Source organism: Henriciella algicola (assembly GCF_003576245.1).
GTDB classification, from domain to species: domain Bacteria; phylum Pseudomonadota; class Alphaproteobacteria; order Caulobacterales; family Hyphomonadaceae; genus Henriciella; species Henriciella algicola.
Genome location: NZ_QWGA01000003.1, coordinates 1250001 through 1472602, shown reverse-complemented (window position 1 = coordinate 1472602; position 222602 = coordinate 1250001). Strand labels below are relative to the sequence as shown.

230 protein-coding genes and 5 tRNA genes (1 of these 235 only partly in view) are annotated in these 222602 nt (G+C 60.9%); 141 read left to right on the top strand and 94 right to left on the bottom strand.

From position 1 onward, the window contains the following. Positions 1-114: 114 nt before the first annotated feature. Positions 115-188 (top strand) — tRNA-Gly (locus D1222_RS07800). Between the two features lie 26 nt (positions 189-214). On the opposite strand, the gene D1222_RS07795 is transcribed toward D1222_RS07800, so the two are convergent. Beyond that, positions 215-291, bottom strand: a tRNA-Arg gene (locus D1222_RS07795). Positions 292-433: 142 nt separating this feature from the next. Between D1222_RS07795 and D1222_RS07790 the strand changes: the two genes are divergently transcribed. Next, complete coding sequence (locus tag D1222_RS07790; RefSeq protein WP_119453608.1) at positions 434-1483, top strand: TraB/GumN family protein; 1050 nt, start codon at positions 434-436, stop codon at positions 1481-1483. A 36-nt stretch (positions 1484-1519) separates the two neighbouring features. Here the strand turns inward: D1222_RS07790 and D1222_RS07785 are convergent, their stop codons facing one another. The 5 genes from D1222_RS07785 to D1222_RS07765 form a co-directional block, all read right to left on the bottom strand. Then, complete coding sequence (locus D1222_RS07785; RefSeq protein ID WP_119453607.1) at positions 1520-1972, bottom strand: YcgN family cysteine cluster protein; 453 nt, start codon at positions 1970-1972, stop codon at positions 1520-1522. A gap of 15 nt (positions 1973-1987) precedes the next feature. Beyond that, positions 1988-2263 carry a GNAT family N-acetyltransferase gene (locus tag D1222_RS07780; protein ID WP_182481901.1) on the bottom strand — a complete coding sequence of 92 codons (276 nt, stop codon included), beginning with the start codon at positions 2261-2263 and terminating at the stop codon, positions 1988-1990. Then, entirely contained in the window at positions 2260-2547 is a 288-nt protein-coding gene (locus D1222_RS07775; RefSeq protein ID WP_119453605.1) for a GNAT family N-acetyltransferase, read from the bottom strand. Before D1222_RS07775 ends, D1222_RS07780 begins: the two co-directional genes overlap by 4 nt. Continuing rightward, entirely contained in the window at positions 2540-3715 is a 1176-nt protein-coding gene (locus D1222_RS07770; RefSeq protein ID WP_182481900.1) for an FAD-binding domain-containing protein, read from the bottom strand. The genes D1222_RS07775 and D1222_RS07770 overlap by 8 nt, the downstream gene beginning before the upstream one ends. Before the next feature lie 120 nt (positions 3716-3835). Further along, positions 3836-4024, bottom strand: coding sequence for a CsbD family protein (locus tag D1222_RS07765; RefSeq protein WP_119453603.1), 189 nt, complete (start codon positions 4022-4024; stop codon positions 3836-3838). A gap of 104 nt (positions 4025-4128) precedes the next feature. Here D1222_RS07765 and mnmC point away from each other — a divergent pair, with 104 nt between their 5' ends. Further along, on the top strand, positions 4129-5958 hold the full coding sequence (gene mnmC, locus D1222_RS07760; RefSeq protein WP_233348567.1) for an FAD-dependent 5-carboxymethylaminomethyl-2-thiouridine(34) oxidoreductase MnmC: 1830 nt from the start codon (positions 4129-4131) through the stop codon (positions 5956-5958). 7 nt (positions 5959-5965) lie between these two features. On the opposite strand, the gene D1222_RS07755 is transcribed toward mnmC, so the two are convergent. The 5 genes from D1222_RS07755 to D1222_RS15735 all read right to left on the bottom strand — a co-directional run bounded on the left by D1222_RS07755 (position 5966) and on the right by D1222_RS15735 (position 7971). Continuing rightward, positions 5966-6151: a hypothetical protein gene (locus D1222_RS07755; protein ID WP_119453602.1), complete on the bottom strand. Its 186-nt coding sequence runs from the start codon at positions 6149-6151 to the stop codon at positions 5966-5968. 89 nt (positions 6152-6240) lie between these two features. Further along, the gene (gene pspC / locus D1222_RS07750) at positions 6241-6699 is read right to left on the bottom strand and encodes an envelope stress response membrane protein PspC (RefSeq protein WP_119453601.1); all 459 of its coding nucleotides are present in this window, start codon (positions 6697-6699) and stop codon (positions 6241-6243) included. Positions 6700-6711: 12 nt separating this feature from the next. Further along, positions 6712-6969: an envelope stress response membrane protein PspB gene (gene pspB, locus D1222_RS07745; protein WP_119453600.1), complete on the bottom strand. Its 258-nt coding sequence runs from the start codon at positions 6967-6969 to the stop codon at positions 6712-6714. 110 nt (positions 6970-7079) lie between these two features. After that, positions 7080-7766 carry a phage shock protein PspA gene (gene pspA, locus D1222_RS07740; RefSeq protein ID WP_119453599.1) on the bottom strand — a complete coding sequence of 229 codons (687 nt, stop codon included), beginning with the start codon at positions 7764-7766 and terminating at the stop codon, positions 7080-7082. Positions 7767-7830: 64 nt separating this feature from the next. After that, positions 7831-7971, bottom strand: a complete 141-nt coding sequence (locus D1222_RS15735) for a hypothetical protein (RefSeq protein WP_182481899.1) — start codon at positions 7969-7971, stop codon at positions 7831-7833. A gap of 204 nt (positions 7972-8175) precedes the next feature. On the opposite strand from D1222_RS15735, the gene pspF reads away from it, so the two are divergent. After that, the gene (gene pspF, locus D1222_RS07735; RefSeq protein ID WP_119453598.1) at positions 8176-9249 is read left to right on the top strand and encodes a phage shock protein operon transcriptional activator; all 1074 of its coding nucleotides are present in this window, start codon (positions 8176-8178) and stop codon (positions 9247-9249) included. A gap of 56 nt (positions 9250-9305) precedes the next feature. Then, entirely contained in the window at positions 9306-10109 is an 804-nt protein-coding gene (locus D1222_RS07730) for a WecB/TagA/CpsF family glycosyltransferase (protein ID WP_119453597.1), read from the top strand. A 15-nt stretch (positions 10110-10124) separates the two neighbouring features. Here the strand turns inward: D1222_RS07730 and D1222_RS07725 are convergent, their stop codons facing one another. Then, positions 10125-10316: a zinc-finger domain-containing protein gene (locus D1222_RS07725; protein ID WP_119453596.1), complete on the bottom strand. Its 192-nt coding sequence runs from the start codon at positions 10314-10316 to the stop codon at positions 10125-10127. A 117-nt stretch (positions 10317-10433) separates the two neighbouring features. Between D1222_RS07725 and D1222_RS07720 the strand changes: the two genes are divergently transcribed. Both D1222_RS07720 and D1222_RS07715 read left to right on the top strand, forming a co-directional pair. Then, positions 10434-11093 carry a glutathione S-transferase family protein gene (locus D1222_RS07720; protein ID WP_119453595.1) on the top strand — a complete coding sequence of 220 codons (660 nt, stop codon included), beginning with the start codon at positions 10434-10436 and terminating at the stop codon, positions 11091-11093. 27 nt (positions 11094-11120) lie between these two features. Next, on the top strand, positions 11121-12062 hold the full coding sequence (locus D1222_RS07715; protein ID WP_119453594.1) for an ABC transporter ATP-binding protein: 942 nt from the start codon (positions 11121-11123) through the stop codon (positions 12060-12062). 146 nt (positions 12063-12208) lie between these two features. On the opposite strand, the gene D1222_RS07710 is transcribed toward D1222_RS07715, so the two are convergent. Continuing rightward, the gene (locus D1222_RS07710) at positions 12209-13159 is read right to left on the bottom strand and encodes a glutathione S-transferase family protein (RefSeq protein WP_119453593.1); all 951 of its coding nucleotides are present in this window, start codon (positions 13157-13159) and stop codon (positions 12209-12211) included. A 119-nt stretch (positions 13160-13278) separates the two neighbouring features. On the opposite strand from D1222_RS07710, the gene D1222_RS07705 reads away from it, so the two are divergent. The 3 genes from D1222_RS07705 (at position 13279) to D1222_RS07695 (ending at position 16628) form a co-directional block, all read left to right on the top strand. Then, on the top strand, positions 13279-14847 hold the full coding sequence (locus D1222_RS07705; protein WP_119453592.1) for a long-chain-fatty-acid--CoA ligase: 1569 nt from the start codon (positions 13279-13281) through the stop codon (positions 14845-14847). A gap of 111 nt (positions 14848-14958) precedes the next feature. After that, complete coding sequence (locus D1222_RS07700; RefSeq protein ID WP_119453591.1) at positions 14959-15885, top strand: aminotransferase class IV; 927 nt, start codon at positions 14959-14961, stop codon at positions 15883-15885. Next, entirely contained in the window at positions 15882-16628 is a 747-nt protein-coding gene (locus tag D1222_RS07695) for a sulfotransferase-like domain-containing protein (RefSeq protein ID WP_182481898.1), read from the top strand. Before D1222_RS07700 ends, D1222_RS07695 begins: the two co-directional genes overlap by 4 nt. Before the next feature lie 151 nt (positions 16629-16779). Here the strand turns inward: D1222_RS07695 and D1222_RS07690 are convergent, their stop codons facing one another. Both D1222_RS07690 and D1222_RS07685 read right to left on the bottom strand, forming a co-directional pair. Continuing rightward, positions 16780-17205: a hypothetical protein gene (locus D1222_RS07690; protein WP_119453590.1), complete on the bottom strand. Its 426-nt coding sequence runs from the start codon at positions 17203-17205 to the stop codon at positions 16780-16782. Between the two features lie 13 nt (positions 17206-17218). Continuing rightward, a complete protein-coding gene (locus D1222_RS07685; protein ID WP_119453589.1) occupies positions 17219-17692 on the bottom strand; it encodes an SAM-dependent methyltransferase in 474 nt (157 codons plus the stop codon). A gap of 82 nt (positions 17693-17774) precedes the next feature. On the opposite strand from D1222_RS07685, the gene D1222_RS07680 reads away from it, so the two are divergent. Both D1222_RS07680 and D1222_RS07675 read left to right on the top strand, forming a co-directional pair. Next, entirely contained in the window at positions 17775-19631 is a 1857-nt protein-coding gene (locus D1222_RS07680) for an AMP-binding protein (protein ID WP_119453588.1), read from the top strand. A gap of 2 nt (positions 19632-19633) precedes the next feature. Continuing rightward, entirely contained in the window at positions 19634-20548 is a 915-nt protein-coding gene (locus D1222_RS07675; protein WP_119453587.1) for a hypothetical protein, read from the top strand. Positions 20549-20551: 3 nt separating this feature from the next. Here the strand turns inward: D1222_RS07675 and D1222_RS07670 are convergent, their stop codons facing one another. Further along, a complete protein-coding gene (locus tag D1222_RS07670) occupies positions 20552-21196 on the bottom strand; it encodes a 2-hydroxychromene-2-carboxylate isomerase (RefSeq protein ID WP_119453586.1) in 645 nt (214 codons plus the stop codon). Between the two features lie 83 nt (positions 21197-21279). Between D1222_RS07670 and D1222_RS07665 the strand changes: the two genes are divergently transcribed. From D1222_RS07665 to metK, 16 genes are all read left to right on the top strand, one after another. Next, on the top strand, positions 21280-22233 hold the full coding sequence (locus D1222_RS07665) for an alpha/beta hydrolase (protein ID WP_119453585.1): 954 nt from the start codon (positions 21280-21282) through the stop codon (positions 22231-22233). A gap of 103 nt (positions 22234-22336) precedes the next feature. After that, positions 22337-22489: a hypothetical protein gene (locus tag D1222_RS15730; protein ID WP_182481897.1), complete on the top strand. Its 153-nt coding sequence runs from the start codon at positions 22337-22339 to the stop codon at positions 22487-22489. Next, a complete protein-coding gene (locus tag D1222_RS15895) occupies positions 22473-22595 on the top strand; it encodes a hypothetical protein (protein ID WP_267896081.1) in 123 nt (40 codons plus the stop codon). Before D1222_RS15730 ends, D1222_RS15895 begins: the two co-directional genes overlap by 17 nt. Positions 22596-22779: 184 nt before the next feature. Further along, on the top strand, positions 22780-23829 hold the full coding sequence (locus D1222_RS07660) for a hypothetical protein (protein WP_119453584.1): 1050 nt from the start codon (positions 22780-22782) through the stop codon (positions 23827-23829). 102 nt (positions 23830-23931) lie between these two features. Next, positions 23932-24519 carry a NifU family protein gene (locus D1222_RS15930; RefSeq protein ID WP_119453583.1) on the top strand — a complete coding sequence of 196 codons (588 nt, stop codon included), beginning with the start codon at positions 23932-23934 and terminating at the stop codon, positions 24517-24519. A gap of 27 nt (positions 24520-24546) precedes the next feature. Next, positions 24547-25149, top strand: coding sequence for a malonic semialdehyde reductase (locus D1222_RS07650; RefSeq protein ID WP_119453582.1), 603 nt, complete (start codon positions 24547-24549; stop codon positions 25147-25149). A gap of 15 nt (positions 25150-25164) precedes the next feature. After that, a complete protein-coding gene (tsaB, locus tag D1222_RS07645) occupies positions 25165-25812 on the top strand; it encodes a tRNA (adenosine(37)-N6)-threonylcarbamoyltransferase complex dimerization subunit type 1 TsaB (RefSeq protein ID WP_119453581.1) in 648 nt (215 codons plus the stop codon). Next, the gene (locus D1222_RS07640; RefSeq protein ID WP_119453580.1) at positions 25812-26300 is read left to right on the top strand and encodes a GNAT family N-acetyltransferase; all 489 of its coding nucleotides are present in this window, start codon (positions 25812-25814) and stop codon (positions 26298-26300) included. The genes tsaB and D1222_RS07640 overlap by 1 nt, the downstream gene beginning before the upstream one ends. 7 nt (positions 26301-26307) lie before the next feature. After that, positions 26308-26727, top strand: coding sequence for a Fur family transcriptional regulator (locus D1222_RS07635; RefSeq protein WP_119453579.1), 420 nt, complete (start codon positions 26308-26310; stop codon positions 26725-26727). A gap of 46 nt (positions 26728-26773) precedes the next feature. Further along, entirely contained in the window at positions 26774-28147 is a 1374-nt protein-coding gene (gene miaB / locus D1222_RS07630) for a tRNA (N6-isopentenyl adenosine(37)-C2)-methylthiotransferase MiaB (protein ID WP_119453578.1), read from the top strand. Position 28148: 1 nt separating this feature from the next. Next, positions 28149-29132, top strand: a complete 984-nt coding sequence (locus D1222_RS07625; protein ID WP_119453577.1) for a PhoH family protein — start codon at positions 28149-28151, stop codon at positions 29130-29132. A 47-nt stretch (positions 29133-29179) separates the two neighbouring features. Further along, positions 29180-29587: an rRNA maturation RNase YbeY gene (gene ybeY, locus D1222_RS07620; protein WP_119453768.1), complete on the top strand. Its 408-nt coding sequence runs from the start codon at positions 29180-29182 to the stop codon at positions 29585-29587. Between the two features lie 110 nt (positions 29588-29697). Next, positions 29698-30444, top strand: a complete 747-nt coding sequence (locus tag D1222_RS07615; RefSeq protein ID WP_233348563.1) for a hemolysin family protein — start codon at positions 29698-29700, stop codon at positions 30442-30444. After that, a complete protein-coding gene (gene lnt, locus D1222_RS07610) occupies positions 30441-32081 on the top strand; it encodes an apolipoprotein N-acyltransferase (protein ID WP_119453575.1) in 1641 nt (546 codons plus the stop codon). The genes D1222_RS07615 and lnt overlap by 4 nt, the downstream gene beginning before the upstream one ends. A 48-nt stretch (positions 32082-32129) precedes the next feature. Further along, on the top strand, positions 32130-32543 hold the full coding sequence (locus tag D1222_RS07605) for a helix-turn-helix domain-containing protein (RefSeq protein WP_119453574.1): 414 nt from the start codon (positions 32130-32132) through the stop codon (positions 32541-32543). 70 nt (positions 32544-32613) lie between these two features. Continuing rightward, complete coding sequence (gene metK / locus D1222_RS07600; RefSeq protein ID WP_119453573.1) at positions 32614-33810, top strand: methionine adenosyltransferase; 1197 nt, start codon at positions 32614-32616, stop codon at positions 33808-33810. Position 33811: 1 nt separating this feature from the next. Here metK and D1222_RS07595 read toward each other — a convergent pair whose 3' ends face one another. Beyond that, positions 33812-35479, bottom strand: coding sequence for a hypothetical protein (locus D1222_RS07595; RefSeq protein ID WP_147371828.1), 1668 nt, complete (start codon positions 35477-35479; stop codon positions 33812-33814). On the opposite strand from D1222_RS07595, the gene trmB reads away from it, so the two are divergent. The 10 genes from trmB (at position 35443) to rbfA (ending at position 46000) form a co-directional block, all read left to right on the top strand. Continuing rightward, a complete protein-coding gene (gene trmB, locus D1222_RS07590) occupies positions 35443-36147 on the top strand; it encodes a tRNA (guanosine(46)-N7)-methyltransferase TrmB (protein WP_119453571.1) in 705 nt (234 codons plus the stop codon). The two genes, D1222_RS07595 and trmB, sit on opposite strands and share 37 nt — an antisense overlap. A gap of 70 nt (positions 36148-36217) precedes the next feature. Next, entirely contained in the window at positions 36218-37411 is a 1194-nt protein-coding gene (locus D1222_RS07585; protein ID WP_119453570.1) for an energy transducer TonB, read from the top strand. A 199-nt stretch (positions 37412-37610) separates the two neighbouring features. Beyond that, positions 37611-37820, top strand: coding sequence for a cold-shock protein (locus D1222_RS07580; RefSeq protein ID WP_119379036.1), 210 nt, complete (start codon positions 37611-37613; stop codon positions 37818-37820). 123 nt (positions 37821-37943) lie between these two features. Further along, on the top strand, positions 37944-39119 hold the full coding sequence (locus D1222_RS07575; RefSeq protein ID WP_119453569.1) for an energy transducer TonB: 1176 nt from the start codon (positions 37944-37946) through the stop codon (positions 39117-39119). 124 nt (positions 39120-39243) lie between these two features. Continuing rightward, entirely contained in the window at positions 39244-39849 is a 606-nt protein-coding gene (rimP, locus tag D1222_RS07570) for a ribosome maturation factor RimP (RefSeq protein WP_119453568.1), read from the top strand. After that, positions 39846-41642 carry a transcription termination factor NusA gene (gene nusA, locus D1222_RS07565; RefSeq protein WP_119453567.1) on the top strand — a complete coding sequence of 599 codons (1797 nt, stop codon included), beginning with the start codon at positions 39846-39848 and terminating at the stop codon, positions 41640-41642. Before rimP ends, nusA begins: the two co-directional genes overlap by 4 nt. Next, positions 41623-42297 carry an RNA-binding protein gene (locus tag D1222_RS07560; protein ID WP_119453566.1) on the top strand — a complete coding sequence of 225 codons (675 nt, stop codon included), beginning with the start codon at positions 41623-41625 and terminating at the stop codon, positions 42295-42297. Before nusA ends, D1222_RS07560 begins: the two co-directional genes overlap by 20 nt. 53 nt (positions 42298-42350) lie before the next feature. Beyond that, on the top strand, positions 42351-44909 hold the full coding sequence (infB, locus tag D1222_RS07555) for a translation initiation factor IF-2 (protein ID WP_119453565.1): 2559 nt from the start codon (positions 42351-42353) through the stop codon (positions 44907-44909). Between the two features lie 94 nt (positions 44910-45003). Further along, positions 45004-45603, top strand: a complete 600-nt coding sequence (locus D1222_RS07550; RefSeq protein ID WP_182481896.1) for a YcxB family protein — start codon at positions 45004-45006, stop codon at positions 45601-45603. Then, positions 45563-46000 carry a 30S ribosome-binding factor RbfA gene (gene rbfA, locus D1222_RS07545; protein WP_119453563.1) on the top strand — a complete coding sequence of 146 codons (438 nt, stop codon included), beginning with the start codon at positions 45563-45565 and terminating at the stop codon, positions 45998-46000. Before D1222_RS07550 ends, rbfA begins: the two co-directional genes overlap by 41 nt. Before the next feature lie 32 nt (positions 46001-46032). On the opposite strand, the gene D1222_RS07540 is transcribed toward rbfA, so the two are convergent. Together D1222_RS07540 and D1222_RS07535 are read right to left on the bottom strand one after the other, a co-directional pair. Beyond that, positions 46033-46395, bottom strand: a complete 363-nt coding sequence (locus D1222_RS07540; protein WP_119453562.1) for a DUF2200 domain-containing protein — start codon at positions 46393-46395, stop codon at positions 46033-46035. 250 nt (positions 46396-46645) lie between these two features. Next, positions 46646-48043 carry a mechanosensitive ion channel family protein gene (locus tag D1222_RS07535; protein ID WP_119453561.1) on the bottom strand — a complete coding sequence of 466 codons (1398 nt, stop codon included), beginning with the start codon at positions 48041-48043 and terminating at the stop codon, positions 46646-46648. Between the two features lie 117 nt (positions 48044-48160). Here D1222_RS07535 and D1222_RS07530 point away from each other — a divergent pair, with 117 nt between their 5' ends. Together D1222_RS07530 and truB are read left to right on the top strand one after the other, a co-directional pair. Beyond that, positions 48161-48760: a manganese efflux pump MntP gene (locus D1222_RS07530; RefSeq protein WP_119453560.1), complete on the top strand. Its 600-nt coding sequence runs from the start codon at positions 48161-48163 to the stop codon at positions 48758-48760. Positions 48761-48870: 110 nt separating this feature from the next. Then, positions 48871-49812 carry a tRNA pseudouridine(55) synthase TruB gene (gene truB / locus D1222_RS07525; RefSeq protein ID WP_119453559.1) on the top strand — a complete coding sequence of 314 codons (942 nt, stop codon included), beginning with the start codon at positions 48871-48873 and terminating at the stop codon, positions 49810-49812. Here truB and D1222_RS07520 read toward each other — a convergent pair whose 3' ends face one another. Further along, entirely contained in the window at positions 49813-50382 is a 570-nt protein-coding gene (locus D1222_RS07520; protein WP_119453558.1) for a DUF2726 domain-containing protein, read from the bottom strand. A 339-nt stretch (positions 50383-50721) separates the two neighbouring features. Here D1222_RS07520 and rpsO point away from each other — a divergent pair, with 339 nt between their 5' ends. From rpsO to D1222_RS07495, 5 genes are all read left to right on the top strand, one after another. Next, entirely contained in the window at positions 50722-50991 is a 270-nt protein-coding gene (gene rpsO / locus D1222_RS07515; RefSeq protein ID WP_119453557.1) for a 30S ribosomal protein S15, read from the top strand. Positions 50992-51063: 72 nt separating this feature from the next. Continuing rightward, positions 51064-53199 carry a polyribonucleotide nucleotidyltransferase gene (pnp, locus tag D1222_RS07510; RefSeq protein ID WP_119453556.1) on the top strand — a complete coding sequence of 712 codons (2136 nt, stop codon included), beginning with the start codon at positions 51064-51066 and terminating at the stop codon, positions 53197-53199. Between the two features lie 213 nt (positions 53200-53412). Beyond that, on the top strand, positions 53413-54252 hold the full coding sequence (locus tag D1222_RS07505) for a CAP domain-containing protein (protein WP_119453555.1): 840 nt from the start codon (positions 53413-53415) through the stop codon (positions 54250-54252). A 125-nt stretch (positions 54253-54377) separates the two neighbouring features. Then, positions 54378-55064, top strand: a complete 687-nt coding sequence (gene udk, locus D1222_RS07500) for a uridine kinase (protein ID WP_119453554.1) — start codon at positions 54378-54380, stop codon at positions 55062-55064. 25 nt (positions 55065-55089) lie between these two features. Further along, the gene (locus D1222_RS07495; RefSeq protein ID WP_119453553.1) at positions 55090-55950 is read left to right on the top strand and encodes a CAP domain-containing protein; all 861 of its coding nucleotides are present in this window, start codon (positions 55090-55092) and stop codon (positions 55948-55950) included. 16 nt (positions 55951-55966) lie between these two features. Here D1222_RS07495 and D1222_RS07490 read toward each other — a convergent pair whose 3' ends face one another. The 3 genes from D1222_RS07490 to D1222_RS07480 form a co-directional block, all read right to left on the bottom strand. Beyond that, positions 55967-56647 carry a nitroreductase family protein gene (locus tag D1222_RS07490; protein ID WP_119453552.1) on the bottom strand — a complete coding sequence of 227 codons (681 nt, stop codon included), beginning with the start codon at positions 56645-56647 and terminating at the stop codon, positions 55967-55969. Positions 56648-56683: 36 nt separating this feature from the next. After that, positions 56684-57283 (bottom strand): NAD(P)H-dependent oxidoreductase, encoded by a 600-nt coding sequence (locus D1222_RS07485; protein ID WP_119453551.1) that lies wholly within the window; start codon positions 57281-57283, stop codon positions 56684-56686. Positions 57284-57379: 96 nt separating this feature from the next. After that, positions 57380-58036 (bottom strand): SDR family oxidoreductase, encoded by a 657-nt coding sequence (locus tag D1222_RS07480; protein WP_119453550.1) that lies wholly within the window; start codon positions 58034-58036, stop codon positions 57380-57382. 134 nt (positions 58037-58170) lie between these two features. On the opposite strand from D1222_RS07480, the gene D1222_RS07475 reads away from it, so the two are divergent. Continuing rightward, positions 58171-59073: an SDR family NAD(P)-dependent oxidoreductase gene (locus tag D1222_RS07475; protein ID WP_119453549.1), complete on the top strand. Its 903-nt coding sequence runs from the start codon at positions 58171-58173 to the stop codon at positions 59071-59073. Between the two features lie 21 nt (positions 59074-59094). Here the strand turns inward: D1222_RS07475 and D1222_RS07470 are convergent, their stop codons facing one another. Further along, on the bottom strand, positions 59095-59541 hold the full coding sequence (locus D1222_RS07470; protein WP_119453548.1) for an Lrp/AsnC family transcriptional regulator: 447 nt from the start codon (positions 59539-59541) through the stop codon (positions 59095-59097). A gap of 174 nt (positions 59542-59715) precedes the next feature. Between D1222_RS07470 and D1222_RS07465 the strand changes: the two genes are divergently transcribed. Continuing rightward, positions 59716-60666 carry a TolB family protein gene (locus D1222_RS07465; protein WP_119453547.1) on the top strand — a complete coding sequence of 317 codons (951 nt, stop codon included), beginning with the start codon at positions 59716-59718 and terminating at the stop codon, positions 60664-60666. Between the two features lie 57 nt (positions 60667-60723). On the opposite strand, the gene D1222_RS07460 is transcribed toward D1222_RS07465, so the two are convergent. The 4 genes from D1222_RS07460 to D1222_RS07445 all read right to left on the bottom strand — a co-directional run bounded on the left by D1222_RS07460 (position 60724) and on the right by D1222_RS07445 (position 63345). Next, positions 60724-60978: a YjhX family toxin gene (locus tag D1222_RS07460; RefSeq protein ID WP_119453767.1), complete on the bottom strand. Its 255-nt coding sequence runs from the start codon at positions 60976-60978 to the stop codon at positions 60724-60726. A gap of 340 nt (positions 60979-61318) precedes the next feature. Next, positions 61319-62134, bottom strand: a complete 816-nt coding sequence (locus D1222_RS07455) for an enoyl-ACP reductase FabI (protein ID WP_119453546.1) — start codon at positions 62132-62134, stop codon at positions 61319-61321. A 63-nt stretch (positions 62135-62197) separates the two neighbouring features. Continuing rightward, positions 62198-62752, bottom strand: coding sequence for a bifunctional 3-hydroxydecanoyl-ACP dehydratase/trans-2-decenoyl-ACP isomerase (gene fabA, locus D1222_RS07450; RefSeq protein ID WP_119453545.1), 555 nt, complete (start codon positions 62750-62752; stop codon positions 62198-62200). A gap of 77 nt (positions 62753-62829) precedes the next feature. After that, positions 62830-63345, bottom strand: coding sequence for an SH3 domain-containing protein (locus D1222_RS07445; RefSeq protein ID WP_119453544.1), 516 nt, complete (start codon positions 63343-63345; stop codon positions 62830-62832). 115 nt (positions 63346-63460) lie between these two features. On the opposite strand from D1222_RS07445, the gene D1222_RS07440 reads away from it, so the two are divergent. Continuing rightward, on the top strand, positions 63461-64447 hold the full coding sequence (locus D1222_RS07440; RefSeq protein WP_119453543.1) for a 2-hydroxyacid dehydrogenase: 987 nt from the start codon (positions 63461-63463) through the stop codon (positions 64445-64447). Positions 64448-64510: 63 nt separating this feature from the next. After that, positions 64511-66583: an alpha/beta hydrolase family protein gene (locus tag D1222_RS07435; RefSeq protein ID WP_147371827.1), complete on the top strand. Its 2073-nt coding sequence runs from the start codon at positions 64511-64513 to the stop codon at positions 66581-66583. A 74-nt stretch (positions 66584-66657) separates the two neighbouring features. Here the strand turns inward: D1222_RS07435 and D1222_RS07430 are convergent, their stop codons facing one another. The 4 genes from D1222_RS07430 to D1222_RS07415 form a co-directional block, all read right to left on the bottom strand. After that, positions 66658-66903, bottom strand: coding sequence for a DUF1150 family protein (locus D1222_RS07430; RefSeq protein WP_119453541.1), 246 nt, complete (start codon positions 66901-66903; stop codon positions 66658-66660). 203 nt (positions 66904-67106) lie between these two features. Continuing rightward, positions 67107-67784, bottom strand: coding sequence for an FAD-binding oxidoreductase (locus tag D1222_RS07425; protein ID WP_119453540.1), 678 nt, complete (start codon positions 67782-67784; stop codon positions 67107-67109). 167 nt (positions 67785-67951) lie between these two features. Further along, positions 67952-68027 (bottom strand) — tRNA-Ala (locus D1222_RS07420). A 57-nt stretch (positions 68028-68084) separates the two neighbouring features. Next, a complete protein-coding gene (locus tag D1222_RS07415; RefSeq protein WP_119453539.1) occupies positions 68085-68711 on the bottom strand; it encodes a TIGR02300 family protein in 627 nt (208 codons plus the stop codon). A 103-nt stretch (positions 68712-68814) separates the two neighbouring features. Between D1222_RS07415 and aroA the strand changes: the two genes are divergently transcribed. From aroA to D1222_RS07400, 3 genes are all read left to right on the top strand, one after another. Continuing rightward, a complete protein-coding gene (gene aroA / locus D1222_RS07410; protein WP_119453538.1) occupies positions 68815-70137 on the top strand; it encodes a 3-phosphoshikimate 1-carboxyvinyltransferase in 1323 nt (440 codons plus the stop codon). 59 nt (positions 70138-70196) lie between these two features. Further along, a complete protein-coding gene (locus tag D1222_RS07405) occupies positions 70197-70703 on the top strand; it encodes a macro domain-containing protein (RefSeq protein WP_182481895.1) in 507 nt (168 codons plus the stop codon). Positions 70704-70811: 108 nt separating this feature from the next. After that, the gene (locus tag D1222_RS07400) at positions 70812-72242 is read left to right on the top strand and encodes a hypothetical protein (protein ID WP_119453537.1); all 1431 of its coding nucleotides are present in this window, start codon (positions 70812-70814) and stop codon (positions 72240-72242) included. On the opposite strand, the gene D1222_RS07395 is transcribed toward D1222_RS07400, so the two are convergent. Next, the gene (locus D1222_RS07395) at positions 72239-73306 is read right to left on the bottom strand and encodes a PLP-dependent cysteine synthase family protein (protein ID WP_119453536.1); all 1068 of its coding nucleotides are present in this window, start codon (positions 73304-73306) and stop codon (positions 72239-72241) included. The two genes, D1222_RS07400 and D1222_RS07395, sit on opposite strands and share 4 nt — an antisense overlap. 113 nt (positions 73307-73419) lie before the next feature. Here D1222_RS07395 and cmk point away from each other — a divergent pair, with 113 nt between their 5' ends. The 4 genes from cmk (at position 73420) to mscL (ending at position 76867) form a co-directional block, all read left to right on the top strand. Beyond that, a complete protein-coding gene (cmk, locus tag D1222_RS07390) occupies positions 73420-74052 on the top strand; it encodes a (d)CMP kinase (protein WP_119453535.1) in 633 nt (210 codons plus the stop codon). A gap of 129 nt (positions 74053-74181) precedes the next feature. Further along, a complete protein-coding gene (gene rpsA, locus D1222_RS07385) occupies positions 74182-75924 on the top strand; it encodes a 30S ribosomal protein S1 (protein ID WP_119453534.1) in 1743 nt (580 codons plus the stop codon). A gap of 111 nt (positions 75925-76035) precedes the next feature. Continuing rightward, positions 76036-76335: an integration host factor subunit beta gene (locus D1222_RS07380; protein WP_119453533.1), complete on the top strand. Its 300-nt coding sequence runs from the start codon at positions 76036-76038 to the stop codon at positions 76333-76335. A gap of 109 nt (positions 76336-76444) precedes the next feature. Further along, entirely contained in the window at positions 76445-76867 is a 423-nt protein-coding gene (mscL, locus tag D1222_RS07375; protein ID WP_119453532.1) for a large conductance mechanosensitive channel protein MscL, read from the top strand. An 82-nt stretch (positions 76868-76949) separates the two neighbouring features. Here mscL and D1222_RS07370 read toward each other — a convergent pair whose 3' ends face one another. From D1222_RS07370 to D1222_RS07355, 4 genes are all read right to left on the bottom strand, one after another. Beyond that, complete coding sequence (locus D1222_RS07370; protein ID WP_119453531.1) at positions 76950-77633, bottom strand: DUF3299 domain-containing protein; 684 nt, start codon at positions 77631-77633, stop codon at positions 76950-76952. Between the two features lie 70 nt (positions 77634-77703). Continuing rightward, the gene (locus D1222_RS07365; protein ID WP_119453530.1) at positions 77704-78972 is read right to left on the bottom strand and encodes an ABC transporter permease; all 1269 of its coding nucleotides are present in this window, start codon (positions 78970-78972) and stop codon (positions 77704-77706) included. Next, positions 78972-79676 (bottom strand): ABC transporter ATP-binding protein, encoded by a 705-nt coding sequence (locus D1222_RS07360; RefSeq protein WP_119453529.1) that lies wholly within the window; start codon positions 79674-79676, stop codon positions 78972-78974. Before D1222_RS07360 ends, D1222_RS07365 begins: the two co-directional genes overlap by 1 nt. A 7-nt stretch (positions 79677-79683) precedes the next feature. Further along, positions 79684-80382, bottom strand: coding sequence for a ZrgA family zinc uptake protein (locus D1222_RS07355; protein WP_119453528.1), 699 nt, complete (start codon positions 80380-80382; stop codon positions 79684-79686). 144 nt (positions 80383-80526) lie between these two features. On the opposite strand from D1222_RS07355, the gene D1222_RS07350 reads away from it, so the two are divergent. From D1222_RS07350 to D1222_RS07340, 3 genes are all read left to right on the top strand, one after another. Then, positions 80527-81348, top strand: coding sequence for a ZIP family metal transporter (locus tag D1222_RS07350; RefSeq protein WP_119453527.1), 822 nt, complete (start codon positions 80527-80529; stop codon positions 81346-81348). Between the two features lie 149 nt (positions 81349-81497). After that, positions 81498-82361: a hypothetical protein gene (locus tag D1222_RS07345; RefSeq protein WP_119453526.1), complete on the top strand. Its 864-nt coding sequence runs from the start codon at positions 81498-81500 to the stop codon at positions 82359-82361. 63 nt (positions 82362-82424) lie between these two features. Next, positions 82425-82700, top strand: coding sequence for a hypothetical protein (locus D1222_RS07340; protein WP_119453525.1), 276 nt, complete (start codon positions 82425-82427; stop codon positions 82698-82700). On the opposite strand, the gene D1222_RS07335 is transcribed toward D1222_RS07340, so the two are convergent. Further along, on the bottom strand, positions 82697-83089 hold the full coding sequence (locus D1222_RS07335) for a GtrA family protein (protein WP_182481894.1): 393 nt from the start codon (positions 83087-83089) through the stop codon (positions 82697-82699). The genes D1222_RS07340 and D1222_RS07335 overlap by 4 nt on opposite strands. Continuing rightward, positions 83086-84066, bottom strand: a complete 981-nt coding sequence (locus tag D1222_RS07330; RefSeq protein WP_119453523.1) for a glycosyltransferase — start codon at positions 84064-84066, stop codon at positions 83086-83088. Before D1222_RS07330 ends, D1222_RS07335 begins: the two co-directional genes overlap by 4 nt. Before the next feature lie 87 nt (positions 84067-84153). Here D1222_RS07330 and D1222_RS07325 point away from each other — a divergent pair, with 87 nt between their 5' ends. The 4 genes from D1222_RS07325 to D1222_RS07310 all read left to right on the top strand — a co-directional run bounded on the left by D1222_RS07325 (position 84154) and on the right by D1222_RS07310 (position 89879). Continuing rightward, positions 84154-85941, top strand: a complete 1788-nt coding sequence (locus tag D1222_RS07325) for a hypothetical protein (protein ID WP_119453522.1) — start codon at positions 84154-84156, stop codon at positions 85939-85941. Positions 85942-85971: 30 nt separating this feature from the next. Beyond that, positions 85972-87423 (top strand): AMP nucleosidase, encoded by a 1452-nt coding sequence (locus D1222_RS07320; protein ID WP_119453521.1) that lies wholly within the window; start codon positions 85972-85974, stop codon positions 87421-87423. A 70-nt stretch (positions 87424-87493) separates the two neighbouring features. Next, positions 87494-88276, top strand: a complete 783-nt coding sequence (locus D1222_RS07315; RefSeq protein ID WP_119453520.1) for a tyrosine-protein phosphatase — start codon at positions 87494-87496, stop codon at positions 88274-88276. 109 nt (positions 88277-88385) lie between these two features. After that, positions 88386-89879, top strand: a complete 1494-nt coding sequence (locus tag D1222_RS07310) for an MFS transporter (RefSeq protein ID WP_119453519.1) — start codon at positions 88386-88388, stop codon at positions 89877-89879. On the opposite strand, the gene D1222_RS07305 is transcribed toward D1222_RS07310, so the two are convergent. Continuing rightward, the gene (locus tag D1222_RS07305) at positions 89876-90415 is read right to left on the bottom strand and encodes a TadE/TadG family type IV pilus assembly protein (protein ID WP_119453518.1); all 540 of its coding nucleotides are present in this window, start codon (positions 90413-90415) and stop codon (positions 89876-89878) included. The two genes, D1222_RS07310 and D1222_RS07305, sit on opposite strands and share 4 nt — an antisense overlap. A gap of 3 nt (positions 90416-90418) precedes the next feature. Next, positions 90419-90985, bottom strand: a complete 567-nt coding sequence (locus tag D1222_RS07300) for a TadE/TadG family type IV pilus assembly protein (protein WP_233348556.1) — start codon at positions 90983-90985, stop codon at positions 90419-90421. A gap of 216 nt (positions 90986-91201) precedes the next feature. On the opposite strand from D1222_RS07300, the gene ispG reads away from it, so the two are divergent. Beyond that, on the top strand, positions 91202-92338 hold the full coding sequence (gene ispG, locus D1222_RS07295) for a flavodoxin-dependent (E)-4-hydroxy-3-methylbut-2-enyl-diphosphate synthase (protein WP_119453517.1): 1137 nt from the start codon (positions 91202-91204) through the stop codon (positions 92336-92338). Positions 92339-92350: 12 nt separating this feature from the next. Continuing rightward, a complete protein-coding gene (locus D1222_RS07290; protein ID WP_119453516.1) occupies positions 92351-92875 on the top strand; it encodes a TetR/AcrR family transcriptional regulator in 525 nt (174 codons plus the stop codon). On the opposite strand, the gene D1222_RS07285 is transcribed toward D1222_RS07290, so the two are convergent. The 4 genes from D1222_RS07285 to D1222_RS07270 form a co-directional block, all read right to left on the bottom strand. Continuing rightward, the gene (locus D1222_RS07285; protein ID WP_119453515.1) at positions 92869-93294 is read right to left on the bottom strand and encodes a hypothetical protein; all 426 of its coding nucleotides are present in this window, start codon (positions 93292-93294) and stop codon (positions 92869-92871) included. The genes D1222_RS07290 and D1222_RS07285 overlap by 7 nt on opposite strands. Before the next feature lie 136 nt (positions 93295-93430). Then, positions 93431-94264, bottom strand: coding sequence for a hypothetical protein (locus D1222_RS07280; protein ID WP_119453514.1), 834 nt, complete (start codon positions 94262-94264; stop codon positions 93431-93433). Between the two features lie 84 nt (positions 94265-94348). After that, the gene (locus D1222_RS07275) at positions 94349-94876 is read right to left on the bottom strand and encodes a DUF1254 domain-containing protein (RefSeq protein WP_119453513.1); all 528 of its coding nucleotides are present in this window, start codon (positions 94874-94876) and stop codon (positions 94349-94351) included. Next, on the bottom strand, positions 94876-95487 hold the full coding sequence (locus D1222_RS07270) for a DUF1214 domain-containing protein (RefSeq protein ID WP_119453512.1): 612 nt from the start codon (positions 95485-95487) through the stop codon (positions 94876-94878). The genes D1222_RS07275 and D1222_RS07270 overlap by 1 nt, the downstream gene beginning before the upstream one ends. A gap of 144 nt (positions 95488-95631) precedes the next feature. Between D1222_RS07270 and D1222_RS07265 the strand changes: the two genes are divergently transcribed. From D1222_RS07265 to D1222_RS07245, 5 genes are all read left to right on the top strand, one after another. Next, positions 95632-96963, top strand: coding sequence for an alpha/beta hydrolase family protein (locus D1222_RS07265; protein WP_119453511.1), 1332 nt, complete (start codon positions 95632-95634; stop codon positions 96961-96963). An 18-nt stretch (positions 96964-96981) separates the two neighbouring features. After that, positions 96982-97413, top strand: a complete 432-nt coding sequence (locus tag D1222_RS07260; protein ID WP_119453510.1) for an MAPEG family protein — start codon at positions 96982-96984, stop codon at positions 97411-97413. A 77-nt stretch (positions 97414-97490) separates the two neighbouring features. Then, positions 97491-98567, top strand: a complete 1077-nt coding sequence (prfA, locus tag D1222_RS07255; RefSeq protein ID WP_119453509.1) for a peptide chain release factor 1 — start codon at positions 97491-97493, stop codon at positions 98565-98567. Next, the gene (gene prmC / locus D1222_RS07250) at positions 98560-99417 is read left to right on the top strand and encodes a peptide chain release factor N(5)-glutamine methyltransferase (protein WP_119453508.1); all 858 of its coding nucleotides are present in this window, start codon (positions 98560-98562) and stop codon (positions 99415-99417) included. Before prfA ends, prmC begins: the two co-directional genes overlap by 8 nt. 176 nt (positions 99418-99593) lie before the next feature. Next, the gene (locus D1222_RS07245; RefSeq protein ID WP_119453507.1) at positions 99594-100283 is read left to right on the top strand and encodes a DUF4167 domain-containing protein; all 690 of its coding nucleotides are present in this window, start codon (positions 99594-99596) and stop codon (positions 100281-100283) included. A 109-nt stretch (positions 100284-100392) separates the two neighbouring features. Here the strand turns inward: D1222_RS07245 and D1222_RS07240 are convergent, their stop codons facing one another. From D1222_RS07240 to D1222_RS07230, 3 genes are all read right to left on the bottom strand, one after another. After that, complete coding sequence (locus D1222_RS07240) at positions 100393-101418, bottom strand: ribonucleotide-diphosphate reductase subunit beta (RefSeq protein WP_119453506.1); 1026 nt, start codon at positions 101416-101418, stop codon at positions 100393-100395. Positions 101419-101556: 138 nt separating this feature from the next. Beyond that, positions 101557-102531 carry a lipid A deacylase LpxR family protein gene (locus D1222_RS07235; protein WP_325049223.1) on the bottom strand — a complete coding sequence of 325 codons (975 nt, stop codon included), beginning with the start codon at positions 102529-102531 and terminating at the stop codon, positions 101557-101559. Positions 102532-102669: 138 nt separating this feature from the next. Then, a complete protein-coding gene (locus tag D1222_RS07230; RefSeq protein WP_119453505.1) occupies positions 102670-103479 on the bottom strand; it encodes a lipid A-modifier LpxR family protein in 810 nt (269 codons plus the stop codon). 294 nt (positions 103480-103773) lie between these two features. On the opposite strand from D1222_RS07230, the gene D1222_RS07225 reads away from it, so the two are divergent. Beyond that, positions 103774-104079 (top strand): hypothetical protein, encoded by a 306-nt coding sequence (locus D1222_RS07225; protein ID WP_119453504.1) that lies wholly within the window; start codon positions 103774-103776, stop codon positions 104077-104079. Positions 104080-104157: 78 nt separating this feature from the next. Further along, positions 104158-106386: a TonB-dependent receptor gene (locus D1222_RS07220; RefSeq protein ID WP_119453503.1), complete on the top strand. Its 2229-nt coding sequence runs from the start codon at positions 104158-104160 to the stop codon at positions 106384-106386. Positions 106387-106582: 196 nt separating this feature from the next. On the opposite strand, the gene D1222_RS07215 is transcribed toward D1222_RS07220, so the two are convergent. Both D1222_RS07215 and D1222_RS07210 read right to left on the bottom strand, forming a co-directional pair. Further along, on the bottom strand, positions 106583-108457 hold the full coding sequence (locus D1222_RS07215; protein WP_119453502.1) for a ribonucleoside-diphosphate reductase subunit alpha: 1875 nt from the start codon (positions 108455-108457) through the stop codon (positions 106583-106585). 344 nt (positions 108458-108801) lie between these two features. After that, complete coding sequence (locus tag D1222_RS07210) at positions 108802-110049, bottom strand: serine hydrolase domain-containing protein (RefSeq protein WP_119453501.1); 1248 nt, start codon at positions 110047-110049, stop codon at positions 108802-108804. A gap of 45 nt (positions 110050-110094) precedes the next feature. On the opposite strand from D1222_RS07210, the gene D1222_RS07205 reads away from it, so the two are divergent. After that, a complete protein-coding gene (locus D1222_RS07205; RefSeq protein WP_119453500.1) occupies positions 110095-110415 on the top strand; it encodes a hypothetical protein in 321 nt (106 codons plus the stop codon). Between the two features lie 6 nt (positions 110416-110421). Here the strand turns inward: D1222_RS07205 and D1222_RS07200 are convergent, their stop codons facing one another. Beyond that, positions 110422-111288 carry a DUF3298 and DUF4163 domain-containing protein gene (locus tag D1222_RS07200; RefSeq protein ID WP_119453499.1) on the bottom strand — a complete coding sequence of 289 codons (867 nt, stop codon included), beginning with the start codon at positions 111286-111288 and terminating at the stop codon, positions 110422-110424. A 33-nt stretch (positions 111289-111321) separates the two neighbouring features. Continuing rightward, the gene (gene putA / locus D1222_RS07195) at positions 111322-114447 is read right to left on the bottom strand and encodes a bifunctional proline dehydrogenase/L-glutamate gamma-semialdehyde dehydrogenase PutA (protein WP_233348552.1); all 3126 of its coding nucleotides are present in this window, start codon (positions 114445-114447) and stop codon (positions 111322-111324) included. 120 nt (positions 114448-114567) lie between these two features. Here putA and D1222_RS07190 point away from each other — a divergent pair, with 120 nt between their 5' ends. Both D1222_RS07190 and D1222_RS07185 read left to right on the top strand, forming a co-directional pair. Further along, positions 114568-115674 (top strand): glycosyltransferase family 4 protein, encoded by a 1107-nt coding sequence (locus tag D1222_RS07190; RefSeq protein WP_119453497.1) that lies wholly within the window; start codon positions 114568-114570, stop codon positions 115672-115674. Continuing rightward, the gene (locus tag D1222_RS07185; RefSeq protein WP_182481893.1) at positions 115671-116552 is read left to right on the top strand and encodes a phosphotransferase; all 882 of its coding nucleotides are present in this window, start codon (positions 115671-115673) and stop codon (positions 116550-116552) included. Before D1222_RS07190 ends, D1222_RS07185 begins: the two co-directional genes overlap by 4 nt. Here D1222_RS07185 and D1222_RS07180 read toward each other — a convergent pair. Continuing rightward, the gene (locus D1222_RS07180) at positions 116549-117643 is read right to left on the bottom strand and encodes a substrate-binding domain-containing protein (protein WP_119453495.1); all 1095 of its coding nucleotides are present in this window, start codon (positions 117641-117643) and stop codon (positions 116549-116551) included. The two genes, D1222_RS07185 and D1222_RS07180, sit on opposite strands and share 4 nt — an antisense overlap. 80 nt (positions 117644-117723) lie before the next feature. After that, on the bottom strand, positions 117724-118584 hold the full coding sequence (murI, locus tag D1222_RS07175) for a glutamate racemase (RefSeq protein WP_119453494.1): 861 nt from the start codon (positions 118582-118584) through the stop codon (positions 117724-117726). A 146-nt stretch (positions 118585-118730) separates the two neighbouring features. On the opposite strand from murI, the gene D1222_RS07170 reads away from it, so the two are divergent. Then, entirely contained in the window at positions 118731-119354 is a 624-nt protein-coding gene (locus tag D1222_RS07170) for a hypothetical protein (protein ID WP_119453493.1), read from the top strand. Positions 119355-119433: 79 nt separating this feature from the next. On the opposite strand, the gene D1222_RS07165 is transcribed toward D1222_RS07170, so the two are convergent. Together D1222_RS07165 and D1222_RS07160 are read right to left on the bottom strand one after the other, a co-directional pair. Further along, entirely contained in the window at positions 119434-120882 is a 1449-nt protein-coding gene (locus D1222_RS07165) for a dihydrolipoyl dehydrogenase (RefSeq protein ID WP_233348548.1), read from the bottom strand. After that, positions 120879-121910 (bottom strand): zinc-binding metallopeptidase family protein, encoded by a 1032-nt coding sequence (locus D1222_RS07160; RefSeq protein WP_119453492.1) that lies wholly within the window; start codon positions 121908-121910, stop codon positions 120879-120881. Before D1222_RS07160 ends, D1222_RS07165 begins: the two co-directional genes overlap by 4 nt. A 104-nt stretch (positions 121911-122014) precedes the next feature. Between D1222_RS07160 and D1222_RS07155 the strand changes: the two genes are divergently transcribed. Then, positions 122015-122905: a hypothetical protein gene (locus tag D1222_RS07155; protein WP_119453491.1), complete on the top strand. Its 891-nt coding sequence runs from the start codon at positions 122015-122017 to the stop codon at positions 122903-122905. Here D1222_RS07155 and aguB read toward each other — a convergent pair. The 3 genes from aguB to D1222_RS07140 form a co-directional block, all read right to left on the bottom strand. Further along, on the bottom strand, positions 122887-123729 hold the full coding sequence (gene aguB, locus D1222_RS07150) for an N-carbamoylputrescine amidase (protein ID WP_119453490.1): 843 nt from the start codon (positions 123727-123729) through the stop codon (positions 122887-122889). The two genes, D1222_RS07155 and aguB, sit on opposite strands and share 19 nt — an antisense overlap. Continuing rightward, positions 123726-124733 carry an agmatine deiminase family protein gene (locus D1222_RS07145; protein ID WP_119453489.1) on the bottom strand — a complete coding sequence of 336 codons (1008 nt, stop codon included), beginning with the start codon at positions 124731-124733 and terminating at the stop codon, positions 123726-123728. Before D1222_RS07145 ends, aguB begins: the two co-directional genes overlap by 4 nt. Positions 124734-124833: 100 nt before the next feature. Further along, positions 124834-128019: a TonB-dependent receptor gene (locus tag D1222_RS07140; RefSeq protein ID WP_119453488.1), complete on the bottom strand. Its 3186-nt coding sequence runs from the start codon at positions 128017-128019 to the stop codon at positions 124834-124836. A gap of 222 nt (positions 128020-128241) precedes the next feature. On the opposite strand from D1222_RS07140, the gene D1222_RS07135 reads away from it, so the two are divergent. From D1222_RS07135 to clpB, 8 genes are all read left to right on the top strand, one after another. Next, positions 128242-129963, top strand: coding sequence for an ArnT family glycosyltransferase (locus tag D1222_RS07135; protein ID WP_119453487.1), 1722 nt, complete (start codon positions 128242-128244; stop codon positions 129961-129963). A 49-nt stretch (positions 129964-130012) separates the two neighbouring features. Beyond that, positions 130013-132760, top strand: a complete 2748-nt coding sequence (locus D1222_RS07130) for a helicase-related protein (protein ID WP_233348546.1) — start codon at positions 130013-130015, stop codon at positions 132758-132760. Continuing rightward, the gene (locus D1222_RS07125) at positions 132757-133056 is read left to right on the top strand and encodes an RNA-binding S4 domain-containing protein (protein ID WP_325049222.1); all 300 of its coding nucleotides are present in this window, start codon (positions 132757-132759) and stop codon (positions 133054-133056) included. Before D1222_RS07130 ends, D1222_RS07125 begins: the two co-directional genes overlap by 4 nt. Then, on the top strand, positions 133049-133489 hold the full coding sequence (locus D1222_RS07120; RefSeq protein WP_119453485.1) for a tellurite resistance TerB family protein: 441 nt from the start codon (positions 133049-133051) through the stop codon (positions 133487-133489). Before D1222_RS07125 ends, D1222_RS07120 begins: the two co-directional genes overlap by 8 nt. Positions 133490-133555: 66 nt before the next feature. Beyond that, positions 133556-133897, top strand: coding sequence for a ferredoxin FdxA (fdxA, locus tag D1222_RS07115; protein WP_119453484.1), 342 nt, complete (start codon positions 133556-133558; stop codon positions 133895-133897). A 155-nt stretch (positions 133898-134052) separates the two neighbouring features. Next, complete coding sequence (locus D1222_RS07110) at positions 134053-134580, top strand: CarD family transcriptional regulator (protein WP_119453483.1); 528 nt, start codon at positions 134053-134055, stop codon at positions 134578-134580. Positions 134581-134754: 174 nt separating this feature from the next. Continuing rightward, complete coding sequence (locus D1222_RS07105) at positions 134755-135639, top strand: RNA polymerase factor sigma-32 (protein WP_119453482.1); 885 nt, start codon at positions 134755-134757, stop codon at positions 135637-135639. A 197-nt stretch (positions 135640-135836) separates the two neighbouring features. Next, positions 135837-138461: an ATP-dependent chaperone ClpB gene (gene clpB / locus D1222_RS07100; protein WP_119453481.1), complete on the top strand. Its 2625-nt coding sequence runs from the start codon at positions 135837-135839 to the stop codon at positions 138459-138461. A gap of 37 nt (positions 138462-138498) precedes the next feature. On the opposite strand, the gene D1222_RS07095 is transcribed toward clpB, so the two are convergent. Beyond that, positions 138499-140454: an alpha/beta hydrolase family protein gene (locus tag D1222_RS07095; RefSeq protein ID WP_119453480.1), complete on the bottom strand. Its 1956-nt coding sequence runs from the start codon at positions 140452-140454 to the stop codon at positions 138499-138501. Between the two features lie 263 nt (positions 140455-140717). Here D1222_RS07095 and D1222_RS07090 point away from each other — a divergent pair, with 263 nt between their 5' ends. Then, the gene (locus tag D1222_RS07090) at positions 140718-141068 is read left to right on the top strand and encodes a UrcA family protein (protein WP_182481892.1); all 351 of its coding nucleotides are present in this window, start codon (positions 140718-140720) and stop codon (positions 141066-141068) included. Between the two features lie 226 nt (positions 141069-141294). Here D1222_RS07090 and D1222_RS07085 read toward each other — a convergent pair whose 3' ends face one another. Beyond that, positions 141295-142644: a M23 family metallopeptidase gene (locus tag D1222_RS07085; protein WP_233348545.1), complete on the bottom strand. Its 1350-nt coding sequence runs from the start codon at positions 142642-142644 to the stop codon at positions 141295-141297. Between the two features lie 246 nt (positions 142645-142890). Here D1222_RS07085 and D1222_RS07080 point away from each other — a divergent pair, with 246 nt between their 5' ends. The 11 genes from D1222_RS07080 (at position 142891) to rimM (ending at position 151753) form a co-directional block, all read left to right on the top strand. Continuing rightward, the gene (locus tag D1222_RS07080; protein WP_182481891.1) at positions 142891-146178 is read left to right on the top strand and encodes an intermembrane phospholipid transport protein YdbH family protein; all 3288 of its coding nucleotides are present in this window, start codon (positions 142891-142893) and stop codon (positions 146176-146178) included. A 67-nt stretch (positions 146179-146245) separates the two neighbouring features. Further along, positions 146246-146434 carry a YnbE family lipoprotein gene (locus D1222_RS07075; RefSeq protein ID WP_233348544.1) on the top strand — a complete coding sequence of 63 codons (189 nt, stop codon included), beginning with the start codon at positions 146246-146248 and terminating at the stop codon, positions 146432-146434. Between the two features lie 23 nt (positions 146435-146457). Beyond that, entirely contained in the window at positions 146458-146811 is a 354-nt protein-coding gene (locus tag D1222_RS07070; RefSeq protein WP_119453476.1) for a YdbL family protein, read from the top strand. A 23-nt stretch (positions 146812-146834) separates the two neighbouring features. Next, complete coding sequence (locus tag D1222_RS07065; RefSeq protein WP_119453475.1) at positions 146835-147074, top strand: hypothetical protein; 240 nt, start codon at positions 146835-146837, stop codon at positions 147072-147074. 80 nt (positions 147075-147154) lie between these two features. Next, positions 147155-147811 carry a histidine phosphotransferase family protein gene (locus tag D1222_RS07060; protein ID WP_119453474.1) on the top strand — a complete coding sequence of 219 codons (657 nt, stop codon included), beginning with the start codon at positions 147155-147157 and terminating at the stop codon, positions 147809-147811. Positions 147812-147879: 68 nt separating this feature from the next. Continuing rightward, on the top strand, positions 147880-148245 hold the full coding sequence (locus tag D1222_RS07055; RefSeq protein ID WP_119453473.1) for a response regulator: 366 nt from the start codon (positions 147880-147882) through the stop codon (positions 148243-148245). Positions 148246-148314: 69 nt separating this feature from the next. Then, positions 148315-149157, top strand: coding sequence for a CheR family methyltransferase (locus D1222_RS07050; RefSeq protein WP_119453472.1), 843 nt, complete (start codon positions 148315-148317; stop codon positions 149155-149157). Positions 149158-149344: 187 nt separating this feature from the next. Beyond that, positions 149345-149965, top strand: coding sequence for a hypothetical protein (locus D1222_RS07045; protein WP_147371826.1), 621 nt, complete (start codon positions 149345-149347; stop codon positions 149963-149965). An 11-nt stretch (positions 149966-149976) separates the two neighbouring features. Next, complete coding sequence (locus tag D1222_RS07040) at positions 149977-150288, top strand: winged helix-turn-helix domain-containing protein (protein WP_119453470.1); 312 nt, start codon at positions 149977-149979, stop codon at positions 150286-150288. 109 nt (positions 150289-150397) lie between these two features. Beyond that, positions 150398-151144: a beta/gamma crystallin-related protein gene (locus D1222_RS07035; RefSeq protein WP_119453469.1), complete on the top strand. Its 747-nt coding sequence runs from the start codon at positions 150398-150400 to the stop codon at positions 151142-151144. 51 nt (positions 151145-151195) lie between these two features. Continuing rightward, positions 151196-151753, top strand: a complete 558-nt coding sequence (gene rimM / locus D1222_RS07030) for a ribosome maturation factor RimM (protein WP_119453468.1) — start codon at positions 151196-151198, stop codon at positions 151751-151753. Here the strand turns inward: rimM and D1222_RS07025 are convergent. Next, on the bottom strand, positions 151742-152881 hold the full coding sequence (locus D1222_RS07025; RefSeq protein ID WP_119453467.1) for a glycosyltransferase: 1140 nt from the start codon (positions 152879-152881) through the stop codon (positions 151742-151744). The two genes, rimM and D1222_RS07025, sit on opposite strands and share 12 nt — an antisense overlap. A gap of 127 nt (positions 152882-153008) precedes the next feature. On the opposite strand from D1222_RS07025, the gene D1222_RS07020 reads away from it, so the two are divergent. Further along, the gene (locus tag D1222_RS07020) at positions 153009-154013 is read left to right on the top strand and encodes a glutathione S-transferase family protein (RefSeq protein ID WP_119453466.1); all 1005 of its coding nucleotides are present in this window, start codon (positions 153009-153011) and stop codon (positions 154011-154013) included. Between the two features lie 83 nt (positions 154014-154096). On the opposite strand, the gene D1222_RS07015 is transcribed toward D1222_RS07020, so the two are convergent. Next, on the bottom strand, positions 154097-154573 hold the full coding sequence (locus tag D1222_RS07015; protein ID WP_119453465.1) for an Hsp20 family protein: 477 nt from the start codon (positions 154571-154573) through the stop codon (positions 154097-154099). Between the two features lie 183 nt (positions 154574-154756). Here D1222_RS07015 and D1222_RS07010 point away from each other — a divergent pair, with 183 nt between their 5' ends. The 4 genes from D1222_RS07010 (at position 154757) to D1222_RS06995 (ending at position 157714) form a co-directional block, all read left to right on the top strand. Then, complete coding sequence (locus D1222_RS07010; RefSeq protein ID WP_119453464.1) at positions 154757-155713, top strand: class I SAM-dependent methyltransferase; 957 nt, start codon at positions 154757-154759, stop codon at positions 155711-155713. 139 nt (positions 155714-155852) lie between these two features. Further along, positions 155853-156461 carry a TIGR02466 family protein gene (locus tag D1222_RS07005; RefSeq protein WP_119453463.1) on the top strand — a complete coding sequence of 203 codons (609 nt, stop codon included), beginning with the start codon at positions 155853-155855 and terminating at the stop codon, positions 156459-156461. 83 nt (positions 156462-156544) lie between these two features. Then, a complete protein-coding gene (ppa, locus tag D1222_RS07000; RefSeq protein ID WP_119379137.1) occupies positions 156545-157075 on the top strand; it encodes an inorganic diphosphatase in 531 nt (176 codons plus the stop codon). 15 nt (positions 157076-157090) lie between these two features. Continuing rightward, entirely contained in the window at positions 157091-157714 is a 624-nt protein-coding gene (locus D1222_RS06995; RefSeq protein ID WP_119453462.1) for a LysE family translocator, read from the top strand. On the opposite strand, the gene D1222_RS06990 is transcribed toward D1222_RS06995, so the two are convergent. Beyond that, positions 157711-158334: a carbonic anhydrase gene (locus D1222_RS06990; RefSeq protein WP_119453461.1), complete on the bottom strand. Its 624-nt coding sequence runs from the start codon at positions 158332-158334 to the stop codon at positions 157711-157713. The genes D1222_RS06995 and D1222_RS06990 overlap by 4 nt on opposite strands. Positions 158335-158484: 150 nt before the next feature. Here D1222_RS06990 and D1222_RS06985 point away from each other — a divergent pair, with 150 nt between their 5' ends. Beyond that, a complete protein-coding gene (locus D1222_RS06985; RefSeq protein ID WP_119453460.1) occupies positions 158485-159096 on the top strand; it encodes a TetR/AcrR family transcriptional regulator in 612 nt (203 codons plus the stop codon). A gap of 4 nt (positions 159097-159100) precedes the next feature. Here the strand turns inward: D1222_RS06985 and tsaD are convergent, their stop codons facing one another. Together tsaD and D1222_RS06975 are read right to left on the bottom strand one after the other, a co-directional pair. Continuing rightward, complete coding sequence (gene tsaD, locus D1222_RS06980) at positions 159101-160186, bottom strand: tRNA (adenosine(37)-N6)-threonylcarbamoyltransferase complex transferase subunit TsaD (protein ID WP_182481889.1); 1086 nt, start codon at positions 160184-160186, stop codon at positions 159101-159103. Positions 160187-160231: 45 nt separating this feature from the next. After that, positions 160232-161242, bottom strand: coding sequence for a glycoside hydrolase family 5 protein (locus D1222_RS06975; RefSeq protein ID WP_119453458.1), 1011 nt, complete (start codon positions 161240-161242; stop codon positions 160232-160234). A 132-nt stretch (positions 161243-161374) separates the two neighbouring features. On the opposite strand from D1222_RS06975, the gene hemC reads away from it, so the two are divergent. The 5 genes from hemC to D1222_RS06950 all read left to right on the top strand — a co-directional run bounded on the left by hemC (position 161375) and on the right by D1222_RS06950 (position 165942). Further along, positions 161375-162337 (top strand): hydroxymethylbilane synthase, encoded by a 963-nt coding sequence (gene hemC, locus D1222_RS06970; RefSeq protein ID WP_119453457.1) that lies wholly within the window; start codon positions 161375-161377, stop codon positions 162335-162337. After that, positions 162330-163046 (top strand): uroporphyrinogen-III synthase, encoded by a 717-nt coding sequence (locus D1222_RS06965; protein ID WP_182481888.1) that lies wholly within the window; start codon positions 162330-162332, stop codon positions 163044-163046. Before hemC ends, D1222_RS06965 begins: the two co-directional genes overlap by 8 nt. A gap of 60 nt (positions 163047-163106) precedes the next feature. Next, positions 163107-164297, top strand: coding sequence for a COG4223 family protein (locus D1222_RS06960; RefSeq protein ID WP_119453455.1), 1191 nt, complete (start codon positions 163107-163109; stop codon positions 164295-164297). 11 nt (positions 164298-164308) lie between these two features. Then, positions 164309-165778 carry a heme biosynthesis protein HemY gene (locus D1222_RS06955; protein WP_119453454.1) on the top strand — a complete coding sequence of 490 codons (1470 nt, stop codon included), beginning with the start codon at positions 164309-164311 and terminating at the stop codon, positions 165776-165778. Between the two features lie 88 nt (positions 165779-165866). Beyond that, a tRNA-Thr gene (locus D1222_RS06950) sits at positions 165867-165942 on the top strand. 220 nt (positions 165943-166162) lie between these two features. Here the strand turns inward: D1222_RS06950 and D1222_RS06945 are convergent. The 3 genes from D1222_RS06945 to D1222_RS06935 are packed head-to-tail and all read right to left on the bottom strand — an operon-like array spanning position 166163 to position 168550. Next, a complete protein-coding gene (locus D1222_RS06945; protein WP_119453453.1) occupies positions 166163-167215 on the bottom strand; it encodes a zinc-binding dehydrogenase in 1053 nt (350 codons plus the stop codon). 3 nt (positions 167216-167218) lie between these two features. Next, positions 167219-168004, bottom strand: a complete 786-nt coding sequence (locus D1222_RS06940; RefSeq protein ID WP_119453452.1) for an SDR family NAD(P)-dependent oxidoreductase — start codon at positions 168002-168004, stop codon at positions 167219-167221. A 9-nt stretch (positions 168005-168013) separates the two neighbouring features. Beyond that, positions 168014-168550 carry a cupin domain-containing protein gene (locus tag D1222_RS06935; RefSeq protein ID WP_119453451.1) on the bottom strand — a complete coding sequence of 179 codons (537 nt, stop codon included), beginning with the start codon at positions 168548-168550 and terminating at the stop codon, positions 168014-168016. A gap of 163 nt (positions 168551-168713) precedes the next feature. Here D1222_RS06935 and D1222_RS06930 point away from each other — a divergent pair, with 163 nt between their 5' ends. Further along, the gene (locus D1222_RS06930) at positions 168714-169424 is read left to right on the top strand and encodes a TetR/AcrR family transcriptional regulator (protein ID WP_182481887.1); all 711 of its coding nucleotides are present in this window, start codon (positions 168714-168716) and stop codon (positions 169422-169424) included. Here the strand turns inward: D1222_RS06930 and D1222_RS06925 are convergent. From D1222_RS06925 to rffA, 3 genes are read right to left on the bottom strand one after another with little or no spacing between them, the layout of a single operon-like run. Next, complete coding sequence (locus tag D1222_RS06925) at positions 169361-169789, bottom strand: GtrA family protein (protein ID WP_119453450.1); 429 nt, start codon at positions 169787-169789, stop codon at positions 169361-169363. The two genes, D1222_RS06930 and D1222_RS06925, sit on opposite strands and share 64 nt — an antisense overlap. After that, complete coding sequence (locus D1222_RS06920) at positions 169786-170748, bottom strand: glycosyltransferase family 2 protein (protein ID WP_119453449.1); 963 nt, start codon at positions 170746-170748, stop codon at positions 169786-169788. Before D1222_RS06920 ends, D1222_RS06925 begins: the two co-directional genes overlap by 4 nt. 57 nt (positions 170749-170805) lie before the next feature. Next, positions 170806-171939, bottom strand: coding sequence for a dTDP-4-amino-4,6-dideoxygalactose transaminase (gene rffA, locus D1222_RS06915; RefSeq protein ID WP_119453448.1), 1134 nt, complete (start codon positions 171937-171939; stop codon positions 170806-170808). A gap of 251 nt (positions 171940-172190) precedes the next feature. Here rffA and D1222_RS06910 point away from each other — a divergent pair, with 251 nt between their 5' ends. Then, positions 172191-173990, top strand: coding sequence for a hypothetical protein (locus D1222_RS06910; protein ID WP_119453447.1), 1800 nt, complete (start codon positions 172191-172193; stop codon positions 173988-173990). An 8-nt stretch (positions 173991-173998) separates the two neighbouring features. Here D1222_RS06910 and thpR read toward each other — a convergent pair whose 3' ends face one another. Further along, positions 173999-174538 (bottom strand): RNA 2',3'-cyclic phosphodiesterase, encoded by a 540-nt coding sequence (gene thpR / locus D1222_RS06905; RefSeq protein WP_119453446.1) that lies wholly within the window; start codon positions 174536-174538, stop codon positions 173999-174001. A 54-nt stretch (positions 174539-174592) separates the two neighbouring features. Continuing rightward, on the bottom strand, positions 174593-174925 hold the full coding sequence (locus tag D1222_RS06900) for a DUF2853 family protein (RefSeq protein ID WP_119453445.1): 333 nt from the start codon (positions 174923-174925) through the stop codon (positions 174593-174595). Positions 174926-175176: 251 nt separating this feature from the next. On the opposite strand from D1222_RS06900, the gene D1222_RS06895 reads away from it, so the two are divergent. The 3 genes from D1222_RS06895 to D1222_RS06885 all read left to right on the top strand — a co-directional run bounded on the left by D1222_RS06895 (position 175177) and on the right by D1222_RS06885 (position 177151). Next, on the top strand, positions 175177-175938 hold the full coding sequence (locus D1222_RS06895) for a Bax inhibitor-1/YccA family protein (RefSeq protein WP_233348543.1): 762 nt from the start codon (positions 175177-175179) through the stop codon (positions 175936-175938). Between the two features lie 125 nt (positions 175939-176063). After that, a complete protein-coding gene (locus D1222_RS06890; protein ID WP_233348542.1) occupies positions 176064-176543 on the top strand; it encodes an MmcB family DNA repair protein in 480 nt (159 codons plus the stop codon). A gap of 50 nt (positions 176544-176593) precedes the next feature. Next, positions 176594-177151 carry a hypothetical protein gene (locus D1222_RS06885; protein ID WP_119453443.1) on the top strand — a complete coding sequence of 186 codons (558 nt, stop codon included), beginning with the start codon at positions 176594-176596 and terminating at the stop codon, positions 177149-177151. On the opposite strand, the gene D1222_RS15725 is transcribed toward D1222_RS06885, so the two are convergent. Then, positions 177148-177297 (bottom strand): hypothetical protein, encoded by a 150-nt coding sequence (locus tag D1222_RS15725; RefSeq protein ID WP_182481886.1) that lies wholly within the window; start codon positions 177295-177297, stop codon positions 177148-177150. The two genes, D1222_RS06885 and D1222_RS15725, sit on opposite strands and share 4 nt — an antisense overlap. 62 nt (positions 177298-177359) lie before the next feature. Continuing rightward, complete coding sequence (gene msrB, locus D1222_RS06880) at positions 177360-177890, bottom strand: peptide-methionine (R)-S-oxide reductase MsrB (RefSeq protein WP_119453759.1); 531 nt, start codon at positions 177888-177890, stop codon at positions 177360-177362. 158 nt (positions 177891-178048) lie between these two features. Between msrB and D1222_RS06875 the strand changes: the two genes are divergently transcribed. Then, positions 178049-178300 carry a DUF2312 domain-containing protein gene (locus D1222_RS06875; RefSeq protein ID WP_119453442.1) on the top strand — a complete coding sequence of 84 codons (252 nt, stop codon included), beginning with the start codon at positions 178049-178051 and terminating at the stop codon, positions 178298-178300. Here D1222_RS06875 and D1222_RS06870 read toward each other — a convergent pair. Continuing rightward, entirely contained in the window at positions 178297-179526 is a 1230-nt protein-coding gene (locus D1222_RS06870) for an FAD-dependent oxidoreductase (RefSeq protein WP_119453441.1), read from the bottom strand. The two genes, D1222_RS06875 and D1222_RS06870, sit on opposite strands and share 4 nt — an antisense overlap. Before the next feature lie 42 nt (positions 179527-179568). Here D1222_RS06870 and D1222_RS15720 point away from each other — a divergent pair, with 42 nt between their 5' ends. From D1222_RS15720 to D1222_RS06850, 4 genes are all read left to right on the top strand, one after another. Continuing rightward, the gene (locus D1222_RS15720; protein WP_182481885.1) at positions 179569-180147 is read left to right on the top strand and encodes a hypothetical protein; all 579 of its coding nucleotides are present in this window, start codon (positions 179569-179571) and stop codon (positions 180145-180147) included. Next, positions 180137-180601, top strand: a complete 465-nt coding sequence (locus tag D1222_RS06860; protein WP_119453440.1) for an ASCH domain-containing protein — start codon at positions 180137-180139, stop codon at positions 180599-180601. The genes D1222_RS15720 and D1222_RS06860 overlap by 11 nt, the downstream gene beginning before the upstream one ends. A gap of 35 nt (positions 180602-180636) precedes the next feature. Beyond that, positions 180637-181491: an SDR family NAD(P)-dependent oxidoreductase gene (locus D1222_RS06855; RefSeq protein ID WP_119453439.1), complete on the top strand. Its 855-nt coding sequence runs from the start codon at positions 180637-180639 to the stop codon at positions 181489-181491. Between the two features lie 87 nt (positions 181492-181578). After that, positions 181579-182316 (top strand): enoyl-CoA hydratase/isomerase family protein, encoded by a 738-nt coding sequence (locus D1222_RS06850; RefSeq protein WP_119453438.1) that lies wholly within the window; start codon positions 181579-181581, stop codon positions 182314-182316. 3 nt (positions 182317-182319) lie between these two features. Here the strand turns inward: D1222_RS06850 and D1222_RS06845 are convergent, their stop codons facing one another. Both D1222_RS06845 and D1222_RS06840 read right to left on the bottom strand, forming a co-directional pair. Further along, a complete protein-coding gene (locus tag D1222_RS06845; RefSeq protein ID WP_119453437.1) occupies positions 182320-182703 on the bottom strand; it encodes a YidH family protein in 384 nt (127 codons plus the stop codon). Positions 182704-182734: 31 nt separating this feature from the next. Continuing rightward, positions 182735-183631 (bottom strand): tyrosine recombinase XerC, encoded by an 897-nt coding sequence (locus D1222_RS06840; RefSeq protein ID WP_119453436.1) that lies wholly within the window; start codon positions 183629-183631, stop codon positions 182735-182737. Between the two features lie 104 nt (positions 183632-183735). Between D1222_RS06840 and D1222_RS06835 the strand changes: the two genes are divergently transcribed. The 8 genes from D1222_RS06835 (at position 183736) to D1222_RS06800 (ending at position 192931) form a co-directional block, all read left to right on the top strand. Next, a complete protein-coding gene (locus D1222_RS06835; protein WP_119453435.1) occupies positions 183736-185904 on the top strand; it encodes a primosomal protein N' in 2169 nt (722 codons plus the stop codon). Positions 185905-186073: 169 nt separating this feature from the next. Then, positions 186074-186634, top strand: coding sequence for an ATP synthase F1 subunit delta (gene atpH, locus D1222_RS06830; RefSeq protein ID WP_119453758.1), 561 nt, complete (start codon positions 186074-186076; stop codon positions 186632-186634). Between the two features lie 7 nt (positions 186635-186641). Then, on the top strand, positions 186642-188177 hold the full coding sequence (atpA, locus tag D1222_RS06825) for a F0F1 ATP synthase subunit alpha (protein WP_119453434.1): 1536 nt from the start codon (positions 186642-186644) through the stop codon (positions 188175-188177). A gap of 26 nt (positions 188178-188203) precedes the next feature. After that, complete coding sequence (locus tag D1222_RS06820; RefSeq protein WP_119453433.1) at positions 188204-189088, top strand: F0F1 ATP synthase subunit gamma; 885 nt, start codon at positions 188204-188206, stop codon at positions 189086-189088. Between the two features lie 12 nt (positions 189089-189100). Continuing rightward, positions 189101-190897 (top strand): F0F1 ATP synthase subunit beta, encoded by a 1797-nt coding sequence (gene atpD, locus D1222_RS06815; protein ID WP_267896080.1) that lies wholly within the window; start codon positions 189101-189103, stop codon positions 190895-190897. Between the two features lie 75 nt (positions 190898-190972). Continuing rightward, on the top strand, positions 190973-191770 hold the full coding sequence (locus D1222_RS06810; RefSeq protein ID WP_119453432.1) for a hypothetical protein: 798 nt from the start codon (positions 190973-190975) through the stop codon (positions 191768-191770). A gap of 103 nt (positions 191771-191873) precedes the next feature. Further along, the gene (locus D1222_RS06805) at positions 191874-192281 is read left to right on the top strand and encodes a F0F1 ATP synthase subunit epsilon (protein WP_119453431.1); all 408 of its coding nucleotides are present in this window, start codon (positions 191874-191876) and stop codon (positions 192279-192281) included. A gap of 107 nt (positions 192282-192388) precedes the next feature. Then, positions 192389-192931 (top strand): hypothetical protein, encoded by a 543-nt coding sequence (locus D1222_RS06800; protein ID WP_119453430.1) that lies wholly within the window; start codon positions 192389-192391, stop codon positions 192929-192931. Here the strand turns inward: D1222_RS06800 and D1222_RS06795 are convergent. Genes D1222_RS06795 through D1222_RS06780 form a run of 4 tightly spaced genes read right to left on the bottom strand, consistent with a single transcriptional unit; the run spans position 192928 to position 195617 of the window. Beyond that, positions 192928-193188 (bottom strand): hypothetical protein, encoded by a 261-nt coding sequence (locus tag D1222_RS06795; RefSeq protein ID WP_119453429.1) that lies wholly within the window; start codon positions 193186-193188, stop codon positions 192928-192930. The two genes, D1222_RS06800 and D1222_RS06795, sit on opposite strands and share 4 nt — an antisense overlap. A gap of 55 nt (positions 193189-193243) precedes the next feature. Next, on the bottom strand, positions 193244-194029 hold the full coding sequence (locus D1222_RS06790; protein ID WP_119453428.1) for a thioesterase family protein: 786 nt from the start codon (positions 194027-194029) through the stop codon (positions 193244-193246). Between the two features lie 9 nt (positions 194030-194038). Beyond that, positions 194039-194359 carry a 2Fe-2S iron-sulfur cluster-binding protein gene (locus tag D1222_RS06785; RefSeq protein ID WP_119453427.1) on the bottom strand — a complete coding sequence of 107 codons (321 nt, stop codon included), beginning with the start codon at positions 194357-194359 and terminating at the stop codon, positions 194039-194041. 16 nt (positions 194360-194375) lie between these two features. Then, entirely contained in the window at positions 194376-195617 is a 1242-nt protein-coding gene (locus D1222_RS06780) for an NAD(P)/FAD-dependent oxidoreductase (RefSeq protein WP_233348541.1), read from the bottom strand. Positions 195618-195812: 195 nt separating this feature from the next. Between D1222_RS06780 and D1222_RS06775 the strand changes: the two genes are divergently transcribed. The 10 genes from D1222_RS06775 to D1222_RS06730 all read left to right on the top strand — a co-directional run bounded on the left by D1222_RS06775 (position 195813) and on the right by D1222_RS06730 (position 208909). Next, entirely contained in the window at positions 195813-196931 is a 1119-nt protein-coding gene (locus tag D1222_RS06775; RefSeq protein WP_119453755.1) for a cystathionine gamma-lyase, read from the top strand. Continuing rightward, positions 196931-197386 (top strand): tRNA (adenosine(37)-N6)-threonylcarbamoyltransferase complex ATPase subunit type 1 TsaE, encoded by a 456-nt coding sequence (gene tsaE, locus D1222_RS06770; RefSeq protein WP_119453426.1) that lies wholly within the window; start codon positions 196931-196933, stop codon positions 197384-197386. Before D1222_RS06775 ends, tsaE begins: the two co-directional genes overlap by 1 nt. Then, a complete protein-coding gene (locus tag D1222_RS06765; RefSeq protein ID WP_233348540.1) occupies positions 197349-198473 on the top strand; it encodes an aminoglycoside phosphotransferase family protein in 1125 nt (374 codons plus the stop codon). Before tsaE ends, D1222_RS06765 begins: the two co-directional genes overlap by 38 nt. Before the next feature lie 176 nt (positions 198474-198649). Next, positions 198650-199369 carry a nucleotidyltransferase family protein gene (locus D1222_RS06760; protein WP_233348539.1) on the top strand — a complete coding sequence of 240 codons (720 nt, stop codon included), beginning with the start codon at positions 198650-198652 and terminating at the stop codon, positions 199367-199369. Next, positions 199345-202446: a double-strand break repair protein AddB gene (gene addB, locus D1222_RS06755; protein ID WP_147371825.1), complete on the top strand. Its 3102-nt coding sequence runs from the start codon at positions 199345-199347 to the stop codon at positions 202444-202446. Before D1222_RS06760 ends, addB begins: the two co-directional genes overlap by 25 nt. Further along, the gene (gene addA / locus D1222_RS06750) at positions 202439-205948 is read left to right on the top strand and encodes a double-strand break repair helicase AddA (RefSeq protein WP_182481883.1); all 3510 of its coding nucleotides are present in this window, start codon (positions 202439-202441) and stop codon (positions 205946-205948) included. Before addB ends, addA begins: the two co-directional genes overlap by 8 nt. A gap of 18 nt (positions 205949-205966) precedes the next feature. Further along, a complete protein-coding gene (gene trxA / locus D1222_RS06745; protein ID WP_267896085.1) occupies positions 205967-206320 on the top strand; it encodes a thioredoxin in 354 nt (117 codons plus the stop codon). A 339-nt stretch (positions 206321-206659) separates the two neighbouring features. Further along, on the top strand, positions 206660-207451 hold the full coding sequence (locus tag D1222_RS06740) for an SDR family NAD(P)-dependent oxidoreductase (RefSeq protein WP_119453421.1): 792 nt from the start codon (positions 206660-206662) through the stop codon (positions 207449-207451). Between the two features lie 299 nt (positions 207452-207750). Next, positions 207751-208041: a GIY-YIG nuclease family protein gene (locus D1222_RS06735; RefSeq protein ID WP_119453420.1), complete on the top strand. Its 291-nt coding sequence runs from the start codon at positions 207751-207753 to the stop codon at positions 208039-208041. Positions 208042-208315: 274 nt separating this feature from the next. Continuing rightward, positions 208316-208909: a hypothetical protein gene (locus tag D1222_RS06730; protein WP_119453419.1), complete on the top strand. Its 594-nt coding sequence runs from the start codon at positions 208316-208318 to the stop codon at positions 208907-208909. Positions 208910-209084: 175 nt separating this feature from the next. Here D1222_RS06730 and D1222_RS06725 read toward each other — a convergent pair whose 3' ends face one another. From D1222_RS06725 to D1222_RS06700, 6 genes are read right to left on the bottom strand one after another with little or no spacing between them, the layout of a single operon-like run. Then, entirely contained in the window at positions 209085-210353 is a 1269-nt protein-coding gene (locus D1222_RS06725; RefSeq protein WP_119453418.1) for a bifunctional folylpolyglutamate synthase/dihydrofolate synthase, read from the bottom strand. After that, positions 210350-211339: an acetyl-CoA carboxylase carboxyltransferase subunit beta gene (locus tag D1222_RS06720; RefSeq protein ID WP_119453417.1), complete on the bottom strand. Its 990-nt coding sequence runs from the start codon at positions 211337-211339 to the stop codon at positions 210350-210352. Before D1222_RS06720 ends, D1222_RS06725 begins: the two co-directional genes overlap by 4 nt. A gap of 27 nt (positions 211340-211366) precedes the next feature. Continuing rightward, positions 211367-212194 carry a tryptophan synthase subunit alpha gene (gene trpA / locus D1222_RS06715; RefSeq protein ID WP_119453416.1) on the bottom strand — a complete coding sequence of 276 codons (828 nt, stop codon included), beginning with the start codon at positions 212192-212194 and terminating at the stop codon, positions 211367-211369. Continuing rightward, positions 212194-212523: a divalent-cation tolerance protein CutA gene (gene cutA / locus D1222_RS06710; RefSeq protein WP_119453415.1), complete on the bottom strand. Its 330-nt coding sequence runs from the start codon at positions 212521-212523 to the stop codon at positions 212194-212196. Before cutA ends, trpA begins: the two co-directional genes overlap by 1 nt. A gap of 3 nt (positions 212524-212526) precedes the next feature. Beyond that, positions 212527-213738: a tryptophan synthase subunit beta gene (gene trpB / locus D1222_RS06705; protein ID WP_182481882.1), complete on the bottom strand. Its 1212-nt coding sequence runs from the start codon at positions 213736-213738 to the stop codon at positions 212527-212529. Beyond that, the gene (locus tag D1222_RS06700; RefSeq protein WP_119453413.1) at positions 213659-214417 is read right to left on the bottom strand and encodes a phosphoribosylanthranilate isomerase; all 759 of its coding nucleotides are present in this window, start codon (positions 214415-214417) and stop codon (positions 213659-213661) included. Before D1222_RS06700 ends, trpB begins: the two co-directional genes overlap by 80 nt. Positions 214418-214540: 123 nt before the next feature. On the opposite strand from D1222_RS06700, the gene D1222_RS06695 reads away from it, so the two are divergent. Continuing rightward, positions 214541-215716 carry a CaiB/BaiF CoA transferase family protein gene (locus tag D1222_RS06695; protein ID WP_119453412.1) on the top strand — a complete coding sequence of 392 codons (1176 nt, stop codon included), beginning with the start codon at positions 214541-214543 and terminating at the stop codon, positions 215714-215716. Positions 215717-215733: 17 nt separating this feature from the next. On the opposite strand, the gene D1222_RS06690 is transcribed toward D1222_RS06695, so the two are convergent. Next, complete coding sequence (locus D1222_RS06690; protein ID WP_119453411.1) at positions 215734-216336, bottom strand: hypothetical protein; 603 nt, start codon at positions 216334-216336, stop codon at positions 215734-215736. A gap of 60 nt (positions 216337-216396) precedes the next feature. Further along, a tRNA-Ser gene (locus tag D1222_RS06685) sits at positions 216397-216487 on the bottom strand. A 107-nt stretch (positions 216488-216594) separates the two neighbouring features. Here D1222_RS06685 and msrA point away from each other — a divergent pair. Genes msrA through D1222_RS06665 form a run of 4 tightly spaced genes read left to right on the top strand, consistent with a single transcriptional unit; the run spans position 216595 to position 220674 of the window. Then, a complete protein-coding gene (gene msrA, locus D1222_RS06680) occupies positions 216595-217248 on the top strand; it encodes a peptide-methionine (S)-S-oxide reductase MsrA (protein ID WP_119453410.1) in 654 nt (217 codons plus the stop codon). A gap of 21 nt (positions 217249-217269) precedes the next feature. Then, positions 217270-218115, top strand: coding sequence for a tRNA glutamyl-Q(34) synthetase GluQRS (gene gluQRS / locus D1222_RS06675; protein ID WP_119453409.1), 846 nt, complete (start codon positions 217270-217272; stop codon positions 218113-218115). Between the two features lie 10 nt (positions 218116-218125). Then, complete coding sequence (locus D1222_RS06670) at positions 218126-219055, top strand: DMT family transporter (protein WP_119453408.1); 930 nt, start codon at positions 218126-218128, stop codon at positions 219053-219055. Between the two features lie 17 nt (positions 219056-219072). Beyond that, positions 219073-220674, top strand: a complete 1602-nt coding sequence (locus D1222_RS06665; RefSeq protein ID WP_119453407.1) for an alkaline phosphatase — start codon at positions 219073-219075, stop codon at positions 220672-220674. Here D1222_RS06665 and D1222_RS06660 read toward each other — a convergent pair. The 3 genes in view from D1222_RS06660 to D1222_RS06650 are tightly spaced (at most 51 nt apart) and all read right to left on the bottom strand, a layout consistent with a single transcriptional unit that may run on beyond the window. After that, complete coding sequence (locus tag D1222_RS06660) at positions 220662-221624, bottom strand: alpha/beta fold hydrolase (protein ID WP_119453406.1); 963 nt, start codon at positions 221622-221624, stop codon at positions 220662-220664. The two genes, D1222_RS06665 and D1222_RS06660, sit on opposite strands and share 13 nt — an antisense overlap. After that, positions 221621-222151, bottom strand: a complete 531-nt coding sequence (locus D1222_RS06655; protein WP_119453405.1) for a tetratricopeptide repeat protein — start codon at positions 222149-222151, stop codon at positions 221621-221623. The genes D1222_RS06660 and D1222_RS06655 overlap by 4 nt, the downstream gene beginning before the upstream one ends. A gap of 51 nt (positions 222152-222202) precedes the next feature. Continuing rightward, positions 222203-222602, bottom strand: the 3' portion of a protein-coding gene (locus tag D1222_RS06650) for an HAD family hydrolase (RefSeq protein ID WP_119453404.1). It continues 257 nt past the right edge of the window; only the last 400 of its 657 coding nucleotides appear in the window; its start codon lies beyond the right edge, outside the window; it ends in the stop codon at positions 222203-222205.

The following is a 222602-nucleotide window of genomic DNA, read 5'->3' as shown; positions in this document are numbered from 1 at the left end:
GGGTCAGCATTCGGCACCAAAGTCACGTCGAGTTGCAATCGCGCCCACTGCCATCCGCGCGCCTCTTCACTTGCATCGCGCCGCGCCCCGAAGTATCTCGTGGCCCTCTGGCGCGCGGATATAGCACAATGGTAGTGCAGCAGCCTTCCAAGCTGAGGATGCGGGTTCGATTCCCGCTATCCGCTCCAGACATCCCACCGACAATTTGAATGAATGGCGCACCTAACAGGATTCGAACCTGTGACCTCTGCCTTCGGAGGGCAGCGCTCTATCCAGCTGAGCTATAGGTGCGTTGCCAATCCCTCTATGCGAATGGGGGCGCAGGTGCAATCTTTGCGAAACACGCCAAATCAGCTTTGTGCCAGTGTCCGTTGGCATGTAGTAAAGCCTGTCGCCCGCATCGCGGGCCGCCCGTCTTTAGGAGATTACCCGTATGAGCCGCAGCTTCCATTTCGTTTCAGGCCTGAGCGCCATTGCCTTTGCCGCGCTCGCAGCCTGTAGCCCGTCTGGCAGCGATGAGGCCGCCATGAGCGACGAACCAGCCGTCGTCGAAACCGGCACGGGCGCTGAAGACACAAGCCCTGAGGGCTCTGCTGAATATCGCTCGCGCGATGAGCTGATGGCTGAGTTTGATGCGGCGCTGGAGCAGGCGCAGGCCACCAATGGTGACGGCTCACCCGCAATCTGGACCATGTCCGACGAGGACACGACGGTCCACATCTTCGGCACTGTCCATCTGATGCGGCCGGACCTCGACTGGCGCACCGACGAGTTCACCGAGAAATTCAATTCGGCTGACCTGCTTGTCCTTGAGCTCGACATGGTGAGTGAGGAAGGCCAGCAGGCCGTCGCCCGTGATTTCCTGTCTCGCGGTTTTTATGGGGATGGGCGCACGCTCAGCAATGAGCTGCCAGACCCGGTTCTCACGGCTTTTGAAGAAGCGCTGTCTGGCCTCAACCTGCCCGTCTCTGCTTTCGACCCGATGGAGCCGTGGATGGCGGCTGTGAACCTGTCCGTTCTACAGCTTCAGTCTGATGGGTTTGACCCGAATGCCGGCATTGAGCAGATCCTGATCGCCGATGCAGAAGCGGCCGGTAAGGAATTTGCCTTCCTTGAAACCGCCGCCGATCAGGCCGCGATCTTTGACGAACTGCCGGAAGATACGCAGGCCGCCTACCTCTATGAGACCTCCATCACGCTGGGTGATACCAGCCGCACCCTCGATCAGGTTGTCGATGAGTGGCGTGACGGCGATGTCGAAGGTCTGGGCATGCTCGTGGCGAACCCCGATACGGGCGGCGGCGACGGCATCTATGATGCCCTCTTTGTTGAGCGGAACGAGAACTGGGTGCCGCAGATCGAAGGCTTCCTCGATGATGTCGAAGGCACGGTCTTCGTCGCGGTTGGTGCAGGCCACCTTGCAGGGCCTGACAGCGTCATCACCCTGCTGCGTGACAAGGGTTACGAGATCGAGGGGCCATAAGCCCCGTTTGAAATCTGGTAACTGCCGGGCTGGCGATCAGTCCGGCGGATTGCCGTCCCAGTCGATGATCCAGTCGATCTGGTCTTCCTCGAAGACCGTCTCTTCACTCACCGTCTGGCCCATGATCGATTTGCCGACCTCATGGATGCGCTGACGGTCACCGCAGACGAGATGATGCCAGTCTTCCAGTCCGCGTCCCTCATGCACGCGGCGATAGGCACAGCTTTTCGGCATCCATTTCAGCTCTGACACCGATTTCGGCGTCAGGATCACGCAGTCCGGCACCTTGGCCTTGCGGTTCTCATAGTCTGCGCAGCGGCAGAGATCAGCGTCGAGGAGTTTGCAGTGCAGCCTCGTATAGGCGACGTCGCCGCTATCTTCGTCCTCAAGCTTGATGAGGCAGCATTTCGCGCAGCCATCGCAAAGCGACTCCCACTCCTGCGGGGTCATCTCTGTCAGTCTTTTGGTTTCCCAGAATGGCTTGCTCATACCTGACGTAATGGATCAGGCGAGCACATCCTTCCAGTCCGGATGCCTGTCGATCTGCGTTCGGGCAAAACCGCAGACCGGCACCAGCTTGAAATTCTCCGCGCGCGCTTTTTCAACCAGCTTGCCGACCAGCTTCGTGCCGAGGCCGCGTCCGCCGAGCGCTGATGGCACGCCGACAAAATCAACCCGCATGACGTCATCGCCCTGCCAGCCATAGCGGATGACAAGTTCGTGGCCTTCGACATCCGTTGTCAGTTGCTTGCCGTCATCCTGAAGTGTGAGGTCGCTCATCGAAGGACATCCTTCCATTCCGGGTGCTTCTCGAACTGCGCCTTTGCGAAGGGGCAGAGCGGCATGATTTTCAGTCCGCGCTCACGCGCAAGGGCGATGCCGGCCTCGACCAGCTTCAGACCCACGCCCTGACCGCCGAGCGCTTCGGGCACGCCCGTATGATCAATGATCATGACCGTCGTGCCAGCCTTTGAGTAGGTCATTTCAGCTTTGTGGCCATCAATAGTCGTGTGGAAGACCCCGCCGCTATCGCTTTCTGAGTGCTTGATTTCAGGATCAGCCATCGAGTTTCAGACCTTCTGCTATGTCGAGCGTGTCCAGAACAGATGGGATCTGCTTGCGCAATTTGAAGAAACCCTTCCTGGCGTGCGGCCAGAAACACTCATCCCAGTCGCGCCGGATCTGGTGGATGTGAAACCCGTCTGCCTGAAGCCCTGACAGGACCGGCGACAGCGTATCCCGCGTCCATCCGGCCGGGATGTAGGGAACGACGATGTGCCTCGTCTCAAGGCTGTTCGCCCAGTCTTTCAGTGCGGATTGCCTGTCGCTGTCATCTGAGAGGTTTTGAGCCTCGATGCCGAAATGGCTGCCTGCCCTTGCTAGGCCATCTTTGAGCGCGCCTTTGGTGAAAGACACGGCTTTCTCCGAAACGTCTGCGGCGCATCTGGTCTCGGCGCTGTGCAGTCCGGCAATCGCCTCGATGTCCAGATGCTCATTGAGCCATGTTTCGACGCTGAGATCATCCTCGGTGAGGAGAAGCGCAAAACTTTCATCAGGCAGGATGTCGCGGGGCGGAAGCTGTTGCGGCTGGGGGTTGTCCGGCCCGGGAACCTGACGGGCGCTCTGGGCGAGATTGCCCGGCGCGAACCTCCCATCGCTGCAGGTCTCAATGGCTTCCTTCTTGGCGAGATAAGTCTTTCCCAGCGTGTGCAGCCCGGCGACCCAGCGCCAAGATAGCGTGTTGGAAGCAGGGTCGCCGTCGAGGAGATGGCGGAGGAAAAAGTCTGCGCCGAGCGACCAGGGCAGCTTCAGCGTGAAGAGCCAGATAGAGGCGAAAGACATGCGGGCGTGATTATGGAGATAGCCGGTCTCAGTGAGTTCTTTCGCCCAATGGTCGAAGCCTTCGATGCCGGCGCGGCCTTCAATGGCGGCCTCATAATCGGCGCGTAGGCCCTTATCCTTTTCGAGGGAAGTAAATTGCGCATCACGGTCGGAAATATAATCCGACCAGACAGACGGGTGATGCTCCAGCCAGCCTTTGAAATATGTCCGCCAGCAAATTTCCTGAATGAATTTCGTCGCCTGTTCGCTGCCATGCACCGTGAGGGCCGCGGAGGCGACCTCTTCCTCGCTGATCAGCCGGTGGCGAAGGAAGGGGGAAAGCTGGGAAACGTTCGGGCGGGCATTTTCGCCCGGGTCGATATTGCGACGGTGCCCGTAATGCGTCCCCATGAGGGGCGCAAATTCATTCAATCTTTCAAGGCCTGTGCGCCTTGCAGGGGTCTCATGGTGCGAAATCATGGAAGAGGATTTAGGCGCGCCAGAGACCCTGCCAAGAAAAATGCTGGTGGATCAGGCTTTCTTTTTCTCTTCTGATTTCAGGGCGTCCTTGGCCTTGCCGACCATTTCCTGACCCTTGCCTTCAACCTGCTGCGCCTTGCCTTCGGCTTCGAGCTTGCGGTTATCGGTGGCGACACCAGCGATTTCCTTAGCCTTGCCAGCGACTTTCTTGCCGAGGCCTTCAGCTTGATCTTTTCCCATGGAAGGTTTCTCCTTTTGCGTGTGTAGATCACCAGAATAACAAGCGGTCTGGCCCTGCCGTTCCCGGGGTGGAATATTAAATTCCCGTGCTAGATGAGCCGCAAATGAGCCGACTACCGCCCCGCCCTGAACTTGACTGGAAAGATGATGGCACGCCGCAGGATGTGCGGGTGGATGATATCTATTTCTCCCGTCAGAGCGGGCTGGAGGAAACACGCCTCGTTTTCCTGAAAGGCTGCGGATTGCCAGAGCGCTGGAAGGGCAGAGGCAGCTTTACCGTTGGCGAACTTGGCTTTGGAACGGGGCTTAATTTCCTCGGCACCTGGCAGCTCTGGCGCGGGACGCGTCCGACGCCGAAAGCGTGGCTGCACTTCATTTCCTTTGAAGGGTTTCCACTCGACCGCGAGGACGCCGCCCGCGCGCTTTCCGCATGGCCCGAGATCAGCGAATTGTCAGACAAGTTGATCGAGCGCTGGCCAGAGCGGGCGCTGGGTGTCCAACGGATCGTCTGGCCGGAAGAGGGCGTCACGCTGACGCTTCATACCGGGGACATCAGCGAGACTTTGCCCGCCTCCCGCTTTGCCGCCGATGCGTGGTTTCTTGATGGATTTTCCCCGGCTAAGAATCCGCAAATGTGGGACAAATCCCTCTGGCCGATGGTGCAGCAGCGGTGCACTGACGGTGTTTCTCTCAGTACATTCACGGTGGCTGGTTTCGTGCGGCGCGGCCTTGCCGACGCTGGCTTCGATGTCGCCAAGGTCGAAGGCTTCGGGCGCAAGCGGGAGCGGCTGGAAGTGCGCCTCAACGAAGCGCCCCAGCCCGCACCGGATGTCTACGGCCTTCGCTCCCCTGATGACCGCCCAAACAGAGTTCGGATCATCGGGGCTGGTATAGCCGGGGCGTGTCTGGCGCGGACATTTCTTGATCGCGGCCTTGAGGTCGAGATGATCGACGCGGCGAGCGGCCCGGCGAAGCATGCAAGCGGTAACCCGCTGGCGCTGGTCATGCCGCGGCTTGATGCGGGCGATACGGTTCAGGCGCGGCTGCTGATCGACGCCTATCTTCGTGCGCGCCAGTTCTATGCCGGGCGGCCGGGCGTTACCGAAACCAATGTGCTGCAGCGCCCGAAAGATGAGCGGGAGGCAGCGCGGATTGCCAAAGTACTGGCTGACCCGCCGCTGGGGCTTGAGAACCTTGAGGCGGCAGTAAGCGGCCAGCTTCACAAACAGGCGCTGATACTGGAGCCGGAGAAGCTCATCGCGCACCTTCTCGAAGGGGCCGAGACCCGGTTTGGCGAAAAGCTTCATCTCTCAGACCTCAATCCGGAGGTGCCGACCATCATCGCTGCCGGTCAGGGGGCGCAGGATCTGCTGCCGTGGCTGGGGCTGACCGGACGTCTTGGTCAGGTGGAGTTTGCTGACGTCGCCGTTGACGCGCCGCCTTCAGCAATCGCAAGCGGCCACTATGCCCTCGCTTTGGGCCAGACCCGTCTATGGGGCGCGACGTTTGAGGCTTGGGACGGAACCGGGCCGGACCTATCTGAGGCCGCGCGGGCCACGAATATGGCAGCCCTTGAAGAACTGGACCCATATTGGCGACAGGCCGCGAAAGCTGCAGAGCTTCAGAGCCGCGCCGGGGTACGCGCGACAACGCCGGACCGCCTGCCGCTGATCGGAGCGGTGCCCGATGAGGCGGCTGCACGAGAGATTTTCGACGGGGTGAAACATGGTCAGGCCATCGAAGCGGACGCGCCGCTGGTCGGTGGCCTGTTCATGGCGGGTGGATTTGGATCGCGCGGCTTTACCTGGGGCCCTTGGGCGGGTGAGATACTGGCCGGTCAGATCCTTGAAGAACCCGCCCCGGCGACGGAGCCCGCCCTTGAGGCGGTGTCGCCGATGCGGCTCATTCTTCGCGCCCTGAAGCGCGGGGGCTGACGGACGCTTAGCCCTGATTGGCGGCTGCGAAGACCAGCTGCAGACCGCGCTCTGCCGAAGCTTCGAGCGTCAGCTGGACACCGCCAGCTTCGATGTGCAGCCCGCCGAGCATGCTGGCTGCGACGGCAGACGCCAGGATGAAGGTTGCACCGGCAAGTGCGAGCCATCCGCTGGTCTGGAGATTGCGTGTCATTTGAAGAGCCCCCTTGGCTTCAGTCGGTTGAGGTGCCGGCTCTATCCAGTGATACCGGTTTGGCAGGGAGAGGAGTTGAGCCGACATGTTCAGTTCTTTTCGAGGTTGCGGAATTCGCGGCGCAGGCGCCATTCATCCGAGGTGACACTGGCTTCGAGGTTCTGGAGACGGTCCTCCAGGTCCATGAAGGTGTATTTGAGACCGGAATAGGTCGTTTTCGGGCGGTCGGAGACGCCGCGCCAGAAAGCCTCTTCTTCAGGGGCGAGATGCCCGTAGGACTTTGGGGCTTTCGGCACGATCATCCACATGAGCAGATAGCCGAGGAGCATCAGCGGTCCGGCGAGGAAGAAAAAGGCCACGACGGCGACAAGACGGACCACGAGCGGGTCCCATCCGTAACGTTCGCCGATACCACCACAGACGCCTGCCAGGATCCGCTCATTGCGCGAGCGGTAGAGGCGCTTTGGGTTTGGCGAGCGGAACATCTCGTCTTCGTAGCGCTGATGACGGTCGCGCCCGGAATGTGGGTGACGGTCAGAGTGGGTCATTAAAGTGGTTCCTTATTGGTCGTAGGAGGAGCGCGGCTGGCGACTGACCGGCGCGGCATCTTCCGGATTGTTGTCTACGAGCTTCTCGAGGGTCTCGATGCGGCGCTCCATTCGTTTTGCGGAGCGCCAGAGGTCTTCGAGCATGCGTTCGTCGTCTGGCTCGAGCGTCTTCTGTTTTCTCCAGAGCGTGACGTAGTGAAACACCATGCCCGGGAAGACGATAAAGAGTGAGACGATCGCAACGAGCGGGATCAGCAGATCCGTGTCCATGACTATCCTTTCTGGGCCTCGGCCCGGTCATCCATGGACTGGATGACGAGACCTGGCACGATGATGATGGAGAGGATAATGCCGAGTACGAAAAGGGATGTCAGCATGACTTAGCCCTCGCCTTGGTTGGATTGCGTGGAAGACTGACCGCGCGACTTCTTCAGGGCTTCGAGCTCCTTCTCGACGGCTTCGTCACGCTCAAGCGCAGCAAATTCGTCTTCGAGGCTCGGCTCACGGCCCTGGATGGTGTCAGCATAGGCTTCCATCTCGTCGACCTTGCGCTCAACGCTTGCATAGCGGGCAAGCGCGTCATCGACACGGCCGTCATAGGTCTGCGAGCGCATGCGGATGCGTTGCTCGGCAGCTTCGCGGCGCATCATCAGTGCACGATGCTTGGCCTTAGCTTCGTCCAGCTTTGCCTGAAGCTTGCCGAGGTCCGACTGGTGCTTCTCGAAAGCGTCTTCCGCAGCCTGCATGGCATGCTCACGGCGATCGATTTCGCCAGCGGCTTTCTGCTTTGCGGTCAGTGCGCCGCGGGCGAGGTCTTCACGGCCCTTGTCGATGGCGACGCCAGCCTTCTTTTCCCAATCGTCACGGACGTTGGTGTAATAGGCGATCTCGCGTTCCATTTCCTTCTTGTCGGCCATGGCGCGGGCGGCCGCGGTGCGGACCTCAACCAGCGTGTCTTCCATTTCCTGGATGATCAGGCGTGCGATCTTTTCTGGGTTTTCGGCACTGTCCAGCATCGCGTTGATGTTGGAGTTGATGATGTCGCCGAGGCGGGAAAAAAGTCCCATGATTTTTATCCTTTCGAATTCTCGTCGGTCTTCTGGGAGGAGACGAGGTGCTTTTTACGGGTGGCTAGAAGAACAGGCCGCCAAGGAAGACGCCTGCTGCAAAGAACATCCAGCACTCGGCTGGACGGCTTGCGAGCCAGCGGCCGAAGCGGCCACCTTCTTCGCGGCCTTGCCGGTAGCGGGTCTCGTAGGAGCGGTCGGTCATTCTTCTGGTCCTTTCGGTTTAGGCGACGCCCATCGCCTGACTTGCCATACTCATTTCAAGGACCGTGCCAGTTTTTTGCTAACCACCTAGCGCATTGTTTTTGCTGGAAATAAAATTTTCGGGCCACCAACTTGGTCGATCTAATTAGCCAATTACGCTAATTATTTTAGTTGTTTTGACTGCTTATTTAGTTAAATTTACCGCATGATTGGTAATACACCCCAAATTATTGGCGAAGCCCCGGAGTGGCTTTCAGCGCTGGAGCATGTCTCACGGCTTGCGCCGCTGGACCGGCCCGCGCTTGTCATTGGCGAGCGCGGTACCGGCAAGGAACTGATTGCCGAGCGGATGCACTTCCTGTCGAAGCGTTGGGATGGGCCGTATATCAAGGTGAACTGCGCTGCCCTTTCCGACGACCTTCTGGATTCGGAACTGTTTGGCCATGAGCGCGGCGCGTTCACCGGCGCAACGGAGCGGCGGACCGGGCGGTTCGAGCTTGCCAATGGCGGTACGATCTTTCTCGACGAGATCGCCACGGCGACCCAGCGCGTGCAGGAAAAACTGCTGCGCGTCATCGAGTATGGCGAGTTTCAGCGCCTCGGCGGCGAGAAAGTGCTGGAGACAAATGTCCGCGTCGTGGCGGCGACAAATATCGACCTGCCTTCCGCCGTCGAGGCGGGCAAATTCCGGGCAGACCTTCTGGACAGGCTGGCCTTCGATGTCGTGACGCTGCCCCCGCTTCGTGCGCGCAGGGGCGATGCCTCTCTATTGGCCGACTTCTTTGCGCGCCGCATGGCGCGTGAAATGCTGGAAGATTTTCCAGGCTTTGCCCCTTCGGCCATCGAGGCGATCGAGGCGCATGACTGGCCGGGCAATGTGCGCGAGCTCAGGAATTTCGCGCAGCGCATTACAGCACGCGCGCTGATCGTGCCCACCAATGAGCCTGTGCGGTTTGACCCTGAAGCGCTGGACCCGTTCGCGTCGCCCTTCAGGCCACCTTCGGTCTTGAAAGGAACGTCAGACTCCCCACCTGCCGCCACTCAACCCACCCGCTCCAGTCAAGTCGAGCTGCCGAAGCCGCAGCTTGGAGCCACTTTCGAAGTTCAGACAAAGGTTTTCGAAACAGCTCTCATAGATGCTGCGCTTGCTGCCCATGATGGTCATCAGGGCAAGGCCGCAGAAACGCTTGGCCTGACCTATCACCAGTTTCGCGGGCTTTTGCGCAAACACGACTATGGAAAGAAGCCGGGAAAGCCGGACACCGAGACAAGCGACTGAAACAGGAATAGATTCGCAAGCACTGATCGACGCGATCTGCCTGCCAAGGAGACACGATGCAGGGTTCTACCGCAAAGACGCCGCAGACTGGCGCCGCCCCGGCCGCCAACACGCCGGACGCCGTGGACTTTCTGGGCCTGACTTTCCAGCCGCGCTCAACCCGTCAGGCTGCGCGCACGATTGCTGCCAGCGCGCTGGGGTCTGACAGCTTCTGGTATGTCGTAACGCCGAATGTCGACCATATGGTCCGCCTCCAGCGCGAAGAAGACCTGCGCCATCTTTACGATGAAGCCGGACTGATCCTGAACGATAGCCGCATCCTTGAACTGCTCGCCGGGTTTGAGAAGATCGACCTGCCCGCGTCGCCGGGCGCTGACATCGTTCAGACGCTATTCGAGAAGGAACTGGCCCCTGAAGAACCTGTCGTGGTGATTGGCTGCACGGCGAGCGAGATTGCCGCGCTAAAGGCGCGCTTTGGCCTGTCCGACGTGCGCTGGCACGACCCGCCAATGGGACTTCGGCGCAAACCGGAGGCTGTGAAGGCCGCGGCCGAGTTCATGGCGCGCAACCCGGCGCGGTTTCACTTCCTGTGTGTCGGCTCTCCTCAGCAGGAGATGGTGGCACTGGCGGCAAAGCAGCTTGGCACGGTGCAGGGGGTCGGCCTTTGTTGCGGCGCGAGCCTCGACTTCCTGACCGGGCGCACGACGCGGGCGCCGGAATGGATGCGCAATTTCAGGCTGGAATGGCTGCACAGGCTGACGAGTGAGCCGCAGCGTATGTTCAAACGCTATGTGATCGACGGGCCGAAGATTTTCGGGATGTGGCGGCGCGACAAGAAGCGGCGCAGGCAGGCGGCCTAGGCCGACCTCGCCCTACTAGCCGAGGTCGTACTTGCCGCCCTTGAGGATGAAGCGGCGGTCGCAATAACCGCATTCGACCATGTCATCGTCGCCCATTTCGTACCAGACGATCGGGTGACCGAGCGGGCCATTTCCGCCATCGCAGGCGACGCGGTGCTCATCGGTGACGATCGTCTCCGGGGCTTCCGGCAGGTTCTGAGTGGCCATAGTTGAGCTTCCCCAATGTCAGCATTGCCCGTCAGGCGTTACGGCGCATAGGTAGTCCGTCATGACAAGCGGCGTCAATTGGATGAGACACCGCACCCAGGACCGGGAGGCCGACCGATGAAACCGACACTCTACCACTGCCGCAACGCCCGCTCGTTCAGGCCGCTCTGGGCGCTGGAGGAAATGGGCATCGACTATGACCTCGTCGTCCTGCCCTTCCCGCCTCGCGCGCACTACAAACCGTACATGGAGATCAACCCGCTCGGCACCATCCCGTTCTTTACCGATGGCAAGACGAAGATGACCGAATCGACCGGCATTTGCCATTACCTTGCAGAGACGCATGGGCCGACAGATCTTGCCGTCCGGCCCGATGAGGCGGGATATGGCGAGTATCTCAACTGGATGTATTTCTCTGACGCGACGCTGACCTTCCCGCAAACGCTGGTGCTTCGCTATGAGATGCTGGAAAAGAAGTCGCGCCGCCAGCCGCAGGTCGCCGATGACTATCGCATGTGGTTTTCGGGCCGCCTGCGCATCGTCGACCAGAAGCTGGAGCATTCGCGGTTCATGGTCGCCGACAGGTTCACCATGGCAGATATCGCGATCGGCTATGGCCTGCTGCTGGCCAGCGTCCTGCCGCCGCTGGAACCGTGCCTGACCGCGACCTGCAAGGAATATCTCGGCCGGATGAAGGAGCGCCCTGCATTCAAGCGCGCGCAGGAGCGACAAAAACAGGCGCTGGTGGTAGAGGTCGAGGGCGACAGTCCTATATAGACGCTTCGAGCAAACCACGGAGAGCAGATGTCCGCCCCTGATTATGCAATCGAGGTCGAGAACCTTGAGAAGGTCTACGCTGCCTCTGGTAAGATGCCGGAAAAGCGCGCGCTCCAGTCCATCAGCCTGAAAATTCCGCGCGGCAGCATCTTTGGCCTGCTGGGCCCGAACGGTGCGGGCAAGTCCACCTTTATCAACATTCTTGCCGGTCTCGTGACCAAGACATCCGGCACGGCCCGCATCTGGGACATGGATATCGACCAGCATCCGCGCGCGAGCCGCGCCGCGATCGGTGTCGTGAACCAGGAAATCACCATGGACCCCTTCTTCACGCCGGAAGAGGCGCTGGAGCTGCAGGCTGGCTTCTATGGCGTGCCGAAGGGCCAGCGCCGGACGCTGGAAATTCTCGACGCGGTCGGCCTTGCCGACAAGCGCGACGCCTATGTGCGCCAGCTATCTGGCGGCATGAAACGGCGCCTGATGATCGCGAAGGCACTCGTTCATCGCCCGCCTGTCCTCATCCTTGATGAGCCGACGGCCGGTGTTGACGTGGAGCTTCGCCGCTCGCTCTGGCAATATGTCCGCCGGCTGCACGATGAGGGCACGACCATCATCCTGACAACGCACTATCTGGAAGAGGCTGAAGAGCTCTGCGACGAAATCGCCATCGTCAATCATGGCGAGATCATCGCGTGTGAGCCGACGCCGAAACTGCTGGCGCGCATGGACCAGCGGATCCTGAAGATCCAGCCGCGCGAGCCGCTGAGCGCGGTACCTGAGAGCCTGAAGCACCTCGATATCCGGCTGCTCAAGTCTGGCGAGCTTGAAATCGCGTATCGCAACAGCGAGACCGGCATTGGCCGCCTGCTGGAGCAGGTACGTGAGGCAGGGATCAGCGTGGCGGACCTCTCCACCGACCAGCCGAAGCTGGAAGATGTGTTCGTCGCGATGACGACCGAGGCAGCCTAGGCTCGAATAGCCGACAATCGCTACAACGCCGCCTCCCCACTGAAGAGTGGGGGTCTATGGCGGCTGGGGATGTGCGCGCTCAACCGCCATGGGTCCCAGCTTTCGCTGGGAAGACGGCGTGCGGAATCTCGTTCTCGAGACGTTTTCTAGCCGAGGCGCCGGACCATGAAGCCGGTGCGCGGGAAGTGCAGGTTCAGTGTTTCGGCCTGCTCGTCATGGCGGTGGATGATGATGCGGTCGGCGGTGGCGATGACGATCTCGCCCTCGACCCAGTCGCGACCATAATCGTCGGCCGCGACAGCGACGCGTTCACCGGGCTCGAACTCCTGAAGTTCGCCTTCGGTCTTGGCCGCTTTGAGGCGCGGGGCAGCGTGAAGCGCGATCTCCAGCGCCTCTTCGCCCGTGATGTCTTCCGGTGTCTGACCCTCGATTTCCTTCATGCGCTGATACCAGTCTGCGGTGCGCGGGAAGGATTTGAAGCACTGCGCAGCAAAATCAGGCAGGGCACTCTCCATGAACCATGGATTCATATAGGCGTGCACGTCGACGAGGCCCGGCTTGGTGCTGACCAGCCAGTTGCCGGCACCGGCGCCCTGTCCGCCCGTGAGGCGCTGTTCGAGCCACGCCATCTGCGCGCGCCATTGATCCTTCATCATCGGCACGACTGCCTTCATGGCATCGGTATCGAACGGGCGGCCTGACAGCTGCTCGCGGTCTTTCTTGAAAGCTTCCGGCACCTGATCGCCGATCGTACCGAAGATGATGGCTACGCTGGTCTGGAACCACTTTCCGTCAGCCCATGAGCCGACGACATTGGAGAGACCCTCATGGCCCGGCAGGTCGAGCTGTGGGATCTCGAAGCGTTCTTCCAGCGCGCGGATGATCATCGCGCTGTCGAGGAAGATGTCCGCGCCAATCTGCATAACGGGCGTCTTGCGATAGCCACCCGTCAGCGGCATGAGCAGCGGCTTTGGCATCATGTTGGGGATTTCGACCGACGCCCAGGCGAGGTTCTTCATTCGCAGCGCGAGCCGGACTTTCTCCGAGAAGGGAGACGTCTGGTAATGGTGGAGAATAATCGACTGCGCGCTGGCCATTGGCGTTCCTTTTCGCTGTCTGGCAGGCACCCTATCCCATCTGAGGGCTTGCCCGCCGCGTTCAAAGCGATTTCAAGCGGTACAGAAAAAGAAACAAAGCTCAAGAGGAAGTCCAGAAGATGCTCGATCCCGTCCTGATGCCACACCTCGCCGATATTCCGCGCGTGCAGTCAGAGAAACTCGCTGACAAGCCTGCGATCTGGTTCGAGGAGAAGACGACGACATTCGCCGGTCTCGAAAAGAATGCCAACAAGGTCGCCAATGGCCTGCTCGCGGCAGGCGTGAAGCCGGGCGACCGGGTCGCCTATCTCGCCAAGAATATGGGCTGTTATTACGAACAGCTTTTCGGCTGCGCGAAGTCACGCTCGACCATGACGGGCATCAATAACCGCCTCGCGCCACCGGAGATGAAATTCATCCTGTCCGACAGCAAGTCGAAAGTCCTGTTCGTCGCAAAGGAATTCTATGAGGCCGCAGAGAAGATCGCGCCGGAATGTCCTGAACTGAAGACGATCATCGCGATTGATGGCGGCCACAAGGATTGGCCGTCCTATGACGACTGGATGGCGAGCCAGAGCGACAAGGCGCCGGGGCTCAAGACCGAAGATGATGACGATGTCATTCAGCTCTACACTTCGGGTACGACGGGCCTTCCCAAGGGCGTCATGCTGACCAATGCGAACTATCGCGCCGTCTTCACCGAAGCAGCGAAGCTCGACTGGGCTGCCTATGATGAGGGCGATGTGGTGATGAACGCCATGCCGCTATTCCATGTGGCGGGCTGCAATATCGGTGTTCTGGCCAGCGCGCAGGGAGCGATGACGCTGATCCTACGTGAGATCGACCCGTCGGCCATCCTCGACCTCGTCGAGCAGCACAAGGTCAATCACGCTTTCTGGGTGCCGGCTGTCATCCTGATGCTGTCGCAGATGCCGGGCGTCGATGACCGGGATTTCTCTTCGCTGAAGACGATTTCCTATGGCGCATCTCCGATTGCAGAAGACCTCTTAAAGCGCGCTGTCGACCTGTTCGGCGCGAAGTTCACCCAGCTTTACGGCCTGACCGAGACGGTTGGCCTCGGCACCTATCTGCCACCGGAAGCGCACGACCCGAGCTGGGGCAAGCTGCGCTCCTGCGGTGTGCCGTATCCAACCGCCATCGTTCGCGTGGTCGACCCGCAGGACAATCCGGTCCCGCAGGGCGAGGTTGGCGAGATCGTCATTGGCGCCGATTTTGTGATGAAGGGCTACTGGAACCGTGAAGAAGCCACCGAAGAAGCGCTTCGCGGCGGCCTCTTCCACACAGGCGATGCTGGCTATTTCGACAAGGATGGCTTCCTCTTTATCCACGACCGGATCAAGGACATGATCGTGTCGGGCGGTGAGAACGTCTATCCGGCAGAGGTCGAGAACGCCCTGTTCAGCCACCCGGATGTCGCCGACGTCGCCGTCATCGGTATTCCGAGCGAGAAATGGGGCGAAGCGGTCAAGGCGATCATCGTCCTGAAGGAAGGCGCGACTCCCGACAAGGACGCCATCATCGCGTTCACGAAAGAGAAGATCGCTGGCTACAAGTGCCCGAAATCGGTCGACTTCGTGAAAGTGCTGCCGCGCAACCCGTCCGGCAAGATCCTCCGCAAGGATCTGCGCGAGCCTTACTGGAAGGATACTGACCGCCGGGTTGGCTAATCTCCCCATCCCGCGCTCGTCCTTCGACCCCTGCCTTCGCAGGGGCATGCTTCGCTCTGGGGCAGTCCGGTGTATGACTAGAACCGGACGTTCGAGACAGGAGATCACTCGATGGAAGACGAACCGCACGGTGTGCATGACTTTGTCTACGATCCGCGCAATGCGAATGTGCTGATCTCGGTCAATGGAGAGCTGAAGCACCGTGATGAAGCGACCGTTTCGGTGTTCGACAGTGGCTACCTTCTAGGCGACGGGGTGTGGGAAGGCTTGCGCGTCAAGAATGGCGGTGTGGCCTTTCTCGATGAGCATCTGAAGCGGCTCTATGCGGGCGCAAAAACCATCGACATGGATATCGGGCTTTCGAAGGAAGATCTCACCCAGCGCCTGTTCGACTGCCTGAAGGCGCAGGACATGAATGATGGGGTGCATATCCGGCTGATGGTGACGCGTGGCATCAAGAAGACGCCGTATCAGGGCCCGCGCTTTACCATCACCAAGCCGACCATCGTCATCATCCCGGAATATAAGGCGCCCGTACCGGAAGTGATCGAGAAGGGGCTTTCGCTTTTCACCGTTCATATTCGGCGGACAGGGCCTGCCGAGCAGGACCAAAAGCTCAACTCGCACTCAAAACTCAATTGCATTCTCGCCTGCATACAGGCCGACAAGGCGGGCGCGGATGAGGGGCTGATGCTGGATGCTGACGGGTTCGTCGCGACCTGTAACTCTACCCATTTCTTCATCGTGCGGGATGGCGAGGTCTGGACGTCGCCGCCGGATTACTGCCTCGGCGGCATCACGCGCGGCAACATCATCCGTGTCTGCGAGGAAGCCGGAATTACTGTCCGCGAGAAGCGCTTCTCCCTGTTCGACGTCTATTCGGCTGATGAGGCCTTCGTGACGGGCACCTTTGCAGGCGTGACGCCGGTGCGTGAGGTGGACGGACGAACGATCGAACATGTCGGCGGGCCAATGGCGAAGCGGATTACAGGGCTTTACCAGGATCTCGTCGCCCGCAGCCTCACGCCGATCAAATGAGCGAGCCTGTCCGCATCGCCATGTGGTCTGGACCGCGTAATCTCTCGACCACGATGATGCGCAGCTTTGGCGCGCGGCCTGACACAGCCTGCGTCGATGAGCCGTTCTATGCGGCCTATCTTGTCTCTACTGGCACAGTGCACCCCATGCAGGCGGAGATCCTGGAGGCGCAGGCGCATGACGGCGCCGTCGTTGCACGAGAGCTGAGCGAAGCGCCTGTGCCCGGCGAGAAGCCTGTCTTCTATCAGAAGCATATGACGCACCATATGGCGCCCGCCCTGCCCCGTAGCTGGATGGATAGCGTGACCAATGCCTTCCTGATCCGCGATCCGGCACGTGTGCTCGCCTCCTATGCGCGCAAGATGGAGACGGTGAGCCTTGAAGCGATCGGGGTGCCGCAGCAAGCGGAGCTGTTCGACCGGGTGTGTCAGATCAGGGGCGAAGCGCCGCCTGTGGTCGATTCCGATGATATCCTTGAAGACCCAGCCGGGATGTTACGCGCCCTCTGCGCAGCGTTTGGTATCGAATACACCGATGCCATGCTGAGCTGGAAGGCGGGGCCAAAGCCTGAAGACGGGGTCTGGGCGCCGCACTGGTATGATGCGGTGTGGCAGTCGACAGGGTTTGGCGCACCGCGGCGTGAGGAGCCAGTGCTGCCTGACGCGCTGCGCAAGCTGGCGGATGAAGCACGGGAAAGCCATGAAGCGATCTCGCGTTATCGGCTGAAACCGAAATCCGCCTGAGACTTCTTCACTTCCGCCTCTCCACCGCAAGGTGGGGTCCATGACGGCCAAGAGGTGATTGCTCAACCGCCATGGGTCCCAGCTTTCGCTGGGATGACGGAAATAGCGGCTGCGGCCCAGACTTAGTCCGAGTGAAGGCATCCGCGAACTGCTAACCCCCCATATATTGGAGCATCCGGTGATAGAGTGCGCTTACGGCCTCCTGATAGCGGCGCTCGACTTGTGCAGCCTCGCAATGCGCGACGAATTTGTCTGGCGGCGTCCCATAGAGATCGTAGAACAATGCGCCGTCCTCGCGAAATTCTATCCGCCCTAATTCCTCTCCTCGCGGCGCAAGCACAAAATCTGATCTTTGCTTCGTAGCTTGATATCCGTGGACCAGTTCGGAAAGGATGCTGAGCATCTGTCCGCGTCCGCCAGAGAAGCAGTTATTTCCCGCCCAATAATTCACTTCCCAATGGATCGAGAGCTTGGTCGCCCTCGATGCAAATTCCGGATCATTGATCGGAACGCTGCGATAGGTCCTACCAGCCGGATCGACTGGCGGGTCGAAGCGGATATCAAAAATGTCGGTCATCGCGCGCCCAGTTTCAGTCCCAGTAGCCAGCCATCAGCGCCTTCGACCAGTCAGGTTCGCGGATGTCGCCGCGGGGCAGGAAGCCTTCCATGACGGGTTTGATGTCGAGGACCGGTGTGCCGTCGATCGCGTCGAGGCCTTCGAGGTAAAGGGTCAGCCCTTCCACCTTCAGGACGCGGCAGACAGTGACGCCGATCCGGTTGGGACGGTTCTTGCCGCGCTGCGCGAAGATGCCGGTCAGCGGCCAGTCCTTGTTGCCGCGTGGATGACGCGCGCTGCGCTCGATCTTCTCGTCGGGGACGCGGTCGAAGAGGAAAATGATCTCTGCGTGAGAGAACGTGTCGAGGCCGAACAGCGCTTCGGGCGTGAACCGCTCAGCGTCGACTTCGATGTGCGCGGGAATGGCATCCCAGCCATCATCTATCGGTTCAGAACGCTTGGACCTGACAGTTCCGATAGGGTAGATACCTATATTACGTTGGGTCATCGGCGGGTTTCTCTTGGCAGGAATTTGCCTGTGTATAGACTGGTCGCGCTATACAAAAAACTGAATTTCAAGGGAGATACCCATGGCTGACGGACAGGCTTTGCCGCCATTTCGCCCCCTGCCGCAGAAAGAGCCGGACATCGAAATGGTCCGCAAGGATGACGGCACAATCTATCTGACACCGCGCCAGACACCGGGCGACCGGCCGAAGACAATTCCGCACTGCCTTGATGAGCGCGCCGCAGAACATCCCGATCGCCCATGGCTGAAACAGCGCGATCCTGAAACCGATCAGTGGCGGACCGTCACCTATGGCGAAGGCAAAAGACAAGTCGATGCGCTGGCGCAGGCTTTCCTCGACATGGGCGCTGGCCCGAAATCGCCTGTGATGATCCTGTCCGGCAACTCCATCGAGAGCGCGCTGGTGATCCTCGCAGCGATGAAGATCGGCGCCCCTGCCGCGCCGATTTCCGTGCCCTACTCCACCATGTCGACCGACTTCGGCAAGCTGAAGCATTGCTTTGAGGCGGTACAGCCCAAGGCGATCTTTGTTCAGGATGTCGCGCCGTTCAAGAATGCGCTCGGCGCGCTTGGCGAGCATGGCTGTACGGTCTTTGCCAAGAATGGCGCGACGAATGAGATCCAGTCCTTCGACACGCTGGCAGACACGCAGCCGACCCCGGCCGTCGATGAGGCCATGTCGAAGCTGAACGACGACAGCGTCGGCAAGTACCTCTTCACCTCCGGCTCGACCGGCATGCCAAAACCTGTCCCACAGACGCAGGGCGCGATGTGCGCAATGATCGCGGGCGTCGATGGCCTGCGTGATGACGAAAAGGATCCGGACTATGATCCGGACGAGGTCCACAATGTGCTCGACTGGCTGCCGTGGAACCACATTTCCGGCTCGAACGTGAACTTCAACGGCGCGCTGTTCAACGGTTCGACCTTTTGGATCGATGGCGGCAAGCCGACCCCGGACCTGTTCGGTGAAACGATCCGCAACATCCGCGAAGTCAGCCCGTCATCCTTCGGCACCGCGCCAATCGCGCTCTCCATGCTGGCTGACGCGATGGAGCAAGATGACGACCTGCTCGAGGCCTTCTTCAAGAATATGCGGTCCATCGGCTATGGTGGCGCGACGCTGTCGGACGACCTTTATGACCGGCTGCAGAAGCTCGCCATCAAGGCGACCGGCAAGCGCATTCCGATCATCACCATGTATGGCGCAACCGAGACGCAGGGGATTACCGTGGTGCACTGGGTGGTGGAGCGCGTTGGCCTGATTGGCCTTCCACTGCCGGGTTCTACCCTCAAGCTGGTGCCGAACGGCGCGAAGCTGGAAGTTCGCGTGAAGGGCCCAAGCGTCATGCCGGGCTATCTCGACATGCCGGACAAGAATGCCGAAGTGTTCGACGAGGAAGGCTTCTACAAGCTGGGCGACGCCGCCATCATGGTGGATGAGAATGACCCCAATAAAGGGATCATTTTTGACGGCCGCGTTGGTGAGGACTTCAAGCTGTCGACCGGTACATGGGTGTCTGTCGGCACGCTGCGTCCTGACGTTGTCGCGGCCTGTTCTCCGCTTGTCTTTGACGCTGTCATTGCCGGTCAGGACAAGGACTTTGCAGCCGCAATGTTCTGGCCCGCGCAGGCGACCTTCATGTCCTATGTGAAGAAGGCCGAAGGCGATGCGCCGAAAGCGCTCGCGCAGCTGACCGCCGACCTCACCGAGAAGGTGAAGGCGTTCAATGCGGGCGAAAAAGGCTCTTCGCGCAAGATCCGCCGCTTTACCGTCATGACCGAGCCGCCATCCATCGATGCGGGCGAAATCACTGACAAGGGCTATGTGAACCAGCGTTGCGTCATCGACCGGCGCGACGATCTGGTGCGCGGCCTCTTCAGTGAACCGCCAGCACCCGGCGTCATCACAGCCTGAGTGTGAGCGGCGAACCAGACAGACCGGATGGGGGAAAGGGCAAGGCGGCGTCTGGCGGCACCTGGATTGTGGCCGCCGCCTTCGTGCTTGCCCTCGCCGTCACCGGTCTCCTGTTCGCCTGGCCCTCTTTCACGGGCGGACAGATCAGTGATGAAGTCGCCAGCGACATGGAAGCTGAGGCCGAAGCTGCGCTTGCCACGCTTGGCGAAGACGCGCTGACGCGCACCTATTTCAGAAAGCTCGACAGCGCCTTTCCTGCAGAGGCCCGGCAGTTGCGCGAGACACTGCTGGTCGCACTTGAGCGGGGCGTGCCTGAGGGGGAGATTGGCGTGCTTCTCCTGCAGGCCGGTAGCGAACCGATCATGCAGAGCCTGCAGCGCCTTTCCAAAGCCGACATACGCTATGCAAATGAGGTTATGGAGCTGACCCGCTCGCGGCTGGAAAGCCTGTCGGGGTCCGGCTCGCCTTATTGTATGGGCACCGACCTCGTCGCCTATGCAGAGCTTGCCGAGCAGGATGCCTACCTTCTGCTGCAGTCCTATCTCGCCCCCGGTGAGCCGCTTTACGATTATTCGCTAGAGACGCTGACCATCCTGCTCGATGCGGTGATCGATGCGAGGATACGGCCCCAGAACAGGGGCTATCCGTCCCGCGCCGATATGAGCGCCCTCCAGACGCTCGGCACCGGTGCCTTGTTCGATAGCGACCTTACCCTGCTGCTGACCACCGAGGGCAAAAGCCGGCGAGAGATGGATGCGGCGCTCGAGACGGTGAACTTCTGCGACCTTGGCGTGCGCATGATCCAGCGCGTCGAGAACCTGCCCGAGATGACAAAGGCGCGTTTGTGGACGACCGGGCTCGACTATCTGGACCGCTATGGCATCCGGCGGATCATCTGGATGATGTCGGCCTATTAGGCGTCAGGCGCGTTTGACGCCGGCTTTCTCGAGGCGCCACTCCAGAAGATCTATACGGTCCTGCCCAAAGAAGGCCTCGTCTTCGAACACCATGAGCGGGACGCCCCAATGATAAGGCTGCTGGGCGTCTTCATTGGCCTTGATGACCCCCTCCAGCCTGTCTTTCTCATCAGACTGACGCGCATCGAGGTGTGCGAGATCAAACCCGGCTCGCGTAACAGCTTTTTCCAGATGATCAGAGGTCATCCAGGGCGTGCCTGACCAGATGAGTGTCGAAACCTCATCGAGGAGCGCCCAACCTTGCGCGTCGCCTGCCTCGCAGGCCAGCACACCCATTCTGGTCAGGCGGCCGATATAGGGCTGCTCTTCCGAAATCTGACGCGTCGCCATGTTCATGACGACTGGGTCAGGGTCTGGCCGCGCCATGGGCAGGTCAAGATATACAGCCAGCCGGAAGATGTCCCGCATGAGATATGGCGTCCATTGCGGACGAATGGTCTGGAAGAAATCAGGGGTGCGAATAGCGATAGGGTAAACCGGTCGCGGGCGAACGCGCACGTCCCAGTCTTTACTCAGCGAAATAAGCCGTCTGGTCGCGAGATAGGAGTATGGCGAGCGGAAAGACCAGAAAACATCGATTACGGACATGCCATCAATCTGGCGGAAAAAATTATTCAGAGCCAGCGATAATCCGGCTTCAAATTCGAGGATGACGACGTCATTCTAGTAGCATGGCCCTCGACGAAACCCTGCGCACCTTTCTGGATCGCTTCAAGCTGCCGGACTTTTCCAAGCTGGATATCATCCAGTCGGCCGATCGGCTGCGCAGTAGTTTCTATCGCGCCAGCCGGTCCGTCGAACGTGACGCACCGGAGCTGGCCGACATTTCGACGCTTGCGGTTGATGGGGCTGATGGGCCGCTAAAAGCACGTCTCTACACACCCCTTGGCGCAGGCATCGGGCCGGGGCCGGGGATCCTGTTCTTTCACGGCGGCGGCTTCGTCCTTGGTGATCTCGACAGCCATGACATGATCTGCCGCAGACTCGCGGCTGGGTCGCGGTGCCGCGTCCTCTCGGTGCACTACAGACTCGCCCCCGAACACCCGTTTCCCGCTGCGCATGAAGACGCGATGGCAATCTGGACCTGGGCAACCCAGCGCACCGAGTTTCTGAAAATGGACCCTGAGCGACTATGCGTGGCAGGCGATAGCGCCGGCGGCAATCTGGCCGCTTATCTCTGTCAGGAGCTGAACCGGAAGGGAGAGCCTGCGCCGTCCTTCCAGCTGCTGCTCTACCCTCTGGTGCAGTTCGTCGACATCAGAACGAAGAAGCTGACCTTTCAGGAAGGATTCTTCCTGTCTGAAAGGCTCTTCGACTATTTCCGCGACGCCTACATTCAGGCCGAGAGCGACCGGATGGACAGGAAGGTCTCGCCCCTCTTCGCCCCTGATAGCGATTTCAATGGTCTACCCCCCGCCCATGTCGTCCTGTGCGGCTGGGATCCGCTGAAGGATGAGGGGCGCGCCTATGCCAGCAAGCTTGCTGCTCATGGGGTGCCGGTAACGATCCGCGAGCATCCAGGCATGGTGCACGGCTTTATGAACCTGACCGCTGTTTCCCTTCCAGCGCGCGACGCCATCCAAGAAGCAGGTGAGACCGTCGGCCGGGCACTCGGCGCCATTTAGAGTAAATCGCTCGCCTTCTTCGTCGATTCAGACTATCTGCCTCCCCCAAATGAAAGCATTGCGGTCCCTCCCATCCCGGCCACTGGCCGCGTTGATCCTGACAATGACTGTCGGCGTCTCCGCGCTTTCAGCCTGTGACAGGCAACAGGAACGTCTCGACCGCGTTCAGGACATTGCTGAAGGCGTCAGCGACCAGGTCAAGGAGCTTGAGGCTGGCGACCAAGAGGAGAGTACGGAAGATGGCAACGACAACTGAGCGGGCCGTAAAACGTCATCACGGCGGACAGATCGGGCTGTTCGTGCTTCTTTCTGTAATCGCTGCAGCAAGCGCGCTGGCGGTCATCCAGACTCTGGGGCTTTAGGCACCAAGCCTTCAGTTGCCAGATCTCCGCGCCTACATGGGCGGCTTTTCGTTCCGGGTGCGCAATAAACGCATGATAGACCGTGGGCGGATCAAGATTTATGTGTTAACAAAGTCTTAATCCAACAAGTTGCGGGACCGGTTGAGGCTGCTCCCGCGCGCGCCATGACCGGATCAGCGACCGCATGAACAATGTCGAAAAGCTTCCAGTAAAGACCCGTGGAGACGGGCTTGCTGTGACGCTTATCGGAACGGACCTGCCGGACTCCTATCTCGACGAAGCTGAACCCTCACCGCTTATGCAAAGCGCCGAATGGTGGTGGGCGCGCGGCGTGAAGGCGCTGAAAATCCTCGGTATTCTGGCAATCGTCGCTTTCTATCCCGCGCTCGTCGCCGGGTCGCACGACATCAAGGACGAGCCGGTCGTCCTGTCGGCTGAACGCCCCTGGACGTCTCCGGAAACTGGAATCATCATCACCATGATTGGCCGTGAGATCCAGGGCCCGGGCTGGGCGAACGACCGGCCCGGCTGGCATCCGCAGGCCCGCCTGACCGGCCTTCCTGCCTGGCAGGAAACCCTGTCGTCTTCGATGAGTGAGTACACGCGGTTGATGTCTATGCAGGCAAAGACACCGCGCGGAACAGCAGACCCCGACCTGTCTGCAGCCGCTCGTCTGCTCGCTATCGATCCGCAACTTGAGCAGACCCCGCGCCTCGCCGCCGCCGCCGAGGCACTGGCGCGCTATGAAGGCCGGCTGGAGCGCGACCTTGCGTCCGAAGCAGCGGGTTTCGAGAACCTTCTCGACAAGCTCGGCCTGATGGCCAGCTGGTCGGATGTATCGGCGGCAGAGCTTGGTGAGCAGTCCAACCTGCGCGATGGCTGGCCTGCATCCAAAGCGGACATCGAAGCATTTTACGCCGCACGCGCCCGCGCACAGCTTGCGAGCCAGCTGATAGCGGCCAGCCTCAATGCAGAACCGGATACGCTGGTCAGCGAAGCGGTCCAATCGCGGATCGATCGGCTCGTCGCGGCATGGCGCAAGGCGGCGACCCTTGATCCGGTTTTCGTCTCGAGCCAGTCAGGCGATGCGCGGATCATGGCCGATCACCTCGCCATGATGGCATTCTACATCGGCGAAGCTGGCCGGGCGACGCGTGATCTTGGCGGCGCCATCATCATCGACGCAGAGGACCAGGCCAAAGCTGCGCTCACCGGCGCGGCAGGCACTCAATAGTTTGCAGGACAGGGTGCCCGGGACGGCCAGACACGGCTTGAAACGGGCGGCGCGGACGTCCATCTGAACGGCGTTAGCAGACAAGAGAGTGCCGGACCTTCGATGTTCATACAGACCGAGCCCACACCAAACCCCGACACGATCAAGTTCATCCCGGGCGAAACCGTTGCCGGCGCTGTCGGCCCGTTTGATTTCGCGAGCGTTGAAGAGGCTGGCTCCAGCCCGCTTGCTCAGACTGTTTTCAATGTAGACGGCGTAACCCGCGTTTTCCTCGGGCCAGACTTCCTGTCTGTCTCCAAGGCCGAAGGGTCCGACTGGAAGCATCTGCGCCCGATGGTACTGGCCGCTATCATGGACCACTACGTCGCCGGGCTTCCCGTGCTGAGCGATGGCGGCGCGGCGCCGCAAGTTGATGCCAATGCGACCACGGCGGATGATTATGAAGGCGAAACTGCGGAAATCGTCGGCGAGATCCTGGAGCTGATCGAAACGCGCGTTCGTCCTGCCGTGGCGCAGGATGGCGGCGATATCACCTTCCAGCGCTTTGATGCCGACACAGGGATCGTCCACCTTGCCATGCGCGGCGCCTGTGCAGGCTGCCCATCCTCCACCATGACGCTGAAGCAGGGTATCGAGAATATGCTTAAGGCCTATGTGCCCGAAGTGAACGCGGTCGAAGCTGCACTCTAGAAAATCACGAGCAAGGAAATCCGAACCATGTCCGATCCGGTCAACGACTATGCCCTCGACCTCATCTGGCGGAAGGGCCGTTCCTATAATGGGTGGCATGACAAGGACGTACCCGAGACCCTGATCCGCGCGGTTTACGACCTTGCGAAAATGGGCGCGACGAGCGCCAATTGTTGCCCGGCCCGGTTTGTTTTCATTCGCACCGAAGAGGCCAAGGCGCGCCTCAAACCGCACCTGATGGAAGGCAACGTCGACAAGACGTTGAGCGCGCCATGGGTCTGCATCATCGCCAATGACTTCATGTTTCATGAGAAAATCCCTCAACTCTTCCCGCACAATCCGGGCGCGAAAGACTGGTTTTCCGATCCGCATGCCCGCGAAGAGCACGCCATGCGCAATGGTTCGCTTCAGGGCGCCTATCTGATGCTGGCCGCGCGCGCGCTCGGTCTCGACTGCGCACCGATGTCCGGCTTCAACCAGGATGGTGTTGATCTCGAATTCTTCGCCGACAAGGATGAGACCCATCACTGGCGCTCGAACTTTCTCTGCGCCATTGGTCACGGCGATGACAGCACGATTTTCGACCGCAGCCCGCGCCTCAGCTTCGACGAGGCCTGCAAGGTTCTCTAGGCGAGCGTCCCTGTCATGCTGACGCTTGGTATCAATACGTCCGGCCCGGCCTGCGATGTCGCGGTTCTGGAAGGTGGCGATTGCCTCTCCGAATGCCATGAAGAGATGGTGCGCGGACAGGATGCGCGCCTGCCTGCAATCGTTGAGGCCTGCCTGAATGATGCAGGTTTCGGCCTTCAGGATGTTGCACGGATCGGCGTCGTTACCGGCCCCGGTAGCTTTACTGGCATTCGCGTTGGCGTCGCGTTTGCGCGCGGCCTGGCATTGGCGCTCAAGGTGCCGTGTGTCGGCGTGACCGCGCTCGAAGCCGCACTCCCTGCAGGCCAGCAAGGCTCCGCCATTGTTGCCCTTCCCGCCAAGAGACGCCCACCTGACCTGTCCTATTGGGTGCAACGGTTCCGCACAGGCGCGGCCACCGGTGAACCGGAAGAGCTCGGCCTCGACGCCATAAAGGCTGAACTCAGTGCTCATCCGCACTTTGTCTTTGGCGAAGTGGGCGGCACGCTGGATACTGCGCTCGATGGGATCGAGATTCATGAAGCCCGCCCAAGTGCGCGGCGGACGGCGGAGTTTGCTGCAGGCGCCGACAATCCTGCCGGCGTGGCGCGCCCTGTCTATGTACGTGCGCCAGACGCAGCCCTGCCTGGCGGCCGCAAACCGTAATGGCCGGACGGCGCAGCATCGTCATTCTCAACGAGGAAGATTCAGCGCGTGCGGCCATGCTGCACGCGGCCTGTTTTGACGTGAGCGGCCAGTGGAGCGCCCGCTCCATGCGCGGGACGCTCAGCGCACAGACCACGCTCGCGCTCGGCCTGGAAGATGGCGCAAATCTTATTGGCCTGCTTCTGATACAGCGCGTCCCACCGGACGCTGAAATCCTGACGATCTGCGTTCATCCCGCCGCAAGGCGCAGCGGCGCAGCGCAGCAACTCTTCGATCATGCAGCCACATTGCTTGGCCCCTACGGCATAGACCGGCTGATGCTGGATGTTGCTGGCGACAATCTTCCCGCTATCTCTTTCTATGAGCGCAATGGATTCGGGCGTGATGGTGTTCGCAAGAACTATTACCGCCGGGAAGACGGCGCCGCTGCGGACGCAGTGCTAATGTCACGTCCACTCGCTGGACACACGAACAAATCGGGGGCATGAACAGGCCATGGATCGTCTCGAAAAGCTTTGCACCGAAAAAGGTCTCCGTATGACCGAGCAGCGCCGCACGATTGCGCGCGTGCTGTCCACGTCCGATGACCATCCCGATGCAGAAGAGCTGCACCGCCGCGCCAATGCGCTCGACAACTCCATCTCGCTGGCAACTGTCTACCGGACGGTGAAGCTGTTTGAGGAAAGCGGCATCATCGAGCGACACGAATTCCGCGACGGGCGGGCCCGCTTCGAGGAAGTGCCTGAAGAGCATCACGATCACCTGATCGACGTGAAAACCGGCGACGTCGTCGAGTTTCATTCTGAAGAGATCGAACGCCTTCAGGTCGAGATCGCTGAACGCTTGGGCTACAGGCTGGTCGATCACCGGCTGGAGCTTTACGGCGTGCCGCTGAAATCGGACAAGTCCAACTAACTCCCGAGGCTGGCCCCAAGGCCTGTTTTGTTGCATAAGCCCGCGGATGACCACCCCAACTTCGCGCCCAGAGCCCAAGCGTCTTTTCATCAAGACGTATGGCTGCCAGATGAATGTCTATGACAGCGAGCGCATGCGCGATGTGCTGCGCCCGCTCGGCTATCAGCCTGTCGACGGTCCGGAGACCGCTGACCTCGTTGTTCTGAACACCTGCCACATCCGTGAGAAGGCGACCGAGAAGGTCTATTCCGAGCTCGGCCAGATCAAGAAGATGAAAGAGGCCGCCGGCGGCAAGATGACCATCGCCGTTGCAGGTTGCGTGGCGCAGGCCGAAGGCGCCGAGATCATGCGCCGCCAGCCTGCCGTGGATCTCGTGCTTGGCCCGCAAGCCTATCACAAGCTGCCTGAAATGGTCGCACGCGCCAGCCGCGCGGCAGGTGACCGGCTCGAGACTGAATTCGAGACGCTTGAGAAGTTCGACGCCCTGCCAAAGCAGCGTGAGGCGGATGGCCCTGCCGCTTTCCTGTCGGTGCAGGAAGGCTGCGACAAGTTCTGCACCTTCTGTGTCGTGCCTTACACCCGCGGCGCAGAGCTTTCGCGCCCTGTGGATGACATTGTCATGGAAGCGCGCAGCCTTGCCGCGCAGGGCGTACGTGACATCTCGCTACTCGGCCAGAATGTGAATGCCTGGCATGGCGCAGCGCCAAAGCTGGAAGGCGGCGGTGAATGGGGCCTTGGCCAGCTTGCGCGTCACCTGTCCAAAATCGGTGGAATCGACCGGATCCGCTACACAACCAGCCACCCGCGGGACATGGACGATGACCTCATCGCAGCGCATGGCGAAGTGCCGGAGCTGATGCCTTTCCTGCACCTGCCCGTGCAGTCCGGCTCTGACCGCATTCTGAAAGCGATGAACCGTGGCCACACAGCCGAGCACTATCTCGACATCATGCGCCGGATGCGCGATGCGCGCCCTGACATGGCGCTCGCGTCTGATTTCATCGTCGGCTTCCCGGGCGAGTCCGATCAGGACTTTGAGGACACGATGAACCTCGTCCGCGAAGTCGGCTATGCCATTGCCTATTCGTTCAAATATTCTCCGCGCCCGGGCACACCGGCGGCTGACATGTTCGGCCATGTGCCTGAAGAGGTGAAGGATGAGCGCCTGCAGCGGCTGCAGGCCCTGCTGAAGCAGCAACAGACCGAATTTAACGCCTCCAAGGTTGGTGAAACGCTGCCCGTTCTCGTGACTGGCAAGGGCAAGATGCCGGGTCAGGCGCATGGCCGCTCCCCCTGGATGCAGGCCGTTCACTTCGATGCGCCTGAAAGCCTTGTTGGACAGATTGTGGACGTGAAGATTGTCGGCTCGACGATGAGCTCCCTCACCGGCGAATACGCCCGTGCGGTGGAGGCCGCCTGATTTGAAAGGCACCGTCACCCGCCTCTACACCCCGGACAATCCAGCGCTTCTTCCTGCGATCTGCGGGCCGCAGCATCGCAATCTGATGAAGCTGGAAATGGCCCTTATCGATGGCAAGCTGAAAGCCGACAGCCAGGGCGGCAGCATCCGGCTGACCGGCACGCAGGCCGCTGTCGCCGACGCCGAAGCGGCACTGGCGGCGTTTGAGCGCATGCTGAAGAGCGACCCGGCCGCTGGTGAGGACGCCTTCGAAGGCGCCATCGATCAGGCCCGCGCGCCGGCTGAAAGCTATGGCTCACTGACCGGGCTTCGCGTGCCTGTGATGCCGCAAACGCGCACGCAGGCCCAGTATATCGACTACCTCACCCGCGAGGGCCGCGACCTCGTCTTTGGTGTCGGGCCAGCTGGTACCGGCAAGACCTATCTCGCGGTCGCCGCGGGCGCTGCAGAGCTTCGCAAGAAGACCAAGGAACGCCTGATCATCACACGCCCTGCCGTCGAGGCTGGCGAGAATCTCGGCTTCCTGCCTGGCGATCTTGAAGAGAAGGTTGAGCCTTATCTTCGCCCGATCTGGGATGCGCTGAATGAAGTGCTCGGCGCCGATCATGTCGAACGCATGCGTGAGAAGAAGATCATCGAGGTCGCCCCGCTCGCCTTCATGCGGGGCCGCACGCTCAAGAACGCCTTTGTCATCATGGACGAAGCGCAGAACGCCACGATTGGGCAGACCAAGATGGTCCTGACGCGTCTTGGCCGCGACTCGCGCATGGTCGTCACGGGCGATCCGGGACAAGTGGATCTGCCGCCGAAAACGCCGTCGGGCCTTGCCCATGCGCTTCGCATTCTTGAAGGCGTCGAAGGCACAGGCATTGTTCACTTCACCGCGTCTGATGTGCGCCGTCATGCGCTCGTCTCACGCATCATTCGCGCCTATGACAGAGATGCGGGCACTGGCGACGACAAGACGCCGGGGGCCGGATCGTGAGCATCGTGCTGGACCTGCGCATAGAGGACGCAGGCTGGGCTAATGAAATGGAAGACGCCGAAGCGGTCTGCCAGCGCGCGCTAGACGCCGCTTTTGCGCTTGTCGCCATTGAGGGAGAAGTCGCGCTTCTCCTGACCGATGATGATGAGATGCACACGCTGAACCGTGACTGGCGCGGCAAGGACAAACCGACCGATGTGCTGTCCTTTCCGGCTGATGAAATGGACGCGCCATTCCTGGGCGACATCGCCGTCGGACTTGGCGTATCGCGTGGCGATGCAGCCACACGCGGTATCAAACTGACCGATCACCTGAGCCACCTCGTCATTCACGGCTATCTTCACCTGCTCGGCTATGATCATATGAACGAGGAAGAGGCCCGCGAAATGGAGGCGCTCGAGATCAAGGCCCTTGCCGGTCTTGGAATTGGCGATCCCTATGGCAGGGACCTCTGAGCTGGAACGAGATGACTGACACAACTGACCGAGAGAGACGGCGCCGCCCGCGCCTATTCAGATTTAGCAGGCGGCGCGAAAACGAAGAGCAGCAAGCAGAAGCTGTAACGGTGCAGAACGCACAGCATACGCCTGCCCAGCTTCGACTGCGCCTTGCAGAATTTGAGCAGGGCCGAGTTGCCGATGTCATGGTTCCGCGGGCAGAGATTGTCGGCGTCGAACTCTCCACTGACCTGCCAGCGCTGATCCAACTGTACGCCGAAGAGTCCCATTCGCGCCTACCTGTCTATCGCGAGACGCTGGATGACCCGATCGGCCTCGTCCACATCAAGGATGTGGTCGGAGAGATTGCGCGCGGCGGCGAAGGCATGGACCGCCCGCTGGAACGTCTGCGCCGCGATATCCTATACGTCCCGCCTTCAATGAAGCTCGCTGACCTGCTCGTGAAGATGCAGACGAGCCGTATCCATATGGCGCTTGTTGTCGACGAATATGGCGGCACGGACGGCCTCGTCTCGCTTGAGGACCTTATGGAAGAAATCGTCGGCGACATCGAAGATGAGCACGATGAGGAGCCAGCCATGGTCGTGCGCCGTGGTCGCCATGCCTGGGAAGTGGATGCGCGTATGGAGATTTCGGACTTTCTCGAAAAGACCGGAATGGATCTCGATCTTGGCGATCAGGATGTTGAAGTCGACACACTTGGCGGCGTGGCTTTCGCGCTTGCCGGGAAAGTGCCGCTGCGCGGGGAGGTGCTGCGACACCCAGCGGGTGCAGACATAGAGATCATGGACGGCGACGCCCGGCGAATTGAACGCCTCGTCATCCGGCGCGCCACCGCCGAGGTTGGCGCTTGAGCGCTCGCGAGCAGAGCTACGGGCTGACAGCCCTCGCCCCCCTTCATCAGGGTATATCGGGCATTTCAGGCCTGCTCGCTTTCCTGCTGTGCATCATTCTGGGCGCCATCGCAGCGCTTGGCTTTGCGCCATTCCACATCGCGCTTGCGCTTGTCGTTTGTGTAACGCTGCTCGTCTGGATGATGGACGGGGCGCGCAAGAAGGCCCGTTGGGGCCGCGCCCTCTTCATGCGCGGCTGGGCGTTTGGCTATGGCTTCTTTCTGGTTAGCATGTACTGGACGGTCTCGCCATTCCTGGTCGATCCAGCCCAACATGCCGCATATATCTGGATGCCCCTGGTCCTGTTGCCGGGGGGTATGGCCCTGATCTGGGGTGGCGCGTTTTGCCTCGCTGGTGCCTTCTGGTCTGCTTCGCCCTCGCGCGTTTTCATCTTCACCGTCTTTATGGGGCTGGCAGAGCTGCTGCGCGGCTATCTTTTCGGTGGCTTTCCGTGGAATATCTTCGGCACGACCTGGACGCCGGGTAGCTCGCTTTCACAGGCGGCATCGCTTGGCGGGGTCTACTGGCTGACGCTGCTGACGCTGTTTGTGAGCGCCGCACCCGCAGCCCTCGTCGATACGCGCGAAGTTCGCGGCCTGTTCGAGCGCGCCTTGCCGATTACAGCGGCAGTGATCCTTGCCAGCGTCGGCTGGGCCTGGGGCGCGCAGCGTCTTGCAGAACCATCCCAGATGACAGAGCAGCACGTCGTCCTGATGGATCCGGGTGTGCCGCAGGCAGACAAGTATAATGGCGCCTCTGACCGGCTATTTCGCCGATATCTCAACTTCCTTCAGGAGGTTGAAAGCGCCGATGATGACATCGTCATCTGGCCCGAGGGCGCCCTGCCCTTCTACCTGCTTACCAACACCTATGCGATCGACACGATCTCCACCTATCTCGGCAATCGCACGCTGATCGTCGGCTCCACGCGCCGCAGCCTCGATGATGAGGAGACCGTGTTTTTCAATAGCCTCGCAGTACTTGCCGCGCAGAACGGACAGTCGGAACTGATTGGTCTCTATGACAAACACCGGCTGGTACCATTCGGAGAACTGGCCGCGACCGACATCATCCCGTTCGGCGACATGATGGCCGGTTTCCTTCCCGGCGCCATGCAGGAACTCGCATCGGCAGGCTTTACCCCCGGCGCAGAACCAACCGTCGTCTTCCCGCGCGATGTGCCGCCCTTCGTTGCGCTGATCTGCTATGAGGCGCTCTTTCCCGAGATTACCCGGATCGCGAAGCCGCAGCGCGAAGCGGCCGAGTGGATCGTGACCATCTCCAATGATGCCTGGTTCGGCCGCGGCCTCGGCCCGGCGCAGCATTATGCCCAGAACCGCTATCGTTCCATTGAGAGCGGTCTGCCAATGGCACGTGTCGCAAGCCGCGGCGCCACGGCTGTCATTGACGGGTATGGCCGCGAAACTGCGCGCGGCCAGCGCCGACCGGGTGATCCTGACGGCTGGGTGTCATCGGTTGTGCGCGCGCCGCTGCCCGAACCGCTGGCGACCACGGCGTATCAGCGCTTCGGCGCTGCGCTCTTCTGGCTGACACTCGCTGGCTTCACGGTTCTGGCCTTCTTCACCTGGCGACGCTAGAAGCCCAGCCAGAACCAATCCCGACGCGACACCTTTAAAAGCGATATTATGCCCGAGAGTAAATTACCCAACAGGATTGATGAGCTGGTAGGCCAGCGCATCCGTTGGCGCCGAAAAGAGCTGAAATGGACACAGGAACAGCTGAGCGAGAAGCTCGGCCTCACCTTTCAACAGGTCCAGAAATACGAAAAGGGCGTCAACCGCATATCGGCGGGCCGACTCTACGAGCTTTCCATCGTGCTGGATGTGGAGATCTGCTACTTTTTTGAAGGCGCCAAGGAGTATCTCTCGCTTCCCGAACAGTTTCAGGAAGATTCCGCCGAAGCAGCGCCGCTACCCCAATTCGACCATGAGGCGATGGACCTGGTTTCCCACTTTCAGAAGATCCGAAATGAGGAGCTACGCAAGACACTTCTCGCTACGGTGAAGGCAGCCGCCGTCATTGATGAAGACGATTCGTGAAAACCCTAGCTTCATCAGGGCGAACCCTATAACAGAGCTAAGTCGACCAATCTAAAGCCGGAATAGAATTTTGACCGATCCAGTATTTCTTTTTACCAGCGAGAGCGTCTCTGAGGGCCACCCTGACAAGGTTTGTGACCGCGTTTCTGACGAGGTCGTTGATCTCTATTTCCGCGAAGCCATCAAGGCAGGCTACGACACGTCGCGCGTCCGCGTCGCTTGCGAAACTGCGGCGACCACGAACCAGATCGCACTCCTTGGTGAGATGCGCGGGCCGGACACGATCACGCCAGACATGATCGAGGATGTTGTTCGCGCCGCCGTGAAGGAGATCGGCTATGAGCAGGACGGCTTTCACTGGAAGAATCTGAAGCTCAACAACTGGCTTCACGGCCAGTCCGAAGACATTGCCGCCGGCGTCGATGAAGGCACCGGCACATACACTGAAGAAGGTGCTGGCGACCAGGGCATCATGTTCGGCTATGCGAGCGATGAGACCGATGAGCTGATGCCAGCGCCGATCTCCTATTCGCACCGCATCCTGAAGCGGATGGCTGACCTCCGCCACTCAGGCGAGCGCCCAGAATTCGAACCTGACGCCAAGAGCCAGGTCACCATGCTGTATAGCAATGGCAAGCCTGTCGGTGTCGATGCCGTCGTGGTCTCGACCCAGCACCAGGATGGCCTGTCGGCCGCTGATGTGCGCGAGCTTGTCCGCCCGGTGGTTGCGGAGATCCTTCCAGACGGCTGGTTCCCGGATGAGGACAAGTTCTATGTGAACCCGACCGGCAAGTTCGTCATCGGTGGTCCGGACGGCGACGCAGGCCTCACCGGCCGCAAGATCATCGTCGACACCTATGGCGGCTCGGCTCCGCATGGTGGCGGCGCCTTCTCCGGTAAGGACCCGACGAAAGTTGACCGCTCGGCTGCCTATGCCGCGCGCTACCTTGCCAAGAATGTCGTGGCCGCTGGCCTCGCCCAGCGCTGCACGCTGCAGCTTTCCTACGCGATCGGCGTGGCGCGTCCGCTCTCCATCAACGTCAATCTTCACGACACGGCGAACACTGATGAGCGCAAGCTTGAAAAGCGCCTGATGGAAGTGATGGACCTGTCGCCGCGCGGCATCCGCACGGCGCTCGGCCTCAACAAGCCGATCTTCGCGCGCACGGCAGCTTATGGTCACTTTGGCCGCAAGCCGGATGCCGATGGCGGTTTCTCATGGGAAAAGACCGATCTGGTCGACCAGCTGAAAGATCTGGTGGGCTAGTCTAGGCTGGGCCTGCTGACGATGAACGCGTCAGCGGGCACATGACCCAACGGGTCGTGTCGGTGTCGAAGCTTGTCTTCAACGGTAGGCAAGTGCTCTCATCTGCCTCGACGGGGTATTCACCGGCCAGCCGCGCAAGCGTCTGGCCGGCTGTGTTTTTGTCGGTCACCCCTCTACTGCGGTGCTGCTCATTCTCGACGCCGGTATCCTGAACACAGATGACGGCGAAAAGCTCGGTACTCTCGCTATCGATGCGTTCAGAGATCAAGGGACGATAATTTTTCAGAAATGGCGCAGACCATGGCTGCGCTGCGCCGTGCCCAATCCACGCAGCATCATCAAACGCGGTCGCCGTGAAAGCGGTCGGAAAAGGCCCTGCCATGATGATGCCGGCCTCCGCGGCCTCAAAGCCCGCTGGCAATTCAATGGTCAGGTATGGCTCACTCGGTCTTTCCCACGGTGCGCGGCGGACCGATTCTGGCCCGAGGGTGGCGATCATCAATAGCGCCATCCCGTAGAGAAATGGGCGCGCTGACACGCTGAGTGATGTCTCGAACGGCCCGATTTTCCAGGCAAGAACGAGCATGAGCGGCCCGAGCAGGAAAGCGCCGGTCGCATAGCGCATGATCGAGAACTGGAGCACCCAGACCACTGTGAAAGCGAGACATGCCAGCGCCAGGGCAATCACCTGGCGGGGCACGGTCACGCGGCTGCGCATCTGTGCGAGGCTGATCCCCAGAATTGCGACCGCGCCGAGATAGAAAGCGGCGAGCCGCAGGTCGCGTCCAGTGTCTTCATTGATAAGCGCGAGGTCGAAGGCACCCATGACTGGTCTCACCAGCGCCTCCAGAACACCGTCCGGAAGATAGCGAACATCACGCGAGACGCCCTCTGCTGGCCCGAGAGGGGCGCCGAAGAGGTCATTCAGCATCGGAAAGACTGGATTGCCGAACTCTGTGTAGAGCTTCGCCATCCACCAGCCCCCGCCGAGAACAATTCCCGCGAGGCCGCCTGAGGCCGCGATCGCGACAGCAGCTGCGCGAGGTCGCAGCCCGGGCCACGCGGCCAATACGAATACGGCGAGACCCGGGATATAGACGACATTGGTAAGCTTTACGCCCGCGGCGAGACCTACGATCAAAGCGGCTGCGAACAGACGCGTGAGCGATACCGTTTGCCTCTCCTCATCGATCAGTAGAAGCAACGCTCCGCAGAATGCGATGGCCCCGTACATGTCGTTCCGCAGGGACGCCATCGTCGCCAGCATCGGCACGCACAGGAAGCCCACAAACGCGCAGAAAAGGGCGACTTGGCTCGCGTCGCGAACGTCGCACAACCTCAGGAGCTTTCGCGCCAGGGAATACAGAACAGGCACCGCAGTCGCCTGAAGCGCGCCGAGGATCGCGTTCACCGCTGGGCCGGGCAGTAGTTCGATCAGCCACCAGACCGCAACATTGAAGACCGGATTGAGAAAGCTGTGCATCTCGGCCGGGGAGAGATCCTGCTCAAGCCTGCCATTGAGGGCCGACCAGCCATTGTGAAGATGATAATGGGCGACATCAAAACTTGCATCTCGCGGCAGGACCGCAGAGATCAGCGCGAACACGACTATCCAGGCGAGCCACGGACCCCATGCCCGAACAAGATCGCGATCCGAAACTGAATTCACCCATCCGCTCCTTTGGCCGAAAGGGCGGCCGCCCCTTGTCGGGCAGACAGCAGAGTTTGGTTGATAATCTCTTGCCCCGCCTGCGCCTTCCGGGTGAGGCGAGCGCCCTGCAGACGCCCTTGAACCTCTTCAATGCAGAGGTCAGCCAGCTTTGGCTCGAGATCGGTTTTGGCGGCGGCGAACATGTGAGCTCACAGGCCAAAGCGAACCCGGATGCCGGCATCATGGCAAGTGAGGTCTTCATCGAGGGCATCGCCAAGTGCCTGACCGACATCAACGAGATGGCGCTTCGCAATGTGCGCCTCTGGGATGAGGATGCCCGTGACCTGGTCGACTTGCTGCCGAATGCCTGCCTCGACCGCGTCTTCATCCTGTTTCCTGACCCATGGCCCAAGAAGCGCCACCAGAAGCGGCGCATCATCCAGCCGGATTTCCTGAAAGCACTCACACGGGTCATGAAGCCGGGCGCGCGTCTCCGGTTTGCGACCGATGTGCGCTCCTATGCCGATGAGGCGCTCACCATTTTCATGGCGGAAGATCGCTTCAGCTGGCTCGCCGAGGCCGCAGATGATTGGCGCAAGCCACCAGCGGATCACTTCCGCACGCGGTACCAAACGAAAAATCTGGGCGATATCGCACCCGTTTTCTATGAGTTTGAGCGTAAATAGACCCAGCTTCAGGTTGATCTCTGCCCGGTCCGCCGTAGGGTGATCCCCGATCAAGAGGGGAAGGGCCGGGATGCTGAGAACGATCGCCATATCTGTAGTGACTGTTGCAGGCGCACTGTCTGCTGCGGGCCAGGCAAACGACGTCAATGATGTCATATCCGCCTATAATGACGCTGCAGCCACAGGTTCCGCGGCGGAGCGCTCGGCGGCAGCGCGGGCACTCGGCGCAGCGGCCATGGCCAATCCTGACCGGGATGATGCCGGGCTACTCGCCTATGAGGCAGGTCAGTCACTCTGCGTCTATGATGCCTGTGATGGCACGCCGCAGCTCGCCGCCTTTGCCGCAACTGCAGACATTCCGGCAAATGCAGTCCCGCCGGCTCATATCGCAATACTTGGCGCCTATGCCGACTGGAAAGCCAGCCCCGGTGGCCAGAGCCGAGACGCGCTTGACGCGGCCCTGCAGGCAGGCGTGGACAGCGGTGTTTCCCTGCTGACGCTGACGGCCTATCAGGCGCGATACCTCCATGACTTTGAGCGTTCGGACTATCGCGAGGCCGAAATCAATGCCCGGCAGGCGGCTGAACATTTCGCGCCATTCAAGGACATGATCGGCAAAAACTGGAGCGATGCAGCCATTGCCGGCATCATTGCAGGTTTCAATCGCAATCCGGATACGCAGGACGTTGTGGAGATGGCTGAGCATCGTGTCGCGCTCGCCAAACTATCCTCCGAGATGAGCGAGACACCGGACTGGCTCGATCGCCACCGTCATCTCGCCCACGCTTGGCAGCTTGCCATGCATGCCTACTACCGGTCCGGCGGCGGTCGGCGCCAGACAGGAAGCCGCCTGCAGGGGCCCGACCCTGAGGAGCTGGAAACGGTTGTGAACTCCATACTTCGAAAGATGCGAGATTATCCGAAGATCAGAACGCGCGTCGTCTCTGCCGAAGAGTATAATGCGCGAGAAGGGAAGCTGCCTTTCTGCTCTGGCGAGTTCGATATGACGCCACAGCTGCGCTACCCCATGCGCGCGAGCCAACGCGGCATGTACGGTGCCGTCCTCGCCAGGATCAATGTGAAGGACTTGCAGGTTTCCGACGTCGAAATTCTCGCTGCGGTGCCTCACTCGACGTTCGAAGACCGGGCTCGTGAAACGATCATGAAATGGCGCTGGGAGGTGAGCTCGGGCACCCCGGGGGAAACCTGCCGCACCGATCACAGCAACATCTTCATACCGCTCGTCTTTGCCATGGAATCCTAGTCGCGCAGCTGTGATGCAAAGCTGATTGCGAAGAACGAGGTTTTCAGGCATAAGGAAGACATCGAATATACGGTCGGTCTGAATTCATAAGACCCCGTCGGACCGACGGCCTTTCTTCACTTCCCCCGTTTTTTCGAGAACCTTCGTGACCACCCGCACGGTGTGGGTCCGGCACGGGGAGAAGACTGGAGTAGCCATTATGGCAACCGGAAAAGTTAAGTGGTTCAACGACCAGAAGGGCTATGGATTCATCAAGCCTGACGCTGGTGGTGCGGACATCTTCGTTCATATCTCGGCAGTCGAGAAGTCCGGCATGCGTACGCTCGCCGAAGACGCTCCGATTGAGTATGAACTCCACACCGACGAGCGCCGCGGCAAGACCTCGGCCGTTGACCTGAAGCTTCTCTAGCTCACAGGCCAATAAGAAATACAGCGGCGGCTTCTTCGGAAGCCGCCGTTTTTTTGTCTCTACAGGCTTGAAACTTCGAACCCCTTCGGCAAGACCAGATATCTGGGGTTGAAGGACAAATTCATGCGGAAATTTATAGTATCGGCGCTCGCGGTATTCGGGGCGCTATGCGCACCGGCTGTGGCTAAAATTTCGGACGAAACGGTCGCGCGCTACAACGCTGCTGTGCAGGCCAATGACGTTCCTTCCCTACTTACAGCAGCCGAAGCCCTCGCCGGTGAGGCTGTCGCCTCTCCAGACGATCGGGACGCTGCACTTCTGGCGTTCGAGGCGGCTTGGGCGCTGTGCCGGAATGGCGAATGTGAGGCAGCTATTCCTGCGGCGGAGTTTGCTCTCGGACTGCCTGCGAATGCCGGAGAACACCCAACGCGCGAAGATCGGCGGCTGCTGTTGGCGTACGCCGAGTGGACAGTTGAAAAGAATTCAGACACGCGCACTGCCCTTGATGCTGAGCTATCTGATCGTGTCGAGAGTTTTCCTACGCTGCTTACCGTGTCGGCATTTCACAATCGCTACATAAACGATCTGAGCGAAGGCCGGGCCAGGATGGCGCAGAAGACGGCGGCCGCTGCAGCAACACATATGGGACAGGCCAAAGATCAGGTCGGACAACTTTGGTCAGGCGCAGAGCTCGCGGTCCACACCACGCATTTCAACGAAAAGCAGTCACCGGACGCACTCATCGGGATTGCTGAATTGTATGCGGAACTCAAGCTAATGTTTCACGTCGCTCCATCGCCTGCTCCTGAGTGGCTGCGAAACCGATATTACGAGACGAATGCCTGGTGGACAGCGATGCACGCTTACTTTCGCTCAGAGGACACGTCGAGCTGGGCCCGCCGCCGCGCTCAAAAGATTGTCGATGACGCCATAACTGACGACAACCACACCCACGTGGAAGGCGATACCACCCACGCCGAAGACCGAATTCGCAGGTGTCCCGGAAACCTCAATCGACCGCCTAGCCCGAAGTATCCCCAAGCTGCACTCAACGAAGGGTATGTCGGCGCCGTGATCGTTGCGTTCGATGTGAACGAAGAGGGCAGGATCGATGCCCGTATCGCAGCGTCGGTACCCTCAGATAAATTCGATGAGGCTGTGCTTGAATCGATGGAACGGCTGAAATGGAATTGGGAGGAACCAGGCCCTGGTGCGCCTCCCTGCCGCAAGGAAGTTAAAAACGTAATCCAGCCCTTCGAATTCGCTTTTGCGGCTTCCTACGATGTACTGCCGAACTGAGCGCTGACGCCTCCTATAGACAAACAGCGCTTCGGCCATTATTCTAATGGCCAAGTCGAAAAATATCGGCGGCGGGTCCGGCAACGGGTCCGCCGCTTTCTTTTGTCCCGGAGACAGTTGAACCGTGATCGCGCTTTCGCAGCAGGAAAAGACCATTCTGAGCCTCATCGAGCCTGTGGCCGATGGCATTGGCATGGAGATCGTGCGCGTGCGCCTCATGGGCGGCAAGCGTCCGATCCTTCAGATCATGACCGAGAAGGCTGGCGGCGCGCCGACCAATGTCGAAGATTGCGCCGACCTTTCGCATGCTATTTCTCCGGTGCTTGAAGCCGCTGACCCTGTGTCAGACCCGTACCGGCTCGAAGTGTCGACGCCGGGCATTGACCGCCCACTGACCCGCAAGGGCGATTTTGGCCGCTGGACCGGACACCTCGCCAAGGTTGAGCTTGCCATGCCGATAAGCGGCCGCCGCCGCTTTCAGGGCATTATCACGCGCGAAGATGACCGCGGTGTCGCCATCGAACTCGACGATGAGAGCGAACTGGTCGCGCAGGTCGATGAGATGTCGAAGGCGAGCCTGGTGCTTACCGATGAGCTGATCGATGCGGCGAAGAAGGCAGGTGGCCTGCCGCCGCAGCCAGACGATGAAGATTTTTCCGGCCTCGATGTCGATGACAGCGAGGACGAGGACAATGAAGACAATAAAGAAGAAAGTGGAGCTAACAGATGAGTACAGTCGGCGTTTCAGCCAACCGGCTCGAAATTCTTCAGATTGCTAAAGCCGTCGCGGAAGAGAAATCCATCGACCGCAGCATCGTCATTGGCGCGATGCAGGAAGCGATCGAGAAGGCCGCGAAGTCCCGCTATGGCCAGGAGCACGACATCCGTGCCGTCATCGACGCGGACACCGGTGAGCAGACCCTCTGGCGCGTCCAGACCGTCGTCGCTGACGACGAAGTCGAGGACCCGGCCCAGCAGCTTGCACTGACCGAAGCTAAGAAGATCGATGCCAGCTACGAAGTCGGCACCGAGATCAAGGAAGAGCTTCCGCCATTCGACTTTGGCCGCGTTGCTGCACAGACCGCCAAGCAGGTCATCATGCAGAAGGTACGCGATGCCGAGCGTGAGCGTCAGTATGACGAGTACAAGGACCGTGTCGGCGAGATCATCAACGGCATCGTCAAGCGCGTCGAGTATGGCCACGTCATCGTGGACCTTGGCCGCGCCGAAGGCATCATCCGCCGCAATGACGGTATCCCACGTGAGAACTTCCAGCCGAACGACCGCGTTCGTGCCTATCTTTACAAGGTCAGCCGCGAGACCAAGGGCCCGCAGATCTTCCTGTCGCGCGCTCACCCTGACTTCATGGTCAAGCTGTTCGCCCAGGAAGTGCCGGAAGTGTATGACGGCGTCATCGAGATCCGCGCTTGCGCCCGTGACGCAGGTTCGCGCGCCAAGATCGGCGTGATCTCCAATGACAGCTCGATCGATCCGGTCGGCGCCTGTGTCGGTATGCGCGGTGCACGCGTCCAGGCCGTCGTTGGTGAGCTGTCGGGCGAGAAGATCGACATTATTCCCTGGAACTATGACGCCGCGACATTCATCGTGAACGCACTGCAGCCGGCCGAAGTGTCGAAAGTGGTTCTGGACGAGGATGAGCAGCGCGTCGAAGTCGTCGTTGCTGACGATCAGTTCCCGCTCGCCATTGGCCGCCGCGGCCAGAACGTCCGTCTCGCGTCGCAGCTGACCGGCTGGCAGATCGACCTCGTCACCGAGACCGCCGATTCCGAGCGCTACCAGAAAGACTTCCAGGCACGTACCGAGCTCTTCATGAAAGCGCTCGACGCTGATGAGACGCTGGCACAGCTGCTGGCCTCTGAAGGCTTCGAGAGCGTTGAGGAAATCGCCTACGTCGCACCTGAAGACTTTATCTCCATCGACGGCTTCGACCTTGAAGTCGCCAACGAGATCCAGGAACGCGCCCGCGAATACCTCGAGAACCTCGCAGCCGAGCAGGACGCTCGCCGCAAGGAGCTTGGCGTCGAAGACAGCGTCATGGAGCTTGAAGGCATGACCGTCGCTTTCGCCGTGAAGTTCGGTGAGAACGAAGTTGCGACGCTTGAGGATATCGCTGGCCTGGTGCCGGACGACATTACGGGCTGGCGTGAGCCGGGCCCGGATGGCAAGCCGGTCTTCAAGGAAGGCATCCTGAAGAAGGGCGAAATGCGCAAGGATGAGGCCCAGATCTTCATCATGCGAGCCCGTGTGGCCGCAGGCTGGGTCGAGCCGGAAGCGCTTGAGCAGCTGGAAGCCGACATGGCTGCCGAAGCTGAAGGCGAAATGGCTGACCTGTCTGAAGAAGAGCGCGCTCTGCTCGCTCTCGGCGACATCGGCAAGGGCGGCAATGAGGCAGACGAAGAGCTCGCTGAAGAAGAGCTGATCTTCGACCTCGACGCACTCGCTGCCGAAGAGGCTGGCGACGATACAGCAGAGGACGGCGACGATGCCGACTCCAAGGAATGATCGCCGCCAACGCCTGAAGGCGTCCGACAATCAGGAAACCGGCACTGACGGCCCCGTCCGTCAGTGCGCGGTGACCCGCGAGTCCTGGACGCAGGACTGCATGATCCGCTTTGTCCGCTCTCCGGACGGGATTGCTGTGCCTGACGTGGCCGGCAAGCTGCCCGGGCGCGGTGCATGGGTGAAGGCAGATCGCGAGACTGTCGATGCCGCAGTGAAGCAGGGCGTTTTCGCCCGTGCCTTCAAGCAAAAAACGACCGCTGAAGCTGGCCTTTCCGACCTTGTCGAACGTCAATTGCTGCAGAGATGCCTTAATTATCTCGGCATGTCGCGCAAGGCAGGTGAGGTGGTCATTGGATTCGACCAGGTTCGTGCCTATCTAAGGAACGAAGCGCCCGGAATCCTCCTGGAAGCCAGCGATGGCAGCGAAGATGGCCGCAACAAGGTTCATTTTCTCGCCAAGGCCATATATGAAACGCCACAGACAGCAGGTGCTCTCACTTCTGCTGAATTGGGCATGGCCTTTGGCAGGCCGCATGTGATACACGCGCTGCTTCAGCAGGGGGCGCTGTGCGAAGCCTTCAAGGACGCATATTGGCGTCTGACGGGATTTCGCCCGGCACCGGAGCGAGACTGGTTTTCTGGTCTTAAACGGTAAGATGATTACGGCAGGGCGTTCCTGCCGGTAAATACGCAGGTATATGGAGTCGCATGAGCGATACGAACGACAAAGGCAATAATAGTGGACGCAAGCCCCTGACGGTGTCCCGCGGATCAAGCGGCACGGTCAAGCAGAGCTTTAGTCATGGCCGTTCCAAACAGGTCATCGTCCAGACGAAGAAGCGGCGGGTCGTCGGCCCCGGCGCCGGTCAATCCGGTAGCGGGGGCGGCGCGAATGCGCCTGCTTCAAAGCCTTCGTCCCAGTCTGGCAGCAAACAGCCTTCGAAACTGGCTGAAGCCGCCAAGAAGCTTGGCATTACCGAACAAGAACTGATTGCGCGCCAGAAGGTCCTGCTGCAGCGCCGGGAAGCCGAGCAGAAGCAGAAGGCCGAGAAAGAGCGCCAGGAAGCTGCCCGCGAGCGCCTTCTGTCTGAGCAGGAACGCAAGGTCCAGGAAGACAAGGAACGCGTCGAAGCCGAAGCCCGTCGCAAGGCCGAGGAAGAAGAGCGCAAGGCCCGCGAAGAAGCCGAAGCCCGCAAGAAAAAGGCTGACGCCAAACCACGCGGCGCTCAGGGTGGTGCAGCTGCACCATCGCCTGACATGCCGATGCCAGAGCCTGCTCAGGGCCGCAACAAGAAAGCCCGCAAGGGTGGCAGCGACCGTGACTTTGGTGACGATGGCAATTCACGCAATCGTGGCGGCGGCGGCAATAACAAGCGTCGCAAGGGCAAGCTGACTATTGCCAGCGCGCTCGGCGATGATGGTGACCGTCAGCGTTCCCTCGCATCCGTGAAACGCGCCCGTGAGCGCGAACGTGAGCGTCGTCAGGGCGGTGATCAGCAGGAGAAAGTCTCCCGCGAAGTTACCCTGCCAGAAACGATCACGCTGCAGGATCTCGCCCAGCGCATGAATGAGCGCGTCGCTGACGTGGTCAAATACATGATGCGCCAGGGCGAAATGATGCGCGCCAATGATATTATTGATGCCGACACCGCCGAACTGATTGCCGAGGAATTTGGCCACACCGTGAAACGTGTTGCTGAATCCGACGTCGAAATTGGCCTTGGCGACGACAAGGACGATCCGAAGGATCTGAAGCCACGTGCGCCGGTCGTCACCATTATGGGCCACGTCGACCACGGCAAGACGTCCCTGCTCGATGCCCTCCGCTCGACCGATGTGGTCGCAGGCGAAGCTGGCGGCATTACGCAGCATATCGGCGCCTATCAGGTTCAACTGGCGTCAGAGGACAAGATTACCTTCCTCGACACGCCGGGCCACGCAGCTTTCTCGGCCATGCGGGCACGCGGTGCGAACGTCACCGATATCGTGATCCTCGTGGTTGCCGCAGACGATGGCGTGATGCCTCAGACGATCGAGGCGATCAAACACGCCAAGGCTGCTGAAGTGCCGATCATTGTTGCGGTCAACAAATGCGACAAGCCGGACGCCAATCCGGACAAGGTCCTGACCGAGCTGCTCCAGCACGACATCCAGGTTGAAGCGATGGGCGGTGACGTCCAGGCGATCAAGGTGTCGGCGCTTGCGAAGACCGGCCTTGATGAGCTGACCGAAGCCATCACGCTGCAGGCCGAACTCCTCGAACTGCAGGCCAATCCAGACCGCCAGGCAGACGGCATTGTTGTGGAATCCCAGCTCGACAAGGGCCGCGGCCCGGTCGCAACCGTGCTGATCAATCGTGGTACGCTGAAGCGCGGCGAGATCGTCGTGGCAGGCAAGCAGTGGGGCAAGGTTCGCGCGCTCGTGAACGAGCGCAACCAGCAGCTCAAGGATGCAGGCCCGGGTGTTCCGGTCGAAATCCTCGGCCTCGACGGTGCGCCAGAGCCAGGCGACATGTTCAATGTCGTCGACAGCGAAGCGCGTGCCCGCGAAGTCACCGAATACCGCCAACGTGCAGAACGCCAGAAGCAGGGCGTGGCCTCCGGCCGTGCATCGCTTGAGTCGCTCATGAACTCGATGAACGCTGCGGAGGTTTCCGAACTCCCAATCGTCGTCAAAGGCGACGTTCAGGGTTCTGTCGAAGCGATCCGCCATTCTCTCGAAGGTTTGTCGACCGAAGAAGTTCGCGCAAATGTCGTTTACGGTGCCGCAGGTGGCATCTCCGAAAGCGATATCCTGCTCGCGAAATCATCCGGCGCGCCGGTCTTTGCGTTCAACGTGCGTGCGAACAAGCAGGCCCGTGAGCTCGCTGAGAAGGAAGACGTGGAGATCCGCTACTATTCGGTGATCTACAACCTGATCGACGATGTGAAAGACACGCTGTCAGGCATGCTCGCCCCGGAGAAGCGCGAAACCTTCATCGGCTATGCCGACATTCTGGAAGTCTTCAACATCACCAAGGTCGGCAAGGTTGCTGGCTGTAAGGTGTCCGAAGGCACGGTTAAGCGCGGTTGCGGCGTCCGCCTGCTGCGCGACGATGTCGTGATCCACGAAGGCAAGCTGAAGACGCTGAAGCGCTTCAAGGACGAAGTCGCAGAAGTTACTTCCGGCATGGAGTGCGGCATGGCCTTCGAGAAATACGAAGACATTCGCGAAGGCGACAAGATCGAGTGTTTCGAAGTGGAAATGATCGAGCGCCGCCTCGACTAGGCCCACTGCCTCACATTGATATCAAGTTGAGAAAGCCGGGAGATTTCCCGGCTTTTTCCATAAGCGGTTAAACAAGATGTGGTTTGTGGCGGCCATGCCATCGCTCGCCGCCACACCTCTCTATTCCGCCGATGCCGAAACCATCAGCATCTCAGGCGCCCCAAGTGACCGGGATATGAAACGGCTGGTCAGCCAGACCCGCTCCTCGAATATCGGCCCGACCGCGCTCTACTATGCGGGTGTCACCGCGCCGGTCATTTCTGCAGGCACCGCGTTCGTGACGCGAGAGATGCTCGCCAGCACAGCCTTCACCGACTACTGGATCCTGCTGACCTCTTCCCTGCTCGCTGCCATGGCGGGTATCAGCTGGTATCTGATCTTCATGCGCTGGTCCTATCGCCACAATCATGGGCGCGCCGCAGAGCTCGACAGCGAAACCGCCATTGACCTTACGCCCACGGGCCTCCACATCCGTCGCGGCGATGTAGAGACACGCATCGCCTGGCGCGCGCTCCGGTCTGTCCGCGAGAGCCGCCGTGATACACTTATCACCTTCAGGGGCGCAGATCCGCTGCTCGTCCCCGACAAGTGGTTTGGCCGCGACAAGCAGGCAGCGCAGGCGTTCCGCGCTCGTCTGAGAGAAGGATTGCACGATGGCGAAGAAGAGACGATCGCAGGCACCCGCCGCAAATGAACCCTCACAGCGCCAGCTGCGCGCTGGTGAGCTGATCCGCCACGCCCTCACAGACATCATGATGCGCGAGGAGTTCCGCGATCCGGAGCTTCAGGGCGTCAATGTCACGATTGGAGAGGTTCGCGTTTCCCCGGACCTCAAACATGCGCACGTCTTCAGCTCACCGCTGGGCGAGACGGATGAAGCCGCCCAGACCGCGCTCGCCAAGGCACTGAACCGGGCGGCCCCCTATATTCGCGGCCGTCTCGGCAAGCATATCGACATGAAGTTCACGCCGCAGCTGCACTTCATCGCCGACCATTCCTATGATGAAGGCGCTTATATGGAGTCGGTCTTCAATAGCCCGCAGGTCAAACGCGACCTTGTCGGTGACGAAGAAGACGAGGACGACGAATAGGCTTCGCGAGGCCAACGCGGCCCTGCTTTCGATCAGGCTGCTGAGGGGCTGCGAAGGATTTTCTCCATCGCCTTTCCCTTTGCCAACTCATCGATGAGTTTGTCGAGATAGCGGATTTCCCGCATCGTCTCTTCCTCGACCTCCTCGACCCGCACGCCGCAGACGACGCCCTTGATCAGACCCCGGTCAGGATTCATCGCCGGCGCGCTCGCGAAGAATGTCTCGATATCAGTGCCATCCTTCAGGACGCCGGCAAGGCTCGCCGCATCATGGCCGGTCAGCCAGAAGATAATCTCATCGACCTCAGCCTTGGTTCGGCCCTTCTTCTCCGCCTTGGCGACATAGGCGGGATAAACCTTGGAAAAGGCCATCGTATAGATGCGATGTTTGGTCATGGTGGGTGGCTTTCAAGCGTTTCGAGCGAGAGTTTACGCCGGATTGGTGCGGGAGACCAGAATGTCTGAGTTTGTCGGATTCTCCCCTCTCCCTTGGGAGAGGGGTCAGGGGTGAGGGGGATTGCCGTCTCAGAAAGGAGCGATGCATTCAGTGACGCTCCAAGTGCGTAATCGCTGCGCCCAAACCAGTCGTTGCGACGTTAGCCCCCCTCATTCCCGGCCCTTCTCCCCAAGGAGAAGGGAGGCCGCCCTACTCCACAGGCCGTCCGCTATCGAGAAGGTCTTTCTCGCCGGTCTGCGCGCGTTCTTCGTCGACTTTCTCAGCGATGTGATCATCTGGCCTTGTGTCCAGAACATCAGCTTCGGCAGTTCGGGCATCCGGCGTTGCCGCAGGCTTTGGCCTGGCTGGCGTAGGTGCGACCGCTCGCCCCTCTGACACCGTCACACCCGTGCCTGCTTTCACCTGTACCGGCGCGCCATCAAAGCGCAGGCGATAGATCGGCTCTGGCAGGGTGAAGCCTGCTTCCTCCACTGCATCTTTGGCCGCGCGGATGGCGAGGCTGCGCGCCTTGCCGAAATTGGTCTGCGACTGGTTCACCCAGCCCATGAAGCGGATGACGATATTGCTGTCGCCCACCGACTTGATGATCGCGTCGGGCTTTGGCTCATCAAGAACGAAGTCGAGACCGGCGATCGCCGCGATCCCCGTCGCCATGGCCGCAACCGGATCATCCTCAGCATCGACACCGAGTTCGAACTCGAAGCGGCGCTCGGGATTGCGGGTATAGTTTAGGATCACCGCTTTAAAGACGGTCGAGTTCGGCACGCGCAGATGATTGCCATCGAGCGTCATCAGCACGGTCGCGCGCGAGGTCAGCCGCACAACGCGGCCCTCATGGTCGTCAATCAGCACATGGTCATTCGCGCGGAAAGGCTGGCGAAGGCTGAGCATGATGGAGGCGATATAGTTCTCCACCGTGTCCCGGACGGCAAAGCCGATGGCGAGACCAATCACGCCTGCACCGCCGAGGATTGCCCCCATCAGCGCCGTCGCGCCCACTAGGTTTAGCGCCATGACGAGGCCCACTACGACGGCTATGAAACGAACCGCCTGAGAGGCAATCTCTGCCAGGAAGGGGTTCGGCGTCACACGCCGCCAGAGCGCTGACCAGCTGGCAAGCAGGTGGCCAAGGACAAGGATGACCACAAAGACCGCGATGGCGAGCCCGACAAGCGGCAGCGCCTCCCAGCCCCGGCGCAGACTGTTCTCAAGGTTCGCGATGGCGGGCGAAAGCGAGCGATCAACGGAAAGGTCGCGCTCGATGCTTTGCTCTACGGTCACCACACCTTGAAAGCGGCTGGCGATAGAGACAGCGCGGTCGATATCGGCCTGATCGGCCACTGTACCGCTTAGCGAAACGACGCCTTCGTTCACCTCCGCTGAGACCGCGTTCAGGGCACCAACCTCGGCAAAGATCGCATTGATGCGCGACTCGATTGCGCCATCATCGCTGCTGGAGACGGATATCTCTTCTGTCGGCTCTGAAACAGTTGGCGCCTGCGCGGCTGCCAAGGGTGCGGGGCCCAATGTCAGGAAAGCCGCAAGGGCGATGAAAAGGAATAGAGAGCGAGAGAGCATGGTGGTCATAACCTGATCAGCTAGACCGGCGTTCCCAGCGGGCTATCGCAAATCCTCTGTCCTCTGTCTTTGCCGAACTCGCAGGCTTCCCCTTGCAAGTGGAAAGAACGCAAGCGAAGAGAGCGAATGTCAGGAACACTCACACTTATTGCTCTCGCCTTCGGGCTGTCGGTCGATGCTTTCGCGGCTGCGCTCGGCAAGGGGACAGGTGAGCGGACGTCCACTTTTTCCAGTGCCCTACGCATCGGCTTTGTCTTCGCTGCGATGGAAGCGATCATGCCGGTGGTCGGCTATCTGATTGGCATGGCACTATCGGCATGGGTTGCCGGGGTCGATCACTGGATCGCCTTTGTCCTTCTTTCACTCGTCGGCCTCCACATGATCTGGCAGGCCTTCAAGTCAGAGCCGGAGACGGTTGAGGAACATGCCGAAGCAGTCGCAAACGGACCGGTCAAAGGCCCTCGCTGGGTTCACCTTGGTCTAGCCGCTGTGGCGACCAGTATCGACGCGACTATCGTTGGCGTAAGCCTCGCAATGGTCGGCACCAACTTGATCCTTGCCTGCCTCATCATCTTCGCCGTGACGTTCTTCATGTGCACGATGGGGGCCCTCATCGGGCGCAAGGCAGGTGACTGGCTTGGCCATTGGGCAGAAGTCGCAGGCGGCGTGGTGCTGATCGCGATCGGCGCGCTGATCCTGACCCAGCATCTCAGCCAGGGCATCTGACTGGTTGACGACGGGCCACGGGCCGCCTAGCTCGCCTGCTCAAACGACATATCAGGCCCCGCGCCCGCGTTCGATCCGCGGCGCGCCCCGGGAAGAATGGAGACACGCTCGTGGGACGCAATCGCAAGAAGAAGGGCCAACCGGTCCATGGCTGGCTCAATGTCGACAAACCGTCGGACATTACCTCGACACAGGTCGTCGGCATCCTGAAGCGGCTTTTCGATGCGCAGAAGGTCGGTCATGGCGGCACGCTGGACCCGCTGGCTGACGGCATCCTGCCGATCGCCTTCGGCGAAGCGACGAAGACCGTTCAGTGGGCGATGGACGCCGACAAGGAATACGTCTTCACAATTGCCTGGGGCACATCCACCAATACGCTGGACGCTGAAGGCGAGGTCATCGCCTCATCAGACTCGCGCCCCGACCGCGACGCGATTGAAACCGCGCTTGAAGGCTTTGAAGGCGAGATTGATCAGATTCCGCCAAAATTTTCTGCCATCAAGGTAGACGGTGAACGCGCCTATGACCTCGCCCGCGATGGCGAAGAGTTTGAAATCCCATCCCGCACGGTGCTCGTGCACGAGGCACGCCTTGTCGACATGCCCGACGCCGACCACGCGGTCTTCCACGTCCGTTCCGGCAAGGGCTTCTATGTCCGCGCGCTCGCGCGGGACCTTGCCGGCGCCCTCGGCTGTGATGGTCACATCTCTCAGCTTCGCCGTATTCGCGTCGGCGTGATGCATGAAGGCGCGGCCTTCAAGCTGGCGGACCTTGAGGCCATGGAGAGCCGCGATGCGCTGCTGCGCACTCTCGCCCCGATTGAGGCCGTGCTGGACGATGTTCCGGACGTCGAGATCAGCGAAGAAGACGCCGCCGATATCCGTCAGGGCCGCGAAGTCATGCTGATGCCGCATGTGACAGAGCGCTGGCGCCTCGAAAAGAACCCGGACCCGGAAGACCGGCTTGCGCTAGCCATGTGCAATGATGAAGCCGTCGCCATGGGCGAAGTTCGCGCAGGTCGCTTCCAGCCTATGCGGGTGTTTCAGGTCTAGTCAGGGCACGACGCGAATTCGACTTGATAAACCTTCAACCGCTTCTTCGCGCAACTGAGCCTGCGGCCAAAATCGTTCTATGACAGCGGTTAGCTGCTCTGACGCTTGCAGTTTGCCTGGGGCTGCACGAACGAGCGGCACACCGGCTTCTGCGAACACCTGATTTACAAGACGATCACGCTTCTTGCGGTCTGCACGCCGGTGGCTTCGATCATCAATTTCAACAGCGAATAGTATGTCGCCATCCTTGGACATCACAGCGAAGTCGACATGTTTGCAGGCAATTCGATTGAAGGCGGTTTGCCAAGCGCTTCTATTTTTACTGCGCACTGTTATTAAGTCAGCGATCCTGACCTTCGGACAGACGTAACCACGCTTGGCAAGCGCCTTCACAAGATCAATGAACGAAGCCCGTTCAGCTGGGCTTAAAAGCCGTCTTGATGAAACGAACTGGACATCGCGGGATCTGCTGCCAATCCCCTTCCGCGGATATCGTACTCGCACACCATTCGCGGAAGCGAAGAAGATCGCTGCCGCTACAAGGAGAAACACAAGCTCCGAAAAGGACATTAGCGAAAACTCCCAATCACTGGATAAAAATAGCTATCCCTGATTGAGAATACGGTAAGACGGTCTGAAGAATTTGGCGCCCCTGATAACCAAGAGCACCAACCTGATGCCTCAGGTGCTACATTCCCTAGCGAATGCGCGAACTGGAATGGTCTTACAATGAACCCTTCCCTTTCGGGCTCAAATGTGCCATCTGCGCCCCCGTGAGGCGAGTTTTCTGCTCTCTAGCCCGGCTGGACGACATCCCGGCCCTGGCTGAATGGCAGCTCTCCCCTCTGAACCCCGCCATACAAGGCGACAAACCCACCCGCCGCAAGGCGAAACAGAAAGTATTTGACGATGTCGATCACGGCAGAAAAAAAATCCGAACTGATCAAGAAATTCGCCCAGAATGACGGCGATACCGGTTCTCCGGAAGTCCAGGTTGCGATCCTTACCGAGCGTATCTCGAACCTGACCGAGCACTTCCAGACCAACAAGAAAGACCACCACTCGCGCCGCGGCCTGCTCAACCTGGTCGCCACGCGCCGGAAACTCCTCGACTATCTGAAGAGGAAAAATGAGGGCCGCTACCAGGCCCTGATCGAAGAGCTGGGTATCCGCCGCTAGGCACTGGCTCACAAATAGCCCGCCAGGACATGGGGTCCGGGCGGGCTTTTCGCATGAAGAGAAAGAAAACGCATGTTTGATAAGCAAACCGTGTCGCTGGAATGGGCCGGCCGCACGTTGACGATCGAGACGGGCCGTGTCGCTCGTCAGGCTGACGGGGCCGTCCTCGTCACATATGGCGACACGACGGTCCTCGCGACCGCGACCTTCGCCAAAGAGGCCAAGCCGGGGCAGGACTTCTTCCCGCTCACGGTCAACTACATGGAAAAGTACTACGCTTCAGGCCGCATCCCAGGCGGTTTCTTCAAGCGTGAGGGCCGTCCGACCGAGAAAGAAACGCTGACCTCGCGTCTCATCGACCGCCCGATCCGTCCGCTTTTCGTCGATGGCTTCAAGAACGAAGTCCAGGTCGTCCTGACGGCGGTCTCCTACGACATGGAAAACGATCCCGACATCGTTGGCATGATCGGCGCCTCGGCTGCCCTGGTCCTGTCCGGTGCACCTTTCATGGGCCCGATCGGCGCAGCACGCGTCGGCTACAAGGATGGCGAATACCTCATCAACCCAACCGTTGATGACCTCGCTGAATCCGATCTCGACCTCGTCGTCGCCGGCACCAATGACGCCGTGATGATGGTTGAATCCGAAGCAAAAGAGCTTTCTGAAGACGTGATGCTCGGCGCTGTCATGGCTGGCCATGACGCCATGCAGCCAGTGATCGAAGCGATCATCAAGCTGGCTGAGAAAGCCGCCAAGGACCCATTCGAGTTCGAAGGCGAAGACCTTTCTGGCGAACTGAAGTCGATTCAGGACCTCGTCGGCGCAGACCTCTCCAAGGCCTATCAGATCACTGAGAAGCTGGAGCGTCAGGCTGCTGTGGGCGCTGCCCGCGAAAAAGCGGCTGAAGCTCTGGTTGCGACCGAAGAGAAGCCAGACGGCATGAGCGCCCAGGTGTTCAAGTCTGCCTTCAAGAAAGCCGAAGCCTCCGTGGTTCGCGGCGACATCATCAAGACCGGCAAGCGCATCGACGGCCGTTCGCTCGATCAGGTTCGTCCGATCGTTGCCGAAGCTGGCTTCCTGCCACGCACGCACGGTTCCTCGCTCTTCACCCGCGGTGAAACGCAGGCAATCTGTGTCGCAACGCTCGGCACCTCCGACGATGAGCAATTCATCGACGGCCTGGGCGGCACGCACAAAGAAAAGTTCATGCTGCACTACAACTTCCCGCCCTATTCGGTCGGTGAGACGGGCCGCATGGGTGGTGCAGGCCGCCGCGAAATCGGTCACGGCAAGCTCGCATGGCGCGCGCTGAAAGCCGTCCTGCCAAAGGCTGAAGAGTTCCCGTACACGATCCGCCTCGTTTCCGAGATTACCGAGTCCAACGGCTCGTCCTCGATGGCGACGGTTTGTGGCTGTGCGCTCGCAATGATGGATGCAGGCGTGCCAATCGCACGTCCGGTGTCCGGCATCGCAATGGGTCTCATCAAGGAAGATGACGGCGTCGCCGTTCTCTCTGACATCCTTGGTGACGAAGACCACCTCGGCGACATGGACTTCAAAGTCGCTGGTACCGAAGTTGGCGTCACATCGCTTCAGATGGACATCAAGATCGCCGGTATCACAAAGGACATCATGCAGACCGCACTCGACCAGGCGAAGGGCGGCCGTGCCCACATCCTGGGTGAGATGAACAAGGCTCTCGCAGAGTCCCGCGGCGAGCTGTCCCAGAACGCACCGCAAATGGAAATCGTGAACATCCCGGTCGACAAGATCCGCGACGTGATCGGTTCCGGCGGCAAGACGATCCGCGATATCGTCGACACGACGGGCGCCAAACTCAACGTCGAAGACGATGGCACGATCCAGATCTCTGCGCTCGACCGCGCTTCGATCGATGCTGCCAAGAAGCGTATCCGTGAGCTGACGGCAGAGCCTGAAGCCGGCGAGATTTACGAAGGCAAAGTCGTGTCCATCAAGGACTTCGGCGCGTTCGTGAACTTCTTCGGTCCAAAGGACGGCCTCGTCCACGTGTCGCAGATGGCAGATGAGCGCATCGGCCACCCGAAAGACCTCGTCAAGGAAGGCGATACGGTCTGGGTCAAGCTGATGGGCTTCGATGACCGCGGCAAGGTTCGCCTGTCGATGAAAGCCGTCGACCAGGAGACCGGCAAGGACAAGGAAGCTGCTGAGGGCGGCGACGCCGAATAAGGCGCCCCATCCTGCGGTCTGACCGTTTTCAGACCCGGCACAAACCACCTCAATTCAGAAGGCCGCCATCAATGGCGGCCTTTTTTGTTGCGTTTCATGCAGTTGCATCTGGCCGAAATCCTGAACGAAATCAGAGTCCGTCCGTGCACCGACGAAATATCTGCGGATGAAATCGTCGTTTTTTGATTGACATATAACTGTCACAATTGCTTCATGACACTTATGTTACAGAAATATGACGTCCCTCGCGCCCTTTCGCTGCTGGCCTTGGCGGCAGCGTCGGGCACCATCATGGCCCTTCCAGCCACCGCTCAAGCCGCCTGCTCGCTCGAAAACGGCTACGCAGATGGCCTCGTCAGCTATGTCGCTGAAGTCGAATCCTGTCTCTCCGTGAATAGCGATTTCGAGGCTCGATCTGAAACAGCGATCTTCGATGCAACCAACAGTCAGCGCGCCCGCGCGGGCGTTGCCTCGCTCAACCGGCGCGCCTCGCTCGACCGCGCTGCACGCGCCCACGCCCTCGATATGGCCGCTCGCGGCTATGCCGGTCACGATGACCTCGAAGGCCGGGGCCACATCTATCGCATGCGCGCATTGGACCGGCAGGTTCTCGCAAGTGCTACGGGCGCGAATGTCGCCGTCCTCGACGCGGACGCATCGCCTGCTGAAATCTACGAAGCGATTTCGGCCGACAGCGCGAACCGCCAAAATCTCGTACATGACGGCTTTACCGATACCGGTCTCGGCATCGCAAAGGCAGATGGCCGCCTCTACGTGGTCCAGATGCTGACCACCGTCGACGGCGAACTGGAAAGCCCGCTGCCGCTCCAGGTCGCTGGGGCGACCAACATCACTCCTCGCGTGAACCAGAACTACTTCCGCACCGCGGGCTGGAATCTCAGCGACGCAGCCGGCAACCGTCTTGCGGGTGGCACGATGATGCGCATGCATGACGCTGCCATAGACCGCACCGATACCGGCTATCTGGACGTGCTGGTGCAGGTCGATGCCGACACCTATGTCCTCAAGGGACCGATCGTCACGCGGCAGTAGCGTGCTTATCGAATGACTGGATGGGCGCTCTTTCTGACCGGAAGGGCGCCCGTTTTCGTTGGAGAACAGCATGCCTGCGAGGCGCAGGTTTCCATTCGCGCCGTGATGCGGTTACAAGCGCGGCCATGACGACGTCTCCCTTCCTCATTGCAATGTCCGGTGGCTCTGGCTCAGGCAAGTCCACGCTCGCTGATGCCCTGATCGAACGTCTCGGCCCAGACCGCGCCGTGATCTTTCACGAAGACGGTTACTATTGGCCAATGCGCCATTACGGGCCCTGTGAGACACCAGAGCAGCGCGCCGCCATTATTGAACAGGCTAACTATGACGACCCGGCCTCCAAGGACACGGCGCACTTGGTCAACGACATCCGGGCACTGAAGCGCGGACAGGTCATCGAACAACCCGTCTATGACTTTGACCGGCATGACCGCGATGACAGCCGGACACTCCGGATAGCGCCGGCGCCCGTCATCATCCTTGAAGGCATCCATGCGCTGTCAGTCAAAGCGCTGCGGCCGCTGATCGATCTTTCCATCTATGTCGATACGCCAGATGACCTCAGACTGGCCCGCCGGATCCGCCGCGACGTCGTCGAGCGCGAGCGCACCGTGCAGAATGTGCTGGAGCATTACTTGAAGACCGTGCGCGCCGCGCACTACAAGTTTACTCACCCCAGCAAGTTTGAAGCCGAGCTTGTCATTGCGGATGAAGGGTTACCTGCTTATGGTAAAGTCTGCCCGGGTGAAGACGCCATCGACAGAATGTTGGCCCCAGTCGTTTCGAGGCTCCAATTAATGGGTGTCTTATAAACGTTTTTGCCGTATAGTGGCAAAAATGAGGGGAATTATTGTTTTATTAACCATTTTCGTGGGTGTTTTCGCCTCACAGGCGAAGGCAGAGTGTCGTATTTCGTTTTCTGAGCGAGCCCGCGACCTGCCAACTTACGTCACGAATGGTCAAGCATGCCTTCAGGCCATCCCGCGCGGCTTTTCTTTTGACGAAGAACTAGAGGCCCGCTTCGCAGAGCGCATCAATCAGACCCGCCGCGAACACGGGCTGCCAACCCTCGTTTACCGGACCGAACTTCGCAATGCCGCGCGTTGGCACAGCCTCGATATGGCTGCGAATGACTTCTTCAATCACCAGGGCCTCGACAAGACGATGCCCAAGGACCGGATCAACGCACTCGACCGCACGCTGCTGACCAGTCTGCTGCTCGAGAACATCGCGTCTATCACCGGCAATTTCGACTGGGATACCGTCGTCGAGCGTCTCCATACCGGCCTCATGAATTCCCCTAGCCACCGCGACGCAATCCTGCGTGACGGTATCACCCATTTTGCGATGGGTGTTGTGACCACAGAGCGCGGTGTCTGGCTGACAGAACTATTCGTGCGCGAGGATGGCACGTTTGACCGGCCTGTTCCGCTGCGCCTTGAAGCGGGCACCACAATCCGTCAGCCAGCGACGCTACGCCGCTGGTCCATGAGCGGGCTGGCCATGATGTATGGCGACGATGCCGACGCTTTCGACCTCAAGGAAGAAGGCTGGGCTATGGGACGCATTCCGGCACAGATCCGCGGCAAGATCGACCTTACGGTTCGCGGCGAAAAGGCAGGCCCGCAGCCTAACCAGACGGTCTACATCCACTTCCACGGCCCGACCGTCGAAGTGCAGCCATCCAGATCTTCCTGACGCGCCGCGTACGGCCTCATAGGAAACTGCAGATTTCGCCGGACGTTTTCTTCTTGAGGGCGTGCTTTGGCACCATGGCCCCGTCTGCCGGATGCCCCACCACCAGGATCAGATAGGGTTTCTCCGTATCCGGACGACCACATAGCCGATTGAGAAAGCCCATGGGATTGGGCGTATGCACGAGCGTCGCCAGCCCCGCTTCGTGACATGCGGCAATCAGCAATCCCGTCGCGATGCCGACGCTCTCATGGATGTAGTAATTCTTGCGGCTCTCACCGGCTTCAGCCCCGCCCCTGCGCTGCGCAAAGATACAGATCAGCCACGGCGCGATTTCCATGTAGGGCTTCTCCGCGTCTGTCCCGATCGGCGCGAGCGCATCGAGCCACTCCTCCCCGGCCTTGCCAGCATAGAAGGCGCGCTCTTCTGCTTCTGCAGCCTGCCTGATCTCGCGCTTTTTCTCTGCAGACCCGACACAAGCGAAATACCAAGGCTGGTGATTGGCCCCGGACGGCGCAGTCCCCGCAGCCGAGACGCAGGCCTCAATGACTGCACGATCAACCGGCGTTGAGGCGAAGTCGCGAACCGATCTTCGCGTGCTCAGATGACGGTAGATTGCGTCTGCCCGCTGAAGCTGCTCGCCCGGCTCATATTCCGGATATCCCTCAAGCAGAACATGCGTTTCTGGAGTTGTTTTCATATCGAAGTCTTCGCCCAGCGCCCGCTTTGCCGCAAGTCACGCTTTCGTCGATTGGTGCGCAATGGCCTTGCCCCGCGCCGCCGCTCTGCGGATCCACGCTTCGATCTTTGCTGGCTTTGCCGTTTTCACCGGCCCAAACTGGAAGGTCTTGCGCGGCTTCACGCCGGCGAAGTTGAGCACAGTACGTTCGACTTGGTTTTTGGCGGCGCGCCGGTACGAAAAGGCATCGAAGACCACGGGCGCGTCGGACGTCATGAAAATGTCCGCCGAGCGGCCCGCGAGAAGGCGGTCCCACCAAGGGCCTTTCTCATGATAGGCCATGGCGTAACCTGGCAGAAAGCAGCGATCGATAACCCCCTTCATCTTGGCTGGCATGCCGCCCCACCATTGCGGGTATAGCCAGACAAGGTGCTCGGCCCAGAGCGTATTTTCGCGCCAGATTTCAAGGCAGGGCTCCAGCACCTTGCGTGCATGATAGCCTTCGGTCAGATCCGGGTCGAATTCCATGTCGCAAAGGTTCATCCGGCGAACTTCCGCCCCTGCCTCCTCTGCGGCCTGTTGAAAGGCATCCGCAAGTCCGTGCGAAAGCGAGGTTTCGCGCGGATGACCAACCCAGATAAAGATACGTGTCGACACAGATGCCCCCCCGGTGAATGGTGAACACTGTAATAATTGTTCACCGGGATAGGTGCAACGCCTGAGCGATCTCCGTCCGCTAAGAAAGCTGAATAGCTAAATCCGCCGCAGATTCGAGACAGCGACGTCAACTGGCATGTCGCCATCAGTCAGCTCGAAAATGTCTTGCCGGATTTCCGGCGTGTCGATCAGTTCCGCGATAAAGGCGGCCACATTCCCGCGCGCGACATCGCCATAGGTCAGCGCCCGCCCGGCAGCGACCTGCCCGTTCCCATCTTCGCTCTGGAGGGTACCCGGCCGAATGATCACATAGTCGAGGCCGCTGCTCGCAAGCGCGGCATCAGCTTTCTTCTTCTCCCGCATATAGTGCTCAAAGCCCTCGCCGGTATCGCGGTCGCGGCCCGCATCAGGGAATACTGAAACGAGGTAGATACGTTTTACCCCGGTCGCGCGGGCTGCCTCGATCAGTTTCAGAGGACCTTGTCCATCAATCATGCTCGTGCGGTCGGCGCCGCTTCCGGCAGCGCCAGCGGAGAACACAACCGCATCTGCGCCTTTTATGATGGCCGCGAAATCATCCGCGCTCATCTCCATGAGGTCGCCCTTGGCCGGTGTCGCGCCGGCGTCCTTCAAGGCGTCGGCCTGCTCGTCTTTCCGGTGAAGACCTGTAACGCTATGGCCACGCCGGATAAGCAGGGGGATCAGGCGGCTCCCCACGCCGCCGGTCGCGCCAATGATTACGATATCTGCCATTCGAAAATCTCCTGTTCAGTCACCTCAGCAACAGGCCCAGATCGGCGAAGTTCCGTCACCTTACCGTCCGTCACCACTGGCGCGTCGCCTGCCCGTGCCTAGGGTAAGAAAAAAGACATGGGAGGAAGACTGAGATGAAGGATTTCAGCGGGAAGATCGCAGTCGTCACGGGCGGCGGAAACGGTATGGGGCGGGAGCTGACCAAGCAGCTCGCCGAGGCCAGGTGCAGCGTCGCCATCTGCGACATCTCTGACGAGGACATGGCCGAAACCGTAAGCGCCGCTGAAGCGCTTGCGCCGCAGGGCGCCCGCATCACCCATTTTCGCGCTGATGTTGGCAAGGAGGAGGACGTTCAGGCCTTCGCCAACCATGTCCGCACAGCGCATGAGACCGACCACATCCATCTTCTGATCAATAATGCGGGCATTGGCGGTGGTGGCAGCTTTGTAACCGGCCCGCGCGAGAACTGGGAGCGGACGTTCAATGTCTGCTGGTATGGCGTCTATAACAATGCGCGCGCCTTCATGCCCATGCTGGTCGCCGCTGATGAAGGCCACATCGTGAATGTCAGTTCTGTCAACGGCTTCTGGGCCAGCATCGGCCCGGACACGCCTCACACTGCCTATTCCGCGGCCAAATTCGCCGTGAAGGGCTTCACTGAAGCCCTGATCACAGACCTTCGCCTCAACGCACCGCACGTGAAGGCGAGCGTCGTCATGCCGGGCCATATCGGCACTCAAATCGCTCTCAACACGCTGCGGGAGTTTGGCAACGACTCCGCTGTCGGCGGCGGCAATGAAGAGTATGAGGCCGCCAAGGCGCGCGGCGAACAATTCCGCGACAATGCCATCACATCTGCCGAAGACGCCGCCCGCATCATTCTGGACGGCGTCCGCGCCGATAACTGGCGCATCCTCATCGGCCCTGACGCCGAAGCCATCGATGAAGCGGTCCGCAAAACACCGAAAGCCGCCTATGAAGGCGACTTCGGCCTCAGCATCTTTGCGAGGCTGCGCGAGGCCATCGCGCCAGGTTGAAGCGCGGTAATACGGGCGAGATCAGATCGGAATAGCGGTGTCGAACTTCACCCGGCGATAGACGACGTTCGTCGTTGTCCGTGCAATCGCAGGGTTTGAGAGGAAATTCTCCGCCACCCAGTCGTCATACGCGGGCAAATCCTCGAAATGCGCGATCACGATGAAGTCGACCTCGCCTGAAACAGTGTAGCACTGGCGCACCTCAGGCGCGGCCTTCATCGCCGTCTTGAACGCCTCATAGGTGGCGTGGCTTTCCTTTTCAAAGCGCACCGACACGATGACGCTGATCCCCATCTGGTCAGTGTTGAGGATAGATACATCGGCTGCGATGATCCCCTGCTCCCGCAGCCGCGCTGCCCGTCGCCGGACTGCTGTGGCCGAAAGCCCGAGCGCCTCGCCCAGCTCATCATAGGTTCGCCGGTTATCCCTCTGCAGAAGCTCCAGCAACCGTTTGTCGAAGGCGTCCATCTCGATCTCCACCCTAATCCGGCGTGAATTAGTTCAAATGAGCCGGAAAACGACACTCTAGGCCCGGAAATAGGCGCAAAGCGCGCGCTTACCGGCCTATTTCCTGTTCTGGCCGCCAATCAGGGCAGAGACGCCCGGCCACACACAACAATCAAATCAAGGCTGGAGCCTCCCATGAAACTCTCACTTTTCTGCACGGCACTTTGTGTCTCCGGACTGGCCTTGGCTGGCCATGCCGAACCATCGAGCGCCGAACGTCTTGCGCCAGACGCACTCGGTCAGGATGGGCGAATTACGCTGTCGCCGGGCTTCAGCCCTGATGGACAGACCATGTATTTCGCGCAATCCGAATGCAGTCCTATCTGGGAATGCCCACAATATCTGAAACGCTCGCGCCTCACCAAAGAGGGCTGGTCGGCGCCAGAGCTTGTGCCCCTGCCCCAGACGGGCCGGGTGGACTTCCCGAGTGTGAGCCCTGACGGAAACACTCTGCTATTCTCATGGGCGGTCCCCCGCGCGCGCCATGAGGGGTTGGACGTGTATGAGGATTTCGATCTCTACACGTTGGATCTGACAGACCCGGATGCTGTGCCAGAACCGCTGGACGAACCGGGCATCAACCGTATCCGCGCCGGCAATGTGCGCACGCTTCGCTATGTGAACAATGAAAACGCCCCGGTCCTGACTGAAGAGGGCGACCTCTATTTCTGGACCGAGCGTCTCGACGGCCCGGGCGAACGCGACGTCTATGTCGCGCGCGCAGATGGCCAAGGCGGCTTCCAGAAGGCAGAACCGCTGCCCGCACCAATCAACACAGACGGGCGCGATGACGGCTCATGGGTCAGCGCGGACGGGAATCTGATGCTGCTGAGCTATGGCGACCGGGGCGGCGAGGGCGGCGCGGATATCTTTGTCTCGCGCCGCACAGGCGAAACCTGGAGCGAACCGGTCAATCTCGGCCCGCACATCAATACGTCTGCGGGGGAATTTGCCGCCCGGCTCACCCCGGACGGCCAATCCATCGTCTTCAACTCTGACCGCCCCGTCGAAGGCCGCGATGACAGGATTTACCAGGTCTGGATCATGCCAGTGGCAGGGATAGAGGCGCTGGCGGGCGACAAGTGACGCGGAAGTTGGGCCGCATGGTAAGCGAAGTCGAACCACGCGGCCCAAAGAAAGACTCTACCGGTTATCGAGCTCAGATCTCACCAGTTCCAACCCACGGCGCGTGATGCGGTAAGGCGCGCCGCCTTTGGAAGCGATGGCGCGTTTCTTCTTGAGCTTGCGAAAGAGATGCTCATCAAGCCCGGGAAACCGCCATCCGTCCCGCGAGTAGCAGTTCAGCCCGGCCAGTTTCTTGTTGTCCTTGATGAGTTCGATGCGCCCGCCCTGTGCGAGCAGGTGCAGGATGCGCTGTTCGGCGCGTGAGATGTCCATTGTGTCTTTGGTCCGGAGGATGCGCACCGCGCCACGGCAAGCGCGCATGACAAGAGTTCGGCCTCCCGAAGGAGAAACCGGTTTTCGCTTGTCGGCCTGCCTCGCCATTACTGGCGCTTTAGCGGCAGGCCCTCTAGCGGGACTCAGACTGGTTGCGTGTCATCAACACTCCATTGGAGCGGTGAGTTTGCGTGAATTTCAGAGGAAAACAAGCCCCACCCGCGTGGTTCGACTTCGCTCACCATGCGGGCTTTGAAACGTTTGCGATAGACCCGCATGGTGAGCGAAGTCGAACCACAGGGTCGTCAGGGCCGCGGCCAAATTATAGGCCAGTAAACCTTTAGTCCTCACCCATGTCCGGCACGCCGACCACGTGGAAGCCTGCATCGACATGCAGCACTTCGCCAGCCACCGAGTGGCCAATGTCGGAGAGGAGGTAGAGCGCCGCGCCTGCGACGCCTTCCATGCGCGTGTCTTCCTTGAGCAGCGACATGTCGCGGCCGGTGCCCATGAGGGACTTGCCGCCCTTGATGCCTGCCAGAGACAGCGTGCGCATCGCGCCAGCCGAGATCGCATTCACGCGGATGCCCTGGGGGCCAAGGTCGCGGGCCGCATAGCGGGTCGAGGCCTCCAGCGCAGCCTTGGCGACACCCATGACATTGTAAGACGGGACGACGCGCTCAGCGCCGAGATAGGTCATGCAGATGATGGAGCCGCCATCCGGCATGATTTCCGATGCGCGGCGGGCGCAATCGATGAAGCTGTAGACCGAGATGTCCATCGCCCGGCGAAAGCCTTCACGCGTCGTATTGGCGACCATCGAGCCCTGAAGCTCATCCTTGCCTGCAAAGGCGATGGAATGGACGAGGAAGTCGATCTTGCCCCACTTATCCTTCACCTGCGCAAAAGCCGCGTCCATGCTTGCATCATTGGTGACGTCAGCAGGAATCATCGTGTCCATGCCGATCGACTCGACCAGCGGACGCACGCGCCGCTCGAGGCTTTCACCCTGATAGGTAAAGGCAATCTCGGCGCCCTGCGCGGCCAGCTGTTTGGAGATACCCCAGGCAATGGAGTTCTGGTTGGCGACACCCATAACGATGCCGCGCTTGCCCTTCATCAGATTGCCTTCCGGCATATTCCAGTCGTCAGCCATGAGCGTTCACTCCCTGCGAATATCTATGTCTGTGGTCCGGGCTAGGCGCGCCGGAGGAAAGCGTCAAGCGCCCGGGATACCCGTATCGCCGTCCAGCACGTTCTTCAGGCCGACCTTCATGTCGAGCGCCGTGTAGACATGCTCGTCATCGACATAGACGCGGCCATTTGCGATGCCGAGATTCAGCCGACCGCGGCGCACGCGCTTGATGTCGATGACATATTTTACGAGCTTCTTGTCCGGCGTGATCTCACCGGTGAACTTCACTTCGCCAACACCAAGTGCGCGGCCCTTGCCAGGTGAGCCCGACCAGCCGAGCCAGTAACCGACAGCCTGCCACATGGCATCGAGACCAAGGCAGCCTGGCATCACCGGGTCGCCCGGGAAGTGGCACTGGAAGAACCAGAGATCCGGCTTCACGTCGTACTCGCCGATGACGTGGCCCTTGCCGAACTCACCGCCATCGAGACTGATCTCGGTGATGCGGTCCATCATCAGCATTGGCGGTATGGGCAGTTGTGCATTGCCGGGGCCAAAAAGCTGGCCCTGCCCGGAGATCAGGAGTTCTTCCTTGGTATAGGAGGATTGGGGCGTGTGGTAATCGTGCGGTCCGCTCATGCAATGCCTCTACTTGCCGTCAATTGCGATCAGGGCATGAGCCTGCCCCAATCCGCCTTGTCAAGCAAACTGGCCCGTCACAGACCAGCTGTATCGGTGTTCAGACCCCAGAGCGATGGCTTGTCGATCCAGCCGGTATAGGTCCCGGCACTGATTTCGCACCATCTCTCATTGCAGCTATGCAGCTCTGCAAGAACGCCAGGTTTGACCGTCGCGCGGGCGGGCGAAGCTGTTTGCGGTTTACGGCGCAAGGCCACTTCGCGCGTCACGATCACATGGTCAGGCTCTGTCAGCTGACCGACATGCATCCAGACTTCGTCTCCCTCGAAATCGCGGACCCGCGCCCAGTCGGTCGTTTCCTTAACGATCAGGACCGGCATGCCTGCGCGCTCATACTCGAACGCCACCTGATGATCCGTAGACGGCCCTATACGTCCATTCACCCGCGCATAGCGCAGCGAGGCAAAGCGCGGCACCGGCTTTCCCGAGAACTGACTGATCTTCACGGCCTGCGCAGAGGCAGACGGCGTTGCCAACTGACAGGCAGTCAGGATAAGGCAGGCAGATAGAAAAAGACGGTAAAATCCCAGCATGTGATCATCTAGTCGGTGCTTGGTGAATCGGTCGTAAAGGCCGAAGCGTCTGTCGCAGCAATTGGCGCAGGCGGTTCGCTCTGCTATGCGCTGATGGCAAGGAAAGGAAACGCGTATGACCGCAAAACGGCTGAAGGTTATCGTGACCCGGCGCCTGCCGGACCCGGTGGAGCTGCGCCTGAAAGAGCTCTTCGACACCGAGCTCAACGAAACTGACACACCGTTTGACGACGCAAAGCTAGTCGATGCGGTCAAACGTGCTGACGTACTGGTGCCGACGGTGACGGACACTATTGATGCCCGCCTTCTGGCGCAGGCCGGTCCGCAGCTGCGCCACATCGCCCAGTTTGGCGCTGGCGTTGACAATCTCGACATTGAAAGCGCCGTCCAGCGCGGCATTACTGTTACCAATACGCCGGGCGTGCTGACCGATGACACCGCCGACGTCACCATGGCGCTTATCCTCGCTGTGCCGCGCCGACTGCATGAGGGCATCAAGCTGCTTGAAGAAGGCAAGTTCGATGGCTGGGCGCCGACCTGGATGCTTGGCAAGCGGCTTGCGGGCAAACGTCTCGGCATTATCGGCATGGGCCGGATCGGTCAGGCGGTCGCCCGCCGCGCAAAAGCATTCGGCCTCCAGATCCACTATCACAACCGCAAGCCGGTGAACCGTCAGGTGACGGAAGAACTGGACGCGACATACTGGGAAAGCCTCGATCAGATGCTCGCCCGTATGGACATCATCTCAGTCAACTGTCCGCACACGCCGGCGACCTTCCACCTTCTCTCTGCGCGCCGGCTCGATCTGGTTCGCAAGGACGCTTACATTGTCAATACGGCCCGCGGCGAAGTCATTGATGAAGCCGCCCTCGCCCGCGCGCTCAAGGCCGGAAAGATCGCAGGCGCTGGCCTCGACGTGTTCGAGCGTGAGCCTGCCGTGAACCCTGAACTGCTTGGCCTCTCCAACGTAATGCTCCTGCCGCATATGGGCTCGGCAACCGAGGAAGGCCGCATCGAAATGGGCGAGAAGGTCATCATCAACATCAAGACATTCGCTGACGGCCACAGACCACCAGACCGCGTCATTCCGGCCATTCTCTAGGCTTTGACTTGACGCACCCATTTCGCTGCCCTCAACTCAAGATCGAGTTGAGAGGGCAGGGTTTTGAAAAGATTACTGATTGCACTGGCATGCTTGTGGCTGCCACTATGGTCTTCGGCTCAGGGCGGATATGGGAACGCCCTGCGAAACAGCACCACATTCCATGATTATCTGCGCGCGCCTGCGCTTAGCAGTGTTGAACTATCGCCGAACGGTCGCTGGCTGGCGGGTGTAAAGCTGAACCACAAAGGCATCTTCGTCTTCGTCAGTGATCTCGACAATCCGCAAGCGCAGGCCGTTGACCTGCCATTCGATGAGTCGACTTTCGTAAACTGGGTGGAATGGGCGAACGACGACTGGCTGATCACCTCAGTCACAGTCTACGGCACGTTTGACGGCCAGATTTATACGCGCGAAGGCCTCAACTATTACACCTTCTCCGGTTTCGAAACGATGCCGATCCCGGTGACCCGGCTATTTCTGGTCCGCCGTGATGGATCGGGCGTGCAGCGCGTGTTCGAAGGCGTGAAGTCGCTCGAAAAACGTAATCTCAATCTCGGCCGGATCGTCAGCTTCCTGCCAAATGATCCCGATCATTTTCTCGTCGCAGCCACACTGCGCGGCGACCTCGATCTTTTCAGGGTGCAGGTCTCAACAGGCGCGCATGAGCGAATTGGTGTCGGCAAGAATGGCACGATCGGCTGGTACGCCGATATTAACGGCGAACCTGCCTTGCGGGTCGACGCAAACCGGCGCGGCACACGCTACACATATTATGGACGTCAGGACCGTCCCAATGGCCGCACCTCCTGGAAACGCCTTAAATCGGTCCGTGCAGATGAGCGCGCTGAGACCATCAAACAGAGCACGGAATTTCGTCCGCTCTCTCCGGGCGCAGTGACCGGCACCTACTATGTCGCCGCACGCCCTGCGGGCGACCCAACGACGGGCATCCATCTGTATGATTTCACGACTGACACCTATGTCCGCCCGATCCGCGTCGATCCGGACCGCGACATTGAGGACGCGCTGATCAACCCGGAGTCCTATGAATATCTTGGCAGTCGCTATTATGAGGATCTGCTGACGACCGAGTTCACCGATCAGACCATGCAGGCCCATATGGACGGGCTGTCGACCATGTTCGACGCCGAGGTCAATATCGACTGGACCGATAGCAGCCGCGACGGAAAACGCTGGCTGCTTTACGCCAGCGGCCCGCAAGAGCCGGGGACCTATTACGTCTACGACGTCGAAAACACCCATATCCGAAATTACGGCAGCGCGTTTCCGAACCTCTCACCCTACAGGCTGTCGCCCGTTGAGATTGTGAAATACCAAGCGCGCGATGGGCTGGAGATCACCGGGTATCTGACGATGCCAAAGGGCGTCCGAGATGGCGTCATCCCTCCAGTCGTCGTCATGCCTCATGGCGGGCCGGAAATGCGCGATACAATCACATTTGACCCGCTGGCGCAGATCCTTGCCGGTAACGGCTATGCCGTGTTCCAGCCGAACTTCCGGGGCTCGTCCGGCTATGGACTGGAGTTTGCCGATGCCGGCAGGCGCCAATGGGGCAAGGCCATGCAGCATGATATTGAGGACGGGTTCGCCCACCTCATCGCGACGGGAAAGGCCGATCCGTCCAATGCTTGCATCTTCGGATATTCCTATGGCGGGTATGCTGCCCTCGCAGCCGCAACGCTGACCCCTGATCTCTATAAATGCGTCATTGCAGCGTCAGGGCCGAGCGACCTCCTGGAAATGCTGGACTGGGTACGCGACGAGGATGGGAGCCGCTCTGACGAGTATGAGTACTGGACCCGGCATATAGGCGACCCACGGCGCGACCGCGATGAGCTTGCCGCCCATTCGCCTGCGCGCCTTGCCCAGTATGTGAAGGCACCTGTTCTCATGATCCACGGTCATGAAGATGCGGTCGTGCCAATCGAGCAGTCCTCGCTGATGGTCGAAGCACTGACCGAAGCCGGCAAAAGCGTAGAGTTCGTGGAGCTCCACCGATCCGGGCATTCACATCGCATGGCCGGTGATCAGCGCAAGGAAATGGAAGCTATTATCGGTTTCCTCGACAGTCACCTGACCGTCGACCCGCAAATCTGGTCTTTCAGCGACTGAGCATCCTGCCCTTTCAGGCCAACAAAAAAGCCCGGCATCTCGCCGGGCTTTTCCTTGTTCATTCGACTTGGCGTCTAGTGGACGCTCATTGGCTGCATCTCATAGGCACGGGCTGCGGCAAACGCCGCGTCGCGGCCTTCCACGATGGCCAACTGCTGGCCCTCACCATTCGCAACCACGAACAGGGAGGTGCGATCATTGACCGCTTCCAGCGCCTCATCAGGCAGGCCGCTCAGTTCCTCGTCCGCAATCTGGCGTACATAAACCAGATCCTTCGCGGTGAAGAGCTTTGCAGCTTGATGTTCAAGGTCTGTCGTCATGGCATGCTCCTTCCTTCAAAGACAGGACCACGACACATGAGAACCCCGGCCAGGTGCCCCGCTAGGCGGCAGCACCGGATGGTGCCGGGTCTTTCCGTGTCATGATCGAATCTGGGGGCTGATTATGCCCGGTTCAAGCCGCAATAGCGGCGATGTCCGGGCATTCAGTCTCAAGCTGACCCCAGTCTGAACGCCTGTTCAGATCAGTCGAAGAATTCCTCAATGATGATGTCATCTTCAGGGACGCCGATCTCTTTGAGCGCATCGGCAATGTCCTCCACCATGCCATCTGGCCCGCAGATATAACATTTACCCTTTCCCGGTTTCACCCGGTCTTCGAGCAACGCCTCGTCGATCTTGCGCGTGTGCACATCGGCAGTCTTCTGATCGGTCACGGTGAAATAGGTCTTCAGGCCTTCCATCCGCTCGAACTCGTCGCGGTAGATGATGTCTTCTTCCTTGCTGTTGGAGAAGATGAGCTCACAGCCTTCCAGCGTGCCCTTGTCCTCCAGCCGTTTGCGAAGGATTGCGATCATCGGCGTGACACCGGCGCCGCCTGCAATGAACCAGCCCTTGCCTTCATCCTCGATGGCGCCCCATGGCTCATCGACGAGGACGCGGTCGCCCGGCTGCAGCTTGGCGATCTGTTCAGTGACCCCGTCATGCTCGGGATAGGATTTGATCGTGAATTCCAGAAAGCCGTCTGACGGCAGGCTGGTCGGCGTAAACGGGCGCTTTTCCTCGCGCCACTCATCCTTGTCGATGGCAAGATCCACTGCCTGTCCAGGTTGCACGCCCAGGCCCGCAGGCTTGTCGAAGCGCAGCTTGAAGACGTCAGGCGTGACAGGCTCAATCGATTGTAGGGTAAGCGCGTGGCTCATCTCTTCTTCTCCGTGTCTTGTCGAAAGTCACAGGAGAAACGAGCGATTTATCGCGAGTGTTCCGGGGCGCGGCGTCGCAGGGGCACTTAGCGTCTGCGATGTCAGTGAACCCGCAGCCTTGAGCGCGATCCATCGCGAAACGAAGTGAAGCGGGGATCTAAGGAAAATGGTGGAGCCTAGCGGGATCGAACCGCTGACCTCCTGCATGCCATGCAGGCGCTCTCCCAGCTGAGCTAAGGCCCCGTACCAGTCGGAGACGCGTGAGTTATAGCCTCACGCGCCGCCGATCAAGTCCAATTATCAGGACGATTTCGTATCGTCCTCATCGTCGCCGTCATCTTCGTCGGCGTCGTCATCACCATCATCATCGTCATCGATGTCGAGATCATCGTCGTCGAGGTCGATATCGCCTTCGAGGTCGAAGTCTTCATCGTCGTCATCGTCGAGCGGGATGTCTTCATCATCGTCGTCGTCATCGCCGAGATCGTCTTCAGAGAAGCCGCTTGGCACCTTGCCTGGCGCAGCTTCCTCGTCTTCGTCCTCGTCATTGCCTTCCAGGACGACTTCATCGGCTTCAGACCCGAGTTCGCGGGAGGACTCATCATCCTCATCGTCCTCGTCTTCGTCCTCATCATCCTCGTCTTCGTCCTCATCATCGACGTCATCATCATCGGTGTCGCGGACGGCGGCTTTCTTCTTCTTTTTCTTCTTCGTCTCTTCCTCGAGATCGTCCTCGTCTTCATCGACAGGGACAGAGCTCTTCGCGCGCTTGGCCTTCAGCTTCGCGCTCGTCGTGCGAACTTCATCGTCTTCAGGGTCGAATTCAGTCTTGCACTTCGGGCAAACGGCAGGGCGCTTGTTGAGATCGTAGAATTTCGCTTCGCAGCTCGGACAGATCTGCTTTGTGCCAAGGTCAGCATCAGCCATTGGTAAGGGACTCCGGGCTCGATTTAATAATTGCCGGGGCGCTTGCCAGAAACCCCCGCCCCTGTCAAAGCGCTTTTGGCGTCGATCTGTAAAGGAGAAATCATTGGCATGGACTTCGTTCCCGGTTGATCGGTTTCAGGGCGCAATTCGCGCACCAGGTGACAAATCGTGTTCACACCGCGCGCTGATGCTCGCAGGTGCCGCTAACGGCGTGTCTGAAATCTCCGGCCTGCTTGAAGGCGAGGACGTGATCAACACCGCGCGCGCCATGCAGGCCCTTGGCGCTGAGGTCGAGCAGACCGCACCAAAGCGCTGGCGCATCAAGGGGGTCGGAGAGGCAGGTTTGCGCTCACCATTTGCGCCGCTCGACTTTGGCAATTCCGGTACGGGATCGCGCCTGCTGATGGGGCTGATGGCGGGCTATGACCTGACCGCAGAGCTGACGGGCGACAAGAGCCTCTCCTCGCGCCCGATGGCCCGCATCACTGACCCGCTAAAGCTCATGGGCGCGCAGTTTACGCCAGAAGGCCGCGACAAGCTTCCGCTGACCCTGACCGGACGCGCAGACCTTACGCCGATTTCCTATGCGCCCAAGCAGGCCTCTGCGCAGGTAAAATCCGCCATCCTTCTCGCGGGCCTCAATGCCGATGGCCTCACCGAAGTGACCGAGCTTCACGCAACCCGTGACCATACCGAACGCATGCTGCGCAGCTTTGGCGTAGACGTTTCAGTCCGCCCCGGTCGCGGCAGCCAGAACCTCGTCTCCATCAGGGGCGGCCAATCCCTGCAGGCCGTAGAGACGAGCATACCCGGCGACCCGTCATCGGCGGCCTTCCTGATCGCAGGCGCGCTGATCTCTCCATCCGGCGGCGTTGTTGTCGAACACATCATGTCGAATGAGACGCGTGACGGCTTCTTCCAGGCCGCAGGGCGCATGGGCGCTGGTCTTGGCGCAGAAGAAATTGGTGACGGCGCCGGCGAACGCCTGGTCGACCTTCAGGCCGCCACCAGCGAGCTCAAGGGCTGCACCATTCCTGAGACGCTTGTCGCCGCCATGATCGATGAATTCCCGATCCTCGCCGTCATCGCCGCCTTTGCCAAAGGCGAGACCCGCGTGCGCGGCGCGGAAGAGCTGCGCGTCAAGGAAAGCGACCGCATCAGCGCCATCGTCGCCATGCTGCGCGTCAACGGCGTTGAGGTCGAGGAGCATGATGACGGCTTCACAGTCATGGGCTGCGACGGCCCACCACCCGGCGGCGGCCTTGTGGAAACCCGCCACGACCACCGCATCGCCATGAGCGCCCTCGTCATGGGCACGGCCAGCCAGAAGCCTGTCGCCGTCGATGACATCGCAATGATCGCGACGTCCTACCCGGAATTCCTCGACCATATGCGCACGCTTGGCGCTGACATCAGAGAGACATAGACGGCACACCTTGCGCCCGCCTGCGTTCAGCCCTCAAGTGAATACGGAGCGAACTCGACATGATGGGCACGATTGATCTCTATCAGGGCGATATTCTGGATGTAGAGTGCGACGTCATCGTCAACGCCGCGAACAGCTCACTCATGGGCGGCGGCGGGGTCGATGGCGCAATTCATCGTGCTGCCGGACCTGAGCTGAAAGAGGCCTGCAAGCCACTCGCGCCCTGCCCGACAGGCGAGGTCCGCGTCACCGAAGGCTTCGATATTGCTCCACGGCTTGTCTTTCATACGGTCGGCCCTGTCTGGCGCGGCGGCGACCAGGGCGAGGCTGAATTGCTGAAGGCCTGCTACCGCCACTGCCTTGAGGAACTCATCAAACGTGACCTGACCTCCATTGCCTTTCCGGCGATCTCAACCGGCGTCTACGGCTATCCCGCCAATGAGGCGGCCGGCATTGCGGTAAACACCTGCCGCGACTTTGCAAAAGAGCACGCCGTCAAAATCACGCTCACCGCCTTCGACCAGAAAATGGCCACGGCCCTCGAGGGCGCCTTGGATCAGCCCTGAGGGCACTTAGCCTTTCAGGCGAATGTGCTCCGCGCAATTCCCCCCTGAGATGGTGGACAAAACTCTAGCGTGATTGAACATAGCCCGCTGGGAGTGCGGGGGCACACGATGACGCTGGTTTACATCACTGGTCTGGTCTTTCTGGAAGGCTTCCTGCTTCTGCAGCTGACGCGGATGGCTCACGTCCGGTCAAACTCTACAGTTCCAACGATTTTCCTGCAGACCATACAATCGGGATTGTCGCTGGTCTTTCTGACTATCAAGGCATTCTTTCTGTTCGGGACTTTGCATCCAGACTTCCTTCTCGGTGCTGGGATGGTTCTGGCTGCATCACTTGTCGCGGGGCTTGGCCTGCAGGTCATTCTTCAGGTCATGAGCGCAGACAAGAACCGGCGCGCCAATATGCTCCTGTCCTTGTCGAATATGGCGGTCCATAGCCGAACCAACGTTCTGGTGCTTCTGCTGCCAGCCGCAATCAATGCAGGTATACTTCTTTGGGCCTACTTCCATGTCCGCCCCAATGGTGTGGTGGATGCGAGCCGCATCGACTTCGGCATGTTCATTTATTTCACTCTAGGTGCGGGGGCGGGGCTCTTACTCGCTGCACGCGACGTGCCCCGACTCGCTCTGGACCGAACCATAGGCCCGGTGGCAAGAAACATCGTTGCGATCGGATCACTCGTTGCATGGGGCGCGCAGGCCTGGCGTGCGTCATATCCCCTGATCATATTTCCGCCGCCCGTGGTCTGGGGCTTCGAGATCACACTTCCCCATGTCATCGCTGTTGTCGCGGCGCTTTATGCGCTGGTTGTCATGATCCCGGTGATTGTCGGTGCCCGTCTGTACGAAGAGGAGCGCGCCAGAGTTCATCAGAGCGCCGATACAGTCCTGGAGAGGGCTGGGCTCCTCGGAGAAATCAAACTCGATCCGGCTCTCCTGAATTCGTACCGTGACCAGATCGCACGCGATATCGAAGATTTGATGATCGATCTCTTCAAGCGGGATCGCCTGCAGGAAATCATGGCATTCTGGCGCTGGGCGCCTTTGCCCGCGTTCGCATTAACGACGATACGCGGCAAGGAATATCTGAAGCTCGTGGACAATTGGCGCTCGGTACAGCTCGCGCAAGAGGCCGACCGCCACATGATCCTCAATGTGATTGAACGCCAATGGTTCAGTGAACTGATCGGTGATGACAAGCAGGTGCCCTACATAAAACAGATCGGCGGCCTCGCGACGACCGTGCGCAAGGAAATGCCAAAATGGAATTACCGGACACGCACTTTCGATGAGCTCGTCGTTGTTCGCGAAGAACTTGCCGGCGATGATATTCAGAATGCCAGCGGCCTGGCCCGCCTCGCCAAAGCGAATATCTCGCAGCTCTATCGCAAATCGAACGGCCGGTCTGTGCTCACGGCTGGCTACATGGCCGTCCTCACCATCCTTCTCCCATTCGTCCTGTCGCTTTATGAGGACGACATAAAGGACATGCGCCCTGCCCTGCTTGAGCAGATCCCTGAGACGCTTGGCGGTCGCTAGGCGGTCAATTCCTTGATCGTCTCAAGGTGTGGCGAGAGGTCGAGACCCTGCGCGGCCAGCCAGTCGGAATTGTAATAGGTATCGAGATAGCGCTCCCCGCCATCACAGATGAGCGTTGCAACGCTGCCTTCCCGGCCCGCCTCGCGCATTTCCGCCATCAGGTGCAACGCAGCCCAGACATTCGTACCGGTCGAGCCGCCGCACTTGCGGCCAAGTACGGTTTCCAGCCAGTGAACGGTCGCCAGTGACGCGGCATCCGGCACCTGAACCATCCGGTCGATCACGCGCGGCTGGAACGACGCTTCGACCCTTGGCCGCCCGATCCCTTCGATCCGTGAGCGCGTCTGCAGGCGCACATCCCGGTCACCTGAATTGTAATAGTCGTAGAAGACAGAGTTCTCAGGGTCGGCGACGCAAAGCTGCGTCTTGCCGGAGAGGTCACCGCGATAGCGGATAAACCGGCCGATTGTCGCCGAGGTCCCGCCCGTACCTGCGCTCATCACCACCCAGTCAGGGATGGAGTGCTCTTCCAGCGCCAGCTGCGCAAACAGGCTCTCGGCGATATTGTTATTCCCGCGCCAGTCTGTGGCCCGCTCGGCGAAGGTGAACTGGTCCATGTAATGACCGCCGGTTTCGCGCGCGATCCGCTCAGCTTCGGCATAGATCTGCGAGGCGGGCACCGAACGGGTCTCGGCGCCATAGAAGTTGATCTGGTCGATCTTCTTCTGCGCGGTCCCCTCTGGCACGACGGCGATGAAGCGCAGGCCCAGCAGTTTGGCGAAATAGGCCTCAGACACGGCGGTTGAGCCCGAGGAGCTTTCCACTACGACCGTGTCCGGCCCGATGGCGCCATTGCAGATGCCATAGAGATAGAGAGACCGCGCGAGGCGGTGCTTCAGACTGCCAGACGGGTGGATCGACTCGTCTTTCAGATAGAGCTGCTGGCCCGGAAAGCCCGGCAGGTCGACCCGGATGAGGTGCGTGTCCGAGGAGCGGTTGAAGTCGGCATTGAGACGGCGCACCGCCTCACACACCCAGTTGCGTTGCGCGCATAGACCACTCATCAGCCTGTCTTCCTTGTATCCGGGGCCAGTCTCAAGGCCCGAATTGACAGGTGACTGCACCGCAATGCAAGGCTGGTTGACCCTTCCGGCTACATGACGCATCTGTCCGCGCCATGATTATTGCCATTGATGGAACGCTCGCCTCTGGAAAGGGGACGATTGCCCGCCGCCTGTCGGACCTGTTTGCCCTGCCGCACATGGATACCGGCCGCCTGTACCGTGCCACCGGTGTTGCCGCGATGAATGCAGGCGCTGACCTCACTGATGCCAAAGCCATCGCAGAGGTCGCCTCGAAGCTTGAGCCATCGCTCTTCACCGAGGCCGAGCTTCGCACTGCTGAGGCTGGTCTCGCCGCCTCAAAGGTCGCTGTCCTGCCAGAAGTGCGCGCCGCCCTCCTGGAGCTTCAACGCAACTTCGCCCACCAGCCGACAGGCGCCATCCTCGATGGCCGCGACATCGGCACGGTGGTCTGCCCGGAAGCCGATGTGAAGCTCTGGGTCGATGCTAACGTGGAAGTGCGCGCCAAGCGCCGCCATGCAGAGCTGAAAGCCGCAGGCGACACGATCACGCTCGACGAGCTGACCGCCCAGCTGCGCGAGCGCGACGAACGCGACCGCAACCGCAAGGACGCGCCCATGGTGGCCGCCGCAGATGCGATCTTGATCGACACGACTGATCTGACTATAGACGCCGCTGTGGACAAGGCGCGGGCCGCCGTCGAAATGGCGAACTCCCGTACCGGCTAGCAGGTTCTGGCGCATCTGGCGTCAAATCCAAAAACCTCTGCCCGCCTCGTTCAAGACCCTGACCTTGCGATTACGCCAGCAATCCCGCTTGCGCGTCATAAACCCGTTTGGGTCAGACCTGGAGTTTACATGTCTACTGAAACAATGAATCCGAGCACCGACGATTTTGCAGCAATGTTCGAGGACTCGACCGCTGCATCTACCCTGCAGGAAGGCCGCGTGGTCCCTGCAACTGTCGTTGCCGTAACCAATGACCAGCTCATCCTGGACGTCGGCCTGAAGGTCGAAGGCCGCGTCGCCATGAAGGAATTCATGCTCGAAGACGAGCAGCCGAAGCCGGGCGACATCGTCGAGGTCTTCCTCGAGCGTATCGAAAACCTGATGGGCGAAGCCGTTCTCTCGCGCGACAAGGCGCGCCGCGAAGAGAGCTGGATCAAGCTGGAAGACAGCTACAATAAAGACGAGCCTGTCAAAGGCGCGATCTCTGGCCGTGTCAAAGGCGGCTTCACCGTCGACCTCGGCGGCGTCAATGCCTTCCTTCCTGGTTCCCAGGTCGACATCCGCCCTGTGCGCGACGTTGGCCCGCTGATGGGCGAAGTTCAACCATTCGCGATCCTCAAGCTCGACCGCGCACGCGGCAACATCGTTGTCTCGCGCCGTGCGATCCTTGAAGAGAGCCGTGCCGAACAGCGCGCAGAAATCGTCGAAGCGATGAACGAAGGCGATGTCCGCGACGGCGTCGTGAAGAACATCACCGATTACGGTGCGTTCGTTGATCTCGGCGGCATCGATGGCCTCCTCCACGTCACCGACATGAGCTGGAAGCGCATCAATCACCCAAGCCAGGTCGTCAATGTCGGCGACACGGTGAAGGTCCAGATCATCAAGGTGAACGAAGAAACCCAGCGTATCTCCCTCGGCATGAAACAGCTCGAGGCAGATCCATGGGAAGGCATCGAGAGCAAGTACCTCATCGGTACGCGTCTGCCGGGTGTTGTCACCAACATCACCGACTATGGTGCATTCGTTGAGCTTGAAGATGGCGTTGAAGGCCTGATCCACGTCTCTGAAATGAGCTGGACCAAGAAGAACGTCCATCCTGGCAAGATCGTCTCGACCTCTCAGGAAGTCATGGTCGAAGTGCTCGACGTCGACTCCGAGAAGCGCCGCATCTCGCTCGGCCTCAAGCAGACCCAGGACAATCCATGGTCGGCTTTCCTCGGCGAGCATCCTCCGGGTACCGAAGTCGAAGGCGAAGTCCGTGGCATCACGGAATTCGGTCTCTTCATCGGTCTTGGCCCAGAGCTCGACGGCATGGTCCACATCAACGACATTTCGTGGGATGTGCCAGGTGAGCAGGCAATCGCCAACTTCAACAAGGGCGATCAGGTCCGCGCCAAGGTGCTCGACGTCGACACCGACAAGGAGCGTATCTCGCTCGGCATCAAGCAGCTTTCGGGCGACCCGATGTCCGATCTCGACGTTCGCCGCGGCGACACGGTCACCTGTACGGTCAGCGAAGTCACCTCTGGTGGCATCGAGGTCCAGTTCGGCGATCCGGCCATGACGGCCTTCATCCGCCGCTCTGACCTGTCGCGCGACCGTTCCGAGCAGCGCCCAGAGCGCTTCTCTGTCGGCGACAAGATCGACGCCAAGGTCACGCAGATGGACAAGGCTTCGCGCCGCGTCTCCGTCTCGATCAAGGCGCTCGAGATCTCCGAGGAACAGGAAGCCGTCAAGCAGTATGGTTCTGCTGACAGCGGTGCCTCGCTCGGCGACATTCTTGGTGCCGCGCTCGCATCGGGCGACGACAAGGAGACCTCCAGCAAGGTCACCGAAACCCCGGATGAGATCGACGAAGACAAAAACTAAGCCCGCATATCGGCTTAATTTTTGGTAATTCCGGTCGATTCGGAAGAAACCTGACATAGTTTGGGGCGGAGCCACTGGTTTCCGCCCCAAATTTCATTTACAATCAACGTCATGCTCAGGTCAGAACTGATTGCCCGTCTGGCAGAAGAATATTCGCACCTCCGGCACGATGATCTCGAAAAGATCGTCGCGGTGATCCTTGATGAAATCGCAGAGGCTCTGGCCGAAGGTAACCGCGTCGAGTTACGCGGCTTCGGTGCCTTCTCGGTCAGGGAACGAAAACCGCGCACCGGCAGGAATCCCCGCACTGGCGAGACCGTTGAAGTGAAGGCCAAACGCGTGCCTTTCTTCCGGCCCGGCAAGGAGTTGCGCGCCCGCGTCAATGGCGGCGACGACCCCGAAGCGCGCTAGCTTAGGCCTACCAGCTCTACATCATTCGCCCCCGGCCAGTTGACGCTAGGTCCAAAGCTGGGAATATCGGCGCTAGCCACAGGGTCGGCTTGCTCAGGGAGACACATCAATGTTCAAGGAATTCAAAGAGTTCGCAATGAAGGGAAACCTGGTCGATCTGGCCGTTGGTTTCATTCTCGGCGGTGCGTTCTCGACCATCGTAAAGTCGCTCGTCAACGACATCATCATGCCCCCGCTCGGCCTGGTGCTCGGCGGCGTCGATTTCGCCGATCTTCTCGTCCCGTTGGATGGCGGCACTTATGACTCGCTCGAAGCGGCCAATGAGGCTGGCGCACCCGTCATCGCCTATGGCCTCTTCATCAATAACGTCATTTCCTTCCTCATCATGGCATTTGCCCTCTTCTTCGTCGTGAAGGGCATCAACAGCATGAAGCGCAAGCAGGAAGAAGCACCGGCAGAGGCACCGCCTCCACCGCGCCAGGAAGTCCTCCTCGAAGAAATCCGCAACCTGCTCGCCAAGCAACAGAGCTAGGGCGCAAACTTCTTCGCCAGAACAAGAAAGGGCGGCTCCGATGGGGCCGCCCTTTTTCCATGTCCGTCAGTGGTGAGCCGGCCTAGTATTCATAGATTTCCCAGCCGGTCATCTCGATCGTATAGGCCGCGTCAGCCAGATCAGTGTCCTGTCTCGCCGTGCGGATCGTGCCTTCAATCCACACCGCCTGCGACAGGTCACGCAGCTTGATCTTGTCTTCGGTCGCGACAAATACCGTCTGGTTCGGCGGTGGCGGCGGGGCGTGCAGGCAGGCGCCATAATAGGGCACAAGCAGGAACTCAGAGATCTCGGCTTCAGATCCGTAATCGAACGGCACCGTATAGCCTGGAAGGCGGATCTTCATGCCGTCCAGCTCCTCGACGACGTTGAACGTGCCGATCTGGATGGCCTGGTCAGCAGCAGAGCCCTCCGCAATGCCACCGCCCGAATAAAGCCGCGCCATCTGCGCCTGGTACATTTCGGCGATCCGCTCTTCCTCGCCCTCCGGCATCAACTCTTCCCAACCGATTTCGGTAATGCCGCGCGCTTCCAGCTCGGCGTCGCGTTGGGCTTGCTGGGCCAGAGACGATGTCTCGGGTTCTGGAACCGGGTCGCCGATCTCAGGCTCGCTCGCCGTGGTCTGTCCGGCCGGTTCAGTCACTTCAGGGGCGTCTGGCTGCGGCTGGGCCGCCTCACTCGGTTCGCCGCCGCACGCTGCGATGACAAGAAAGCTCGCAGCCGAAAGTAGAGGGTGGAAATGTTTCATGGATACAAAATAGTGCGTCCTGAAGCCCGCTGCCACAGACAAGTTCAGACTTGGACGACCACCTTTCTAACTAGAGCTTCACTGTCAAACCGTCGGCCAGCGACCGGCGAAGCGCCATCACGGCCGGTATTGTCCCGATCAGCGTGGCCGCACCAGATACCGCCAGCACCGTCCATCCATCCACGGCTGAAATGCCAAGTCCGCCGATTGAGATGCCATAGGCGGATGACAGGATCGGCCCGGCTATCAGCAGCCCAAGCTGTACCAGCAACACGCCGGCAATTGCGCCGCAAAACCCAAGCATCGCCGCCTCTGCCACCATCAGAAAAAAGATATGCCCCGGCCGCGCGCCAGTTGCGCGCAGGATCGCCATCTCCCGGCGCCGCTCGTTGAGGCTCGTCAGAATACTGGTCAGCACAGACACAAGACCAACCGCGATCACAAATACCGACACGGCGATCAGCGCGCGCTCCACGATCCCAGTTACCTGCCACAGCTCTCCCAGTGCCACACCGGGGATGATCGCCAGCAATGGCTCGCCGCCCTGCGTATTGAGAGCCCTCTGCGTGCGAAGCAATGTCCCGCGCTGCTCGAGGCCGACAAATACCGCCGTGATCGATTTCGGTGTCAGGTCGAAACCGCGGATCATCTCTTCACTGATCGTATCTGCGAACGGGCTTCGCGTGCCGCTCTCCCAGCCGACATGGATCGCCGTCACGCCTTCGAGCGGGATGTGGATCGACCGGTCTACTGGCGTGCCGGTCTTGGCAAGGACGCCGGTCACGACGAAAGGCTTGTCTTCATGGTCGGTCAGACCGCCAGCGCCGAGACCGTGCGTCAGCACCAACTCGCTGCCAATGGAATAGTCGAGCTCTTCGGCCACATCAGCGCCAATGACCGCTTCATAGATGTCGCTGAACTGTGCGCCATCTGCCAAGCGGAGTGCCGTCCCGCCGCCATGCTTGTAATGCTCGAAATAGGACTCATTCGTTCCCACCACCCGAAAGCCGCGGTGATTGTCCCCAAGCGATAGCGGAATGGTCCACGCAACATCGTCGCGACCCGCTATATCTTCATACGTATCCCAGCGTATCTCAGCGGTGGCACTGCCCAGTCGGAAAACCGAATAGAGCAGCAGATTGATCTGCCCGGTCGGCGCACCGACGATCAGATCAGTCCCCGAAATCGTATTGTCGAACCCGGCCCGCGCTCCATTGCGTACCTTGTCGACACCAAGGAAAAGCGCGACCGACAGCGCAACGGCCAGGATGGTCAGCAGGGCAGACCCCCGCCGGTTCATCAGGCTGCGCCAGGCAAGGCCAAGAATGGAAAAGCCCATCAGACGCCTCCCTTCGCGCGGTTAATCTCAGACAGGTCGACGCTGCGATCAAAATGCCCTGCCAGCGACGCGTCATGACTGACAAAGAGAAGCGCAGAGCCGGACCGGCCCGCTTCCTCATTCAACAGCTCGATGAAGCGGTCACGCGCATCAGCATCGAGGGCAGATGTTGGCTCGTCTGCAATGATCAGATCCGGCCCACCGATCAGCGCGCGGGCAACCGCAACGCGCTGCTGCTGGCCAACCGACAGCTCCGTCACCGGACGCGCCAGCAAGCGATCGCCGCTCAGGCCAAGTCGCGACAGCAGCCTCACCGCCTCATCGTTCAGCTTGCTGTCCCCGCCCGCTGCCTCGCGGCGGGAAGATGAGAACCTGCATGGCAAGGTCACATTCTGGACGAGCGAGAGATACGGCACGAGGTTGAACATCTGGAAGATGACGCCCAGCCGATCTGCCCGCAGCGCATCGCGCTTTGGCCCGCTTAGCGCCGTCATGTCATGGCCCAGAACTTCAACCTTGCCAGATTGCGGCTCCAGAACGCCCGCGATCAGTCCGAGCAGCGTTGATTTGCCGGACCCACTCGGCCCGCGAAGGAAGACACGCTCGCCCGTATCGACCCTGAATTCAGGAATATCGAGCAGGGTCGGACCATCCTGCCAGGCAAAGCGCAAATCGATGAGATCGATGACAGGCGGTGTGGTCACGATAGGTCTAGTTGATCCTCAGTTCCGGGTTCGCGCGTGTCAGCTCTGCACTGTTCTGCGTCACATCCGAAACATAGACTGCTTCGACTTCTGTCAAAGTTGGATAAGCACTGAATGCAACAACGCGGATCGCCTCAAGCGCGCCGACATCTGCACAGTTATACTCGGCAGATGTCTGAAGTTCGCCGTGACCGTTTGCGAGGCGTGTCGACATCGAGCGCGAAACCAGATCGCATCCGACATCACCCACAAGGTTCACAATGTTGGTCTCATCGCGAAGTGTCTCCTGAACGGCCTCAATCTCCGCCTGATCCTCATCAGTCTGCGGGCTTTCTGGTGCCCCAAACGAGGCAAGCGGCGCGTCAAACGAGATCGAAATGGTGCTGTTCTGAACCGTTACCGCCAACATTGCGTTGCCATGCTGGTGGGAGCCTAACCGCGCGGCCGGCTCATCGCTGGCATGATCATGGTCATCATGCGCCTCTTCACCATGATCGTGCTCTTCATGATCATAGTCTTCGGTTTCTGCAACAATCTCGGTTGCTTCCCCATCGGCCACGACAACTTCCGTTGTGTCCTCTTCAAGGCTGACTTCAGCCCCATCCGGGTCCTGCGCTTCAGGGACGTCTGAACCGGCCTCTCCACCGCAGGCGGTTAGCAAGGCGGCCGAAGCCAAAACGATAAAGCTTGCACTGCAATACTTCATGATAGTCCCTTTCGCGCGTCACCATCCGGGTGTATGGCCTCGCATTCCTTAAATGAGATACTATAACGTCTCAACCAGCAATCGTGCATCAATGCAAGTTCGTCCGCGCGCGAACGCCAAGAGCAAGTCAGGCAATCGAAGCCCATGCCGTCTTACCTGCAAGCTCCAGTGTTCTTTGGCCTGATCGCCGCCTTTGTCACCACGATCGGCCTCGTCATCGTGGCACAGCGTGCGCCATGGACGGAAAGAAATGCGTCCATCTTCGGACTCGCTGCGGCCGGCATGCTCGCCACGCTCGCCTTCCTGCACATCATCCCCGAAGCCTTTCACCTTTCACGCCAGGCCCCAATCTGGCTGGCCACCGGCTTCTTTGGCGGTCTCCTGCTGCACAATGCGGTGGCGCTCCTCTTCCCCGAACGCCCGGGGCGAAAGCCGGTCAACGTCGCCTTCACCCCCATCATTGCCATCGCCTTTCACTCCTTCATCGATGGCATCATCTATTCAGTGACTTTCGCGAACAGCTTCGAGTCAGGCGTCTACGCCTCGCTCGGCCTTATCCTGCATGAGTTTCCCGAAGGCGTAATCGCCTTCGCGATCATGAAGCGCGCCGGGGTCAGCAACATGAAATCGTTCTGGATCGCCTTTCTTGCCGCCGCCGCTACGACGCCCGCAGGCGCGCTTGTCTCAGCACCAATCATGTTCATGCTCGAGCAGGAAACGCTCGGCGCGCTCTTTGCGATGTCGGCAGGGCTCCTCCTCTTCGTCGCGACAGGCCCGCTCATGGCACCTTTGAAGGAAACCAAACCCGCACGCGGACTTGGCGCCGTTGGCGCAGGGGTGTTTGCGGCGATGCTTATCTTCCTCGCCCCAATCCACAGTGGGCATAATCATGCTATGGATACCCTCCACGATCATGATCACGACCATGCGCCAAGTGCGGACCAACCCGACTTTTCGCAAATGTAGGCCATGATGACAGTCTGGTATGGCAATACGCCACCGGGCTTTCACAACCTCTCCAAAAACACCGCCAGTACACCGTCACTGCACCATCAGTGCACCGCTCCGGCACCACATTTGCAACGGTTAGCAAAAGGTTACCGGAGCGCGGATGAATGCGGGACAAAATCGGAAAATACTTCAGCGCGCTGATCGTATCGCTCGTCTCAATGTATTGCGGCGCCAGCCGTTACGCCTTCGCTGAAACGGCTGCGCCCCAGGCCTGCGGTCTCAACGACGCACTCGCCTGGCAGATGCAGCTCGACGCGCCCGAAGAAGAGGGAACGCCCGCCTATATCCGCCGCATCACCGAAGACTTCATCAATCGCTGCCCGAACCGCCCCGAGGTCCCAAGCGCCCATCAGATTGCCGGCATGGCTGCAGGCTGGGAGGGGCTTTCCGAGGTCTCCGTCCAACACTTCCGCAAGGCGGGCGCGATGCGTGACAGCGATGCCCTTTTCATGGCTGCAGCGGGCGAACTTCATACCGGAAACAGCGACATTGCCTGGGCCCTTCGCGACCGCGCCATCGCCTTGTGGACGCAGCGCCTCGCCCATCGCGGTGCAGAGGTGAACTCTTTTGAGGTTCGCGGTGGGACAATTCATGCGATCCGCTTTGCCGGCCCGCGCGCTTCGACGGGAGCAACGCATATATGGCTGGCGCAACCTGATGGTCCCGGCTGGCCCGGCGTGCTGACCTTGCAGTCGAGCGACCAGCTCAACGCCCTCCACCGCCTCACCGCAGGCGAAGACGCGAAACCCATCTCTCACCTTCGATTTGTCCGGTGCCAGTCGCGCCGCCTTCTGGCGCGGACAGAGGACGCCTTTACTGAGGAAGAGCTGGAGGAACTCGCCGAGCAATCGCTGACGGCCTACCTCGCAGACCCGGACCGGGAAGGTGAGGAGGAGTATTCCACCTGTATTCTCGCCCGTCACATGCTGGCAGAGCCTCAGGATCCCGCGCTGCTATTGACCCAGTAGGCCAATCTGGCACTGCTGTGACCGTCACACTTTCAGGCGGAAGACGCTGGGGGCCTTTCACGGATGCCAAAGGCACTATCCATCCCTTTGATGCTGTCAGGCCTCCTCCTGATCTGCGCCCCCCTCATCATCTACGCCCTCGATTCCCTGATCGGTCTGGGCAGGCTTGATCCGCTTACACTTTCCACCCTGATCGGGACGCTGGGCGCAGGTCTTCTGGCCTTCAGCCAGGGTGACCGCTGGCCGCGCTTCTTCCTCGCCCTTGGCGCAGGATTGGGCGTCCTGATCCTGCAGATTTACGGGATTGTGTTTCTGGTGCTGGGCTCGAGCGGGCTCTAGCTGGAGCGGAAAGCGAACTTTCCATACCCGGCAAAGGACACCAGCGTGCAGATGACTGTCGCAATGGCTGTAGCCAATACAGGCGGGCAGGTTGGCACCATTACGAGCAGGCCCGCATAAAGCAGATAGTTGAGCGCCGCGACGCTGGCTGCCACGGAAAAGTATCGTCCAGCCTCAGAGATCTGGCTGCCGTTGCTGGCGCCAAATGTGAAGGCGCGGTTCAGCCGCCAGGTCACGAACATCGCAAACAGGATAGAGACGACTCGCGCCGCAAAGGGGTCGATACCGCCTGAAATCAGGAGGAAAAGTGTTCCAGCGTCCGCCAGAAAGCCGAGCCCGCCAACCAGAACGAAACGTACGAATTTTGCCTTCAGGACCTGATTGATCACGATTTCCATTCGGGCGCAGGATAGCTGAGGAAGACGGAGCGTTTTGCCTCCACACGGGCCCGGGCAAGACTGTCGAGAATCAGCCCGCAAACCGCCGTCACTGTTGCGACGATCACGAGCCCCATGGATAGGACCGCCGTCGGGAAACGTGGCACGAGGCCGGTCTGGAAGTAGGTCAGCGCAAGCGGCGCCGCGAGGCAGAGCGCGGCTAGTGTCAGCGCAAGGCCAATCGCGCCAAAGAAAGCTGCCGGACGGGTTTCCTTGGCCAGCACCATGAACATTCCGAGAATGCGGAAACCGTCGCGGAATGTCTTGAGCTTGGAGGTCGAATCCTCTGGACGCACGCCATAGGGCGTCGGGCGCTCCAGCGTCGGAATGCCGATCTGGCAGGAATGGACCGACATTTCCGTCTCGATCTCGAAACCGCCTGACACGGCGGGAAACGACTTCACGAACCGGCGGGAAAATACGCGGTAGCCAGAGAAGATGTCGCTGAACTGGCGACCGAAAAGCCGGTTGAACAGCATGTTGAAAATGCGGTTGCCAAAGGCATGGCCGCCGCGGCCAGCATCCTTGGTTACATTGGCGCGCGTTCCGACAACCATATCGACATGGTTCTTCTTCATCAGCTCAACCAACGTCGGCGCGAGCGAGGCATCATAGGTGCCGTCGCCATCGGCCATGACGTAGATGTCTGCCTCAATGTCCGCAAAAATGCGGCGCACGACATGGCCCTTGCCCTGGCGGGTTTCGGTGCGGACGATTGCGCCAGCTTCCCGCGCGATCTGCGCGGTCGCATCGGTCGAGTTGTTGTCGAAAACATAGATTTCGGCCCCGGGAAGCGCGGCGCGGAAATCCTCAACGACACGGGCGATGGTCGCGGCTTCATTATAGCAGGGCAGCGTCACCGCGATGCGGGCTTCTGCCGGGTCAGCGGCTGGACGGGGATCAAAAGTTTCAACAGCCGCGCGCTTCATCGCGTCACCTTTCTGTAACCACATTCGGCGTTTAACAGGGCCAGGTGAACAGCTGGTTACGCCTGCCAGCCCTGAAGACGAGCGTGCATGCAGAGCGAAAGACCCTCCCCCCTCACCTCGAAATGGGTGCTGATCATCTTCGGCCTGATCGTCGTTGGCCTGGTCGCGCTGCAGGCTGGTCCGGCGCTCAGCGGTGACCTTCGCGGCAATGATGACATGATGCGCATGCAACAGGTTCGCGACCTGCTGTCGGGTGAACGTGGCTGGTATGATGTCAGCCAGCGGCGGCTGCTGACGCCTGAAGGCGGGGAAATGCACTGGTCGCGGCTGCCAGATCTTTTCATCGCCGCCATCATCTTCCTGCTGCAGCCCCTGATCGGCACGCGCATGGCAGAAGGCGTGGCAGCGACGCTGTGGCCGATGATGCAGCTAAGCTGGATACTGGCCATGGTCGCCATCTGCCTGAAGCGGCTTGGCGCGACCTTGAGCGGCCAGCTCGCCGGGATGTTCTTCCTCGCCACCTCATTCGCGCTGTTCAACCTCGTACCCGGCCGGATTGACCATCACGGGCTTGGCCTGGCGCTAACACTGACGGGGTTTGCCGCCCTACTCTCCCCCATACGCAATGCGAGGTCCGCCTTCGTCGGCGGTGCCTGCGTCCCCGTCATGCTGAGCCTCGCCATCGAGAATTTGCCAGCCGCCGCTTTCCTGATCGCAGGTTTCTCGATTGCATGGATTGTGCGCGGCGGGATTGAGGCAGGACGCTTGCGCATCTTCGGCGCAACGCTCGTTGTGACCGCACTCCTCACCTATGTGTTCGACGCGCCGGGGGCCCAGGGCGTCCGCACTGTCTGCGATGCCTATGGTCAATCACACTTTGTCGCGCTGCTCGTCGGTGGGGCCGGGCTTTTCATCATCGCAACCGCTGCCCCGACAGCGGACACATGGCGCTTGCGCTTTGCCCTGATCGCCATTGCCGGGGCGGTCGCGCTCGCGACCTTCATCGTTATCAACCCGTCCTGCCTCGGCAACCCGTATGGCAATGTCCTCGAAGATGTTCGCACAGGATGGCTCTCTGGGGTGGGCGAAGCCCGGAATGCTGCAGCCGTCTTCGCCGACGATGCCGCGAAAGCAGTGTTCTATTTCGGTTTTGGCTTTGCTGGCGTCATTGCCGCTCTCATCTGTCTCCTGCGCGCTCCGGACGGCCTTCGGCTCGCACGCAGCTTCCTGCTCGCCTTCTGCCTGCTCGGCTTTGCGATCTCGCTCTGGCAGCTGCGTGCAGCGATGATGTCCCACGCTTTTGCGGCTATTGCAGGCGGCTTGCTGACCGGCTTTGCCTTCCAGCACTGGAGACGAAAACGCGGCGGACAGACGGCGCTTGTCCTCGTGCTGGTGGCCCTGCTCGCCTCACCAGCTGGCTGGCGCCTGCCGGGCCTGCTGCTAGCTGATGCAGAGGATGAAGCCGAGACGACTGACTATGACTGCACCTCAGCCGCGGCGCTGGCGCAGGTCGCCGCTGCGCCAAGCATGGTCGTTTTCACCCCGATCGATCTTGGCGCACCGCTGATCTATCACACGCCGCACTATGCAACGGCAGCGCCCTACCATCGCAATGTGCATGCGCTCTCACGGACGCTGAATATCTATTCCGGCCCGGTCTCCAGAGCGCGTGAGAAGATGTCCCGATCAGGGGCCACGCACCTTCTCTATTGCCCCGGCCTGAATGAGATGGCGGCCTATGCAGAGCGCGCCCCGGACGGCTTTGCAGCCGCACTGGAAAGCGGCAACATTCCGAATTGGTTGGTCGCGACAACGCCGGAAGAGAACAGAACCGGCGACCCGGTCCTTTACAGCATCGTCTTCGACCGCAATTGACGTCGCGAATGCTTTGCGGCAACGGAGGGCATGTCAAAACTGGATACGCCCGAAAAAGTCGTCGACGCGCTTGAGGCGCTCTATTCGAACGCCGTCAACGCGCTCACATCAAGCCTTGAGACCTATCTTAATGAAGGCAAGGCGCCGCCGATCGAGCTGCGCACAGCGCGCACCTTCTGCTACCCCGCCCTGATCGTTCGATATGACCCTGAGGGGCCACCGCCGCCAATCTCCCGCGCATTCGGGAAGATGTCGGAGCCCGGCACCTATATGTCGACCATCACCCGGCCCGACTATTACCGCCCTTACCTGCTGGAACAGCTTCGCCCGCTGATGCGCGACTATCCGGTCGAGGTTGAGGTTAAACCGTCAGGGTCCGAAATCCCGTACGCCTATGTCTGGGACCAGGCAGACGCGAAGGGGCTGGACGAGGTCAACCCGGCAGAGCTTGCCCGCTGGTTCCCGTCTCCAACCCTGTCGGCTATTGGCGACGAAGTGGCTGATGGCGAACTTCACGAACCCGGTTCCACCCGCCCGCTTGCCCTGTTTGACGGGCCGCGCACCGACTATTCGCTGAAGCGCCTCGCCCACTATACGGGCACGCCGGTCGAGCACATGCAGCGCTATGTGCTGTTCACCAACTATCATCGCTATGTCGATGCCTTCTGCGACTGGGGCGTCCAGCAGCTGGAAAAGGGCTCACGCTATACCGGACTGTCGGTCGCTGGCGGCCTTGTTGTCGATGCGAAGACGCCGGATGCAAAGTCGGCCATCGATGCAGCGCCGTGGCGGCGTTTCCAGATGCCGGCCTATCACCTGATGGCTGAAGACCGGACCGGCATTACGCTGGTCAATATCGGCGTCGGCCCATCCAATGCGAAGACGATCACAGATCACCTGGCAGTCCTTCGCCCTGAATGCTGGCTGATGGTTGGCCATTGCGGGGGTCTGCGCCACTCCCAGCAGATTGGCGATTATGTACTGGCGCACGCCTATCTGCGCGATGACCATGTCCTTGACGGCGTCCTGCCGCCGGACATCCCGATCCCGCCGATTGCAGAAGTTCAGATCGCGCTTCAGCAGGCCGCCGCTGATGTGACTGGCGAGCAGGGCGACGCGCTGAAGAAGCGGCTTCGCACGGGCACGGTCGTGACGACCGATGATCGTAACTGGGAGCTTCGCTTCACAGAGACGGCCCGCCGGTTCAACCAGTCGCGCGCCATCGGCATCGACATGGAGAGTGCGACGATCGCCGCGAACGGCTATCGCCTGCGTGTGCCCTATGGCGTCCTGCTCTGCGTGTCCGACAAGCCGCTGCATGGCGAGATCAAGCTGCCCGGCGCGGCGAACCGCTTCTATGAACGCGCCATCGGAGAGCATATCCGCATCGGTATCGAGACGCTGGAACGGCTCGCCCGTGATGGCGGGGCGGCGCTGCATTCTCGTAAATTGCGCGCCTTCGATGAGCCGCCTTTCCGCTAGGGCGCGGGTGGACGGCTGTGGGCGATCATCCTAGCTCACCTCACAGCATTGATGGTAAAAGGCAGACAGTATGGACGACCGGGTAAAGCCGCTCGAAGGCGTACGGAATTTTCGTGATTTTGGCGGCTATGAAGGCGTCGATGGCGCACGCATCAAATCAGGCAAGCTCTATCGGTCCGGCCATTTCGGTGAAGCATCCGACAATGACCTGACCGCGATCGAGCTATTCAACATCACGCTGCAGGCAGACCTGCGCCGCCCGGATGAGCGCGAGCGCCACGGCGACAAGTGGCCTGTCAAAGGCGTCCACCGCCTCTATTCAGACCTTGGCCGCGAGACCGATGCCCCGCACGTCAATTTCCTGCGCCAGGTCGCCATTGACGCCGACAGCTCGCGCGGCTGGATGCGCGACTACTACGTCAACGCGCCTTACCGGCCTGCGCTGGTCGAGACCTATACGGCCTGGTTCGACCATCTTGCCAACCTGGACGATGACAAGGCCGCCCTTGTGAACTGTGCCGCCGGCAAGGACCGCACCGGCATTCTCTGCGCCCTCACCCATCACGCCCTCGGTGTGTCGATGGACGACATCTTTGTTGATTATGAACTCACCAATTCTGCGGCGAATGTCGAAGAACGGCTGCCGGAAGCTGCGGCCTATTTCAACGACATGCTGTCCAAGAACTTCGATGAGGCGGTGTATCAGCCTTTTGTCGGTGTGGACCCCGAATTCCTCGAGGCCGCAATCGCCGCCATCAAGGACCAGTCAGGCGACATCGATACCTATCTGGTAACGACGCTCGGCGTTGATGATGCCAAGCGTGAGACGATCCGCGAGAAGCTGCTGGCCTGATCGGCCTGACGCGGCGGCATAGGCAAGTAGACGCTTTCCAAGTTTCGATTTTTGGCAGAGGCTGCCTCCCAGAGCACTGGACAAAAAGTGCGACTGGGAAGGAAACGCCATGTCGAATGCCGCTACGCCGCCGCCAGCAGAAACGCTAGGCGCCGAACCCCGACTGGACCTTGGAGGCGCGCTGGACAGGCGCGGCTTTGCCTGGGCGATCTTCGAATGGGCGCGTAACCCCTACTATATTCTCGTCATCATCTATCTGTTCGCGCCCTATTTTGCGGGCATTATCGGCGCGAACCTGATCGCAAGCGGCGCGGTCGATGGTCTTGATGGCGCCGCCCAACGGGCCGCCGCGAACGCCGAAGGCCAGGCGACGATCTCATCCCTGGTCAAATATGCAGGCTTCATCGCCGCCTTCACGGCGCCATTCCTTGGCGCGGCGCTGGACCGGGGCGGGCGCAGAAAGCCGCTTCTCGTCGTCTTCCTTGGCCTGATCGCGGTGATGTCCTTCTCGCTCTGGTGGGTGAAACCTGATGGGAGCGGCATGCCGATCTGGATGGGGATGAGCGCGCTGGTCCTCGCGGCGCTTGGCTACACCTATTCGGAAGTCACCCATAATTCGATGCTGAACGTGAATGGCCGCGCCAGCGCCCTGCCTGCGATTTCCGGCTTGGGGCTGGCGCTTGGCAATCTCGCCGGCGCGATCTTGATGCTCTTCATCGTGCTCGCCTTTGCCATGCCTGCCCTGATCGGCTGGCCGTTCGATGCGCCGCTCTTCGGGATCAATGTCGCCAATGGCGAACATCAGCGCCTTGTTGGCCCCATCTGTGCGATCTGGCTCGTTATCTTCTCCATCCCCTTCTTCATGCATTCGGAGGATGGCGGCACGCGCGGCGCCAACTGGATGAATGCCGCGAAGAACGGGGCAGCAGGCCTCTTTCGCACCATGCGCAACGCCTCCGACAACAAGGAAATCCTGAAATACCTCGCCGCCCGTATGCTCTATGCGGATGGCATGCAGGCCCTGCTGGCGCTGGGCGGTGTTTTCATCGGGCTTTATCTGGAATGGAACGTCGTAGAACTCTCGGCCTACGCCATTCTCGCCTCTTTCTTTGCCTTTGGCGGCGGTATTGTCGGCGGGTGGCTGGACGGTCTTGTCGGGCCAAAGCGCGCCCTGATGATCGAGATAACGGGTATGATCGCGACACTGGCCTTCCAGCTCTCGATCACGCCGAACTCCATCCTGTATGGTCTGGTGCCGGGTTTCGAGATCTGGGATGGGCCGATCTTCAACACGCTGTCCGACGTCGTCTATCTCAGCACTGCGGTCTTCATCGCGGTCACGGCGACGGCGAGCATCTCTTCCAGCCGGTCGATGCTGGTGCATCTGGCGCCAAGTGACCGGGTGGGGGAGTTTTTCGGCCTTTACGCGATTGCAGGGACCGTCACGGTCTGGCTCGGCCCGCTTCTGGTGGAGCTCTTCACCAAATGGTCGGGCGACCAGCGCGTCGGTATGAGCGCGATTGGTCTGCTCTTCGTTCTCGGCCTCATGGTGCTGACGACGGTGCACTCACCGCATCACCCGGCCGTGGACGAGAAGGACTAGCTGGTTTCGCGGGCGACCCGGTCAGTGCGGCGTGGGCGCAGGTAGAACTCGTCCGAAAGCGTCTTGGAGGTCGTGAAGAAGTAGCCGAGCGTTGAGTTGTAGTCGTACTCGACTTCGGCAAACACGACAGACCCATCCTCTGGCACGATACCGTCGGGAACACTGATGGTAGAATCGACGGTGAAGGGCGTCATGTTGCGCCCCTCGCTCCAGGCGACCTTGATGGTGCCTTCATCGTCATAGAGGCTCGAAATCCGCATGCGGGCATCGGCGATCGGATTGGGCTGAAAGATCATCCGCGTCGCTTCGAAGATGTCGTCCATCTCATCGTCATTGATGGTCGCGGCGCGGGCGACAAGGTCACCCAGCGCGGAGGCAGAACTCGTGACCTTCCGGTCGAGCACCATCATGAAGGACAGCTCGATACAGGCAAAATAGATCAGGATCATGACCGGCGCGATGAGTGCAAACTCGATCGCCGATACGCCCTTGTTCTCAGACCGCAGGCAGCGGATAGCATTGATCAGACGGCGCATCTTCTAATCTCCGAAAGGTTCGTTGCGGAAGACGACAGTCGCCTGAAGCAGACGGCGATTCTCACTCAGGTTCGCAAGCGGCGCGCTTAGAACCGGCGTCATCAGCTCCCACTCATAGAACGCCCGCACCACGACGATGTCGTTTGCGCCGCCCGGATTGAACTCGAAATCCTCATCGTCGAGATTGCCCTCTTCATCGATGGCAGATGGGTTCGAGGTCGAGGCAAAGTCGCTATAGGTTTTGACGTCCAGCTCGATGGCACCTTCGCATTCGAACAGGTCGAAAATCTCAGCGCAGATGATTTCTTCGAACGCTTCACGGTCGAAGCTGCCGCCGCTTTGCAGCTGGCCGGTGCGAATACCGCGCGCCGCCTCATTGAGACCATGCTCGAGGACAGAGGACATGATGAAGATCACGCAAATCTCCAGCAGCCCGAAAATCAGAAAGAAGAATGGCGCGGCGATCATGGCAAACTCGACTGCGGCAACGCCGCGCCGGTCGCCGGCCCAGTCGCGCAGCTTCTGGAGAAGCCTTGGCGCCATGATACCTGGAAACACAGGTGGAAACATACGGATACTACCCTGGTGTGGCGGAATGAGCGCCTTTATCGACCCGTGCAGTGCTAGCAGCTCGTAGTTTCGGCCACGTTCAGCCGGTATGTGAAATTTCATCTATCGAGGGCACATCAATCGCAACGGGACGCGCGCGAGTCATCGCGCCGCCTTTACCTCGCCATCATGATTGCCCACATAGGCTGTGAAGTCTGCTCGCATCGAGGTGAACCGATGAGCCACAACCCCATCAGGCCCTGGCGCTCCATTGAGCGGCGCAAATCCCGCAAGATCCGCGTCGGCAGCGTCGAAGTGGGCGGTGATGCGCCGATCGCCGTGCAGACCATGACGAATACGCCAACCGAAGATGCGGCCGCGACGATCGCGCAGATCGAGCGCTGCGCTGAAGCTGGCGCAGACATTGTCCGCGTGTCCTGCCCGACCGTTGAATCCACGGCAGCGATGCCGGAGATCTGCAGGAACAGCCCCGTCCCAATCGTGGCGGATATCCACTTTCACTATAAGCGCGGCATCGAAGCGGCAGACGCAGGCGCGGCCTGCCTGCGCATCAATCCCGGCAATATCGGCAGCCCTGACCGCGTGAAGGAAGTCGTAAATGCGGCCCGCGCCAATGGCTGTTCCATCCGGATCGGCGTCAATGGCGGCTCACTGGAGCGCCACCTTCTGGAAAAGTATGGCGAGCCCTGCCCTGACGCCATGGTCGAAAGCGCCCTCGATCATGCACGCATTCTCGATGACCTAGGCTTTCACGACTACAAGATCTCAGTGAAGGCCTCGGACATGTTCCTGACCGTGGCGGCCTATCAGCAGCTCGCAGAAGTGACAGATGCGCCGCTTCACCTCGGCATCACTGAGGCAGGCGGCCTTCGAACCGGTACGGTGAAGTCGTCCATCGGCATGGGCAATCTGCTCTGGATGGGGATTGGCGACACGATCCGTGTTTCGCTGTCAGCGGACCCGGTCGAGGAAGTCAAAGTCGGCTTCGACATGCTGAAGTCTCTCGGCCTTCGCACGCGCGGCGTGAATATCATCGCCTGCCCAAGCTGCGCACGTCAGGGCTTCGACGTGATCAAGACGGTGGAAACGCTGGAAGACCGGCTCGCCCATATTTCAGAGCCGATTTCACTGTCCATTATTGGCTGCGTTGTGAACGGACCCGGCGAAGCGGCGATGACCGATCTCGGCTTTACCGGCGGCGGCAAGGAGAGCGGCAAGATGTATATCTCCGGCCGCCCCGACCATAATGTCTCCAATGCCGACATGGTCGAGCACATCGTCGAACTGGTCGAGAAGAAAGCCGAACGTCTGAAGGCACAGCGAGAGGCGGACGAGACCGTCGCTGCTGAATAGTCGGACGCGCCCATGGCCCATCACGAAGACCGCCGCGAAGAGCTGCTGGACAAGATCGCCGATCACCTTCTCCGCGAGGGCATTGCTGGGTCAAACCTGCGCCCGCTGGCGAAAGCCATCGGCTTGAGCGATCGCATGCTGCTCTACTACTTCAAGGACAAGGAAGACATTCTCGAGGCAGGGCTGGGGCGTGTCGCAGACCGGCTCACTGAAATCCTGAACCATGCAGCAAGCGAGCAGCAGCTGCCTAGCGACAAGCTTCGCGCAAAGCTCGCTCCGCTTCTGCTTGACGATGCGATCTGGCCTTACATGCAGTTGTGGCTGGAGATCGCGAGCCTTTCAGCCCGCAATCAGGCACCATTTTCTGAAGTCGGCGCATCTCTTGGTCGCCACTTTCTGGCGTGGGCAGCTGCGCAGCTCGATGTAGCCGAAGAACAGGCCCGTAGAACAGAGGCGGTCCGTCTCTTTGCGAGCCTTGAAGGCCTCGTCCTTCTCAAAAGTCTCGGCCTCGGCGAAGAGGCAAAAGCCGCCTACTGATCCCTGTTCAGGAAAAAGCCGAGGAAGATTGCGACAGCACCGCCCCACAAAATGGCGGCTCCAGCACCGGCATGCTGGGCTATCGTCTCGCCATAGAGGCCTGGAAACCAGGCGAGCGCCAATCCATCCATGAGAATTGCCGTGGCTGTGGCAAATGCCGCCGCCGCTGCGATCTGGCTGCGCTTGATACCCGCAAGGACCGGCAGCAGCAGAATGATCGGCAGAGTGCCCGGAATGATAAGCGCATAAAGGACGATGCGGGCAGCGCCATCATAAACGCCCATAGGCCCCAGCCAGCGAAGCAGAAGCGCGCCAGCGAGCCAGACGGACAGCCCAACCGCGACAACCCGGATGAGCTGCTGGCGAGAGAAATGATGCCCCTTGGCGGGGTCAACCGGTGATGAGCGAGCATTGGACATGGAGACTTCCTTGTAGCGGTCGCTACGCACTAGCATTTTGTAGCGACCGCTACAATACCAGTATGGTCATCTTCTCTTCCGGGTTCAGCGGATCCTCAAGACGGGAAATGCCGCCGGGGCCAAACAGCCTCAATCCCTAGTCGTAGAAGCACCTCTGCGTGCCATCGCCCTGATCATAGCAGCGTGGCTCATTGGATGTGGGCGGGCGATAGGCTGGCTTTGGAACGGTGCCTTCATAGCCCGCGCTGTATCCACGGTCCTCATTGGAATAGGTGCCGTTGAAGGTCTGGCTGGTGCCACCTGTGTACGGATTGCGGCCGGAATTCAGATAGGTCCACTCGGCGACGAGACTGCACTCATAGCTGGCTGAACCGAACTTGCGGCAAAGCTCAAACGCGTCTGCCGTGCGCCGCATTTCAAAGTTCTTGCGCCACCATTGGTAAAACTGGTCACCGCCTGCCTGGCGCGCCGCGTCATAGCCTACCCATTTTGGGTCCGGTGCCGCTTGCTGCGGCGCGGTCGGCTGCGGTTCGGATGTGGTGCAGCCGAGCACGCCTTCAGCCCATTCGAGCATGCTGTCATCGGGGAATGGCGCATCAATCGGTTGGCGCGGCTCCACGCTCACACTTCCGTTCTTGTATGAGGTCAGAGCGTTCTTGTATTCGACGAGCTTGTTGAACCGCGTGCCTGAATAATCTGCCTCGAGCCCGCAACTGCCAGCAGGATAGGTGCAGCGGGAAATCTGGGACATGATCTCTGGCTCATCGTAGACCTGATAGGTCGCGCGCTGCCAGTATATGATCGCAAGCGCTTTGGTCTCATTGGGATTGCCGGGAATGGCGTTGACCGAATTGATCAGCGTGTTCACCAGCTCCCGCCCCTTGAGGCACTGGGTTTGCGCCTGTGCCGGAGTGGCCAGCGCAAGCACCGCACCGAGACCGGCGAGCGCGAATTTAATCAGCAATTTCATGACAGTGTCCCCTTCTTGCGCGAGGATAACAGCCGAGCCCCGTTTCGCAAGCTGGTCGCGCTGTGTGAAATGCCGATCGGTGGATCAGGGCGCGGCACGAAGGAGCGAGCAGGTCGATTGCTCAACCAGCGCTGTGGCCGCCGCATGGGCTGGCTCATCCGGCGCGAGTCTGCGGATCAGGGCAAGACCCGACCCCGGCATCGCCAATGTTTCGGCACCCTCCGGCGCATCGGGCTTTTCGCCCGGCGCATGAATGACCAGGCCCCTGAAATCGTCTTCGCCATCAAGGCGCGCGATGAAGACATTGTTTGTCCGCTGATCGAAAACCGACAGCGAGCCATAGGTATCGGAGGCAGGCGCCGTCAGCAGGACCGGGCCGTCGGATACGTCAAAGCGGCAGAGGGCGTAGGCCAGATCAGGCGAAGGGCGGACAATCGTCTGGGTTTGCGGGGTCATGCGCGGTGAAGCGGTCCATTGATAAGTCTCTACGCCGCGCTCGGCCATCTTCAGCTGGGCTGTCGCCATGATACGGGACGGTATGGCGTTCAGCACGGCCAGATGCCCAATCAGCGCCATCAGAAGGAAGACGGCAGCAGCTGCAAGCCAGCGCATCACGCGCCCCCCTCACAGAAGAGCTCATCGATCACAGGCGGCGTCAGAACGGCTTCGGGCTGTGCGAGAAGCGCCTCATCGGGCAGGTACAGCCTGAGTGTCAGGTCGAAGCGGCCCGCATTGCGGCTGGAGACCCAAAGCTCCCCCGGGCGGCCATTCTGCTGCGGGCTGACCCGGAAGCTCCAATCGTCCGGCGTGCCGGTATCGGCCGCCTTGGTTGCATCGAAAGAAAGTGCGCCATCCTCATTCATCGGCAGGCGGCTATCGCCATCATAGAGCGTGATCGACCACCATTCGGCGGGCATCTCGCCGCCACTCACACGGTAAATACACTTATCGCTGAGGCGCTTGCCATCGCTGTCGCGCGCCGCCGTGAAATAGACCGCTTCTTCCTTGCGCAGGGCAAGCAGTCCGCGCCGCGCAATTCTGGCGCGAATATAGGGGTTCGCGGAGTCTGCGCCGATCGACCAATCGCTTGTCCAGCTGTCCACCTTCACGCCGTCACCGAGACGCGGCCCTGTCTTCAGCATGCCCCCGGCCCACAGCGCCGAGGCCCCGCCCGTCAGAAGGCCGAAAATACCCGCAAGGAGAAGCAGCAAGACGATGCGCATCTCGCACCTCTATCGGCCCACAGGGCCGGGGGAAAGCACTGATTTAGGCACACTGGCGCCCGCCGCGCGTAGGCACACATGCTGAGTTCACAGTTACAGCGCAGGCAGGTGTCTGCTAAGCCAGTCAAAGAGCAGGGAGGCTCCATGACACTGTTCCTCAAACTTGGCGGCTGGCTGATACGCATCCTCGCTGCAGTCATCCTTCTGGTGATGCTTACCAATTGCACGATGCTGGGCCTCAACTATGCGAGCCTCGACGTCGACAACAAACCTGATGCGCGCCCGCAAATCGAAGCGACCACGCTTGCCGAATGGGAGTCAGGGCGCGATGCGCTCATCGAGACGTTTGAAGACCTCGTCTATGGCCCCTGGCCGGAAGGGCAAGCCGTTACGCTGGTGAGCCGTACGATGATCGATGAGGGGTTCGCTGGCGGTCGCGGTACGCTGGAAGAATTGCTGATCGAAGTCGGCGCAGGTGACGGCGCCCGACGCTTTCATGTCGCGCTTGCCCTGCCAGACAGCGACACACCCGTCCCGCTGATCATCAGCCAGACTTTCTCCAGCAATTGCGGCGCGTTTCCGGGCGCAACGCTCACCGCGCCGGGCGGCGGCGACTGCGCGGACCACGAAACCGTGCCCGGCTTTGTCGAAGCGATCTTTGGCGAGTTCATCGCCCTCGTGCCCATCGATCAGTATTTCGACCGCGGCTATGGCTATGCGACCTGGCAGGCGGGTGAGTTCATCCCGGACCGGCAGGGCGAAGCGCAAACCGTGATGAACACCATGGTGGGCGACGGCGTGACCGCGCCGACCGGTACGCTGGCGGGCTGGGGCTATGGCTTTTCGGCCATCATCGACGCGCTTGAGGGCGATCCCTCGATTGATGCCGATGCGATCGCCGTGATGGGGCATTCGCGCCATGCAAAATCCGCCATGGTTGCAGCCGTCTATGACCGGCGCATCGCGGCTGTCGTCTCGCATCAATCTGGCTTTGGCGGGGCAGCGGCTTCGCGCTCTGACACGGGCGAGACGGTCGAGCGCATGGTGGAAGGGGCACGTGCACTCGGCGTCCTTCGCATGGAGGGTTACCCTCACTGGTTTGCGCCGGAGTTCGCTGACTATGCCAGCCACGCCGAAGACCTGCCCATCGATCAGCATCAGTTCATCGCGCTTGTCGCACCCACCCCGATGCTGCTCGGCAATGGGCGCCGGGATGTCTGGTCCGACCCTAACTCGACCTATCGGATGGCAGAGGCCGCTGACCCGGTTTACGAACTCTACGGTACAGATGGCCTCGACCAGGATGGCATGCAGGACTTCAACGCAGAGGCGACCCTCAGCTATTTCCTGCGACCCGGCGGGCATTCTATCACCCAGCGCGACATTGATGCGTTTCTGGAATTCCTCGACGCCGCCATGCCCCAAGGGAATCAGGTGCCAGACGCCTCGAATGGAGATAGCCTCCCCTCCCAATAAGTATGAGGGAGGGCACCCATGCCATTTCAAACTGAAGATCTGCTTCCCGTCCTGGCGCTGGTCGTCTGGACGCTCATCATGTTCATCTGGATGTATCTGACGCGCATTCCTGCCTTTCAGAAGGCCGGGATCGACCCGAACGATGCACGCCATCCTGATGCGGGCTACAATGCCAAGATCCCGGCAAGCGTCCGCTCTGTGGCCGACAATTACAACCACCTGCATGAACAGCCGACCATCTTCTACGCGCTGGTCTTCTTTGCGGCGCTGACAGGCGGCGGCGACAATGTCTTCATGTACCTCGCCTGGGCCTATGTGATCCTGCGGGTGATCCATTCCTTCGTTCAGGTCCTGTCTTCGCAGGTCGCCCAGCGTTTCCTCGTCTTCGCGCTCAGCACGATTGTCCTGATCGTCATGGCGGTGAAAGAAGTGCTGCGCCTGTTCCTTTAGGGGGACTGGGCACAAGGTGCGGGTAAGCGGCGCGAGGGTGCTTCCCCCGCTGTGCAATAAGGGATAGATGCGGGGCTATGGCATCTATCCCGAACACCCGACTTGAGCAGGTCGTCGACAGGTTTGACGAAGTCGAAGCCCGTATGGGCTCGACCACCGACAGCGACGAGATCGTCGCCCTGTCCAAAGAACACGCTGATCTCAAACCTGTCGCTGACCAGGCAAAGCTCCTGCTCGACCTTCGCGCTGAGCTGAAGGACGCCGAAGCCATGATGAACGGCGCCGACAAGGAGATGGCGGAGCTTGCGGCAGACGAGTTCTACGACATCAAGGAACGCCTGCCCGCGCTGGAAAAAGAGGTCCAGCTCCTCCTCATCCCGAAGGATGTCGACGACAAGGCAGACATCGTTCTGGAAGTTCGCGCCGGCACGGGCGGCGACGAGGCGGCGCTGTTCGCGGGCGACCTTTTCCGCATGTATTCACGCTATGCGCAGCTTCAGGGCTGGAAGGTGGAAGTCATTTCCGTCTCCGAAGGCGATGTTGGCGGCTATAAGGAAATCATCGCGAACATTTCCGGCGACGGCGTCTTCGGCCGGCTGAAATGGGAGAGCGGCGTGCACCGCGTCCAGCGCGTGCCGGAAACCGAAAGCGGCGGGCGCATCCATACGTCTGCGGCCACCGTTGCCGTTCTGCCCGCACCTGAGAACATCGAGATCGAAGTGCGCCAGGAAGACATCCGGATCGACACGATGCGCTCCTCCGGTGCTGGCGGCCAGCACGTCAACACGACCGACTCTGCCGTTCGTATCACTCACCTGCCGACCGGTATCGTCACGACCAGCTCCGAGAAGTCGCAGCATGTGAACCGTGAGAAGGCGATGGAGCAGCTGAAGATCCGCCTCTATGAGCGCGAACGCGAAGAAAAAGACTCCGCCCGCGCCGAGGCCCGCAAGGACCAGATCGGCTCCGGTGACCGCTCACAGAAGGTGCGCACCTACAACTTCCCGGAAAACCGCGTCTCTGACCACCGGATCAACCTGACGCTCTATGCGCTGGACAAGATCATTGCCGGGGACAAGCTGGATGACGTGATCACCTCGCTCATCGCTGAGGATCAGGCACGCAAGCTCGCCGCGATGGACGAGAATGCATGAGGCGCGCACCTATAAGGTCCAGCTCGGTATTGCGTCGACACGGCTGAAGTCCGCAGGCATTGACAGGCCCGGGCGCGAAGCCCGTCACCTGATGCAGCATGTCTGCGCCTTCAGCGCCGCCGATCTCATCAACCGTGAATCCGACCTGATGCCCAAGGCGGAGACCGAAGCCTTCTTCGACCTTGTTGAGCGCCGCTCACTTGGCGAGCCCTATGAGTATCTGACGGGCGAAGCTTGGTTCTATGGGCTGCGCCTTTCCTGCTCTCCTGCGACGCTCATCCCGCGCCCCGACAGCGAAGTCGCCGTCGATGAGGCGCTGGCCCGCCTGCCGCTTGGGCGCCTATCGAAGATCGCAGACCTTGGCACCGGCACGGGCTGTCTTCTCATCGCCCTCCTGAAGCATGAGCCGCGCCTGACGGGCGTGGGCATTGATCTCTCGGCCGCCGCAATTGAGGTCGCGCAGCAGAACGTGGATGCCCACGGTCTCAGCGAGCGGGCAGAGATGCGCGCGATCGGCTGGCGGGACTGGGATGGTTGGGGCGAGACCGATCTTATCATCTCCAACCCGCCCTATATCCGAAGTGACGTTATCGAGACTCTCGACGATAGCGTCCGCGCCTATGAGCCTCACACCGCTCTGGACGGCGGCATCAGCGGCCTCGATGCCTATCGGGAGATCATCGCCCTCGCCGCCACAGGCATGAAGCCGGGCGCCTGGATCGTGTTCGAGATCGGCTTTGACCAGGGCGCCGAGGTGCGATCCCTGCTTGAATCGGCCGGTTTCTCCTCCATTTCAGTTGCATGTGACACAGGTCAACGCGACCGGGTTGTCTCCGCCCGCCTTCCATAGACAGTTCGGGGGCTTGGCGAAGCACCAAATGCGCGCTAAGGCTTGTGTCGGGCAGGCGGCTGATGACGAAGACTCAGCCCTGCCACGAGCAAGCAAGACATCACCGAGAATACCCAATCCGGGATGCAGCGCACAGGGTCTGGATAACGGACATAACGGGATCAGGAATTTAGCGTATGCAACGCAAGCGCGGACGCGGCCGCCGTTCAGGTGGCAATAACAATAATCCGAACCGGCATTATGAGAGCACCGGCCCGGACGTGAAGATCCGTGGGTCTGCGCAGCAGATCCTGGACAAGTATCAGCAATATGCGCGTGATGCGATGACGGCTGGTGACCGCGTGAAAGCCGAAGCCCACTATCAGCACGCCGAGCACTATGCGCGCATCGTTGCGAGCTTCCAAAAAGACAACAAGCAGCGCAATCGTAACGACGACAACGATTCCGATGACAATGACGACAATGACAACTCGTCTGATCATCGCAATGAGCAGAACTCTGATCGTCAGGACGACCAGCGCTCCAGCCGCAATCAGAACCGCAAGTCTGACAATGACCAGCAGGATGATAGCGACAATCGCCAGGACGAGAGCAAGAGCGACGAGAGTGAGCCAAAAAAGCCGCGCCGTGGCCGCAAGCCAAAGTCTTCTGAAGACGATCCGATGAAGGTCATCGATTCAGACAAGAGCGATGAGACTGCCTCGTCTGACGAAGAAGCACCGGCAAAGCCGAAGCGCCGCACCTATCGCAAGAAGGCCGAAGCGAGCGACGACACGTCTGGCGTGATGTCGACCCTGTCGCGCGGCCGCGCTGGCGACGCTGACGAGGAAGAGAAAGACAAGCGCCCGGCAAACGCTGCCGAGTAACGCGCTGGCCTTGCAGGGTCCACTGGCCCTCGAACCAGGCTTTCCGACATAGAAAACCGCCACCCTGAGGGTGGCGGTTCTTTTTTGCCTGCTGTGGCAAGGGCCCGCGCTATTCGGCGAGCACCTTGCGGCGCTGCTTGTCGAACATGGACCAGACGCCATCGTCGCCGTGCCAGTCGCCCTTCGTTGCGCCCTTGGAGTATTCGGTCGCGCGTGCTTCGAAGAAGTTCGCGTGCTCCACACCGTTCAGGATTTCCGTCAGCCACGGGATCGGGTGCTTCTCGACGCCATAGATTGGGTCGAGCTTCAGTTGCCCCATGCGCCAGTCGGCGATGTAGCGGATGTAGTTTTTGATGTCCTGCGGAGTCATGCCCTGCACTTCACCAGCTTCGAAGGCGAGATCGATGAACTTGTCCTCAAGCTTCACAACCGTCTGGCAGCAATCAGCGATATCGTCCTTGACCGACTTGGTCAGGGCGCCGGTCTCTTCGGCGAAGGTGTGGAACATCTTCATCATGCCTTCGCAGTGCAGCGACTCGTCGCGCACCGACCAGGACACGATCTGCCCCATGCCCTTCATCTTGTTGAAGCGCGGGAAGTTCATCAGCATGGCAAAGGAGGCGAACAGCTGCAGGCCTTCGGTGAAGCCGCCAAACACGGCCATCGAGGTCAGGATGTCCTTCTCGGTCTCACAGCCGAACTGGCCGAGATAGTCATGTTTGGCCGCCATCTGCTCATATTCCATGAAGGCAGAGAACTCTGAGTCCGGCATGCCAATCGTCTCGAGCAGGAGCGCGTAAGCCGCGATGTGCACGGTTTCCATGTTCGAGAAGGAGGCCAGCATCATGCGCACTTCAACCGGTTTGAAGAGCGGCATGTAGTTTTCCATGTAGTTGGCGCCGACTTCGACGTCCGACTGCGTGAAAAAGCGGAAAATCTGCGTGAGCAGATTACGCTCTTTATCGGTGAGCTTGTTCGTCCAGTCCTTACAGTCCTCGCCCAGAGGAACTTCTTCCGGCAGCCAATGAACCTGTTGCTGGATCTTCCAGAAGTCATAGGCCCATGGATACCGGAAAGGCTTGTAGGCCTTGCTCGGTGTAAGAAGCCCTGGGATCTGAGTGATGCCGTCTGCCATAGGTCTGCCCCTTATCCTGCAACACTATATATAGTGCCAAATCACACGTTTTCTCGCAAGATATATACCTGAGCGGTCCATCATTTTCCACAGCGAATGGCAAACTGTGGACAATTGCCGCGCCGGGCGCGCAACCCCTTAATACGCAACGGAAATTGAGACAGCGCCGAACCTTTGCGGCCCCGCCTGGCGCTGAAATTCTTCAGTTCTGTGCACATAGGTGAAAGCGAGCTGGACGTTTTCCACGTGAATCGCTGCGCCCGCCTGCGCGTCCGCGACCAGCTTGTTGCGGTCTGAAACGCGCGGGCTGTCGCGCCAGGCATTGCCGTCCAGAAACATGTCGCGAAGAATGAAGCGTCCCTCCAATCCGGCAAAGAGGTAACCGCCGACAGCCTGCTGTGGTGAGAAGGTGCCGGCCCCGGCGAGCGCGGGCCGAATGCGAGGTGGACCAAAATCCGCACCGAGGTCCCAACCAATGCGGCCCGTCAGACCAGTGGCTGCATAAGTCCGCACATTGCCTACGGCACCGCCAGCGTGAATGCCATAATCGGTCTCCAGCCCCAGCGGCAGACGCGGACCGTCGTAGAGCGCCATGCGTTGCGCAATCAGTTCAACACCGGGCTCGTCGCGTAATTGATGGCTCCACCCCTTGGGTTTGTCTTCCTCAATGAGGTCGTGCCAGTTGGTCTGCACAAACTCACCCAGCGCCGCAGGGCCGACGACGCCAAGGTTCAGCTGGAGCACGTCCTGTATGTTTTCGTCACTCGCAACCACGGTCCCCGAAACATACAGCCAGCCGGCATACGGCCTGTCATCAGGGTCCGGCGTCCTGAGCGAGATGTCATTCGGCGTGAAGATCGCATGGGACAGCGCCAGACCCTGACGCAGCTTGCGCCGCTCCAGATCAAGCAGGGGGACACGGCGCGCCGCCCAGTCGAGGATGGGCAGAACCCTGTCTTCGGGGGACACGCGCTCGATCCGGATACCATTTGTGTAGTCGCGGTCGGTACCCCCAAACAGGTCATTTTCTGATGTCAGCGACCAGACCCCGCGTGCTGCGGGCCGGTCAGCGTCCTGCTCAATCGCCGCCTGCGCGTGCACGGGCAGACACATACAGAAAAGGAAAATGAGGAAGATTAAGAACGCAGCGCGCATTTGAGACAGGACCGGAGAGCGATTGATCGCCGCGCCCATAGCTCAGCCAGGTACGGTCCGTCAGCTTAAATTCTGGAAACGACTGCGGAAGACAGTCTAACGGCGGAGGGTAAAGCTCACGCCCGCGAAGTCTTCTGCCGCGCGCTGACCTTGAAGACCGCGCTCATTGTACTCCACCTCGCGGTGAATATAGCTCAGCGAGAGCTGGCCATTGCCGCGCGTGAAAGACACGCCCGCCTGCATATCGCCGACGGTCACCTGATCGCGAAGCGCCATGCGATTTGTGAAGTTACGGTCGCCATCAGGCTCGTAGACGAGGGCTTCGCCATCCGCGCCTGCGAACAGATACCAGCTATCGGGCGCCACGTTCTGTCCGCGCTGGTCGAAATTCTGACCGATACGGATTTCACCGCCGACGCTTCTCTGTTGGAAATCGCCATCCTTGCTCAGGCTGACGCGCGGCACGACGCCGACATCAAAGCCGAGGCCGGTGCGCTCCATCGGTGCGGAAATCGCGACTTCGGCATCGAAGTCGCTGACCTGACGAACAGGACGCGTCATATTCTCGACGCTGCGACGGCCCTGATAGCCGACAATACCGGCCGAATTTGAGATGCGAAGGCTGTTCACACTTGGGGGGCGGCTTGCATCGACGCCGATCGGGCGCGTCGTGCGCACGCCAAGGACCGGCGCAATCGCAATCTCAGATGTAGCTGATGTCTGTGCTTGGCTGAACGAGAAGTTCGAGGCCGCACGGATCGTCGCCGCGGTCTGCGTATCGGTCGTCTCGACGAGGCGATAATCGACGTCTGGCGCCGCACCTCTAACGGTCGCAGCAGAAGCAGCTGGTGCCGGGGAACATCCCTGACAGCCTGCGGCGATCACTGAGGCCAAAACCAATAACATTGCGTCCACTCCAGCCAACCCTAAACCATAGGGTTACGACATTTCGTCCCTCTTGTAGCACAGCCTATGGCACTATCACAGGGGTGTTACGAATTGTTGTACCCACGAATTCTTACAATTCCTCCATTGAGACCTTGTTCCTGAGAAAGTGATTTTTCTAAGGCGAAATGACACGTTTGGTTAAATCCCTGCCCTGCTGACCTCTGACAGAAGGCATTTTCGGCCGCTCACTAAGCTGACGCTCAACACAATCGGTATTGAGCGGCTTCTCAAACTTGTTACATGGTAACCTCAATGATGCTGCCGCGATCCAGTCTCGCCCTCAAGGCGCTTTTCGTGGCCCTGTTCCTATGGATTCAGGGCGCGGCCCTCTATGACGCCGCAGCACATGGCGATGCGCCCCACGACCATTACGGTGTCTCGTGTGACCTTGAGCATGTTGTCGCGCCGCAAGTCGCGCCGCTGCCTACCTCACCGACACTTCCTTCGCCGCCGCGCACGTTCACGATCAGCGAGGCGCCAACCCTCGATTTCAGACCGTGGTCGCGCCCGCCCGGACGTGGCCCACCTCCCCGAGGGCCGCCCGCCTTCAATCAATAGTGACTGACGACGCCTGAGGCTCCGGACAATGAAACCGGACCCCGGCGACCTTCCTGTTGATTGAGGGGAATACTCAAAATGACTTCCAGAATCCTGCGCCGCACGCTCGCGGCAACCCTACTTGTGGGCGCAAGCCCACTTGCCATCGCCCAGAATGCAGACACCGCCCCGACGACCGAAACGTCGGAACGTCTCTCCACCGTCATCGTCTCCGGTGTCGGCCCGCAGCGCGAAACCGACGAGATGATCGGAAACGCCAGCGCCGTCTCACGCGGCGAGATCGTCGAACGCCTCCAGGCCTCCCTCGGCAATACGCTCGATAGCGAGCCCGGCGTTTCCACGACCCATTTTGGTCAGGCGGCCAGCCGTCCCGTCCTTCGCGGACTTGGCGCGGAACGCGTTCTGGTCCTGACCAACGGCATTGGCGTGATCGACGCCTCCGCCGCCTCGCCTGACCACCAGGTCGCCGGCGACGGTATCGATGCCGAGAAGATCGAAATCCTGCGCGGCCCGGCTGCGCTGGCTTATGGCGGCCAGGCAATTGGCGGCGTTGTGAATGTCATCGACGGTTTGATCGTTGAGGACCTTCCCGAAGAGCCCGTCTCCGGCGAAGCCTATGGCGCTTACAACAGCGTCAACGAAGGCCAGGAAGGGGCCATCAAGGGCCGCTTTACCACCGGGCCTTTCGTGCTGTCCCTCTCGGCGTCGGCACGCGACTTCGAAAACTACGACATTCCCGGCTTTGCTGAATCCTCACGCCTGCGCGCCCTCGAAGCGCTTGAAGGTGATGACCACCATGATGAGGAAGAGCATGACGAGGATGAAGATCACGACCACGAGGAACACGAAGACGAGGAAGTCCGCGACACGCTGGAGAACTCTTTCGTAGAGACCGAATCCTTTGCGGGCGGTCTCTCCTGGGTCGGTGATGGCGCCTTTGCCGGTATCGCCGTTCGTCGCCAGACATCCTCTTACGGTCTACCGGGCCACAGCCACGCGCATGAACATGAGCATGAAGAAGATCATGACCATGAAGAAGGCGAAGACCACGATGAAGATCATGACGAGGAGCACGAGGAAGGCGAAGAGGGCGAAGAGAACCCGTTCATCGACCTCGAACAGACCCGCTATGATTTCCGCGCTGGCGCGGACCTGAATGTCGGGCCATTCACCCGCATTGCCGGTAATATCTCTATCGCTGACTATGAGCACACCGAGTTCGAAGCGCCGGGCGAACCCGGCACCAAATACGAAAGTGACGGGGCCGAAGGCCGTGTCGAGCTTGGTACTGGCTTCGGTGACTGGGAGGGCGCCGTCGGCGTTCAGATCCTCGACAAGACACTGGACGCATTCGGTGACGAGGCCTTCATCACAAAGACCGACACCATGTCGACCGGCGTGTTCCTGTACCAGACGAGGGAATGGACCAACGGCTTCGGTGTCGAAGGCGGTCTGCGCTACGACTCGACCGAGCTCGACAATATCGTGGCGGGCTCACGCGAGTACGACCTTTTCTCTGGCTCGTTCGGCGTGCACCAGCACTGGGAAAATGGCTGGTTCGTCGGTGGTCAGGTCAGCCTGACCGAACGCGCACCAAATGAGAGCGAGCTCTTCGCTGACGGCGCACACCTTGCGACCGAGCAGTATGAAGTTGGCGACAACACGCTGGACAAGGAACGCGGCCTGAACCTTGAGGGCACAATTCGCTGGCGCGGTGATACCGGCTTTGGCTTCGGCGCAAACCTGTTCCACACGGAGTTTGACGGCTTCATCTACCTGACGCCAGGCCTCGCCTTTGATGATGATGGTGACCTCGTCGATGAGATTGACGAACTGCCGGTCTATCTCTTCGTGCAGGAAGACACGAGCTTCACGGGCGGCGAGATCTACGTCGACTACGTGCTCGCTGGCGGCCCGCTCGGCGCTGACTGGCGCGCAGAAGCCAATGTCGACTTTGTCAGCTCTGACATTGATGATGGCGGCAACGTGCCACTTCTCCCGCCAACGACTTTCAATGCTTCGCTCGACGGCGACTGGGGCCTCTGGAAAGCCGGAGCAAGCGTGACCGTCGCAGCAGATCAGGACGATACTGGTGTCGGCGAGTTGCCAACGGATGGCTACACAACGCTCGACCTGCGCGGGGCGCTGTCGCTGGCGGATCTTGGTGTAGGCCGCGAAGGTACCGAGTTCTTCCTCGAGGCACGGAACATCACGGATGAAGAAGTTCGCTACGCCACCTCCGTGCTGAAAGACACGGTTCCTGCCCCCGGTCGCAACTTCCGCGGCGGTGTAAGGATTGTGTTCTAGGCCAGCGTCTTCCGGCGGCCCACAACGCCCTCGTCCTTCGACTTCGCTCAGGATGAGGGCGTTGAATTTCTGCCCCCGCAAAGGCGCTCTTGCTGAGCGAAGTATGTGCCCGCCAAGGCAGGTATCGATGCACGAGCGCCCCAGTCGCTACAATTCAAGCAAACAAAAACCCCTCAGATGAAAGCGATTGCGACGCCTACTGGCAGGCGAGGCATTCGTCATAGTCGGTGTTCGGCACGTCCATGCCGGTTGCCTTTTCCTTGTCGGCGGCGCCCGCAAAGCTTGCGCGCTGGACCGATTTGGAGCGGCAGTAATAAAGCGACTTCAGGCCCTTTTCCCATGCCGTCCAGTGCAGCATGTGGAGGTCCCACTTGTTGATGTCGGCAGGCAGGAAGACGTTGAGCGACTGGCTCTGGCAAATATACGGCGTGCGGTCTGCAGCCAGTTCGATGATCCAGCGCTGGTCGAGCTCGAACGCCGTCTTGAAGACAGACTTTTCATGCTCGTCGAGGCAGTCGAGATGCTGGACGGAGCCTTCATTCTCGAGGATCGAATTCCACGTCTCTTCGGTGTTCGCGCCCTTCTGTTCGAGCACGCGCTCCAGCTGCTGGTTCTTCACCGTGAAGGAGCCTGACAGCGTCTTGTGCGTGTAGACGTTTGCCGGGATAGGCTCGATGCCAGCCGAGGTGCCGCCGCAGATGATCGAGATCGACGCGGTTGGTGCAACGGCCATCTTGTGGCTGAAGCGGGCCATCATGCCTGCATCGCGTGCGTCTTCACATGGGCCACGCTCCTTGGCGAGCTTGACCGATGCCTGGTCGGCGCCAGCGCGGATGTGCTTGAACATCTTCTCGTTCCAGACTTTCGACATCGCGCTTTCGATTGGCACGTTCATCGTCTGCAGGAAGGAATGAAAGCCCATCAGGCCGAGACCGACCGAACGCTCGCGCTTTGCCGAATAGACGGCGCGGGCCATCTCATTCGGCGCGCGCTGGATGAAGTCTTCCAGCACGTTGTCGAGGAAGCGGAAGATGTCTTCCAGGAAGTTCTCGTCCTTGGACCATTCGAGGAATTTCTCGGCATTGACCGAAGACAGGCAGCAGACAGCCGTGCGGTCTTCGCCATTCTGGTCGACGCCGGTCGGAAGGGTGATTTCCGAGCAGAGGTTCGACTGGTGAACCTTGAGGCCGAGCTTGCGCTGGTGCGCTGGCATCGCGTTGTTCACCGTGTCGGTGAAGAGCAGGTATGGCTCACCGGTCTGGATGCGCAGCTCGAGGATCTTCTGCCAGATCTTGCGTGCGTTGACGGTGCGCAGCACTTCGCCGGACTTTGGCGAACGCAGGCCGAACTCTTCATCCTTGCGGACCGCTTCCATGAACTCATCGGTGATGTTGATGCCATGGTGCAGGTTGAGAGACTTGCGGTTGAAGTCGCCCGACGCTTTGCGGATCTCGAGGAACTCCTCGATTTCAGGGTGGTGCACGTCGAGATAGCAGGCTGCAGAGCCGCGGCGCAGCGAGCCCTGGGAAATCGCCAGCGTCAGGCTGTCCATCACGCGGATGAAAGGAATGATGCCGGAGGTCTGTCCGTTCTGGCCGACCTTCTCACCGATGGAGCGGACATTGCCCCAATAGGTGCCGATGCCGCCGCCATTCGAGGCGAGCCAGACATTCTCCGTCCACGTCTCGACGATGTCATCGAGCGAGTCGCCAACCTGGTTGAGGAAGCACGAAATCGGCAGGCCCCGGTCTGCGCCGCCATTCGAGAGGACAGGCGTCGCTGGCATGAACCAGAGGCGGGAGATGTAATCATAGATGCGCTGGGCGTGATCCTGATCGTCAGCGAAGGCCTTCGCGACGCGGGCAAACATGTCCTGATAGCTTTCCCCGGTAAGGAGGTAGCGATCTTCGAGCGTCTTCTTGCCGAACTCGGTCAGCAGCGCGTCACGCGACTCATCAATCGTGATCTCGATATCGTTAACGACCTTGAGGTCCGGGCGCGGCTTCTGGCCTTTAGGCTTGCCCCGGCGGAGCGCGGCGGATGTTTTGGTCGCAACAGTGCTCGCAGACATGGTGTCTTTCCTCTCAATCGGCCCGTCATATATAGGGATTTGGCCCCAGAAGCGCCATATGCGGTGCCTCTACCCCGTCCCAATACTAGATATAGTGTTCCGAAGGTTAAGGCTTGGTCAATGGGCACTCTGCCGAATTTGCGACGGTTGCCGTGGAAATCTCACCATCTTCGGTGGGTTTCCTGCCTGCAATGCCCGTCACTAAAAGCGATAAACGAATTGCAGAAAATTTCGTTTCGGGTGCGGAAAGATTCAGGGCACTGGCGCGCAAACGAGCACGCCCTGAATCACTTTTTCGCAAGACGATAAGAAAGCCCCCTTCGCGGCGGGAATCTGGTCTCGAATCACCCCTCCTTACCCAGTGCCGACAATGACCGGTCGGACACATCACCGAAGAGCCGCGCGATGGACTGATTCCACTCATAGAGCCGTTGCCAGTTGTCCCCGCCATTCGGCATCAGGCCGAGCCGAACAATGACGAGGTCCTTGGACGGTACAATCCAGATCGTCTGTCCCTCATGGCCCTGCGCGGAGAAGGCGTCGAAGGGCGGCGTCGTTGCCGCCTGATCCGCCGGCACTGGTGCCGGGTCAGCGCCCAGCCACCAGCCTGCGCCATAGACATTGGCTTTTGTGGACACAGGATCCCGGCGGGAAAAGCCGACCCAGCCCCTAGGCAAGAGGCGCTCCCCTTCCCATACGCCGTCACGCAGATAGAGATAGCCGAACTTCGCAAAGTCGCGCGCCGAAGCCCAGACGAGCGAGCCGCCGAGATAGGTGCCAGCGGCATCAAACTCAGGCTGCGCGTCCATGCCGATGGGCCCGAAGAAAACGTCCTTCATCCATTCGACCATCGCCGCGTTCGTAGAAGCGCACCGCGTATCGGGCGATGTCGCCTGTTCCTGGGAAGCCGCGCTGCCTTGCGTCGAGCAAGACCCTTCTATTCCAGCGATACGTTGAAGCGCCCATCCGATTAGATGAAATCCAGCCGTTGAGTAATTCCACACCGCGCCGGGGTCGTGCGCCAGCTCGAACTCATCCACTATATGTTGTGCCACATCGAACCGGCCGGGGCCGTACATCATCTGGACGACATCATTGTCTGTGAGCCCCGTTGACCCGATTTCGAGATAATCGAGCCCATCCGTCATCGTCAGCCACTGGCGCCAGGTGATCTCGCCGCGCGGGTCACCCTCCGGAAACGGGGTCGGCATCGCATAATCAATATCCTCGATCAGGCCGAGCTCGACTGCCCGGCCTACGAGCGCCGAAGTGATCGATTTCGCCATAGACCATGACACCTGCTTGATGTCCGGCCCGAATCCTTCGGCATAGGTTTCGAAGATGAGGCGCCCTTCATGGATAATGACGATCGCCCGCGTCTGGCCCATCGGCTCGGTCACGCTCGTCGCCATCGCGTCACGCACGAGAAGCGACAGCTCCTCTTCGACCCCGGCAGGCACCTCGCCCTCAGGCCAGCTCTGAGTGGGCCAAGCAAGGCCGTCAGGCTGCGGCAGCAGCGGCACGAGGCCTTGAGCACTCGCCTGCATGCCAACAGCGCAGGCGGCTGCAATAAGCAGAGACTTGAAGAACATCGACGCGCTCCGTAACGATTGTCACAGCACATCTAGAGGCAGAGCATGAAACTCGTCAAAGCCGCAGTCGTCATCGTGATCATGCTAGGCGTCGCAGCCCTTCTTGCCTGGCAATTCATGATCAAGGACCAGATCGATCTTGCCCGTGTCGCGACACCCTACGGCGCCAAGATGGTCTGCTCTTGCCGGTTCGTGGCAGAGCGCCCGATGGAGAGCTGCCTTGCCGACTTTACCGAAGACGTCAGCGCCGTGAGCTTCGCCGAAAAGGATAATTCGATCCGGGCCACCGTGCTGGGCGGCGTGGTCAGCGCTACGGCTGTTTATGAAGACGACCTTGGCTGTACGCTGATTGATCAAGCACGCTAGTAGCGGTCATGGCGCGGTGGCGCTCCTTGCCATTTCAACATCGACATCGAACAGGCCGCCATAGCGCGGTGCAAGCTCGTCAACAAAAGCAGTCGCGGGGACAGCAATCTCATAAGGCCCTTCGGCATAGGCGCCGACCGTGTAAGGTTCAAAATGATAGACGAGCCCCGCTGGCGCTTCGCTATCGACACCGCGTGCAATGGTGAAATTCTCGAAGATGACGTCATTATTGTCGAACGCAGCCCTTAGCCAGCTGTCCATCAACTGCTCATCGCTGAGATCCGGATCGTTCAGACGTTCGCGCTTTGCAATGATCAGCGCCGCCTGAAGGGCGTCCGCCATGACAGCACGCGCCGCCTCATCATCCTCGAAAAGGTCACCGAAGCCGATCTCCTCGCCGAGGCCTTCATCCCAGTTCAGCATGCTGAACTGGAAATTGGGATGCGCGCCGCCAGCATAGGCCGCATAAGAGCCAAGGAACGACCGCAGCGTGCCTTCGCGTGGCCCGACTTCTTCCCAGCTGACCGTCAGAGAGTGCGACCGAAAGGCGTAGCCCTCATTCTCAGCATCGGCGCGATCGTTCTGCGCCGCCGCGAGAAACGCTTCCTTGCCGTCTTCGGCGCGTTGACGGATCAGGGCCGCCAGCTTCGGGTCGATCTCATCGATGCGTGCAGGCAGGCGAATGTCGATCGACGCCGCCTCAGTGCCGCTGACGATAGCGATACCGCCATTTGGATCGGCGAAGCCGCTACTTGAAGGCTGTTCAGGTCGCGGTAGTTGCGACACCCGAACGCTTTCGGTTTCGTCCACGGCTTCCGCGCCGCACGCGGCAAGGAAGATTGCACTCATCAGGAACACGCTGGCTTGCTTCATCGGCGGCGCCTCAAATGAAACGGAATCAGTGATTTATAGGCTCAACAGTTCTGGGTCGCCACCCTGGGCTGTGATGTCCACTGTCACCACACGTTCGCTTGCGAAGCGCAGCATATAGTGCGGCCCGCCCGCTTTTGGACCGGTGCCGGAAAGACCCTCACCGCCAAATGGCTGAACACCCACAACTGCGCCCGTGATCGACCGGTTGACGTACATGTTGCCCGCCTTCACCGCGGCACGAACCTTGGCCGCAAAGCTTTCGAGACGCGAGTGAACGCCGAGCGTCAAGCCATACCCCTTCGCTTCAAGCGCAGCACCAACCTCGGCAATATTGTCCGGCTTGTAGCGCACCACGTGAAGCACTGGCCCGAAGGTCTCTTTCTCGATCTGGTCGAGCGACTTCAGCTCAATGATCGATGGACCAAAGAAGTGGCCGCCTTCCGGCGCGTCCAGCTTCTTCACCACAGACGCCTCTGTTTCCATGCGTGCCATATAGGCGTGGAGCATGTCATGGGCTTCTCCGTCGATGACGGGTCCGACATCGGTGTCAGCCCGGCCCGGGTCGCCGACTTTCAGCTCATCCATCGCGCCCTTCAGGCCTTCCAGAATGAAATCGGCGGTCGCATCCGGCAGGAACAGGACGCGCAGCGCAGAGCAGCGCTGCCCCGCCGACCCGAAGGCCGAGTTCAGGACGTCGTCGATCACCTGCTCGCGCAGGGCCGTGGTGTCGACAAACATGCCGTTCAGCCCGCCAGTCTCCGCGATAAGCGGAATGATCGGTCCTTGCCGATCCGCCAGCGTCTTGTTGATGAGGCGGGCGGTATCCGTGCCGCCGGTGAAGCAGACGCCGCTGACACGGAGGTCCTTGGTGAGCTTTGCGCCCACAGTCTCACCGCGTCCCGGAACGAGGTGGAGTGCGCCAGCTGGAAGACCGACCTGCTGGAAGATACGCACAGCTTCAAAAGCAATGATCGGCGCCTGCTCTGCAGGCTTGGCGACGACCGTATTACCTGCGCCCAGCGCAGCCGTGATCTGGCCCGTGAAGATCGCCAGCGGGAAATTCCAGGGCGAGATGCAGGCGAATACGCCGCGTCCGTGCAGCGAGATGTGGTTGGTCTCACCTGCAGGCCCCGGAAGGCGTGTCCGCCCCTCGAACTTTTCTTCCGCCTGCACCGCATAATAGCGGCAGAAATCGACGGCTTCGCGCACTTCCGCGATGCCATCGGCAAACGTCTTGCCAGCCTCTTCGGCCATGAGCGCGACCAGCCGGTCCATATTGGCTTCGAGTGCATCGCCCATGTCCGACAGGATCTTCGCGCGTTTCGCTCCGCCAAGCGCGTCCCATTCAGGCTGGAAGGCGGTTGCCGCATCGAGCGCGGCATCGACATCTGCATCAGACGCTTCGCGCACAGTTCCGAGACGGCGCGAGGTGTCGGATGGCGCGAACACTTCCGCGCCGCCATCGCTCAGCACTTTGCCAGAGATGATCGGCCCCGCGACGAGCGCCTTGCCTTCACGCAGCCGGTCGACATGGTCTTCCAGAACCTTGCGCTCGCTCGCCTGTGAGAGGTCCACACCGATGGAGTTCTTGCGCATCGGGCCATAGAGACGCGGCGGCGTTGGAATGCGCGGATGGCGGCGGGGGCCGGCTTCGACTTTCGCGATCGGGTCATCAACGACCTTTTCGACATCGACATCCGGGTCGAGGAAAGAGTGCACGAAGCTCGTATTCGCGCCATTCTCCAGAAGGCGGCGCACGAGATAAGGCAGAAGGTCCTTATGCGCACCGACCGGCGCATAGACGCGAACCTTGTCGCCTTTCTCCGCCGCGCCATAGAGCGGCTCACCCATGCCGTGCAGGCGCTGGAATTCGTAATTCGTCACGCCTTCTGCTTCAGCCATCATCAGGATGGTCGCCAGCGAGTGGGCATTATGCGTCGCAAACTGCGGATAGATGCGCGGGCTTGCCTGCAGCAGCGCGTGTGCGCAGACGAGATAGTTGATGTCGGTGCCGTGCTTCGTCGTGAAGACCGGGAAGTTCACCATGCCATCTTCATGGGCGTGCTTGATCTCTGTGTCCCAATAGGCGCCCTTCACCAGGCGCACCATGAGACGCATGCCAGTCTCGCCAGCCAGTTCGGACAGGCGCTTGATCACATCCTGCGCGCGCTTCTGATAAGCCTGCACCGCAAGGCCAAGTCCGCTCCAGGCTTTCAGCGATGGCTCACGCATCAGCCGCTCAAGCAGTTGCAGCGAGATGACCAGCCTGTCGGCCTCCTCAGCGTCGAGGCAGAGATTGATATTGGCCTTAGCCGCATCCACGCAGAGCGCCAGCAGACGCGGATATAGCTCTGCATGCACGCGCGCATCATTGACTGCCTCATAGCGCGGATGAAGCGCTGACAGCTTTACCGAAATGCCGTTCTTTGCTTCCGGCGAAAGGGACGCGTCGCCATCCGCACCGACCTCTTTGATCGCCTCGCGATAGGACTGGAAATAGCGCTCGGCATCGTCATGCGTGCGCGCGCCCTCACCCAGCATGTCAAAGCTGAAATTCGCCGCCTCACCGGCTTTCACTTTCTTGCGGCCGCGCTTCAGCGCTTCGTCGATTGTCCGGCCCAGCACGAACTGCTCACCCATGATCCGCATGGCCTGCATCATTGCGGCGCGAATGACCGGTTCGCCGCTTTCGCGCACAAGGTTGGATACGAAAGTCCCCGGGCCCTTCTTGGCATCGCTTGGCGCGCCGATGACGCGCCCGGTCAGCATCAGGCCCCAGGTCGAGGCGTTGACCAGCCAGCTGTCGGACTGGCCCGAATGCGCGCCCCAATCGCCAGAGCGAATCTTCTCAGCGATCAGATCGTCGCGCGTATCGGCGTCCGGCACACGCAGCAGCGCTTCGGCCAGACACATCAGCGCAAGACCTTCAGAGTTCGAAAGACCGAACTCCTCTAGGAAGCTTTCCATCATGCCTTTAGGGCGACCGGCCGCGCGGGCGATCTGGACAAGTTCGCGACCACGGCGAACCGCAGCGGTGCGTGCGCGTTCATCCAGCGGTAGCGATTTCAGGATTTCGGCAACAAGGGCTTCCTCATCGGCGAATTTGATCTTGTCGAGCGCGTCCCAGCTCTTCGCCATGGGCGTCAGCGTATCGGGCATTGTGTCCTCCGTCGTCTGGCGGTCCTGCACGATCATCCTATCGCAAACCGTCAGGCGGGTTTACGCCGGACTGCATGTCTCTAAAAGTGGGACCACGCAGCCATGCGGCAAGGAGTATAGATGCGCATCATGCTTATCACAGACGCCTGGGAACCACAGGTGAATGGCGTCGTCCGGACCATGAAACGTGTCATCGCCGAATGCGAGGAGATGGGGCATGAATGGGAAGTGGTCTCGCCTGCCGATGACTTTCTGACCATGCCGCTACCGACCTATAGCGAGATTCAGCTTGCGCTGTTTGCCCGCAACAAGATTTCCGAGCGCTTCGAAAACTTCCAGCCCGATGCTGTCCACATCGCGACCGAAGGTACGCTTGGCCTTGCGGGCCGCGCCATGTGCCTGAAGGAAAAGCATCCCTTTTCGACCTCCTATCACACGCGCTTTCCCGAATACGTCTCGGCCCGTTTCCCTGTGCCGACCTCGTGGGGCTATAGCTATGTGCGCTGGTTCCACAAATATTCCGGCAAGGTCATGGTCGCGACACCGTCCATGCGCGAAGAGCTTGAGGAGCACGGCTTCAACAATGTCGTCTCATGGACGCGGGGCGTTGATGTCGACCTTTTCCACCCCTCGCGCCGTATCGAGGAAGGTCAGCCCGGCGACCCGTTCGAAGGCCTGCCGCGTCCAATCTTCCTCAATGTTGGCCGCGTCGCGGTCGAGAAGAACATCGAGGCATTCGCAGAGCTCGACCTCCCCGGCACCAAGGTCATCGTTGGTGAAGGTCCGCAACTACAGGAGCTGAAGCGCCGCTATCCGGAAGTGAAGTTCCTCGGCGCCCGGTTCAACGAAGAGCTCGCCACTTGTTTTGCGAGCGCTGACGTTTTCTGCTTCCCGAGCCTGACCGACACGTTCGGGCTCGTCATTCTCGAAGCCATGGCCACCGGTACGCCGGTTGCGGCCTATAACGCGCCCGGCCCGCGCGACATCATCCCCGGCTCAAACGCTGGCGTCATCGATGATGACCTTGAGAAGGCCTGCAAGACTTGCCTCGATCTCGACCGGGCGGTGACGCGCACCTATGCCGAAGGTTATAGCTGGCGCGCCTGCGCCGAGGCCTTCATCGAAAACCTCGATCCGCTACCGGTGCCAGAGCGCAAGCGCTTCTGGCAGAAGATCAGGCTTCGCCGGCGCAAGAAGAAATTCCCACCCGATACAAAAGCCGGGTGAGTACACCGCCTGACATAGACACGCTGAAACGCCTTGTGGGCCAGTCCGTGCCGGACCTCGCCGCCCAACCCTTCGCCCGTGTCCGCAATGCCGGCACCGACAATCTCATCTACAAGATTGGCGATGCTCATGCGCTCCGCGTTGCGCGCCGCCATGAAGCGATCCCGTCGCTGGCCTACCGCGAACCGGTCGCCATGCGCAGCCTGAAAGACTTACCGCTTGAGACGCCTGAACTCGTCGCCAACGGTCTGACCGGCATGGCTGAAAGCTGGCCTTGGCTGGTTTGCTCCTGGCTGGAAGGTGAGAGCGCGGAGGCAGTCGGTCATGCGTTCACTGAAACCGACGCCAAACGCCTCGCCCTCTTCCTGCTCGATCTGCAGGGCCAGAAGCGCGACTTCGCCGCCGAACCCAATATCGACAATCACTGGCGCGGCTGCCCGCTTGTCCAACGCGACGCACCCACACGCGGCGCGATTGCCGATGTCGCAGACGATTTCGATGCCATCGCGCTCGCCGCCATCTGGAAGGTCGCGCTCGAAGCGCCGCCATGCCTCGAGCGGGACAGGACCTGGATCCACGGTGACCTTCACGCGGGCAATCTTCTGGTGAAAGACGAGGCGCTTTCCGGCGTACTCGATTGGGGGCTTTCCGGCCTCGGCGATCCGGCTTCAGACCTGATGGCAGGCTTCACCCTGTTCGAAGGCGCAGCTCAGGACGCGTTCTGGAAAGCCTCGGGAATAAGCGAAACCGTCTGGCGGCGCGCCCGCGGCTGGGCGCTGTCGACCAGCGTGATTGCGTATGCCTTCTACCGCGGGACGAAAACACCGATTGAGAAGCGCAGCCGGAAACTGCTCGAGGACTTCTCGTTCAGCATCTAGCTTTTGGCAATGTCCATGGTTTCAAGTGACAGCGCCTTCTCTCTTACGGCCGCGCGCTCATCTTCCTGAAGCGGGATCAGACCCTTCTCGACCAGATACCCGGTCGGACCCCACGCGTCTTCCTGCGTAAACTCTGAGATGAAGTCGGTAAGGCCAGGCACCAGATTCGCATTCTGCTTCTTCACATAGAAGAACATCGAACGTGAAATCCCGTAATTGCCGCTCGCAATGTTTTCAAAGCTCGGCTCCAGACCGCCAATGCTCGCGCCCTTCAGGCGGTCGAGGTTCTGCTCCAGGAAGGAGAAGCCCATGATGCCGATACTGTCAGGGTTCTTCATCAGGGTCTGGACGATGGCTGTGTCGTTCTCACCAGAGTCGATCCACTTGCCGTCCATGCGGATCGTCGTGGCGCGGCGGCCGAATTCATCTGGATTGCTTTCCTTCAGCGCCGCGACTTCAGGCACCTCTTCAGCGCCGCCTTCCATGGCGAGTTCGGCGAAGGCGTCGCGCGTCCCCGAGGTCGGCGGCGGACCAGAAACGAGGATCGGCATGTCAGGCAGGTGGTCTGCGACATCCTGCCAGGTCTCGTTCGGGTTCTCTTCCCACCCACCATTGCCATCCGGCAGTTCTTCGGCGAGCGCGCGATAGATCTCTTCCTTGGAGAGGTCGAGCACCGGCGACCCCTTGGCATTTGCCAGAACGATCCCGTCATAGCCGATCTTCACTTCGACAATCTCGGTAACGCCTTGGCGTGCGCAGAGCGCCAGCTCGGACGCTTTCACTGGACGCGACGCATTGCTGATTGAAGGCTCCTTGGGCCCAATGCCCTGACAGAAGGCCTGAAACCCACCGCCGGTGCCCGTCGTCTCTACGATTGGGGTTGGAAATTCCGACACCGCACCAAACTGCTCGGCGACCGTCGTCGAGAACGGTGAGACCGTTGAGGAACCCACGATCCTGATCTTTTCGTCTGGAGAAGCTGCGAAAACCTGCAGCTCTCCAGAGCTCGCATCAATCTCGGAAAGGTCTGTCTTGGGCGCACAGGCAGTCGCGAGCAAGCCTGCAGTCAGGGCCAGAAAGAGCGTACGCATGGGGGCCGTCCTAAAGTCCAAAGAGCATTTCGTCGGCTACCGTTTATATGGCTTTTGTGACAGTCACATGCCTGCGACTGTCATCTCTTTGCAGGCAGCAATACGGGCGGGCAAACGCGGTCGAATCCAAAACGTCCGCACACCTTCACAAGGCGGCCGTGATCGCCGCCCTCATCCGTGATGTACAGCCTGCCACCGGCCTCACCCGTTCGCGGCTGCGGGGCCGCACCTTCAAGTACGCGAAGGGTCTGACGCGCGATCGCGGCGCCAGAATCTATAAAGGTGACACCGTCTGGCGCCGCCGCAGCGAGCTGCGCGCGCACCAGCGGAAAATGTGTGCAGGCGAGCACGATTGTATCCACATCGCCGCCATCCTTGGCATCAAAGATTGGCGCCAGCGCGGCGGTGAAGCCTCCTCCATCATAGGCTTCACCCGCTGCAAAAGCCTCAGCAAGGCGTACCAGCTCGACGCTGCCATGCAGGATCACGGTGATTTCGCTCGCAAAATCCTCGATCAGTTTCGCGGTGTAGGCGCGGCGGATGGTCCCCGGCGTCGCAAGCAAGCCGATGACCCCTGTTCTCGTCAGGGATGCAGCAGGCTTGATCGCGGGCACCGTCCCGACAACAGGGATATCGAGACGCGCGCGCACCTCGTCCAGCGCCAGCGTGCTCGCCGTGTTGCAGGCAATAACAAACACATCGGGCTGCGCCTCCCGCACCAGCGCCTCGGCCACATCAGGCAGGCGCGCGCGCAGCGCTTCATCACTCTTGTCACCATAGGGGAAAAATCCGGTATCGGCGGCATAGTCGACCTTCAGCGCAGGGGCCATCTGGCAGATTTCCCGTGCCACAGTCAGCCCGCCCATGCCTGAATCAAAGACCAGCACGCGCCCCTGCGCGTCTCGCATTTCCTGCGTCATGGACTGGTCTGGCGTCGTCATCCCGTCTCCCGTCGGACTTACATATCGCGGTGCGGCGGCGGCGTGAACATGCCCGTTCCGGATACTGCAGACCTCGCCCTAGGGCAGCTCGCTTGAAAAAGGGTGAAAACAGGCGTATGTTGCACTGCAGCATAAAGGACAAACCCATGACCACAGAGACAACAAGGCCGAACCCGCTTGAACTCTGGACGGAGTCTGTCTCCGCGTGGCGCGACCTTAGCCAGAGCGCCGGTGAGGCCTGGATGGACGCGATGATGTCGATGAAGCCCGGCGCAGGCGAAGCCGCCCCGGAAGCGGCAACCCGCGACCTTTTCCGCAAACTGGCCGATCTCAACCTGCAGCACTGGGAGCATGCCGCCAAGCTGATAGAAGCGATGCCGGCCTGGATGCGCTGGCCACAGACCGTGCCGGGCGACATGATGACCGACTGGTTCGACCGGCTGCGCCGCGATGCAGGCGCGCCTTATGTCCAGACACCTCAGATGGCACCGGCTGCAGTTGCCGCGGCCGGTGAAGCCGCCTTCCGTCAGCCAACGGCCCTGACCGCGCCTGAAGGCGAAGCCGACGATCTCACGCGCATCAAGGGCATCGGACCAAAGCTTTCAAAGACGCTGAATGAGCTTGGCATCTTCCACTTCAAGCAGATCGCGAGCTGGGAAGCTGACGAAGCTGGCTGGATCGATGAATATCTGTCCTTCAGAGGCCGTGTCGCCCGCGAGCAGTGGATTGAGCAGGCCCAGAAGTTCTCATCCAATGGCGCGCTTCACTAGACCGTCAGCCATTACATAAACAGACGAAGCGCGGCCCTGGTCTCAGGTGCCGCGCTTTTCTTCTCTACGGATTATTTATTCAATCGGACCCAAAATCACCCGGAAGCTCGGCGTCATCGCGCGAGTCCGGCTTGGGCAGCCCGATATCCTTGCAGATCTGCTTCAGCGCCGTCTTCAGCCCCTCTTCCAGCGTCGGATGATAGAAAGGCTTGTTCAGCAGGTCGCTGGCCTTCGACCCGTTCTCAATCTCCCAGCAGATAAGATGAGCGAGATGCTCTGCGTCTGGTCCGACCAGCGTCGCTCCGGTCAAGGCGCCGCAATGCGCCTTCGCATAGACCTCACAGACACCCTGGTTGACGCCCATCGCCCTGGCCCGTCCCTGATCGGCAAAGTCTACCTTCCCGACGACCGTATCTTCGTCCGGTTCTGCGCCAACCTTTGCCATGTTGGGCTCAGTGAACATGACTTGCAGTCGGGTTGATCGCTCGAAGGACTGAACATCTGGAAAGGACGCGGCGTTTGCTCCGGCAATCGTTCCCTCCTTTGAGGCTTCATGAAGGATCGGGCGATCACCATTGGCATCACCAACAATGAACACCGGCGACTGGCCGCATTGCAGGGTGGCTGCATCGAATACGGGGCCGCCATTCTCGTTGAGCTCAAGTCCAGATTTCTCAAGATCGAGCCCATCAAGTTCAGGCGCACGACCGGTGGCTACCATCAGCCTGTCGAAATCCGCTTCTTTCGTCTCGCCGTTCTCTGACCAGCTGACGGTAACGCCGCCATCTCCATTCCGGCGCGCCTCAGGCTCAACATTGAGGTGGAAACCAAGCTCATCCTTTAGCGCTTCCCGCAGCGAGGTCTCCGGCTCTCCTGCCTCAAGCCCAGCCAGCTGCGCGCTCTTGTCGAACACCTCAACACGCACGCCAAGCCGCGCAAGCGCCTGCGCTAGTTCCAGCCCAAGCGGCCCGGCGCCTATAACGCCGACCGATGCCGGCAGGTCTTCAAGATCAAACAGGGTTTCGTTCGTTATGAGCGTGTCACCAAGGTCCTCAAACGGGGGAGGAATGACAGGCGAGGAGCCGACCGCGATCACGATTGCTTTCGCCGCAACCATCCTGCCATCATCCAGAGCAAGTTCTGTCGGAGAGGCAAAGCGCGCCGATGCTTTGACAGTCACGCCATCTGGCAGATCGGCGATCTGTTTCTTTACGCCAGAAACGAAATCATCCCGCAGCCGCTGGACACGCGCCATGACTTTCGGTCCATCGACCCTTGGCGCCCCCACCTCAATCCCGAATTTGCCCGCAGCGCGCACGTGATGGGCGGCATTGCCCGCCGCAATCAGAAGCTTCGACGGCATACATCCGACGGACGCACACGTGGTGCCGGAGAAGTGAGGATCGATCAGCAGCGTGCGTGCTCCAGCGGCACGCGCTTTTCTCTCGGCCGCAAGCCCTGCCGTGCCCGCACCGATGATCGCGACGTCTACATTGAAATCAGCCAGAATCCGCTCCGTTAAGCTCAACCAGCCCTAACAGGCGAAGCCCTGAAGGGGTTCCAGTTGCGCCGCTTCGGTTTGGCCCTTTCCCTGGGCCCAGCCGCGACGGCATTCCGGACGAAAGCCAGCTTGTCGCGGACAGTTGGGGCAATCACGAACGGGTAGAGATCGAAGAGACCCATGGACCGGTTCACATGATTGAACGCGATACCAAGGTTTGCCCCTGCGCTGATGAGAGCATCGCCATCATTGGTCCTGTAGGGGTCGATCATCGCCGCATTCGCGTGTCGAAGGCCAGCCGCGCTCGCGCTGTCAATCATGTCGGTCAGGTGAACAAGGTGCGCAAACGTCTCTGCCCAATCCTCATGTGGGTGGCTGGAGGCATATTCCGTGATGTGATTGTCCTGCCATCCCTGCGGCGGCCCGCTCTCATAATGCCGAGCAAGCGCAGCGCCATAATCGGCACGTTCATCGCCGAACAGGTTGCGGAAAGACGACGCAAAACGCTCATCCTGAACAAGGCGCAGGAAGACATAGTGACCGAGCTCATGGCGGAAATGGCCCACCAGTGTGCGATAGCGTTCACTCAGTTTTTCGCGCCGCGCAACGCGCTGGGCCGGGTCGGCCTCTGTCACATTGATCGTGATCAGACCATCAGCATGACCCATCGTCACCGGCGCAGGCCCGGTGGACGTCACCTCTGAAAGAAGATGAAAGCGCGGCCACATGCCCTGGTCGCCCGCCTTTAGCCAGCCCCACTGCCCCAGATTGACCAGAACCCAGCGCTTTGCCGCTTCGGTTTCGGCCCAAAGTGGGACATTGGTGTTCACCATGGAGTCGGGCACGATTTCCGTCATCGCGCAGGCGCGGCACAGCGAACCATGCCCCGCATCGGCCTTCCAGTTACAGTTTATCTGCTCGCGGTTGGCGCATCCGGCGTCCAGAACTTCGAACTTTTCCGCTTCCGGATCGAACGCCACCTCCGCGCCGCAACTGCAGGCACGATTATTGAAATAGAGAGTCCCTTTGCAGCTCGGGCACTTAAAAAGTTTCATGTGAGGACATCCAGATTGGCAGGCATTGCCAGACGTTGTAACGCCGGTTTGTGCTTCGGCGTTCCGCGTCGGGGCAGCGTAGAAACAGGTTTAGACAGTTGGGTATGAGGGCGCTGCTACCTGCCATTCTTGGCGGCGCAGCAATTCTTGTTTTTGTGGTTCCGGCAGCTTGGCTGCAGGCGAGCTATCTCAGCATAGCTCTCGGCACACCCATGCCCGATTATGCCTTCACAGCCCTTCTAAATGACGCCGCAGCCAATCTTCACACGCTGCCTGTTTTCGCCGCCTTCGCGGCGCTCACCTATCTCTGGCTCGTCATCGCGCCGCTTCTTTTCTGCGCTTTCGCCATACCATCGCGGGGATTTGCCTTCCTCGTCCTGATGCTCGGCGTGAACCTGCTCTGCCTTATCGCTGCCCCCGCCTCCATGATCGACAGCGCGCTTGAGGGCGACACGGTAAGCGCACTCACCCTGACTGCATTCCTGTTCTTCGCCGCGGCGCTAAGTTTCTATCTTGTTGGCGAAAGCCCCTTCGTATCCTTCGCGTATGTCAGCTGGGCACTCATCGCTCTGTTCGCTGCGCTCCATCTCACCAGCCTCCTGTCCGAAGAACCATCCCTTGAGGCGAGCTGGCTTGGCACCGCACGGCTGCATGCCGCAGGCGTTTCCATCCTGCTATCGGCGCTAGGTTTGCTGGAAAGTCGCGCGCTGGCGCTTGGATCGCGCGGCTCCGGCATACTCAGTGCCCTACTCGCCATCATCATCTGCATCGCGGCTGCCGTGATGGTGATCTATCAGTACAGGCTCGGTATGGCCGGTCTCGCGCCAGACGCGGTCCCACGCTTTCCAGAACAGCAAAGCGCATTGCTGCGCAGCTCTATCGCGGCCCTGGTCCTGCTCGCCGGGCTGGTTGTGGCACTGTTGCGCCATGCCGTCCTGACAAGACATGGCCGTCAGACGGCATATGCGCCCGAAGCTCAGCCCAGCACGTCGTAGAACTCGGTCCTGCGGTCGCGGAAGAAGCCCCAGGCGGCGCGGTGACGGTCGAGGAAGTCGAGGTCAAACTCGGCCATGATGACGCCCTCTTCGCCGCGCCCAAGCTCATCGACGATTTCGCCGGCATGGTCTGCGATAAAGCTGGTGCCATAGAAGATCTGGCCTTCCTCATCGCCGGTGCGGTTTGCCGCGACGACCGGAATGACGTTCGATACCGCATGTCCCTGCATGGCCCGGCGCCAGCGCGCGGCCGTATCAAGGCTGTCATCGTGTGGCTCCGACCCGATCGCTGTTGGGTAGAACAGGACATCCGCCCCCATCAGAGCCATGGCGCGCGCAGCCTCCGGGAACCACTGGTCCCAGCAAATGCCAACGCCGATACGGCCCTTCATCGTCTCCCAGACGCGGAAGCCGGTATTACCGGGACGGAAGTAGAACTTCTCCATATAGCCCGGCCCGTCAGGGATGTGCGACTTGCGGTAAACGCCAAGCGGCGTGCCATCTGCATCAATAATGACGATCGAATTGTAGTACTCCGGCCCGTCCTTCTCATAGATAGAGACCGGAATGACGACACCCAGCTCCTTGGCGAGCTCTGAGAGCTGCTCGACGGCAGGATGCTCTGCCCACGGATAGGCTGTGGCAAAGAACTTCTCGTCCTGCACCTTGCAGAAATAATGGTCGCAGAAGAGCTCTGATGGCAGGATGATCTCTGCGCCCTTGGCCGCCGCGTCCCGCACCAGCTCTTTCACCTTGTCGATATTGGTCTGCATGTCCTTGCTGAACGAGGCCTGCAGGGCCGCGACTTTTACGGTTCGGCTCATGTCGAAAGACCTCCGTCAGTTTGGGGGACCTGCTGGGTCATGCAGTGGAAGCTGCCACCGCCAGACAGGATGTGGCGCGATGGCAGGGCAATAACTTCATGCTCTGGCATCAACGCCTGCAGCTCTGCCTCGGCGAGCTTGGAGTGCTCATCCTCATAGACCGGCAGGATCACCCGGCCGTTTGAAATCAGGAAATTCATATGGCTCGCGGGCATGATCTCGCCATCCTCGTCGAGGATGCGGCCCGGCGATGGAATAGTTGAAACCTGAAGCTCTGCGGCGCGCAACGTGTCCTCGATCTCGCGCAGGACGTCGGCGTTCGGGTCATCATCCCCCGAAGGGGTCTGGCAAACGACATGACCGGGCGCGATGAAACGCGCGATATTGTCGACATGGCCGTCCGTGTGGTCGCCCAGCAGACCATCGCCCAGCCAGACAATGCGCTGTGCGTTGAAGGCGAGTTTGAGGTTTTCCTCTGCCTTCTCCTGGCTCCAGCCTGGATTGCGATTGGGGTTGAGAACGCACTGACGCGTCGTGATCAGGACGCCCTCGCCATCCTGCTCGACAGCGCCGCCTTCCAGCACGAAAGGCAGACGCTTCAGCGGATGACCCTCGAGCCGCGCAATCGCCGCCGCCGTCTCACTGTCGCCTTCCAGCTCATACTTGCCGCCCCAGCCATTGAACTCGAAACCGAGCCCTTCAAGGCGGTTGAGATACTTCACGAAGACAGGGCCGATATCGCGCAGCCAGATGTCGCCCATCGGCGCATCAAACATCTCTGCCTTGTCACCGACGAGGTCTGCCGCTTCGGCGCGTGAGGCCGGGTCGCCAATGACGAGTTTCACGCGCACCACAGGTGCCAGCGCAGCAATCAGCGCGGCAATCTCTCGCTGCGCGCCCTCATAATCTTCGGCCCAGGCATCCTTCAGATGTGGCCAGCCAGCCCATATCGCGGACTGGGGCGCCCATTCGGCCGGGGTGAATGCAATCGTCGTGTCGGTCATGGGCCGCGATTTGCCACAGCTTGCCCCAAAGAAAAAGGGCGGCCCGCATGGAGCCGCCCTTTCATCAATTCTTGCAAACCCTTGGGGCTACGTACGGGTCCTAGAACTCGTACTTCACGCCGAAGCGAACCGACCAGACCGAGAGGCTGAGCACTTTGCGCTCTGCATCTGCCGGGTTGAAGCCGCTGTAGACGTACTGGCCTTGCGGGTTGATCGTTGCGGAAACGATCTCGGTGTCCTGTGGGAAGGACGCCTGGTAGTAGGTGCCCCAATCCTTGGACAGGAAGTTACCGACGTTCTCCATGACCATGAAGACCGAGGTCTCGTGGCCAGCCATCGCGCCCGGCAGTTCCTGCTCGAGGCGAAGGTCGAAGCGGTTGTTCCACTGGCCTTCGGACTGGTTGCGGCTTGCGATCGCACCGCGGCTCAGATCGAAGCGATCTGCGTAGCGGAAGAGGGCCTCCCACTCCTGAGCCGTCAGCGTGGAGTTCGCATAGTCGATCAGCGGATCGTTCTGACCGGTCGGGATGTAGACCAGCGAGCGACCGAACGTGCCGTCACCGAACGGGGAAGCGCCCGAGTAGGTGAAGGAGAACGGACGTGCCTGGAAGGCCTGACCGAACAGCGTTGCGCGGGTCGCGTACTCACCGAAGAACTCTTTCGCAACCGAGACGCGCGCCGTGATGCGGTGCGGGATCTCGTAGTTGGAGGTTGCGACGTCGATGTTGTTCGGGTCGACGACAGAGATGTTCGACCAGTTCGAGAAGGCAACCGAAGAGGTCATCGGGTTCACGTCTTCTGCATCGACATAAGCGTAGCCGAGGGACCAGTCGACGCTCGTGCTTGGATCGATGTCGAAGCTGTTGCTCAGACCGATCGACGCAACGAAGCTTTCGCCTTCGTCAGAGTTGGTCAGCATGAAGTCGCTGGTGTCGCCGTCATAGATCGGGCGGCCGTCTGGCGCGGTACCGGTCTGGGTGAGCGAGATAGCTTCGACGTTTGCTGCCTTGTTGACCTGCGACCACAGGAAGTCAGCGTTCAGGACATAGCCCGAGCCGATGATTGGTGCGTCGAAGTCATAGGTGAAGCCAAGAGCCAGCTTCCACTCGGATGGGATTTCGAAGTTCGGGTCAAGCGCGTTGACTGGACCGGAAACCGCACCGTTTGCGACTTCGTCGAACATTTCCTGCGGGACACCGAAGATCGGGGTCTGGCCGCCAGCAACCGGGTTCGCGAACAGGTCGAAGTTTCGGCGGTTGGCTTCGTAAAGCGTCACACCGTTGTTCGAGTAGTTGTTCGAGATCCAGACGTTCGGGTTACCACCGGAGTACAGACCGAAACCGCCGCGGAAGGAGAGGTTTGGCTGATAGTCATAGGTGAAGCCGATACGCGGCATCAGGAGGTCTTTGCCGTCCAGGGTCTCATCGTTACGGAAGCCGTACTGATTGAAGAAGTCCTGGTTAAAGGTCGGCTTGGAGTCCGAGGTGTAGAAGTCATAACGCAGGCCAGCGGTGACGGTCAGGCCGTTCGGGCCGGTCCATTCGTCCTGGGCGTAGAGCGTGTTGATTTCGTACTCGAAAGAAGCAGCGCCATCAGCAGCGTTGTTCGTGCCTGCAGCGTTCTCATAGATCACGCGGCTTGCAAGACCGTTGCGGAAGTCGTCAATCGAGTTGAAGCGGAACTCACCTTCGGATTCCTGAACGAACAGGTTGAAGATTTCGTACTCAAGACGCTCACCACCGAAGGTGAAGTTGTGGTCGCCAACATTGTAGCGGCCAAGTGCCTTGTAGTTCGCGACAGAGTACTCGAGCTGGTTAGAGTGACGGGAGTCGTCAGCACCGAGATAGATCGTGTTGCGCTGGTTCGTGCCATCGACAGCAAGCGTGTTGTTGTCGGTGATCTGGACTTCACCGAACTCGGTGCCGCCAACAGACTGCTGCAGGAATTTCACGTCATTGTAGGAGTAACGCAGCTCGGTGGAGAAGTTATTCGTCCAGTCCGAGAAGAGCTGACCGGAGTAAGCCTGCAGTTCTGCACCACGGTTGTAGAGGTGGTTCGCGAACTCGAACTCGTTGTCGTCACCGTCCGACTCCGAAAGGCTGAAGCCTTCGTTGTAGTTGTAGGTGAGGGCAGCACGGTGGTTGTTCGTGATGTTCCAGTCGAGACGGAGCAGGTACTTCTCATCTTCGGTACCGGTGGACTGCGGAATGCCACCTGGATTGTAGCCGTAGATGTTCTGCGCGATGTCAGCGATTTCGTCGAACTCGGCCTGGGTGAAGCCCTCAACGACCGAACCGGCGCGTGAGGAGTTCTCAGGGACGCGGTCGATGCTTGCGCCTGGGCCTTCGAACTTTTCATAAGCGCCGAAGAAGAACAGACGGTCTTTCAGGATCGGGCCGCCAAGGGTGAAGCCGTAGCGCTTCTCTTCGAAAGCCGGAGCGTTGTACTCGTCGCCTTCGCTCTGGTCGCCGACGAGGCTGTCGTCGCCATAGTCGTAGAAGGCAGAACCGTGGAACTCGTTGGTACCGGACTTGGTCACAGCGTTGATGTTACAAGCCGTGAAGGAGCCGTACTCAACGTCGAAAGGTGCCAGCTCAACAGAGATGTTCTGGATCGCGTCGAACGGGAACGGCATCTGCTGCGTCGGGTAGCCGTTCGAGTTCAGGCCGAAACCGTCATTGAGGCCGATGCCGTCAACGGTCAGGGAGTTGAAGCGTGGGTGCGCACCAGCACACTGGATCGAGTCATTGAAGGACTCGTCGAGGTAAACGCGCGGGTCGAGACGGACGATGTCCTTCAGGTCGCGGTTGATGGCTGGGGAGTTCTCGATGTCCGAGAGCGAGAAGGTGGCCGATGGGCCGATCGCGGTCTGAACGAGGCCGCCTGCAGTCGCCGAAACGGTGACCGTGCTCATGCGGGCTTCTGCGTCGTCAGCGACAGCTTCAGCGAAAGGAAGCGTGACGTTCGCGACTTCACCCAGCTGGAGGTAGACGTCGGTGACGCGCGTGGTTGCGTAACCTGGCGCCGATATCTCAATGGCGTAAGGACCGCCGACGTTCAGGCCGCGTGCCTGGAACTGGCCGGTTGCGCTGGTCGTGGAGACGCTGACCGAACCGGTACGCGTGTCGATGACGCGAACGTTCGCGCCTGCGACGGCTTCACCAGAAGGTGCGACCACATCGCCGCGGACACCCGCGGACGTAACCTGCGCTTCGGCAGGTGCGACAATCGCCGCGGTGAAAAGTGTAGCCGCTGCCACACCTGACATTAGTTTCCAGTTGGACATTGAAGAAACCCCTCTTCAGTTGCTCGGTTTGACCGAATTCCCCAGACGGAAGACGACCAAAGCTCAATTGCTCGCGCCTCTATTCCCGCTATGTAACTCTTTCGTGACAGTCATTAGTAAGAGCTGTGCACTGCAACATTCCGTTTCGGAAGCGTGCAAAAAAGACACACATCACCTCTAGTGCTGGCCTTGGCGTAAACTCCGCGCTAGCAGCAGACCTTGATGACCCGCACAGACGCACACCAGACAGATTATGCCCGGCGCACAGCCCTGATTCTTATCGGGCTTCTGGTGCTACGTATGCTGAGCGTGCTTCTCACGCCGCTGGAGCTCTATGCGGATGAAGCCCAGTACTGGCGCTGGGGACAGACGCTGGACTGGGGCTATTACTCAAAACCGCCCCTGATCGCGTGGACCATTCATACGAGCACGGCCATCTTCGGCGATTCTGCTTGGGCGGTGCGCCTGCCCGCCGCCTTCCTTCATACGATCGCGGCCTGGTGCCTCTTCCTGCTGGGCCGGCGCATGGCTGGCCCGCGGACCGGTTTCATGGCGTCCGTTGGCTATGCCCTGATGCCAGCGGTCTGGCTGTCTTCATTTGTGCTATCTACTGACGGCGTCCTGATGCCGATCTGGGCCTGCGCGCTCTATCTGCTCTGGCGGGTGCGCGAAGGCGAAGCTGGCTGGGCAGGCTTTGTTGGCCTTGGCCTCGCAGTTGGCGCAGGCTTCCTCGCGAAATATGCGATGATCTATTTTGCCATCGGCATCGCGCTCACTGCCGTCTTTGACGCGCCGACCCGCAGGGGCCTCTTTTCTCTCAAAGGTCTCGCTGCCCTCGCCGCGACGCTTGTCGTCATCACGCCTCACCTTGTCTGGAATGCGGCGAATGATTTTGCGACCGTTGGCCATACGGTCGACAACGCCAATCTTGGCGGCGATCTGCTCAATCCAGAGAACGCCCTTAAATTCCTCGCAGACCAGATGGGCGTCTTCGGCCCGGTCAGCTTCCTTGGCCTGATCGCCGCGCTTTTCTTCCTGCGCGCCAGCAGACGGCCGGAAACAGGACGCCAGGAGCTGTGGCTCAGCGCCTTCATCGTCCCGGTGCTGACGATCATCCTATTCCAGTCGGTCCTGTCCCGCGCACACGCCAACTGGGCAGCGACCGCCTACCCGGCCGCCTCGATCCTGATCGCGATCTTCTTCATCCGTGCCCGCGCCAATCGTTGGCTGTGGTGGACCATCGCCGCGCTTTCAGCCGTCGGCTTCCTGCTCGCGCCAGACTTCACCTTGACCGCCCGCCTTGCCGTTGGCCTTGCCGTCGCCGCAGGGATTGTCGGCTTTGCCTTTGCCTTCCGCTTCCGTCCCGAAGGCCTCTTCTGGGCAGGGCTGACCCTGCACGGCGTCCTTGGCCTCGTCATGATGGTCGCCCTGATTATCCCGAACATGATCTCTGGTCCGCTGGACCTCGACAACGCCCTCAAACGCACGCGCGGCTGGGATGCACTTTCTGACCAGCTCGCCGCTTTTACAGAAGAGAACGGCACGCCAAGCGCCCTCGTCACCGATGAGAGAGAAGTCTGGCACGGCCTCGACTTCTATCTGAAGAACCGGATCGGCGCGCCGCTGATCCTCTGGCGCTACAATGAAGGCGCGCACAGCTTCGCAGAACAGCAGCCGCTTACACCCGCCATAGACGGCGACGTCCTTGTTGCGAGCTACCGACCGAACCGAAGGCCAGCCATCGCCGCTGACTTTGAGACCTTCGAACGCGTTGGTGCCGTCAGCGTCGACCTCGGCGAGCGCTCGAATGGCTGTCCGATCATGCGGGAGCTTGTTCTCTATCGCGCCTCCGGCTTCGATCCCCTGCCCCGCACAGGCGACTGGGTCGAACGGTTCGAGGATGAGACGATGGATGCGCCGCCGCCTTGCCCGGCGCAGAATTAAGCGCACCTTCGCTTGAACCCCCTCCCGCTTTTCTGGCAGTTGCACTGACATGGGCACCCTGAAGGCCGTCCTCGGCCCGACCAATACCGGCAAGACGCACTACGCCATTGAGCGTATGATGGGCCACGCTAGCGGCATGATCGGCCTGCCGCTGCGCCTGCTTGCACGCGAAGTCTATGACCGGGTCGTGAAGGCAAAGGGCGCACGCGCCGTCGCGCTCATCACGGGTGAAGAGCGCATAGAGCCGCCGACCGCGCGCTACTGGGTCTGCACTGTGGAATCCATGCCGGTTCACAAGCGGGTCGAGTTCCTCGCCGTCGACGAGATCCAGCTCGCAGGTGACGAAGATCGCGGCCACGTCTTCACCGACCGCATTCTCCATGCGCGCGGCACGCAGGAAACTCTCCTGCTTGGCGCAGAAACCATGCGCGGCGTCCTGCGAGACCTCGATCTCGATGTCGACACCAACACAAGAGAGCGCTTCTCGCAGCTCCACTATGCCGGCCCGACCAAGATCACCAAGCTGCCCAAGCGCTCTGCCGTTGTCGCCTTCTCAACTGAGCAGGTTTACGCCATCGGCGAGCTGCTGAAGCGACAGAAGGGTGGGGCCGCCATCGTCATGGGCGCGCTCAGCCCGCGCACCCGAAACGCGCAGGTCGCGCTCTACCAGTCTGGCGAAGTCGACTACCTTGTCGCGACTGACGCGATCGGCATGGGCCTCAATCTCGATGTGGAGCGGATCGCTTTCGCCGCGCGCTCAAAGTTCGATGGACGGCGCAATCGCTGGCTGTCGGCTGCCGAAGCCGGGCAGATTGCCGGGCGCGCCGGGCGCTTTCGCACCGATGGCGAATTTGGCGAGACGGGCGACTGCCCGCCTTTCGAGGAAGAGCTGGTCCACGCCATCGAGACAAACCAGTTTGAGCCGGTCGATGAGCTTCAGTGGCGAAACTCAAATCTCGACTATCGGTCCATCAAGACGCTGATCGCCAGCCTCTCGCGGCCGTCCGGGCATCCGGTCCTGCGCCAGAACCCGCATGCGCTGGACGAATGGGTGCTGCGCCGCATGGCTGAAGACGAAGCGATCGGCCCGGAGATCCGCGGTGGGCGCAAGGTCCGCCGCCTCTGGGACCTTGCCCGCCTTCCAGACTTTCGCAAGTCAGGCCATGAGGGCCATGGTCGGCTCGTTCTTGGCCTCGCTGAAACGCTCGCAGACCCTGACGCGCGCCTCGGCGATGTCGCCATGGAAAAGCGTCTCGACAACCTCGAAGCCAACGTCCCGGACATATCCAGTCTTCAGCACAGACTTGCCATGATCCGGACGTGGACCTATGCCGCCCATCGTGAGGACTGGCTGGAAAACCCGGCCTATTGGCGTGAGAAGACGCGGGAAATAGAAGACAGGCTGTCGGATGCGCTTCACGCTGCGTTGACATTGCGCTTTGTAGACAGGCGCACCACGGCCCTGCTTGCCGGACTGAAAAGGGAAGATCTGCTTTTGACTGAACTGTCTGACACCGGAGAAGTCACCGTCGAAGGTCATATTGTTGGCCGCCTCGTCGGTCTCCACTTCGAACCTGCCTCCACGGCGAAGACGCTGGAAGGCAAGGCTGTGCGCTCTGCTGCCGTTTCCGCACTGGGCCCGATCCTCGCCGAAAGGCTGGGAGAGATTGCTGGCGCGCCTGCCGAAGCCTTCGCCCTTGCCGACAGCGGGGCCATCACTTGGAAAGGTGAAGAGATCGCCCGCCTGAAGCCCGGCCCGGATTGGCTTGCCCCCCGCCTTGAGCTGATCGGCGCCGAAGACACCGAAACCCATCGCCGTGAAGCCGCGCTCAAGCGCGTCGACGAATGGCTCGGTGAGGAAATGAAGCGGGTGCTGCCAACCCACGCAAAGCTCAAGCTTGGCGAAACCGGCACAGAACTTCAGGGCATGGCGCGTGGTCTCGCCTTCCGCCTGCTCGAAAGCGGCGCGGCCATCGACCTTCGCGAAGAGTCGCCCCCGCCGCATGTCTCCAAGGAAGAACGCGAAGCGCTGAAAACCGCCGGGCTGCGCACGGGCCGGGTTGCCGCTCACGTGCCTGATGCCCAGAAACCTGCGGCCCAGCGCATGATCGCCATCCTTCAGGCCAGCCAGACCGGCAAAGACCGCCGTGTCGCCCCGGAAGGCGCAGGCTCCTTCGAGCTTGATGGCGAGTGGGACGATGCAGAGCTGCACGCCCAGGGCTATCTGCGCTTTGGCAAGCGCGCCGTCCGCGCAGACCTGGCCGAACGCCTAGGCTGGGAAATCTCCAAGCGCCGCAAGGAGGCCGACAAGCCCGCATTTGAGCTTCCGGCAGAGCTGGCCTCTGTCATCTCCTGCCCGGGCGATGAGTTTCCAGCCGTTGTGAAAGGCTTTGGCCTTGCCCCGGCGGAGAAAGATCCTGAAACTGGCGCCGTCACGCTCTGGCGCTACCTGTCCCGCAACCGTCAGGACGGCCCGCCGCGCGGCAAGCGCCCGCAATCTGGTCCAAAAGGCAAGGGCGGTCCCCCCAAGCACGCGAAATCCGGCAATTCCAAAGGTCGCCCCCAAAGAGGCGGCGGACGCCCCGCGCCACGCCAGCCGGACCCGGACAGCCCGTTCGCAGCGCTCGCCAGCCTGCTGCCCCCTCCGCCGCCGGCTCCAAAGCCGAAACCGAAGAAGAAAAAGCCCAAACAGGCCAAGACGGATGGCGCCGCCAACCAGGGTGCGGGCAAGCCGGCAACGCCTCCAACATCCGACACGCCTGAGGTCAGCACCGACACGCCGGAGAACAAGTCATAAGCGAAGAACTGCGCCTTGATATCTGGCTCTGGCGGGCACGCTTCTTCAAGACGCGCGCACTCGCCACAGCTCATGTCACCGGCAAGGGCGTCCGCCTCTCCCGCAACGGACAATTGCGCAAGGTGACCAAACCCGGCTTTCGTATCTTGCCGGGAGATATTGTAAGTTTTCCCAGAGGTGGCCAAATAGTCAGCGTCCGGGTGCGGGGTCATGGTGAGCGCCGCGGACCGGCCAGCGAGGCGCGCGAGCTCTATGAGGACCTCGCCATAAACGATCAGGAGCGCCACGATGCTTGATGCGCTGAAGAACTTGTTTTCAAAGCGGCCCCCTGCCCAGCCGCGTGAGATCGACCCCGAAGTCGCCACGGCTGCCCTGCTCGTCGAAGTCGCGCTGGTGGACGGTGTCTACGCCAATCTCGAAAGCGACCAGATCGCCGAAATCCTGCTCGACAGCCTCGGTCTTGATGCCGAACGCGTCGACGAAGTCATGGAGCAGGGCGAGGACCTCGCTGAAAATGCCATCGGCTCTCACCAGTTCACCAAGCATGTGAAGAAGCTGCCACTCCTGAAGCGCGTGAAGGTCGTCGAAGGTCTCTACCTCGTCTCACTGGCCGATGGCGCGGCCTGTAAGTTCGAGGAAGCCTTCATCCGCCATGTCGCCAGCCTGCTGCATGTCGACGATGTCCGCCGCAATCAGGCACGCCGCCGGGCTGAGACGCGTCACCTCTGACGATTGACTTAAGGCGTCTTCATCGCCAAATGCCCGCACACCTAAAGCCAGGAAGACTATATCTCCATGACATATATCGTCGTCGATGCCTGCATTCGCTGCAAGTATATGGACTGTGTCGAGGTCTGCCCCGTCGATTGCTTCTATGAAGGCGAGAACATGCTCGTCATTCACCCGGACGAATGCATCGATTGCGGCGTCTGTGAGCCGGAATGTCCTGTAGAGGCCATCAAGCCGGACACCGAAGATGACCCGGATTCCAAGTGGCTGAAGCTGAATACCGAATACGCGAAGGTCTGGCCCAACATTACGCGCATGAAAGAGCCTCCCGAGGACCGGGAAAAGTTCGCGCAAGAAACAGACAAGCTTGAAAAATACTTCAGCCCGAAGCCTGGCGACGGCGACTAGTTCGCACCTGCGAAATACTCACAGTTGTAAAATAGTCTTTTTTCTGATACATAAATATCAGCTTAATTTCAGGGAGCCTGCATCAATCTCCGGTCTGACTATAAAATCGTCACCGGGGGATGAAGGCTCATGTTGCGTAGAAAGGCTATCAGCACATGTCCAAAGAAACACAGGGTGATGTCCAGGAACTCGCTTTCGCGGTCGGCCAGTCGGTCGTCTATCCGGCACACGGTGTCGGTCAGATCACGAAGATCGAAAAGCAGACCGTCGCTGGCATGTCACTCGAAGTGTATGTGGTGTCGTTCGACCAGGACAAGATGATCCTGCGCGTGCCGACCAACCGCGCTGAAGCCTCGGGCATGCGTGCCCTCGCTGGCTCCAAGCTCGTTGATGATGCCCTGAAGACCCTCGGCGGCAAGGCCCGCATCAAGCGTACCATGTGGTCGCGCCGGGCTCAGGAATACGAAGCGAAAATCAATTCTGGCGACCTGATCTCAATCGCAGAAGTTGTGCGCGACCTGCACCGCGGCGAAGATCAGCCAGAGCAGTCCTACTCCGAGCGTCAGCTTTATGAGAACGCGCTCGACCGTATGGCCCGCGAACTCGCGGCGGTCGAAAACACCGACCACGACACCGCAATGGAGCGCCTTGCAAAGTCGCTCGCCAAAAAGAAAGCCGCCTGATCGGCCGCCTTCTTTTCAGGTCATAAATTCAAAGCCCCGCCCTCACCGGCGGGGCTTTTTGTTTACGGAGATGAACGAAAGCTGAATTTTTTTTGCCGCTGAGTGAACCAATACTCGTCATGCGCGTATGAACATGCAGGGACCGTCCGTAAAAGACAGATGAGGAGCCGCGCCATGGCAGTTCGTTCGACAACAGATACAGCAGATCGCCGTTTTGTCAGAACCGCCATGAACAAACCGATGCTCAGTCAGGAACACGAAGTGGACCTTGCTGTACGCTGGCGCGACCATCAGGACGAAGACGCCCTGCACGAACTGACCAGCGCCTATATGCGCCTCGTCATCTCCATGGCCTCGAAATTCCGCCATTATGGCCTGCCGCTGTCCGATCTTGTCCAGGAAGGCAATGTCGGTCTGATGCTGGCCGCCGCACGCTTCGATCCAGAACGCGAAGTGCGTTTTTCCACCTACGCTTCGTGGTGGATCCGCTCGTCCATTCAGGACTTTGTCCTGCGCAACTGGTCGATCGTCCGCACCGGTACGACCGCCGCGCAGAAGTCGCTCTTCTTCAATCTGAAGCGCCTGCGCGCGAAGATCGACGATACGGGCGACGGCATCATGACGCCGCAGAACAAGACCTGGATCGCCACCCATCTCGGCGTGCCAGAGCGCGACGTTGAAAACATGGCCTCGCGCCTGTCCGCCTCCGACCGCTCGCTCAACGCGCCGCTCGCGACCGACAGCGAAGCGCAGTGGCAGGATCTTCTCGAAGACGAGAATGAAGTCACCGAAACCCGCGTCATGGAAATGCATGACAGCGAGCGCCGCCGCCGCTGGATCCTTGAAGCCCTCAAGACGCTGACCGATCGCGAAAACCTGATCATCCGCGAACGCCGCTTCACCGACGACACCGTCACCCTCGAAGTGCTCGGCAAACGTCTCGGCATCTCGAAAGAGCGCGTCCGCCAGATCGAACATCAGGCGCTCGGCAAACTCCGCAAGGCGCTGGTTTCCATGGTCGGTGACCCAGAAGAAACCGGCCTCATTCCGACCCGGTAGATTACTCCTCTTCCCTTAAAAACCTTCAAGGCCGCAGGCTCCCGCTTGCGGCCTATTTCTTCGCTCCCCATATCCCCTTTGAAGCCGATGGTCGCCGCTGAGCGGGGCCGGAAGCCGACCCGCGGCCCCGCCGGATGCAGCACGACGCTGATCCAGTCAGACCGCCTTAAAAATTCTGCCTTTGAAAGGGGATAGATATGAATTTCGATACGTACACAGAGCGTGCGCGAAGTGTAATCCAGTCGGCCCAGACGGCCGCGCTTGCTGCAGGACACCAGCTTTTCCTGCCAGAGCATATCCTGAAAACCATGCTCGAAGACCGCGACCGGCTCGCCGTGAATCTCATTCGCGCGGCTGGCGGTAATCCTGAAATCGTTCAGCAGAAAACCGATGAGGCCCTCCGCGCCCAGCCGAGCGTTTCTGGCGGCGATGCAGGCCTTCGCCTCGACCAGAAGACGGCCAAACTCTTCGCCGACGCGGATGCCGGCGCGAAGAAGGCGGGCGACAGCTATGTCACCGTTGAGCGCCTTCTGATCGCACTTGCAGGCCTCTCAGGCTCCAAGGCTGCCGCAGCGATCGAAGCAGGCGGCGTTAAGCCCGGCGCGCTCGAAGCTGCCGTCGCCAAACTCCGTCAGGGCCGCACGGCCGACACCGAAAACGCCGAGCAGGGCTATGAGGCGCTGAAAAAGTACACGCGCGACCTCACCGCCGATGCGCGGTCCGGCAAGCTCGACCCGGTCATCGGCCGCGACGAGGAAATCCGCCGCACAATCCAGGTGCTCTCCCGCCGCTCCAAGAACAATCCGGTCCTGATCGGTGAGCCGGGCGTCGGTAAAACCGCCATCGCCGAAGGTCTCGCCCTTCGTATCATCAATGGCGACGTGCCTGAAAGCCTGAAGGACAAGCGCCTTCTCGCCCTCGACATGGGCGCGCTGATCGCTGGCGCGAAATTCCGCGGTGAGTTCGAAGAGCGGCTGAAAGCCGTCATCAAGGAGATCGAACAGGCCGAAGGCGGCGTGATCCTCTTCATCGATGAGATGCACACCCTCGTTGGCGCGGGCAAGACGGATGGGGCGATGGACGCCTCCAACCTGCTCAAGCCCGCCCTCGCGCGCGGTGAGCTTCACTGCGTCGGCGCCACCACGCTCGATGAGTACCGCAAATATGTCGAAGGCGACGCCGCCCTCGCCCGCCGCTTCATGGCCGTCTACGTGAATGAGCCGACGGTCGAGGACACGGTCTCCATCCTTCGCGGCCTGAAAGGCCGTTACGAAGCCCACCACGGCGTGCGCGTCTCCGATGCGGCGATCGTATCGGCGGCCAGCCTGTCGAACCGCTACATCACCGACCGTTTCCTGCCGGACAAGGCCATCGACTTAATGGACGAGGCCGCCTCGCGTCTTCGCATGCAGGTCGACTCCAAGCCTGAAGCGCTCGACGAGATCGATCGGCGCCTGCTCCAGCTCAAGATTGAGGCGGAAGCTCTCAAGAAGGAAAAGGACCAAGCCTCGAAGGACAGGCTAGAAGCCATCGAGGACCAGATTGCAGAGCTGCAGTCTGAATCTGACGAGCTGACAACCGCCTGGGCCGCCGAGAAGGACAAGCTGAAAGGGGCCGCCTCTGCTAAGGAAGAGCTCGACCGGGCCAATGCCGACATGGCCGAAGCCCAGCGCCGGGGTGACCTCTCCCGCGCCTCAGAGCTGAAATACGCCGTTATCCCCGAACTGGAGGCGCGTATCGCAGCGGTCGAACGCGCCGAAGCAGAGGACAAGGAAGATGGCGGTCTCGTTTCTGAGGTCGTGCGTCCAGAGCATATCGCCGCCGTCGTCTCCAAATGGACCGGCATCCCCGTCGACAAGATGATGGAAGGTGAGCGCGAGAAGCTTCTTCGCATGGAAGAGGCGCTCATGAAGCGTGTCGTTGGTCAGGAAGAGGCGCTCGCCGCTGTTTCCAACGCCGTCCGGCGCGCCCGTGCTGGCCTGCAGGATCCGAACCGGCCAATTGGCTCCTTCCTCTTCATCGGTCCGACTGGTGTCGGTAAGACAGAGCTCACCAAGGCGCTCGCCGAATTCATGTTCGACGACGACTCGGCGGTGCTGCGCCTCGACATGTCGGAGTTCCAGGAGAAGCATTCGGTCGCAAGGCTGATTGGCGCCCCTCCCGGTTATGTCGGCTATGAAGAAGGCGGCGTGCTGACCGAAGCTGTCCGGCGCAGACCCTATCAGGTCGTCCTGTTCGATGAGGTAGAGAAGGCCCATCCGGACCTCTTCAACACGCTGCTTCAGGTGCTCGATGATGGACGCCTCACCGATGGCCACGGCCGTACGGTGGACTTCCGCAACACCATCATCATCATGACCTCGAACCTTGGCGCGGATGCGCTTGCCAGCGGTGATGCCGGTGAGATCAATGACGCCCAGCGCGAAGCGGTGATGATGGCGGTCCGGGCGCACTTCCGGCCGGAATTCATCAACCGGATCGATGAGATCGTCTTCTTCAAACGGCTCGGCCGGGCAGAGATCGATCATGTTGTCGACATCCAGATGGCTCGCCTGTCGAAGCTGCTGGCCGATCGCAAGATCAAGGTCGACCTGACAGAAGGTGCCCGCACCTGGCTCGCCGATCGCGGCTATGACCCGGTCTATGGCGCGCGCCCTCTCAAGCGCGTGATCCAGAAAGAGCTTCAGGACCCGCTGGCCCGCCTCGTTCTCGAAGGCAAGGTCGCCGACAACTCGACCGTAAAGGTCGATGTCGAAGGCGATGCCCTCTCGATCAACGGCGTGCCGAACGACTTCGCCAAAGGCGCTGCCGCCCTGAACTGATCAGCAAGCGCCAGAGCTTGAAACCTCACCCGGCCCCTTAGCGGGCCGGGTGATTTTCGTTGAGAAACGCAAATGTCTCACGCAGCACCTGCGCCCGCACATCCGAGCCGCCAATATAGTGGTCGGCTTCGCCCAGGCTGACGGATCTGAAGCCGGGCTTCCCATCAAGCTCACTCGCAATCAAACGCGCCTGCCCCGTGCGCACCACAAGGTCATTCTCGGCATGCAGGATCAGGATCGGCTGGTCATACTCGGCTGCCCGCGCCACAGGAGAGATCACCGCGCGTTCGGCCTCTGAATCGAACCGGTTCAGCCCGAGATAGCGCTCCCAGTACTGGCCGGTCTCGGAGTCCAGCGCGAACGCCCCGACATGGGCGAAGGGCTGGGTGACACCGTTCACAGAGATAAGGCAGCGCGAGCGCGCCTTGTCCTTCAGCCCCATCATCAGCGCGGCATAGCCGCCATAGCTCGCCCCCGCGACACAGTAAGCGTCTTCTGCGACAAGGCCCTGGCTCACCGCCCACGCGCCCGCATCAGCGATATCGTCGATCATCTTGCCGCCGAACTCACCAAAGCCGGCATTGCGGAAATCCTGCCCATAGCCGCTGGAGCCGCGGAAGTTTGGCTGGATGACAAGATACCCTTCGGCCGCCAGTGCCTGCGCCCACCAGTCATAGCCAAGACCATCGCGCGCCTCAGGGCCGCCATGCGGCATGATCACGGTCGGGAATGGGCCATCCTCCAGCGTGCTGCCGGGCGGCAGTGTCAGGAAGGTCTCAACCTGAAGCCCGTCACGCGCCCGGATCTCGCGTGTCACAACCTGCCCGGTCGTCGCCTCTGCAAGATGGGACGCGGCCGAACCAATCGGGCCCAGCGCCCCTGCCCCCCGGTCGAAGACATAATAGTCGGCAGGTCTGCCGGGCTCTGCGGCAGAGATCGCAATCTTTGACCGGTCGCGGTTCCAGGATTCGATATTCACGCGCTTACCACCGAGCGCGCCGCTCAACTGGCTGAGCACGTCGCTCAGGACCGGATCGGTGAACACCTGACGCGTCATGCCGTCGAAATACTCGAACCCTACAATGCCGCGCGTATACGTGTCGCGCACCGGGCTCGCCCGGCCGACATCGACACCTGCAATCCGGACCGGCTCCATGGAGCCATCCTCAAGCGACATGAAATACAGCCCGTCCTCGTCGCCAACATCGCGGAAGATGATCAGCTTGCCGCTCGCTTGGTCGAGACCAAGCACCGCGAAGTCATTGGCGCTGGCGCTATCATAGGTGAACAGTGTGCGATTGTTGCTGCGAAGCTCTCGCCTTGTGGAGCGATCCGGGCTGACGATTTCAGCGACAACCTCCCCCTCAGCGTCGAACCAGGCGCCGAGGGTCGACTTCAGTAGGGTGCGCTCACGGCGCGATTTGCCATTATCGAGCCGCGTCTTGAACGTTGCGATCGACCAGGCCGTACCGCCCCGGTCTGGCCTGATACTACCCAATGTATGCTCGCTCTGGCCTGTATTGGCTGTCACAGCCGCCATCATGACATTGCGGTCGTCACCCGGCAGGACCGAAACCACCGACTGCGCGTCAATAATCAGCCCCTCATCGTTCAGGAGAACATTCAGCTCATTGTCATCGATGTCGTAGGACAGCGCCTGCAGGAAATTATAATCCCTCTGCCCGTCCACGGTCTGCAGAGACTTGAAGGTCGAGACATTGATGATGAGGTAGTCATCTGACGGCCAGTAGAAGCCCTGAAGGCGAACTTCCCCGCCAAGCGGGATGAATGCGACGTCCTCGCCCTTTGCGATATTGAAGATACAGACTGAAGGCTGCCCCTGCGGTGAGCAGTGCACCGCGAGCAGATCACCGGTTGGAGACAGGCTTGGCCACTTCACGCCATCTGCGCGTCCATAAAGGTCCGCTGTGTCAGCAAACGACGGCAATCCTGCAGTGAACACTACACACAGCGCGGCAATCAGTTTCTTCATGGATCAGCTCCTCCCTCTCAACCTGAGAGCTAGAGGGTCACGTCTGACCGGGCAACTGCCCAGCAGCTGAAAGCTTCGGAAATTGGCTGGAAGTACGGATACGGCGCGGACGGTCGGCCAGATCTGCGCAATTATGCATGGGTGCGCTGCACAAATATGTCTTCAAATTAATGCTGCATGCGCGAAGGTACTGTTGTGCACCTGCGAAATGCGGGGCCATCAAGGGCAACGACCCAGCAATTCAAATCGAAAAGGGCTCGATTATGAAAAAGCGTATTTCCTCCTTCCTCTTCGCAATGTCCATCTTTGGCGGCGTTGCGCACGCTGAAACCGACTACAAGGCCGTCTCCGCAACGCTGACCTATGACGAAGCCGCACTCGCGACCGAAGCCGGCGCCGCTGAAGTGCTCGCAGACCTTGAGCTGCAAGCAGAGCGCGCCTGCCGCAAGGTTTCGCTCGTCACCATCGGCCTCGCCGTTGACGAAGTCTGCGCTGAAGACCTGATGTACCAGGCTGTCGACAGCATCGCGAACCGCAACCTGTCCATGCAGTACGCAGACTCGTCCTACTTCACGCCAGCACCATCGGCACGCATCCAGCTCGCCGCACGCTAAGCGTCAGTTTCGCCTCTCCAAGTTTGAGGCGACACGATATCAGGAACCCCGGCACGGATTATCCGGCCGGGGTTTTTTCGTGCCTGAGAGCCGGGATCGGTCGTCGCCCAGCCGATCCTCAACACATCGCGATATGTCGCCCCTCCACCAGACCAAATAAAAAACCCGCGCTCATCATCTGAACGCGGGCTTTCTGTGACTTGAACCGTATTTGCAGCAGCGCCGCTTATGGCGCTGGCGGGGCCTCATGGCTGGCCATCAGGACGCCGCCGCCATTCGGGGTCGGTGCCGTCTGGCGCATCTGGTCGATCTCGTCGCGGCGTGCGACGAACTCTTCGAACATGGCCGGGCTGTCAGCCAGCTTGCGGCCGGTCGGCATGTCCAGCGTCATCGCATTGATGTGCGAGCCGTTGCGCAGGACTTCATAGTGAAGGTGCGGGCCGGTCGATGCGCCGGTGGAGCCGACATAACCGATCACGTCGCCCTGCTGGACGCGTGTGCCAGCGCGCATGCCGCTCGCAAAGCGGGACATGTGCGCATAAGCGGTCTGGAAGCCATTCGCGTGCTTGATGCGGATATAGTTGCCATAGCCGCCATAGCGGTTGGCGCGCTCGATCGTGCCATGGCCAGCTGCGTAGATCGGCGTACCGGTCGGGGCAGCAAAATCGGTGCCCTTGTGCAGCTTGTTATAGCCAGAGATCGGGTGGCGACGATAACCGAAGTTCGAAGAAAGACGCGCGCCATTGATCGGCGTCTTCATCAGGAACTTCGTGGCGCTCTCGCCGTCGAAATTGAAGTAATCCGTCGCGCCATCATCTTCCGGCGTGAAACGGTAATAGGACTTGTCGACACGGCGGCCGTTGAAAGCCGCATAGAGAACATTGCCGGAGCTGACGCGGTTGCCGCGCTCATCGACCATCTCTTCATAGACGATCTCAAACTCATCGCCCGGCTGGACGTCGCGCTGGAAGTCGAGGTCATAGCCAAAGATCTTGGCGAAATCGACGACCTGCTGGTCATGTGCACCCTGCGAAAGAGCAGTCTGATAGATGCTGCCATCAATCGTGCCTGCAACCCGGCGCTCAACTGGCTGGGTGTGTGGCTGGAGCACCATCGGCATGAACTCGCCGTCGCTCATGCGCTTGGAGAGGATCTGGCCGCCATTGTCCCGGCTGAGCGACAGGGAGACGAGCTCAGCAGTGTCTGGCGTATCGCCGCGGAATTGTGCCGTCACATTGAGACCCGGGCGCACACGGCGCGGATCGACAAGCTCAGCATCATAGATCGCCTGGAGCGAACGCGACGCATCGGAACCACCAACGCCAAGTTCAGTTACCAGTTCGATCAGCGTCTCGCGCGGCTGAAGCGTGCCGTCGCGGGTGATGACTTCGGTTTCGGGATCGAACCCGTCCGCCGTCAGGAGCGTTGAAGCAAGCGGCATGGCAAGTTGCACAGTGGCTGGGATCTGAGCCTCAGCGGTGCGTGACTGGCCGAGCGAGTGGAAAACACCAAGAGATGTACCAACAGCGGCGATGCCGAGCATGGAAAGGGTAACTGTACTACGCGATAGGTTCATGTCGTGAAACGGGCCTCCCTGGTCCCAGCGTGCAAGACGCGTGCAGACGGTTCAAGTCTATGCCCCTGTGAGTTGAATTCCTTACCTCGCAATTAAGGTAAACGGTTTTTCAACTAGCCCCGCTACTGTAGCTATCGCAGGGACGGGGGCTTCTGCAAGCAGGTGTTCCATTACATCTGCATTAGTCGCTGCGATGCAGCATCTGGATACGGAATGATCAGGCGTTTGATTAAAAATCGTCCATGGATGACAATCAGCTGTGCTGTCGTGGGATTTGTTCTGCTGGCGCTGGTCTCGATTTGGCTCATGCGCCAGTCGATCGCGCGCCACTACACAGAGCGCTGGTGCGCCGCCAACGACCTGACCTGCAGCTTCGAGATCGACCGACTTGGCCTCTCCGGCGTCTCGCTGAGCGAGATTTCCATCGCCAACCAGACTGACCGCAGGCCCGTCGAAGCTGGCAAGCTGGAGGTTGACCTCGACTGGCCGGGCGTCTTCTCACCCAGCATCCGCCTCGTCAGTGTCGATGATCCGGTCATCCGGCTGGAATACAATTCCGATGGAAGCGTCACGCTCGGCGGGCTCGAAGACATAGCTGCCAGCGACAGCTCGGATGACACCCAGCTCAACATTCCCGCCATCCGCATGCGCAATGCCCGCGTCGAGATCGCGACCCCCGCGGGCGATATTCGTATGTATGGCGATGTGAACGCACAGCTGCCACTGCAGGCCGAAATCCATGCGCGCGCAGAACCTGCCGACCTTCGAACAGATCAGGGGCGCCTGAAGATAGAGGAAGGCCGCCTCGACCTCTCCATCATCGGCGCCGCCGTACAGGGTAGCGCCCGCTTCCAGCTCAGCGAGGCGCGCTTCGACGCCTATCAGGGCCGGAACATCCTTCTGGACGCCAGCCTGACGCCATCCCTGCGCCCGACGCTTGAGTTCACGCTCGAGGCCGAAGAGAGCGCCGCGCAGGACATCGCCGCTGAGAACCTCCGCCTGACCGGGACAGCCGGCATCAACCCCGGCAAGCTCGACACCACAGAACACGGCCCCATAGGCTTCCTGCGCTCGCTCGTAGTCTCGGGTGAGGCATCAACGCTGCGCTACAAAGAAAACGTAGTGACCTCGCCGACGGTGACGCTGGATGCCGCCCGTTCGCGCGCCGGCCCGCTTGAGGGCACGCTCGCCATCGGCGCAGAGGCGGCCACGCTCGCCGGTATATCACTCGGCCGCTCCACCCTGACTGGAGAGGGCGAGGTGGACGACCAGCTGAACGAAGCCGAACTCGCAGGCGACCTCACCATCGCAGAAGCGTCCATTCCAAGAGAGATGAGCCGCGACCTTCTCTCGCCGCTGCGGTCAGGTCCGCCCTTCACCGCGCACGGCAATGCACTGCGCAGCGGCCTCACAGCTGCCCTGAATGATTTCAGGCTCGGCGCCTCCTACCGGTTCGGATTCGAGCGCGGCGCGGGCTGGACGCTGGAGACAAGCGACAAGATCAACGCAACCGCCGCCAACGGCGCGCAATTCTCGCTCGCCCCCACCACGAATGAGCGTGTGCTGACCATTTCAAACGATCGCACAGAATTGAGCGGCGTCGCCGCCCTCAATGGCCCATCGCTCCCCTCGCTTGATGCCTATGTGAAACAGGCTGGCGTTACGTCCGACGGCGTCCTGCTTGAAACAGGCAGGCTGCGCATTGCCCCGTGGCGCGCCGACGGCCTCACCCTTTCTGTGAATCTCGACCAGCTCACCCTCAACACAGAAGCCGCCGAGCCGGGTCTCCAGGCTGTCGGCACAGCCAGCATCAATGGTCGCATGTTCGGGCTCGACTTTGCCGACACCAGCATATTTGGCGGTGTCGATGCGCGCCTCTCGGATCCGCTGCGCGTCCAGTCCTTCAGTACACGCTGCATCGGCCTCAAATCCGACGGCTTCACCTCGCCCGATACGTTGCGCGTCGGCGCCTTCCTGACAGAGCTCTGCCCGCAGGACGGGCGCCTCCTGCGGCGTGCAAATGGCGCGATTTCAGGACAGCTTGGCGTCGCCTCGCTTGAGCTGCCGTTTGAGAGCGAAAGCACGTCAGGCACAATTGCCCTCAATGATGGCGTTCTGGACTGGCGCGCGGCCAGTACGGCCAGCCTCAGCCTTACCGGCCGCCAGATGACCGCAGACCTTGAGATCGGTGAGAACACGCTTGTCATCGCCGCCGCGCGGCCAGAGCTTGGCTTCAAGACGGGCCGCCCGCTCTCCTTCTCGGCGCGCACCCGGCGCACAGAGCTGACCGGCTCGCTCGTGCCTGCGCTGATCGACATCGAAACACTCACGCTTGATGCTACGCTACCCGAAACCGGCATTGCAGGCTCTGGCAGTGCAAGCACCGTCATCATCCGCGACAAGAATGAAGACCCCATCTACGAGCCGCTGCAGACCGACCTCAGCGCCGAGTTTGCCAACGGCATCATGCAGCTGAGCGGGCCTCTCCGGACCAGCCGCAGCCAGCGCGAGATCGCTGACCTGCAGATGACGCTCAACCTGGTAGAGCTTGACGGTGAAGCGTCGCTGCGTTCCCGCGACCTCATCTTCCAGCCAGGCGCCTTCCAGCCAACGGCCCTCAGTGAACGTGTGCGCGGCCTCCTGTCGAACGCACGTGGGCGGCTGAATGCCGGCGCGTCCCTCCTCATTGATGGCGGCGACCTCAGCGGCACTGGCTTTGTCGAGGTCCGTGATTTTGGCTTCGACACGCTGCGTGTGGGCGCGGTGAACAATATCAATGGCCGTATCGATTTTGACGAGCTGCTCAAGCTCCACACCCCGCCCGGCCAGAAAGTGACCGTTGGAGAAATCAATCCGGGCCTCCCCCTCCGGGACGGCGAGATCGGCTTCCAGATTCTCGGGGCAGATGCGGCGATCATTGAGCGCGCCTCCTGGCCATTCGCGGGCGGCACGCTGCTGCTAAACCAGTCGCAATGGACGATCGCGGGCACGAGCGACATCGTTGAGATCACCGCCCGCGAGATTGAGCTCTCGCGCTTGATCGAAGTCTTCAGCCTGCCGGACATCAACGCCAACGGCACAGTCTCAGGCACCTTCCCGGTGGAGCTTCGCGGCGCCAATGTATTCATCCGCAACGCTGTGCTTCGCGCCGACGAGGAAGGCGGCACAATCGCCTATACGGGCAGCGTCGCCGACGCGGCCTCGCAAGCCGACGAACGCGTCGACATGGCTTTCCGGGCGCTGCGAAACTTCGAGTTTTCGGTGCTGGAGGTTGGCGCAGACGGCAACCTCACCGGCAGCATGATGATCACGCTAGAGCTGGTCGGAAAGTCGCCGGATGTGCTTGGCGGCGCGCCATTCGCCTTTAATATCGGCGTCGATTCAGAGCTTTCCAAACTGATCCGTAGCAGCCAGAGCATCACCGGTACTGACTGGCTTGCAGAGGTCCGCAATGGCTCGCTTACTGGCGATGACGCACCGGATGAAGAAGATATCGAAGACGCCCCCGCAGGTGACAAGCCGTCTGAGCCATGAGCAAACATCTGTTCAAATCAGGTTCAGACACTATGCTGTAGAGTGAATGCCCATGAGAGCTGTGAACATGAAAAAAGCTGCCATTCTGGCCCCATGCCTTGTCGCTATCGCTGCTGCGTGCACGCCGACCGTACGCGTGCAGGCGCCGACAGAGCCCATCACCATCAATCTCAATGTGAAGGTTGAGCAGGAAATCCGCGTCAAGCTCGAAAGAGAAGTCGAGGACCTGATCGCCTCCAACCCGGACATCTTCTAGGTCAAAGGACCAAGGTTTCAAATATGGCCAATATTCTCCGCATCGCCCTCTCCGCGCTCTTCATCGCCGGCTCGGCTGTCACTGTCTCAGCGCCCGCCGCTGCGGCCAATCCAGAACTGGAAGCCGCCAAGGATCAGGGCGTCGTGGGTGAGCGTATCGACGGCTATCTCGGCATTGTCGCTGGCAGCGCAGACGCTTCGGTTGTCCGCCTCGTGCAGGACATCAACAATCGTCGCCGCGCCGCCTATGGCGAAACCGCTGAGCGCACGGGCGCAACGCCGCAACAGGTCGCTCGCGTCACGGGCGAAGCCCTGATCGCAAAGGCAGCGCCGGGCGAATACATCATGGATGACAGCGGGACCTGGTCGCAGAAATAGATTTCTGCCCTACCTCTTCGTCCATGACCCGACTGACGATCATTTTCATCATCGGCGCGATTGGCGTGCTCATTCTGGCCGGTATCGGTGTTGGCATGATGTGGGCCGAACTCGGCGTAACGATGAGCCTGCATGGCTGGATCGCCTATGGCCTCGGCGCCGTCGCGAGCATTGCCCTTTCAGTCGGCCTTTTCTGGCTCAGCTTTCACAGCGCGCGCAGCGGGCATGACGACATAGAGCGCCCGGAAGACCTCGATAGCTGACCGCAACGCTGCCACTTGGGGCGTCATATTGGGGCGAATCAGCTAGATTCGCTCTCTTTGCGGACACTCAAGAGGCCATCATGCAAGCTACCATCGATCCGGCGCACCTGTCGGCATACATCGCCTCGCGTATCTGCCATGACCTCGTTTCGTCGGTCTCCTCGATCACGAACGCGCTCGACTTCATGAATGAGCCGCAGGACTCCGAGATGCGGGTCCAGGCAGAAAAGCTTCTCTATGACGGCGCTGAAAGCGCGGCCTGCAAGCTGAAATTCCTGCGGTACGCCTTCGGCTCTGTCGGCCTCTCAAACGGTGCCGCAGACATTCACGAAGCCAAGCAGATCACTGAAAGCTTCGTCTCCCATCACAACAAGAAGCCAGAGCTCGAATGGGACATCGAGACAGAGCATCTCAGCTTCTCACATGCCCGCCTGATCATGAATATGGTCATGCTGGCCATGGACTGTCTGCCGCGCGGCGGCTCCATCGTCGTGAAGGTCCGCAACGAAGTCGAAGGTCTCGGCATTGTGGTGCGTGCCGCCGGCAAGCGCTGCAAGCTGCGTGATGACACTGCGTCGGCCATCGCAGGCGACGTGCCGGAGGAGGGCTGGTCGGCCCGTACCGTACAGCCGCTTTTCACCCGCATTATCGCCGAAGGCCTTGGCGGGGACCTCAGCGTAGAGACTGAAGAAGAGCAGATCACGCTCAAGGCGACGAGCCTCAATGCAGAAGGCTAAACTGCTCGTTAACCGGAGTGTGACCATGCTGGGGTGTTCTGCGCGCATATAGCTAGGGGGCTCGCGACATGAAAACCTGCCTGATCGTCGATGACTCCCGGGTCGTGCGCAAGGTCGCTGGCCGTATCATTCAGGACCTCAAATTCGAGACGCGCGAAGCGAGCGATGGCGCTGAAGCCCTCGACGCCTGCCGTCATGATATGCCTGACGCGATCCTGCTCGACTGGAGCATGCCGATCATGAACGGGCTGGACTTCGTGCGCGCCCTTCGCCGCGAACATGAAGGCCGCAAGCCTGTCGTCGTCTTTTGCTCGACGGAGAACGACGCCGAACATATCGGCGAAGCCCTGCGCTCTGGCGCAAACGAATTTATCATGAAGCCTTTCGATGCCGACATCATCGAAAGCAAATTTGCAGAGGTGGGCCTCATCTGATGCTGAGAGGGCGCCGCCGCGCCCGGCAGGATCAATAGCTCACGAGGACGAGATCGGACCGGACTGGATATGGAAGAGACCGTCTTTCGCGAAATTGCAGAGCTCGCCCGTAAAGGGTCGGGTCAGCACATCCCGCCGACGAAGTCCTATCTGGTCGATGCCCGCCTGTCCGCAATCCTGCGCCGTGAAGGCCTCTCCAGCGTCGAAGACCTCGTCGCCATCCTGAATGCCCGGCCTGACAGCAAGCTGAGCACCGAAATTGCCGCCGCGCTGACATCCAAGCGAACACGGTTCTTTTCAGAGCGCGGCACGCTCGAGCGGGTCGTGAAACTCGTTCTGCCAGAACTCGCCAAACGAGCCCGTGACGGCCGTATCCGGATCTGGTGCGCTGGCGGATCGACGGGCCAGGAAGCGCTGTCGCTCGCCATCCTGATCCAGGAGATGGGCAAGAACGCGTTCGAAGATGTCCAGATCGAAATCGTCACGACCGATATCTGTGAACGGACAAGCGCGTCAGCCCGGTCCGGCATCTTCGGCCATTTCGAAATCCAGAAAGGCCTATCGGCCCGCCGGATGCTGGCGCACTTCACGAGGCTCGACACGAGCGAGTGGCAGGTCTCCCACGCCCTCGCCAGCCAGATCGGCGTGCGCACGCAGAACCTCATGCAGTCGGCAGAGGGGCTTGGCATGTTCGATGTCATCCTGTGCCGCAATGTCATTACCGACATGACCAAGGACGCCCGTATCAAGGCGCTGCTCAATGTCGGTCGCCAGCTCTCGGAACGCGGCCTGCTTTTCCTTGGCGAGACCGAATCGGCCGCTGGCCTCATTGCAGGTCTTGAGCCTTCGCGCGCCATTCGCGGCGGCTATAGCCGTAATGTCGACGCCGGTGATCTGACCGTCGCGGCCTGACATTTCGCGACACCCGCAGAAATACCGCCAGTACACCGCCACTGCACCGTGAAAACACGGGATTTGCGCGTTCCTTCCCCCGCGCCTTCCCCCTGCGCACCCTCATCTCATCCCACAAAGTGAGCAGGCGCTTGACGAAACTCGCATCACTACCTACTTTGTACTTCAAAGTTATTGGAGGATGAAAATGTCCAAGTCGATGAATGACGATCTAGCTTATGTCCGTTCGCTTGCAGAGGCCGGTGCAGATGCCCCTCTGCTCGGTGGCCGTTTTCTCGTCTGGTGGGGCGGCCTCGTAACGGCAGCCTATCTCGGACACTATCTTATCGGATCAGGCATGCTGGGCGTTGGTATGGAGGCCCTCGGCATCATGTGGGCCGGCTTCATCGTCATTGGACTGAGCGGTTATTTCCTGCTGGCCAAGGCCTTCCCGCATGACAAGCCCGGCCAATCTTCCGAGGGAAACCGCGTGTCTGCAACGGTCTGGATGGCTGCGGGCTTTGTGCTCGGCAGCTTCTTTTTCGGCGTCACGGTGAAATCATTCCTGAACGGCGCCGCGTCAAGCGGCTTCACCTGGTCCATCCCTCTCGTTCTGGGCGTCTACGGTATCGCCCAACTCGTCAGCGGTGAGATTGCCAAGGTCGGCTGGCTGAAGCTTGCAGGCTATGTCGCGATCGCCTTTGTGGGCCTCACCATTCTGATCATCGACACGGCAGAGCTCTATCTCGCCGCCGCTTTCGCTGCTGCCTGCAGCGTCCTGATACCAGGCTTGCTCATGCTGCGCGACGAACCATCGGGCGTCGTGTAAGGTGGATCATCATGGAGAACGAGAACCCCTTTGATCACAGCCAGATAGACGATGTCATACATGGCCGCCTGCGGCTCGGTGTGATGGCCTATCTGTCTTCGGCCAGCCCCGCCATCTTCGGCGAGCTGCGCGACAAGGTCGGCGCCACCGATGGCAACCTCTCGACCCATCTGAAGAAGCTGGAGGAGGCAGGCTATGTGCGTCAGGAAAAGCGGTTCGTCGGCAAGAAGCCCCAGACCCGCATCTTCCTGACCGACTCTGGCCGCAAGGCCTGGCTCGAGTGGATCGACCAGATGCGCGGCCTTATGGACGCGGCTGAATAGGCAGGTCTGGAACGGTCAGCATCGCTCAGCATTTGTCTGAAGACCCGGTTGTCAGAGGTTCAGCCGGGTCTTGCTAGCCTGCGCTGGTAGACAGATCTGGAGACCCGACATGATCCCTCTCAAGAAACTTGCCCTCGGCGTCGCCGCGCTGACAACATTCGCAATGCCCGCAATGGCGCAATACGGCGCGCGCGGACACGGCTACAGCGGCGGCTCCGGCAGCGCGGTAATCTATCAGCATGCTGACTTTCGCGGCCAGTCGCTGCGCGTCACAGGTCCAATCGCACACCTGAGCGAGTACCGCTTTAATGACAAGGCCTCCTCCATCCGCATCCATGGCGGCAGCTGGGAAGTCTGTGTCGATCCGAACTTCCGGGGCCGGTGTGAAATTCTCAGCTATCGCGAAGACGAGCTCAACGAATTTCGCCTGAACGACAAGATCAGCTCTATCCGGCCCGTCGCGGACCGCTGGGGCCGCAATGACCGTCGTTATGATCGCGGCGGCCGCTACGACCGTGATGACCGCTATGATCGCAGGCCCGGCTATGACCGTGGCCGCCGGGGCTATGGCAATGCGCCCATGATCCTCTTTGCGGACCCGCAGTTTCGCGGCAATGCCCTGCCCGTTAACGGTGCCATACCGCACCTCAATCAGCTGCGCTTCAACGACAAGGTCTCGTCCATCGTGATCAATAGCGGCGTCTGGGAAGTTTGCACCGATCCGAACTATCGCGGCCGCTGCGAAATCATTGACCGGTCCGTGGACGAAACCGGATATTATCGCCTCAACGACAATATCACCTCGGTCCGCCCGGCAGGCTATAACCGCCGCCCCGGCTACAACCGCCCATTCTAGGGCTGCGCGAGGGGCTTCCCGCTTTTCCGATTGGGAAGTAGGAAGCGCTTCATGTCCGACCGATCCAATCCTGACAGGCTTATTGTCGTCGGCGCGCTCTCTGGCGCGCACGGCGTTCGCGGCGATGTGCGCGTGCGCAGCTTCACCGCTGACCCCGAAGCCATCTTCGACTTCGACCAGCTTCTGGATGAGAACGGCAAGCCGGTTCTCAGCGTCAAATCATTCAAGCCCGCCAGCGATCACTTCATCGTCACACCCAAGACGTCCCGCCAGAAAGAGGAATGGGACGCAATGAAAGGCGTGAAGCTGCATGTCAGCCGCGCAGACCTGCCGAGCGCCGATGAGGATGAGTTCTATGTCGAGGATCTCGTCGGCCTGAAGACCTGCCACCCGGACGGCACCCTCTTCGGCCATGTAAAATCGGTCCAGAATTTCGGCGCGGGCGACCTGCTTGAGGTCGCACCGGATGCCAGTGGAGAGCCTGCCTATTTCGTGCCCTTCACGCTCAAGGACGTTCCGGACATCGACTTTGACGCCCGCACTGTCACGATAGCAGAGGCGCAGGTCTGGGCCGACCAGTCGGACCCTCGCAAGAAATCAGACGTCTGAGGCCCGCATCGTGCCTGCCTTTACGGCGAGGTCGATCAGATAGGATTCCAGCTTCCGGCTCTGAGTTTGCAGGTTGAAGCTCTCCATGGCAAAGGCACGGCCTGCCTCACCCATGCGGGCAGTCCGCTCATGGTCGCTCAGCATCCGGGCCAGCCGGTCTGCAAGGGCGGCATCATCACCCTCATCGACAAGATAGCCGGTCTCGCCATCCTTCACGCATTCCGGAATACCGGCGTGACGCGTCGCCGCCAGCGCGCAGCCAGACAGCATCGCTTCGATACAGACCAGCGGCAGGCCCTCTGCGTCGCCTGACTTTGCGCGTTTAGATGGGACAACGGCAATCCGCGCCTCGGCCCAATGCCTTGGCATTTCGTCGGCAGGCACCCAGCCCGGAAGCTCTGCGGCGACGCCAGCTTCCTGAAGCTTCGCAACAAGCTCTTCCTTGAGGTCGCCATCACCGATCAGCCTGATCGTCCAGCCGTTAAGCTCTTCACCGAGACGCGCCAGCGCGGCGATCAGCGTGTCGATACCCTTTTTCTCAGTCCAGCGACCGGCAAAGACCAGAAGGTCCTTCTTCTCACCCGGCTCAAAGCGCGAGGGGTCTGCTGTATTGTGGTGGACCACCATCTTGTCGGTCGGCGCGCCTTTGCCAGCAAGCTCATCATGGATGAATTGCGAGCATGGCAGAATCAGGTCCGCTTCGCGCCAGAGCTTGGCCCGGCGCCGATTATAGACCCGCACAAAGCTGTCCTTGGTATTGGTCGTCTTGGTCGCGTCGCCGCCATAATAGGTCACGGCCAACGGCAGGTTCAGCCGCTCTGCCAGCGGCAGCGCATAGGCACCCGACTTGCCGAAGCTGGCATGGATGGCGACAGGCTCAACCTCTTCCATCGCATTCTGTAGCTTTGCTGATATGGTGCCGAGCTGCTTGTAGGCCGCCTCACCGCCTGCCCCGTGCAGGGGCCCAAGCTCGATGACTTCAGCGCCATCGGGCACAGGGCCTTTCAGCTCATGTCCGATATAGACGGGCTTCAGCTTGCTGAACGCAGAATAGCCGCGCGGAATAAAGCTTTCCGACGGGGTGAAGAGCTTGTCGCAATAGGCGAGAAACCGTCTTTGCGTGCTCATACGGGTCACCCTCTTTCTGACTGGCGCGCGGCCTCACTATGGCACGCCCTATGAACCGTCAAACATGTCTTGGCAGTCATCGCCCCATCGCATAAGACCCGAAGGCTGCAGCCCCAAAGGACCAGACATGTCAGATTACCGCCTCTTCGGCGCTGAGACCTCTCCCTATTCCATGAAAGTCCGTGCCTTCCTCAAGTACAAGGGCGTGGACTTCGACTGGATCGGCCGTTCGTCGGAAAAGGAAGAAGAGTTCCAGTCCCACGCGAAGGCGCCGACGGTCCCGCTTCTGGTGTCGCCGGGGCGCGCACCGAACCAGGATTCAACCGACATCCTTTCGGCGATCGAGAACGATCATGCAGAGCCGTCCTCCGTGCCGGATGATCCAGCTTGCGCCGTGCTTGCGCTGATCCTTGAGGATTATGGCGATGAGTGGCTGAGCAAGGTCATGTTCCGTGAGCGCTGGGGCCAGAAGCCTGACCGTGAAGAAGCCGCGGACCGCACCATGGAGCAACTCTTCGACGGCAAGCTGCCGCGCGCCAAGAAGAAGACCCGCGACCAGATCGTGAAGCGGATGCGCGACAGTCTCGAGCTGATCGGCGTCGAGCGCAAGAATGAGAAGGCGCTCAAAACCTCGTTTGAGCGCTTCATTCCGCTGCTGAACGCACACCTCGAGAACAACCTCTTCATCTTCGGCAACCGCCCGTCCGTGGCGGACTTCTCGATCGCGGCCCAGCTGTCGCAGATGCTGATGGACCCGACACCGGGGGCCTGGCTGCGTGAGAACGCGCCTTTCGTGACCGCCTGGTGTGAATTCATGGACGCACCAAAGGCTGGCGACAGCTTCAAGCCGCTGTCCGAACTGGAGCCGACGCTGCTGGCCATCTTTACCGAAGAACTGTCGCAGACCTATCTGCCATGGGCGAAGGAAACGCTGGAAGCTGATATCGCCAAGCAGGACCGCGTTAGCGTCAAGATCGACGGCAAGCCATTCGAACAAGTTACACAGCGCTATGCGGCGACTTCATTCAAGTCGGTTCAGAAAGCCGTGCGCCGCCTCAGCGACAATGAGAGCCTGACGGCTTTCCTGCAATCGGCTGGCGCCGACGTCTATTTCCAGAACCCGAACAAATAGACAGGCGTTTCAAGCTGTAGAATGAAAAAAGCCCCGGACATCACGTCCGGGGCTTTCTCGTCTCAGGGGTCCACGCGCAGGGGTTACGCGGCAGACTGCTTGCCGATCAGTTTCGGCTTCGACTTTGGCTGGCTGGGCGAGCCGATCTCGATCTTGCGAGGCTTCTTGGCTTCAGGAAGCTCACGCAGGAGTTCGACGCGAAGCAGACCGTTCTGCAGCGATGCACCCGTCACAATGACGTGGTCAGCAAGCTGGAACCGGCGCAGGAATCCACGCTCGGCAATGCCGCGATGCAGATACTGACGCTCTTCGCCGTCTTCACTGGCGGCTTTCTTGCCAGCAACAGTCAGCAGGTTTTCATTGGTTTCAATGTCGAGCTCGTCTTCAGCGAAACCGGCAACCGCGATTTCGATGGCGAATGCATCGTCGGCAACGCGCTCGATATTGTAAGGGGGATAGCCCTGCGCGCCATCAAGGCGGCTGGCTGAATCGATCAGATTGGCCATACGGTCAAAGCCAACCATCGTGCGGTAAAGGGGGGTGAGATCAATCGTGCTCATGACAAACAGTCCTCTCTAAGCAACTGTATCCGGGCGTGCCGGATCATCATTTCGGCTTATCTGTCGCTCCGGCCCGTCCATCGGCGCCGGCAGATTACCGGACCGGGCCCGCTTGGCAGCGCCCGGTCATGGTGTATTTGGGGAACACGGCCCCGCGTTCAAGGGGAAAATGAGGAGATGAAAATGAACCGGATTATCGCAACCAGCCTTCTGGCCCTGACCCTCGCTGCCTGTGGTGGCAGTGATGATACGACCCCTGAGGTCGCAACCCCACCTGCACCTGGCGAAACCGATGCCGGCATGGAAGCTGATGCTACCCCCGCTTCGTTTACCCTTGAGGACGCGCTCGAAGGCAGCTGGCGCGCCCCGAACGAGATCGCGCGCGATGAGTATCGCAATCCTGTCGCGACGCTCGAATTCCTTGGCATTGAAGGCGACGACACCGTGATGGAAGTCTGGCCGGGCGGTGGCTGGTACACCAACATCCTGGCCCCCTGGCTGCACGCGAATGGCGGCACCTTCATCGCCGCCGTCATCAGCCCGGACCGTTCCGATCGCGCAGCACAGGCACTCGAAGCCTACAAAGCCAATTACAGCCCGTACCCGGACCTGTTTGGCGAACTTCAGTACACCTATTACGACTCCCAATCCGGCCCGCTTGGCGAACCGGAAAGCGTTGATGCCGTGCTGACCTTCCGCAATGTCCATAACTGGATGTCCGGTGACCATGCCGACAAGTTCTTCAACGATGCCTTCGCCGTGCTGAAGCCGGGCGGCGTCCTCGGCGTCGTTGAGCACCGCCTGCCATCGGCTCTAAACCAGGACCCGTCAGCCCCGTCCGGCTATGTCCATCAGGACTATGTCACGCGCCTTGCTGAAGAAGCAGGTTTCGTTCTTGAGGAAGCCAGTGAAATCAACGCGAATCCAGCTGATACGGCTGACCACCCGTTCGGTGTCTGGACCCTGCCGCCCGTCTCCCGCACGACGGATGGCGAGGGCAACGCGCCTGAGGGCTTCGATGCTGCCAAATATGAAGAGATCGGCGAATCCGACCGCATGACCCTGCGCTTCGTCAAACCTGCCGCTGGCGACACGCCGGCAGAGCCTGAAATGACGGAAGAAGAAGCGACCGAAGAATAGGCCGCTCTCCTGACCTGTATATCAGCCCCGCCCCGATCATTCGGGGCGGGGTTTTCTTTTTGCATCGGCGGCTGCTCCGTCGCCGCTCCGCAAAACCGGCTTCACCTTCCTCTGCCCTGCGACTAGAAGGCTCGCCATCATGACGCGCCTTCTTTTCCCGACCCGCCTTTTCGAGTTCGACCTCGGCGATACGAGCCTGCTCGATGAGCTTGATGCCAGCTGCTGGATGATCGAGGAGGGCGATAGCGCCGGTCATGAATGGTGCGAGGAGAAGGGCTATCCCGGCTACACCTCCTATGCCTCGCTGGACGACCTGCCGAAGCGCGCCCCTGCCTTTGCTGAGCTGGAGGCGCAGCTGCTCAAGCTGGCGAAAAAGGCCGCAGACGAGCTCGGCTGGGATCTTGAGGGACGACGCATCACGCTTGATGCGCTCTGGATCAATATTCTCGGGGAGGGCGGGCACCATTCGGGCCATATCCACCCCGGAAGCATTCTGTCCGGCACGCTTTATATCGCCGTCCCGGAGGGCGCAGGCGCAATCCGGTTTGAGGACCCCCGCCTCGCCAACATGATGGCCGCCCCTCCCCTCCGTGATGAGACCGCCGAAGACCAAAGCCGGTTTGTCTATGTCGACCCGAAACCGGGCAATGTCCTGATGTGGGAAAGCTGGCTGCGCCACGAAGTCATGGCGAGCCGCAGCGAGGATGCCCGCATCTCAATCAGCTTCAATTTCGGACTTTCTGGCTGAACAAGTAGCAAAGTGGTCTTGACGCAGGCGCTGCGCTTTTGCACTGCACCATCAACTTTTACCCGTCCTTTCTGGAGCGACGCATGGATATTTCCAAAATCAGCATTGGCGAGAATGCGCCAGACGATCTCAACGTCATTATCGAAGTCCCGCTTGGCGGTGAGCCGATCAAGTATGAGATCGACAAGGCCTCCGGCGCCATGTTCGTCGACCGCTACCTCTACACCTCGATGCGCTACCCGTGTAACTACGGTTTCGTGCCGCACACGCTGAGCCTCGATGGCGACCCGATTGACGTCATGGTTGTCGGTCAGCGCGCGCTGGTGCCGGGCGCTGTCGTCCGTGCCCGCCCGATCGGCGTCCTCCTGATGGAAGACGATGGCGGCGAAGACGAGAAGATCCTCGCTGTGCCACACCAGAAGCTCACCCGCTTCTATGAGAAGGTGCAGAACTATACCGACCTGCCGGACACGCTGATCGACCGGATCCAGCACTTCTTCGAGCACTACAAGGATCTTGAGCCCAACAAATGGGTGAAGGTGCGCGGCTGGGAAGGCGTCGACAAGGCACGTGAACTGATCCGGGAGTCGATCGAGCGCGGCGCAAAAAGCTAAACCCGAGGGGCCGGTTTGGAACTCTCGGTCTGGCTGGCGCTTGTCGGTCTATTCTTTGCCGGTGGGCTAACGCCCGGGCCCGCAGTGATGCTGGTCGTATCCTCATCGCTGAGATACGGCGTACGGCCAGCCATGCTGCCCGCCATCGGGGTATCGACGGCCAACCTTGTCTGGATTGGCCTTGCCGCTGCAGGCGCAGCGGCAATCGCCTCCCAGTTCCCACTTGCCTTTCTGGGCCTGAAGCTTGCCGGGCTCGGCTTCATCATCTGGCTGGCGTTTGGACTGGTTCGCGGCGCAGCGCGCGACCTGCGGCTTTCTCGTGAGGCCATGCCTAAACGGGCCGCACTTTTAGGAAAAGGCTTCGGGCTCCAGCTAGCAAACCCCAACGCGCTCGTCTTTTTCGGCGCGCTCCTGCCTGGCTTCTTCGACGCCTCGCGCCCGCTCGCCCCGCAGATCGCGATCATGGTCGCCACGATCACGGTCAGCGAGATGACGGGGCTGTTCGTCTACGCCTTTGCGGCTGACCGGATGGCGAAGAGCTTCAGCGACCCGGCCTTTGCCCGCTGGTTCAATATTGGCGCGGCGACCCTGATGGTCGGTTCTGCCGCCTTTGCCGTCTGGGCGACGAGCAAGCCCTAGGCTTCGATCAGCTCGAACTCACCGGTGGTGGAGCTGCGCCAGTAAAGCTGGCCAAGCGCAATCGCGAACCAGGCCCCGTGCAGGGTCAGCTTGCCTGTCTTCACCCGCTCTTCCACGAACGGGAAGGTCATCAGATTCTTCAGCGATTGTTCGACACCGGCAAATTCCAGTGCGCGCTGAGGGTCTTCCGGATTGGCGGCGAGTACCTTGTCACGCGCTTCGTCGAGCAGCTTCACCCACGGCGCAATAAACTGACCCACAGGCTTGTCATTCGCCGCAGAAAGCGACGCGTTCACGCCGCCGCAGCCGCCATGACCCATGATCACGATATGCTCGACTTCCAGCGCCGTCACGGCAAACTCCAACGCGGCGCTGACACCATGCTGGCCGCCGCCGGTCTCATAAGGCGGCACCAGATTGGCTACATTGCGCACCACAAAAAGCTGGCCGGGCGCGGCATTGAAGATGTCGGCAGGCTCGGCCCGGCTGTCAGCGCAGCCAATCAGCATAACATTCGGGTTCTGGCCCTGGCCCAGCGTCTCGTACAGCTTGGCCTGCTGCTGGTAGGTGCCGCGTCTGAATGCGCGGTATCCGTCAATCAATTCGTCTGGTGAACGCATGGCGACCTTCTCATCAGTTTGACCCCGACCTAGTCAGAACCCGCCTGTTCGGCAATGTTCGATAGGTCAAAATTTGGGCTTGTGATCAATCCTTTTGAAAACTCTCATGATTGAGATAGGCTCCGAGGTTCGGGTCCTGGGAATGGGTGGATGACTGAAGAAACACCTGCAAAGAAACCAAAACCTGCTCGCCGCCGGCAAGGTCCGCGGCGGAGCGAAGCCTCAAGGGTCGCCATCCTTGAAGCCACGCGTGACGAACTGGTCCGCTCTGGCTGGCGCAAGTTCAGCGTCGATAGCGTCGCACGCACGGCACATGCCTCCAAACAGACGATCTATCGCTGGTGGCCTGCCACCGGCAGCATGTGTGTGGAGGCCGCCATCGGTCTGCTGCCTGCTGTCTCTCAGACTGTCGAGACCGATCCGGTCGAGCGTATCGCAGCCCTTATCCTGCCAATCGAGACCGTAACCCGCGCGGGCAATGGCCATGCTGTCCTGCGCGGTGCACTGATTGCGGCAGCTGACGAAAAAGCGGCTGGCGAAAGCTGGCGCAACTGGATGAAGGCGAATATCCGCGCACCCCTTCGGCTCATCCTGGCTGAGGTCGCTGCGAAACAGCTGATCCGCCGCGATTACGATATCGATGAAGCGGTGAACCTGCTCATATCACCGGCCTGGCACAATCTGATTGTCATGCGCGCGCCCCTTAAAGAAGGCTTCTCCCGCGATCAGGCGGCCCATCTCATCCAGCTGCTGAAGCCCTAAAGCATCAGGCCTTCGCGCCGCGCTTCCCGCCGCCATAGGCCGGGTCTGCCAGCGCACTTGCCTCGTCGAGCGGCCAGCGCGGACGCGCCGAAAAACTCATCGCATCTACATCCACCTTGCCAGCAGCAAGATGCTCGGCGCCCGCCAGCGCGATCATGGCTGCATTGTCCGTGCAATGACGAAGCGGCGGCGCGATCAGACGCGCCCCATGGCGGCTGGCGGCAGCATCGAGACTGGCGCGGATCGCCTGATTGGCAGCAACACCGCCCGCAACGACCAGCCGTTTCTCACCCTCGGCTTCGAACACGCTCAGTGCCCGGTCAGCGCGCTGGGTCAGGCAGTCCGCTATGGCCGCCTGATAGCTCGCGCAGAGGTCGCTCTTGTCCTGCTCTGAAAGGTCGCCTGCCTCAATGATCCGGGCCGCAGCCGTCTTGAGGCCCGCAAAACTCATATCAAGGCCGTCCCGGTCCATGAGCGGGCGCGGCAGCTTGTAACGCTTCGGGTCACCGCCCGCGGCAGTCCGCTCGACGGCTGGTCCACCCGGAAAGCCAAGACCAAGTAGCTTGGCGAGCTTGTCGAAGGCCTCGCCTGCGGCATCGTCGATCGTCGTGCCGAGCCGCCTGTACTCGCCAAGCCCGCGCACCTCGATGAACTGGCAGTGGCCGCCAGACACCAGCAGCAGGAGGTATGGAAAGGCGCAGTCTGCAGCGAGGCGCGGCGAGAGCGCGTGGCCCTCAAGATGGTTCACAGGCAGGAAGGGCTTGCCGGACGCGAGCGCCAGCGCCTTACCGGTCATCATGCCGACCATCACCCCGCCGATAAGGCCGGGCCCGGAGGTCGCTGCAATACCGTCCAGCTCAGCCAGCGACAGCCCGCTCTCTTCAATCGCAGCCGCTACGATCTGGTCTGCAATATCGGCATGGGCACGGGCAGCAATCTCAGGCACCACCCCGCCATAAGGCGCATGGGCCTCTACCTGCGAGCGCACGATTTCAGACAGGATAGTCGCGCGTCCGTCCACTAGGCGCAGGACAGCCGCCGCAGTCTCGTCGCAGCTCGTTTCAATTCCAAGAACCGTGTGAGAGGTCATGGCCCTCACTTAAGGCGCGCAGCCTGAAATCGGAAGCTTGGCGCCTCAGTTGTCGAGGAGCGCGCTCTTGATCGAGTATATCCACTCGTCCCGCTCAAGATTGTAGGCCTTGAAGGTCGTCGCGAAGTCCCAGTAGCACCAGCCGATGCCGCGATCCTCTGCCGCCTTGCGCATGGCCCGCGTCCAGACGGCACGCTGCTCCAGTGGTACGTCTTCATAGACACCAAACTCACCTAGCAGCATGGGATGGCCCTGCTCGCTGGCGAACCGGGCCGCCGCTTCGGCGCCTGCGTTGATCTCGCTATACTCGGCCACCGTGCCCCAGCGTGTACCGGTTGGCGGCGGCGGGTCAGCAAAGAACGCGCCCTGATGGGTGAAATCATAGGGCTCATAGCTGTGGAAGGTCAGGATGATCCGGTCATCCTCTGGCGGATTACTCTCCAGCAGCGCCGAGAGTGAGCCCCAGCCAGCGCTACCGACCACGACCCAGCGGTCAGGATGGTATTCGCGCACAATGGAGAGAAGCTCGGCGTTCACCGCATCGGTGCGTTCGACCGTCATCTTGTCATTCGGCTCATTCAGAAGCTCGAGTATGACGCTGTCAGGCACATCCTGAAGCGCCTCGGCAATCTGGCGCCACATGGCAAAGAGGCGCTCATAATGCGCATCAGGACGCGACATGAGGTCGTTATAATGGTGCAGGTCGACGATGGTCTGGAGGCCTGCGGCATCTGCCTGCGCAATGACTTCCTTCACGCGGTCAATCTGGCCCTGGCGGATCGTATAGGGCTCGCGCTGCATGGCGTGAACGTCCCAGCGCACAGGCAGGCGCACCGTATCAAAGCCTGCCGCCTTGATGGTCTGAAGGTCTTCTGCCCGGATCGTATAGCCCCAATCGCCTTCATTCGGCGCTTCGAGCGCGCCGCCGAGGTTCATGCAGCGATCAACAGGAGAGGCTGGCACGCGCATATCACCGCGCGGGGCGGCAGAGGAAGACGGCTCTGAGCAGGCGATCAGGGTCAGCACAAGGGCGAAACTGGCAAACCGGACCAGCATGGGCAGTCTCCTCTACAGGGTATTCCTGATACGAGCTGGCGCACACATCGTGCCAGCTTTCACTGCTTAGCCCTGTCTTGCCTGCCATCGCCTTAATCTGTAGCAGGCAATCGATCACAATCTGGAGATGTCATGCCCGCAGGTCTTGCCCCAAAGCTCAAACTGAAAATCGGCACCAGAGGGTCTCCGCTGGCCCTGGTGCAGGCAAGACAGGTGGGCGCAGACCTCGAACGCCTGAGCAATGGTGAGGTGACCTGCGAGATCGTGACCTTCACGACGGGCGGCGACAAGCTGACGACCCAGCGCCTCATCAATGCAGGCGGCAAGGGCCTCTTCACCCGGGAAATCGACAAGGCCGTTGACGAAGGGCGGTGCGACCTTGCCGTGCACAGCCTGAAAGACGTGCCAGGTGCCCTGCCAGAGGGTCAGGCCCTGCTCGCCTTCCCAAAGCGCGAAGACCCGCGCGACGGCTTCATCTCGCTGAACGGCGTCAAAAGCGCGCGCGACCTTCCAGAAGGCGCGACCGTCGGCACGGCCAGCCTTCGGCGCGAATCCCAGACGCTGGCCATGCGGCCCGACCTCAAGATCGTCACCTTCCGCGGCAATGTGCAGACCCGGATGAAAAAGCTCGAAGATGGCCTTGCTGACGCGACCTATCTTGCTATGTCCGGTCTTGAACGTCTCGAAATGACACATGTCGCTGTACCGGTCCCGATCACCGACATGATCCCGGCTGCAGGTCAGGGCATCATCACGGTTGCCGCACGCCCTGACGATCTCGACCCGGCCGTCGTCGATCTCATCAAGTCGCTGAACCATGAGCAAAGCCGCCTCGCTGCCATTGCAGAGCGGGCCTTCCTCGTTGAGCTTGACGGCTCCTGTCGCACGGCCATGGGCGGGCATGCCCGGCTGGAAGACGGCAAATGGCTGTTCGATGGCGAAGTGCTGGAGCCAGACGGCTCACGCCGCTGGATGCAGGCGGACGCGCTCTCAGGCGAGGTGACCGACGATGCACTGGCAGGCCTTGGCCGCAGCATCGGCCAGCGCATCCGCGAAGCGGCTGGCGGCGATCTGCCAGCCTTCGAAGATGACTAGCACGCCCGTCATCGTCACCCGCAGCAAGCCGGGCGCAGACCAGACAGCGCAGGCCCTGAAAGAGCGCGGCCTGACCGCCATCGTGACGCCCGCCATCGAGCTGTCTCGCAGTGAAGCCGCCCTCCCAGATCTATCGGTCTATGGTGGGCTGATCTTTACCAGCGCGAATGGCGTACGCTTCCTGGCGGCAGAAACCGACGCGCGCGACCTGCCTGCTTGGTGCGTCGGCCCGGCAACGGCGTCAGAAGCCCTGCTTGAGGGCTACAGCCCGGTGCACCAGTCATCGGGCAATGCCGAAGACCTTGCCCATTATATCGCCCATCACTGGCCCGCCGATCAGTCAAAACGCCTCCTGCACGTCGCCAATTCTGCGGCAAAAGGCATCGTCAAAGCCGCCCTTGAGCATGAAGGCTTCGAGGTTGATTTCCTCGCCCTCTATGAGGCGGCCAACGCGCCAGCGCTGCACCCGGACGCGGTTTCGGCAATCGCGAGCAGCCCCTCTATCGTCCTCGTCCATTCTGCAAAAGGTGCGCGGGCCTTCATGGATCTCAGCGCGGGCCTGGACCTTCAGCGCGTCTCGTACGTTGCGATCTCAGAGCAGGCGGCAGGACCCCTGCGTGAGGGCGGTAAGGACCAGATTGAAATTGCTGACCATCCAGACGAAGCGCACCTTCTGGAAGCGCTGGACCGTTTGCTTGCCGCGCGCTGAGCGGCAATACATTGAAGGGCATCTGGACCGATTGGGCCGGAGCCGACAGGATGAACCCGAATGAGTGATCCGCAGACCCCGACCACAGACCCGATCGATGCCGAGTTCGAACCGGCAGAGAATGAGGCTGCGCAGGAGAGCCGCACAAGCGAAACGCCAGCCCGCAAGACGTCCAGCAGCGGCCCGGGCTGGCTCTCTCTCCTGTTCGTGATGCTGATCGCCTTTGGCGCGCTTGGACTCTCGCTCTGGTCATCCGGCCTTCTGCAGAAGGGCCTGCAACCGGACGACACAGCGACCGGCATCGCCGCGCTGAGCGACCAGCAGACCGACCTCTCTAATCGTATCGACGCGCTGGAAGAGCGGCTGTCTGATGTGACCGCGCAGATCGACGGCCTGAGCAGCACTGTCGACGCGCTACGCTCAGCCACGCCGGAAGCCGCTAATCCTGCCCAAGGTAGCGCGGTGGATGAAGATGCGATCGCAGACCTCTCCGCTCGCATCGATGCCGTCGAAGAGGGGATGGCGAACCAGCCGGAGACATCTTCCTCAATCGACCCGCAGCGCATCGCCAATCTGGAAGCGGCCCTCCAGACCCTTGACAGCGAGAGCGCCCCGACCTCGGCAGAGCTTGCCTCCCTCCGTCAGGAAGTCTCCAGCCTGCGCTCGCGTATCCAGCAGCTTGCCTCGGCGCAGTCTGCGCTTGAGGAAACCAGCGCTCAGACAGCCACCCAGGCCGACGCCGCGCGCCGCTCTGCGACGACAGCCGCACAAAGCGCGCTCGCCATCGCCTCGATCGAAAACGCCATCACGACCGGGACGGATTTCAGAACGTCCGCCCAGCGCCTTCAGGAGCTGCAGCCCTCAAGCGAGGCCGCTGCCACACTGGTACGCCTGTCTGGCAGCCCCATCCCAAGCATGGGTACGCTGCAGACGCGTTTCGATGCCCTCAAGGATGACGCTCTCGACCGTGACAGCGAAGCGGCAGGTGAGCCGGGCTGGGTTGATACCTTCTTTGGAGACATGGTGTCTGTCCGGCGCGGCGGCGGCAACAGCGTCGTGCCCGCCATACTCTCCGAAGCTGAAGCCGCTCTCGAGGCCGGTGACCTACGGCAAGCCATCACCGCACTCGAAGGCCTGCCAGCTGAAAGCCTCGCCGTATATACAGACTGGCTCACAGACGCCCGCAACCGGATCGAAGCGCGCGACGCAATTGATACGCTTCGCCTCGAATTTGCCGCGCAAACCCCCTAGATAAGTTTCCAATGATAGCTCTCTTCCTCATCGTCTGTCTCATCGTCGTCGCTGGCCTGATCGTCCTCTGGGCGTCCGGCCTGTCCGGCAATGTCGTCATCACGCTCGGCGCCGACACGATCAGCATCGAGCTTGTCGTCGCGATCCTTGGCGTCATCCTGCTCGGCGCGGTGATGGCGCTTGTCTGGGCGGCGCTCGCCGGTCTTATCAAGCTGCCGAAACGCTTTGGACAGGCGCGCCGCAACTCAAAAAAGCGCAGCGCCAACCGGTCGCTCGCCGACGGCATTCTCGCGGCCGAAGCTGGCGACATCAGCCTGTCGCGCAAATATGCGAGCCGTGCGGCACAACATGCAGACGATGAGCGGCTGAAGCTCCTGCTCGAAGCACGCACGGCCGAGATCGCGCATGACTGGCCAAGCGCTGAGCGCGCCTGGGGCCAGCTCGCCCGCCTGCCGGGCGGCGAACTTGCCGGCCTTCGCGGTGCAGCCATTGCGGCAACAGAACGCGGTGATACCGCCGCCGCCGAAGCGCGCGCCCGTGAAGCCTTGGAACTCAAGACCGCTGCCGACTGGCCCTTCACCTCGCTCTTCGACAGTCAGGTCGCACGCGGTCACTGGCAGGACGCGGTTGAAACGCTCGCCATCGGAGAACGCCGCGGCCTGATCTCTGGCGACAGCCTCCGGCGCAGGCGCTCGGTGCTCTACACAGCGCACGCGACCAGCATGCCGAATGCAGAACGACGCGATGCCCAGAAGCTCCTTGCCGATGCGCTGCGCGCCTCCCCGGCCTTTGCGCCTGCCGCCTATCATGGCGCGCGCCAGCTCAAGCTGGAAGGCAAGGTGAAAGCCGCGCAGGGCGTTCTCGAACTCGGCTGGCGCTTCAGCCCGCATCCGGCGCTCGCACACCTCAGCCGCAGGCTCGACCCCGAAGACACGCCAAAAACGCAGTCGGCGCGCCTGCGCGCCCTGATCGACACCAATCCCGATGCCCGCGAGAGCCGCATCCTGAAGGCAGAGATCGCGATGGCAGAGCGCGACTGGATCGCCGCCATCAAGGAGCTCGCCCCGCTGGTCGAGGAACAGCCAACAGCGCGCCTCTGCCTGCTGCTGGAGCAGGCCCTTCGCGGCTATGGCGACAATTCAGAAGCCGACCGCTGGGGCCGCATGGCCATCACGGCCTCGAGAGAGGCCGAATGGTCCGATATCGACCCGAACGGACAGGCCTTTGACTATTCGCGCCGCGACTGGGCACGCCTCGTCTACGCTTTCGGCGATGCAGGCACACTGATCCATCCGCGCTATGAATCCTATGGCCGTGAGCTTGAGGCGGGCCGCTATATTGCGCTGCCTGCCCCTGTAGCTGCCGTGCGCACCCGCCAGGCCGAGCCGCAAAAGGCCCTGCCGCCTGCCAGCGAGCCAGGCCGCACGATGACAGAGCCGCCGGTCGACTATGTCCGCGATGGTGAGCAGGACGAGGCCTGACACCGCAATAGAGGCGCGCTGCGCCGCCCTGAATTGTCCACTTGCCCAAAGGCACGCTTGACGGTATTGAGGCGCCTTCCAACGGATAGCCGCCTTAGCTCAGCTGGTAGAGCATCGCATTCGTAATGCGGGGGTCAGGTGTTCAAGTCACCTAGGCGGCACCATTCATTTTCCGGTTTGCTTCGCAAAATTTTTGGTCCAGTGGACCAAAAATAGGAAATGAATGCGGCGGCAGCCGCCTTCCGGGGGACTGATTTTACGGAATGAATGCCCCGGCAGGGGCCATTGGGTTCTGATCCCGTTTCCTCGCTTCGCTCGTCACGTGGATCGTGCTCAAGGCTGCGCTTGCACGCTCGTGTGTCTGACGTGTGCCCTAGACGCCTCTCAAGCCCCCGGCTCGATCAACACCTTTATCTCACTTGGATATTTCGCCAGCGCGTCGAACGCTGCCTCCGTCTCGGCAAGTGGGCGGCGGCTCGTGATCAGTTTCGAAACCAGATCACCATGCTGCGCGACCCGCGCCAGCGCTTCCTCAAACTCTTCCGGCCTGTAGGCGAAGCTGAATTCGAGCGTGAGCTCCCGCACGATGGCTTTCAGCGGCGTGATTGTCTCCTGATGCGGGCAGACACCGGCGACGATGATATGGCTATGCGGCATGGCCGAGTTGATCACTTCACTGATGAGCCCTGACACGCCGGTACACTCGAATATGTTCGCGCCGGGCGGCAGGCCGCGTAACTCCCGCCCAAGAAGCGGCGACATGGAAGCGGGCGAGAAATCCGCCCGCGCCCATTGGGTGAAGGCGCTCTCCCTTGCCGGATCGATGACGATATCGGCGCCGACCGCTTCTGCGACGGCACGGCGTTCGGCTGAGAAATCCGCCGCGATGACAGGCCCTCGCCCATCCAGCTTCAACGACATAATGACTGCCAGACCGACGGGCCCGCAGCCGATGACGAGGTTCGGGCCCTCGTTCCGGCTGGCAAGACGCGAAGCGTGCAGCCCCACGGCGAGAGGCTCGGTCAGCGCAGAAAGGTCTGGCGCGACACCTTCCGGGACCTTGAAAGCCCGCACTGCGTCGACGCAGCTCAGCGTCGCCAGTCCGCCCTGATGGCCGGGCGAGATACCAATTGTCTGGGGCCCGTCATGGTCATGCGTGAAAGGCAGCGCCGTGATGATGTCGCCGGGCTTCAGGTCGGTCTCGACCGTTTTAGATACATCCATGACTTCTGCACTGAACTCATGGCCCGGGACGATGATCGGCAGGTCAGCCTCCGCGACTTCCGCTTCCGCCGCCGCCATCTGCTTGCGCAGGGACAGATCACTTCCGCAAATGCCGTTGAAAAGCGGGCGCACCAGTATCTGGCCCGGCCTTGGCTCCGGGTCGGGCAAGGTCTCGACCGTAATCCGGCCCCCTTTGAGACAAGCTGCTCTCATGTCTCAGCCCTGCGCGGTCAGGTCGGCGAACCTTGAGATGTCCGGTTGGCCGGTGCACGCCGTCGTGCCGCCATCGGCGACCATAATCGACCCCGTCACATAGGAGGCATCATCCGAGGCCAGGAAGGCGACGACGGCCGCCATTTCTTCGGGCTTCGCCGCCCGGCCCATCGGGATGCGCGACAGCCAGTCTTCGCGAAGGCCCGGGATCTGGTTGAGGTCTGAAGTAATCGGCGTATCGACCAGGCCGGGACAAAGCGCGTTCACCCTGATCCCTGCCTTGGCATGATCCATGGCGAGCGCGCGGGTGTAGTTGATGACCGCGCCCTTGGCTGCATTATAGGCTGCAAAGCGGTAGTCCCCGCCGAGCCCTGAGATGGATGCCGTGTTCACGATCGCGCTGCCTTCTGGCATGTGAGGGATCGCCGCCTTGCAGGCATAGAAGACGCTGTGAAGGTCAATCGCGATGACGCGCTCCCACTGTTCGGCCTCCATCTCGACACTGTTGCCATAACTGCCAATGCCGGCATTGTTGAACAGGATGTCGATGCGTCCGTGGGCATCTACCGCCGCCCTGATTAGCGCTTCAACGTCTGCCTGTTTCGAGACATCGCCCGTCACGCCTGTCGCGCCCAGTTCGCTGGCAATGGTGGCAATGCCGTCTGCACTGATATCACCGAGCACAAGCCTGGCGCCTTCACGCGCCATCAACCGCGCCGTCGCTGCGCCGATCCCGGATGCAGCCCCGGTAATGACCGCGACGCGGCCTTCAAATCTCTTGCCTGACATGATGACCGCCTAGTGCTTTGCGCTTGGCGGCGTTTCGCCAGCCCAGGCTGCCTGGCGCTCTGCCGCCTTGCCCGCAATCTTGCCCCACATGGAGGCCGTCTTGGCGAGGAACTTGATGTCGAAATGCTCTTCGGTGCGAAACTCCAGTACTTCCACACCGTCTGGCCCCGGCGTGTAGCGATAGGCCTTGTCAGCACCAACGAAGAAGCCGTCACCAGCTTCTAGCTTCTCGATACCGAGCTGCAGGCTGCCCGCCACGACATAATAGAGGCAATCGACATTATGCGTATGGAGCGGCAGCGGAAAGCCGCTCTTGAACCAGGCATAGGTCAGGCTGAAGCCCGGACGCGAGAAGAGCGTCTTGACCAGCTGCCCCTCACCAGCGCCAGCTTCTCCGGCCGCGGCGATCCCCGCTTCAATTTCCGGCGTCACATCGGAATACTCCATGTGACCGGCCTCATCGAGGATGGGGGCCGTCTCGGTCCGGAAAATCTGGAATCCGCCGCCTGTGTCTGCATCGCGGTTTTCGAGTGTTGTGTCGCTCATCTCATTTCCTCCACTGGCAGCTGGTCTGTTTATGTTGCGCCCCTTTGTCGGGTGCGCTGCTGCCTTTCTCTCAACCCTACACCTCTGCAATTATTGGTCAATACTGACTATAAACAACATTGAGCTTCTTGACCTTGCTGGCAGAGCGCGGTGCATAGGGCCCATGAGCAGGTCAGACACAGTGGAGAAAGTCGCAGCCCCGCGTCGCCGAAACCGGCGCGGTGAAGAGACACGCAGGCTTATTCTCGACGCGACGATCGCGTGCCTGAACGCTCGCGGTTATGCCGGCACCTCCATCGAAACCGTAATGGACGAAGCCGGGATCAGCCGTGGATCGGTGCTTAACCAGTTTCCCACACGGCTGGATCTGATGATCGGCGCCGCCGACCACGCCATGCATGAAATGATGCGGCACACAGGCCAGCAACTCGCCGCATTCGACGACGACGCGTCGGCCTACCGCGCTTTCTGCGACATCACCTGGCAGAGCAATCAGTTGCCAGCAGCCGCTGTTGTGACGGAAATCCTGCTTGCCGCTCGCTGGGACAGCGAACTGGCAGCAGCATTCCGGCCTATTGCCGAACGGGTCGAGACAGAAATTGACGCGCTCGTCGCGCGGCTGGCGAAAGGATCAGGCATAGAGGATATCGACGCCGCCATCGTCCATGCCCGCATCCTGATCCTGAGCCTGCGCGGGATCACGCTCGAACTCGCCTATGACCCCGATCGCAAGATCATCCTTCGTGCGCTGGACCGTATTGGCGCCGAACACGCCGCGCATTGTGATGAGGTGATCCCCCGCGAGCAGGCTCAGCCCTCAGGCGTTTCAGGCGGCGGCTTGAAGACCACAAGCGACAGTACGATGAAGGAATAGACCGCCGCCACACCCACGGTGAACAGAACGGAGAGAAGTTCCGGCCAGCCAAGAACGGTCGCGAACACGGGATAGATGAATATCTGCAGGAGATAGGTCGACGCATAGAGCAGCGTGTAAAGGATCAGCGATCGTACGATCGCCGCATTGCTTCTGAAGACGAAGGAACGCTGCAGGTAGAAGTTCAGCAGAAGGCTGCCGACGGTCGTCACCGCGAAAGCGATTTCGTGCGGGACACCCAGTATCCTCTGAACATACACGATGGCCGCCGCGATCAGGTTCATCGACGCGCCCACCACAATGTACCGGATTAGCGCGCCGCTTGTCGGCGATGATTTCAGTTTCTGGAAGAGCGCGGCGATCATCGCGGGTCTGGTTTGTCCGACCCGGGCACGTCGTTGAGATAGTCCGCGACGATATAGGACGGGCGTGCCTTCGCTTCACGCAGCGTCCGGCCGACATAGATGCCTGTCAGACCAACGCTGCAGATGAGCACCCCGCCCATGAACCAGATCGACAGGATGAGTGATGGATAGCCGGAGACATCAAACTCACCCATCAGCGCCTGGATGAAAGTGACGATCGACAGCACGAATGTGATCGCCGCGATGATCAGACCGATCGTGACGATGATCCAGAGCGGCCTGTCGGAGAATGAGAAGACCACATCCGATGCAAGCTTCAGCAGCTTGCCGAGCGTGTAGGATGACTTGCCCTCGCTGCGCTTGCTATGCGCCACATCGAGATAGACAGGCTCAAATCCCATCCATTGAATCATGACCGGGAAGTACTTCTGCTCCTCTTCCCAGCTGCAATAGGCATCGACGACGGTGCGATGATAAAGGCCGAAATTGGCGACGCTGGCATCAAGCGGTTTTCCGGTCATGAAGCTCAGCAGGCCATAATAGCCCGCTGAAATGGCGCGCCTGTAAAGGCTGTCGTTACGCTCCGCACGGCGGGCGAGCACGATCTTCGCGTCTTCCTTCTCCGCCGCCTCGAACAGGTTCGGAATCTCTTCCGGCTGGTCCTGCAGATCGCAGTCCATGACAACGACCCACTCACCCTTCGAGTGCTTCAGGCCTGCCTCGATCGCGGAATGCTGACCGAAGTTTCGCGAGAACCGCATGCCCTTCACGAACGGGTTCGCCGCGCAGATCTCTTTCACAACCTTCCATGACCCACGCGGGCAGCGGTCATCCACCAGGATGATTTCATAGCTGATGCCCATCTTGCTGCAGACATCTGCAACGCGCTGGCAGAGTGGTTCCAGCGAGGTCGGGCTGCCATAGACAGGGGAGACAACGGAAAGTGTCGGTGCAGTCATTCTTATTATTCTTCCTGTGTGGCGCGCGGGACGATCAAGCCCGGCAGCTCAGGGCCATTAGCTCCTGAAGTAGTCCTCAACCGCTTCAATCACCTTGTCGCACTCACTGCTCTCCATCGTGTACATCGGCAAGCGAACGAGGCCGTCGGATACAGCATCCGTTACCTTCAGGTCGCCAGATGTGCGGCCAAACTTCTTTCCGCCAACAGAGGAATGAAGCGGCACATAGTGAAACGGTGCCATGATGTCTTTTGACTTCAGATACTCGCGGAACGCCTCACGGTCCTCCAGCTCGGGGAAGAGCAGATAGTACATGTGAGCGTTGTGCTCACACTCTGCCGGGATGAAGGGCAGGCGTGCCTTGTCTTCCGGGACGCAGGCTTTGAATGCCTCATTATAGCGATGCCAGACGGCGAGCCGCCCTTCCCTCACCGTATCGGCGACTTCAAGCTGACCATAGAGGAAGGCCGAGATAATCTCGCCCGGCAGATAGGATGAGCCGATGTCCACCCAGGTGTACTTGTCGACGGCCCCGCGGAAAAAGAGCGAGCGGTTGGTGCCCTTCTCTCGCAGGATCTCGGCGCGGTCGCAATAGCTCGTGTCGTTGATACAGAGCGCGCCGCCTTCGCCGCTGATGATGTTCTTGGTCTCATGGAAGCTGAAAGCCGACATCAGGCCCAGCGTGCCAGCATTGCGCCCCTTATAGGTTGAGCCGAGCGCCTGCGCGGCGTCCTCAACCACTTTCAGGCCGTGCCGGTCAGCAATTGCGTTGATCGCATCCATGTCACAGACGACGCCTGCATAGTGCACGACGAAGATGGCAACCGTCTTCTCTGTGATGGCCGCCTCGATCGCATCGGGAGACACGTTCAGCGTGTCCGGGTCAATATCGACAAAGACCGGCGTCGCCCCCCGCAGGCAAACCGCGTTCGCCGTCGAAACGAAGGTGAAGGACGGCATGATCACTTCATCGCCTGCAGCGAGGTCGAGAAGGATAGCCGCCATTTCCAGCGCCGCGGTGCACGAATGGGTCAGCAGGGCCTTCTTTACACCGAGCATTTCCTCGATCAGGGCGTGGCAGCGTTTGGTGAATGTGCCGTCGCCTGAAATCTGGCCAAGTTCGATGGCCTCGCGGATATAGTCGATCTCCCGGCCCTGAACTTTAGGCTTGTTGAATGGTACTGTCGCCATGATCCCCGGCCCGTCCTCAAATCCCTGCTCGCGTGCCTCTTAGTACGCGCGAATCCTGCGTTCAAATAAATAGATGAATGATGCGCCACGCAATGCGCCGGGCGCGGCGTCTGGTAGAGACGACATTGCCTCGCGCAGTTCAGTTGCATCAAGTCTACTAGGACGCTAACAGCCAAGCTCTTGCAGAATGCCTGAGGGGGCAGCAAGGGTGAAATTTCATACTTCAGATTGTGCTCAGAGGGGAGCGGCAGGTGAATTCATACGCTGAGAGAATAGCGAGCCATCCTCGGTCGCAGAGAGCGCCCGTCTTCTTCCTTATCCTGCTCATCGTCATCTTCTACGGATATGGCCGCTGGGCCATCGCGAACTATTATGACGCGGCGATCCCGCATTATGACTCCGTTGGGGCCTATCTGCGATATTTCACGGTCCTCGATGCCGTGCACCAATATGGGATCATCCCGGCAATTCCGTACGCCTTCGCTGACGCGCTTTCACCGCTCCAATCGATCTTCACGCTTGCTTTCAGCCCGTTCCTCAGCAAGTCGATGTCGTCGTTCCACCTCTACAATACACTCTGCTTCATTCCTGCCGTGTTCGGCATGTATGCCGCTGCCCGGTCCTATCGCTGCTCAGCAGGGACGTCGGTCCTGTTTACCTGCCTGCTCCTGCTGCCCGGCGGTATGTATTATTGGGACCTCGGCGTGTTTGACCTTCGCCGTGACCCTGGGACCTACTTCCTGCTCGTCGGCGCGCTTTTCTTTGCGATCGCGTATTTCGCGGGCGACGCGCCCTCGAAACGCCGGCGCCTCGCATATGGTATCTGCACCGGCGTCACCGCAGGGCTCTGCCTCCTGTCACGCGATTCCGCATTTGGCCTTCTTCTGGGTGTCGTCATCGCGCCCGCAGTCGGCATGTGGGCGATCAATTTTCGCCGCAAGACCGTCGCAGAGAATTTCATCGACCTGATCCCGGTCTTCGCGGCCTTTATCCCGTTCGTCTTCATCTGGGGTCTGTTCGTCGATTCCATGCTGAATCGGATCCTGAACCCGTACCTCTTCTACGGGGCAGGCAATGACGGGAAGACGACGCTCGTCGACAATGCCGCGATCACTTTCTTCCTGATCACGGACCTCGGCCACTCATATTACTGGCTGGGCTCCAAATGGGAGACGGTGAAGCTCATGGTCGGCTTTGTCGCGATCATCGCCGGCATCTTCTTCCTTTCCCGCAATACTCCTCAGGAGAGGCACGAACCTCAACCTGTCAGCCTGTCAGCGACGTCCAGATCGGTGACGCTGGTATCGATTGCGGTTTTCATTGTCCTCTACGTGAACCTCTTCCTCGCATTCGCCGTCGGCTGGCTTTCAGTGAAGGTGCGCTCCATTCTCGAGGTCTCGGCGCCCTACTATCCATCCATGGCCGCCTTCCTCGTCATCTGCTTGCTCGGGCTGACCTTCCTGCCGCGTAGCCAACGCCTGCGCGTCCAGATTGCCAGCGCCGTGCTTGCACTGGCCCTCATTAGTATTGGCATGCATACGCGGTCTCAGACGCGTAAACCGAACTATCCTGACTGGTTCGTTGCTGCCCATGAAGGCGTTGGTCAGATGCTCGCCAATAGCGGCGGCGAGCCTTACATCGTCGCGGAAATGGCAAACGACTTCCGCATGCCTGCCGTTCAACTCTATGCCGTCCAGAGCGGCGCAAAACCTCCGGAGCGGCTCTTCTTCCACTTTGATGGTCGCATGCATGACTTCAATGTCGCAGGTCCTGCCGATCCGGCGATGAATGCAGGCTTCGAAGCCGCCATGGAAGAAGCCGTGCTCTGCCGGGCCGACTATATCCTGACCTTTGCCGACCTCGATAATTATCGGCGCCCGGATCGCTCCGTCTATCTGCAAAGCTTTGGCGCTGATGTCATGAACCGCATCGCGACCAAGCTCGAAGCGGCGCCCAAGACATTCTACGGCGAAACACCGCAAGCCCCGCTATTCCGTGTGATCGACAACCGGGCGAAGAGCGCCTGTGAGACTGTTGAGCAGGCAGGCTAGGCTACAGCTTAGCCGCCAAGCGGATAGTCGGCGACCGGTTCGTAGATGCTCTTCTTGCCTTCGCGGGTGATGCTCTCGAAGAGGTGGAAGCGGTCTGCCGTCCAGGGCCCTGCGCGAAGCACCTGCCAGCGTTCAGACCAGGTCATGGCCGCCTCCAGCTGGACATTATTCAGATACGCTAGCGTGATGTGCGGCTTGAAGGGCTTTGCATCTGGCGACAGGCCGATGCGGGCCGCGGCCTTGCGGCAGTCGCCCGCAAGCTGATCGAGAACGGGGCTCCGCTTCACCGTCGCGAACAGTGAAGACGGCTCCTTGCGGCCGAACCAGCCGACACCCTCGATCTCAAGATCGAATTGAGGCGGCGACAGCTCGCCAATCTCTGCATCCAGTTCTTCGGCCACTGGCTCAGTCATTTCGCCGAAGAAACCTAGCGTAACGTGGAAATGAGAGCGGTCACGCCAGCGCGCGCCATCGACGCCCTTTTGCAAGGGCTCAAGGCGGTCAGCGATGTCGCCCGGGACGGGCAGGCCCGCAAACAGTCTGATCATGCTCCAAGCTGACAGCTAATCGCCGCTATCATCAAGAGCGTAAAGGAAGCTCGCCTAGCCGGCGAGTTCGTCCAGCTTCCCGAAATGCTCTGCCAGCAGATAATAGAAGGTCACGCGCGACTTGTTTCCGCCTTCCGGTTTCAACGTCTCACAGATCTTGCCGATCGCCGCATCGACCTCGGCATTCTTCTCTTTCAAGCCAAGCTTGTTGCGGCAATACTTGTCGCGAACCCGCTGCAACTCGGTCTCGTCAGAACACGAAACCAGCGAAGAGTCCCGGTTACGCAGGGCGATTCCCAGATGACCAACGATCTTTTCGGCGGCTTTCTGGTTGTAACCTTTTGCGTATTTCTTGATGTTGTCAGCATACGCCGATGCGTCGGCCATATGTCTTCCCCCGTGAATATTTCTGTGCGTCCCTACTGTCTCCCCGACAGCTACTATATGCTGCCGCTAGACCTCACGAAAGTCAAACTAGACTTGAATTCTTTTCCCTGATGAGGCGAAAAAACGAAGTAACGGATCGCCCGAATCACGCTTGCGTCAACACTTCCGGTTCTCCTTGAACTTGAAGCGTCTTTCCCACATATTATCGCTAATCGGCATGAGAGTATGCCGGCCTTTCGAAAGAGGGATAAATGAACGACTTTAACTCATCTGTCGCCCACGGCAGGACGATGGATGCCAGCATTGATCAGGGCCTGCGCTCCTTCATGCTTGGCGTCTACAACAAACTTGCCCTTGGCATCGGCCTGGCTGCCCTGATCGCATTCGCGGTCGGCACCTATGAGCCGCTGACGGCGCTCGTCTTCGGCACGCCTCTGCGCTTTGTCGTGCAGTTCGGCCCGATCGTGCTCATCCTGTTTTCGGCCTTTGCCATGCGCAACCCGTCGCCGATCGGCTCAGCCATCATGTACTGGGCAATCGTGTCTCTGCTCGGTGCCGGCCTTGGCATCTGGGTATTCGCCGCAACTGGCGGCCAGGAACTGGCCTCTCGCGCTGGCACGACCATGTCACCGGAACTGCTGACCATCGCGAAAGCCTTCCTGATCACCTCGTCAGCCTTCGCAGCGCTATCGCTGTTCGGTTACACGACGAGGCGTGACCTGAAGCCAATTGGCACATTCATGATCATGGCGCTCTGGGGCGTAATTGCCCTGTCACTGGTCAGCCTGTTCTTCCCGGCTTCGAGCATGCTTGAGACGATCATCATGGGTGCTGTGCTGCTTCTGTCGGCCGGCCTCGTGGCGTGGGAAACGCAGGAACTGAAAGAAGGCTATTATCACTTCGGCGGCGATCAACGCTCCATGGCGGTGATGACCAACTGGGGTGCCCTGAACTTCTTCATCCTGTTCTACAACATGTTCACGATCATCCTGTCCTTCATGTCGCGAGACTAGGACACCGGGTCGATACGAACCTGACGAACAAGGACGCCCCCGCAGACATCTGCGGGGGCGTTTCTACTTGGGCCGCCCAGACGGCTTGACGACGACCTGGCCTGGTGACACCCTCAGAACAGACCATGAACCTGAAAGTGGGGGCGCTGATGGCCTACGACCCACATAATCCGTGCGCGAGCGATATCTGCCGCGGCGTCCTCCGACTGTTCGGGGCGATGAACCTTGCTGGCGTGACGGAGATGACCCTCGCCAATGGCAGGCGCGCCGACGTGGCCGCCATTGGCCCCAAAGGCGAGATCGTGATCGTCGAGATCAAGAGCTCCGTCGCCGACTTCCGCGCGGACGGCAAATGGCCTGACTACCGCCCCTTCTGCGACCGCTTCTATTTTGCGGTAAGCCACGGCTTTCCAAAGGACCTGATCCCGGACGAGACGGGCCTTATCGTGGCGGACGGGTTTGGCGGGGCGGTCCTGCGAGAGCCTGAGCCAACGCCGCTTGCAGCCGCCCGGCGCAAGGCGATGACGCTGCGCTTTGCACGGCTCGCAGCCCTTCGCGCCACGCAATATGTCCATCAACCTTTCACCCCGGAAGCCGCCAAATAGGTGGCAGGCGAGGCTGGACGCCCGCACACAGACTCCCTAGCTGACACGTCATGAGCCTTGCCTATCCCCTCGCCATTTCTGCGGACGCCGCCCTGAAGGCAGGCGGGGACGCCGCACGCACGCGCTATGAGGCCGAAAGCCTTGCCGGCGACACCCCGATCCTGTCGCTGGAGACAGAGTGGCTGAAGCCGGATGCAGCCGACGTGCAGAGCCTGATCAAGGAAGCTGAATCCGGTGAGGCAAAGGGCTTCATCCAGATTTACGAGGATGCCGACGGCAAGCCGGTCCTTGCTGTCACCTACTGGAAGCTGAAGCATGAGCGCACCGGCGAGGTTGCTGCCTCAGCCTCGAAGCCGTCAGAGCCAGAGCCCGAAAGTCCACCGCCGCCGCCGAAGCCGAAGAAACAGGCGACGGAAATCGATCACACCGATGACCTCTATTTCCGGCATGCGCGCAGCAAACGGGCCCGCAAGAGCAAACCTGCCGACCCGCGCCAGATGGACCTTTTCGTCAGCCCCGACCAGCGCGGCTACGAACACAAGGACCCGAATAATCCAAATACGATGCTGACCGATGAGGAAGGCGACGGCACCACTTTCGGGGGTTAGCCGCCAAGCACTAGCTGCACGATCATCGCCGCGAGCGCAGAAAGCGCCATCACGACAAGGAAGACGATGCCGAGCATTTTGAGGCCCGGCTTCTCGCGGCTCGGCACACCGGCCCACCACGAGCTGAAACTGTCATGCTTTTCCATGCCGCCCGCCTAGCAGGCGAACCTCAGGGCCGAAAGGCCAAAGCGTACTTTTTTGCCGGCGATCAGGCGCTTGCAGGCTTGAAGGTCAGGGCGACGCCATTGTTGCAATAACGCAGCCCCGTTGGCTGTGGCCCGTCCTCGAAGACATGTCCCTGATGGCCGAGGCAGCGGGCACAATGATACTCGGTCCGGGTATAGAACAGCTTGTTGTCGTCCTTGAAGCCGAGGCTGCCTTCAATATAGCTCCAGAAGCTCGGCCAGCCGGTGCCGCTGTCATACTTCCATTCTGACTTGAACAGCGGCAGGTCGCAGCCCTTGCAGTGGAACGTGCCTTCGCGTTTCTCGTCGTCCAGCGGTGAAGAGCCAGCGCGCTCCGTATCTTCCTTGCGGAGCACGTTGAACGCATCGCGCGGCAGGCGCTCGCGCCATTCTGCTTCGGTCAGGGTGCGCCAGTCCGTATCGGCATATTGCGCTTCAGCAGCGCTTGGGTTTTCGGCAGAGCTGCGCGCATTGGTGCACGCGGCGAGGAGGCCACCGGCAACGCTACTCAGCAGCAGACGGCGGCGCGACATGTTTGCGAAGACGTGTGTCATGATCGCGATATGGCGCTGAACAGCCCCGCGACCACTCACAAATGCGTGTGGAAAAGGTGAGAGCCGCGCGAAAAATGCCTGCAACGAAGGGTCGCTTTCGGCTTCCACAGCCTTTAGAAGTCCGCCTTCAAATTAACCTCAACGTGCCGGAGCAGGTCATGGACGACGGAAAGCTGACAGACGCAGCGCGCGAAAAGCTGCGCCTCACGGTCGAGCGTATAGAGCGCCTCGAAGAAGAGAAAAAAGAAGTCGCTGACCAGATCAAGGATGTCTACGCCGAGGCAAAGGCCATGGGCTATGACACCAAGGCGCTCCGCCAGGTCGTGCGCCTGCGCAAACAGGACCGCCAGGAGCGTGAAGAGGCCGAAGCCGTCCTCGAAACCTATCTAATCGCGCTCGGCGAGGTCTAACGGCCCGTCTGGTCGAGACTTTTGGGCCAGTGTTCAGGCCGCGGGCCCAGCCCGATGGCCCGCGCGGGTAGGCGCCTCAGCAAGGGCACCTTGTCCAGCAACCGGACGAAAAGCGGCGCCTTGCCCGATGATTTGCCGCTTATGGCGGGCATGATCACGCGCTCATGCGCAAACACCTGTACGGCCTGCGTAATCTCGGCAGGCCATTCGCGCCGTTTCTGCACCTTTGCCAGCGTGGTCCATGACAGGCTGCCATCCTTCAGCGCTGGGCCGATAATCCGCGCGCTGGCCACCGCGTCCTGCAGCGCGAGATTGATGCCCACCCCGCCGACAGGCGACATGGCGTGCGCCGCATCCCCGATCGCCAGCAGCCCGTCACGCCACCATTTGCGCAGGCGGCTCACCTCGACGCGCAGCAGTTTTACATCCTCAAAGCTCTCGATGGCCTGAGCCGCATCTGCAAGGTCCGGCGCGATGGTCGCCACCTTGTCGCGGAACGCCTCAATCCCTTGCTCGCGGACGCGCCCAAACCCGTCTTTCTCGATGACCAGCGCGGCCTGCCAGTAGCTGCCGCGATTAAGGCTCACCAGAAAGCCGCCCTTCGCGATATGGCCCAGCGACTCAGCTGGCGCCTCGCTCTCATTGCGCGGCAGGCGAAACCACAGCACATCGATCGGCGCGCCCTGCTGGACCTGCTTCAGACGGCCAGCCTCGCGCAGTGTGGAATCGCGCCCATCGCAGGCGATCGTCAGCTTCGCGCGGATCTTGAATTCCTCACCATCCTTGCTGGCGCAGATGCCCGTCACCTTGCCATCGCGCCCGGTGAGGCGCTCGGCCCGTGTCTCCATCATCAGCGTGAAGCCGGGCAGCTTGCGCGCCTCGCTGGCCAGAAAATCGAGAAAGTCCCATTGCGGCATGAAGGCGACGAATTTCGCCGCCGTCGGCAGATGGCCAAAATCGACCATCTGGTAGTGCCGTCCGCCCGCATTGAGGCCGATCTGCTCTGTCTTCTGGAAGTCCCGCTTCAGGAACGCTTCGAGCAAGCCGAGCTCATGCAGCACCTGCATGGTGGAGGGATGAACCGTATCGCCGCGAAAATCGCGCAGGAAATCCTTGTGCTTCTCCACGACGACCACGTCGATGCCCTGCCGGGCGAGCAGATAGCCCAGCATGATGCCGGCAGGCCCGCCGCCAGCGATACAGCATTCCGTTTCAATCACCTGCATGTGCCATCGCCCTGATCTTGGCGTTTCACCTGAACCGACCTAATGTCTCAGCTACTGATGTCACGCGAAATCGATGAGAGAAAGAAGCGCAAGGCGCTGCGCAAACTGCGCAAGGCGGCAGAGCTCGCCGAACGCGGCGAGGGCCCGCCCCTTTCTGATTGGGAACGCGAATTCCTGGAAGAAGTCGAACAGCGTATCGAGACCTTCGGTTCTGCCTTCGCAGACCCTGAAAAAGGCAATCTCGAAGAGCCGATGTCAGCCCTCCAGACGCGTAAGCTGAAGGAAATCGACAAGAAGGCGCGCGGCAAGGACACCGGCTTCAAGACGCGCAAACCGCTCGGCTGGAAGAAGAAGCAGGACTTCACACCCCGCGTGCGCCAGCTCGACGATGACATCGCCGAAGACCCAGCGCCGCCGCCCGAGCCAAAGACCGCAACCACTCCGTTCAGCGTGATCCGCGGCAGTGAGCTTGGCGAAGCGCGCCCCAAACGCACCCCGCGCAAGTCACCGCCTGCCAAGCCAGCCGCCCAGTCCAGAAAGCCGGAGCGTGAGCCCACGCCAGAGCCCGCCCCGAAACGGCCTGCCTTCCGCGTCATCCAGGGCGGCAAGGATGACGCCTGACCTGCAGGCGGCATGGGACCGCTTTCAGGCTGACACCGCCGACGCGCGCCAGCCCTATGACATCTTTGCCTTCGGGGACGGACCAGAGCTCGCCGATGAGCTATTGGCGCTGGTCCTGACCGGGACCAAACAGGCAACCGCATCCCGCCTCAATCTCTACAAGACGATGGGCCTGCGCCCGCCCGCACCCGGCGACCTTTCCCTCGTGCTCGACGGCGCGGGCCACCCCGCCTGCGTGATCGAGACGACGCAGGTCGATATCGCGCCGTTCAGCGCCGCCACGGAAGAGTTCGCCTATGTTGAAGGCGAAGGCGACCGCTCCCTTGCCTACTGGCAATCGGCGCACCTTTCCTACTTCCACCGCGAATGCGCCCGCGAGGGCAGTTTCTTCTCACCGGACGAACCCATCGTCTTCGAACGCTTCCGGCTTATCTGGAGTCCTGAAAAGCAATAGCAGGCCGACCGCAGGCCTTCTGATGGAGCACAGGAATGAAGACCGTCGTCATCACAGGCGCCTCGACCGGCATCGGCCGCGCCGCCGCCGAACACCTCGCCGCTCAGGGCTGGAAAGTTTTTGCCGGCGTGCGCAAGCAGGAAGATGCCGACGCCTTAACCAAGGCAAACCCCGCCATCGAACCGCTCATGCTGGATGTCACCAGGCCTGAAGATGTCGAAAAAGCCGCCGCCAAGGTCGCAGAGGCGCTGGGCGGGGGAAAACTGGCAGGCCTCGTCAATAATGCCGGCATCGCCAATATGGGCCCGCTCGCGCTGCAGCCAGCCGATGAGTTCAAGGCCCATTTCGAGGTGAACGTCTTCGGCACGCTCAACGCTACGCAAGGCTTCCTGCCCCTGCTCGGCATGGACCGAAACCGGACCGGAGAGCCGGGCCGTATCGTCAACATCACCTCGCTCGGCGGGCGCATCGCAGCGCCATTCCTTGGCGCCTACACTGCTACCAAACACGCGGTTGAGAGCATGACTGACAGCTTCCGGCGGGAGCTGATCATCTATGGCATCGACGCCATCGCCATCGGTCCGGGCTCAGTAAAGACGCCGATCTGGGACAAGGCCGAGGACAAGAATGAAGGCCAGCCCTATGCCAATTCGGCCTGGGCGGAGCCGATCTCCAAATTCTCCGACACGATGCTGAAGGGCGGACGCGATGGCCTGCCGCCAGAAAAGATCGCCGAAGTCATCGAGACCGCGCTGAGCGATTCCAGCCCCAAGGCGCGCTATGCCCCGGTCCCGAACAAATTCACCAACTGGACGATCCCGACCCACATCCCGAAACGTTGGCTCGACAGCATCTTTGCCAACCGTTTCGGCATGAAAAAGCCCGACTGACGCAGGAGTCCTGACCACGCGTCAGCATTCCAAGCGCCGCCCGCCCGTTCTAGGCTTCCCCCGAAACAACAGATCGGGAGAACGGATATGGGCGACCTAGTCACGCGCAAGGATGATAATGGGCTTTGCTGGCTCACGCTGAACCGGCCGGACAAGCTGAATGCGCTGACCGTCGACATGTTCAGGGAACTACGCGCCCATGTCAGTGACCTCTACAAGGATGACAGCGTCGGCTGCGTCATCCTGAAGGGCGCGGGCAAATGCTTCTCCGCGGGCCACGACCTTGGCGACATCGCTGAAGGCGAAGCCGTGCCGTCGCGCGGCTGGCATTCTGAGACGCTGCGCCTGATGGAAAAGCTGCCAAAGCCGGTCATCGCGGGCGTGCACGGCCACTGCTATACCGGCGCACTCGAGGTCGCCCTCGCCGCCGACTTCATTCTCGCCGCCGAGTCCGCCAAATTCGCCGACACGCATGCCAAATGGGCCCTCACCCCGATCTGGGGCATGAGCCAGCGCCTGCCGCGTCGCGTCGGTATCGCCACCGCCAAGCGCCTGATGTTTACCGCTGAGACAATAAAGGCCGACGAAGCCATGCGTATGGGCCTCTGCGAAGCCATCTTTGCCGATGAGAGCTTTGAGGCGGACCTCGAATCCTTCGCCCGCCAGATCCTCGCAAACTCGCCCTTCAGCCATGCTGCCAACAAGCGCCTGCTCGAGGCCACCGACGCCGACAAGATAGATGCCGGCCTGCAATGGGAAATCCTGGAGAATGAAGGCGTCGGCCCTGACATGCAGGCGCGTATCGGTGCCTTCATGAAGAAGTAGCCTCTAGAGAAACCAGAGGATCAGGTTCAGCATCAGCGATCCTGCGATAAAAAGCATTGAGATCAGCCGGAAATTGCTGTGGCTCATGGGCTCTGCAGCATGCGAGTCCATACGCTCCTGCAACTCGCAGGCCTTTCGATACGCAATGTAGAAGATCACGACGCCGATCAGGATGAAGATCGTCGCCCCGGTCTTGGCGAGCCATGTGGGCTCGAACTTGCCAAAGATCGCCTGAAAGCCGAGCCCGACACCCGCAGAAGCAAGGCCGGTCCGCATCCAGCCTGCAAAGGTGCGCTCATTGGCGAGGATTGTGCGGTCTTCAGCCCAATCGGTCCGGTCTTTCGCAAGATCGGTCCGGTCTTCTGCCAGCTCGTTTGACGTGGGCATGTAAACCTAACCGCCCTGCGGCCCGATGGTTTCAGCCGCGGGGGTGCGCACCCGCGTGGACGGCCCGCAAACGCTCTGAATCAACGCCGGTATAGACCTGCGTCGTCGACAGGCTCGCATGGCCAAGCAGCGTCTGGATCGCGCGCAAATCCGCGCCTGCTGAAAGAAGGTGAGTCGCGAATGCATGGCGTAGGGCATGCGGCGTCGCCGTTTCCGGCAAGCCCAGCGCGCCGCGCAGCACCTGAACGCCCCGCTGCACAATGGCGGGCTGCAGACGCTTGCCGCGCACGCCATAGAAAAGCGGTGTCTCACCGGTCAGCCTGTATGGGCAAAGCCGCGCATACTCATCAATCGCGCGCCGCACTGCCGGGATCAGCGGCACCAGCCGCACCTTGCCGCCCTTGCCGACGATCCGCAGGCGCTCTGGCGCAGGCACCATGTCGCCATTCAGATCAAGTGCTTCGGAAATACGAAGCCCCGCCCCGTAGAGCAGCGTCAGCACGGCGGCGTCCCGCGCCGCCACCCAGGGCTCCACCCCGCTCGCCTCTACCGTCTCGATCATGTCCCGCGCCGCCGCGACTGAGACCGGGCGCGGCAGACGAGACTGGCGCTTCGGCCCCTTCAGGAAGGCGATCTCCGGGTTCTCCATCCCATGATGGTCATCAAGCCAGTGATAGAAGGTCTTTATCGCCGACAGCACCCGCGCCACCGACGTATCCGACAGCCCTTCTCGCCTGCGCTTGGCAAGAAAGGCACGAATGTCACTGGCATGCAGATGCCTGAACGCCTTGATGGCGACCGGCTCGCCCAGATGGTCCTCAAGGAAGTCAAAGAAGCTGCGGAGGTCATGGCCATACGCCTCAACCGTATTCGCCGCGAGACGACGCTCACGCGCAATATGGTCCAGAAAGGCCGACAGGATTTCCATGAGGATGGAGTGTCAGCGCGCAGGGTTAAGGGGGTGTTGAGACCGCACATCTGCATGAAGCCCACGGGTGACGGCAACACAGGCTGCGACTACACCTCTTGGCGATGAAGATCGCCAGCATCCTCTTTCCGCTGCCGCTGCCAGAGCCATTCGACTATGCCGTTCCCGATGGCATGCATGTCGAACCCGGCAGCTATGTGCGCGCGCCGCTCGGCAAGATTGAGCGGACTGGTGTGGTGTGGGCCGTAAAGACCCGCGCCGAGGACGATACGCGCGACCTCAAACCCGTCATCGACGTCTACCCCGTGCCGGCCATGCCAGAGCCGATGCGCAAATTCGTGAGCTTTGCCGCCCGCTATAATGTGGCCCATCCCGGCCATGTGCTTGCCATGGTTCTGCGGGCGCGCGGCGGTCTGAAGCCATCGCCCACCGAAACCGTGTATGAGCCGACCGGCTATCGCTCGAACCGGATGACCGAAGCGCGCGTCAAAGTGCTCGATGCCGCCCGCGAAGCTGGCCCGGCCAGCGCTGCAGAACTTGCAAGACAGGCAGGCGTTTCCCCCGGCGTGGTGAAAGGTCTTGTCGATATCGGCTCGCTTGAGGCGCGCGAGGTTGAAACGGACCTGCCTTACCCGCAGCCCACCCGCTTTGAGGGCGGCGAACATCTGACAGCCGAGCAAAAGACAGCCGGCGATGAGCTGCGCCGCGCCATCGCAAAGGGCGGCTTCCAGCCTTTCCTGCTCGATGGCATTACGGGATCCGGCAAGACAGAAGTCTATTTCGAAGCCATTGCAGAAGCCCTGCAGAAGGCCAACGATGCGCAGGTTCTCGTCCTCCTGCCGGAAATCGCCCTGACGCAGGCCGTGCTCGCCCGCTTTGAAGCCCGCTTCGGCGCGCCGCCCGCCCCCTGGCATTCAGGCCTGTCGGATGCAGAACGCCGCCGCACATGGCGTGAGACCGCGCATGGCCGCGCCCGCATCGTGATTGGCGCGCGCTCGGCTCTCTTCCTGCCTTTCTGCAACCTCAAGCTCATCATCGTGGATGAGGAGCACGACACGTCTTTCAAACAGGAAGACGGCGTCACCTATCATGCCCGCGACATGGGCGTGATGCGCGCAAAGCTCGAAGACGCTGCCATCGTTCTCGCCTCCGCGACGCCTGCCCTCGAAACAATGGTGAATGCCGAGGCTGGCCGCTACAAACGCCTCCGGCTCTCTGCCCGCCCCGGCGCGGCGCGCCTGCCGGATATCGAACTTGTCGACCTGCGCCTCGACCCGCCGGAAAAAGGCAACTGGCTCTCGCCCACGCTGTCTAATGCGCTTGTCTCGACGTTCGAGGCTGGCGAGCAGAGCCTCCTTTTCTTGAACCGGCGCGGTTATGCCCCGCTCGTTATCTGCAAGGCCTGCGGTGAGCGGCTTAAAAGCCCCGGCACCGAAAGCTGGCTGACCGAGCACCGCTACACCAATCGCCTTGTATGCCACCTGACCGGCTGGTCGATGCCGAAGCCTGAAGCCTGTCCGATGTGCGGAGCAAAGGATTCGCTGATGGGCGTCGGCCCGGGTGTGGAGCGTGTCGCCGAAGAGGTCCGCGTCCTGCTGCCACAGGCGCGGGTCGAGATTTTTTCATCCGACACGGCCCGGTCTGGCGAAGAGACGCGCGGCATTGTCGACCGGATGGCCGGCGGAGAGATCGACGTGCTGATCGGCACGCAGATCGTCGCCAAGGGTCACAATTTCCCGAACCTCACCCTTGTCGGCGTGGTCGATGCCGATAGCGGCATGAAGGGCGGCGACCTTCGCGCAGGCGAGCGCACTTATCAGCTGCTGAGCCAGGTCGCAGGCCGCGCTGGCCGCGCCGAACGCCCCGGCCGCGCCCTCATCCAGACCTATGGCCCGGAAAACCCCGCCATGATCGCGCTTGCCGCCGGTGACCGCGACGGCTTCCTGCAGATCGAGCGGGATGTGCGCGCCGAACTTATGCTGCCGCCTTTCGGGCGTATGGCTGCGCTCGTTCTTTCTGCGCCCACTCCCCAACTCATCGAAGAAGCAGGCCGCCTGACGGGCGCCGCCGCGCCAAACGGTGAGGGCGTCACCGTCTATGGCCCGGCCCCTGCGCCAATTTCCCTGCTGCGCGGGCGCCACCGCATCCGCTTTCTCATCACCAGCCCGCGCGACGTCGATCTCTCGGCTTACATGGCGGCATGGTTAAAGGGGCTGAAGCTCCCAAACCCTGTGAGAATCTCAGCAGATATCGATCCGTATTCCTTCTTGTAGGCAGCCCGCGTGCCAATCGGTCGCAATTCAACCGCTGCAGCCACGTTGTCAGTGCCGAAACGAAGTGCTAAGCGCCCTCACAAGCATTGGGTCGGGGCATCGCCTGCCGGCCCAAACCCTTATGTTTCACTTCCGGGCATCCGCCCGCCAACAGACGGAATCCAAGGTCTTGGCCGCATCTTCCGCCTCCCATGCTAATGAAACTGCGCGCCGCTATGCGAGCGCTCTGTTCGAGCTCGCCAAGGATAAAGGCGAGCTCGCAACGGTCGATTCCGACCTGAAGAGCCTCACCGCAATGGCCGCAGACAGTGAAGACCTTCGCCGTCTTCTTGAATCGCCTGCCTTCGCGCGCGAGGACAAGGCCAAAGCGCTTCAGGCGCTGGCCAGTGCTGCAAAGCTGTCCAAGCTCGTCTCGAACTTCCTTGCCACGATGGCGACGAATGGCCGGTCCAGCGACATTACCGGCGCTGCCAGCCACTTCGACCAGCTTTATGCAAAGCATCGCGGCGTGAAGCGGGCTGTCGCCCGGACCGCGGAAGAAATGACCGCAGAACAGCGCCAGAAGCTTGAAGCCATACTGGCAAAGGCTGTAGGCAGCGACGTCGAACTTGAGACAGAAGTGGTTCCAGCCCTTATCGGCGGCATCCAGCTGCGTGTCGGCTCCACTCTTGTCGATGCGAGCGTCGCCTCGAAACTTGAACGTATGAACACCGCCATGAAGGGAGCTTAGAGGCTCGATGGACATCAGCGCTGCAGAAATTTCAGGCATCCTGAAATCCCAGATCGAAAACTTTGGTGTCGAGGCTGAGGTCTCCGACGTTGGACAGGTCCTGTCCGTCGGTGACGGTATCGCCCGCGTCTATGGACTCGACAACGTACAAGCCGGTGAAACCGTCGAATTCGACGGCGGCGTGAAGGGCATGGCCCTCAACCTCGAAGCTGACAATGTCGGCGTCGTGATCTTCGGCGACGACCGCGGCATCAAGGAAGGCGACAACGTCAAGCGCCTGAACGAGATTGTTGCTGCACCAGTCGGCAAGGGTCTTCTCGGCCGCGTCGTGAACCCGCTGGGTGAGCCGATCGACGGCAAAGGCCCGATCGCAGACGTCGCAGACCGTAACCGCGTCGACGTAAAAGCCCCTGGCATTCTTCCGCGCAAATCGGTCCACGAGCCGATGATGACCGGCCTCAAGGCGATCGACGCCATGATCCCGGTTGGCCGCGGCCAGCGCGAGCTGATCATTGGTGACCGTCAGACCGGCAAGACCGCGATCTGTATCGACACCATCCTGAACCAGAAGCAGACCAACGATGCTGCGAAAGACGACAGCGAGAAGCTGTTCTGTGTCTACGTCGCCATCGGCCAGAAGCGCTCCACGGTTGCCCAGGTCGTCAAGACGCTCGAAGAGCGCGGCGCCCTCGACTACACCGTCATCGTGACCGCAACGGCTTCCGAGCCTGCACCGCTTCAGTATCTTGCGCCGTTCACCGGCTGCACGATCGGCGAGTGGTTCCGCGACAATGGCATGCACGCCCTCATCATCTATGATGACCTGTCCAAGCAGGCTGTTGCATACCGTCAGATGTCGCTGCTTCTTCGCCGTCCACCGGGCCGCGAAGCCTATCCGGGCGACGTTTTCTACCTCCACTCCCGCCTGCTCGAGCGTGCAGCAAAGCTGAACGAAGACTACGGTTCCGGTTCGCTGACCGCCCTGCCGATCATTGAGACCCAGGCGAACGACGTGTCGGCCTACATCCCGACCAACGTCATCTCGATTACCGATGGTCAGATCTTCCTCGAGACCGACCTCTTCAACTCCGGTATCCGTCCGGCCGTGAACGTCGGCCTCTCGGTGTCGCGTGTGGGTTCTGCTGCACAGACCAAGGCGATGAAGAAAGTTGCCGGCTCGATGAAGGGTGAACTCGCCCAGTACCGCGAGATGGCCGCCTTCGCGAAGTTCGGTTCCGACCTCGACGCCGCAACCCAGCGCCTTCTCGGCCGTGGTGAGCGCCTGACCGAGCTCCTCAAGCAGCCGCAATTCTCGCCGCTGCAGATGGAAGAGCAGGTCGTCGTGATCTATGCCGGTACGCGCGGCTATCTCGACAAGGTTCCTGTCCGCGACGTGACGCGCTTCGAGAAGGAGCTTCTTGCCCACCTGCGCGGTGCCAAGAAGGACTTGCTCGCCAAGATCCGCAAGGACAAGGCGCTGACCGACGAGATCGAAGCCGAGATCAAATCGACCCTCGAAGACTTCACCAAGTCGTTCGCCTAAGACGCCACGCTATCAGGAGCTGAGCGATGCCCAGCCTCAAGGATCTGAAAAACCGGATCAACAGCGTGAAATCCACGCGGAAGATCACCAAGGCCATGCAGATGGTTGCAGCGGCCAAGCTGAAGCGTGCCCAGGATGCTGCGGCCGCCTCGCGCCCATACGCCCAGCGTATGGCCAGCGTTGTGGCAAACCTTGCAGGCTCCATGGGTGAAGGCTCCAGCGGCCCGAAACTCCTGTCCGGCACGGGCAGCGACCAGACCCATCTGGTCGTCGTCCTCACCTCAGAGCGCGGCCTCGCCGGCGGCTTCAACACCTATGTGGTGAAGGAAGCCCGCAGCCTGATCGCGGAGCTCGCTGGTGCCGGCAAGACCGTCAAGATCCTGACGGTCGGCAAGAAGGGCCGCGAACAGCTGAAGCGCGACTATAGCGAGCTTTTTGTCGGCCACCTCGACCTCTCTGACGTCAAGGGCAACGACTATTCCGAAGCCGGTATCGGCCTCGGCAAGGAAATCACCGGCCGTTTCGACGCGGGTGAGTTCGACGTCGCCACCCTCGTCTATAGCCAGTTCAAGAACGTGCTCAGCCAGGTGCCTGTCGCCCAGCAGCTCATTCCTGCGCAGGCTCCAGAAAACGCCGAGACGATCGACCTCAAGGGCGCGACCTATATCTATGAGCCGTCACAGGAAGAGATCCTCGAGACGCTCCTGCCGCGCTACATCAACACGCAGATCATCTCCGCCATGCTGGAAAGCGGCGCAGGTGAGCAGGCGGCCCGCATGACCGCAATGGACAATGCGACCCGCAATGCCGGTGAGATGATCGACGACCTGTCGATGGAATATAACCGGGCGCGTCAGGCCCAGATCACCAAGGAGCTGATCGAGATCATCTCCGGTGCGGAGGCCCTCTAAGGGGACGAGACGATGAATTTCTGGGTCTACGAACACTTTTCGAACAAGCGCGCACGGGTGCACGCGGCCGATTGCCGGTACTGCAATCACGGCCAGGGTGTCGGCGGCGACCAGACCAATGACGATGACAAGTGGCATGGGCCGTTCAAGACCTATGCCGAGGCAGAGACGACCGCACAGTCGCTCGGCCAGAAGGACACCCGCGACTGCGGCGTCTGCAAGCCTGCACAGGCAAGCGAGCGTCGCGGCATCAAGGTGTCCGATGTTGCTCCGGCCATCGCCGCGGCAGCCAAAAAGGATACTGCCCCTAAGCCGGCGGCAACCAAAAAGCCAGCTTCCACAAAGACCAAAACGACATCCGCTCCCAAGGAGACGCCTTCCATGAGCAGCTCTGCATCCGCCACGACTGGCAAGATTTCACAGGTTATCGGCGCCGTCGTCGACGTTGAGTTCGATGGCCACCTTCCAGACATCCTGAACGCTCTGGAAACCGACAATAACGGTAACCGCCTTGTCCTCGAGGTTGCCCAGCACCTCGGCGAGAACACGGTCCGCACCATCGCAATGGACTCCACCGAAGGCCTCGTTCGCGGCCACCCGGTGAAAGACCTTGGTGAGCCGATCCGCGTGCCGGTTGGTCCTGAAACGCTCGGCCGTATCATGAACGTCATCGGTGAACCGATCGATGAGCGCGGCCCGGTCGAAACCAAGCAGCGCGCCCCAATCCACGCGCCAGCCCCTGAATTCGTCGACCAGTCCACTGAGGCTGAGATCCTCGTCACCGGCATCAAGGTCATCGACCTTCTCTGCCCATACGCAAAAGGCGGCAAGATCGGCCTCTTCGGCGGTGCAGGCGTCGGCAAGACCGTTCTCATTCAGGAACTGATCAACAACATCGCAAAGCTGTTCGGCGGCTACTCTGTGTTCGCAGGCGTGGGTGAGCGTACGCGCGAAGGTAACGATCTCTATTACGAGATGATCGAATCCAACGTGATCAACCTCGAAGGCGACAGCCGCGTGACCCTGGTCTACGGCCAGATGAACGAGCCTCCTGGCGCACGTGCCCGCGTCGCTCTGACCGGTCTCGCACAGGCCGAGTACTTCCGCGACCAGGAAGGCAAGGACGTCCTGTTCTTCGTCGACAACATCTTCCGCTTCACGCAGGCAGGTTCTGAGGTGTCCGCGCTTCTCGGCCGTATCCCGTCCGCTGTGGGCTACCAGCCGACGCTGGCCACCGATATGGGTGCCCTGCAAGAGCGTATTACCTCCACCACCAAGGGTTCGATCACCTCGGTCCAGGCCATCTACGTGCCGGCTGACGACCTCACCGACCCTGCACCAGCCACCTCGTTCGCCCACCTTGACGCGACCACGGTTCTTAACCGCGCGATCTCGGAAAAGGGTATCTACCCGGCTGTTGACCCGCTCGACTCCACGTCGCGTATTCTCGACCCGATGGTCGTCGGTGAAGAGCACTATGAAGTTGCCCGCGGCGTGCAGGAAATCCTGCAGCGCTACAAGGAACTTCAGGACATCATCGCCATTCTCGGCATGGACGAGCTGTCTGAAGAAGACAAACTCGTCGTGGCCCGCGCCCGTAAGGTCGAACGCTTCCTGTCGCAGCCATTCGACGTTGCTGAGGTCTTCACCGGTTCGCCTGGTGAGCAGGTCAAGCTCGAAGACACGATCAAGGGCTTCAAAGGCCTCATCGCTGGCGACTATGACCACCTGCCAGAGCAAGCCTTCTACATGGTCGGCGGCATGGACCAGGCCATGAAGAAAGCCGAAAAGATGATGGCAGACGCCTAGTCAGGCTTCGCAACTTTCGATTGAAGTCTACAGCCGCATCAGAAATGATGCGGCTGTTTTCGTTTGACGGGTAATATGGGCAATTCCGGCATGTTGAGGAAAAACGCGAAGGCTGGGGTTTCCATTATCTGTCTTCTTGCCACCATCGGTCTGGGGGCTTGCGACAATAGCGAAAGCGGCCAGCAAAGCGCCGCACCAGCCCCCAGAAACAGTCAACCATTCGCCGTAATGCAGGAACGTGCGGCTGATCTGGGCGCCTATAAGGAGTGGATCGCATCATCCCTCGATACCTGTCTGAACTATCTGTCTGCCGACAATCCTGAGCCCTTTATTTCTGACCCCGCCAATAGCAACCTTGAACCGGCCGAGTTCGATACGTCGCAATTACGCAACGCGTTCACCCTTCGGACGCGTGTGGCGGTGATCGGCGGCAGTACGCCTTTTGCGCAGCATGTTGAGGAAATAATGGTCCAGCCGGAGGTTCTGGACTTCAGCGACACCGCGCAGCAACTGGCCTCGGCGGACTCAGCTCCAGTGCAGTTCGCCTTCGGTGATAAGTCCTGCGCGTCTCTTTATGCCGATGGTAGTGATCGCGCGCAGATAACCGTGCCCGAAAATGCGATCTATGACTGGCTCGAGAATAAGGACAGGTCGTTCGACGCAGGCCGCCTATTTATCTGTGGGGCACACGAAGGTCAGAATTTTGAGGTCTTCCGCACTGGCTTTCGTCTTCGCGAAGCCGGGCGCTGTGGCCCACTACACGGCATGTTGAAGTCATTCGAATTCGGCGGGGACACCTACTCCATAACTTATGCCGCAAGCGAGACCGATAGCGCCTCTCCCCACTCCACGCTCTTCCTGCTCAGGCATTGAACGACGACAGGCCCTGCCAGCCCACACCGCGACAGCAAGTCCCGGTAGACATTGGCGCTCAGACTTGTATTCAGGCCGCAGCAATTAACTCGGACGTACTTTCATGGCCAGCAAGCTGCACTTCTCTCTCGTTTCGCCCGCCAAGGAGCTTTTCTCTGGCGAGGTCGATCACGTGATCGCGCCCGGCACCGAGGGTGAGTTCGGCGTTCTCGTGAATCACGCACCCTTCATGACCACGCTGAAGAATGGCGTTGTCCGCGTTCTTGAGAATGACACGACCAAGATGCGCCTGTTCGTGCGCGGCGGCTTTGCCGACGTGACGCCAGCTGGCCTCACCATCCTGGCCGAAGAAGCCGTGGACCTCTCCACCGTCGACACGGCCAAGGTCGATGCTGAGCTGGAAGAAGCCAAGAACAAGCTGGCTGCCGAAGGCAAGGAAGGCCCACACGCCGCCACGCTGAAAGCGCAGGTCGATTATCTGAGCGACCTCAAATCAGCGATTGTCCACTAGGATCGCTTCGGCAATCCAGAATTCTAGAAGGCCGCCCCGAAACGGGCGGTCTTTGTGTATCTGCAGGTCTTGTGTCATCCTCCCCGCACACACGGGGAGACAAGATAATGAAAACCGGACACCTCGCCCTTTTCGCGGGCACTGCGCTACTGGCCACGGCCTGCGTCTCGCAAGAGGAACGCGCCTACTACAAGGATGGCGCCTATATCGATGAAAGCGCGGGCTTCAAGGCCTTTGCCGATGCTGTCACCGCCCATTGCGCACCCGCCATCGAAGGCAAGCAGAGCTTCGCTGAGTTCGAGATGAAAGGCGCAACCCGCATCCGCCTCATCGATGACAACAAGATCCCGGTCGTCTCGAGCGACACCCTGCCCGTCTGGCAGCTTGCCGAAGGCCTCGTCCAGATGCAGCTAGACCCCTATGATCGCTGCGAAGTCATCGCGGTTGGGCTCCCCGCCGAAACGGCACTTGAGGTGGCGGCGAACGCCGCAAAGTCCAAGGGTTTCCGCGAGAGTTCTGCGGATGCAGCGGGCACGCGGCTCGTCTCTGGCCGGGGCACAGCGATTGAATTCTCAGGACCGTCAGAAGCCCAGACCCCGGATGGCCGCACCTACACCAAGGTCACTGCCATCGTGACGCCCGGCACCTAACCGGCGGCGCGCAGCCATTTCAGCGCGCCGTCCTGCATTCCCTTGAATTTTGGATCGTCTTCCAACGGCGCGACGAGCAGGCCTTCCGGCAATGCCGCGCGCTTTATGGCGTGATACACCTTTGAGCGGCTCTGGCTGGACCGCAGAAGGTAAAGCCCGTCATCGAGCTGGCGCAGGCCTTCAAACTCCTCCGGCTTGAGTACGCTCTGAGGGCTACGCAGGTAGATGATGTAAAGTGTGTCGTCGGGCGCTTTCATGCTGATGAGACGCCTGAGACGCCGCCCGGTTGCCCGAACGGCGCTCTCGCCTCAGTCAGGCAAAAACAGCAATCGTCTGGCGGCCGATCATCAGCGGCTCGCCCTCGGCGTTCCAGAGACGCATCGCCTGGCTGGAATAGCCGTCGCGCGTCGCCTGCGCCTCATGATGAACAAGGAACCACCCTTCAGTCGTGGTGATCTCATCGCTCAGGAATTCCGCCATCCATGTCATGGAGCTGATTGGACCCGGTTCGGTCATCATGGACATGGCCGCTGGCGGCGGTGCATCGGCGAGCGATAACAGCGTCGTTGCATTGTAGAGCGCGCCCTCATCCTTATGGCGAAGCCATAGCGTAATGTCGCCGCGCTCAGACCCGCTGACAGGTGGCTCGCCCTTGGCCAGACGCACATTGAAATTGTGCGCGAAGTTGGGGCGCCGGCCAGACCCGAAAAAGGACGGATAGGCCTCTGGTCCCTCGACCTCTGGCTGCACGATCGACGTCCTGTTGATCTGCGATGGGCGCTTGGCCCCGAAGGTGAAGATACAACGCGCCATCACGCCGTCTTCACTGACGAGATCTGCATTGACGAAAGCCGATGATTTACCGCGCCGAAGGATCGTCGGCGAAATCACGACTTTACCGCCGACCGGGCCGACAAAGGCGACCTGCGCTGACCGCACCGGCATGTCGGGCACCAGCTCCAGCGCCGCCTCAAGGCAAAGCGCTGCCGTCAGCCCGCCATAAGTGGTGCGGCCCTGCATCCAGTCTTCTGGAATGGTCGCTTCAATACGCCCGGCCTGGCCGCGTTGCAGCCCGGCAATCAGTTCACTGTATTGCACAACGAAAGCCTAGTGCTGGCTTTCCGGCGTCTTGACGCGCAGGCCGTCCAGCTCGTCGGAAATCTGGATCTGGCAGGACAGGCGCGAATTGGCCTGAACATTCTCTGCGAAATCGAGCATCGACTGCTCCATTTCTTCAGGCTGGCCAACCTTGTCCATGAAGGCTTCATCGACATAGACGTGGCAGGTTGCGCAGGCGCAGGCACCGCCGCAATCGGCATCGATACCCGGGACCGAATTCTTGATGGCGGTTTCCATCACGGTCTCGCCGTTCTTCGCCTCGATAGGGCGCTCGGTACCGTCGTGGTCGATATAGGTAATGGTCGGCATGATAATTCCTGTCTCCTCAGGCGGCCGCAGCCGCGATTTCCTTCATGCTGATGGATGTATCTTCAAGCGTCTCTGACGCAACGGTTGCACCAGACATGATCAGTCGTTTCGATGCAATGAATTCCGGCGGGCTATTAATGGCATCCACTGCGATAAGGCGGCCATTCTTCTTATAGAAGGCGGCAAATTTCTTGGCCTTGATGTCGCCGCGCACGACGATCTCGTCATAGCCTTGCGACAGTCCGGCAATCTGTAGCTTGATATCGTACTGGTCAGACCAGAACCACGGACAGTCCAGCGCCGGGCGTGGTTTACCCATAATGGCCGCTGCCGCGAGCTTTCCCTGCTCGATCGCATTGTGCACGCTCTCAAGCCGCCCCGTACGCGCATAGTGCGCCAGCGGCCGGACCGTACAGTCACCGGCCGCAAAGATGCGCGGGTCGCTGGTGCGCGCATCCTCGTCGACGATAATGCCATTCTTGCAGGGCAGACCCGCATCTTGCGCGAGCTCAATGTTTGGCAGGATGCCGATGCCAGCCAGCACCATATCCGCTTCGATCTCCTCACCGGAGGCCAGCACCGCATGGGTCAGCTTGCCGTCCTTGCCCTTGAGGCTGCCGAGACGCGCACCGCAGCGCACGTCGACGCCGTGCTCCATATGAAGCGCTTCGTAGAAAGAACTGATAACCGGGCTCGTCACACGGGCGAGTGCCCGCTGCTCCATCTCCAGAACGGTAACTTCAAGGCCCAGCTGGCGCGCCACAGCGGCTGCTTCGAGGCCGATATAGCCTGCGCCTACGATCACAAGCTTGTGGCCGGGGATCATCTTTGGCTGGATATGCTCCACATCGGAAAGGCCGCGCAGCTCGAACACATTCTCAAGGTCAGCGCCTTCCACCGGCAGCGGACGTGGGCGGGACCCGGTGGCGATGATCACGGCGTCATAATCGAGATGCCCGCCATGCTGCAGAAGGACCTGGCGATTGGCGCGGTCGATCTTCTCAACACACTGTGAAAGCAGCGTCTCGACCTTGTTGTCTTCATACCAGGCCGATGGTTTGAAATAGAGCCGGTCCTCGGCCAGCTCGCCCTTCATATAGGCCTTGGAGAGGGGAGGACGCTGATACGGCAGGGCCGCTTCGTCGCCGACAAGCGTGATCTCACCTTCATAGCCAAACTGGCGCAGCGACTGAACCGCCTGCGCGCCCGCCTGGCCGCCGCCGATGACCACGATGCTCTTTGCTGTCGACAGGTCCAAACCTGTTCTCCTCCCTAATTGCGCGCATTCATGACGCAGGCGTCACGATTTTTCAAGCCATCGCGGACATTCCCCAACGCCATCTGGATGTATTCGCGTCCGCCCCTTCTTCTAGACCAAGCTGCAAACCTATTTGAAGAGGGCTTTCGGTCACGCTATCGCTTGGTCAAGTTCGCAGGCGCCGGAGGCCGATACATGTCCACAAAAGCCAATCAGGCGGCGCACCGCGTGCTCGACATGCTGCATGGCCGCGCCCGCAAGGTCGCCAAGGGCGATCCCCTCGCCCCGCCCATCATCAATGCCGCCAAATATGCCCTGCCCGGCGCGCCTGACCATCCCTTCCCCTATGGCCGGTTCGACAATCCCGGCTGGCAGGCCATTGAGGACGCGATCGGCGCGCTAGAAAACGCGCCCACCATCTGCTTTCCAAGCGGGATGGCCGCCGTCACCGCAGCCCTCATGGCGCTCGCAGGCCCCGGCGCGCGCGTCCTGCTACCGTCTGATGGCTACTACACCGTCCGCGTCCTGATCGACGATTTCCTGCGCCAGCACGGCATAGAGCCGGTCCTCGTCCCGACCCGCCAGATGGACGGGTACGACCTCTCAGGCTTTGACCTTGTCTGGCTGGAAACGCCTTCCAACCCGGGCCTCGACGTTTGCGACATCAAGGCGATCTGTGAGCGCGCGCATGCTGCCGGCGCCAAAGTCTGCGTCGACAACACCACCGCGACGCCGCTCCTGCAGGACCCGCTCGCCCTTGGCGCGGACATGGTGGTTGCCTCGGACACCAAGGCGCTCGCGGGTCATTCCGATGTCCTGTTCGGCCACGTCGCCTCAAAGGATGAGGCCCTGATTGAGCGCGTGCGCCAGTGGCGCAAGCTCTCCGGCGCAACCCCCGGCCCTGCCGAAGCCTATCTCGCCTATCGCGGCCTGATGACGCTGGAGCTTCGGCTGGAACGCATGTGCACCAATGCAGACGCCCTCGCCCGCCTCCTGCAGGGCCACGCCGCCGTGTCCGCTGTCCGCTTTCCCGGCCTCGAAACCGACCCTTCCCACGCCATCGCCGCAAAACAGATGGTCCGCCCGGGCTTCGTGCTCGGCGCAACCTTCAGGAGCGAAGAGGCCGCCGAGCGCTTCATCGACGACTGCCCGGCCATCTTCCACGCCACCAGCTTTGGCGGCATCCAGACCAGCGGGGAGCGCCGCGCCCGCTGGGGCGATGATGTCGCGCCCGGCTATGTCCGCCTCTCTGCAGGCTGTGAGCCGACAGATGCCCTGCTGGCCGCCGTCAGCCAGACACTGGACACGCTCTGATGGCCGACAGTCTCGAACTTCACCTCGCTGATGAGGCCGCAACCGCGCGCCTTGCCGCCCGCCTCGCCCCGCACCTCAAGGCAGGCGATGTCATCGCCCTTCATGGCGGGCTTGGCGCAGGCAAGACGACCTTCTCGCGCGCACTCATCTCGGCCCTGCGCGGCACCCCGACAGAAGTACCCAGCCCGACCTATACGCTGGTCCAGACCTACGATGCGCACGGCCTCACCATCTACCATTTCGACCTCTACCGGATCGAAGACCCGGATGAGGTGACAGAGCTTGGCTGGGACGAAACCGCAGGCGGTCTCGCCCTCATCGAATGGCCACTCAAGGCGGGAGACAACCTCCCCGCCTGGCGGCTCGACCTCACCCTCGAACAAACCGCCGAAGGTCGCACAGCAAGGCTGGAACCGCATGGCGAAGACTGGCAGTCTCGACTCCATGGGATTTGACGCAGACAGGCAGGCCGAGATCGAGGCCTTTCTCACCCGCGCCGGCTGGGCCGATGCGCGTCTCGACTGGCTGAATGCCGACGCCTCGACGCGCCGCTATGGCCGCCTGTCGCGCGCTGATGGCGAAGCCGCCCTCCTCATGGACGCCCCGCTGGTCGAAGATGATCCGTGCACGCCGGATATGAGTGACGAGGAACGCCTCGCAGGCGGCTGGAACAAGCAGTCACGCCTTGCCGCCTCCCGCGTCGAGGCCTTCGCCGCGATCGGTGGCTGGCTCCGCAACAATGGCTTCAGCGCGCCGGAAGTCCTTGCAGGCGACGCCGCCCTCGGCCTCGCGGTGATCGAGGATTTCGGCAGCCAGAAAGAGTTTGCGCGTCTCATCGAGAAGGGCGCCGACGAGGTGGAGCTTTACACCGCCGCCGCGAGCGCACTCGCAGACCTCCACGCCCTCGACATCCCGAAAGAGCTTACCGCGCTTGAGCGGACATGGCCGATCCTCGATTTCGACACTTTGGCCCTCAATGTGAATGCCAGCCTGTTTGCCAACTGGTACCCGAAATTCGACCCGCGCATGTCACTCTCGGACGCCGATCATGCGCGCTGGGAAAGCGAACTCGCCGCCCTGACCGAGCGCGCGCAGGCCTTCCCGCGAGAGCTCACCCTGCGCGACTATCACGCCGAGAACCTGATCTGGCTGCCAGAACGTGATGGCCGCGCGCGTGTCGGCCTGCTCGACTTTCAGGACGCCGTTGTCGGCTGGGACGCATGGGACATGGCCATGCTGGTCCAGGATGCCCGCCGCCCTGTCTCCCCAGCCGCGCAATCGGCGGCCATCCGCACCTATCTCGACAGGACCGGCAAGGCAGAGGCCGACTTCCTCGAACGCCTCGCCATTATCGGCACGCTCAATGCCCTCCGCATCGTCGGCATCTTCGCCCGCCTGATCGAGCGTGACGGCAAGGCCCGCTACAAGCTCTTCCTGCCGCGCCAGAAACAGCTGCTGGCCCGCAACCTCGAACACCCCGCCGCCGCCGGCATGGCCGCCTTCGTCGCCGACACAGCGCCCTTCATTTTTGAGGACGCGTGAAACGTGAAGACTTCAACTCGCTCCTCGAGCCCACCTACCGAAAATGCCTACGAAGGCAGGCATCCATGGTGCAACCCATTTTTCAAAGCGCTGAATGTGAGGGACCATGCTGGACCCCTGCCTGCGCAGGGGTCTTCGGATCGTATCGGCGGGACCAACGCTCAGGATAGCCACTTATGACCATCCCCCACACCGCCATGATCCTCGCCGCAGGCCTTGGCACCCGCATGCGCCCGCTGACCGACACGACAGCCAAACCGCTGATCGAAGTCGCGGGCATACGCCTTATGGACCGCCAGATCGAACCGCTCATTGAGGCAGGCGTGAAACGCCTCGTCGTGAACACGCACTGGTGCGCCGATCAGGTCGAGGCCCATTCACGCGGTATTGGCGGGGTCGAAGTCGTCTTCTCCGACGAACGCGAAGAAGTGCTGGAAACCGGCGGCGCCATCTCGAAAGCCGCCAGCCTGCTCGGCAAAGACCCGATCTTTGTCGTCAACACGGACGCCTTCTGGGCGCCCGGCGACAGCGCACCGCTCAAGGCGCTGGCCGACGCCTATGACCCGGCGAACGCCGACGAAATCCTGCTGCTGGCTGACCGTGAGCGCTGTCTCGGCTTTTCCGGCAAGGGCGACTTCCACCTGTCCGATGACGGCCTCATCACCCATCGCGGCGATGACCCGTCAGCAGCCTGGGCCTATGCGGGCCTGCGTATCGCAAAACCCGCCCTTTATGCCGAATACCCGCCAGAGCCTTTCTCCGCCTTCCGCGTCTGGTCTGGCCTGCTTGAGAAAAAGCGGATGCAGGGCCTACCCCTCGACCGCTTCTGGCTGCATGTCGGCGACCCGAAATCCCTCAAGGATGCCGAAATGTGGCTGAGGTGCTTCGGCGCATGAGCGGGCCCGGCCTATTTGCTCCCGGTGCGCCGCGACTTCGAACCATCCCGCCCGGCGCGAACTTCCTGAATGAGCTTGCGCGCGCCCTTGTCGAGGAAAAGGACGCCGCTGCCCATCCGGACGCGCTTGCCGATGATCTGATCTATGTGCCGAACCGGCGGTCTGCCCGCGCGCTCGCCCTCGCCATCTATCGCGCGGCAGGCGTGAAGACACTGCTGATGCCGGAAATCCGCCCGCTCGGTGACCTCGAAAATGATGAGCCGCCCCCCGGCGTCGAATCGGCCCTCGCCGACCTGCCGCCTGCCCTGTCTGGCGCCGAACGCCTTGGCCAGCTCTCGCGGCTCGTCTCTGCATATTATGAGAAACAGGGCACGCCCGTCCCGCCCGCATCCGCGCTTGCGGCTGCTGGCGAACTTGCCCGCCTGCTCGATCAGGCCGCGCTCAGCGGCGGGATCAACTGGGACCTTCTCGATACGCTGGTGGAAGAGCGCCAGCTCGCCGTCCACTGGCAGCAATCAGTCGAATTCCTGAAGATCATCACGCAGGCCTGGCCCGCCAGCCTTGAAGACCAGCAGCGCATGGACCCCTATGCCCGCCGCCTCGCCGCGGCAGAGGCAACAGCTTCGAGCTGGCAGACGCGACCGCCGCGCGGCGATGTCATTATCGCGGGCTCCACCGGCGCCGACCCGTCCGCTTTTGCGCTGATGACGGCGGCCCTTCATTTGCCTCGCGCCCTTATCGTCCTGCCGGGTCTCGACCGGGACCTCACCCGCGCCTCCATGGACCAGATCGTCGAGACGCCGAGCCACCCGCAGGCTGCGCTCGCCCGCACACTGGACCGGCTCGGCTACCTGCCCGACGAAGTCGCACCATGGCCGGGCCTGAAAGACAGCAATGAAGCCCGCGCCCGCCGCGCCCTGATCCACGAAGCGCTCGCCCCGGCCAGCGAAACCGCAGGCTGGCTGACTCGTCTGGATGAACTTGCAGGCGCCCGCTCCCGCGCAGACTTCGCCCGCGACGGCTTTTCCGGCCTCACCCTGCTCGAAGCCGCTGATGAGCAGGACGAAGCCTGGTGCGCCGCCCTGCTCCTGCGAGAGACGCTGGAGCGCGAGGGCCAAACCGCTGCCCTCGTGACGCCAGATGCAGGCCTTGCCCGGCGCGTTTCCTCCCTGATGAAGCATTGGGGCGTCGATCTTGCCCCGTCCGGCGGCACGCCGCTCCTGCAGACCCGCTCTGGCAGCCTTGCCGCCCTCACCATGGACTGGGCGAGTGACCCGACCCACCCGGCGCTCATGCTTGCCGTGCTGAAGCACAGGCAGGTCACGCCCACCGAAGACCTCGACACGCTGGAACGCTACATCCTGCGCGGCCCGCGTCGCTGGGAAGACTTCGAAGGCCTCGAAACCCATATCGACCGGCTCGACAAGGAAGCGCGTCATCAGGCAGAGCTGCGCGGACGGCCAGAGCCCTACTTTGCCGCGCCGTCTCACCGGATCGTCGCTGACCTCCAGCAGAGACTTGCCAGCGCAGGGCTCGGCCCCGATGGTGAGACCATTTCCGGCCGCCGCTTTCTCGAAGCCGTTAGCGATCTGATGGCAGACCTTGGCGATGCGCCGCTGCCCTGGGCGGGCGAGGATGGCGCGGCCCTCTCCACCGCGATGCGCGATTTTGCCGACATCTGCGACAGCCTTGAGCCAGCCGCTGCCGAAATCTGGGCGGAGCTTTTCAAATCCTACTGCCAGACCATCAGCGTCCGCGATGCCGGCGGCGACCATCCGCGCCTTGCCATCTGGGGTCCGCTCGAAGCGCGCCTGCAAAGTGCCGACCGGCTCATCCTCGCGGGCCTCAATGAGGATGTCTGGCCAAAGCAGCCGCCGCCGGACGCCTTCCTGCCGCGCAACTTCCGCAAGAAGCTCGGCCTCGCTGACCCTGATGAGCGTATCGGCCTCTCGGCGCATGACTTTGCGCAAATGGCAGCTGCCCCGAATGTGACCCTGATCAGCGCCCGGCGCCGGGATGACGCCCCAGCGGTCGCCTCGCGGTGGATATGGAGGCTGACGACGCTCGCTCGCGGTGCCCTCGGTGAGGAAGAGGCCGCCCGCGTCCTTGAGCCGTCAGAGGGCGCCGACCCGCGCGACTGGCTCACCTCGCTGCGCGAGGCCCCTGCCCTGCCGGACGACTACACATCAGAGCCACGCCCCACCCCGGCGCTTGAGGCGCGGCCCAGAAAGCTCTCGGTCACCCGGATCGAAGACCTCATCCGCGACCCCTACAAGATCTACGCCCAGCAAGTGCTCGGCCTCTATCCGCTCGACCCGCTCGACATGCCCGTCGATGCCCGCCCACGCGGCACCGCCATCCACGCGGCCCTAGAAAAGTTTGAGGATGACGGCGTCGAGAAGTCAACCGACAGCCTTGTCGCTTTGATCGAGGATGAACTTCGCAGCGCTGGGGAGCTTGAAGAGATCATCCTCGGCGGCGTATCGGTCCGCAGGAAAGTCGCCGCAGAATATCTCGATTGGCGCGCAGGGCGCCTTCACCTCATCGCCGGGCGCGTCCACACCGAAATTTCCGGCCAGACAGACCTCACTGCCCCCGCAATGCCCGAAGGCCGCTTCACCGTCACCGCCAATGCTGACCGGGTAGAGCGTCATCAGGACGGCTCCATCGCCATTCTCGACTTCAAGACAGGTGATCCGCCATCCGAGAAACAGGTGCGCTCGGGCCTCAACCCGCAAATGCCCCTCTCGGCCATCATCGCGCTCGGCGACGGGTTCGAGGTGAAGGATGATATCAAGCTTCGCAGCGACAACGTCTCTGCGCTCACCTATGTCCGTTTCGGCTCAAAGTTCGCTGTCCGCAATATCGGAGACGGTACGGGGCGTTCCATCCCTGAAAAGCCCCTCGAGGAAATCATCGAGGAAACCCGCGCCGGCGTGACCCAGCTCATCGCGCGCTTTGCTGACCCGGCTCACCCTTATGTCAGCATGCCGCGCCCCATCTGGGCGACTTATGGCTCCGACTATGCCCGCCTTGCCCGCCGCGATGAATGGATATCGGAGAGCGGCGATGACTGATGTGATCGACTTTCCATCCCCCTATGCCCGCGCGCAGAAGGCGCAGGCCGACGCCGCCCTTCCGGATCGCTCCGCCTGGGTCGAGGCACATGCAGGCTCCGGCAAGACCAAGGTCCTGATCGACCGCGTTGCCCGCCTGCTCCTTCGCCGCGATGGCGGCCGCCCCGGCGCCGCGCCAGACACGATCCTCTGCGTCACCTACACCAAGGCGGCCGCGAACGAGATGCTTGGCCGCCTCTTCCGCACGCTCGGTAGCTGGTCGGTCGCCGATGATGCGACCTTGCGCGACAAGCTTGCCGAACTCGAACACCGCCCGGCCGACACCTATGAGGCCAGCGACCTCGACGCCGCACGCGCCCTGTTCGCGCAAGCCCTCGAAACACCCGGCGGTCTCCGCATCGAGACCATTCACGCCTTCTGCGCACGGATTCTCCGCCGTTTCCCGCTCGAAGCCCACGTCTCCCCGGGCTTCACCGAGATCGAGGACCGCGAGGCTGACGAACTCTGGACCGACGCGCTGCGTGAGCAGATTCTCCACGCTGCCGACACCAATCCGGACGCCCTCGCCGTCCTCTCCGAAGCTGGCGGCGGCCTCGGCGCATCGGTCATCCTCTCCGCGCTGCGCAGCGTCGCCACTGACCTTACCGGCCGCGACCCGGAAGCGCTCAAGGCTGAGGTCAAACAGGCTCTCGATGCCCCGAGTGAAAGCGCGACTGAACTGGTCGAGAACGCGATGGGCCGCGACCTCCCCCGCGCCGATATCCAGTCGCTCGTCACAATCCTCTCCGGCGAGACCAGCCTGAAGAAGACCGACGCTGACCTGATGGACAAGCTGGTCGACTGCCTCTCAGCCCGCCCAGCAGAAAACCGGTTCGAGACCTATTGCAGCCTCTTCCTCACCCAGGCTGGCGACTGGAAAAAGTCCAACCCCTACACCAAGGCCATCGGTGACCTCTGCGCCGAAGCCGCCGCCCTCTACCAGATGAAAGATGGCGACGGCAGCGAAGCCTTCCGCATCCGCAACCTGCTGGAGCGCCTTAAAGCCCGCCGCGCCTATGAGACGACCGCCGCGCTGATCGATATCGGCCTGCCGGTCCTCGCGGGCTACGCGGCCGGAAAACGCGCCCGCGCCGCCCTCGATTTCGATGACCTGATCGAGCGCACCAAGAGCCTCCTCACCGCCCCCGGCATCGCCGAATGGGTGCTCTACAAGCTCGATGGCGGGCTCAACCACATCCTGCTTGATGAGGCGCAGGACACCAGCCCCAGCCAGTGGGTGCTGATCAACGCCCTCGTCACTGAATTCCGAGCCGGCATGGGCGCAGAGCGCGCCGTCGACCCGCGAACCCAGTTCACCGTCGGGGACAAGAAACAGTCCATCTACTCCTTCCAGGGCGCAGACCCTGAACGCTTCCTGCAGGAGAAACAGGCCTTCATCAGCGCCGAAGAGTCGCGTCACGGACAGGCCAACCTGCCGGACATGACCATGTCCTTCCGCTCGACGCCCGAAGTGCTCGGCTTCGTCGATGCGGTGTTCAATCAGGACAGTTTCGCAGGCGACCCCTTCTCCGACATGCCCCCTGATGAGGCCGACGCCCTCACCCATGTCGCCAAACGCAGCAATGAGGCCGGCCGCGTCGATCTCTGGCCCATCACGCCGCACACTGAGGAAGAAGAGGGCGACCCATGGGACGCCCCGCTCGACCATATCAGCGAGAGCTCGCCCAAGAACAAACTCGCCAAACAGGTCGCCGCCGAGATCCGCCGCATGGTCGATGTGGGTGAGCCTGTCTGGCGCAAAGGACAACAAGAAGGCGCCCGCCCCGAAGACTTCCTCATCCTCGTCAGAAAACGCGGCGCGCTGTTCAATGCCCTGATCCGCGCCCTCAAGGATGAAAACCTCCCCGTCGCGGGCGCAGACCGCCTCGTCCTGCTCGACCATATCGGCGTGCAGGACTGCCTGAACCTCATCCGCTTCGCCCTCTTCCCGTCCGATGACCTGACCCTCGCCGAGATCCTGCGCGGGCCCTTCTGCGGCCTCATCGACGACGACAACCACCTTTTCCCGCTCGCCTATAAGCGCAGGAATGAGAGCCTCTGGGACCGGCTGCAGGCCGCGACCGACCCCGTCTTCGCCCCGGCCCGCGCCTTCTGCGAGGACCTCCTCGCCCACCGCCACCTGCCCGCTTTCGACTTTCTCTCCCGCGCCCTGACGACGCGCCGCGAGAACGGACTCTCAGGCTGGGACCGCCTCATCCAGCGGCTCGGAGAGCCTGCCCGCGACCCGGTCAGCGCCCTGATCGACCGCGCACTTGGCTATGACATGGGCGAGGCCGCCAGCCTCCAGCTCTTCCTCGCCGAGATCGAAAGCGATACGAGCCAGCTCAAACGCGACCTTGCCGAAGCCAATGGTGAGATCCGCGTGATGACCGTCCACGGCGCCAAGGGCCTGCAGGCCCCCATCGTCATCCTGCCGGACACGACCGGCGCAGAAAAAGCCGACACGAACGGGCTCTTCATGCTGGAAGGCGGCATTCCGGTCTATTCCAAGCGGGCTGCCGAAGACCCGCCCGTCATCGCCGCCCGCCGCCTTGCCCGACAGACGGCACAGGCTCGCGAGTCCCGCCGCCTCCTCTATGTTGCACTCACCCGCGCAGAGGACCGGCTCATCATTGCGGGCGCCCATCATGGCTGGAAATCTGGCGCAGGCTATGGCGACACCTCCTGGTACGCGCTCTGCCGGCAGGGCATGCTGTCGCTCACCGGCGGCGACGGCGGAGATGCCGAGGAGACCCTCACCTATGGCGAGGTCCAGCCGTCCGTCACGCCAGATAGCGGCGCCAGCGCGGCCCCGCCTGCCGCCCCCCTCTGGACGAAACAGCAAGCCCCCGGCACCGGCCCCACCACGCGCATCCGCGCGCCAAGCCGCCTGCTGACGGACACGGCGCCCGTTTCAAAGCCTTTCGGCCCGGCCCGCGCCGCGGCCCTCAAGCGCGGCAAGCTCATCCACACCCTGCTGCAATACCTGCCAGAACTCACCCCGGAGGCCCGCGAGGCCGCCGCCCGCATCTGGCTCGACCGGCACGCAGAGCTCGATGACACTGCCCGCGCTGAAATCCTCACCGTCACGCTCCGCACGCTCAGCAATGACAGCTTCAGCCACGTCTTCGCCCCGGGCGGACGCTCCGAAGCCGCAATCGTCGGTGAAATCGACACCGCCTCCGGCGCCACCATCATCAATGGCCGGGTCGACCGCCTCGTCGTCAGCGACACAGAAGTCCTCATCATTGATTACAAGACTGACCGCCCCGCCCCGGCGCGCGTGGAGGATGTCGACGCGTCCTACATCGCCCAGATGGCGGCCTATACGCACATCTTGTCAGAGACCTGGCCAAGGCGCACCGTCCGCGCGGGCCTGCTCTATACAGACGGCCCCGTCCTCTTCGAGCTCCCTGCCAGCTTATTGCAGAACTCATTGGAGCGTTTAGCTGGCCGCCTTTGAAGAATCCGTACAATTCCTATCTATAAGAGCAGACAACGAGCAAAGGAGGCACAAATGGCCGCCGAAACGATTACAGACGACAATTTCGAAGACGCCGTAGCCGGTGACAAGCCGGTCGTGGTCGACTTCTGGGCCGAGTGGTGCGGACCGTGTAAGCAGATGTCCCCCCACCTCGAAGCCGTGGCTGAGGAAATGGCCGACAAGGTGAAAGTCGCCAAGATCAATGTCGACGAAAACCCCGTCGCCGCCTCCAAATTCGGCGTGCGCGGCCTGCCAACCCTGATGATGTTCAAGGACGGCAAAGTCACCGCCACCCATCTCGGCGCGATGTCCAAACAACGCATCGCCGAATGGATCAAGGAAAGCGCGTAAACGCGCGCGGACCTGCCAGACAAGGAAAAGCCCGCCCGGCCAAACCGCGGCGGGCTTTTTCTTGTCTTCCCCTCTCCCTTGGGAGAGGGGTCAGGGGTGAGGGCGCCTAAGCAAGTGGCTGTCCCGACCTTCCATCAATCGCCAACGCCCCAGCCCCCCATGGTAAGCGAAACCTCAACCGCCATGGGTCCCGGATATTCGCTGAAGCGAATTCCGGGATGACGGCACAGGTAAGCGTGGCCGCTCAGGCCGAACCCTCCCCACACGTCACCCATGGACGAAGCCCCGCTTGCCCCCTACGCCTTCCTCAACGAAAAACGTCACGGAGGAGACCCGCCCATGGAGCCGTACCAGCCGCTTTCCCGCTCGATCAAAGGCAAGACCGCCCTCATCACCGGCGCCGCCTCCGGCATGGGCCGGGCCACTGCCCACCTCTTCGCCCATGAAGGCGCGAATGTCGCTGTGACTGACCTCAAGCAGGACGCCGTCGACAAGGTCGTGGAAGAGATCAAGGCCGCCGGCTTCGAGAACGTCAAAGGCTGGGCCATGGATGTCGGGGACGGCGAGGCGATCAAGCGCGTCGTGAAGGAAGCGGCCGAGCATTTCGGCGGCCTCGAAATCCTCGTTAACAATGCAGGTTTCGCCATCCCAGCCAATGTCGCCGAAGAAAGCTATGAGGACAGCTGGGGCCCCAGCATCAATGTTATGCTGACCAGCCATCAGCGCGCCATCCGCGCGGCCCTGCCCTATATGCGCAAGGCAAAGTTCGGCCGCATCGTGAATGTCGCCTCCACCGAAGGCCTCGGCGCAACCCCCGGTAACTCACCCTATGTCGCTGCCAAGCATGGCGTCATCGGCCTGACGCGCGGTCTCGCCTGCGACCTCGGCCGTGAGGAAGACATGGACATCACCGTCAACTGCATCTGCCCCGGCCCCATCCGCACCGGCATCACCGCTGGCATCTCCGAAGAGCACAAGACCATCTACGCTAAGCGCCGCGTGCCGCTGCGCCGTTACGGCATCCCCGAAGAAGTCGCCAATATGACGCTTTCAGTCGTGCTGCCAGCCGCAAGCTTCCTCAACGGCGTCCACATCCCGGTCGACGGCGGCCTGACGATCAAGAATGCTTGAGGGATAAGCGCCCACATCCCGAAGATGCCTGCGAAGGCAGGTATCCAGAGTGCTCATTCCCAATGAGGCACTTGCTTAAGAGCTCATTCCATGGACCCCTGTCCCTCATGGTGAGCATGCCGAACCACACAGGGCTCTGCGGCAGGGCGTCACAAGCCTCGAAACACTAAAACCGACTCCCCGAAAATGCCTGCGAAGGCAGGCATCCAAGGTGGCCCCTTCAACCCAAGCGCTTGCCTTCAAGTTACATCCATGGATACCTGCCTGCGCAGGTATCGACGGCGGCAGGATGAGACAGAATGAAACCATTCTACGTCTACATCCTCGCCAGCCAGAAAAACGGCACGCTCTATACCGGCAGCACCGACGACATCTCGAAACGCGTCTGGGAGCATAAACAAGGTCAAGGCGCCGCCTTTACCCGCAAATACGCCGTCCACCGCCTCGTCTGGCTTGAACCCCACGATTCACGCGACAGCGCCAAGACGCGCGAATACCAGATCAAGGCATGGAAACGCGCCTGGAAGATCAAGCTGATCGAAACCGAAAACCCCGACTGGCTCGACCTCTACCTCAAACTCAACCACTGAACCCGCTCCGAAGCCCCGCCCTCCCGAAGATACCTGCAAAGGCAGGTATCCAGAGTGCTCCAGCCGAGCCAGTTCACATTCTCAAAAGCCCCATCATGGACCCCTGCCTGCGCAGGGGTCTCCGGAAAGGAACCGAAAACCTCAAAGAACCAGAAACCACCCTCCCGAAAATGCCTGCGAAGGCAGGCATCCATGGTGCGTGGCCAGCGTCGATAGCCCACCAAGAGTAGCCACACTTTCCTACCCCAAACCACCCTGCCCTATCCTCCTTCGCATGACCCAGCTCACCGGTTTCATCGAGGAAGGCTTTTCCACTGTCCGCGCCGCGGTCGTGGAGGTGATGGACCGGTTGAGCGTGGATTTCAGGCCAGAGGTGACGCAGGCGCTCGCGCGCTATGCCCGTAGGCAGATCAGATTTATTGAGATCCTGCTGCGCCGCCTGATCCTGCTTCTTGCTTCAGAAGTCGAGCTGGCCCCGCCCGCGAAAGCACCTTCCACCCCAAAGGTGCGCGGGCCCCAAAACGCTAGAACCAGAGCAGGCGCCTTCAACCTCCTGCCAAAGATTGGCCAGGCCGGAACACCGCTTGAGCGGCTTCGCGCGCTGCACACGGCCCCCGCACGCAGAAACACCGCCAGTGCACCACTGCTGCACCGTCTGGGTACACTCCTGCTCCACCTTGAGAACCCGATGCCGCTCGCCCGGCGCATGGCGCGCATCCTTGACCGCCTCAAAACCGAAGGTGAGCCGCGCCCTGTCATCCTGCCGCTGGCCGGCCAGCATCGCGCCGCCCCGCAGCTTGCCCTCCTCACAACCAGCCTCATGCTGCACGGCAATGACGTGCTGCGCGACTGGTTCGATACGAGCTAGAAGGGGGACATTCGGGGCCACATCCCACAGATCCGGCGGGTCTGTGGCCGCACGCGCAGGTTTTTTTTGCCGCTTCATCCTTCGACAGGCTCAGGATGAGGACCCTTGGGAGGAAAGTATATCTCGCAACGAACCTCACCCTGAGCCTGTCGAAGGGCGAGGTTCAGAGCGAAACCTAGTCAGGCAGCTCATCATTCAGGGCCAGCACCTTGCCCGCCAGATAGAGCGAACCGCAGATCAGGATACGCTCAGCGCCCGCCGCGCGGGCCGCTTCCATGGCCGCGCGGAAGCTCTGATGGGCCTCGGCGCCAGCGCCCGCCTCGCGGGCTGCACTGGCGAGCTCGTCTGGCGTGAAACTGTTCTCATTATTGTCGATGGGGCAGGTAAAGACGCGAAGGCCGGGCCGGTTGAGGGCGGCGAAAAATCCGCGCGCATCCTTGTTGGCCAGCATGGCCGAGACGAGCATGGTCCGCTTGGCAGGCTCTTCGCTGTCTAGCGTGTCGAGCACGGCAGAAAGCGCCCGTCCCGCATGGGGATTATGCCCCCCGTCGAGCCAGACCGGCTTCTCACCGGCCAGTGCGGTGACGGGGCCGGTCGAGAGCCGCTGCATTCGGGCAGGCCAGCGGGCGGAGGCGGCGCCCCTGGCGATGGCGTCCGGGGTAATGCCCTGAATATTCGCCGCTTTCAGCGCCTTGGCGGCGAGGGCAGCATTGGAAAACTGGTGCTCTCCCCAGAGGCCCAGCGGTGGCTGGATAAGGGCGAGATCATCGGGGGTGAGGAAGTCGATCTCGTTGCCAGTGCGGGCGGCTTCGGCCTCCAGCGCGGCTTTCGCCTCTTCGTTCTGGATGGCGGAAACGGCCGGGCAACCGGGCTTCAGAATGCCGGCCTTGTCGGTCGCGATCTTGGTTATCGTATTGCCGAGAAAGGCCTGATGATCAAGGTCGATGGGGCAGAAAACACTACAGGCGGCGGCCTGAATGACATTGGAGGCATCATACCGCCCGCCAAGGCCAACCTCGAGAATGAGGAGGTCAGCCGGGGTCTCATGGAAGGCGAGGAAGCTGGCCGCCTGCGCCGCCTCGAAATGGGTGATCTGGCGATGGCCCTTGAGGGCGGATTCGACCCGTTCGAGGCAGGAAACGAGGTAGTCATCCTCGATCAGCTTGCCCGCGAGCCGGATCCGCTCATTGAAGCGAACAAGATGCGGCGAGGTGGAGGTATGGACGGAAAGGCCCGCCGCTTCTGCCATGGCGCGGATGAAGGCCGTGGTGGAGCCTTTGCCATTCGTGCCGCCGACATGGATGACGGGGGGAAGATCTAGATGCGGATTGCCAAGCTCCTCCAGCACGACCAGAAGCCGGTCGAGCGCGAGGATGCGGTCTTTGGGATTGTAGCGTTCGAACCGTTTGAGCGCCGTTTCGACGCCAAGCTGGGCGTCGATCAAGCTTTCTTGCCCTTGGACTTGTCCTTGGAGTCCGGTGCCGGGACGTCGGCCAACGGCGCCTTGAGCGGCCCGATCGGCGTCTCGTCCGTCGCGCGTTTCGGCATCAGGTGGGCGAGAAGACGCCCGACTGTTGCTTTCAGCTCGCGGCGGTCACTGACGATATCGACCTGGCCCTTCTGGCGCAAGAATTCAGAGCGCTGGAAGCCGTCCGGCAGTTTCTCGCGGATGGTCTGCTCGATCACGCGCGGGCCGGAGAACGCAATCATGGCGCCCGGCTCAGCGATATGAACGTCGCCAAGCATCGCATAGGAGGCCGAAACACCGCCCGAAGTCGGGTCGGTCAGGACAACGATATAGGGAAGACCAGCTTCGCGAACTTCATCGATGGCGAGCGTCGTGCGCGGCATCTGCATGAGGGAAAGTGTCCCTTCCTGCATGCGCGCACCGCCAGAAGCGGTACAGACGATGAAAGCGGCCTTGCGGGCAACGGCAAGCTGGGCTGCCGCGATAAAGGCTTCACCGGCTGCCATGCCGAGCGAGCCGCCCATGAAGGCAAAGTCCTGTACGAGAACGACGGCGGGCTTGCCCTTGATACGTCCGAAGGCGGCCGCCATGCAGTCTTCCTGCGAGATTGGCGGGCTCGCGTCCGGGCTTTCTTCCTTCTCGCGGGCGGCCAGCTTGGACTTGGCGGCCTTCAGGCGGGACGGGTAAGGCTTGTCATCGCGGAATTTGAGCGGGTCCTGCGGAACAGGCGGAAGCTGCACCGGCTCCCAGCGCTCATTGTCGAAGAAGAGACGGAAACGGCGGCGCGGCGAAATGCGAAGATGCGCGCCTGCCGGGGTGACATACCAGCTCTCTTCCAGGTCGGAGCGATAGACGAGCTCACCGGATTTGGGGCATTTGACCCAGAGATTATCGGGCGTGTCCTTCTTCGAAGACAGGAAAGTCTTCAAACCGGGCGTTCTGAAATTGGTGAGCCAGTTCATGTCAGAGTCACTCCTAAACTGTACTGCCTAGTTTCGCCGTGTATCGGCGAGGGCGCCAGACAGTTCTGCTGCCAGCGCGCCGATCTTGGATGGGATTTCGTCCGGCGTGCCCGCTTCCAGAGATGTTCGTACATGATCCACGAATGCGGACCCGACGACAACCCCATCTGCAATAGCGGCCATGGCGGCGGCTTGTTCCCCCGTTCGTACGCCGAATCCGACGCAGACAGGGAGGCCCGAAACGCGCCGGGCACGCTCCACGCCTTCACGAATATCTTCCGGATCGGCAGAGCCGGACCCGGTCACGCCGGCAACGGCGACATAGTAGAGAAAGCCCGAAGCGCCCTCAGCGACCTTTGCAATGCGCTTGTCGGTCGTGGTCGGCGTGGCCAGCCGGATGACAGAAATCTCATGGCGCGCATAGGCTTCGCGCAGCTCATGATCTTCCTCGGGCGGCAGGTCGACGAGGATCGTGCCATCGATCCCGGCATCGGCGGCCGCATCTGCAAAAGCGCCATAACCAAGGTGGAAGACCGGGTTGGCATAGCCCATCAGGATGAGCGGCGTGTCCTTGTCGTCTTCGCGAAAGCGTTTTGCCAGCGCCAGAACGTCGGTAAGCTTCGTGCCGGCTTTCAGGCTGCGCTGGCCAGCGCGCTGGATCGCCGGGCCATCTGCCATCGGGTCAGTGAAAGGTGCGCCAAGCTCAATGATGTCGGCGCCATTGTCGCGCAGGGCGCAAAGCGCCTTGTAGCTAGTCTCAAGGTCGGGGTCGCCCGCCATGATATAGCTGACCAGTGCGGCGCGGCCTTCGGCGCGAACCTTGTCGAACCGTGCAGTAATTCGGGATGTCGGCATTAGCGGGAAGGCGCTTCCGTATTTTCTTCAAGCCACGCTGCATACTCACCCAGCGCATGAGTGCAAGGCCAGGCTACCATAGCTGGTATGTCGTAGGGGTGGAGGCTCGTTACGAGGGTTTCCAGCGCTTCCCAGCAGCCTTCGACCGATTTCAGCCAGAGAATGTGCTCGAATGCCTGCTCTACAACGCCTTTCCAGAGATAGGTAGAAGAGACCGGGCCTTCGATATTGCCACAAGCGGCTAGCCGCATTTCAACGGCCGCATCGGCGATCTGCTGGGCAACGTCCTGCGAGGGGCAGGTGATCCGTATGAGGAGCGCTTTGGTCATCGCCTAGATCTCCATGCCGAGATGCTCGGCGACAGAGAAGATGTCCTTATCGCCGCGCCCGCAGAGATTCATGATCAGTATCTGGTCCTTGTCCATTGTCTCGCAGACATCGCCCAGGCGGGCGATCGCGTGGGCAGGCTCCAGCGCGGGAATGATGCCTTCAAGCCGCGTGCAGAGCTGGAAGCCTTCGAGCGCTTCTTTGTCGGTACAGGTGAGGTATTCGGCCCGGCCCGTGTCGCGCAGGAAAGCGTGCTCCGGCCCGATGCCCGGATAGTCGAGACCGGCAGAAATCGAGTGCGCATCGATGATCTGGCCGTCATCGGTCTGCAGGAGATAGGTCTTGTTGCCGTGCAGGATGCCGGGTTTGCCGCCATTGAGGGCCGCGGCGTGCTGGCCAGTCTCAATGCCATGGCCGGAGGCTTCGACACCGATCAGGCGCACGCCTTCATCCTCGATGAAGGGGTGGAAGAGGCCGATCGCGTTCGAGCCGCCACCGATACAGGCCATGACTGCATCAGGCAGGCGGCCTTCGCGTTCCATCATCTGGCTCTTGGCTTCCTGACCGATGACCGACTGGAAGTCGCGCACCAGTTCCGGATAGGGATGCGGGCCCGCCGCAGTGCCGATCACGTAGAACGTGTCGTGCACATTGGTGACCCAGTCGCGCAGCGCCTCATTCATGGCGTCCTTGAGGGTACCGGTACCGGAAGACACAGGCACGATCTCGGCGCCCAGCATCTTCATACGGAAGACGTTCGGCTTTTGACGCTCAACATCGGTGGCGCCCATGAAGACGACGCATTTCAGGCCAAAACGCGCACAGACCGTCGCGGTCGCAACGCCGTGCTGGCCCGCGCCGGTCTCAGCGATGATGCGCTTCTTGCCCATCCGCATGGCGAGCAGGACCTGGCCGAGGCAGTTATTGATCTTGTGCGCGCCAGTATGATTGAGCTCGTCGCGTTTGAAATAGATTTTAGGCCCGCCAAAATGCTCGCTCATCCGCTCTGCATGATAGAGCGGAGACGGACGGCCGACATAGTTGCGCCAGAGGTCGTCTATCTGGGACAGGAAGGCAGGGTCCTTCTTGGCGGCGCGGTACTCATCCTCGAGCTCGAGGACGAGCGGCATCAGCGTTTCAGCGACGTAGCGCCCGCCAAATTCGCCGAAGCGGCCCTTCTCGTCGGGCCATTGTGCCCATGTGTTTGGCTTGTTCATGAGAGCCCTCATAATCTGCACTTTTCGCCGCCGCAATGAAGGTACGCACGAGGTCGGCATCCTTGATGCCGCGCTGGCGTTCAACGCCTGACGATACATCGACAGCGGATGCCCCGGTTGCCTTTATTGCGCCCGCTACATTGTGCGGGGTGAGGCCTCCGGCAAGGAGCCAAGGCTTCGAAGCTTCCCACCCCTCCAGAATGGACCAGTCAAAAGCGGCGCCGTGCCCGCCTGTCCGGGTCGCCCCCTCTGGCGGCTTGGCGTCAATCAGCAGCCGGTCTGCCGCCCGATAGCGATGGGCGGCGTCGTCAAGCTCCTCGCGCGACGAAACGCCAACCGCTTTCCAGACCTCAACGGATGAGGGCAGGCTGGCGCGTAGATTAGCGACAAATTCTGGCGACTCCTGTCCATGCAGCTGGAACACGTCTGGCATGACGGCGCCGCCCACACCGCGCAGGATGGCAGGCTCCGGGTCTGCCAAAAGAATGACCGACCGCACATTGTTGGTCGCGGCGGTCAGCATCAGATCCGTGATCTGATCGAACCGGGACGCCCCACTACCGAGCACGTTTCGCGGACTGGCAGACACAAGGACGAACCCGACCCAGTCAGCCCCTGCCTCCGCAGCGACCTTCACCATGTCGGCGTCCGAAATTCCGCAAATCTTGACCTCTGCCATGCCGCCTAGGTCAGCTTCGGACGCGCCGCTGTCAAGCGGACGCGCTTTGACCCGGCGTAACCTTACTGCGGAATGTTTACGAAAGCGCTCAAGCTTGCTGAATAGCGGCCGAAGGAGATTGCCATGCCCGCCACCTCGCTATTGTCCGATATCAAGATCGCCGACATGACCACGGTGATCTTTGGCCCTTATTGTACGCAGACGCTGGCGGACATGGGCGCTGATGTCGTGAAGCTTGAGCCTGATAGCGGGGACACGTTCCGCAATGTTGGCCGTTCGGCCAATACACGCGGCATGGGACCGTGCCACATGACGATCAATCGCGGCAAGCGTTCCGTCGTCTGGGACATGAAGTCTGATGAAGGCAAGGCAGCGATCAGGAAGCTGATTGAGGCGAGCGATGTATTCATCCACAATATCCGTCCCGATGCCGTCGCCCGGCTGGGCCTGACGTTTGAGGAAGTGAAGGCAATCCGGCCTGATATTGTTTACGTCCATTGTCTCGGCTTCGGCACTGAAGGCCCCTATGCGGGCAAGCCTGCCTATGATGACTTGATCCAGTCGCTGGCAGGCGCCTGCAACCTCTTGCCGCAAGTCGATGGGAATGAAGCGCCGCGCTTCCTGCCAACGGCCTTTGCCGACAAGGTATCTGGCCTGCATGCCATGTATGCGACGCTGGCGGCACTGCATCATCGCGCGCGGACGGGCGAGGCAGTCCATGTCGAAGTGCCGATGTTTGAGTGCATTTCGTCATTCCTGCTGGAAGAGCACTTCTATGAGGCCGCCTTCGACCCACCCGTCGGGCCCTACTATTACCAGCGCCAGATCGACCCCTCCCGCCAGCCGGTGCGCACGCAGAATGGCTGGATCACGATCGCCCCTTATGTCGACCATCGCTGGGTGACGCTGTTCGACGCCATTGGCCAACCGCAAGAGCTGGAAGACGAGCGGATCAATGATTATCGCGGCCGGTTCTTCAATCACGACTATCTGATGTCCCGCGTTCAGGCGCATTTCGTGAACTTTACGACCGAACAGTTGCTCGACATCCTCGGCAAGGCCGACGTTCCGGCCGCGCGCGTCAATGATATTTCAGACCTGCGCGAAGACCCACATCTGAAGGCGGTCGATTTCTTTACCCGGCGCGAACACCCAAGCGAAGGCGCCTATTGGGAGGTCAAGCCGCCCGTGCGCTTCGTGGGTCAGGCGGAGCGTGAAATCACGCCCGCGCCCCGCCTCGGCCAGCACACAGAAGACGTGCTGCGTGAGCTTGGGCTCGCGCCTGCAGATGACGATTAGGACGCTCGGCTACGCCCCTAATTGATGACCTGATTGGCTTCGACGATGCGGCGCCTGCGCGGCCCCCAGCGAAACTGCTCGGTCTCGCGCGTCATGCCGCGCGCACGTAGCGTTCCCCGGTCGCGGTAGAGTCCAAACCGTCGACGCGCGGCGACAGGCTTGCGGCTGGGCCCGTGGATGCCAACAATGGTGACGTCGAACTCCAGCGGATTGTCGCGGTCATGCCCGCCGGTATCGACGTCGCCGTGCTCAACTGAGAAGCGCTCAAGCAATTCATCAAATGAGCCAAGCTCCAGCGCCTCGCCATGTGAGAGCGGGGTCTGGAAAGACCGGGTGTGATTGTCTGCGGCTGGCTCTGTTATGTCGCTAAGAAGGTCCTCGCCGTCCTTTTTGATGCGCGCTGTCAGGTTCTGGATGTGAAAGCTGCCTTCACTCATATTCGAGATGAAGCACCGCGCGGCGGCATCTGACTTCAGCGAAGAAGAGATAATCAGGCTGGAGCGGCGCTGGCGAACAATTCCGTTCAGCATGAGCTGAAGGTAAATCACCCACACCAGCACCATGATCACATTTGCAAGCGCACTGATGGCCGAGGAATTATTGCTGATGAAGTCCAACATCCCGGCGCGAACGCGAGATGGCCGGATGAGGTTTCAAAGCTTTTCAGTAGAAAAGGAAAGTGGCGGTGAGACAGGGATTCGAACCCTGGATACGGGGTTACCGTATACACGCGTTCCAGGCGTGCGCCTTCAACCACTCGGCCACCTCACCACAAGGGCGCGTCTATAGAGGAAGGTGCTAGGCAACCGCAAGCCCGTGATTGTTTCTGCGCTGCTGAATTCCCATATTGGGGGTGAGACATCGAAAGGACGAACCCCATGTTCTTTACCCGCAAGCCCGCTGAACTGCCCGCAAAGGGCGAGGCGCTGCCCGGCCGCGAGAAGGCCATACCGACATCCGACATCCATTTCGTGAACGGCAACGATATGAGTGCACCCGTCCCAGACGGGTTTGAGGAAATCGTCTTCGGCATGGGCTGTTTCTGGGGTGTGGAGCGTATTTTCTGGCAGATGGACGGCGTCTGGGTCACGCAGGCTGGCTATGCTGGCGGTGAGACGCCCAACCCGACCTATGAAGAAACCTGTTCAGGCAAGACGGGCCACACCGAAGTCGTGCGCGTCGTCTATGACCCTGCCAAGGTGACGGCGAGCGATCTCATCAAGGCCTTCTGGGAAAACCATGACCCGACGCAGGGCATGCGCCAGGGCAATGATATCGGCACGCAATACCGGTCTGCCATTTTCACCACGACCGAAGAGCAGGAAAAGATCGCAGCCGCGACGCGCGAAACCTTCCAGAAGGCACTCAAGGAGTCTGGCCGCGGCCAGATCACAACTGAAATCCGCCCGCTGGATGAGTTCTATCACGCTGAGGACTATCACCAGCAATATCTCGCCAAGAACCCCAATGGCTATTGCGGGATCGGTGGCACGGGCGTGTCCTGTCCGATGCCGACGGGTGTCAGCGCCTGATCTTTTTGCTAAGCGGGCCGGGTGAGCGATTTCCTGACCCGCTTTGCGCCATCTCCGACCGGAAGATTGCATCTTGGCCACGCGGCCTCTGCCTTTCATGTCTGGAAGGCAGCAGAGCGTGCGGGCGGAGACGTCCTGCTTCGCATCGAGGATATCGACCAGACGCGCTGCAGGCCGGAATTTACCGTCGGCATTCTGGAAGATCTGGCCTGGCTCGGCTTTGAATGGGCGGACACGCCGCGCATCCAGTCAGAGCATTTTCAGGATTATGACCGGGTTGTGGAGCGCCTGAGCGAGCTTGGTCTGACCTATCGCTGTTTCCGCACACGAACCGAAATGGCCGCAGAGGCCGAAGCGGCAGGCCTTGCCCCCGGCAGCCCCTTTACGGGCCAGCCCTTACCCGCCGAGCTTGAAGCCGAGCGCCTGTCACAGGAAGCGCCTTTTGCGTGGCGGCTGTCTCTCGATAAATGCCGCGACTATCTCGGGCCGGACTATGACCGGCTGAGCTTCGACGTCCGCGATCTCGATGGGCAGACGCGCATAGAAAAGGCCCGGCCAGACCTTCACGGCGACATCAACCTCACCCGCAAGGACGCGCCCACGGCCTATCATGTCGCGTGCACACATGATGATGCGCTGCAGGGGATTACCCATGTGATACGCGGCACCGACCTTGAGGATGCTGCCCATATTCATGTTTTGTTACAGACGCTTATGGGCTGGCCAACACCCATCTATACCCACCATCCGCTGATCCTCGGCCCGGATGGGCAGAAGCTGGCGAAACGCTTTGAATCACAAAGTCTTGCGAGTCTTCGCGAGGCGGGTTTAACGCCACGAGACGTTAAAAGGCTCGCAGGCGTTTGAGGCAGACAGTATGAGCGACACCGCAAACAGCCGCCCCTGGCTCGGCCCTCTCTTGCTGCTTCTGGGCGGGCTTTGCATCGGACTTGCGCCGATCGGCCTGCGCATGGGTCTTGATACGATGGGCCCGCAGGCCATCGCTTTCTGGCGCTATACGTTTGCCATCCCGATGCTGTTTGTCCTGCTGGTCGGCATCGAGCGGCGCATGCCGAAAAAGATCACACCGCTGATCATCCTCGCAGGTACGCTGTTCGCGCTTGATATCGCGCTGTGGCACTGGGCGCTGACAATGACCACGGTCGCGAACGCAACCTTTATCGTAAATATGGGCAATGTCTGTGTCGGCTTCGTCGCATGGCTGGTCCTGAAGGAGCGCCCAAAGCCGATCTGGTTCGTCGCGGTCGCTGTGGCGGTCGCTGGTGCAGCGGCCCTGTCGCAAGGCGGCGGCGCGAATGGTCAGGCCGATATTCGCGGTGACCTTCTGGCCGTTGGCGCAGCGATCATGGTTGCGGGCTACATGCTATTCTCGAAAATGTCCCGCAACACGCTTGGCGCGATGGATGTCATTTTCTGGCTGACCGTCACTGAGGCCGTCGTGGCCGGTCTGGTCGTGCTTGCGTCTGGCGAGTCTTTCCTGCCGGAAACGCCGCAGGGCTTCGCTGCCCCGCTCTTCCTCGCCCTCGTTGCACAAGTCGGCGGTCAGGGGCTGATTATTGCCGGGCTTGGCCGCACGCCAGCCGCCGTTGCCGGCATTATCGTTCTGATCCAGCCCGTCTTTGCCGCTGGCCTGTCCTGGCAGCTATTTGGTGAGTCGCTGACCATCCTGCAGGGCGGGGGCGCCGCCCTCATCCTGCTGGGCATCTGGCTGTCGCAAGGCGGGGTGAAGCGCCGCAGGCAGACTGCGTCAAAACCGTCACAAGCCGAAGTTACAAACCGCGCCTGACACAGGAGATTCCCGCAATGACGAAGTCCAATAACGGCGCCTTCCGCGCGCTCCTTCTTGCGATGACCAGCAGCGCGGCGCTCGCCGCTTGCGCAACCGCGCCAGCCGAAGTGGCCCCAGTTGATGCGGCCGTGCCGCCAATGGAGGAAGCGGAGGCTGAAATCACGACGGCGCTCACGCGCGCAGGCGTCACGCCGCAACAGGCCGGCGATGATTACTATGTGTCCGCTAAAGCCTCCGTTCAGGCGCGCGCAGGCGAGGATTTCGTGCCGCGTGCCAAGAATGTCATCCTGTTCGTCGGTGACGGTATGGGTGTGTCGACCATCACCGCTGGCCGGATCTATGCAGGCCAGCAAAAAGGCCTCGATGGTGAAAGCTACCGGCTCGCCATGGAAAGCCTGCCCTATTCGGCCTTCTCCAAGACCTATAGCCATGACGCACAGGTTGCCGACAGCGCATCGACGGCGACGGCGATGATGTCCGGCATCAAGACGCTGTCGCGCACGCTCGGGCTGCGGTCCGGCATCGCCTATGGCAATTGCGCGTCAGTGGGCGGGCAGGGCACCGATTCCATCTTCGAGATTGCGGAAGCGGCAGGCCTCGCGACCGGCATTGTGTCGACCGCCCGCATCACGCATGCAACGCCAGCAGCGACTTATGCCGAGAGTGCTGACCGCAACTGGGAAGACGACAATCAGCTCGGCGGCACCGATTGTAAGGACATCGCCCGCCAGCTGGTCGACTGGGACGCCGGTGACGGCTTCGAAGTTGTCCTGGGCGGTGGCCGCGGCGCCTTCTTCCCCGCCAGCGTGACAGACCCGGAAACCGGCGAAGCTGCAGGTCGCCGCGTCGATGAGGCCGACCTCACCGAAGTCTGGACCGCGAAGTCTGACGACCATGTCTACATCACAGATCAGGCCGGATTTGACGCGGTGGACTTTGCGAGCAGCACCCGCGTCCTCGGCCTGTTTGAACCATCGCACATGCAGTACGAACTCGACCGCGCCGAAGACCCGGCAGGTGAGCCGTCGCTGGCTGAACTGACCAGCGCCGCGATCACGCGCCTCTCCCAGGATGACGAAGGTTATGTACTGCTCGTTGAGGCCGGCCGCATCGATCACGCCCATCACGGCGTGAACGCGGCCCGCGCACTTGGCGACACGGCCGCTCTGGATGAGGCGGTTCGGGCGGCGCTCGACATGACCGATGCTGAAGACACGCTGATCATCGTGACCGCTGACCATTCCCACACGCTGACACTCGCTGGGTATCCGGCGCGCGGCAATCCGATCCTCGGCAAGGTGGCCTACGGGCCGGGCGGTCTTGCGCGCGCTGATGATGGCAAGCCGTACACCACGCTGGGCTATGCGAATGGCGAAACAGGTTGCCCCCCGGGCGAAGAGGACTGCGCACGCGCTGACCTTTCCGACGTTGATACGACCGCGAAGAATTTCCAGCAGCAAGCACTGGTGTTCCAGGGCTCCGAAACGCATGCGGGTGAGGATGTGCCTCTATACGCCAGCGGCCCGGGCGCAGAGCTATTCCGCGGCACGATCGAGCAGCACGAGATCTTCCATGTGATGGGACGCGCGAGCGGCCTCGTCACCTACGAAGACTGATCATCATTCCTGGCGGCGAGGCGGCGGATAACGTCCGCAATCTCGTCGCCATGATGGTGATGGGGCATGTGGCCTGTGTCAGGCAGTTTGACGAGTTCAAAGCCGCCGACCTGATGCTTGATCTTGCCTGCATGGAGCTTTGGATCGATCACAGTGTCCCTGGCGCCTGAAAAAAGCACGACCGGCATGCTGAGCTCGGGATAGCGGTCCTGCTGGGCTGCGAGTTCGTCCTGCAGCACATTCATGTCATCAGCATTCGCGCGGAAGCTTGGTGGGCGGAAAAGAAGGCCGACCGCGGCATCTGAATAATAGCCGTCCGGCGCATCTTTCGGATCGAACACGCCGTCGATGCCGCTTTTCACCATGGACGGTGCGACGAGCGGAACGAGCTGCGAGAAGATCGGCCCGATCACGGGCGGGCCTGCAATCTTGTTGTACCAGGTCTCGCCGCCCCCGCCCCAGTCATGCGTGACAGGTGCGAGAAGGACGACGCCGCTCACAAGATCCGGATTATCGAGCGCCAGCCGGAGCGCGACCGCGCCGCCATAGGAGTGGCCGACGATGACGGCTTTCTGCTCTGGCGCGAGCTGTCTGAGGACGCCCGCCATCTGCGCGGCTTGCACCTCGAGCGTTTCGGACGCTTCCGGACGGCCTGAATAGCCATGGCCGGGCCGGTCCGCCATCAGGACGCGGAAATCATCCTGCAAGAGCGGCGCGAGGGTGAAGGTGAACTCCCGTGCATTGGCCGAGGCCCCGTGGATCATCAGGACGGGCGGCGCGGACGCCTCGCCCGCTTCGATGACATGGACGGGCTTGCCGTTCACATCGACCATGCTCCCGATCGGCGGGTACTTCTCTTCGACATTGCTGGTGTAGACTGCGCTGTGGACGCAGGCGCCTATACCACTCAACGCGAGCAGCAGTGTGAGGCCGGTAAGAACGATCTTCAAAGCCCCTGACCGTTCTGCTCGCGCACAAGGCGCGATTCAGCGGCGCGCGCGACTTGAAGCGTTGGATAGATTTTCAGCGCCTCGCGGTAGGCTTCCAGTGCTTCATCCTTTGCGCCGAGCGTTTCGAGGATCCTGCCAAGCCCTGTCCACGCCCCGAAGTGACGCGGCTCCAGCCGGATCGCCTCGTTGAGGTCGCGCAGGGCTTCGGGGAAGTTCTCATCTACAAGAAACAGGGCGGCGCGCCGGGTATAGGCTTCGGCATAGGTTGGCTGGATGGCGATCACGCGGTCGAGAAGCTCATGCGCAAGTTCCAGATCACCGAGATTCTGGGCTTCCACGGCGCGCTGCATCACAAGATCTGCAGCGGCTGAGCCGCTTTCGAGCCAGGCTGCCCAGATATCCGTGGCGGTAGAGCTCGCTTCTTCCTCGCTGGGGGCGTTCTTCAGCTCGTCGAACATCTCGTCACTCGGCCCGTATTGCGGGCCGCTGGCGGTGATGACGCTGGCGATGAAGAGAGCCTTGAGCATGCCTATCAGTATGGTCCTGGATAAGGTCCCGGCAAGGCCCGATTGCGGCGATCAGGCGGCAGGGGCAAGCAGGCCTTCTTCCATGAGGGCCGCTTCGAGCGTCTTTGCATCGGTGAAGTGGTGACCGCGGAAGCCAAAGGCGCGGGCCGCCTCAATGTTCTTGAGGCTGTCGTCGATGAAGAAGACACTGTCCTTGGGCGGATGGCCAAGGCGCGCATGGGTCAGCTCATAGATCGCCGGATCGGGCTTGATGAGTTCTTCCTCGCCGGAAACGACAACGTCCCGGAAGAGCTTCAGCATGGGAAAGCGCTCAACTGTCTCCGGCCAGACCTCTGCGGACATGTTGGAGAGCGCGAAGAGCGGCACCTGCGCTTCTTCCAGCCGGGCGATGAGGGCAGGCACGCCGGTGACGTAGCCATCGAACATCTCGAACCAGCGCCCATGCCAGGCG

Excerpts from the sequence above, each read along its gene's own strand:
- D1222_RS07780 (WP_182481901.1), bottom strand. The coding sequence starts at position 2,263 with ATGAGCGACCTCACACTTCAGGATGACGGCAAGCAACTGACAACGGAT.
- D1222_RS06700 (WP_119453413.1), bottom strand. The coding sequence starts at position 214,417 with ATGGCAGAGGTCAAGATTTGCGGAATTTCGGACGCCGACATGGTGAAG.
- D1222_RS07265 (WP_119453511.1), top strand. The coding sequence starts at position 95,632 with ATGACACTGTTCCTCAAACTTGGCGGCTGGCTGATACGCATCCTCGCT.
- D1222_RS07685 (WP_119453589.1), bottom strand. The coding sequence starts at position 17,692 with ATGACCCAACGTAATATAGGTATCTACCCTATCGGAACTGTCAGGTCC.
- D1222_RS07775 (WP_119453605.1), bottom strand. The coding sequence starts at position 2,547 with ATGGCTGATCCTGAAATCAAGCACTCAGAAAGCGATAGCGGCGGGGTC.
- D1222_RS07395 (WP_119453536.1), bottom strand. The coding sequence starts at position 73,306 with ATGAGTGGTCTATGCGCGCAACGCAACTGGGTGTGTGAGGCGGTGCGC.
- D1222_RS07470 (WP_119453548.1), bottom strand. The coding sequence starts at position 59,541 with ATGGACGCCTTCGACAAACGGTTGCTGGAGCTTCTGCAGAGGGATAAC.
- D1222_RS07785 (WP_119453607.1), bottom strand. The coding sequence starts at position 1,972 with ATGAGCAAGCCATTCTGGGAAACCAAAAGACTGACAGAGATGACCCCG.
- D1222_RS06890 (WP_233348542.1), top strand. The coding sequence starts at position 176,064 with ATGAACCTGAAAGTGGGGGCGCTGATGGCCTACGACCCACATAATCCG.
- D1222_RS06960 (WP_119453455.1), top strand. The coding sequence starts at position 163,107 with ATGAGTGATCCGCAGACCCCGACCACAGACCCGATCGATGCCGAGTTC.
- D1222_RS07235 (WP_325049223.1), bottom strand. The coding sequence starts at position 102,531 with ATGTGTCTGCCCGTGCACGCGCAGGCGGCGATTGAGCAGGACGCTGAC.
- D1222_RS07355 (WP_119453528.1), bottom strand. The coding sequence starts at position 80,382 with ATGAAGTATTGCAGTGCAAGCTTTATCGTTTTGGCTTCGGCCGCCTTG.
- D1222_RS07340 (WP_119453525.1), top strand. The coding sequence starts at position 82,425 with ATGCCAAAGGCACTATCCATCCCTTTGATGCTGTCAGGCCTCCTCCTG.
- D1222_RS06740 (WP_119453421.1), top strand. The coding sequence starts at position 206,660 with ATGGAGCCGTACCAGCCGCTTTCCCGCTCGATCAAAGGCAAGACCGCC.
- pnp (WP_119453556.1), top strand. The coding sequence starts at position 51,064 with ATGTTTGATAAGCAAACCGTGTCGCTGGAATGGGCCGGCCGCACGTTG.
- rffA (WP_119453448.1), bottom strand. The coding sequence starts at position 171,939 with ATGGCGACAGTACCATTCAACAAGCCTAAAGTTCAGGGCCGGGAGATC.
- murI (WP_119453494.1), bottom strand. The coding sequence starts at position 118,584 with ATGACGACGCCAGACCAGTCCATGACGCAGGAAATGCGAGACGCGCAG.
- fdxA (WP_119453484.1), top strand. The coding sequence starts at position 133,556 with ATGACATATATCGTCGTCGATGCCTGCATTCGCTGCAAGTATATGGAC.
- D1222_RS06730 (WP_119453419.1), top strand. The coding sequence starts at position 208,316 with ATGACCCAGCTCACCGGTTTCATCGAGGAAGGCTTTTCCACTGTCCGC.
- D1222_RS07495 (WP_119453553.1), top strand. The coding sequence starts at position 55,090 with ATGAGGGGAATTATTGTTTTATTAACCATTTTCGTGGGTGTTTTCGCC.
- D1222_RS07260 (WP_119453510.1), top strand. The coding sequence starts at position 96,982 with ATGCCATTTCAAACTGAAGATCTGCTTCCCGTCCTGGCGCTGGTCGTC.
- D1222_RS07520 (WP_119453558.1), bottom strand. The coding sequence starts at position 50,382 with ATGTCCTTTTCGGAGCTTGTGTTTCTCCTTGTAGCGGCAGCGATCTTC.
- D1222_RS06975 (WP_119453458.1), bottom strand. The coding sequence starts at position 161,242 with ATGCTGGTCCGGTTTGCCAGTTTCGCCCTTGTGCTGACCCTGATCGCC.
- D1222_RS07650 (WP_119453582.1), top strand. The coding sequence starts at position 24,547 with ATGTCCGATCCGGTCAACGACTATGCCCTCGACCTCATCTGGCGGAAG.
- D1222_RS07130 (WP_233348546.1), top strand. The coding sequence starts at position 130,013 with ATGGGCACCCTGAAGGCCGTCCTCGGCCCGACCAATACCGGCAAGACG.
- D1222_RS07045 (WP_147371826.1), top strand. The coding sequence starts at position 149,345 with ATGTCCAAGTCGATGAATGACGATCTAGCTTATGTCCGTTCGCTTGCA.
- D1222_RS07280 (WP_119453514.1), bottom strand. The coding sequence starts at position 94,264 with ATGAAATTGCTGATTAAATTCGCGCTCGCCGGTCTCGGTGCGGTGCTT.
- D1222_RS07330 (WP_119453523.1), bottom strand. The coding sequence starts at position 84,066 with ATGAAGCGCGCGGCTGTTGAAACTTTTGATCCCCGTCCAGCCGCTGAC.
- D1222_RS07550 (WP_182481896.1), top strand. The coding sequence starts at position 45,004 with ATGCCATCGCTCGCCGCCACACCTCTCTATTCCGCCGATGCCGAAACC.
- D1222_RS07405 (WP_182481895.1), top strand. The coding sequence starts at position 70,197 with ATGATGGGCACGATTGATCTCTATCAGGGCGATATTCTGGATGTAGAG.
- tsaB (WP_119453581.1), top strand. The coding sequence starts at position 25,165 with ATGCTGACGCTTGGTATCAATACGTCCGGCCCGGCCTGCGATGTCGCG.
- D1222_RS07715 (WP_119453594.1), top strand. The coding sequence starts at position 11,121 with ATGTCCGCCCCTGATTATGCAATCGAGGTCGAGAACCTTGAGAAGGTC.
- D1222_RS07200 (WP_119453499.1), bottom strand. The coding sequence starts at position 111,288 with ATGAAGCAAGCCAGCGTGTTCCTGATGAGTGCAATCTTCCTTGCCGCG.
- pspC (WP_119453601.1), bottom strand. The coding sequence starts at position 6,699 with ATGACCCACTCTGACCGTCACCCACATTCCGGGCGCGACCGTCATCAG.
- D1222_RS07710 (WP_119453593.1), bottom strand. The coding sequence starts at position 13,159 with ATGGCCAGCGCGCAGTCGATTATTCTCCACCATTACCAGACGTCTCCC.
- D1222_RS06875 (WP_119453442.1), top strand. The coding sequence starts at position 178,049 with ATGGACGACGGAAAGCTGACAGACGCAGCGCGCGAAAAGCTGCGCCTC.
- cutA (WP_119453415.1), bottom strand. The coding sequence starts at position 212,523 with ATGACCAAAGCGCTCCTCATACGGATCACCTGCCCCTCGCAGGACGTT.
- D1222_RS07105 (WP_119453482.1), top strand. The coding sequence starts at position 134,755 with ATGGCAGTTCGTTCGACAACAGATACAGCAGATCGCCGTTTTGTCAGA.
- D1222_RS06850 (WP_119453438.1), top strand. The coding sequence starts at position 181,579 with ATGGGCGACCTAGTCACGCGCAAGGATGATAATGGGCTTTGCTGGCTC.
- D1222_RS07725 (WP_119453596.1), bottom strand. The coding sequence starts at position 10,316 with ATGGCCACTCAGAACCTGCCGGAAGCCCCGGAGACGATCGTCACCGAT.
- D1222_RS07305 (WP_119453518.1), bottom strand. The coding sequence starts at position 90,415 with ATGCGCCGTCTGATCAATGCTATCCGCTGCCTGCGGTCTGAGAACAAG.
- rimM (WP_119453468.1), top strand. The coding sequence starts at position 151,196 with ATGTCCGACCGATCCAATCCTGACAGGCTTATTGTCGTCGGCGCGCTC.
- D1222_RS07140 (WP_119453488.1), bottom strand. The coding sequence starts at position 128,019 with ATGTCCAACTGGAAACTAATGTCAGGTGTGGCAGCGGCTACACTTTTC.
- D1222_RS06720 (WP_119453417.1), bottom strand. The coding sequence starts at position 211,339 with ATGAACTGGCTCACCAATTTCAGAACGCCCGGTTTGAAGACTTTCCTG.
- D1222_RS07205 (WP_119453500.1), top strand. The coding sequence starts at position 110,095 with ATGAAACTCGTCAAAGCCGCAGTCGTCATCGTGATCATGCTAGGCGTC.
- D1222_RS06955 (WP_119453454.1), top strand. The coding sequence starts at position 164,309 with ATGATAGCTCTCTTCCTCATCGTCTGTCTCATCGTCGTCGCTGGCCTG.
- D1222_RS07310 (WP_119453519.1), top strand. The coding sequence starts at position 88,386 with ATGTCGAATGCCGCTACGCCGCCGCCAGCAGAAACGCTAGGCGCCGAA.
- clpB (WP_119453481.1), top strand. The coding sequence starts at position 135,837 with ATGAATTTCGATACGTACACAGAGCGTGCGCGAAGTGTAATCCAGTCG.
- D1222_RS06765 (WP_233348540.1), top strand. The coding sequence starts at position 197,349 with ATGGCGAAGACTGGCAGTCTCGACTCCATGGGATTTGACGCAGACAGG.
- D1222_RS07475 (WP_119453549.1), top strand. The coding sequence starts at position 58,171 with ATGAAGGATTTCAGCGGGAAGATCGCAGTCGTCACGGGCGGCGGAAAC.
- ybeY (WP_119453768.1), top strand. The coding sequence starts at position 29,180 with ATGGAAGACGCCGAAGCGGTCTGCCAGCGCGCGCTAGACGCCGCTTTT.
- D1222_RS07075 (WP_233348544.1), top strand. The coding sequence starts at position 146,246 with ATGAAAAAAGCTGCCATTCTGGCCCCATGCCTTGTCGCTATCGCTGCT.
- D1222_RS07660 (WP_119453584.1), top strand. The coding sequence starts at position 22,780 with ATGAACAATGTCGAAAAGCTTCCAGTAAAGACCCGTGGAGACGGGCTT.
- D1222_RS07560 (WP_119453566.1), top strand. The coding sequence starts at position 41,623 with ATGCCGACTCCAAGGAATGATCGCCGCCAACGCCTGAAGGCGTCCGAC.
- D1222_RS07285 (WP_119453515.1), bottom strand. The coding sequence starts at position 93,294 with ATGTCCAATGCTCGCTCATCACCGGTTGACCCCGCCAAGGGGCATCAT.
- D1222_RS15930 (WP_119453583.1), top strand. The coding sequence starts at position 23,932 with ATGTTCATACAGACCGAGCCCACACCAAACCCCGACACGATCAAGTTC.
- D1222_RS06885 (WP_119453443.1), top strand. The coding sequence starts at position 176,594 with ATGAGCCTTGCCTATCCCCTCGCCATTTCTGCGGACGCCGCCCTGAAG.
- D1222_RS07415 (WP_119453539.1), bottom strand. The coding sequence starts at position 68,711 with ATGGCTGATGCTGACCTTGGCACAAAGCAGATCTGTCCGAGCTGCGAA.
- D1222_RS06670 (WP_119453408.1), top strand. The coding sequence starts at position 218,126 with ATGAGCGACACCGCAAACAGCCGCCCCTGGCTCGGCCCTCTCTTGCTG.
- D1222_RS06840 (WP_119453436.1), bottom strand. The coding sequence starts at position 183,631 with ATGGAAATCCTGTCGGCCTTTCTGGACCATATTGCGCGTGAGCGTCGT.
- D1222_RS07220 (WP_119453503.1), top strand. The coding sequence starts at position 104,158 with ATGACTTCCAGAATCCTGCGCCGCACGCTCGCGGCAACCCTACTTGTG.
- pspF (WP_119453598.1), top strand. The coding sequence starts at position 8,176 with ATGATTGGTAATACACCCCAAATTATTGGCGAAGCCCCGGAGTGGCTT.
- D1222_RS07170 (WP_119453493.1), top strand. The coding sequence starts at position 118,731 with ATGACCACAGAGACAACAAGGCCGAACCCGCTTGAACTCTGGACGGAG.
- D1222_RS07215 (WP_119453502.1), bottom strand. The coding sequence starts at position 108,457 with ATGTCTGCGAGCACTGTTGCGACCAAAACATCCGCCGCGCTCCGCCGG.
- D1222_RS07380 (WP_119453533.1), top strand. The coding sequence starts at position 76,036 with ATGCTCAGGTCAGAACTGATTGCCCGTCTGGCAGAAGAATATTCGCAC.
- D1222_RS07480 (WP_119453550.1), bottom strand. The coding sequence starts at position 58,036 with ATGGCAGATATCGTAATCATTGGCGCGACCGGCGGCGTGGGGAGCCGC.
- D1222_RS07350 (WP_119453527.1), top strand. The coding sequence starts at position 80,527 with ATGCCGTCTTACCTGCAAGCTCCAGTGTTCTTTGGCCTGATCGCCGCC.
- D1222_RS07160 (WP_119453492.1), bottom strand. The coding sequence starts at position 121,910 with ATGAAACTTTTTAAGTGCCCGAGCTGCAAAGGGACTCTCTATTTCAAT.
- D1222_RS07270 (WP_119453512.1), bottom strand. The coding sequence starts at position 95,487 with ATGCGCATCGTCTTGCTGCTTCTCCTTGCGGGTATTTTCGGCCTTCTG.
- ispG (WP_119453517.1), top strand. The coding sequence starts at position 91,202 with ATGAGCCACAACCCCATCAGGCCCTGGCGCTCCATTGAGCGGCGCAAA.
- D1222_RS07325 (WP_119453522.1), top strand. The coding sequence starts at position 84,154 with ATGCAGAGCGAAAGACCCTCCCCCCTCACCTCGAAATGGGTGCTGATC.
- D1222_RS15730 (WP_182481897.1), top strand. The coding sequence starts at position 22,337 with ATGACTGTCGGCGTCTCCGCGCTTTCAGCCTGTGACAGGCAACAGGAA.
- D1222_RS07025 (WP_119453467.1), bottom strand. The coding sequence starts at position 152,881 with ATGAGCACGCAAAGACGGTTTCTCGCCTATTGCGACAAGCTCTTCACC.
- D1222_RS06870 (WP_119453441.1), bottom strand. The coding sequence starts at position 179,526 with ATGCAGGTGATTGAAACGGAATGCTGTATCGCTGGCGGCGGGCCTGCC.
- D1222_RS07190 (WP_119453497.1), top strand. The coding sequence starts at position 114,568 with ATGCGCATCATGCTTATCACAGACGCCTGGGAACCACAGGTGAATGGC.
- mscL (WP_119453532.1), top strand. The coding sequence starts at position 76,445 with ATGTTCAAGGAATTCAAAGAGTTCGCAATGAAGGGAAACCTGGTCGAT.
- D1222_RS07070 (WP_119453476.1), top strand. The coding sequence starts at position 146,458 with ATGGCCAATATTCTCCGCATCGCCCTCTCCGCGCTCTTCATCGCCGGC.
- D1222_RS07060 (WP_119453474.1), top strand. The coding sequence starts at position 147,155 with ATGCAAGCTACCATCGATCCGGCGCACCTGTCGGCATACATCGCCTCG.
- D1222_RS06665 (WP_119453407.1), top strand. The coding sequence starts at position 219,073 with ATGACGAAGTCCAATAACGGCGCCTTCCGCGCGCTCCTTCTTGCGATG.
- D1222_RS07365 (WP_119453530.1), bottom strand. The coding sequence starts at position 78,972 with ATGGGCTTTTCCATTCTTGGCCTTGCCTGGCGCAGCCTGATGAACCGG.
- D1222_RS07320 (WP_119453521.1), top strand. The coding sequence starts at position 85,972 with ATGTCAAAACTGGATACGCCCGAAAAAGTCGTCGACGCGCTTGAGGCG.
- D1222_RS07585 (WP_119453570.1), top strand. The coding sequence starts at position 36,218 with ATGCTGAGAACGATCGCCATATCTGTAGTGACTGTTGCAGGCGCACTG.
- D1222_RS07345 (WP_119453526.1), top strand. The coding sequence starts at position 81,498 with ATGCGGGACAAAATCGGAAAATACTTCAGCGCGCTGATCGTATCGCTC.
- ppa (WP_119379137.1), top strand. The coding sequence starts at position 156,545 with ATGGATATTTCCAAAATCAGCATTGGCGAGAATGCGCCAGACGATCTC.
- D1222_RS06800 (WP_119453430.1), top strand. The coding sequence starts at position 192,389 with ATGAAAACCGGACACCTCGCCCTTTTCGCGGGCACTGCGCTACTGGCC.
- D1222_RS07050 (WP_119453472.1), top strand. The coding sequence starts at position 148,315 with ATGGAAGAGACCGTCTTTCGCGAAATTGCAGAGCTCGCCCGTAAAGGG.
- D1222_RS07770 (WP_182481900.1), bottom strand. The coding sequence starts at position 3,715 with ATGGGGACGCATTACGGGCACCGTCGCAATATCGACCCGGGCGAAAAT.
- D1222_RS07065 (WP_119453475.1), top strand. The coding sequence starts at position 146,835 with ATGACCCGACTGACGATCATTTTCATCATCGGCGCGATTGGCGTGCTC.
- rpsO (WP_119453557.1), top strand. The coding sequence starts at position 50,722 with ATGTCGATCACGGCAGAAAAAAAATCCGAACTGATCAAGAAATTCGCC.
- D1222_RS06930 (WP_182481887.1), top strand. The coding sequence starts at position 168,714 with ATGAGCAGGTCAGACACAGTGGAGAAAGTCGCAGCCCCGCGTCGCCGA.
- D1222_RS06895 (WP_233348543.1), top strand. The coding sequence starts at position 175,177 with ATGAACGACTTTAACTCATCTGTCGCCCACGGCAGGACGATGGATGCC.
- thpR (WP_119453446.1), bottom strand. The coding sequence starts at position 174,538 with ATGATCAGACTGTTTGCGGGCCTGCCCGTCCCGGGCGACATCGCTGAC.
- D1222_RS06760 (WP_233348539.1), top strand. The coding sequence starts at position 198,650 with ATGACCATCCCCCACACCGCCATGATCCTCGCCGCAGGCCTTGGCACC.
- D1222_RS07155 (WP_119453491.1), top strand. The coding sequence starts at position 122,015 with ATGAGGGCGCTGCTACCTGCCATTCTTGGCGGCGCAGCAATTCTTGTT.
- D1222_RS15720 (WP_182481885.1), top strand. The coding sequence starts at position 179,569 with ATGTCTCAGCTACTGATGTCACGCGAAATCGATGAGAGAAAGAAGCGC.
- D1222_RS07670 (WP_119453586.1), bottom strand. The coding sequence starts at position 21,196 with ATGTCCGTAATCGATGTTTTCTGGTCTTTCCGCTCGCCATACTCCTAT.
- D1222_RS07095 (WP_119453480.1), bottom strand. The coding sequence starts at position 140,454 with ATGAAGAAACTGATTGCCGCGCTGTGTGTAGTGTTCACTGCAGGATTG.
- atpD (WP_267896080.1), top strand. The coding sequence starts at position 189,101 with ATGAATTTCTGGGTCTACGAACACTTTTCGAACAAGCGCGCACGGGTG.
- D1222_RS07275 (WP_119453513.1), bottom strand. The coding sequence starts at position 94,876 with ATGCGCTGGCTTGCAGCTGCTGCCGTCTTCCTTCTGATGGCGCTGATT.
- D1222_RS06795 (WP_119453429.1), bottom strand. The coding sequence starts at position 193,188 with ATGAAAGCGCCCGACGACACACTTTACATCATCTACCTGCGTAGCCCT.
- D1222_RS07110 (WP_119453483.1), top strand. The coding sequence starts at position 134,053 with ATGTCCAAAGAAACACAGGGTGATGTCCAGGAACTCGCTTTCGCGGTC.
- D1222_RS07145 (WP_119453489.1), bottom strand. The coding sequence starts at position 124,733 with ATGACCGACACGACGATTGCATTCACCCCGGCCGAATGGGCGCCCCAG.
- D1222_RS07225 (WP_119453504.1), top strand. The coding sequence starts at position 103,774 with ATGATGCTGCCGCGATCCAGTCTCGCCCTCAAGGCGCTTTTCGTGGCC.
- rbfA (WP_119453563.1), top strand. The coding sequence starts at position 45,563 with ATGGCGAAGAAGAGACGATCGCAGGCACCCGCCGCAAATGAACCCTCA.
- trmB (WP_119453571.1), top strand. The coding sequence starts at position 35,443 with ATGCCCGAACAAGATCGCGATCCGAAACTGAATTCACCCATCCGCTCC.
- fabA (WP_119453545.1), bottom strand. The coding sequence starts at position 62,752 with ATGAGCGGACCGCACGATTACCACACGCCCCAATCCTCCTATACCAAG.
- D1222_RS07120 (WP_119453485.1), top strand. The coding sequence starts at position 133,049 with ATGCTTGATGCGCTGAAGAACTTGTTTTCAAAGCGGCCCCCTGCCCAG.
- D1222_RS06785 (WP_119453427.1), bottom strand. The coding sequence starts at position 194,359 with ATGCCGACCATTACCTATATCGACCACGACGGTACCGAGCGCCCTATC.
- D1222_RS07210 (WP_119453501.1), bottom strand. The coding sequence starts at position 110,049 with ATGTTCTTCAAGTCTCTGCTTATTGCAGCCGCCTGCGCTGTTGGCATG.
- D1222_RS07430 (WP_119453541.1), bottom strand. The coding sequence starts at position 66,903 with ATGACGACAGACCTTGAACATCAAGCTGCAAAGCTCTTCACCGCGAAG.
- D1222_RS07535 (WP_119453561.1), bottom strand. The coding sequence starts at position 48,043 with ATGACCACCATGCTCTCTCGCTCTCTATTCCTTTTCATCGCCCTTGCG.
- D1222_RS06810 (WP_119453432.1), top strand. The coding sequence starts at position 190,973 with ATGGGCAATTCCGGCATGTTGAGGAAAAACGCGAAGGCTGGGGTTTCC.
- D1222_RS06925 (WP_119453450.1), bottom strand. The coding sequence starts at position 169,789 with ATGATCGCCGCGCTCTTCCAGAAACTGAAATCATCGCCGACAAGCGGC.
- D1222_RS07035 (WP_119453469.1), top strand. The coding sequence starts at position 150,398 with ATGATCCCTCTCAAGAAACTTGCCCTCGGCGTCGCCGCGCTGACAACA.
- D1222_RS15725 (WP_182481886.1), bottom strand. The coding sequence starts at position 177,297 with ATGGAAAAGCATGACAGTTTCAGCTCGTGGTGGGCCGGTGTGCCGAGC.
- D1222_RS07700 (WP_119453591.1), top strand. The coding sequence starts at position 14,959 with ATGGAAGACGAACCGCACGGTGTGCATGACTTTGTCTACGATCCGCGC.
- infB (WP_119453565.1), top strand. The coding sequence starts at position 42,351 with ATGAGCGATACGAACGACAAAGGCAATAATAGTGGACGCAAGCCCCTG.
- tsaD (WP_182481889.1), bottom strand. The coding sequence starts at position 160,186 with ATGACCTCTCACACGGTTCTTGGAATTGAAACGAGCTGCGACGAGACT.
- D1222_RS06920 (WP_119453449.1), bottom strand. The coding sequence starts at position 170,748 with ATGACTGCACCGACACTTTCCGTTGTCTCCCCTGTCTATGGCAGCCCG.
- hemC (WP_119453457.1), top strand. The coding sequence starts at position 161,375 with ATGCCCGCAGGTCTTGCCCCAAAGCTCAAACTGAAAATCGGCACCAGA.
- D1222_RS07055 (WP_119453473.1), top strand. The coding sequence starts at position 147,880 with ATGAAAACCTGCCTGATCGTCGATGACTCCCGGGTCGTGCGCAAGGTC.
- D1222_RS06945 (WP_119453453.1), bottom strand. The coding sequence starts at position 167,215 with ATGAGAGCAGCTTGTCTCAAAGGGGGCCGGATTACGGTCGAGACCTTG.
- D1222_RS06855 (WP_119453439.1), top strand. The coding sequence starts at position 180,637 with ATGAAGACCGTCGTCATCACAGGCGCCTCGACCGGCATCGGCCGCGCC.
- D1222_RS07490 (WP_119453552.1), bottom strand. The coding sequence starts at position 56,647 with ATGAAAACAACTCCAGAAACGCATGTTCTGCTTGAGGGATATCCGGAA.
- D1222_RS07730 (WP_119453597.1), top strand. The coding sequence starts at position 9,306 with ATGCAGGGTTCTACCGCAAAGACGCCGCAGACTGGCGCCGCCCCGGCC.
- D1222_RS07720 (WP_119453595.1), top strand. The coding sequence starts at position 10,434 with ATGAAACCGACACTCTACCACTGCCGCAACGCCCGCTCGTTCAGGCCG.
- msrB (WP_119453759.1), bottom strand. The coding sequence starts at position 177,890 with ATGACACACGTCTTCGCAAACATGTCGCGCCGCCGTCTGCTGCTGAGT.
- D1222_RS07575 (WP_119453569.1), top strand. The coding sequence starts at position 37,944 with ATGCGGAAATTTATAGTATCGGCGCTCGCGGTATTCGGGGCGCTATGC.
- D1222_RS07580 (WP_119379036.1), top strand. The coding sequence starts at position 37,611 with ATGGCAACCGGAAAAGTTAAGTGGTTCAACGACCAGAAGGGCTATGGA.
- D1222_RS07665 (WP_119453585.1), top strand. The coding sequence starts at position 21,280 with ATGGCCCTCGACGAAACCCTGCGCACCTTTCTGGATCGCTTCAAGCTG.
- D1222_RS07400 (WP_119453537.1), top strand. The coding sequence starts at position 70,812 with ATGACGCTGGTTTACATCACTGGTCTGGTCTTTCTGGAAGGCTTCCTG.
- D1222_RS06940 (WP_119453452.1), bottom strand. The coding sequence starts at position 168,004 with ATGTCAGGCAAGAGATTTGAAGGCCGCGTCGCGGTCATTACCGGGGCT.
- D1222_RS07015 (WP_119453465.1), bottom strand. The coding sequence starts at position 154,573 with ATGAGCACGATTGATCTCACCCCCCTTTACCGCACGATGGTTGGCTTT.
- putA (WP_233348552.1), bottom strand. The coding sequence starts at position 114,447 with ATGCCCGATACGCTGACGCCCATGGCGAAGAGCTGGGACGCGCTCGAC.
- D1222_RS06845 (WP_119453437.1), bottom strand. The coding sequence starts at position 182,703 with ATGCCCACGTCAAACGAGCTGGCAGAAGACCGGACCGATCTTGCGAAA.
- D1222_RS07680 (WP_119453588.1), top strand. The coding sequence starts at position 17,775 with ATGGCTGACGGACAGGCTTTGCCGCCATTTCGCCCCCTGCCGCAGAAA.
- prmC (WP_119453508.1), top strand. The coding sequence starts at position 98,560 with ATGCATGAGGCGCGCACCTATAAGGTCCAGCTCGGTATTGCGTCGACA.
- D1222_RS06775 (WP_119453755.1), top strand. The coding sequence starts at position 195,813 with ATGTCCACAAAAGCCAATCAGGCGGCGCACCGCGTGCTCGACATGCTG.
- D1222_RS07690 (WP_119453590.1), bottom strand. The coding sequence starts at position 17,205 with ATGACCGACATTTTTGATATCCGCTTCGACCCGCCAGTCGATCCGGCT.
- D1222_RS07790 (WP_119453608.1), top strand. The coding sequence starts at position 434 with ATGAGCCGCAGCTTCCATTTCGTTTCAGGCCTGAGCGCCATTGCCTTT.
- D1222_RS06860 (WP_119453440.1), top strand. The coding sequence starts at position 180,137 with ATGACGCCTGACCTGCAGGCGGCATGGGACCGCTTTCAGGCTGACACC.
- D1222_RS06935 (WP_119453451.1), bottom strand. The coding sequence starts at position 168,550 with ATGAGCGACACAACACTCGAAAACCGCGATGCAGACACAGGCGGCGGA.
- D1222_RS15735 (WP_182481899.1), bottom strand. The coding sequence starts at position 7,971 with ATGACCGACCGCTCCTACGAGACCCGCTACCGGCAAGGCCGCGAAGAA.
- D1222_RS07370 (WP_119453531.1), bottom strand. The coding sequence starts at position 77,633 with ATGAAACATTTCCACCCTCTACTTTCGGCTGCGAGCTTTCTTGTCATC.
- D1222_RS07540 (WP_119453562.1), bottom strand. The coding sequence starts at position 46,395 with ATGACCAAACATCGCATCTATACGATGGCCTTTTCCAAGGTTTATCCC.
- D1222_RS07300 (WP_233348556.1), bottom strand. The coding sequence starts at position 90,985 with ATGTTTCCACCTGTGTTTCCAGGTATCATGGCGCCAAGGCTTCTCCAG.
- rpsA (WP_119453534.1), top strand. The coding sequence starts at position 74,182 with ATGTCTACTGAAACAATGAATCCGAGCACCGACGATTTTGCAGCAATG.
- D1222_RS07445 (WP_119453544.1), bottom strand. The coding sequence starts at position 63,345 with ATGCTGGGATTTTACCGTCTTTTTCTATCTGCCTGCCTTATCCTGACT.
- D1222_RS07230 (WP_119453505.1), bottom strand. The coding sequence starts at position 103,479 with ATGTTATTGGTTTTGGCCTCAGTGATCGCCGCAGGCTGTCAGGGATGT.
- D1222_RS07765 (WP_119453603.1), bottom strand. The coding sequence starts at position 4,024 with ATGGGAAAAGATCAAGCTGAAGGCCTCGGCAAGAAAGTCGCTGGCAAG.
- pspB (WP_119453600.1), bottom strand. The coding sequence starts at position 6,969 with ATGGACACGGATCTGCTGATCCCGCTCGTTGCGATCGTCTCACTCTTT.
- D1222_RS07020 (WP_119453466.1), top strand. The coding sequence starts at position 153,009 with ATGTCAGATTACCGCCTCTTCGGCGCTGAGACCTCTCCCTATTCCATG.
- D1222_RS07245 (WP_119453507.1), top strand. The coding sequence starts at position 99,594 with ATGCAACGCAAGCGCGGACGCGGCCGCCGTTCAGGTGGCAATAACAAT.
- udk (WP_119453554.1), top strand. The coding sequence starts at position 54,378 with ATGACGACGTCTCCCTTCCTCATTGCAATGTCCGGTGGCTCTGGCTCA.
- D1222_RS07180 (WP_119453495.1), bottom strand. The coding sequence starts at position 117,643 with ATGCGTACGCTCTTTCTGGCCCTGACTGCAGGCTTGCTCGCGACTGCC.
- D1222_RS07090 (WP_182481892.1), top strand. The coding sequence starts at position 140,718 with ATGAAAAAGCGTATTTCCTCCTTCCTCTTCGCAATGTCCATCTTTGGC.
- trpB (WP_182481882.1), bottom strand. The coding sequence starts at position 213,738 with ATGAACAAGCCAAACACATGGGCACAATGGCCCGACGAGAAGGGCCGC.
- D1222_RS07085 (WP_233348545.1), bottom strand. The coding sequence starts at position 142,644 with ATGAACCTATCGCGTAGTACAGTTACCCTTTCCATGCTCGGCATCGCC.
- D1222_RS06820 (WP_119453433.1), top strand. The coding sequence starts at position 188,204 with ATGCCCAGCCTCAAGGATCTGAAAAACCGGATCAACAGCGTGAAATCC.
- mnmC (WP_233348567.1), top strand. The coding sequence starts at position 4,129 with ATGAGCCGACTACCGCCCCGCCCTGAACTTGACTGGAAAGATGATGGC.
- D1222_RS06805 (WP_119453431.1), top strand. The coding sequence starts at position 191,874 with ATGGCCAGCAAGCTGCACTTCTCTCTCGTTTCGCCCGCCAAGGAGCTT.
- atpA (WP_119453434.1), top strand. The coding sequence starts at position 186,642 with ATGGACATCAGCGCTGCAGAAATTTCAGGCATCCTGAAATCCCAGATC.
- D1222_RS06695 (WP_119453412.1), top strand. The coding sequence starts at position 214,541 with ATGCCCGCCACCTCGCTATTGTCCGATATCAAGATCGCCGACATGACC.
- D1222_RS07640 (WP_119453580.1), top strand. The coding sequence starts at position 25,812 with ATGGCCGGACGGCGCAGCATCGTCATTCTCAACGAGGAAGATTCAGCG.
- D1222_RS06900 (WP_119453445.1), bottom strand. The coding sequence starts at position 174,925 with ATGGCCGACGCATCGGCGTATGCTGACAACATCAAGAAATACGCAAAA.
- trpA (WP_119453416.1), bottom strand. The coding sequence starts at position 212,194 with ATGCCGACATCCCGAATTACTGCACGGTTCGACAAGGTTCGCGCCGAA.
- addA (WP_182481883.1), top strand. The coding sequence starts at position 202,439 with ATGACTGATGTGATCGACTTTCCATCCCCCTATGCCCGCGCGCAGAAG.
- prfA (WP_119453509.1), top strand. The coding sequence starts at position 97,491 with ATGGCATCTATCCCGAACACCCGACTTGAGCAGGTCGTCGACAGGTTT.
- D1222_RS07005 (WP_119453463.1), top strand. The coding sequence starts at position 155,853 with ATGACGCGCCTTCTTTTCCCGACCCGCCTTTTCGAGTTCGACCTCGGC.
- D1222_RS07440 (WP_119453543.1), top strand. The coding sequence starts at position 63,461 with ATGACCGCAAAACGGCTGAAGGTTATCGTGACCCGGCGCCTGCCGGAC.
- D1222_RS07080 (WP_182481891.1), top strand. The coding sequence starts at position 142,891 with ATGACAATCAGCTGTGCTGTCGTGGGATTTGTTCTGCTGGCGCTGGTC.
- D1222_RS07755 (WP_119453602.1), bottom strand. The coding sequence starts at position 6,151 with ATGACACGCAATCTCCAGACCAGCGGATGGCTCGCACTTGCCGGTGCA.
- D1222_RS06985 (WP_119453460.1), top strand. The coding sequence starts at position 158,485 with ATGACTGAAGAAACACCTGCAAAGAAACCAAAACCTGCTCGCCGCCGG.
- D1222_RS06735 (WP_119453420.1), top strand. The coding sequence starts at position 207,751 with ATGAAACCATTCTACGTCTACATCCTCGCCAGCCAGAAAAACGGCACG.
- D1222_RS07425 (WP_119453540.1), bottom strand. The coding sequence starts at position 67,784 with ATGAGCCACGCGCTTACCCTACAATCGATTGAGCCTGTCACGCCTGAC.
- D1222_RS07460 (WP_119453767.1), bottom strand. The coding sequence starts at position 60,978 with ATGGACATCTCACGCGCCGAACAGCGCATCCTGCACCTGCTCGCACAG.
- D1222_RS07605 (WP_119453574.1), top strand. The coding sequence starts at position 32,130 with ATGCCCGAGAGTAAATTACCCAACAGGATTGATGAGCTGGTAGGCCAG.
- D1222_RS07505 (WP_119453555.1), top strand. The coding sequence starts at position 53,413 with ATGACACTTATGTTACAGAAATATGACGTCCCTCGCGCCCTTTCGCTG.
- cmk (WP_119453535.1), top strand. The coding sequence starts at position 73,420 with ATGATTATTGCCATTGATGGAACGCTCGCCTCTGGAAAGGGGACGATT.
- D1222_RS06655 (WP_119453405.1), bottom strand. The coding sequence starts at position 222,151 with ATGCTCAAGGCTCTCTTCATCGCCAGCGTCATCACCGCCAGCGGCCCG.
- msrA (WP_119453410.1), top strand. The coding sequence starts at position 216,595 with ATGTTCTTTACCCGCAAGCCCGCTGAACTGCCCGCAAAGGGCGAGGCG.
- D1222_RS07135 (WP_119453487.1), top strand. The coding sequence starts at position 128,242 with ATGACCCGCACAGACGCACACCAGACAGATTATGCCCGGCGCACAGCC.
- D1222_RS06990 (WP_119453461.1), bottom strand. The coding sequence starts at position 158,334 with ATGCGTTCACCAGACGAATTGATTGACGGATACCGCGCATTCAGACGC.
- D1222_RS15895 (WP_267896081.1), top strand. The coding sequence starts at position 22,473 with ATGGCAACGACAACTGAGCGGGCCGTAAAACGTCATCACGGCGGACAG.
- aguB (WP_119453490.1), bottom strand. The coding sequence starts at position 123,729 with ATGAGCCGAACCGTAAAAGTCGCGGCCCTGCAGGCCTCGTTCAGCAAG.
- D1222_RS07635 (WP_119453579.1), top strand. The coding sequence starts at position 26,308 with ATGGATCGTCTCGAAAAGCTTTGCACCGAAAAAGGTCTCCGTATGACC.
- D1222_RS07530 (WP_119453560.1), top strand. The coding sequence starts at position 48,161 with ATGTCAGGAACACTCACACTTATTGCTCTCGCCTTCGGGCTGTCGGTC.
- D1222_RS07455 (WP_119453546.1), bottom strand. The coding sequence starts at position 62,134 with ATGGCTGACGACTGGAATATGCCGGAAGGCAATCTGATGAAGGGCAAG.
- nusA (WP_119453567.1), top strand. The coding sequence starts at position 39,846 with ATGAGTACAGTCGGCGTTTCAGCCAACCGGCTCGAAATTCTTCAGATT.
- D1222_RS07695 (WP_182481898.1), top strand. The coding sequence starts at position 15,882 with ATGAGCGAGCCTGTCCGCATCGCCATGTGGTCTGGACCGCGTAATCTC.
- pspA (WP_119453599.1), bottom strand. The coding sequence starts at position 7,766 with ATGGGACTTTTTTCCCGCCTCGGCGACATCATCAACTCCAACATCAAC.
- D1222_RS07010 (WP_119453464.1), top strand. The coding sequence starts at position 154,757 with ATGAACCGGATTATCGCAACCAGCCTTCTGGCCCTGACCCTCGCTGCC.
- D1222_RS07705 (WP_119453592.1), top strand. The coding sequence starts at position 13,279 with ATGCTCGATCCCGTCCTGATGCCACACCTCGCCGATATTCCGCGCGTG.
- D1222_RS07315 (WP_119453520.1), top strand. The coding sequence starts at position 87,494 with ATGGACGACCGGGTAAAGCCGCTCGAAGGCGTACGGAATTTTCGTGAT.
- D1222_RS06835 (WP_119453435.1), top strand. The coding sequence starts at position 183,736 with ATGAAGATCGCCAGCATCCTCTTTCCGCTGCCGCTGCCAGAGCCATTC.
- D1222_RS07040 (WP_119453470.1), top strand. The coding sequence starts at position 149,977 with ATGGAGAACGAGAACCCCTTTGATCACAGCCAGATAGACGATGTCATA.
- D1222_RS07290 (WP_119453516.1), top strand. The coding sequence starts at position 92,351 with ATGGCCCATCACGAAGACCGCCGCGAAGAGCTGCTGGACAAGATCGCC.
- tsaE (WP_119453426.1), top strand. The coding sequence starts at position 196,931 with ATGGCCGACAGTCTCGAACTTCACCTCGCTGATGAGGCCGCAACCGCG.
- D1222_RS07465 (WP_119453547.1), top strand. The coding sequence starts at position 59,716 with ATGAAACTCTCACTTTTCTGCACGGCACTTTGTGTCTCCGGACTGGCC.
- miaB (WP_119453578.1), top strand. The coding sequence starts at position 26,774 with ATGACCACCCCAACTTCGCGCCCAGAGCCCAAGCGTCTTTTCATCAAG.
- D1222_RS06965 (WP_182481888.1), top strand. The coding sequence starts at position 162,330 with ATGACTAGCACGCCCGTCATCGTCACCCGCAGCAAGCCGGGCGCAGAC.
- D1222_RS07240 (WP_119453506.1), bottom strand. The coding sequence starts at position 101,418 with ATGGCAGACGGCATCACTCAGATCCCAGGGCTTCTTACACCGAGCAAG.
- D1222_RS06690 (WP_119453411.1), bottom strand. The coding sequence starts at position 216,336 with ATGTTGGACTTCATCAGCAATAATTCCTCGGCCATCAGTGCGCTTGCA.